Source organism: Verrucosispora sp. FIM060022 (genome assembly GCF_003977705.1).
GTDB lineage: Bacteria > Actinomycetota > Actinomycetes > Mycobacteriales > Micromonosporaceae > Micromonospora > Micromonospora gifhornensis.
The window spans coordinates 1-229,862 of sequence record NZ_RQIV01000004.1; the positions used below are offsets into that span (position 1 = coordinate 1).

The 229,862-nt window shown below is 71.2% G+C and carries 216 protein-coding genes, 2 tRNA genes, 3 pseudogenes and 1 riboswitch (1 of these 222 running past the window's edge); of the genes and pseudogenes, 122 read left to right on the forward strand and 99 right to left on the reverse strand.

What is annotated here, in order from left to right; translation table 11 throughout:
* Positions 1–415 precede the first annotated feature (415 nt).
* From EG812_RS13315 to EG812_RS13350, 8 genes and pseudogenes are all read left to right on the forward strand, one after another.
* Positions 416–1,890 (forward strand): annotated as a pseudogene (locus EG812_RS13315) (L-serine ammonia-lyase).
* A gap of 58 nt (positions 1,891–1,948) precedes the next feature.
* Positions 1,949–2,776 (forward strand): ABC transporter permease, encoded by an 828-nt coding sequence (locus tag EG812_RS13320; RefSeq protein WP_043719464.1) that lies wholly within the window; start codon positions 1,949–1,951, stop codon positions 2,774–2,776.
* Positions 2,776–3,522: an ABC transporter ATP-binding protein gene (locus EG812_RS13325; protein WP_126711730.1), complete on the forward strand. Its 747-nt coding sequence runs from the start codon at positions 2,776–2,778 to the stop codon at positions 3,520–3,522. Before EG812_RS13320 ends, EG812_RS13325 begins: the two co-directional genes overlap by 1 nt.
* Positions 3,519–5,513: a DUF5941 domain-containing protein gene (locus EG812_RS13330; RefSeq protein WP_126711731.1), complete on the forward strand. Its 1,995-nt coding sequence runs from the start codon at positions 3,519–3,521 to the stop codon at positions 5,511–5,513. The genes EG812_RS13325 and EG812_RS13330 overlap by 4 nt, the downstream gene beginning before the upstream one ends.
* Before the next feature lie 14 nt (positions 5,514–5,527).
* Entirely contained in the window at positions 5,528–7,717 is a 2,190-nt protein-coding gene (locus EG812_RS13335; RefSeq protein WP_126711732.1) for a bifunctional glycosyltransferase/CDP-glycerol:glycerophosphate glycerophosphotransferase, read from the forward strand.
* Between the two features lie 147 nt (positions 7,718–7,864).
* Positions 7,865–9,166, forward strand: a complete 1,302-nt coding sequence (locus EG812_RS13340; RefSeq protein WP_013731136.1) for an ABC transporter ATP-binding protein — start codon at positions 7,865–7,867, stop codon at positions 9,164–9,166.
* Between the two features lie 70 nt (positions 9,167–9,236).
* Positions 9,237–9,989 carry an HAD family hydrolase gene (locus EG812_RS13345; protein WP_126711733.1) on the forward strand — a complete coding sequence of 251 codons (753 nt, stop codon included), beginning with the start codon at positions 9,237–9,239 and terminating at the stop codon, positions 9,987–9,989.
* A complete protein-coding gene (locus tag EG812_RS13350; protein ID WP_126711734.1) occupies positions 9,986–12,364 on the forward strand; it encodes a glycoside hydrolase family 65 protein in 2,379 nt (792 codons plus the stop codon). The genes EG812_RS13345 and EG812_RS13350 overlap by 4 nt, the downstream gene beginning before the upstream one ends.
* A 63-nt stretch (positions 12,365–12,427) precedes the next feature.
* Here the strand turns inward: EG812_RS13350 and EG812_RS29590 are convergent, their stop codons facing one another.
* Entirely contained in the window at positions 12,428–12,607 is a 180-nt protein-coding gene (locus tag EG812_RS29590) for a hypothetical protein (protein ID WP_013731139.1), read from the reverse strand.
* 168 nt (positions 12,608–12,775) lie between these two features.
* Between EG812_RS29590 and EG812_RS13360 the strand changes: the two genes are divergently transcribed.
* Entirely contained in the window at positions 12,776–13,444 is a 669-nt protein-coding gene (locus tag EG812_RS13360; RefSeq protein WP_013731140.1) for a dienelactone hydrolase family protein, read from the forward strand.
* 85 nt (positions 13,445–13,529) lie between these two features.
* On the opposite strand, the gene EG812_RS13365 is transcribed toward EG812_RS13360, so the two are convergent.
* From EG812_RS13365 to EG812_RS13380, 4 genes are all read right to left on the reverse strand, one after another.
* Complete coding sequence (locus EG812_RS13365) at positions 13,530–14,711, reverse strand: AI-2E family transporter (protein ID WP_233579476.1); 1,182 nt, start codon at positions 14,709–14,711, stop codon at positions 13,530–13,532.
* Between the two features lie 313 nt (positions 14,712–15,024).
* On the reverse strand, positions 15,025–15,846 hold the full coding sequence (locus EG812_RS13370; protein WP_233579493.1) for a hypothetical protein: 822 nt from the start codon (positions 15,844–15,846) through the stop codon (positions 15,025–15,027).
* Positions 15,847–16,003: 157 nt separating this feature from the next.
* Positions 16,004–16,453 carry a hypothetical protein gene (locus EG812_RS13375; RefSeq protein WP_126711735.1) on the reverse strand — a complete coding sequence of 150 codons (450 nt, stop codon included), beginning with the start codon at positions 16,451–16,453 and terminating at the stop codon, positions 16,004–16,006.
* Positions 16,454–16,555: 102 nt separating this feature from the next.
* Complete coding sequence (locus tag EG812_RS13380; RefSeq protein WP_013731144.1) at positions 16,556–16,888, reverse strand: helix-turn-helix transcriptional regulator; 333 nt, start codon at positions 16,886–16,888, stop codon at positions 16,556–16,558.
* A gap of 202 nt (positions 16,889–17,090) precedes the next feature.
* Between EG812_RS13380 and EG812_RS13385 the strand changes: the two genes are divergently transcribed.
* Positions 17,091–17,789 carry a carbonic anhydrase gene (locus EG812_RS13385; protein WP_199743868.1) on the forward strand — a complete coding sequence of 233 codons (699 nt, stop codon included), beginning with the start codon at positions 17,091–17,093 and terminating at the stop codon, positions 17,787–17,789.
* A gap of 125 nt (positions 17,790–17,914) precedes the next feature.
* Here the strand turns inward: EG812_RS13385 and EG812_RS13390 are convergent, their stop codons facing one another.
* From EG812_RS13390 to EG812_RS13405, 4 genes are all read right to left on the reverse strand, one after another.
* Entirely contained in the window at positions 17,915–18,928 is a 1,014-nt protein-coding gene (locus EG812_RS13390) for a coiled-coil domain-containing protein (RefSeq protein WP_043719474.1), read from the reverse strand.
* A 4-nt stretch (positions 18,929–18,932) separates the two neighbouring features.
* Positions 18,933–19,063, reverse strand: a riboswitch (cyclic di-AMP (ydaO/yuaA leader).
* Between the two features lie 166 nt (positions 19,064–19,229).
* Positions 19,230–20,591, reverse strand: a complete 1,362-nt coding sequence (locus EG812_RS13395; protein ID WP_013731147.1) for a YibE/F family protein — start codon at positions 20,589–20,591, stop codon at positions 19,230–19,232.
* Between the two features lie 23 nt (positions 20,592–20,614).
* A complete protein-coding gene (locus EG812_RS13400) occupies positions 20,615–20,818 on the reverse strand; it encodes a hypothetical protein (protein WP_126711737.1) in 204 nt (67 codons plus the stop codon).
* 104 nt (positions 20,819–20,922) lie between these two features.
* A complete protein-coding gene (locus EG812_RS13405) occupies positions 20,923–21,219 on the reverse strand; it encodes a metal-sensitive transcriptional regulator (RefSeq protein ID WP_043719477.1) in 297 nt (98 codons plus the stop codon).
* Positions 21,220–21,339: 120 nt separating this feature from the next.
* On the opposite strand from EG812_RS13405, the gene EG812_RS13410 reads away from it, so the two are divergent.
* The 4 genes from EG812_RS13410 to EG812_RS13425 all read left to right on the forward strand — a co-directional run bounded on the left by EG812_RS13410 (position 21,340) and on the right by EG812_RS13425 (position 25,042).
* Positions 21,340–21,549, forward strand: a complete 210-nt coding sequence (locus tag EG812_RS13410) for a heavy-metal-associated domain-containing protein (protein WP_013731149.1) — start codon at positions 21,340–21,342, stop codon at positions 21,547–21,549.
* Between the two features lie 31 nt (positions 21,550–21,580).
* Positions 21,581–22,540, forward strand: coding sequence for a DUF8832 domain-containing protein (locus EG812_RS13415; protein ID WP_126711738.1), 960 nt, complete (start codon positions 21,581–21,583; stop codon positions 22,538–22,540).
* An 11-nt stretch (positions 22,541–22,551) separates the two neighbouring features.
* Positions 22,552–24,798 (forward strand): heavy metal translocating P-type ATPase, encoded by a 2,247-nt coding sequence (locus EG812_RS13420; protein WP_126711739.1) that lies wholly within the window; start codon positions 22,552–22,554, stop codon positions 24,796–24,798.
* A gap of 70 nt (positions 24,799–24,868) precedes the next feature.
* Positions 24,869–25,042: a CsbD family protein gene (locus EG812_RS13425; protein ID WP_013731152.1), complete on the forward strand. Its 174-nt coding sequence runs from the start codon at positions 24,869–24,871 to the stop codon at positions 25,040–25,042.
* Here the strand turns inward: EG812_RS13425 and EG812_RS13430 are convergent.
* Genes EG812_RS13430 through EG812_RS30250 form a run of 3 tightly spaced genes read right to left on the reverse strand, consistent with a single transcriptional unit; the run spans position 25,020 to position 27,080 of the window.
* A complete protein-coding gene (locus tag EG812_RS13430) occupies positions 25,020–26,066 on the reverse strand; it encodes an anti-sigma factor RsbA family regulatory protein (RefSeq protein WP_126711740.1) in 1,047 nt (348 codons plus the stop codon). The two genes, EG812_RS13425 and EG812_RS13430, sit on opposite strands and share 23 nt — an antisense overlap.
* Complete coding sequence (locus tag EG812_RS13435) at positions 26,063–26,887, reverse strand: MEDS and STAS domain-containing protein (RefSeq protein WP_158632506.1); 825 nt, start codon at positions 26,885–26,887, stop codon at positions 26,063–26,065. Before EG812_RS13435 ends, EG812_RS13430 begins: the two co-directional genes overlap by 4 nt.
* Before the next feature lie 10 nt (positions 26,888–26,897).
* Positions 26,898–27,080 (reverse strand): hypothetical protein, encoded by a 183-nt coding sequence (locus EG812_RS30250; protein ID WP_488181074.1) that lies wholly within the window; start codon positions 27,078–27,080, stop codon positions 26,898–26,900.
* On the opposite strand from EG812_RS30250, the gene EG812_RS13440 reads away from it, so the two are divergent.
* Complete coding sequence (locus EG812_RS13440; protein ID WP_126711742.1) at positions 26,992–27,570, forward strand: sigma-70 family RNA polymerase sigma factor; 579 nt, start codon at positions 26,992–26,994, stop codon at positions 27,568–27,570. The two genes, EG812_RS30250 and EG812_RS13440, sit on opposite strands and share 89 nt — an antisense overlap.
* Before the next feature lie 117 nt (positions 27,571–27,687).
* Here EG812_RS13440 and EG812_RS13445 read toward each other — a convergent pair whose 3' ends face one another.
* Positions 27,688–28,512, reverse strand: a complete 825-nt coding sequence (locus EG812_RS13445) for a zf-HC2 domain-containing protein (RefSeq protein ID WP_081476235.1) — start codon at positions 28,510–28,512, stop codon at positions 27,688–27,690.
* Between the two features lie 58 nt (positions 28,513–28,570).
* Positions 28,571–30,370 carry a glycoside hydrolase family 15 protein gene (locus tag EG812_RS13450; RefSeq protein WP_126711743.1) on the reverse strand — a complete coding sequence of 600 codons (1,800 nt, stop codon included), beginning with the start codon at positions 30,368–30,370 and terminating at the stop codon, positions 28,571–28,573.
* A gap of 88 nt (positions 30,371–30,458) precedes the next feature.
* Between EG812_RS13450 and EG812_RS13455 the strand changes: the two genes are divergently transcribed.
* Positions 30,459–31,676 (forward strand): D-arabinono-1,4-lactone oxidase, encoded by a 1,218-nt coding sequence (locus tag EG812_RS13455; protein WP_013731158.1) that lies wholly within the window; start codon positions 30,459–30,461, stop codon positions 31,674–31,676.
* Positions 31,676–32,053, forward strand: a complete 378-nt coding sequence (locus tag EG812_RS13460) for a sensory rhodopsin transducer (protein WP_013731159.1) — start codon at positions 31,676–31,678, stop codon at positions 32,051–32,053. The genes EG812_RS13455 and EG812_RS13460 overlap by 1 nt, the downstream gene beginning before the upstream one ends.
* On the opposite strand, the gene EG812_RS13465 is transcribed toward EG812_RS13460, so the two are convergent.
* From EG812_RS13465 to crcB (EG812_RS13475), 3 genes are all read right to left on the reverse strand, one after another.
* Complete coding sequence (locus tag EG812_RS13465; protein ID WP_013731160.1) at positions 32,050–34,740, reverse strand: cation-translocating P-type ATPase; 2,691 nt, start codon at positions 34,738–34,740, stop codon at positions 32,050–32,052. The genes EG812_RS13460 and EG812_RS13465 overlap by 4 nt on opposite strands.
* A gap of 66 nt (positions 34,741–34,806) precedes the next feature.
* A complete protein-coding gene (crcB, locus tag EG812_RS13470) occupies positions 34,807–35,181 on the reverse strand; it encodes a fluoride efflux transporter CrcB (protein ID WP_126711744.1) in 375 nt (124 codons plus the stop codon).
* The gene (crcB, locus tag EG812_RS13475; RefSeq protein WP_126711745.1) at positions 35,178–35,666 is read right to left on the reverse strand and encodes a fluoride efflux transporter CrcB; all 489 of its coding nucleotides are present in this window, start codon (positions 35,664–35,666) and stop codon (positions 35,178–35,180) included. Before crcB (EG812_RS13475) ends, crcB (EG812_RS13470) begins: the two co-directional genes overlap by 4 nt.
* Before the next feature lie 74 nt (positions 35,667–35,740).
* Between crcB (EG812_RS13475) and EG812_RS13480 the strand changes: the two genes are divergently transcribed.
* The 4 genes from EG812_RS13480 to EG812_RS13495 all read left to right on the forward strand — a co-directional run bounded on the left by EG812_RS13480 (position 35,741) and on the right by EG812_RS13495 (position 38,624).
* Positions 35,741–36,076 carry a YnfA family protein gene (locus EG812_RS13480; protein WP_013731163.1) on the forward strand — a complete coding sequence of 112 codons (336 nt, stop codon included), beginning with the start codon at positions 35,741–35,743 and terminating at the stop codon, positions 36,074–36,076.
* Positions 36,077–36,194: 118 nt separating this feature from the next.
* The gene (locus EG812_RS13485) at positions 36,195–36,923 is read left to right on the forward strand and encodes a DUF998 domain-containing protein (RefSeq protein WP_233579477.1); all 729 of its coding nucleotides are present in this window, start codon (positions 36,195–36,197) and stop codon (positions 36,921–36,923) included.
* A gap of 23 nt (positions 36,924–36,946) precedes the next feature.
* Entirely contained in the window at positions 36,947–37,318 is a 372-nt protein-coding gene (locus EG812_RS13490; protein WP_043722716.1) for a YciI family protein, read from the forward strand.
* Positions 37,319–37,340: 22 nt separating this feature from the next.
* Positions 37,341–38,624 carry an RNA polymerase sigma factor gene (locus EG812_RS13495; RefSeq protein ID WP_126711746.1) on the forward strand — a complete coding sequence of 428 codons (1,284 nt, stop codon included), beginning with the start codon at positions 37,341–37,343 and terminating at the stop codon, positions 38,622–38,624.
* A 65-nt stretch (positions 38,625–38,689) separates the two neighbouring features.
* Here EG812_RS13495 and EG812_RS13500 read toward each other — a convergent pair whose 3' ends face one another.
* From EG812_RS13500 to EG812_RS30065, 6 genes are read right to left on the reverse strand one after another with little or no spacing between them, the layout of a single operon-like run.
* Positions 38,690–39,325 carry a copper resistance protein CopC gene (locus tag EG812_RS13500; protein WP_126711747.1) on the reverse strand — a complete coding sequence of 212 codons (636 nt, stop codon included), beginning with the start codon at positions 39,323–39,325 and terminating at the stop codon, positions 38,690–38,692.
* A gap of 17 nt (positions 39,326–39,342) precedes the next feature.
* Positions 39,343–40,563, reverse strand: coding sequence for a Dyp-type peroxidase (locus tag EG812_RS13505; RefSeq protein WP_126711748.1), 1,221 nt, complete (start codon positions 40,561–40,563; stop codon positions 39,343–39,345).
* On the reverse strand, positions 40,560–41,183 hold the full coding sequence (locus tag EG812_RS13510) for a copper chaperone PCu(A)C (RefSeq protein WP_126711749.1): 624 nt from the start codon (positions 41,181–41,183) through the stop codon (positions 40,560–40,562). The genes EG812_RS13505 and EG812_RS13510 overlap by 4 nt, the downstream gene beginning before the upstream one ends.
* Before the next feature lie 52 nt (positions 41,184–41,235).
* A complete protein-coding gene (locus EG812_RS13515; protein WP_126711907.1) occupies positions 41,236–41,493 on the reverse strand; it encodes a hypothetical protein in 258 nt (85 codons plus the stop codon).
* Positions 41,493–41,651 carry a hypothetical protein gene (locus EG812_RS29090; RefSeq protein WP_158632507.1) on the reverse strand — a complete coding sequence of 53 codons (159 nt, stop codon included), beginning with the start codon at positions 41,649–41,651 and terminating at the stop codon, positions 41,493–41,495. The genes EG812_RS13515 and EG812_RS29090 overlap by 1 nt, the downstream gene beginning before the upstream one ends.
* Positions 41,648–41,866, reverse strand: a complete 219-nt coding sequence (locus EG812_RS30065) for a hypothetical protein (protein WP_102656782.1) — start codon at positions 41,864–41,866, stop codon at positions 41,648–41,650. The genes EG812_RS29090 and EG812_RS30065 overlap by 4 nt, the downstream gene beginning before the upstream one ends.
* Positions 41,867–42,258: 392 nt before the next feature.
* On the opposite strand from EG812_RS30065, the gene EG812_RS13530 reads away from it, so the two are divergent.
* From EG812_RS13530 to EG812_RS13555, 6 genes are all read left to right on the forward strand, one after another.
* Positions 42,259–43,092, forward strand: a complete 834-nt coding sequence (locus EG812_RS13530) for a helix-turn-helix domain-containing protein (RefSeq protein ID WP_233579478.1) — start codon at positions 42,259–42,261, stop codon at positions 43,090–43,092.
* 11 nt (positions 43,093–43,103) lie between these two features.
* A complete protein-coding gene (locus EG812_RS13535) occupies positions 43,104–43,298 on the forward strand; it encodes a DUF397 domain-containing protein (protein ID WP_126711752.1) in 195 nt (64 codons plus the stop codon).
* 226 nt (positions 43,299–43,524) lie between these two features.
* Complete coding sequence (gene modA / locus EG812_RS13540) at positions 43,525–44,331, forward strand: molybdate ABC transporter substrate-binding protein (RefSeq protein ID WP_436278278.1); 807 nt, start codon at positions 43,525–43,527, stop codon at positions 44,329–44,331.
* 3 nt (positions 44,332–44,334) lie between these two features.
* Positions 44,335–45,162 (forward strand): ABC transporter permease, encoded by an 828-nt coding sequence (locus EG812_RS13545; RefSeq protein ID WP_199743869.1) that lies wholly within the window; start codon positions 44,335–44,337, stop codon positions 45,160–45,162.
* On the forward strand, positions 45,159–46,244 hold the full coding sequence (locus EG812_RS13550; protein ID WP_126711910.1) for an ABC transporter ATP-binding protein: 1,086 nt from the start codon (positions 45,159–45,161) through the stop codon (positions 46,242–46,244). Before EG812_RS13545 ends, EG812_RS13550 begins: the two co-directional genes overlap by 4 nt.
* Entirely contained in the window at positions 46,244–47,065 is an 822-nt protein-coding gene (locus EG812_RS13555) for a helix-turn-helix transcriptional regulator (RefSeq protein ID WP_126711753.1), read from the forward strand. The genes EG812_RS13550 and EG812_RS13555 overlap by 1 nt, the downstream gene beginning before the upstream one ends.
* Here the strand turns inward: EG812_RS13555 and EG812_RS13560 are convergent.
* The 4 genes from EG812_RS13560 to EG812_RS13575 all read right to left on the reverse strand — a co-directional run bounded on the left by EG812_RS13560 (position 47,040) and on the right by EG812_RS13575 (position 51,035).
* Positions 47,040–47,471 carry a DUF2000 domain-containing protein gene (locus tag EG812_RS13560; protein ID WP_013731177.1) on the reverse strand — a complete coding sequence of 144 codons (432 nt, stop codon included), beginning with the start codon at positions 47,469–47,471 and terminating at the stop codon, positions 47,040–47,042. The genes EG812_RS13555 and EG812_RS13560 overlap by 26 nt on opposite strands.
* 86 nt (positions 47,472–47,557) lie before the next feature.
* Entirely contained in the window at positions 47,558–49,654 is a 2,097-nt protein-coding gene (locus tag EG812_RS13565; protein WP_126711754.1) for a heavy metal translocating P-type ATPase, read from the reverse strand.
* A gap of 65 nt (positions 49,655–49,719) precedes the next feature.
* The gene (locus EG812_RS13570) at positions 49,720–50,529 is read right to left on the reverse strand and encodes a hypothetical protein (protein WP_013731179.1); all 810 of its coding nucleotides are present in this window, start codon (positions 50,527–50,529) and stop codon (positions 49,720–49,722) included.
* A 2-nt stretch (positions 50,530–50,531) separates the two neighbouring features.
* A complete protein-coding gene (locus EG812_RS13575) occupies positions 50,532–51,035 on the reverse strand; it encodes a SigE family RNA polymerase sigma factor (RefSeq protein WP_013731180.1) in 504 nt (167 codons plus the stop codon).
* A 118-nt stretch (positions 51,036–51,153) separates the two neighbouring features.
* Here EG812_RS13575 and EG812_RS13580 point away from each other — a divergent pair, with 118 nt between their 5' ends.
* Positions 51,154–52,359 (forward strand): RNA polymerase sigma factor, encoded by a 1,206-nt coding sequence (locus EG812_RS13580; RefSeq protein WP_233579479.1) that lies wholly within the window; start codon positions 51,154–51,156, stop codon positions 52,357–52,359.
* 24 nt (positions 52,360–52,383) lie between these two features.
* Here the strand turns inward: EG812_RS13580 and EG812_RS13585 are convergent, their stop codons facing one another.
* Both EG812_RS13585 and EG812_RS13590 read right to left on the reverse strand, forming a co-directional pair.
* Entirely contained in the window at positions 52,384–52,740 is a 357-nt protein-coding gene (locus EG812_RS13585; RefSeq protein ID WP_013731182.1) for a YciI family protein, read from the reverse strand.
* A gap of 111 nt (positions 52,741–52,851) precedes the next feature.
* Positions 52,852–53,634, reverse strand: a complete 783-nt coding sequence (locus EG812_RS13590) for a DUF427 domain-containing protein (RefSeq protein WP_126711756.1) — start codon at positions 53,632–53,634, stop codon at positions 52,852–52,854.
* A gap of 164 nt (positions 53,635–53,798) precedes the next feature.
* On the opposite strand from EG812_RS13590, the gene EG812_RS13595 reads away from it, so the two are divergent.
* Entirely contained in the window at positions 53,799–54,332 is a 534-nt protein-coding gene (locus EG812_RS13595) for a DUF4188 domain-containing protein (RefSeq protein ID WP_013731184.1), read from the forward strand.
* Between the two features lie 123 nt (positions 54,333–54,455).
* Here EG812_RS13595 and EG812_RS13600 read toward each other — a convergent pair whose 3' ends face one another.
* Complete coding sequence (locus EG812_RS13600) at positions 54,456–56,150, reverse strand: MFS transporter (protein ID WP_126711758.1); 1,695 nt, start codon at positions 56,148–56,150, stop codon at positions 54,456–54,458.
* A gap of 216 nt (positions 56,151–56,366) precedes the next feature.
* Here EG812_RS13600 and EG812_RS13605 point away from each other — a divergent pair, with 216 nt between their 5' ends.
* Complete coding sequence (locus tag EG812_RS13605; RefSeq protein ID WP_126711759.1) at positions 56,367–57,830, forward strand: aldehyde dehydrogenase family protein; 1,464 nt, start codon at positions 56,367–56,369, stop codon at positions 57,828–57,830.
* A 297-nt stretch (positions 57,831–58,127) separates the two neighbouring features.
* Positions 58,128–58,559, forward strand: a complete 432-nt coding sequence (locus EG812_RS13610) for a hypothetical protein (protein WP_232510648.1) — start codon at positions 58,128–58,130, stop codon at positions 58,557–58,559.
* Positions 58,560–58,575: 16 nt separating this feature from the next.
* Here the strand turns inward: EG812_RS13610 and EG812_RS13615 are convergent, their stop codons facing one another.
* Positions 58,576–59,712 carry an acyl-CoA dehydrogenase family protein gene (locus EG812_RS13615; RefSeq protein ID WP_013731188.1) on the reverse strand — a complete coding sequence of 379 codons (1,137 nt, stop codon included), beginning with the start codon at positions 59,710–59,712 and terminating at the stop codon, positions 58,576–58,578.
* A 185-nt stretch (positions 59,713–59,897) separates the two neighbouring features.
* On the opposite strand from EG812_RS13615, the gene EG812_RS13620 reads away from it, so the two are divergent.
* Positions 59,898–60,986: a class I SAM-dependent methyltransferase gene (locus tag EG812_RS13620; protein WP_126711760.1), complete on the forward strand. Its 1,089-nt coding sequence runs from the start codon at positions 59,898–59,900 to the stop codon at positions 60,984–60,986.
* A 92-nt stretch (positions 60,987–61,078) separates the two neighbouring features.
* Here the strand turns inward: EG812_RS13620 and EG812_RS13625 are convergent, their stop codons facing one another.
* The 4 genes from EG812_RS13625 to EG812_RS13640 form a co-directional block, all read right to left on the reverse strand.
* Positions 61,079–61,366: a phosphopantetheine-binding protein gene (locus tag EG812_RS13625; protein WP_013731190.1), complete on the reverse strand. Its 288-nt coding sequence runs from the start codon at positions 61,364–61,366 to the stop codon at positions 61,079–61,081.
* A gap of 45 nt (positions 61,367–61,411) precedes the next feature.
* Positions 61,412–62,026, reverse strand: coding sequence for an NADPH-dependent FMN reductase (locus EG812_RS13630; protein ID WP_013731191.1), 615 nt, complete (start codon positions 62,024–62,026; stop codon positions 61,412–61,414).
* On the reverse strand, positions 62,023–63,123 hold the full coding sequence (locus EG812_RS13635) for an LLM class flavin-dependent oxidoreductase (RefSeq protein ID WP_126711761.1): 1,101 nt from the start codon (positions 63,121–63,123) through the stop codon (positions 62,023–62,025). Before EG812_RS13635 ends, EG812_RS13630 begins: the two co-directional genes overlap by 4 nt.
* A 157-nt stretch (positions 63,124–63,280) precedes the next feature.
* Complete coding sequence (locus EG812_RS13640; RefSeq protein WP_232510650.1) at positions 63,281–64,630, reverse strand: condensation domain-containing protein; 1,350 nt, start codon at positions 64,628–64,630, stop codon at positions 63,281–63,283.
* Between the two features lie 59 nt (positions 64,631–64,689).
* Between EG812_RS13640 and EG812_RS13645 the strand changes: the two genes are divergently transcribed.
* Entirely contained in the window at positions 64,690–65,646 is a 957-nt protein-coding gene (locus tag EG812_RS13645; RefSeq protein ID WP_013731194.1) for a ferritin-like domain-containing protein, read from the forward strand.
* Between the two features lie 28 nt (positions 65,647–65,674).
* Entirely contained in the window at positions 65,675–66,670 is a 996-nt protein-coding gene (locus EG812_RS13650; RefSeq protein WP_043719503.1) for a methyltransferase, read from the forward strand.
* A gap of 95 nt (positions 66,671–66,765) precedes the next feature.
* Here the strand turns inward: EG812_RS13650 and EG812_RS13655 are convergent, their stop codons facing one another.
* The 3 genes from EG812_RS13655 to EG812_RS13665 all read right to left on the reverse strand — a co-directional run bounded on the left by EG812_RS13655 (position 66,766) and on the right by EG812_RS13665 (position 69,234).
* Positions 66,766–67,971, reverse strand: a complete 1,206-nt coding sequence (locus tag EG812_RS13655) for a cytochrome P450 (protein ID WP_013731196.1) — start codon at positions 67,969–67,971, stop codon at positions 66,766–66,768.
* Between the two features lie 63 nt (positions 67,972–68,034).
* Positions 68,035–68,460, reverse strand: a complete 426-nt coding sequence (locus EG812_RS13660; protein WP_013731197.1) for a VOC family protein — start codon at positions 68,458–68,460, stop codon at positions 68,035–68,037.
* A gap of 45 nt (positions 68,461–68,505) precedes the next feature.
* Entirely contained in the window at positions 68,506–69,234 is a 729-nt protein-coding gene (locus EG812_RS13665) for a 4'-phosphopantetheinyl transferase family protein (RefSeq protein WP_126711762.1), read from the reverse strand.
* 153 nt (positions 69,235–69,387) lie between these two features.
* Here EG812_RS13665 and EG812_RS13670 point away from each other — a divergent pair, with 153 nt between their 5' ends.
* From EG812_RS13670 to EG812_RS13690, 5 genes are all read left to right on the forward strand, one after another.
* Positions 69,388–75,876 carry an amino acid adenylation domain-containing protein gene (locus EG812_RS13670; protein ID WP_502697188.1) on the forward strand — a complete coding sequence of 2,163 codons (6,489 nt, stop codon included), beginning with the start codon at positions 69,388–69,390 and terminating at the stop codon, positions 75,874–75,876.
* The gene (locus EG812_RS13675; protein WP_126711763.1) at positions 75,873–80,978 is read left to right on the forward strand and encodes a non-ribosomal peptide synthetase; all 5,106 of its coding nucleotides are present in this window, start codon (positions 75,873–75,875) and stop codon (positions 80,976–80,978) included. Before EG812_RS13670 ends, EG812_RS13675 begins: the two co-directional genes overlap by 4 nt.
* Positions 80,979–81,051: 73 nt before the next feature.
* A complete protein-coding gene (locus EG812_RS13680; protein WP_233579480.1) occupies positions 81,052–82,161 on the forward strand; it encodes a saccharopine dehydrogenase NADP-binding domain-containing protein in 1,110 nt (369 codons plus the stop codon).
* Positions 82,158–83,291 (forward strand): Gfo/Idh/MocA family oxidoreductase, encoded by a 1,134-nt coding sequence (locus EG812_RS13685; RefSeq protein WP_013731202.1) that lies wholly within the window; start codon positions 82,158–82,160, stop codon positions 83,289–83,291. The genes EG812_RS13680 and EG812_RS13685 overlap by 4 nt, the downstream gene beginning before the upstream one ends.
* Positions 83,288–84,055 (forward strand): thioesterase II family protein, encoded by a 768-nt coding sequence (locus EG812_RS13690; protein ID WP_013731203.1) that lies wholly within the window; start codon positions 83,288–83,290, stop codon positions 84,053–84,055. The genes EG812_RS13685 and EG812_RS13690 overlap by 4 nt, the downstream gene beginning before the upstream one ends.
* Before the next feature lie 59 nt (positions 84,056–84,114).
* Here the strand turns inward: EG812_RS13690 and EG812_RS13695 are convergent, their stop codons facing one another.
* From EG812_RS13695 to EG812_RS13720, 6 genes are all read right to left on the reverse strand, one after another.
* The gene (locus tag EG812_RS13695; protein WP_126711764.1) at positions 84,115–85,728 is read right to left on the reverse strand and encodes an AMP-binding protein; all 1,614 of its coding nucleotides are present in this window, start codon (positions 85,726–85,728) and stop codon (positions 84,115–84,117) included.
* Complete coding sequence (locus EG812_RS13700) at positions 85,725–86,741, reverse strand: methyltransferase (protein WP_013731205.1); 1,017 nt, start codon at positions 86,739–86,741, stop codon at positions 85,725–85,727. Before EG812_RS13700 ends, EG812_RS13695 begins: the two co-directional genes overlap by 4 nt.
* Positions 86,742–86,807: 66 nt before the next feature.
* A complete protein-coding gene (locus tag EG812_RS13705) occupies positions 86,808–87,152 on the reverse strand; it encodes an MmcQ/YjbR family DNA-binding protein (RefSeq protein ID WP_013731206.1) in 345 nt (114 codons plus the stop codon).
* 35 nt (positions 87,153–87,187) lie between these two features.
* Positions 87,188–88,255, reverse strand: a complete 1,068-nt coding sequence (locus tag EG812_RS13710) for an acyl-CoA dehydrogenase family protein (protein WP_126711765.1) — start codon at positions 88,253–88,255, stop codon at positions 87,188–87,190.
* 30 nt (positions 88,256–88,285) lie between these two features.
* The gene (locus EG812_RS13715) at positions 88,286–89,443 is read right to left on the reverse strand and encodes an acyl-CoA dehydrogenase family protein (RefSeq protein WP_126711766.1); all 1,158 of its coding nucleotides are present in this window, start codon (positions 89,441–89,443) and stop codon (positions 88,286–88,288) included.
* Positions 89,444–89,495: 52 nt separating this feature from the next.
* A complete protein-coding gene (locus tag EG812_RS13720) occupies positions 89,496–90,695 on the reverse strand; it encodes a cytochrome P450 (protein WP_013731209.1) in 1,200 nt (399 codons plus the stop codon).
* A 156-nt stretch (positions 90,696–90,851) separates the two neighbouring features.
* Between EG812_RS13720 and EG812_RS13725 the strand changes: the two genes are divergently transcribed.
* Positions 90,852–92,126, forward strand: coding sequence for a condensation domain-containing protein (locus EG812_RS13725; RefSeq protein ID WP_081476005.1), 1,275 nt, complete (start codon positions 90,852–90,854; stop codon positions 92,124–92,126).
* Between the two features lie 205 nt (positions 92,127–92,331).
* Here the strand turns inward: EG812_RS13725 and EG812_RS13730 are convergent, their stop codons facing one another.
* Entirely contained in the window at positions 92,332–92,685 is a 354-nt protein-coding gene (locus tag EG812_RS13730) for a VOC family protein (protein ID WP_158632508.1), read from the reverse strand.
* Positions 92,686–92,889: 204 nt separating this feature from the next.
* Between EG812_RS13730 and EG812_RS13735 the strand changes: the two genes are divergently transcribed.
* Positions 92,890–93,915 carry an acyl-CoA dehydrogenase family protein gene (locus tag EG812_RS13735; RefSeq protein WP_013731212.1) on the forward strand — a complete coding sequence of 342 codons (1,026 nt, stop codon included), beginning with the start codon at positions 92,890–92,892 and terminating at the stop codon, positions 93,913–93,915.
* A 67-nt stretch (positions 93,916–93,982) separates the two neighbouring features.
* On the opposite strand, the gene EG812_RS13740 is transcribed toward EG812_RS13735, so the two are convergent.
* The 3 genes from EG812_RS13740 to EG812_RS13750 all read right to left on the reverse strand — a co-directional run bounded on the left by EG812_RS13740 (position 93,983) and on the right by EG812_RS13750 (position 99,950).
* A complete protein-coding gene (locus EG812_RS13740) occupies positions 93,983–97,900 on the reverse strand; it encodes a non-ribosomal peptide synthetase (RefSeq protein ID WP_126711768.1) in 3,918 nt (1,305 codons plus the stop codon).
* 245 nt (positions 97,901–98,145) lie between these two features.
* Positions 98,146–98,379 (reverse strand): acyl carrier protein, encoded by a 234-nt coding sequence (locus EG812_RS13745; protein ID WP_126711769.1) that lies wholly within the window; start codon positions 98,377–98,379, stop codon positions 98,146–98,148.
* 44 nt (positions 98,380–98,423) lie between these two features.
* The gene (locus EG812_RS13750; RefSeq protein ID WP_050814522.1) at positions 98,424–99,950 is read right to left on the reverse strand and encodes an aldehyde dehydrogenase family protein; all 1,527 of its coding nucleotides are present in this window, start codon (positions 99,948–99,950) and stop codon (positions 98,424–98,426) included.
* Positions 99,951–100,100: 150 nt separating this feature from the next.
* Between EG812_RS13750 and EG812_RS13755 the strand changes: the two genes are divergently transcribed.
* Positions 100,101–101,099: an MBL fold metallo-hydrolase gene (locus tag EG812_RS13755; protein ID WP_232510651.1), complete on the forward strand. Its 999-nt coding sequence runs from the start codon at positions 100,101–100,103 to the stop codon at positions 101,097–101,099.
* A gap of 86 nt (positions 101,100–101,185) precedes the next feature.
* Here EG812_RS13755 and EG812_RS13760 read toward each other — a convergent pair whose 3' ends face one another.
* From EG812_RS13760 to EG812_RS13780, 5 genes are read right to left on the reverse strand one after another with little or no spacing between them, the layout of a single operon-like run.
* On the reverse strand, positions 101,186–102,595 hold the full coding sequence (locus tag EG812_RS13760; RefSeq protein ID WP_013731217.1) for an NAD(P)/FAD-dependent oxidoreductase: 1,410 nt from the start codon (positions 102,593–102,595) through the stop codon (positions 101,186–101,188).
* Positions 102,596–102,633: 38 nt separating this feature from the next.
* Positions 102,634–103,842 (reverse strand): cytochrome P450, encoded by a 1,209-nt coding sequence (locus EG812_RS13765; RefSeq protein WP_126711770.1) that lies wholly within the window; start codon positions 103,840–103,842, stop codon positions 102,634–102,636.
* Positions 103,839–104,330 carry a VOC family protein gene (locus EG812_RS13770; protein ID WP_013731219.1) on the reverse strand — a complete coding sequence of 164 codons (492 nt, stop codon included), beginning with the start codon at positions 104,328–104,330 and terminating at the stop codon, positions 103,839–103,841. Before EG812_RS13770 ends, EG812_RS13765 begins: the two co-directional genes overlap by 4 nt.
* Positions 104,331–104,352: 22 nt before the next feature.
* Complete coding sequence (locus EG812_RS13775; protein ID WP_126711771.1) at positions 104,353–105,738, reverse strand: NAD(P)/FAD-dependent oxidoreductase; 1,386 nt, start codon at positions 105,736–105,738, stop codon at positions 104,353–104,355.
* Positions 105,739–105,750: 12 nt separating this feature from the next.
* Complete coding sequence (locus tag EG812_RS13780; protein WP_233579481.1) at positions 105,751–107,427, reverse strand: (2,3-dihydroxybenzoyl)adenylate synthase; 1,677 nt, start codon at positions 107,425–107,427, stop codon at positions 105,751–105,753.
* 134 nt (positions 107,428–107,561) lie between these two features.
* On the opposite strand from EG812_RS13780, the gene EG812_RS13785 reads away from it, so the two are divergent.
* From EG812_RS13785 to EG812_RS13880, 20 genes are all read left to right on the forward strand, one after another.
* Positions 107,562–107,756, forward strand: coding sequence for a ferredoxin (locus EG812_RS13785; RefSeq protein WP_013731222.1), 195 nt, complete (start codon positions 107,562–107,564; stop codon positions 107,754–107,756).
* Positions 107,753–108,922, forward strand: a complete 1,170-nt coding sequence (locus tag EG812_RS13790) for a steroid 3-ketoacyl-CoA thiolase (RefSeq protein WP_126711773.1) — start codon at positions 107,753–107,755, stop codon at positions 108,920–108,922. Before EG812_RS13785 ends, EG812_RS13790 begins: the two co-directional genes overlap by 4 nt.
* A 1-nt stretch (position 108,923) precedes the next feature.
* On the forward strand, positions 108,924–110,117 hold the full coding sequence (locus EG812_RS13795) for a CaiB/BaiF CoA transferase family protein (protein WP_126711774.1): 1,194 nt from the start codon (positions 108,924–108,926) through the stop codon (positions 110,115–110,117).
* 150 nt (positions 110,118–110,267) lie between these two features.
* Positions 110,268–111,008 (forward strand): 3-oxoacyl-ACP reductase FabG, encoded by a 741-nt coding sequence (gene fabG / locus EG812_RS13800; RefSeq protein ID WP_013731225.1) that lies wholly within the window; start codon positions 110,268–110,270, stop codon positions 111,006–111,008.
* On the forward strand, positions 111,005–111,439 hold the full coding sequence (locus tag EG812_RS13805; RefSeq protein WP_199743870.1) for a 3-hydroxyacyl-ACP dehydratase FabZ family protein: 435 nt from the start codon (positions 111,005–111,007) through the stop codon (positions 111,437–111,439). The genes fabG and EG812_RS13805 overlap by 4 nt, the downstream gene beginning before the upstream one ends.
* Positions 111,436–111,987 (forward strand): 3-hydroxyacyl-ACP dehydratase FabZ family protein, encoded by a 552-nt coding sequence (locus EG812_RS13810; RefSeq protein ID WP_013731227.1) that lies wholly within the window; start codon positions 111,436–111,438, stop codon positions 111,985–111,987. The genes EG812_RS13805 and EG812_RS13810 overlap by 4 nt, the downstream gene beginning before the upstream one ends.
* A complete protein-coding gene (locus EG812_RS13815) occupies positions 111,977–112,231 on the forward strand; it encodes an acyl carrier protein (RefSeq protein WP_013731228.1) in 255 nt (84 codons plus the stop codon). The genes EG812_RS13810 and EG812_RS13815 overlap by 11 nt, the downstream gene beginning before the upstream one ends.
* Before the next feature lie 4 nt (positions 112,232–112,235).
* Positions 112,236–113,441 carry a beta-ketoacyl-[acyl-carrier-protein] synthase family protein gene (locus EG812_RS13820; protein WP_013731229.1) on the forward strand — a complete coding sequence of 402 codons (1,206 nt, stop codon included), beginning with the start codon at positions 112,236–112,238 and terminating at the stop codon, positions 113,439–113,441.
* The gene (locus EG812_RS13825; RefSeq protein ID WP_126711775.1) at positions 113,438–114,505 is read left to right on the forward strand and encodes a beta-ketoacyl synthase N-terminal-like domain-containing protein; all 1,068 of its coding nucleotides are present in this window, start codon (positions 113,438–113,440) and stop codon (positions 114,503–114,505) included. The genes EG812_RS13820 and EG812_RS13825 overlap by 4 nt, the downstream gene beginning before the upstream one ends.
* 3 nt (positions 114,506–114,508) lie before the next feature.
* Positions 114,509–115,627 (forward strand): beta-ketoacyl synthase N-terminal-like domain-containing protein, encoded by a 1,119-nt coding sequence (locus tag EG812_RS13830; RefSeq protein ID WP_126711776.1) that lies wholly within the window; start codon positions 114,509–114,511, stop codon positions 115,625–115,627.
* A 5-nt stretch (positions 115,628–115,632) separates the two neighbouring features.
* Positions 115,633–116,529 (forward strand): beta-ketoacyl synthase N-terminal-like domain-containing protein, encoded by an 897-nt coding sequence (locus tag EG812_RS13835; RefSeq protein ID WP_233579486.1) that lies wholly within the window; start codon positions 115,633–115,635, stop codon positions 116,527–116,529.
* A complete protein-coding gene (locus EG812_RS13840) occupies positions 116,526–117,335 on the forward strand; it encodes an alpha/beta fold hydrolase (RefSeq protein WP_013731233.1) in 810 nt (269 codons plus the stop codon). Before EG812_RS13835 ends, EG812_RS13840 begins: the two co-directional genes overlap by 4 nt.
* Positions 117,332–118,270, forward strand: coding sequence for a thioesterase family protein (locus tag EG812_RS13845; protein WP_126711778.1), 939 nt, complete (start codon positions 117,332–117,334; stop codon positions 118,268–118,270). Before EG812_RS13840 ends, EG812_RS13845 begins: the two co-directional genes overlap by 4 nt.
* The gene (locus tag EG812_RS13850) at positions 118,267–118,998 is read left to right on the forward strand and encodes a 2-hydroxychromene-2-carboxylate isomerase (RefSeq protein ID WP_126711779.1); all 732 of its coding nucleotides are present in this window, start codon (positions 118,267–118,269) and stop codon (positions 118,996–118,998) included. Before EG812_RS13845 ends, EG812_RS13850 begins: the two co-directional genes overlap by 4 nt.
* A complete protein-coding gene (locus EG812_RS13855) occupies positions 118,995–119,732 on the forward strand; it encodes a class II aldolase/adducin family protein (protein WP_043719525.1) in 738 nt (245 codons plus the stop codon). The genes EG812_RS13850 and EG812_RS13855 overlap by 4 nt, the downstream gene beginning before the upstream one ends.
* Before the next feature lie 2 nt (positions 119,733–119,734).
* Positions 119,735–121,297: an AMP-binding protein gene (locus EG812_RS13860; protein ID WP_199743871.1), complete on the forward strand. Its 1,563-nt coding sequence runs from the start codon at positions 119,735–119,737 to the stop codon at positions 121,295–121,297.
* Positions 121,294–122,559 carry a cytochrome P450 gene (locus EG812_RS13865; RefSeq protein WP_013731238.1) on the forward strand — a complete coding sequence of 422 codons (1,266 nt, stop codon included), beginning with the start codon at positions 121,294–121,296 and terminating at the stop codon, positions 122,557–122,559. Before EG812_RS13860 ends, EG812_RS13865 begins: the two co-directional genes overlap by 4 nt.
* Positions 122,560–122,593: 34 nt before the next feature.
* Positions 122,594–123,274, forward strand: a complete 681-nt coding sequence (locus EG812_RS13870) for a peroxiredoxin-like family protein (RefSeq protein ID WP_126711780.1) — start codon at positions 122,594–122,596, stop codon at positions 123,272–123,274.
* A gap of 67 nt (positions 123,275–123,341) precedes the next feature.
* Complete coding sequence (locus EG812_RS13875) at positions 123,342–124,670, forward strand: LLM class flavin-dependent oxidoreductase (protein WP_013731240.1); 1,329 nt, start codon at positions 123,342–123,344, stop codon at positions 124,668–124,670.
* A gap of 121 nt (positions 124,671–124,791) precedes the next feature.
* Positions 124,792–125,385, forward strand: coding sequence for a monooxygenase family protein (locus EG812_RS13880; protein WP_126711781.1), 594 nt, complete (start codon positions 124,792–124,794; stop codon positions 125,383–125,385).
* Positions 125,386–125,430: 45 nt separating this feature from the next.
* Here the strand turns inward: EG812_RS13880 and EG812_RS13885 are convergent, their stop codons facing one another.
* Positions 125,431–126,471 (reverse strand): LLM class F420-dependent oxidoreductase, encoded by a 1,041-nt coding sequence (locus EG812_RS13885; RefSeq protein WP_013731242.1) that lies wholly within the window; start codon positions 126,469–126,471, stop codon positions 125,431–125,433.
* A gap of 246 nt (positions 126,472–126,717) precedes the next feature.
* On the opposite strand from EG812_RS13885, the gene EG812_RS13890 reads away from it, so the two are divergent.
* The gene (locus EG812_RS13890; protein ID WP_126711782.1) at positions 126,718–127,395 is read left to right on the forward strand and encodes a Crp/Fnr family transcriptional regulator; all 678 of its coding nucleotides are present in this window, start codon (positions 126,718–126,720) and stop codon (positions 127,393–127,395) included.
* Positions 127,396–127,647: 252 nt separating this feature from the next.
* Positions 127,648–128,934, forward strand: coding sequence for a hypothetical protein (locus EG812_RS13895; RefSeq protein ID WP_013731244.1), 1,287 nt, complete (start codon positions 127,648–127,650; stop codon positions 128,932–128,934).
* Between the two features lie 91 nt (positions 128,935–129,025).
* On the opposite strand, the gene EG812_RS13900 is transcribed toward EG812_RS13895, so the two are convergent.
* The 6 genes from EG812_RS13900 to EG812_RS13925 form a co-directional block, all read right to left on the reverse strand.
* Complete coding sequence (locus EG812_RS13900; protein WP_126711783.1) at positions 129,026–129,820, reverse strand: ATP-binding cassette domain-containing protein; 795 nt, start codon at positions 129,818–129,820, stop codon at positions 129,026–129,028.
* Positions 129,817–131,064 (reverse strand): alanine racemase, encoded by a 1,248-nt coding sequence (locus EG812_RS13905; protein ID WP_126711784.1) that lies wholly within the window; start codon positions 131,062–131,064, stop codon positions 129,817–129,819. The genes EG812_RS13900 and EG812_RS13905 overlap by 4 nt, the downstream gene beginning before the upstream one ends.
* Positions 131,065–131,083: 19 nt before the next feature.
* Positions 131,084–132,064 (reverse strand): ABC transporter permease, encoded by a 981-nt coding sequence (locus tag EG812_RS13910; protein ID WP_013731247.1) that lies wholly within the window; start codon positions 132,062–132,064, stop codon positions 131,084–131,086.
* Entirely contained in the window at positions 132,065–133,093 is a 1,029-nt protein-coding gene (locus EG812_RS13915; RefSeq protein WP_013731248.1) for an ROK family protein, read from the reverse strand.
* The gene (locus EG812_RS13920; RefSeq protein ID WP_126711785.1) at positions 133,093–134,085 is read right to left on the reverse strand and encodes a phosphotriesterase family protein; all 993 of its coding nucleotides are present in this window, start codon (positions 134,083–134,085) and stop codon (positions 133,093–133,095) included. The genes EG812_RS13915 and EG812_RS13920 overlap by 1 nt, the downstream gene beginning before the upstream one ends.
* Before the next feature lie 121 nt (positions 134,086–134,206).
* Positions 134,207–135,325: a substrate-binding domain-containing protein gene (locus EG812_RS13925; protein WP_013731250.1), complete on the reverse strand. Its 1,119-nt coding sequence runs from the start codon at positions 135,323–135,325 to the stop codon at positions 134,207–134,209.
* Positions 135,326–135,725: 400 nt separating this feature from the next.
* Here EG812_RS13925 and EG812_RS13930 point away from each other — a divergent pair, with 400 nt between their 5' ends.
* The 5 genes from EG812_RS13930 to EG812_RS13950 all read left to right on the forward strand — a co-directional run bounded on the left by EG812_RS13930 (position 135,726) and on the right by EG812_RS13950 (position 141,399).
* Positions 135,726–136,919, forward strand: a complete 1,194-nt coding sequence (locus EG812_RS13930) for an ROK family transcriptional regulator (protein ID WP_126711786.1) — start codon at positions 135,726–135,728, stop codon at positions 136,917–136,919.
* Positions 136,920–137,178: 259 nt separating this feature from the next.
* Positions 137,179–139,068 (forward strand): alpha/beta hydrolase-fold protein, encoded by a 1,890-nt coding sequence (locus EG812_RS13935; protein ID WP_126711787.1) that lies wholly within the window; start codon positions 137,179–137,181, stop codon positions 139,066–139,068.
* Between the two features lie 135 nt (positions 139,069–139,203).
* The gene (locus EG812_RS13940) at positions 139,204–139,611 is read left to right on the forward strand and encodes a DUF4260 family protein (protein WP_193386284.1); all 408 of its coding nucleotides are present in this window, start codon (positions 139,204–139,206) and stop codon (positions 139,609–139,611) included.
* A gap of 142 nt (positions 139,612–139,753) precedes the next feature.
* Positions 139,754–140,125, forward strand: a complete 372-nt coding sequence (locus EG812_RS13945) for a YciI family protein (RefSeq protein ID WP_013731254.1) — start codon at positions 139,754–139,756, stop codon at positions 140,123–140,125.
* Positions 140,122–141,399 carry an RNA polymerase sigma factor gene (locus EG812_RS13950; RefSeq protein ID WP_126711788.1) on the forward strand — a complete coding sequence of 426 codons (1,278 nt, stop codon included), beginning with the start codon at positions 140,122–140,124 and terminating at the stop codon, positions 141,397–141,399. Before EG812_RS13945 ends, EG812_RS13950 begins: the two co-directional genes overlap by 4 nt.
* Before the next feature lie 86 nt (positions 141,400–141,485).
* Here EG812_RS13950 and EG812_RS13955 read toward each other — a convergent pair.
* Positions 141,486–141,558 (reverse strand) — tRNA-Arg (locus EG812_RS13955).
* Positions 141,559–142,231: 673 nt separating this feature from the next.
* On the opposite strand from EG812_RS13955, the gene EG812_RS13960 reads away from it, so the two are divergent.
* Positions 142,232–144,691 carry a tetratricopeptide repeat protein gene (locus tag EG812_RS13960; protein ID WP_126711789.1) on the forward strand — a complete coding sequence of 820 codons (2,460 nt, stop codon included), beginning with the start codon at positions 142,232–142,234 and terminating at the stop codon, positions 144,689–144,691.
* Positions 144,692–144,803: 112 nt separating this feature from the next.
* Here EG812_RS13960 and EG812_RS13965 read toward each other — a convergent pair whose 3' ends face one another.
* A complete protein-coding gene (locus tag EG812_RS13965) occupies positions 144,804–145,745 on the reverse strand; it encodes a trypsin-like serine peptidase (RefSeq protein ID WP_126711790.1) in 942 nt (313 codons plus the stop codon).
* A gap of 289 nt (positions 145,746–146,034) precedes the next feature.
* Positions 146,035–146,469: a nucleotidyltransferase family protein gene (locus tag EG812_RS13970; protein ID WP_233579482.1), complete on the reverse strand. Its 435-nt coding sequence runs from the start codon at positions 146,467–146,469 to the stop codon at positions 146,035–146,037.
* Here EG812_RS13970 and EG812_RS13975 point away from each other — a divergent pair.
* Together EG812_RS13975 and EG812_RS13980 are read left to right on the forward strand one after the other, a co-directional pair.
* Positions 146,411–146,977, forward strand: a complete 567-nt coding sequence (locus tag EG812_RS13975) for a TetR/AcrR family transcriptional regulator (RefSeq protein WP_126711791.1) — start codon at positions 146,411–146,413, stop codon at positions 146,975–146,977. The two genes, EG812_RS13970 and EG812_RS13975, sit on opposite strands and share 59 nt — an antisense overlap.
* 105 nt (positions 146,978–147,082) lie before the next feature.
* Positions 147,083–148,057, forward strand: coding sequence for an alpha/beta hydrolase family protein (locus EG812_RS13980; protein ID WP_126711792.1), 975 nt, complete (start codon positions 147,083–147,085; stop codon positions 148,055–148,057).
* A gap of 34 nt (positions 148,058–148,091) precedes the next feature.
* Here the strand turns inward: EG812_RS13980 and EG812_RS13985 are convergent, their stop codons facing one another.
* Together EG812_RS13985 and EG812_RS13990 are read right to left on the reverse strand one after the other, a co-directional pair.
* Positions 148,092–149,498, reverse strand: a complete 1,407-nt coding sequence (locus EG812_RS13985; RefSeq protein WP_126711793.1) for a hypothetical protein — start codon at positions 149,496–149,498, stop codon at positions 148,092–148,094.
* The gene (locus EG812_RS13990) at positions 149,488–150,720 is read right to left on the reverse strand and encodes a tellurite resistance TerB family protein (protein WP_126711794.1); all 1,233 of its coding nucleotides are present in this window, start codon (positions 150,718–150,720) and stop codon (positions 149,488–149,490) included. Before EG812_RS13990 ends, EG812_RS13985 begins: the two co-directional genes overlap by 11 nt.
* Before the next feature lie 224 nt (positions 150,721–150,944).
* Here EG812_RS13990 and EG812_RS13995 point away from each other — a divergent pair, with 224 nt between their 5' ends.
* The 4 genes from EG812_RS13995 (at position 150,945) to EG812_RS14010 (ending at position 155,336) form a co-directional block, all read left to right on the forward strand.
* Positions 150,945–152,000, forward strand: coding sequence for an ETX/MTX2 family pore-forming toxin (locus EG812_RS13995; RefSeq protein WP_126711795.1), 1,056 nt, complete (start codon positions 150,945–150,947; stop codon positions 151,998–152,000).
* A gap of 198 nt (positions 152,001–152,198) precedes the next feature.
* A complete protein-coding gene (locus EG812_RS14000) occupies positions 152,199–152,666 on the forward strand; it encodes a hypothetical protein (RefSeq protein WP_013731390.1) in 468 nt (155 codons plus the stop codon).
* A 27-nt stretch (positions 152,667–152,693) separates the two neighbouring features.
* A complete protein-coding gene (locus EG812_RS14005) occupies positions 152,694–154,658 on the forward strand; it encodes a sensor histidine kinase (protein WP_126711796.1) in 1,965 nt (654 codons plus the stop codon).
* A gap of 27 nt (positions 154,659–154,685) precedes the next feature.
* On the forward strand, positions 154,686–155,336 hold the full coding sequence (locus EG812_RS14010; RefSeq protein WP_013731392.1) for a response regulator: 651 nt from the start codon (positions 154,686–154,688) through the stop codon (positions 155,334–155,336).
* Between the two features lie 62 nt (positions 155,337–155,398).
* Here EG812_RS14010 and EG812_RS14015 read toward each other — a convergent pair whose 3' ends face one another.
* Positions 155,399–158,065, reverse strand: a complete 2,667-nt coding sequence (locus EG812_RS14015) for an HAD-IC family P-type ATPase (protein WP_126711916.1) — start codon at positions 158,063–158,065, stop codon at positions 155,399–155,401.
* 317 nt (positions 158,066–158,382) lie between these two features.
* On the opposite strand from EG812_RS14015, the gene EG812_RS29595 reads away from it, so the two are divergent.
* The gene (locus tag EG812_RS29595; RefSeq protein WP_233579483.1) at positions 158,383–159,213 is read left to right on the forward strand and encodes a class I SAM-dependent methyltransferase; all 831 of its coding nucleotides are present in this window, start codon (positions 158,383–158,385) and stop codon (positions 159,211–159,213) included.
* A gap of 156 nt (positions 159,214–159,369) precedes the next feature.
* Here the strand turns inward: EG812_RS29595 and EG812_RS14030 are convergent, their stop codons facing one another.
* Together EG812_RS14030 and EG812_RS30255 are read right to left on the reverse strand one after the other, a co-directional pair.
* A complete protein-coding gene (locus EG812_RS14030; protein ID WP_013731395.1) occupies positions 159,370–159,957 on the reverse strand; it encodes a ClpP family protease in 588 nt (195 codons plus the stop codon).
* A gap of 158 nt (positions 159,958–160,115) precedes the next feature.
* Positions 160,116–160,952 (reverse strand): helix-turn-helix domain-containing protein, encoded by an 837-nt coding sequence (locus tag EG812_RS30255; protein WP_502697189.1) that lies wholly within the window; start codon positions 160,950–160,952, stop codon positions 160,116–160,118.
* Between the two features lie 206 nt (positions 160,953–161,158).
* Between EG812_RS30255 and EG812_RS14040 the strand changes: the two genes are divergently transcribed.
* The gene (locus EG812_RS14040) at positions 161,159–162,172 is read left to right on the forward strand and encodes a potassium channel family protein (RefSeq protein ID WP_013731397.1); all 1,014 of its coding nucleotides are present in this window, start codon (positions 161,159–161,161) and stop codon (positions 162,170–162,172) included.
* A 69-nt stretch (positions 162,173–162,241) separates the two neighbouring features.
* Here EG812_RS14040 and EG812_RS14045 read toward each other — a convergent pair whose 3' ends face one another.
* Together EG812_RS14045 and EG812_RS14050 are read right to left on the reverse strand one after the other, a co-directional pair.
* Positions 162,242–163,279, reverse strand: coding sequence for a 2-oxoacid:ferredoxin oxidoreductase subunit beta (locus EG812_RS14045; protein ID WP_013731398.1), 1,038 nt, complete (start codon positions 163,277–163,279; stop codon positions 162,242–162,244).
* Positions 163,272–165,119, reverse strand: coding sequence for a 2-oxoacid:acceptor oxidoreductase subunit alpha (locus EG812_RS14050; RefSeq protein ID WP_013731399.1), 1,848 nt, complete (start codon positions 165,117–165,119; stop codon positions 163,272–163,274). Before EG812_RS14050 ends, EG812_RS14045 begins: the two co-directional genes overlap by 8 nt.
* 220 nt (positions 165,120–165,339) lie before the next feature.
* Here EG812_RS14050 and ndhC point away from each other — a divergent pair, with 220 nt between their 5' ends.
* On the forward strand, positions 165,340–165,717 hold the full coding sequence (gene ndhC / locus EG812_RS14055; RefSeq protein ID WP_013731400.1) for an NADH-quinone oxidoreductase subunit A: 378 nt from the start codon (positions 165,340–165,342) through the stop codon (positions 165,715–165,717).
* Positions 165,718–165,765: 48 nt separating this feature from the next.
* On the opposite strand, the gene folP is transcribed toward ndhC, so the two are convergent.
* Positions 165,766–166,635 carry a dihydropteroate synthase gene (folP, locus tag EG812_RS14060; RefSeq protein WP_126711797.1) on the reverse strand — a complete coding sequence of 290 codons (870 nt, stop codon included), beginning with the start codon at positions 166,633–166,635 and terminating at the stop codon, positions 165,766–165,768.
* A 141-nt stretch (positions 166,636–166,776) separates the two neighbouring features.
* On the opposite strand from folP, the gene EG812_RS14065 reads away from it, so the two are divergent.
* The 4 genes from EG812_RS14065 to EG812_RS14080 all read left to right on the forward strand — a co-directional run bounded on the left by EG812_RS14065 (position 166,777) and on the right by EG812_RS14080 (position 169,171).
* Positions 166,777–167,382 (forward strand): DivIVA domain-containing protein, encoded by a 606-nt coding sequence (locus EG812_RS14065; protein ID WP_013731402.1) that lies wholly within the window; start codon positions 166,777–166,779, stop codon positions 167,380–167,382.
* Positions 167,379–167,876, forward strand: a complete 498-nt coding sequence (locus EG812_RS14070) for an SRPBCC family protein (protein WP_013731403.1) — start codon at positions 167,379–167,381, stop codon at positions 167,874–167,876. The genes EG812_RS14065 and EG812_RS14070 overlap by 4 nt, the downstream gene beginning before the upstream one ends.
* A 76-nt stretch (positions 167,877–167,952) precedes the next feature.
* Entirely contained in the window at positions 167,953–168,540 is a 588-nt protein-coding gene (locus EG812_RS14075; protein ID WP_126711798.1) for a DNA-3-methyladenine glycosylase I, read from the forward strand.
* A 4-nt stretch (positions 168,541–168,544) separates the two neighbouring features.
* Complete coding sequence (locus EG812_RS14080) at positions 168,545–169,171, forward strand: hypothetical protein (protein WP_013731405.1); 627 nt, start codon at positions 168,545–168,547, stop codon at positions 169,169–169,171.
* Between the two features lie 5 nt (positions 169,172–169,176).
* Here EG812_RS14080 and EG812_RS14085 read toward each other — a convergent pair whose 3' ends face one another.
* Both EG812_RS14085 and EG812_RS14090 read right to left on the reverse strand, forming a co-directional pair.
* A complete protein-coding gene (locus EG812_RS14085) occupies positions 169,177–169,965 on the reverse strand; it encodes an enoyl-CoA hydratase-related protein (RefSeq protein ID WP_126711799.1) in 789 nt (262 codons plus the stop codon).
* The gene (locus EG812_RS14090) at positions 169,962–170,786 is read right to left on the reverse strand and encodes a PaaX family transcriptional regulator (protein ID WP_013731407.1); all 825 of its coding nucleotides are present in this window, start codon (positions 170,784–170,786) and stop codon (positions 169,962–169,964) included. Before EG812_RS14090 ends, EG812_RS14085 begins: the two co-directional genes overlap by 4 nt.
* 190 nt (positions 170,787–170,976) lie before the next feature.
* Here EG812_RS14090 and EG812_RS14095 point away from each other — a divergent pair, with 190 nt between their 5' ends.
* Both EG812_RS14095 and EG812_RS14100 read left to right on the forward strand, forming a co-directional pair.
* Complete coding sequence (locus tag EG812_RS14095; protein ID WP_013283866.1) at positions 170,977–171,144, forward strand: DUF3117 domain-containing protein; 168 nt, start codon at positions 170,977–170,979, stop codon at positions 171,142–171,144.
* 172 nt (positions 171,145–171,316) lie between these two features.
* On the forward strand, positions 171,317–172,783 hold the full coding sequence (locus tag EG812_RS14100; protein WP_126711917.1) for a leucyl aminopeptidase family protein: 1,467 nt from the start codon (positions 171,317–171,319) through the stop codon (positions 172,781–172,783).
* 38 nt (positions 172,784–172,821) lie between these two features.
* Here the strand turns inward: EG812_RS14100 and EG812_RS14105 are convergent, their stop codons facing one another.
* Positions 172,822–173,409 carry an O-methyltransferase gene (locus EG812_RS14105; protein WP_043722884.1) on the reverse strand — a complete coding sequence of 196 codons (588 nt, stop codon included), beginning with the start codon at positions 173,407–173,409 and terminating at the stop codon, positions 172,822–172,824.
* A gap of 281 nt (positions 173,410–173,690) precedes the next feature.
* Here EG812_RS14105 and EG812_RS14110 point away from each other — a divergent pair, with 281 nt between their 5' ends.
* Positions 173,691–175,013 carry a S1C family serine protease gene (locus EG812_RS14110; RefSeq protein ID WP_013731410.1) on the forward strand — a complete coding sequence of 441 codons (1,323 nt, stop codon included), beginning with the start codon at positions 173,691–173,693 and terminating at the stop codon, positions 175,011–175,013.
* Positions 175,014–175,084: 71 nt separating this feature from the next.
* On the forward strand, positions 175,085–175,507 hold the full coding sequence (locus EG812_RS14115) for a twin-arginine translocase TatA/TatE family subunit (RefSeq protein ID WP_013731411.1): 423 nt from the start codon (positions 175,085–175,087) through the stop codon (positions 175,505–175,507).
* 88 nt (positions 175,508–175,595) lie between these two features.
* Here the strand turns inward: EG812_RS14115 and EG812_RS14120 are convergent, their stop codons facing one another.
* The 3 genes from EG812_RS14120 to EG812_RS14130 all read right to left on the reverse strand — a co-directional run bounded on the left by EG812_RS14120 (position 175,596) and on the right by EG812_RS14130 (position 178,716).
* Positions 175,596–176,744, reverse strand: a complete 1,149-nt coding sequence (locus EG812_RS14120; protein ID WP_013731412.1) for an Mrp/NBP35 family ATP-binding protein — start codon at positions 176,742–176,744, stop codon at positions 175,596–175,598.
* 66 nt (positions 176,745–176,810) lie between these two features.
* Complete coding sequence (locus EG812_RS14125; protein WP_013731413.1) at positions 176,811–177,440, reverse strand: DUF1003 domain-containing protein; 630 nt, start codon at positions 177,438–177,440, stop codon at positions 176,811–176,813.
* Positions 177,433–178,716: a magnesium transporter MgtE N-terminal domain-containing protein gene (locus tag EG812_RS14130; protein WP_043722887.1), complete on the reverse strand. Its 1,284-nt coding sequence runs from the start codon at positions 178,714–178,716 to the stop codon at positions 177,433–177,435. The genes EG812_RS14125 and EG812_RS14130 overlap by 8 nt, the downstream gene beginning before the upstream one ends.
* A gap of 33 nt (positions 178,717–178,749) precedes the next feature.
* Here EG812_RS14130 and EG812_RS14135 point away from each other — a divergent pair, with 33 nt between their 5' ends.
* Together EG812_RS14135 and EG812_RS14140 are read left to right on the forward strand one after the other, a co-directional pair.
* Positions 178,750–179,619, forward strand: a complete 870-nt coding sequence (locus tag EG812_RS14135; RefSeq protein ID WP_013731415.1) for a PhzF family phenazine biosynthesis protein — start codon at positions 178,750–178,752, stop codon at positions 179,617–179,619.
* Between the two features lie 83 nt (positions 179,620–179,702).
* Complete coding sequence (locus tag EG812_RS14140; RefSeq protein WP_050814691.1) at positions 179,703–180,167, forward strand: hypothetical protein; 465 nt, start codon at positions 179,703–179,705, stop codon at positions 180,165–180,167.
* Between the two features lie 10 nt (positions 180,168–180,177).
* Here EG812_RS14140 and EG812_RS14145 read toward each other — a convergent pair whose 3' ends face one another.
* Positions 180,178–180,882: an HAD family hydrolase gene (locus tag EG812_RS14145; protein WP_043719599.1), complete on the reverse strand. Its 705-nt coding sequence runs from the start codon at positions 180,880–180,882 to the stop codon at positions 180,178–180,180.
* Positions 180,883–180,990: 108 nt separating this feature from the next.
* Here EG812_RS14145 and EG812_RS14150 point away from each other — a divergent pair, with 108 nt between their 5' ends.
* Entirely contained in the window at positions 180,991–181,953 is a 963-nt protein-coding gene (locus EG812_RS14150; RefSeq protein WP_013731418.1) for a DMT family transporter, read from the forward strand.
* A 4-nt stretch (positions 181,954–181,957) separates the two neighbouring features.
* On the opposite strand, the gene EG812_RS14155 is transcribed toward EG812_RS14150, so the two are convergent.
* The 3 genes from EG812_RS14155 to EG812_RS14165 all read right to left on the reverse strand — a co-directional run bounded on the left by EG812_RS14155 (position 181,958) and on the right by EG812_RS14165 (position 184,190).
* Positions 181,958–182,659 (reverse strand): GNAT family N-acetyltransferase, encoded by a 702-nt coding sequence (locus EG812_RS14155; protein WP_233579484.1) that lies wholly within the window; start codon positions 182,657–182,659, stop codon positions 181,958–181,960.
* A gap of 98 nt (positions 182,660–182,757) precedes the next feature.
* A complete protein-coding gene (locus tag EG812_RS14160) occupies positions 182,758–183,600 on the reverse strand; it encodes an SDR family NAD(P)-dependent oxidoreductase (protein WP_013731420.1) in 843 nt (280 codons plus the stop codon).
* A 71-nt stretch (positions 183,601–183,671) separates the two neighbouring features.
* Positions 183,672–184,190, reverse strand: coding sequence for a DUF4190 domain-containing protein (locus tag EG812_RS14165; RefSeq protein WP_126711801.1), 519 nt, complete (start codon positions 184,188–184,190; stop codon positions 183,672–183,674).
* A gap of 118 nt (positions 184,191–184,308) precedes the next feature.
* Here EG812_RS14165 and EG812_RS14170 point away from each other — a divergent pair, with 118 nt between their 5' ends.
* Positions 184,309–185,214 carry an SDR family NAD(P)-dependent oxidoreductase gene (locus EG812_RS14170; RefSeq protein ID WP_043719603.1) on the forward strand — a complete coding sequence of 302 codons (906 nt, stop codon included), beginning with the start codon at positions 184,309–184,311 and terminating at the stop codon, positions 185,212–185,214.
* Positions 185,215–185,220: 6 nt separating this feature from the next.
* Here the strand turns inward: EG812_RS14170 and EG812_RS14175 are convergent, their stop codons facing one another.
* The 4 genes from EG812_RS14175 to trxA all read right to left on the reverse strand — a co-directional run bounded on the left by EG812_RS14175 (position 185,221) and on the right by trxA (position 187,877).
* Positions 185,221–185,730, reverse strand: coding sequence for a DUF4190 domain-containing protein (locus EG812_RS14175; protein WP_081476015.1), 510 nt, complete (start codon positions 185,728–185,730; stop codon positions 185,221–185,223).
* A gap of 98 nt (positions 185,731–185,828) precedes the next feature.
* The gene (locus EG812_RS14180; protein WP_126711802.1) at positions 185,829–186,236 is read right to left on the reverse strand and encodes a CoA-binding protein; all 408 of its coding nucleotides are present in this window, start codon (positions 186,234–186,236) and stop codon (positions 185,829–185,831) included.
* Between the two features lie 119 nt (positions 186,237–186,355).
* Positions 186,356–187,399, reverse strand: coding sequence for an Rv2578c family radical SAM protein (locus EG812_RS14185; RefSeq protein ID WP_013731425.1), 1,044 nt, complete (start codon positions 187,397–187,399; stop codon positions 186,356–186,358).
* Between the two features lie 115 nt (positions 187,400–187,514).
* Complete coding sequence (trxA, locus tag EG812_RS14190) at positions 187,515–187,877, reverse strand: thioredoxin (protein WP_013731426.1); 363 nt, start codon at positions 187,875–187,877, stop codon at positions 187,515–187,517.
* Positions 187,878–188,662: 785 nt separating this feature from the next.
* Here trxA and EG812_RS14195 point away from each other — a divergent pair.
* The 10 genes from EG812_RS14195 (at position 188,663) to EG812_RS14235 (ending at position 196,498) form a co-directional block, all read left to right on the forward strand.
* Positions 188,663–189,175 (forward strand): hypothetical protein, encoded by a 513-nt coding sequence (locus EG812_RS14195; protein ID WP_013731427.1) that lies wholly within the window; start codon positions 188,663–188,665, stop codon positions 189,173–189,175.
* A 50-nt stretch (positions 189,176–189,225) separates the two neighbouring features.
* Positions 189,226–189,849 (forward strand): TrmH family RNA methyltransferase, encoded by a 624-nt coding sequence (locus EG812_RS14200; protein ID WP_013731428.1) that lies wholly within the window; start codon positions 189,226–189,228, stop codon positions 189,847–189,849.
* Positions 189,850–189,949: 100 nt separating this feature from the next.
* Positions 189,950–190,630 (forward strand): DUF6758 family protein, encoded by a 681-nt coding sequence (locus EG812_RS14205; RefSeq protein ID WP_332416467.1) that lies wholly within the window; start codon positions 189,950–189,952, stop codon positions 190,628–190,630.
* A gap of 116 nt (positions 190,631–190,746) precedes the next feature.
* Positions 190,747–190,905, forward strand: coding sequence for a hypothetical protein (locus EG812_RS29300; RefSeq protein ID WP_007455302.1), 159 nt, complete (start codon positions 190,747–190,749; stop codon positions 190,903–190,905).
* 6 nt (positions 190,906–190,911) lie between these two features.
* The gene (locus EG812_RS14210) at positions 190,912–191,799 is read left to right on the forward strand and encodes a PH domain-containing protein (RefSeq protein WP_013731430.1); all 888 of its coding nucleotides are present in this window, start codon (positions 190,912–190,914) and stop codon (positions 191,797–191,799) included.
* A 103-nt stretch (positions 191,800–191,902) separates the two neighbouring features.
* Positions 191,903–192,715 (forward strand): SigE family RNA polymerase sigma factor, encoded by an 813-nt coding sequence (locus EG812_RS14215; RefSeq protein ID WP_126711803.1) that lies wholly within the window; start codon positions 191,903–191,905, stop codon positions 192,713–192,715.
* 50 nt (positions 192,716–192,765) lie between these two features.
* Positions 192,766–193,980, forward strand: coding sequence for a hypothetical protein (locus tag EG812_RS14220; protein WP_126711804.1), 1,215 nt, complete (start codon positions 192,766–192,768; stop codon positions 193,978–193,980).
* 18 nt (positions 193,981–193,998) lie between these two features.
* Positions 193,999–194,859, forward strand: coding sequence for a PHP domain-containing protein (locus EG812_RS14225; protein ID WP_126711805.1), 861 nt, complete (start codon positions 193,999–194,001; stop codon positions 194,857–194,859).
* Positions 194,860–194,892: 33 nt separating this feature from the next.
* Entirely contained in the window at positions 194,893–195,507 is a 615-nt protein-coding gene (locus tag EG812_RS14230) for a MarC family protein (RefSeq protein WP_013731434.1), read from the forward strand.
* A gap of 148 nt (positions 195,508–195,655) precedes the next feature.
* Positions 195,656–196,498 (forward strand): RecB family exonuclease, encoded by an 843-nt coding sequence (locus EG812_RS14235; RefSeq protein WP_086011314.1) that lies wholly within the window; start codon positions 195,656–195,658, stop codon positions 196,496–196,498.
* A 34-nt stretch (positions 196,499–196,532) separates the two neighbouring features.
* On the opposite strand, the gene EG812_RS14240 is transcribed toward EG812_RS14235, so the two are convergent.
* Together EG812_RS14240 and EG812_RS14245 are read right to left on the reverse strand one after the other, a co-directional pair.
* Entirely contained in the window at positions 196,533–197,396 is an 864-nt protein-coding gene (locus EG812_RS14240; RefSeq protein WP_126711806.1) for an oxygenase MpaB family protein, read from the reverse strand.
* A 44-nt stretch (positions 197,397–197,440) separates the two neighbouring features.
* Positions 197,441–197,869 carry a Fur family transcriptional regulator gene (locus EG812_RS14245; protein ID WP_013731437.1) on the reverse strand — a complete coding sequence of 143 codons (429 nt, stop codon included), beginning with the start codon at positions 197,867–197,869 and terminating at the stop codon, positions 197,441–197,443.
* A gap of 181 nt (positions 197,870–198,050) precedes the next feature.
* On the opposite strand from EG812_RS14245, the gene EG812_RS14250 reads away from it, so the two are divergent.
* On the forward strand, positions 198,051–198,536 hold the full coding sequence (locus tag EG812_RS14250; protein ID WP_013731438.1) for a DUF2231 domain-containing protein: 486 nt from the start codon (positions 198,051–198,053) through the stop codon (positions 198,534–198,536).
* A 30-nt stretch (positions 198,537–198,566) separates the two neighbouring features.
* On the opposite strand, the gene EG812_RS14255 is transcribed toward EG812_RS14250, so the two are convergent.
* Entirely contained in the window at positions 198,567–198,905 is a 339-nt protein-coding gene (locus tag EG812_RS14255; RefSeq protein ID WP_126711807.1) for a hypothetical protein, read from the reverse strand.
* A gap of 112 nt (positions 198,906–199,017) precedes the next feature.
* Between EG812_RS14255 and EG812_RS29305 the strand changes: the two genes are divergently transcribed.
* Together EG812_RS29305 and EG812_RS29600 are read left to right on the forward strand one after the other, a co-directional pair.
* Positions 199,018–199,191, forward strand: a complete 174-nt coding sequence (locus EG812_RS29305) for a hypothetical protein (protein WP_169804606.1) — start codon at positions 199,018–199,020, stop codon at positions 199,189–199,191.
* Between the two features lie 27 nt (positions 199,192–199,218).
* Positions 199,219–199,413 (forward strand): hypothetical protein, encoded by a 195-nt coding sequence (locus EG812_RS29600; protein WP_050814533.1) that lies wholly within the window; start codon positions 199,219–199,221, stop codon positions 199,411–199,413.
* Positions 199,414–199,475: 62 nt separating this feature from the next.
* On the opposite strand, the pseudogene EG812_RS29605 reads toward EG812_RS29600, so the two are convergent.
* Both EG812_RS29605 and EG812_RS14265 read right to left on the reverse strand, forming a co-directional pair.
* Positions 199,476–199,634, reverse strand: a pseudogene (locus tag EG812_RS29605) (FmdB family zinc ribbon protein); the annotation flags it as partial.
* A complete protein-coding gene (locus EG812_RS14265) occupies positions 199,631–200,269 on the reverse strand; it encodes a 5-formyltetrahydrofolate cyclo-ligase (protein WP_502697193.1) in 639 nt (212 codons plus the stop codon). The gene EG812_RS14265 and the pseudogene EG812_RS29605, both read right to left, overlap by 4 nt.
* Before the next feature lie 112 nt (positions 200,270–200,381).
* Between EG812_RS14265 and EG812_RS14270 the strand changes: the two are divergent.
* The 12 genes and pseudogenes from EG812_RS14270 (at position 200,382) to EG812_RS14325 (ending at position 212,892) form a co-directional block, all read left to right on the forward strand.
* A pseudogene (locus EG812_RS14270) lies at positions 200,382–202,653 on the forward strand (GGDEF domain-containing protein).
* Positions 202,654–202,662: 9 nt separating this feature from the next.
* Positions 202,663–203,613 carry a UTP--glucose-1-phosphate uridylyltransferase gene (locus EG812_RS14275; protein WP_126711810.1) on the forward strand — a complete coding sequence of 317 codons (951 nt, stop codon included), beginning with the start codon at positions 202,663–202,665 and terminating at the stop codon, positions 203,611–203,613.
* Positions 203,610–204,923, forward strand: coding sequence for a molybdopterin molybdotransferase MoeA (locus EG812_RS14280; RefSeq protein ID WP_013731445.1), 1,314 nt, complete (start codon positions 203,610–203,612; stop codon positions 204,921–204,923). The genes EG812_RS14275 and EG812_RS14280 overlap by 4 nt, the downstream gene beginning before the upstream one ends.
* A gap of 20 nt (positions 204,924–204,943) precedes the next feature.
* The gene (locus EG812_RS14285) at positions 204,944–205,585 is read left to right on the forward strand and encodes a GNAT family N-acetyltransferase (RefSeq protein WP_013731446.1); all 642 of its coding nucleotides are present in this window, start codon (positions 204,944–204,946) and stop codon (positions 205,583–205,585) included.
* Between the two features lie 189 nt (positions 205,586–205,774).
* Positions 205,775–206,716, forward strand: a complete 942-nt coding sequence (locus EG812_RS14290; protein WP_193386289.1) for a SepX/GlpR family protein — start codon at positions 205,775–205,777, stop codon at positions 206,714–206,716.
* A 401-nt stretch (positions 206,717–207,117) separates the two neighbouring features.
* Positions 207,118–207,191, forward strand: a tRNA-Ala gene (locus EG812_RS14295).
* A gap of 218 nt (positions 207,192–207,409) precedes the next feature.
* Positions 207,410–208,660 (forward strand): MFS transporter, encoded by a 1,251-nt coding sequence (locus EG812_RS14300; RefSeq protein WP_013731448.1) that lies wholly within the window; start codon positions 207,410–207,412, stop codon positions 208,658–208,660.
* 2 nt (positions 208,661–208,662) lie between these two features.
* Positions 208,663–209,481 carry a MerR family transcriptional regulator gene (locus EG812_RS14305; protein ID WP_158632509.1) on the forward strand — a complete coding sequence of 273 codons (819 nt, stop codon included), beginning with the start codon at positions 208,663–208,665 and terminating at the stop codon, positions 209,479–209,481.
* Entirely contained in the window at positions 209,447–210,427 is a 981-nt protein-coding gene (locus EG812_RS14310) for a DUF2804 domain-containing protein (protein WP_013731450.1), read from the forward strand. Before EG812_RS14305 ends, EG812_RS14310 begins: the two co-directional genes overlap by 35 nt.
* 85 nt (positions 210,428–210,512) lie before the next feature.
* On the forward strand, positions 210,513–210,920 hold the full coding sequence (locus EG812_RS14315; RefSeq protein WP_013731451.1) for a YciI family protein: 408 nt from the start codon (positions 210,513–210,515) through the stop codon (positions 210,918–210,920).
* A gap of 4 nt (positions 210,921–210,924) precedes the next feature.
* Positions 210,925–212,070: an RNA polymerase sigma factor gene (locus EG812_RS14320; RefSeq protein WP_126711812.1), complete on the forward strand. Its 1,146-nt coding sequence runs from the start codon at positions 210,925–210,927 to the stop codon at positions 212,068–212,070.
* Positions 212,071–212,148: 78 nt separating this feature from the next.
* On the forward strand, positions 212,149–212,892 hold the full coding sequence (locus EG812_RS14325) for an SDR family NAD(P)-dependent oxidoreductase (protein ID WP_126711813.1): 744 nt from the start codon (positions 212,149–212,151) through the stop codon (positions 212,890–212,892).
* Between the two features lie 9 nt (positions 212,893–212,901).
* On the opposite strand, the gene EG812_RS14330 is transcribed toward EG812_RS14325, so the two are convergent.
* Genes EG812_RS14330 through metX form a run of 3 tightly spaced genes read right to left on the reverse strand, consistent with a single transcriptional unit; the run spans position 212,902 to position 215,943 of the window.
* Complete coding sequence (locus tag EG812_RS14330) at positions 212,902–213,384, reverse strand: CoA-binding protein (protein WP_126711814.1); 483 nt, start codon at positions 213,382–213,384, stop codon at positions 212,902–212,904.
* Between the two features lie 7 nt (positions 213,385–213,391).
* Complete coding sequence (locus EG812_RS14335) at positions 213,392–214,714, reverse strand: O-acetylhomoserine aminocarboxypropyltransferase/cysteine synthase family protein (RefSeq protein WP_126711815.1); 1,323 nt, start codon at positions 214,712–214,714, stop codon at positions 213,392–213,394.
* Positions 214,711–215,943, reverse strand: coding sequence for a homoserine O-acetyltransferase MetX (gene metX, locus EG812_RS14340; RefSeq protein ID WP_126711816.1), 1,233 nt, complete (start codon positions 215,941–215,943; stop codon positions 214,711–214,713). The genes EG812_RS14335 and metX overlap by 4 nt, the downstream gene beginning before the upstream one ends.
* Before the next feature lie 100 nt (positions 215,944–216,043).
* On the opposite strand from metX, the gene EG812_RS14345 reads away from it, so the two are divergent.
* Positions 216,044–216,592 carry an OsmC family protein gene (locus EG812_RS14345; RefSeq protein WP_013731457.1) on the forward strand — a complete coding sequence of 183 codons (549 nt, stop codon included), beginning with the start codon at positions 216,044–216,046 and terminating at the stop codon, positions 216,590–216,592.
* 13 nt (positions 216,593–216,605) lie between these two features.
* Entirely contained in the window at positions 216,606–217,847 is a 1,242-nt protein-coding gene (locus EG812_RS14350; RefSeq protein WP_126711817.1) for an NAD(P)-binding domain-containing protein, read from the forward strand.
* Here EG812_RS14350 and EG812_RS14355 read toward each other — a convergent pair whose 3' ends face one another.
* Entirely contained in the window at positions 217,848–218,714 is an 867-nt protein-coding gene (locus tag EG812_RS14355) for a LysR family transcriptional regulator (protein WP_126711818.1), read from the reverse strand. It lies immediately after the preceding gene.
* Positions 218,715–218,803: 89 nt separating this feature from the next.
* On the opposite strand from EG812_RS14355, the gene EG812_RS14360 reads away from it, so the two are divergent.
* The 4 genes from EG812_RS14360 (at position 218,804) to EG812_RS14375 (ending at position 223,993) form a co-directional block, all read left to right on the forward strand.
* Complete coding sequence (locus tag EG812_RS14360) at positions 218,804–219,526, forward strand: SDR family oxidoreductase (RefSeq protein WP_043722914.1); 723 nt, start codon at positions 218,804–218,806, stop codon at positions 219,524–219,526.
* Between the two features lie 163 nt (positions 219,527–219,689).
* Positions 219,690–221,135: a family 43 glycosylhydrolase gene (locus tag EG812_RS14365; protein ID WP_233579485.1), complete on the forward strand. Its 1,446-nt coding sequence runs from the start codon at positions 219,690–219,692 to the stop codon at positions 221,133–221,135.
* A gap of 37 nt (positions 221,136–221,172) precedes the next feature.
* Positions 221,173–221,568, forward strand: a complete 396-nt coding sequence (locus tag EG812_RS14370) for a hypothetical protein (RefSeq protein ID WP_043719624.1) — start codon at positions 221,173–221,175, stop codon at positions 221,566–221,568.
* 4 nt (positions 221,569–221,572) lie between these two features.
* On the forward strand, positions 221,573–223,993 hold the full coding sequence (locus tag EG812_RS14375) for a DUF4132 domain-containing protein (protein WP_126711819.1): 2,421 nt from the start codon (positions 221,573–221,575) through the stop codon (positions 223,991–223,993).
* Between the two features lie 4 nt (positions 223,994–223,997).
* Here EG812_RS14375 and EG812_RS14380 read toward each other — a convergent pair whose 3' ends face one another.
* The 5 genes from EG812_RS14380 to EG812_RS14400 form a co-directional block, all read right to left on the reverse strand.
* Positions 223,998–224,921 (reverse strand): carbohydrate ABC transporter permease, encoded by a 924-nt coding sequence (locus EG812_RS14380; RefSeq protein WP_126711820.1) that lies wholly within the window; start codon positions 224,919–224,921, stop codon positions 223,998–224,000.
* Positions 224,918–225,922 carry an ABC transporter permease gene (locus EG812_RS14385; RefSeq protein WP_013731467.1) on the reverse strand — a complete coding sequence of 335 codons (1,005 nt, stop codon included), beginning with the start codon at positions 225,920–225,922 and terminating at the stop codon, positions 224,918–224,920. The genes EG812_RS14380 and EG812_RS14385 overlap by 4 nt, the downstream gene beginning before the upstream one ends.
* Positions 225,922–227,598, reverse strand: a complete 1,677-nt coding sequence (locus EG812_RS14390; RefSeq protein ID WP_013731468.1) for an extracellular solute-binding protein — start codon at positions 227,596–227,598, stop codon at positions 225,922–225,924. Before EG812_RS14390 ends, EG812_RS14385 begins: the two co-directional genes overlap by 1 nt.
* A gap of 327 nt (positions 227,599–227,925) precedes the next feature.
* Positions 227,926–228,717, reverse strand: a complete 792-nt coding sequence (locus EG812_RS14395; RefSeq protein ID WP_013731469.1) for a peptidase — start codon at positions 228,715–228,717, stop codon at positions 227,926–227,928.
* On the reverse strand, positions 228,717–229,862 hold the 3' portion of the coding sequence (locus EG812_RS14400) for a VWA domain-containing protein (RefSeq protein ID WP_126711821.1). It continues 180 nt past the right edge of the window; only the last 1,146 of its 1,326 coding nucleotides appear in the window; its start codon lies off the right edge, out of view; the stop codon is at positions 228,717–228,719. The genes EG812_RS14395 and EG812_RS14400 overlap by 1 nt, the downstream gene beginning before the upstream one ends.

Below are 229,862 nucleotides of genomic sequence, written 5' to 3' on the forward strand. Positions count from 1 at the left end.
CGCGATCAACTGCTCATCCGTGACCGCATCCGCCGGCCTGGCCGCCGGCTCCTGCCCCGAGGTGATCTCGGTCGTCATCTGGCGTCTCTCCCTTGATCGGTCGATCAGCCGTTATTTGTACAGTCCCCCCCGCCCCTGCCCCCGCCCGCCCCTGCTCGTCGATCATGGAGTTTTAGTCAGGGCATAAGGGGTGTAGCGGGTGCAATCGGCGACCGTAAGTGCAAGATCGACGGGAAAAGGTGCACCGTAGGTCGCCCCGCCTGCTGCGCGTGGGGTGTGGGGGTGGGGTGGGGGTTAGGGTCGGTGGGGTGGGCGTCCTTATCGGGGCGCTGGTGGCCGGCCCTGGTGACGGGGGCGGTGGCGATCTTCATCGTCTGTTGACCGGTGATCCCGGCGCAGGGCGAGGGGTGTGGGCATGATCAGTGTGTTCGACCTGTTCAGTGTGGGCATCGGGCCGTCCAGCTCGCACACGGTGGGGCCGATGCGGGCGGCGCGTACGTTCGTTCACGGGCTCAAGGGCGATGGTCGGCTCAGCGAGGTGAGTCGGGTACGGGCCGAGCTGTTCGGGTCGCTCGGTGCCACCGGGCACGGCCACGGCAGCGACCGTGCGGTGCTGCTCGGCCTGGCCGGTGAGGTGCCCGAGACGGTGGACACCGACACCGTCGATGCTCGGGTGACGGAGATTCGGTCGCGGCGGCGGCTGGCGCTGCTCGGCACGCACGAGATCGACTTTGACCCGGACCGGGATCTGCTGCTGCATCGTCGCCGGTCGCTGCCGTATCACCCGAACGGGATGATCTTTTCGGCGTACGACGGCAGCGGGGCCGAGGTCAGGACGCGCACCTACTACTCGGTTGGTGGTGGGTTCGTCGTCGACGAGGCGGCGGCGGGGGCCGACCGGATCAAGCCGGACAGCACCGAGGTTCGCCATCCCTTCGTCACCGGAGCGCAACTGCTCGACGTGACCGCCTCGACCGGGCTGTCCATCAGCGAGGTGATGCTCGCCAACGAGTTGTCCTGGCGGTCCGAGGCGGATGTGCGGGCCGGGCTGTTGGACATCTGGCGGGTGATGCAGGAATGCGTCGAGCGCGGCTGCACCCGCGACGGCACGCTGCCGGGCGGGTTGAAGGTCCGCCGCCGCGCCGCCGAACTACGCCGCAGCCTGGAAGCGGACGCCGCCACCCCGCACCCAGCCCCCCCCCGCACCCAGCCACCCCGCACCAACCCGCCGCGCACCCAGCCACCGAGCGCCCAGCCAACCCGCAGGCGGGGGCGGCAGCGCGGGCGGTGGACCCGCTGCACGTGATGGACTGGGTGACCCTGTTCGCCTTGGCGGTCAACGAGGAGAACGCGGCTGGTGGGCGGGTGGTGACCGCGCCGACCAACGGCGCGGCGGGGATCATTCCGGCGGTGCTGCACTACTACACGCGGTTCGTGCCGGGGGCCAGCGCCGACGGGGTGGTGCGGTTCCTGCTCGCGGCCGGCGCGATCGGGGTGTTGTTCAAGGAGAATGCCTCGATCTCCGGCGCGGAGGTGGGCTGCCAGGGCGAGGTCGGCTCGGCCTGCTCGATGGCCGCCGCCGGGTTGGCCGAGGCGTTGGGCGGTACGCCGGCGCAGGTGGAGAACGCCGCGGAGATCGGCATGGAACACAATCTCGGGTTGACCTGCGACCCGGTGGGCGGCCTGGTGCAGATACCGTGCATCGAACGTAATGCGGTGGCTAGCATCAAGGCGATCACCGCCGCCCGGCTGGCCCTGCGCGGTGACGGGGTGCACGCCGTATCGCTCGACAAGGTCATCAAGACCATGCGGGAGACCGGCGCCGACATGAAGGTCAAGTACAAGGAGACGGCGCGCGGCGGTCTCGCGGTAAACGTGATCGAGTGCTGAACGGACGAAGTTCACCGACTGCTAACCTGTCGTCCGTTCAGTAGGCGGGAGAACGACGGTGACCTCTGGCGTGGGGGCGTTGTGGTCGCACCGCAACTCGCTGCGCATCCTGGTCCGGCGTGATCTCGCGGTCAAGTACCAGCAGTCGGTGCTTGGCTACTTCTGGTCGTTGATCGAGCCCTTGGGAATGGGCGCGATCTACTGGTTCGTCTTCGGCGTGCTCTACTCCCGGGACACCAACCGACACCTGGGCGAGGCGGCCGGGTCGTACCCGCTGTTCTTGATCACCGGGATCTTCGCCTGGATGTGGACCAGCTCGGCGTTGAGCGAGGCGACCAACGCGTTGACCGGCCAGTCCCGGCTGATCACCACGATGAACGTGCCAAGGCAGGTGTTTCCGATCGGCCGGGTGGTCGGTCGGTTCGCCGAGTACGCCGCCGGCCTGCCGATCCTGGCCGGCATCGCGATCTGGTACGCCGCCGACGGCAAGATCCATCCGGGTTGGTCGCTGCTGGCCCTGCCGCTGGCGGTGCTGGTGCAGGCCACCCTGCTGATCGGGGTGGCGCTGCTGCTGTCCGCGTGGAACGTGCTGATGCGCGACGTGGAGCGGTTCATGCGGCTGGTCATCCGGGTGCTGTTCTACGCCAGCCCGATCATCTATCCGCTGAGCCTGGTCCAGGGCTCCGGCCTGCCCGGCTGGCTCAAGCTGGGCTACGAGCTCAACCCGCTGGTCGGCATCTTCCAGCTGCACCACTCGGTGTGGTACCCGGACGAGTTCCCGTCGGCCCGGATGCTGGCCACCACCGTCGGCATCAGTCTGCTGCTGCTCGTCGCCGGCTGGTGGTCGTTCCGCCGGCTCGAACCCGCCGTGCTCAAGGAACTCTGATGGGCGAATCGATCATCGAGGCGGCGGGTCTCGGCATCCGGTTCGTCCGCAACCGTCGGCGGCAGCTGCGGCTGCGGGAGCTGCTCATCCACCGGGGGCGGCGCAGCGCCAGCGACGGCCAGTTCTGGCCGCTGCGCGACCTGACCTTCTCGATCGCGCCCGGCGAGACCGTCGGCGTGATCGGCCGCAACGGCACCGGCAAGAGCACCCTGCTGCGGCTGATCGCCGGGGTGCTCATTCCCGACGAGGGGCGGATCAGGGTTTCCGGCGACGTCGCGCCGCTGCTGGAACTCTCCGCCGGCTTCTCCAACGACCTCACCGGGCGGGAGAACCTGTACCTGGTGGGCGGGCTGCATGGGCTGTCGTCGGGCTACCTGAAACGGCACTTCGACGAGATCGTCTCGTTCGCCGGTGAGCAGGTGGAACGGGCCATCGACACGTCGGTGCGGCACTACTCGTCCGGAATGAAGGTCCGGCTGGGTTTCGCCATCATCTCCCACCTGCCGCACCCGATCCTGCTGATGGACGAGGTGACGGCGGTCGGGGACGCCGAGTTCCGCGCGAAGTGCTACACGACAATCGATCGTCTGCTCGGGGAGGGGCGCACTCTGGTGCTGGTGTCACACAACGAAAAGGACCTGACCCGGTTCTGCCGTCGAGGACTCTTCCTCGACGCGGGCCGGCTGAGCGTGGACGGCACGATCGCCGAAGCGCTGGCCGCGTACCACGACGCGGTTCCCCGGTGACGCTCGCGATCGTGCTCGCCGCCGGTTCGCCGGCCGCGAGCCTGCCGGCGGGCGATGGTACGGCGCTTGTCGATCGGCTGGCCGCGCAGTGGCGGGCGGCCGGCGTCACCGACGTGCGGTTCGCGGCCGACCTGGACGAGTTGGCCGACCTGGTCGGCGGGTCGACCGGTCCGGTGGTGGTCAGCGGTGCCGACCTGGTCGCGCACACCGCCGTACTGCGGCATCTGGTGACCAGCCCGGTCGGGCCGACGGTGGCGTTGGTGCTCACCGACCCGCCCGCCGGTGGTCGCACGACGGTCCGCGAGGAGCGCGGCCAGGTGGTCGACGCGGGGCCGGCGCACCGGCTCGACGGCGAGGCCACCGGCATCTTCGGTGGCGCGGTGCGGGTCGGTCGGGACGACCTGCCGGCGCTGGTGGCCGCGGCCCGGGCCGCGGCCACCGGTCGGCTGGCCGACGTGGCCGCCGGTCACGGGGACGGTGGTCCGCGCGTCGAGCCGCCGGGGCCCGCCGTGGACCAGGTCTTCACCGGGCTCACCGCCCAGGGTGTGCTGGTCTTCGCCCAGCGGGTACGCCTGCTGGTGGCGCATCGGGTCGACGACGAGAGCGGGCTGTCCGGGGCGCGGGCCGCCGTTGCCGAGGTGGACGAGGACCGGGCCGAGTTGCGGCTGTCGGTCAAGGAGAAGGACGACTTCTTCACCACGTACTTCGTCAGCACCTGGTCCCCGTACGTCACCAAGGCGGCGGCCCGGTTGGGGTTGAGCCCGACCGGGGTGACGATGCTGTCGGTGGCCTTCGCGGTGGCCGCGGCGGCGTTGTTCGCCAGCGGCGGCCGGCTCGCCCTGGTCACCGGTGGGGTGCTGCTCTACCTCGGGTTCGTGCTGGACTGCGTGGACGGCCAGTTGGCCCGCTACACCCGCAACTTCAGCGCCTGGGGTGGCTGGCTGGACACCATGGCCGACCGGGCCAAGGAGTACGTGGTCTACGCCGGCCTCGGCTGGGGCGCCACGGCGGCCGGGGTCCGGTACGGCTGGGCCCTGGCGATCGCCGCGATGACCTTGCAGACCGTACGGCACATGACCGACGCGTGGTACGGCGTACTGCACGACGAGGCGGCGCGCCGGCCGAAGGCGGTCGGCACCGGCGGTGGTGGCATCGGTGACCGGCTCAACGCCGCGTCCACGAAGGTGCAGGCCGACACCGGTTCGCTGTCGTACTGGCTCAAGCGCACGGTGGTCTTCCCGATCGGGGAACGGTGGGCGTTGATCGCGGTGGCCGCGGCACTGTTCAACCAGCGGATCGCGCTGCTGGCCGTACTGGCCTGGGGTGTGCTGGCGTTCGCGTACACCGGGGCGCTGCGTACGCTGCGGGCCCGGTGGATGTGGGTGCCGGTGCTGGACACGCTCGACGCCACTCTGCACCGCGATGACGGCCCGTTGGCCGCCCGGTTCCCGGTGGCCCGCCGGCCGGGACCGTTGGTGCTGGCGCTGCTGGCCGTGTTGCCGACGATTCTCGTGCTGCTGGCCACCTGGCGCTACGGCGAGGCGTACCCGAGATGGACCGTGCTGCTCGCGTTGGTGGGGTTGCTGCTCGCGGCCGGCGGTGCCGGTGCGGCGCACAACGGGCCGCTGGACTGGCTGGTGCCGGCGGCGCTGCGGGCTGCGGAGTACCTGTTCGCCATCGCTGTCGGGGTGATCGGTCAGGCGCCCGCCTGGCTGATCTTCGGGTACGTCTTCGTGCTGACCCTGCACCACTACGACCTGGTGGCCCGGCTGGAGAAGCGGCAACCGGCACCGCCGCTGCACGCGGCGACCCTCGGTTGGGAGGGGCGGTCGGTGCTGCTGGCGGTGGCGGCGATAGCCGGAATTGCGAGTATTGGTCTGGCTACACTCGGTATCTACCTGTTGGTGCTCTTCGTGGCAAGTGTGGTGCTGGCCTGGTTCGTCCGGCCGGCACGGGTGCCGGCGGGTGCCGGGAGGAGCACGACAATCTGACGGAGGCCGGGACGATGACGCTCATCAGCTTCGTCGTCCCGGCCTACCGCGTCCAGGGCTACCTGCGGGAATGCCTGGACTCGATCCTCGCTCAGCCGGTCACCGACATCGAGGTGATCGGCGTCGACGACTGCTCGCCCGACGCCAGCGGCGACATCTTCGACGAGTACGCGGCCCGCGACGACCGGGTACGCGCCGTCCGGCTGGACCGCAACCTCGGGCTCGGCCCGGCCCGCAACGCCGGGCTGGACCGGGCCGTCGGCGAGTACGTCTGGTTCGTCGACGGAGACGACTGGCTGGTGCCCGACTGCCTGGTCGAGGTGGCCGAGCGGCTGCACACCACCCGACCCGACGTGCTGCTTGTCGACCACGTCCGCGCGCACTGGGACGACACGGTCACCGGCAGCGCGATGGCCGAGGTGTTCCCGGAGCCGACCGGGCCGGTCACCTTCCGGCTGCGGGAACGACCGGAGACCCTGGAACTGCTGCACACCGCCTGGAACCGGCTGGTCCGGCGGCAGTTCCTGGCCGAGGTGGGGCTGCGGTTCGCCCCCGGCTGGTACGAGGACGTCTCGTTCAGCTATCCGGTGCTGCTGGCCGCCGACCGGGTCGGCGTGCTCGACACGGTCTGTGTGAACTACCGGCAGCGGCGGGCAGGGGCGATCACGAAGACCCAGGGTGAGCGGCATTTCGAGGTCTTCGAGCAGTGGCACCGGGTGTTCCGGGAGGCCGACCGGTTCGACGCCGGGCAACTGCGGGCGGCGCTGTTCGAGCGGATGATGTGGCACTACCTGACGGTGCTCGGCAACGAGGACCGGATCCCGGCGGAACTGCGGCCGACCTTCTTCGCCCGGGTGACGATCGACCACGCCCGCTTCCGGCCGCCGGGCGGCCACCGGATTCCCGCCGGGGTGGAAGGGCTCAAGCACCGGCTGGTGGCGGCCGGGCAGTGGCGGACGTACTCGGCGTTGCGCGCCACCAGCCGGACGGGGGAGAAGGCCCGCCGGGCCGCCGGGCGGGTCAGGCGCCGGGTGGTGCCGCCGGCCAAGGCCACCGTACGGGCCGCTCGGGACGTCGCGCTGTACGGCTACCACCGCGCCGAACTGCGTCGCCCGTTGGACGAGAACCTGGCCGTCTATGCGGCCTACTGGTACCGCGGCTACGCGTGCAACCCGGCGGCGATCTACGAGGCGGCCCGACAGTCGGCGCCGGAGATCCGAGGTGTGTGGATCGTCCGGCGGGACCGGGTGCACACGTTGCCCGAGGGCATCGAGTACGTGGTGGCCGGCACACCCGCGTACCACCGGGTGCTGGCCCGGGCGAAGTGGCTGATCAACAACGTCAACTTCCCGGACTCGGTGCGCAAACGGCCGGGTTCGGTGCACGTACAGACGCACCACGGCACGCCGGTCAAGGTGATGGGCCTGGACCAGCAGCGCTATCCGTTGGGCGCGGAGGGGATGGACTTCGCCGGCCTGCTGCGCCGGGTGGACCGCTGGGACTACAGCATCACCGCGAACAGCTTCTCCACCCAGATGTGGGAGCGGGCCTATCCGGCCGCGTACACCACATTGGAGGTGGGTTACCCGCGCAACGACCGGTTGGTCACCGCGACCACCCAGGAGGTGCTGCGGCTGCGTGCGGAACTCGGCGCGGGCCTGGGCGAGCAGGTCGTGCTGTACGCCCCGACGCACCGGGAGCACCTGCCCGGCTATCGGCCGCCGTTCGACCCGGAACGGGTGCTCGACGCGATCGGCCCGTCCGGACTGCTGCTGATGCGCAGCCACTACTTCCACGACCGTGACCGCCGAGCGTGGCCGCCGGCGGGCCGGGACCGCATCATCGACGTCAGCGCCCATCCCCAGGTCGAAGAGCTTTACCTCGCGGCCGACGTGCTGGTCACCGACTATTCCTCGGCGATGTTCGACTACGCGGTGCTGGACCGGCCGATCGTCATCTACGCGCCGGACTGGGACGCGTACCGGCTGACCCGGGGGGTCTACTTCGACCTGCTCGCCGAGCCGCCCGGGCCGGTGGCGCGGACCTTTCCCGAGTTGCTGGACGTGCTGCGCGCAGGGCAGTCCGACTCCGTCGCGGCCGACCACACCCGGGCGCGGTTTCGGGAGAGATTCTGTGCGTTGGAGGACGGGCAGGCCGCGCAGCGGGTGGTTCGTCGGGTCTTTCTCGGTGACATCTCCGGCTGAGTCTGGAAAATTCAGTCGATAGCCGCTACTCGATGGAACGTAATACGTCTGTCACGACCGGAACATGACACGTTTACCCGATGTGCGACCGGCATGATCCTGGTCACAGTCATTGCCGGGTTCGGCAGACGAGGTGGGGGGGAGACGGTGAGCACCGTCGCGCTCAAGGATGTCACGAAGGTCTTCCGAGACGGCACGGTCGCGGTGGACAGCATCAATCTCGACGTCAACGACGGCGAGTTCATGGTGCTGCTCGGGCCCTCCGGCTGTGGCAAGTCGACGGTGCTGCGCATGGTCGCCGGGTTGGAGGAGCCGACCTCGGGGGCGGTGATGCTCGACGGGGAAGTGGCCAACGACCTGCCGCCCCGGGAGCGCGGGATCGCGATGGTCTTCCAGGACTTCGCGCTCTACCCGCACATGAGCGTCGGTGACAACATCGCCTTCCCGCTCAAGCTGGCCGGCGTCGAACCGGCCCCGCGTGGCGAGCGGGTCACCGACGTGGCCAGCGCCCTCGGCATCGGTGACGTGCTGGCACGACGCCCGAGCCAGCTCTCCGGCGGGCAGCGGCAGCGGGTCGCGATGGGTCGGGCCATCGTGCGCCGTCCGAAGCTGTTCCTGATGGACGAACCACTGTCCAATCTCGACAGCGGGCTGCGAGCGGAGTTGCGGGCCGAGATCTCCGGCCTGACCCGCGAGCTGGGGGTCACCACCATCTACGTGACGCACGACCAGGCCGAGGCGCTGACCATGGCCGACCGGGTCGCCATCATGCGCAAGGGCGTCCTGCAGGACGTGGGCACCCCGACGCAGGTGTACGGCCGGCCGGCCACCCTCTACGTCGCCGCCTTCCTGGGCAGCCCGCGGATGAACCTGCTGGAGGCGTCGGTCTACGTCCACCTCGACCGGTACGTCACCCTCACCCTCGGCGAGCAGGCGCTCTATCTGCCGTGGGACGACATCCGCAGCCGTGCGGTGGCGCACTACCACGGTGAGCGGATCGTGGTCGGGATGCGGGCCGAGGCGCTCACCCCGGTCGCCCCGGACGCACCGGGCGACGTCCTGCAGGGCCGGATCCGCTATCTGGAACACCACGGGCACGAGTCGTTGGCCTTCCTCGACATCGGCGCCACCGCGATCGTGGTGGACGAGGTCGGTGCGGCACCGGACAGCGACACCCCACTCGGCCAGCGCGGCCTGCGCCGCTTCGGTCAGGTGATGCAGCGGTTCACCGGCCGGGCCGCAGAGCCGCAGGCGAACCGAAACAGCGGCAGCCAGGCCAGCGTCCTGGCCGACCCCGGCCGGCATCACCGCCGACCCGCCGAACTGGCGGTCCGACTCGCGCCGTACCCCGCCGTCTCCGCCGGTCACCCGCTGGCCATCAAGGTACGCATGGACGCCCTGCACTTCTTCGACGAACGCGGCGACCGCATCGACGTCGGCTGGCGCTGAGGCCCCGATCCGGCGCGCCGGGTTGGGCGAAGTACGTTTGCCGGGCGGTGACCGTGGATAGATTGGTGCGGTGCTCGGCCTGCCGGATCACGTGACCGCGTGTCTCTTCGACCTGGACGGTGTGCTCACGCAGACCGCCCGGGTGCACAACGCCGCGTGGACCGAGACGTTCGACGACTTCCTCCGCCGACACGCGGATGCCGGCGGTACGCCGTACCAGCCCTTCGATCCGGGCGCGGACTACCACCGCTACGTGGACGGGCGACCCCGGCTCGACGGCGTCCGCACCTTTCTCGCATCGAGGGACGTCACCCTGCCCGAGGGGACCGCCGAGGATCCGCCGGGCGCGCAGACCGTGCACGGCCTGGGTAACCAGAAGAACGCCCAGGTGCTGGAGCGGATCCGCAGCGTCGGCGTCGACGTCTACCCCGGCTCGGTGGCGTACCTGAAGGCGGTGGCCGCAGCCGGGCTGCGTCGCGCGGTCGTCACGGCCAGCGCCAACGGCCGGGAGGTGATCGCCGCCGCCGGGATCGAACCCCTGTTGGAGGAGCGGGTGGACGGGCTGACCGCACGGGCCGAGGGGTTGCGCGGCAAACCGCATCCGGACACCTTCCTCGCCGGAGCGAAGCTGCTCGGCGTCCAGCCGGAGCAGGCGGCGGTCTTCGAGGACGCGCTCGCCGGAGTCGAGGCCGGGCGGGCCGGCGGCTTCGGGTACGTCATCGGGGTCGACCGGGCCGGGCAGGCCGACGCGCTGCGCGCCCACGGCGCCGACGTGGTCGTCACCGACCTGGCCGAACTGCTCGAAGCCGGACGGCCCGAGTGATCCGGGAGCGGGCGTACCCGGTCGAGCCGTGGCACGTCCGGGAAACCCAGCTCGACGTGGACGTGCTCGCCCAGTCCGAGTCGGTCTTCGCGCTCTCCAACGGGCACGTCGGGCTGCGCGGCAACCTGGACGAGGGCGAGCCACACGGGCTGCCCGGCACGTACCTCAACTCGTTCTACGAGCTGCGTCCCCTGCCGTACGCGGAAGCGGGTTTCGGTTTTCCCGAGTCCGGCCAGACCATCGTCAACGTGACAAACGGCAAGCTGATCCGGCTGCTGGTCGACGACGAGCCGCTGGACGTGCGCTACGGCGAACTGCTCGCCCACGAACGGGTCCTCGACCTGCGGGCCGGCACCCTGCACCGGACCCTGCACTGGCGCTCGCCGGCCGGCCGGGAGGTGCGGGTGCACAGCACCCGACTGGTCTCCTTCCGGCAGCGCTCGGTGGCCGCCATCCGCTACGAGGTGGAGGTCGCCGACGACCGGCCGCTGCGGTTGATCATCCAGTCGGAGCTGGTGGCCAACGAGGCCCTGCCGCCGCAGAGCCGAGACCCCCGGGTCGCCGCCGTGCTGGAGTCGCCCCTGCAGGCCGAGGAGGAACTGACCACCTCCGACGGCGGGCTGCTGCTCCACCGCACCAAGGTCTCCGGGCTACGGGTCGCTGCGGCGATGGGGCACGAGGTCGACTCGGCGTCGCGCACCACCATCGAGTCCGAGGGGTACGAGGACTGGGTGCGGACCACCGTCGGCTGCGTACTGGAGCCGGGCCAGCGGCTGAGTGTGGTGAAGTACCTGACCTACGGCTGGTCCAGCCGGCGCTCGCTGCCCGCCCTGCGCGACCAGGTGGGTGCCGCCCTGGCCGCCGCGAAACTCGACGGCTGGGGCGGGCTGGTCCGTGAGCAGCGGGAGTACCTGGACGAGTTCTGGGACGCCGCCGACGTGGAGATCGACGGCGACCCGGAGGTGCAGCAGGCCGTCCGGTTCGGGCTGTTCCACGTGCTCCAGGCCGGCGCCCGCGCGGAACGCCGGCCCATCGCCGCCAAGGGTCTCACCGGCCCGGGGTACGACGGGCACGCGTTCTGGGACACCGAGATGTTCGTGCTGCCGGTGCTGACGTACACCCATCCGGCGGCGGTACGCGACGCGCTGTTCTGGCGATTCTCGACCCTGGAACAGGCGCACGAGCGGGCCCGCACACTCAACCTGGCCGGGGCGGCCTTTCCCTGGCGGACCATCGAAGGTCCCGAGTCGTCGGGCTACTGGCCGGCCGGCACGGCTGCCTTCCACATCGCGGCCGGCATCGCCGACGCGCTGCGGCGCTACGTGCTGATCAGCGGCGACCAGCAGTTGGAACGCGAGATCGGGTTGACCCTGCTGGTGGAGACCGCCCGGCTGTGGCGCTCCCTCGGGCACCACGACCGCAACGGCCAGTTCCACATCGACGGCGTGACCGGCCCCGACGAGTACACGGCCGTCAAGAACGACAACATCTACACCAACCTGATGGCGCAGCGGAACCTGCGCGCCGCCGCGGAGGTGGCGATGCGCTACCGCGACGAGGCCTTCCACCTCGGGGTCACCGACGAGGAGGCCGCCGCATGGCGGGACGCCGCCGCGGCCATGCACATCCCGTACGACGACGAGATCGACGTGCACCAGCAGGTCGAGGGTTTCACCCGGTTGCAGGAGTGGGACTTCGCGCACACCCCGCAGGACAAGTACCCGTTGCTGCTGCACTACCCGTACTTCGACCTGTACCGCAAGCAGGTGGTCAAGCAGGCCGACCTGGTGCTGGCCATGCACTGGCGGGGTGACGCGTTCACCGACGAGGAGAAGCTGCGCAACTTCCTTTACTACGAGCGCCGTACCGTCCGGGATTCGTCGCTGTCGGCCTGCACCCAGTCGGTGCTGTCGGCCGAGGTCGGCTACCTGGAGTTGGCGCACAGTTATCTGCGCGAGGCAGCGCTGATGGACCTGCACGACCTGAACGAGAACACCCGCGACGGCGTGCACATGGCGTCGCTGGCCGGCGCGTGGATCGCGTTGGTCGCCGGCTTCGGTGGGCTACGGGATCACGACGGCGTACCCTCGTTCGCCCCGCGCCTGCCCAGCCGGATCGGCCGGTTGGCGTTCTCGCTCCAGTGCAAGGGAATCCGGCTGCGGGTGACCGTACGACCGCACGAGACGACGTACGTCCTGCACCACCACACCGACCCGGACGCCACCATGGAGGTACGCCACCACGGCGAATCGGTGCAGGTCACCGCCGCGGAGCCGGTGACCCTACCGATTCCTCCGCCGCCGGAGAACCTGCCCCCGGTGGAGCAGCCCCCCGGTCGGGCCCCGCTGCTCCGCCTGCCCGAGCACCTGCCTTGAGCCCCTGATCTGGGCCCGTGCCCTGAGCCCGTGCCCTGAGCGGAGGGCCGGCGGTGCGGCCGGTCAGATCGGTTCGCCCTGCGAAGGGCGTCCGGTGGGGTCGTGGGGTGTTCGGGCCCGAGGGTCGTCGGCCGACCGTGCCTGGGCAGCCTCGTCCGCCCAGTCCCGACCACGCGGGGCATCCTGCTTCTGCCGCTCACGTTCGGCGGCCTGGTCGACGGGCTCACGGTGATGATGCGGCATGACGGTCCTCGCGATCTGGTCGCCGGTACCCGATGGCACCGGTCCGTCTGCGGTCCCGCGACGGCTACCCGACCCGACCCCCCGGCAAACGCTCGCGAGCGACGGCGTGGTGACCGCCCGGCGGGGTATGCCGGGGGGATCGGGTCGGCCGTGATCGGGAGGATGACGATGGACGTTCGGGGCAACGCGGTGACGATCCCGGCCGGTGGGGCCGATCTGCCGGCGGACCTGCTGATCCCGGCCCAGCCGGTGGGAGCGGTGCTGTTCGCGCACGGTAGCGGCAGTTCGCGGCACAGTCCGCGCAACCTCGCTGTGGCCAGGTCGCTGAGTGCGGGCGGGCTCGGCACCGTACTGGTCGACCTGCTCACGCCGGCGGAGGCCGAGGCCGACGCCGTCACCGCCGAACTACGCTTCGACATCGACCTGCTGTCCCGCCGACTGGCCGCGATCGTGGACTGGCTGGTCTCGGAGCAGCCCTTCGACACGGCCCGGATCGGCATCTTCGGCGCCAGTACGGGTGCCGCCGCCGCCCTCGTCGCGGCAGCCCGACGGCCCGAGCAGGTGTACGCAGTGGTGTCCCGAGGCGGTCGCCCCGACCTGGCCGGCACCGCCCTCGGCCAGGTGCGCGCCCCCACCCTCCTGCTCGTCGGCGGCCTCGACGAGCCGGTGATCTCCCTCAACCGGCACGCCCTGGACCAACTGACGGCCCCGGCCGACCTGCGGGTGATCCCCGGTGCGACACACCTCTTCGAGGAGCCCGGCACCCTGGAGCAGGTAGCCGAGGCTGCGGCCGACTGGTTCCACGACCACCTGCACCCCCAGCTCACCCCGGCCTGACAGCGCGCCCCCCCCGTGCCCGTCGTCGACAGGCACCAGGTCCCACCCACCTGACGGTTGCGCGGCGGGCCGGAGTGCCTGCACCTCAGCCGGGTGCGGGATCTGCGGTGGCCGAAGGTTCCTCCGGTGCCGGAGGTGCCGGTCGGGGTGCTGCGGCGGCCTGTCGTTGGCGCAGCACGCTGTCGATGACCCGCCAGGCGACGGCGGCGATCGGCACCGCGACAAAGGCACCGGCGATGCCGGCGATGAGGGTGCCGGCGGTGACCGCCAACAGGATCACTACCGGGTGCAGCCGTACCTGTCGCTTCATCACCAGTGGTTCCAGCAGGTTCCCCTCGATCTGCTGCACGGCGATGACCGCAGCCAGGGTGAGCAGTGCCGTGGTGGGGCCGTTGGCGGCCAGCGCCACCAGCACCGCGACCGCGCCGGCCACGGTCGCCCCGATGATCGGCACGAACCCGCCGATGAACGTGATCAAGGCCAGTGGAAAGGCCAACGGTACGCCGAGAAGCACCAGTGCCAGGCCGATGCCGATGGCGTCGATGGCCGCGATCAGCATGGTGCCTCGGGTGTACGACCCGAGCGTGCGCCAACCGACCCGCCCCGCCTCGGCGGCGACCTCCCGGTTCGGCCCGGTCATCCGGCGCAACGTCCAGTGCCACATCGCCCGGCCGTCCTTGATCAGGAAGAACAGCAGCACCAGGGCGAGCAGAGCGGAGCCGAACACCTCGGTCAGGGTGCGGGCACTGGCGACCGGGTCGACTTCCTGCTCGGTGGCCGTCTTGCGTAGCTGGTCGATCAGACCGTCGAGCTGTTGATCGGTCACCGGCAGAGTGGAGGTGATGAAATCCCGGGTGCGCCCGAGGCCCTGCTGCAGTTCGTCACCCAGCTCGCTGAACTGGTTGGCGGTCAGGTTCCACACCAGCACCCCGAGGCCACCCAGGATGCCGAGCAGCAGCAGGACGGTGAGCAGCGCGGCCAGCGAGGCTGGCAGTCTCAGCCGGCGGAGCGCGAGCTGCACCGGGTCGAGCAGCGCGGCAAGGAAGAAGGTGGCGGCCAGCGCGATGGCCAGCGGTGTGACCAGCAGGGTGATCCGCGCCAACAGGTAGAGCCCAGCGGCGATCACCACCAGGCAGGCGCTCCACACCACAGCGGTGCGCACCAGCCAGGGCAGGGCCGCCCACGTCTGCCGCGGCCCGGCTTCTGCCGCTACCGCCCGGTGCGCCACCTCATCGGGCTCACGCCCGGCACCCCCCGCTGCGACCACGTCGCCCTCCTCGCGTCCGCGAGGTCCTACCCACCCACCCTCCCCCCAACACCCCCGTCCCATTCCGCCCTGTTCCCCGACCCTCCCGGATCCCTCAACCCGGCGTCCCCGGCCCCCGGTCCCGCCCGCCGTCCTTCAGCCGGGCAAGCAGGGCCAGCCGGGTTCGACGGTTGGACCCGGCCCGCGGCCCCGGTCCCTCGCGTTGATCAAGAGGTTTTGGTCGGGAATCGGGCTGAGGCAGACCCAAACCTCTTGATCAACGCGGGCTGGGGGTGGGTGCGGAGGGTGCGTGGGAGGGGTGGGGGTGGGTGGGTTAGTAGGCGGGGGCTGCGGGGCGGGCTATGGGGGTGGGTGGGATTTCGCGGGTTTGTTCGGGGTTGGCATGTTCGGTGGTGGTGGGTGGTGGGGTGGCGTCGGGGAGGGGGGTTAGGGGGAGGAGAGGCAGGAGGGAGTCTTGTTGGTCGGCGGTCAGGAGGGCGGTGGTGGTTTCGGCTCGCAGGTTGCGGGCGGCTGCGGCGGCGACCTCGGCGGCGTGCCAGGCTTCCTGCTCCCGTTCCCGGGCCACCCGCTGTCGGGCGAACAGGTGGTCACGTATCGCCCGGCGCAGCACCAACTCCTGCTGGACCGGGTGCAGGCGGGGATCCCAGCCGCGGTGCGCGAAGACATCGCTGAGCTGCTCCACCGACAGTTCCCGCCGCCAGTACGCGTCCAGCACCGCTCGGTGCAGCCAGCGCTCCCGGTCGGCGTACTCGGCGGGGGTGCGTGGGGTGTGCGGCAGCGGCATGCTCGCGGCTTCGGCCAACCGGCGTACGTCCGCCTCCGCAGTCTGGTACGCCTCCCACGCCTGCTCGGCCTCGTCCTGTGCAACGAGCCATTCGTCGCGTCGGCGGCGAGCCGTTGCCTCGGCGCGGTCGGCGGCCACCATGACCTCTTCCGCCCAGCGATCTTCTTCCCGCTGCTCCGGTGGGATCGGCAGGGCGGCTTCCCGGATCCGGGCACCCGCGTCGAACCGGAGTCGTCGGGGACGCAGCAGCAGGCCGGAGACGGCGAGTACGACGATGCCCAACAGGCTCAGCCAGATCACGGCGGCCCGGGACACGTCGGGCAGGACGGCGGAGAGAGCGATCTGCATCATCAGCACCTCGTGGCGGATGGGGTTCGTCGACTGTGCTGGGAACGGGAGGAACAGGACTGGGCGGCCTCTCGCCGCGGCAGGCACCGACCGCGACCCGTGGTCGTGGTCGTGCGGGTCCTCATGGGCGGGTGGCGTGTGGGTGCTGAGCCTGCCGAGGTCAGGCGGTCGGAGGGCCGCGCCGGGTCGGTTCACCGGGGCCGGCGGCGAGGCGTACGGCGGCAGGCCGGGTGCTGGCGGGGGCGGCTCCGGCGTCGGTGCGCTCGGAGTGCGGCACCACGGCTGCGGCATGCACGGCGCTCACGGGCGAGACGAGCGCCGACCCGTCCCGGGAGAACAGCGCTGACGCGTTCCAGGGCGAGATCAGCGTCGACTCGTCGTTGCCGGGCCAGAGGGCTCGGGCGGTCGCGGGGGCGTCCCCAGGGCGGTTGGGCAGTGCGGCGGCGGGCGGGGCGGCCGGGAGGTCTGCGGTGCCGTCGGGCAGGCCGGTGGTCGTGATGCCGCCGAGGCCGACGGCCAGGATGAGTGCCGTCAGCGCCAGGCGGGCCAGATCCGCCAGCGGGCAGCGCGTCACCGACCACAGTGGACGGGTGAACGCGAGACTCGGCACGCGGTCAAACCTATCGCCCTTGCGGGACAACCGCAGCGGCCCGTTCGTTCAGGGGTGGCGAAGGCCACCACGCGCGAGACGGATGTCCGGCAGGGATCCGGGCTACGACGTGGTGCCGGCCACTGGCTCCTCGGTGAACAGCGCCAGCAGGTCGCCGACCTGGCGATCAGCCTCGGCGGGGTGCCGGAATCGACCGGACGGGTTGAGGGTGTACTCGTTGCGTCGCCCGACGCGGGTGCGCTGGAGATAACCCTCGGCCTCCAGGTCGGCGACGATGGCCTGGGCGGCCCGTTCGGTCACGCCCACCTCGTCGGCGACGTCGCGGAGCCGGGCGGTGGGGTTGCGTGCGATGGCGAGCAGTACGTGCCCGTGGTTGGTGAGAAAAGTCCAGTTACGGGCGTTCTCCCGCTCGCCTGTCGTTGCCATGTCGCCCATCGTATGGGCCTTTCAGCTTTTTCGGGCTATGCCATCGGGCCCTGCACCCGCTCGGCCCCGGAGCGCAAGCGTCCGGGGATACCTGAAATCCATATCACGCATTCCTTGACGTGGCTTGCGCTGCGTGTGACCGTTGGACCAGCCCGTGACCAGCGTCGGCCCGGGATGACCAGGCATCGCATGAGTAGCGAGGGGGCGCCGGATGAGTCGACCCGGACCGATCGGAACAGAGCTGCGGCCGGAGCGGGAACTGCTCACCGCGGATCTTCCGGGCGCGCCGCAGCTGGCGCTTGCCGAACTGATGGCCGGTAATCGGCGGTTCGTCACCGATACGGCGTGGCATCCCAATCAGAACGCCGGACGTCGCGCTGCCGTCGCCGGCGAGCAGCATCCGTTTGCGGTGATCGTGGGCTGCTCCGACTCCCGGCTGGCCGCCGAGATCATCTTCGATCGCGGGCTGGGTGACCTCTTCGTGGTCCGTACCGCCGGGCACACCGTCGGCCCGGAGGTGCTGGGCAGCGTCGAGTACGCGGTGTCGGTGCTGCGTACGCCGCTGGTGGTGGTGCTCGGGCACGACTCCTGCGGTGCCGTGCAGGCGGCCCGGGCGGCACTGGCCACCGGCGCGGCCCCCACGGGTCACCTGGGTGCGGTGGTGGACGCCGTGGTGCCCAGCCTGCGCCAGGCGCAGGCCGCCGGGGTGAACGACCTGAACGAGATCGTCGACATTCACATCGCGCAGACCGTGACGGCGATGCTGGGATCGTCGGCGATGCTGGCCGCCGAGGTCTCCGCCGGGCGTTGCGCGGTGGTCGGCATGTCGTATCGGCTGGCCGCCGGCGAGGTCCGGGCGGTGGCTGCGGAACCGGCGGAGCTGGTCGCCGAGGTCGCGTCCGCCGCCTGACGGCGAGTGCCGGCCCGACAGAGGCACCTGACGGCACCCGCCGGGCCGCCGAGGGCGTCAGCCGACGGACCGAGGGCCGTCCCACCAGACGGCGGGACGGCCCTCGAAGTGATACCGGACGTGCGCTAGTACATCGAGACGTGCACGTGGTCTGTGTGGTTCGACGGGCCGCTGTAGGAACTCCAGCCGGTCGCCGGGAACCAGATCTGCCGGTTCCAGATCACGTAATAGACACCCAACCGGTCGGCGTTACGGACCAGGAACGCGGCCAGGTTGTTGCCGTAGATCCGGGTGTCGTTGTTGTACCAGGGCCGGAAACCGCTGTTCTGCAACGACCAGTCACATGCTCGGCCCTTGGGGTGCTCCCACTTGTCACCCGGTCGGTAACAGCCGACGAACCGGTTGAAACCGGCGCGCTTGACCTCCTTGTACATGTGCAGGGTGCGCGCCGTGATGCAGCCGGACGTGGTCGGGTCGTTCTGGTTGCACGATTCGGGCTTCCAGCCGCCGTCGGCTGCCCGGTTGGGACCGGGCCGGGCGACCGGAGAGGTGGCGGCCACCAGGCCGCCGGTGAGACCGACGCCACCGACCAGGCGGAGCGACTTCTCCGCGTCGCTCTTCTTGCGGGCCATGTCGTTGGTCAGCTTCTGCTGCTCGCGTACCTCGGCGTCGAGCGCCAGTTTGGCCGTCTCGGCGCGGCGCTTGACCGCGTTGACCTCACCCAGCTTCTTGCTGTTGACCAGGTTCAACTCGTCGAGCGCGGCGGCGCGGTGGATGAACGAGTCGGGGGCGTTGCTCTGCAACAGCATGGCGATCGCGCCCACCCGGCCGGTCCGGTACGACTGGGTGGCGATCTCGGCGACCTGTGGGGCGAGGGCGTCCAGGTCCGCCTCGGCGCGGCGGACCTCGACGGCGAGCTTGAGCTGCTTCTTCTTGGACTTTTCCAGCTTGGACTTGGCCTTGGTGTAGTCCCGGTTCGTCGCCTCGATCAGCTCGTTGAGCATCGGCGGGTCGTCGTCATGGCCGGCCGGTTTGGGGGGCTTCGGCGCAGCCGCCGCCGGCAGCGGGCCGGCGAAGACGGCGAACGCGGCGAACACGGCCACCACGGGCGTCAACCAGCGGCGTAGGGGTGCCGTCACTGTCTTCCCTTCCATCGACCGCCGACCGGGTTAGCTGACGGGTTCGGGACGGAAGTGGCCCCTACCGCTGGTGCGGATTCACCCCACGTACCTGGGTTCCCGGCTCGCCTGGTGGCGATTGGGCGGTGGCACCGCAGGCGCCGGTGCGCGCCTTCGGCGGTGACCGGCAGTGAGGTTACCCGACGGTCGGTCTGGTCCTCTACGCGCCGAACCCGGCAAGATGTGTCATTTCGTAATCGCACTGGGTGACGAGTGACACGCTTGTCGATCCTTTCGGTCGGCGTGCTCACGTTGAGGAGTGTCACCATGGGGTGTCGGTGCTCCTGTCCGGTTCGGGCCACTCCGAACGGGTGGCGGGGGGCGTGTGACGGGGACGCGGTGTGCTGAGGGCCTGGAGCGTCTCGGCCCGGTCCGTCGCCGGTCGCGGCTGGGCGACGGCCACGTCGTCGGGTGCTCCGGGTGCCGCGTTCGCCCCGGTGCGGCGCCGTCCGGCGGTGGTCACCACCGTGGCCAGGGCGGTGGTCAGCGGTACGGCGGCGATCAGCCCGAGCGTGGCCACCACGCTGCGGACGATCTCCTGGGCGAGGAACTCGCTTGTCACGATCTGACCCAGCGCGCGGGAGTCGGCGGTGAGCAGGAGCAGCAGCGGCAGCGACGCGCCGGCGTACGCCAGGACGATGGTGTTCACCACCGAGGCGATGTGCGCCCGGCCCACCCGGGTCGCCGAGCGGTACAACTCGCGGCGGGACATGTTCGGGTTGGCGTGCGCCAACTCGGTGACCGCTGCGGCCTGGGTGACCGTGACGTCGTCCAGGACGCCCAGTGACCCGATGATGATGCCGGCCAGCAGCAGGCCGTGCAGGTCGACGTCGCCCCGGAACATCGACAGGGTGGTGGCGTCCTCGCTGCCGAAGCCGGTCAGGTGGGTGGCGTTGGTGGCGGCCAGGCCGAGCAACCCGGTGAGTACGAGCGCGCCGAGGGTGCCGAGTACGGCGACCGAGGTCTGCGCGGACACCCCGTGCGTCAGGTACAGCACCACGAACATGATCAACGCGGCGCCGACGATGGCGACCACCAGCGGCGGCTGACCGGCGCTGATGCCGGGCAGCACGAAGGTGAGCAGGATGGCGAAGCTGGCCGCCAGGCCGGCCAGGGCGGCCAGCCCACGCAGTCGTCCGAAGGCGACGATGGCGGCGGCGAAGAGCACCCCCAGCCAGATCAGTGGCGTACCGCGCTGGTGCTCGGCGATGTTGTAGGTGCTGATCGCCGGGTCCTCCGGGTCGATCAACGAGACCAGGATGACATCGTCGTCGACGCTGACCGAGGGTGCGCCCGGCCCGGCCGGGATGGGGGTGTCCACGTGCTGGCCGGCGTCCGGGCCGTCCTGTACCCGTACCGTGACGGTGCCGCACGGGCCACCGGCCGTCGTCGGGGTGCCCTCCGGCACCGCGGGGTTGGGCGGGCAGGGTTCGGTCACCACCCGGGTGACCGTGCCGTGGTACCGGGGCAGGTCGTCGCCGGCCTCCGGGCGGGGGGCGTCGCGGGGCCAGAGCACCAGCGCGGCGACAAGCGTGGCGAGGAAGAGGGGGACCACCGTCACGATGAGGATCCGCCGCACCCCGGGTGGGGTGGGCGGAGCGGCACGGCTGTGATCGGCGCCCATTCGATAGTCTCCCAACGATTTCTTCAGCGGAGTACGTGTCGGCGGGCGAGTCGGTTCAGCCCGACCGTACGACTCTCGCGGTGGGCGGCCGAGGCGGCCGGAACGTGGCGGAGCCGCTGCGTACGGTGAGTGCCGGGGCGGCCGTCGTCGTCGCCGGGCAGCGGCGGCGGTGCGGGTGCGCGTCCGGCGGCGCGGTGGGCCGGAAGGCGCGGATGTCGGCAGGCCATCGTGTGCGAATGGTAGCCAGCCCAGGAACGGATCGCAGGACGCGTGGGGTTCGTCGGCGGTTCGTGAGCCCGGGCGGTGGTCGACGGGTGGGCCGGAGAGTGGGTCAGCCGCGCTTCATCAGACGGCCGACGGCGGCCATCATCTCGGTGGCCATCTCGTCGGCGCGGCCCTCGGCGGCCCCCTCGTGCATGCAGTGCCGGGCGTGCCCGTCGAGCAGGCCGAGGGCGACCTTGTCGAGTGCGGCCTGGATGGCGGAGATCTGGGTGAGCACGTCGATGCAGTAGCGATCCTCGTCGACCATCTTCTCGACGCCGCGCACCTGGCCCTCGACGCGGCGCAGCCGGGCGAGCAGTTGGTCCTTGCTGGCGGTGTAGCCGCGGATCGGCGTCGGTGTGGTCATGAGCACGAGGATAGCCTACCCCCAGGGGGTATGCTACGGTCGCGTTGGAGATACCCCCCTCGGGTATGTTCGTGGCACCGGTCGCCCCTCGGCCGGGCCAGGCGGAAAAGGAGAAGCCCCATGGTCACCACGACCTACCAGGTGCAGGGCATGACCTGCGGACACTGCGTCGGCGCGGTCAGCAACCAGGTCGGTGCGCTGCCCGGCGTGACCGACGTGACGGTCGACCTGCCCGCCGGCCGGGTCACCGTCACCAGCGAGCAGCCGCTCGACGAGAACGCGGTACGCGCGGCCGTCGACGAGGCCGGATACGAACTGCTCGGCGCCTGAGACGACCGGCGGCGGAAACCGAGGTGCAACGATGAACACAGCGACGAAGCTCACCGGCTTCGCGCTCGGCCTCGCGGCGGTGTTCGGTGCGGCGTACGGGGTCGGCCAGGTGACCGGCCCCGCCGCCCCGGTCGTCGCCGACGGCCATGACGCGGGCCCGCACGGCACCGCCGCACCCGGGCAGGAGACGGGCGGGCACGACGCATCGGGAGCCGCCGGACACCTGCCCGGCGGGCTGCTCGTCTCCGACCGGGGCTACACCCTGGTTCCGGTCGCCGCCCCCGAGGGTGAGTTCGCCTTCCGGGTCAGCGGGCCCGACGGCAAGCCGGTGACCCGGTACGAGGTGACGCACGACAAGCCGATGCACCTGATCGTCGCCCGGCGTGACCTCTCCGGCTTTCAGCACGTGCACCCGGAGTTGGCCGCCGACGGCACCTGGCGGGTCGCCTCGCCGGTGAACTCACCCGGGGTGTGGCGGGCGTTCGCCGACTTCACCCCGACCGGCGGCGAGCCGCTGACCCTCGGGGTAGACGTGACCGTGCCCGGCGAGTTGACCGAGCGACCCCTGCCCGCCCCGGCCAGCAGCAGCACGGTCCACGGCTACACCGTCGACTTCCACGGCACACCCCAGCCGGGCGGCAACACCACCCTGACCTTCACCGTCAGCCGTGACGGGGTGCCGGTCCGCGATCTCGAACCGTACCTGGGGGCGTACGGCCACCTGGTCGCACTACGCCAGGGGGACCTGGCCTACCTGCACGTGCACCCCGAGGGCGGGCCGGGCGACGGGTCGACGGCACCCGGGCCACAGGTGCGCTTCGCCGCCGAGTTCCCCTCGGCCGGGGCGTACCGGCTCTATCTCGACTTCCGACACGACGGGGTGGTACGCACCGCCGAGTTCACCGTGCACGTCGGTGACCCGGGTGCCATCCCCAGCCCGGAGGGCGTCATCGCCGACGAGCACGGCACCCCCGGACACGAGCACAACTGACGGGACCAGCGATGAACACCAGCAGACCGCTGCCCACCGCGACCGGCCGGATCGAGCTGTCGATCGGCGGGATGACCTGCGCCTCCTGCGCCGCGCGCATCGAGAAGAAGCTGAACCGGCTGGACGGCGTGCAGGCCAGTGTCAACTACGCCACCGAGAAGGCGACCATCTCCTACGACGCGCCGGTCACCCCGGACGACCTGATCGCCACGGTGGAGCAGACCGGCTACCGGGCCAGCCTGCCCGCGCCGGCCACCGCACCGGCGACCACCGACGAGCCGGTGGACGAGTTGCGCAGCCTGCGTACCCGACTGTGGGTATCCGTGGCGCTGACCGTGCCGGTGATCGCGTTGGCCATGGTGCCGGCCTGGCAGTTCACCTACTGGCAGTGGCTGTCGCTGGTGCTGGCCGCCCCGGTCGTGGTCTACGGCGGGCTGCCGTTCCACCGGGCCGCCCTGGTGAACCTGCGGCACGGTGCCGCGACCATGGACACCCTGGTCTCGGTGGGCACCCTGGCCGCCTTCGGCTGGTCGGTGTGGGCGCTGTTCCTCGGCACCGCCGGTACGCCGGGCATGACCCACCCGTTCAGCTTCGACATCGGCCGTACCGACGGTGCCGGCAACATCTACCTGGAGGCGGCGGCCGGGGTGACCGCGTTCATCCTCGCCGGCCGGTACTTCGAGGCTCGCTCCAAGCGCACCGCCGGGGCGGCCCTGCGCGCCCTGCTCGAACTCGGTGCCAAGGACGTCTCCGTGCTCCGCCACGGCGTGGAGACCCGCATCCCGGTCGAGCAACTCGCGGTGGGGGACCGGTTCGTGGTGCGGCCCGGCGAGAAGATCGCCACCGACGGGACGGTGGACGAGGGTTCCTCGGCGGTCGACGCCAGCCTGGTCACCGGTGAGTCGGTGCCGGTGGAGGTCGGGGTGGGTGACGCAGTGGTCGGCGGGTGCGTCAACGCCGGCGGCCGGCTGGTGGTCACCGCCACCCGGGTCGGTGCCGACACCCAACTGGCCCAGATGGCCCGACTGGTCGAGCAGGCGCAGTCCGGTAAGGCCGCCGCCCAGCGGCTCGCCGACCGCATCTCCGGGATCTTCGTACCGATCGTGCTGCTGCTGGCGGCCGGCACGCTGGGCTGGTGGCTGGGCTCCGGCGCCGGGCCGACCGCCGCGTTCACCGCCGCGGTGGCGGTGCTGATCATCGCCTGCCCGTGCGCCCTGGGCCTGGCCACGCCGACCGCGCTGCTGGTCGGCACGGGGCGCGGCGCGCAGCTCGGCGTGCTGATCAAGGGACCGGAGATGCTGGAGTCCACCAGGCGGGTGGACACCGTGGTGCTGGACAAGACCGGCACCGTCACCACCGGCCGGATGACCCTGCTGGAGGTGATCCCGGGCGCGGGCGAGCGGCGCGACGAGACCCTCCGGACGGCCGCCGCGTTGGAGGCCGGCTCGGAGCACCCGGTGGCCAGGGCGGTGGTGGCCGGCGCCGCCGAGGTCGGCGAGTTGCCACCGGTCACCGGCTTCGCGAACGTCGCCGGGCTGGGCGTCAGCGGCACCGTGGAAGGTCGTGAGGTGCTGCTCGGTCGGCCCCGGCTGTTGCGCGAGCGCGGTCTGGTCGTACCTGACGATCTGGCGCGGGCGGCCACCGACGCGCAGGCGGCCGGTCGTACGGCGGTGCTTGTCGGTTGGGAAGGCCGGGCCCGTGCCGTGCTCGCGGTGGCCGACCAGGTCAAACCGACAAGCCGGGAGGCCGTACGCCGACTGCGGGATCTCGGCCTGACCCCGGTGCTGCTCACCGGCGACAACGCCACCGTCGCCGCGGCGGTGGCCGCCGAGGTGGGCATCGACGAGGTGATCGCGGAGGTGCTGCCGGCGGAGAAGGTCGACGTGGTCTCCCGGCTCCAGGCCGAGGGACGGGTGGTGGCGATGGTCGGTGACGGCGTCAACGACGCGGCGGCGCTCGCCCAGGCCGACCTCGGACTGGCCATGGGCACCGGCACCGACGCGGCGATCGAGGCGTCCGACCTGACCCTGGTCCGGGACGACCTGCTGGCCGCCGTGGACGCCATTCGGCTCGCCCGTCGCACCCTGGGCACCATCAAGGGCAACCTGTTCTGGGCCTTCGCGTACAACGTGGCGGCGCTTCCGCTGGCCGCCGCCGGCCTGCTCAACCCGATGATCGCCGGGGCGGCGATGGCCTTCTCGTCGGTTTTCGTGGTGGCCAACAGCCTGCGGCTACGACGGTTTCGTCCGGTTACCTGACTCGGTGATTCGCCGGGGCTCGGCTGGGTACTTGATGGATGTAGCTACCGAACGAGCCACGGAGGCTGACATGGGTGTCGAGGACAAGTTCAACAACAGCGCCGAGAACACCACCGGCAAGGTCAAGGAGGGTGTCGGCCGGGCCACCGACAACGAGCAGTTGGAGGCTGAGGGCCGCGCCGATCAGACCCGCGCCAACATCAAGCAGGCCGGCGAGAAGATCAAGGACGCGTTCCGGAGCTGAGCTGCGGATCCCCCGAACCGCCGGGCCGGCGCTCGCCGCCCGGCGGTTCGCTCTGTGCCACGGCGGTCAGGCCAGGTGGCTGACCAGCGGTGAGCCGGAGGGTGAAGCCGTCGGCGTCACGGTGATAGGTGACGTGGTTGCACGACTGGTAGGTGATCCACAGGCCCAACCCACCCGGCCTGCCGTCGGCGGGGGGCAGCAGACCCGCGTAGGGATCGTCCGGCCCCTTGCCGGTGTCGCTGACGGTGGCCACGATGCGGTCCGGTGCCGTCCACAGGCGCAGCCGGACGGGAGGAGAGCCGTGCCGAAGCCCGTTGGTCACGGTTTCGCTGACCGCGATGACGAAGTCGTCGAGATCCTCCGCTGACAACTGCCCCGGACCGGCCTGGTGCACCGCCGAGCGGGCCTGCGCGGCGGTCGGGTCGGTCAGTTGGAGCAACGGCGGGTACGCCTGGATCGGGTCGGGCGGCGCCGGCCGGTTCTGCCGCAGGAAGGACTCCGGGGCGAGGTAGTCCGGGCTGGGCAGATGCCGCTGCCTGGCGGTGGCGATGTGCGGGTGGGTGGCGGCGACATCGGCCAGCACGTCGGGAGGCGTGATCCGGGTGTCGTACGCACACATGCTCCACAGCGGCCAGTCGTCGTACGCGCGGTTGATCGCCGCTTCGTACCGGGCCCACCAATCCCAGGTCGACCCGAGTGAGGGCGGCGGCACCTCGCCGATGATCCGGATCTGATCCGCGCCGCCGGCCGTCAGGTCGGCGAGGAGTTTGCGGTACATCCGGATGGCGGCGGTCGGTCGGGCGTACACCTCGGCACCGGTGAGGAACTCCACCCCGCTGTCGGCCGGCAACGCCGAGCGGACCAGGCCGCCGGTGCGCTCGCCGAGCGCCACGAAGGTCGGCTCGCCGGCAGTGACCCCGTCGAGCAGGAACGGCACCGCGACCGCGAGCAGCTCGTCGTCCGAGGCGTAGCACAGGGCCTCGTGGAAGTATCCGGATTCGGCGGCGGCGGGACCCGTCCTCACCGGGTCACCTCCATACTCAGGCCGGGCAGATCCAGCAGGGCGGCGAGCCGTACGGTGCCGGCGGAGCAGCCGCGCAACACCAGCCTCGCCTCCCGTTGCTGGGCGTACTCACTCAGGTGGACCAGCGTACGGTGATCGAGAAAGCGAAGCCCACTTGCATCCAGTATCAACTCATCGTCGACCGGGCGCAGCTCGGAATGTTCCAGCGCGGCGCGGAACAGATCGTGGCTGGCCGGGTCGAGTTCCCCGACGAGCACGGCGTGACCCGGGTGGGCCGTCGGCGCGTACAACCGGAACAGCAGGTCGGTGACGTTGTGCTCCGGGTGCAGACAGGCCAGCTCGGCGACCGCCCGATCACCCAACGTCGGCCGGTGGTACCCGCACATGGCCCGGAACGCCTCGCCGCGCATCATCCGGTTGATCTGCTGCTCGTAGCGGGCGAACATCGCCCGCTGAGCGGGCGTACGAACCAGCTCCGTGCAGGCCGCGGCCACCCGCAGGCCGCTGTACCCGGCGGCGAGCGCCGCCCGGATGGCCATCTGGTACGCCGACACCTGGCCGGCCGGGTCGATCACCTGCCCGCCGGAGTAGGCCGCGTCGAGGGTGAGCACCTCGGCGGCACCGGAGGACAACGCGTCGGCGAACAGGTCCAGGTCGCGCCATCGGTCCCGGACCGGTCCGGGCGAGCCGGTGACGACGTACCAGACCTGCTCGCCCGCAGCGAGGCCGGAGCGCAGGAAGTCCTCCGCCCGCGTGGTGAAGCCGGCGGGATCGTCGTAGGCCCAGCACAGATGCCCGTACGGTAGGGCCTGCCCACTCACGTCACGCGCCTCATCGTCGCAGTGTACGGCTGCTCCGCCCAATCGACTGCGTCAATGTCGGACGGCCGGGAACCAACCCGCCGCGTCGAGCGACCAATACGGCGATGACAGCCGCGACCGACGAGATAACCGGGTACGCGTTCGCCGCGGGCCGGGGCGACCAAGCCGCCGCCGCGGCGTTCGTCCGCGCCACGCAGCACGACGTACACCGGTTTCTGGCGCACCTGCCCGGGGTGCGCGACGTCGACGACCTGGTCCAGGAGACGTACCTGCGGGCCTGGCGCGCCCTGCCGTCGTTCGCCGGCCGGTCCACGGCACGGACCTGGCTGCTCGCCATCGCCCGCCGGGTCGCCGTCGACCAGGTGCGGGCCGCCGCCGCCCGCCCCCGCACCGCCAACCTCGCCGACTGGCAGGCCGCCGCCGAGGCGACCTCGGCCGGGGTCCGGGCCGGGGTGGACGACGAGGTGGTCCTCTACCGAATGCTCGACGGCCTCACCTCCGACCGCAGGGAGGCGTTCGTCGCCACCCAACTGCTCGGACTGTCGTACGCCGAAGCCGCGCAGGTGTGCGACGTGCCGGTCGGCACCATCCGGTCGAGGGTGGCGCGGGCCCGGGAAGACCTGGTCGCGGCCATGCGCCCGGCCACCCGCCGGCGCGGCGCCCACCCCGACGCCGTCGGCTGAGCCGCCTCCTGCCGACCGCTGCAGCACTTCCCGTTGTCCTCAGCCGGGGAGCAGGTATGTGTCGTGCCCCCTTTGCTCTGCTTCAACCCACGCAACGGGCGGCTCGGGCCGGGCCGGTCAGGCGGCGTGGCGGGAGGCTTGCTGGGGGCCGTGGTGGGCCTGGGCCTGGGTCGGGTGGTGGGCCTGGGCTGAGTAGGGCGGCAGGAGGCGGAGGGTGGCGGGCTCGTCGGTCTCGTCGAGGCGCAGTCGCCAACGGGACCGCTCCGGACGCTGCCGGTCGTTCGGGTCGCCTGGTTGCCGCACGCTGCGCGCCAGGAGCACGGTGATCAGATAGCCGACCACCAGGAAGCCGTGGCTGACCAGGCGTTCCACGGCGACCTGGGAGGCGACGAGGTCGTTGATCGACAACAGGACGAGCGTCGCCACGAAGGCGCTGAGCATCGGCAGCAGACCGGAGGGGCGGGTCCGGCGCAGCGCGACGAAGAGGAAGCCAGCCCCGACGGCCACGTTCCAGGCGGCGGACTCGTGCCACAGGTGTTGCCCGTTGGCGTGCACGTGCTGGGTCACCTCGGCCCGGCCGACCTGGGCCAGTCCGAGGACCAGCTGCACCGCGCCGAGCAGGCCGAGTGCGGCCCGCAACGCGGTGACCGCGGTGATCCGTCCGGCGAACGCGGCGAACCAGCGCTGACGCCGCAGGGCGGCGATCGGCGTACGGGCGCGGCGGCGAGGCGGCGGTGCAGCGCTGAGGATGGCCTCGGTCAGATCCGGCAGCGCGGACACCACCTGGGTACGCGCCCGCCGGGTCACGGTGGCGGCCCGGCTGTACCAGCCCTCGCAGGCCGTGCAGGTCTCCAGGTGCCCGTCGGCCGCACGCTCCTCGTCCGGCGTCGCCTCACCGTCCAACTGTGCCGACAGAATCTCCCGCCACTGCTCGCACCCCATGTACCGATAGTCGCTCGTCAGGTCGGCGTGGTTCCCGGCGGGGCGGCCCGGTGCCTGGTCAGCGGCCACCTCGGTCGGCCCACTCGTGCAGCGCGTCCCGGTCGCCGGCCGCGTCGAGGTTGAGTGCCGCCTCGATCAGGGCGAGATGCGTGAACGCCTGCGGGTAGTTGCCCAGGGCGGTGCCGTCGGCGGCGAGCTGCTCGGCGTACAGGCCCAGCGGGCCGGCGTACGCGCTGAGCTGGTCGAAGAGCTTGCGAGCCTCGTCCCGCTGACCGGCCAGGACCAGCGCCGAGACCAGCTCGAACGAGCAGAGCAGGAAGGCGCCCTCCTCCCCGGGCAGCCCGTCGTCGGCCCGGTAACGCCGCAGCAGCGCAGGGCCGATCTCCAACTCCTGCCGTACCCGGTCGATGGTGGCGAGCATCCGGGGGTCGTCGCCGGGCAGGAAACCGACAAGCGGAATCCGCAGCAACGAGGCGTCCAGCTCGGTCGACCCGTACGTCATCACGAAGCTGCCGACCTGCGGGTTGAAACCGCGTTCCAGGACCTCGGCGTGCACCGCGTCGCGGGCCGTGCGCCACCGCTGCACGTCGGCGGTCCGGTCGTCGAGCAACTCGGCCAGACGGATGCCCCGGTCCAGGCAGACCCAGGTCATCACCTTCGCGTTGACGTAGTGCTGGCGCGGGCCGCGTACCTCCCAGATGCCGTGATCCGGTTCGTGCCAGCGGTCGGCCATCACGTCGACGTGCTTGCGCAGCAACGCCCACTGCTCGCCGGTCAGGTCGCCGGTGAGCTGCTGGTACACCAGCGCGGCATCCAGTATGTGACCGTACGTGTCGAACTGCACCTGTTCGGCGGCCTCGTTGCCGATCCGTACCGGCCGGGAGCCCGCGTACCCCTCCAGATGCGGCAGCTCCTGCTCCTCGGCGGTGCTGCCGAGGATGTCGACGAGCGGGGTGAGCAGGTCACCGGTGCAGACGGAGATCAGGAAGTGCAGATACCGCTGGCCTTCCTCGGCGTGCCCGAGCCGGAACAGGGCGAGCAGCAGCAGCGCCGCGTCCCGATGCCAGGCGTACCGGTAGTCCCAGTTGCGGACCCCGCCGATCTCCTCCGGCAGGCTGGTGGTGGGCGCGGCGATCAGTGCCCCGGTCTCGTCGAAGGAGAGCCCCCGCAGCACCAGCGCGCTGTGCCGGACGGCGTCGGAGCCGAAGCCGGTGTAGTCGCTGCGCGCCGACCACGCCTGCCAGGTCCGGCAGGTACGCGCCAGCAACTCGTCCGGGTCGACGACGTCGGTGGCATCGTCGTCGTAGCCGACCAGCAACGCCACAGTCGTACCGGCGGACAGCTCCGCCTCGATCCGCAGTTCCCCGCCGCCCGCCTCGGCGGGCAGGTCACCGCCGACCCACAGATCGGTGCCGACGGCCCGCCAGCGGCGGCCCGCCCGCTCCCAGGTGACGTCGCGGGCCCCGTACCCGACCCGGGGCACCACCCGCATGGCCAGCTGGATCGTGCCGTGCTCGACGGTCACCCGGCGCACCAGCATCTTGTCGGCGCGCAGCGGCTGGGCGCCCTCGCCGGGCGCCACCGCCAGGAAGTCCTGCACCACCGCCGACCCCTGCGGGGTCGACCAGCGACTTTCCAGCACGAGGGTGTCCGGCAGATACCGCCGGGTCGGCTCGGCGCAGCCTGCCACGGTCAGTTCGAGGACACCGCCGCGGTTGCGGTCCAGCAGGCGGGCGAAGACCGCGTCACCGGCGAAGTGCGGCACGCAGAACCATTCGACCGCGCCGTCGGCGGCGACCAGCGCGGCGGTGTGGGTGTCGGAGAGAAAGGCGTACGAGTCGATGGGGGGATAGGTCATCGCAGCTCCGGTGGGGACGTAGGTGCCTCTACGACTACCCCGGGAGGTGCGGGGTAAGCGCCTGCGCGTAGGTGAAGGGAGAGGTGCGGTGTCCCGTCCGTTCGTGAACTGGTCCGGCAGCCTCTCCTTCACTCCGGCCGAGCGCGTCGAACCGGCCGACGAGGACGAGGTGCGGGAGGTGATCCTGCGTGCCCGTGAGTCGGGCCGCACCGTGCGGCCGGTGGGTTCCGGACACTCGTCGAGCCCACTGGTGCGTACCGACGGCATCCTGCTCAGCCTGGACGAGATGGTGGGGGTGGTCGACCAGGCCGACGAGCGGGCCACCGTCCGGGGCGGCACCCGGCTCAAGGCGCTCGGCGAGGGTCTCTACGAGGCCGGGCTGGCGATGGACAACCTCGGCGACGTCGACTACCAGTCGATCGCCGGCGCCACCGCGACCGGCACCCACGGCACCGGTCTCGGCTTCGGCAACCTGTCCACCCAGGTGACCGAGGTCCGGCTGGTCACCGGCACCGGCGAGACACTCGACATCTCGGCGAAGTCCAACCCCGACCTGCTGCCCGCCGCCCGGCTGTCGCTGGGCGCGCTGGGTGTGGTCACCCAGTTGACGCTCGACGTGCAGTCCCGCTACGAGTTGCATCGACGGGCCTGGTGCGCGCCGGTCGACTGGACCCTGGACCACCTGGCCGAGTTGCAGCACACCAACCGCAACATGGACTTCTACTGGTATCCGCGCAGCGACCTGACCCAGGTCCGGACCATGAACCGGGCCGACGAGGCACCGGACGATCATCGGTGGGCGACGCGGCAGATGTTGGAGGCCGGCCCCGAGGGTCAGTTTCGGGATGTCGACGTGGGGCCGACCCACCAGACCATCCCGCAGAACCGGGAACTGCGCTTCGAGGAGATCGAGTACATGCTGCCCTCGGAGGCGTTCCCGGCCTGCTTCGCCGAGGTGCGGCGGCGCATCCTGGCCCGGCACCGCCGCTACGTGGGTTGGCGGGTGCTGGTCCGTACGATCGCCGCCGACGACATCTGGCTGAGCAATGCGTACGGCCGTCCCACCACCACCATCGCCTGCCTGCAGAACACCACCCTGCCGTACGAGGACTACTTCCGGGACATGGAATCGGTCTTCCGGCACTACGGTGGTCGGCCACACTGGGGCAAGAAGCACTGGATGACCGCGCCGGACCTGCGCCCGCTGCTGCCCCGGTGGGACGACTTCCAGGCGGTACGTCGTCGCCTCGACCCGGACGGCGTGTTCCTCACCCCCGATCTGGCCCGGCTGCTGGAGGAGACCTGATGACGCAGCTCGGGGCGCGGGTGTGGGTGGTGCCGGGCGGTCGCATCCCGTTCGGCGGCACCGGCCCGGAGCCCGAATACACCAGCTTCGACCAGTTGTGCGTGCTCAACACGGGCGACGCCGAGGCGGACCTGCGGCTGGACTTCTACTACGAGGACACCGAGCCGGTCGGGCCGTACCGGCTGGTCGTCGGCGCGCGGCGGATCCGGCACGTACGGGTCAACGACCTGATCGACCCGGAGGCCGTCCGCCTCGACCGCCCGTACGGCTGCGTGCTCCGCTCCCCGGTGCCGGTGGTGGCGCAGTTCCTGCGGCAGGACACCCGCCGGCCCGGCACGGTGGCACTCGCCACCACGATTGCCTACCCCGTCGACTAGCCCACCGCCGGGTGCGTCCGCCCCCGGATCAACCTGCGCCGCAGTTCGTCGGCCCCCCACACGACGACGGGGAAGACCAGTAGCAGCGCCAGGGCCGGTGCCGGTGGTGGCCGCGTACCGAAGACCTCCGGCAACGGCGGCAGGGCCACGATGACGGCGGCGACGGCGAGTTCGAAGGCGATGCCCCACAGCAGCAGGCGGTTGGAGAACACACCGACGGCCCGCAGCGGAGCGCGTTCGGTACGGGCCGCGAACGCGGTGCCGATCTGGCAGGCCACGATGCCGAGGAAGGTCATCGTGGTGGCCTGGAGATAGGTCTCGTGCAGCGCGGTGCCCGGCCCGGTCGGCGCGCCCGGGGTCCAGCCGCCGGCGAGCAGGACGGCGAAGAAGCCCGCCATCACCAGTACGGCGGAGACGAGCCCGAGGAACGCCCAGGCCCGTAGCAGCATCTGCCGGTCGATGACCCGTTCGGTACGCCGTCGGGGCGGGCGGTTCATCAATCCCGGCTCGGCCGGCTCCCGACCCAGCGCCAGGGCGGGCAGCGTCTCCGTGCCCAGGTCGATGGCGAGGATCTGGAGCACGGTCAACGGCAGCGGCACCGCCCCGGCGGAGAGCGCGAAGATCAGGAACGGGACGACCTCGGGCGTGGTGTGGGCGAGGATGTAGAGGATGAACTTGCGGACGTTGGCGTAGACCCGCCGGCCGGCCCCGACGGCGGCCACGATGGTGGCGAAGTTGTCGTCGGTGAGCACCATCGTCGCGGCTTCCCGGGTCACGTCCGTCCCGGAACGTCCCATCGCCACCCCGATGTCGGCTCGGCGCAGGGCCGGCGCGTCGTTGACCCCGTCGCCGGTCATCGCCACGATCTGGCCGTCGGCGCGCAGTGCCTCGGCGATGTGCAGCTTGGCCTCGGGCGACACCCGGGCGAAGATCACTTCGCGTTGCTCGGCGAGCAGGTCCCGCAGCGCCTGGGGAGTCATCCGGTCGAGATCCGCGCCGGTCAGCACGGTCGGATCGCCCCGGGTGATCCCGACCTGCCGGGCCACGGCGGTCGCGGTCAACCCGTGGTCGCCGGTGACCATGATGATCCGGATGCCCGCGGTGTGGCACTTGGCCACCGCGTCCGGCACCGCTGCCCGGGGTGGATCCACCATGGCGACGAAGCCGAGGAAGGTCAGCTCCCGCTCGGTCGTGTCCCGATCCCCGGGCGGCCCGGTCAACCGGCGTCGTGCCAGGGCGAGGACGCGGCGGCCCTGCCGAGCCTGCCCGGTCACCGCTTCGGCCAGCTCGGCCCGCGCCTGCTCGGTCAGTGGCCGGTCGTCGCCGTCGGCACCGATGATCCGGGTGCAACGGCGCAGCACCTCCTCCGGCGCACCCTTGGTGTGCAGCCACAGATCCGCCCCGACGGCGTCGACGGTGGACATCAGCCGCAGTCTCGGATCGAAGTGGAACTGGCTCTGCCGCCGGCTGCCGGCCGGCTGCCGGATCTTCGCGGCGAAGTGCAGCAGCGCGGTCTCGGTCGGGTCGCCCACGTCGGCGTCCGGACGCAGTTCGGCGTTGTTGCAGGCGGCCGCCGTGGCGGCCAGAGCGGACAGCGCGGGACCGGGCGACGGCACCGGGTTGGGCAGCGGATCCAGCAACTCGTCGGCGGCGCGTACGGCGGTCACCCGCATCCGGTTCTCGGTGATGGTGCCGGTCTTGTCGGTGCAGATGACGGTGGTGGAGCCGAGGGTCTCCACGGCACTGAGCCGCTTGACCACCGCACCCAGCCGGGCGAGTCCGCGTACGCCGACGGCCAGCGCCAACGTGATGGTGGGCAGCAGTCCCTCAGGCACGTTCGCGACCAGCAACCCGATCGCGAACGTGAACGCGTCGGAGATCGGCATACCGGCGGCCAGCACCCCGATCGGGAAGAAGACCACACCGGCGCCGATCGCCACCGCCGCGATCAGCCAGGCCACCCGACGTACCTGCCGTTCGAGCGGGCTCTCCTCCCGACCGACCCGCTGGGACAGGGCGGCGATCCGGCCCAGCTCGGTACGCATCCCGGTCGCGTAGATCATCCCGCGTGCCTCGTCCGACAGGCAGGACGTACCACTGAACACCAGGTTGCCGGCCTCGGTAAGGCTCTCGGCCGGACCTGTCGCGTCGGCGCTGCGGTAGGCGGGCTGCGACTCGCCGGTCAGGGCGGACAGGTCGACCTCGACACCGCCGTCGAGCAGCCGGGCGTCGGCGCTGATCCGATCTCCCTCGCCGATGGCGATGACGTCACCCGGAACCAGTTCCCCGGCGGGAACCTCCTGCCAGTTGCCGTCTCGCAAGGCCCGCGCCTGCTGGGGGAGGTACCGGGTCAGTGCCTCGACCGCCCGCTCGGCCTGCCGTTCCTGCACCGAGGCGAACACCGCGTTGACCGCGATGACCGCCAGGATCGCCGCGCCCAGCACGGCGGTACCGGCCACCCAGGCGAGGATCGCGGCCACCCACAACAGCAGGGCGAGGGGATGGATCAGCTGCCGCCCGAGTTCCCGCCACCAACTTCGTCTGCGGGTTCGGCGCAGCTCGTTGCGGCCGTACTCGGCGAGCCGTTGGCGGGCCTGGTCGGTGGTCAGCCCGTGTTCGCTCGCGTCGAGCCGGTGCAGCAGGTCGGGCAGCGGCGACTGCGGGTCCACGGCCAGCTCACCCCGCACCGGAGCCTCCTCGCCCAGCTCAGCGGGCCGCCGTCTACCCGCCTCCGGCCCGGACAAACCAGGCGGTCAGGCCCAGAGCGCCTCGGCCAGGGTGACGCCGAGGAACGCGGCACCGAGCGCGGCGGCGACACTGATCACGGCGTTGGCCAGGGCGTACCGGCGGGCGCCCGTCTCGACGAGGCGGATCGTCTCGTAGCCGAAGGTCGAGTAGGTGGTCAGCGCCCCACACAGCCCGCTGCCGAGCAGGGCGGCCAGGGAACCGGGCACCGCGCCGGCTCCCGCGCCCCCGATCAGCACCCCGAGGATCAACGAGCCCAGCACGTTGACGGTGAGGGTGCCCCACGGGAACGTCGAGCCGTGCCGGGCCTGCACCGCCCGGTCGAGCAGGTAGCGCAGCGGTGCGCCGACGGCCGCGCCGAGCGCCACGAGCAGCACTGTCACCCGCTGCTCCGCAGGCGTCGCATGCCGGTCGCCAGCCGGGTGAGCGTGAGGCCGACCCGGACGGCGGCGAGCGCGGCGACCAGGGTGCCGGCCAGGTACAGCAGCGCGGTGCGTGCCGCACCGACCGCCACCGCCTGCTGCACCTCCACCGCGTACGTGGAGAAGGTGGTGTATCCGCCGAGCACCCCGACGCCGAGGAAGGGCCGGACCAGTCGAGGGGCGGCCCACACCTCGGTGATCAACACCATCAGTACGCCGATGAGCAGGCAGCCCGAGACGTTTACCGCGAAGGTGGCCCACGGAAAGCCGGTGGGGGAGTGTGGAAACGCCACCGTCAAGCCGTGCCGCAGGACGGCACCGATCATGCCGCCGAGGGCGATCGCCGCCAGCAGGCTGGCGGTGCCGCCGCGCAACTCGGCACGCTGGCGGGGGACGTGGAGGTCGACGTCCGGATCGACGGGTGGCTGCTCGGGCGGCACGGTCATCACCTCCTCAACGGGGGACGAGAATAGCTCCGGCAACTCATCGCCGCCCGGGCGACGCGCAGTAGGGTGCGCGGGTGACCGTGCTGCGTTCCGTCGTGCTGTTCGTGCTGGCCGCCATCGCCGAGATCGGTGGGGCGTGGCTGGTGTGGCAGGGCTGGCGTGAGCATCGCGGGTTGTGGTTCGTGGCCGCCGGGGTGCTCGCGCTCGGCGCGTACGGGTTCGTCGCCACCTTTCAGCCCGACCCGAACTTCGGGCGCATCCTGGCCGCGTACGGCGGGGTCTTCGTCGCCGGTTCGCTGGCCTGGGGGATGGTCTTCGACGGTTTCCGGCCGGACCGGTGGGACCTGACCGGAGCGGCGATCTGCCTGCTCGGGGTGGCCGTCATCATGTACGCCCCACGCGGCGCCTGACTCCCGCCGAGAAATTTCTCGAAAAGTTGGGCCGTGGTGTCGAATCCCGGTCTTCCCGTTCGAGCTTCCTGGTAGCGGGGCCGAACGGCGCGCCCCGGACAGCGAAGGGAGCCGGGAGATGTCCCGCACCAGCAACCCGGTCAGCACCGTAGAGGCGACCGCACCACCCCGCGAACCCGTCACCGGGACGAGCCCGCGACACCTTCCAGGAGCCGACCCGAGGACGCGCCTGCTGCTGTTGCTCGGCCTGCTCGCCGGCCCCGGCTACGTGGTGGTGTCGCTGACCCAGGCGCTGACCCGGGAGGGGTTCGACCTCACCCGGCACGCCTGGAGCCTGCTCGCCAACGGTGACCTGGGCTGGATCCAGATGACCAACCTGATCATCACCGGCCTGCTGGTGATCGCGGGTGCGCTCGGCCTGCGGCGGAGACTGCGACCCGGCATCGGCAGCACCTGGCCGCCCCGGCTCCTCGCCGGCTACGGCCTCAGCATGATCGCCGCAGGGATCTTCCGCGCCGATCCGGCCCTCGGCTTCCCCGCCGGCACCCCGGCTGACACCGGCACCATGAGCTGGCACGGACTGCTGCACTTCGGGGCGGGAGCGGTCGGCTTCGGCTGCCTCGTCGCCGCGTGCCTCGGCCTGGCTCGCCGCTTCGCCGCTGATCGGCGGCGCGGTTGGGCGGTCCTGTCGCGTACCACAGGGGTGTTGTTCCTGGCCGGGTTCGTCGCGATGGCCGCCGGCGGCGGGCGCGTCGCCGCGAACCTGGCGTTCACCGCCGCCATGCTGCTGGCCTGGGCCTGGCTGTCGTCGACGATGTGGCACCACCGCAGCAGCACGACCCACTGAAGTCCGTCAAGAAGGAGATCGACATGCGGTACCTGGCACTGCTCAAGGCCATCCAGCCCGACACCCCGGCCCCACCGGAGCTGATGGCAGCGATCATGAAGCTCGGCGAGGAGGCCACCAGCGCCGGCGTCCTCCTCGACCAGGGCGGGCTGCTGCCGAGCGCAGCCGGCTGGCGGGTCGACGTCTCGGGCGGGAAGCTGGCCGTCACCGACGGGCCGTTCACCGAGGCCAAGGAGATCATCAGCTACGCGGTCTACGAGGTACGCGATCGGGAGGAGGCAGTGGAGTGGACGTCGCGGTTCATGAAGCTGCACCGGGACATGTGGCCCGGCTGGTCGGGTGAGACCGAGGTGCGCAAGGTGTTCGGGCCGGAGGACTTCCCGCCGGCAGCCTGACTTCGATGGTGGAATCGGTACCGTGACGGCTACCGATTCCACAATCGACGACGCGAGGCGGGCCACCCACCGGGCGGTCGAGGCGGTCTGGCGGATCGAGTCGGCCCGGCTGATCGCCCGCCTGGCCCGCCTCGTCTCCGACGTCGGGCTGGCCGAGGAGTTGGCCCAGGACGCGCTGGTCGTGGCCCTGGAACGGTGGCCGCAGACCGGCGTGCCGGAGAATCCCGGCCCCTGGCTGCTGGCCACCGCCAAGCATCGGGCCATCGACCGGCTGCGCCGCCAGGAACGGTACGCGCGCAAGCTCGCCCTGTTCACCCGGGACGTACAGATCCGACAGGAGTACGCGGAGGCCGACCGGGACGCAGAGTTGGACGACCACATCGGCGACGACCTGCTGCGGCTGGTCTTCACCGCCGCCCATCCGGTGCTCTCCGGCGAGGCCAAGGTCGCGCTGACGTTGCGGCTGCTCGGCGGCCTGACCACCCCGGAGATCGCCCGGGCGTTCCTGGTCCCCGAATCCACCGCCGCCCAACGCATCGTCCGGGCGAAACGGGCCCTAGCTGCGGCGAACGTGCAGTTCGAACTGCCCACCCGCGCGGAGCTGCCGGAGCGGCTCGCGGCGGTGCTGGAGGTCGTCTACCTGATCTTCAACGAGGGGTACGCGGCGACCAGCGGCCCGGACTGGGCGCGCCCGGAGCTGTGCCATGAAGCGCTGCGACTGGGGCGACTGCTCGCCGGGCTGCTTCCCGCCGAGCCCGAGGTGCACGGCCTGCTGGCCCTGATGGAACTCCAGGCCTCCCGGCTGCGCGCCCGGGTCGACGCCGCCGGCCAGCCGGTGCCCCTGCTCGACCAGGACCGCCGGTCGTGGGACCGGCTGCTGATCCGGCGCGGACTGGACGGGCTGGCCCGCGCCGAGGCGCTGGGCATCGGCAGCTACACCCTCCAGGCCGCCATCGCGGCCTGCCATGCCCGGGCAACCCGCGCCGAGCAGACCGACTGGCCCCGCATCGTGGCCCTGTACGAGGTCCTCGCCCACCTCCAGCCGACCCCGGTGGTGCTGCTCAACCGGGCCGCCGCGGTGGGTCTGGCGGGTGATCCGAAGCGGGGCCTGTCACTCGTCGACGAGCTGGCGCAGGAACGGTCCCTGCGTGACTACCCGCAACTGCCGGCGGTGCGCGGTGAACTGCTGGCCCGGCTGGGCCACACCGGGCCCGCCCGTGACGAGTTCCTCCGGGCCGCCGAACTCACCCGCAACGACGGCGAACGGGGGTTGTTCCGACGCCGCGCCGACGGACTGGCCGGCTGACCGGTGCGCGGCACGCTCGGTGTACCGGGCACACCGACGCGCGCACGGTCACGCCGGTGTGCGCACTACGCCGCGCTGTCACCGGAGCGGCGGCGGCGCAGCAGGACGACCACCGCGCCGATCGCCAGGGCGGCCAGTACGGCGGCGCCGGTCAGCAGCGCGGCCGTACCCGCACCGCCACCGGAGGAGTCGCTCGCGGCGGGGCTGGCGGGCGCGACCGAGGTCTGCTCGGCGGTCGGGCTGGGGCTCCCCGCCGGCTCGGTCGCCTCCGGGCTGGGGCTCGGGCTGGGGCTCGGTTCGGCGGTGGCGCTCGGGTCGGCCACGGTGAACTTGTACGACCCCTGCACCGGGTGCCCGTCGTTGGAGACCACCCGGTACGCCACCGTGTAGACGCCGTTGGGCAGAGTCGACTCGATGGTCACGGTGGCCTTCGTGCCGTCCACCTCCGGCTCGCTGGTGGCCACCGGCTGCTTGTCGGCATCGCTGAGCGTGACCGTGGTGAACGACGGGTTCAGCTTCTGGAGGAAGTCCAGGGTGACCTTGGTCGGTGCCTTGGTCAGCTCGGCGTCCTGCGCCGGCGTCGCCTTGCGCAGCACGTTGTGCGCGTAGGCCGGGAAAGCCGGCGCGGCCAGCAGAGCGGTGGCGGCCAGCAGGGCGGCGGCCAGGCCCAGGGCGGACAGGTGGCGGAGTCGGGTGCGCATGATGACGATTCTCCTCCTCAACCGAGCAGCTGTTGGCCGACCCAGCCGCCCTCGGGACAACCGGGCGGAATGGCGAAGACGGCGGAGCCGATCGGGGTGGTCCATTCGTTGAGCAGGTCCCGCTCGGCGAGCCGCTGCTGGATGGGTAGGAACTGTCGGGCGATGTCGGCCTGGTACGAGGCGAAGATCAACCCGCTGTCGGCGGTACCGTCGGCCGCCGGCACCCCGTCGTAGTTGTAGGGGCGGCGCAGGATCCGGAACCGGTCGTCGCTGACATGGGCCCGGGTCAGGTGGGAGAAGTCCGGAATCACGGTCAGCCCGTCGGGGCCGACGGCGGCGAAGTCCGGCTCGTCGTGTTCGGCCGCGCCGGTCAGCGGGGCGCCGGTGTCCAACCGCCGGCCGACGCTGAACTCCCGGTCGGTGCGGCCGAGCAGGTCCCAGCTTTCCAGGTTCATGCTGATCCGCCGGAGCACCAGGGTGGTGCCGTCGCGCAGCCAGTCCGGCCCGTCGGGGATCCACACGGCTGTCTCCAGCTGCCCACCCGGCTTCGGATTGGCGGTGCCGTCGAGTTGGCCGAAGAGGTTGCGCTGGGTCCGGCCCGGCTCGGCCCCGGCGGCTCGCCGGAAGCCCTGCTGCACCCACCGCACGGTGGCGAAGGGGCGGCTGTCCTTGACCAGGACCCGCTGGGCGTGGGCGACCGTGATCGGGTCGTCGGCACAGATCTGCACCAGCAGGTCCCCACCGGACCAGCGCGGCTGCAACCGGTCGATCGAGAACGACGGCAGGTCGACCACCGACGGTGGCCGGCGCTCGTCGAGGCCGGCCGCGGCGAACAGGCCGGGACCGAAGCCGAACGTGACGGTCAGCCGGGCCGGCAGCAGTCCCAGCTCCGGTTCGGTGTCGGCAAGCGCCGGCCGCCCCTGGGTGAGGCGGGCGGCGTCATCGGAGAGCAGGCGCATCATCCGGCCGAGCGCGGCGCGGTCGGTGCCGGGACGCAGGGTGAAGGCGACGAACGCCGCGTGCGCCTGCGGTTCGGTGGCGACACCGGACTGGCGTACGCCGTGGAACGGCTCAATCGCCTCGCCGACGGTCGCCACCGGCACCTGCGCGGGCGTTGCGGCGGTGTCCTCGCTGCGGCCGGCGGCGACCGCGACGGCACCGACAAGCGTGCCACCGGCGGCCAACGCGCCGCCGGTGAGCAGACCGCGCCGGCTCACCGGCGATTTCGCCGAGGTCATGGTGTCGGGCTGTGGCTGGCCGACGGGGCGTGCGACGGCTCACCGTGCGGTGCGTGCGAGGGCTCACCGTGACCGGGGGCGTAGCTCTCCTGAGCGCCGGTGAACGGCTTCGCCACGGCGGTGAACGTCTGGGTGCGGCCGTCGGCGAAGGTGAGGGTGAAGCTGACCTCGTCACCGGCCCGTACCGGCTGGGCGAGGTTCATCAGCATCAGGTGGTCGCCGCCGGGTTCCAGCCGGTACTCGCTCCGGGCCTTGACCACCACACCGCCCTCCTTGGCCTGCATGACCATCTGCCCGTCGCGCATGGTCATCTCGTGCACCTCCATCGGCGAGACGGAGGAGGTCGCGCCGGTGATGGTGACATCGGCATCGGTGTTGTTGACAAGCGTGACGAACGCCCCGGTCATCCCCGAGTCGGCTGCCTTGACCCACGGATCCTGGACGGTCAGCACACCGTCCGCCGCAGCCGGGGTGGCGGAGGGGACGGCGGTGGCCGACGGGGTGGGGGCCGCAGTCGAGTCGTCGTCGGAGGAGCCGCAGCCGGCGAACAGGCCGGCGAGAAGAACCCCGGTGAAGAGTACGGCCGGGCGGGTGAACCGACCCGAGGTGGCGCTGAACATAGGTTTCCTCTCGGCGGGCGACGTCGTGAAGTTGGTCGCCCGTGATCACCCACTAGTTCCAGCGACTCCGAAAGTGCGTTTGCCCGACCACCACGGGTGCCGGGGCGGTCCGCAGTCCGGCCTGCATCACGAAGATGGACCGCCGCGCCACGGCGTCACCTCGGGAGTCGAGCTGGTAGCCCTCCAGCCAGATCCACCCGTCGTAGGTGGTCCAGTCCAGCACGCGGATGACCCGGAACATGATCGGCTTGTGGAACTGCACGCTGGCAGATCGGGTTACATGCACCAGGTCACCGGCTCGGAGCGTGATCACCGCAGGTGCCTGACCTTGCGCCAGGCCAAGACCCGGGCACGCGAGACCGCGACGCGCGGGCACCAGCCGTCCGGGTAGCACCGGTCGCAGCGTTTGACGGTGTGGTCATCGAGAACAACCCAGGCCACCTGGACGAAGTAAGGAACCTCGGTCATGGCAGCCACCCGAGAAACCTGCGATGAAGAACGCCAGCGGGAGCCCAGCCCATGTCCTGTGCGGCGGACACCAGGTGCGTGCCCATGTAGAGGGCGAGGGACACCGGAGCGTTTTCGTACTCGATCAGCAGCTCGCGGCGTCGGGTGCGACAGGGCCAGGGCAATTCACATCCCGCGCACGTCCAGAACGGAAGGACAGGCCCATGTGTGGTCATCGAATCCCACCCGGCCAGTGACCCCGGTTGATCGGCACGCGATGCTTGGCCCGGCAGGGTAATTCGCCCCCGCACCGGCAGACCCGCCGCCACTTCTCCCACGACCACACGGGCCGATGTCGTCGGGCCAGCGTGAGAGCTGCGGCGACCACGTACTGGTCGTAGCTGACATGCCTGCCCATCCCGCCTCCTCTCGTAAGCGGCATGGCGGCCAGGCCACTCACGGTCATCTGACCGCCACACCCGGCAACACCGTCCCACGCACAAAGACAATCCGCAATATGCGGATAACAAGTTTGCGGACTGCGTGTCTGCGAAAGGAATTCTGGTTTTCCGCATGGCAAGATGACGACATGCCTCAACGTCAGAGCCCTACGGTCAGGCGCCGGCGCTTGGCGCTGACCCTCCGGCAACTCCGCGAGACGGCGGGGATCACGTCAGCCGACGCAGCAAGGCGCGTCGACCACGATGCGAGCTGGCTCAGCCGGATCGAGACGGCAGAGGTCCGGCCGCACCCAAACGACGTGCGAGCGCTTTTGGCGTTGTACGGCGTGGCTGGAGACCAGGCCGAGGCCGTGATTGCGGTGGCTCGCCAGGCGAAGCAGCGCGGATGGTGGCAGCGGTACAGCGACGTCCTGCCGGACTGGTTCGCAGCGTATGTCGGGATGGAGTCCGAGGCGTCTGTCATCCGCACCTACGAGTGCCAGATGGTTCCCGGCCTGTTGCAAACCGAGGAGTACGCGAGAGCGGCGTTCGAAGGCGCGCCCGTCCCGATGCGAGGTGACGAGGTAGACCGACAGGTAGCGCTGCGGATGGAGCGGCAAGCCATTCTGACCGGGGACGACCCGCCGATGCTGCGTGTGGTCATCGACGAGGGCGCGGCTCGCCGGATGGTCGGCGGTCCCGAGGTGCTGCAACGGCAGCTCGCGCGGCTGATCGAAGAATCGACACGGAGCAACGTCCAGATTCAGTTGCTGCCGTACTCGGCTGGAGTCGGGTTCGATGGCAGCTTCGTGATCCTCGACTTCCCGCCGATGCCCGACCCGTATCCGCACGCAGCCGAAGAGCGCATGGTGTACGTCGACACCCTGACCGGAGCGCTATACCTGGAACGGCCCGGCGAGGTTGCCGCGTACGCGGCGGCACACGAGCAACTGCAAGCCCTTGCGCTGGCACCCAAGCCCACGCGAGATACGCTGCGTGCGATTGCGGCAGACCTCACCTAGGAGGGCACGGGATGGACCTGACTCGCGTCACTTGGCGCAAGAGCAGCAGGTCCGGCTCAAGCGGCAACTGCGTCGAGGTCGCCACACCGCCCCAGGCCGTCATGGTCCGCGACAGCAAGGACCGACAGGGGCCGGTGCTGTCCTTCAACGCCGACCGGTGGGCTGGCTTCGTGCAGGGCATCAAGGCGGGCAACCTCGACGCCTGAGCAACGGGTCGGGCCGCAGGGTGCCCCGACGCGAGTGGACATCAATCGCACGTTTGCTGTCCATACCGCCGGTCACGCTCCGTGTTGAGGGCCGTCAGGCCACTGGAGAAGGCTCGCGAGGCCGGGTGGGGCGGCTGGCCCCTCGGACAGGGCCCGTCAAGATAGCAAGGTGACCGCGCTCGTGGACTGGCTCGCCCGCCGACCAACCCTTCAGCTCGCGGGTAGCGTGAACGTCGTCAGCACCGCAAAGACCTGCACCCGACTGCGTACCACCCTGGCCGCCGCCGGCGTGCTCGCGGTGCTGCTCGTGACCGGCTGCGCCGACGACCGAGCCGAACCACCGGTGGCCGGCGACGGGATCGGCGGCGAGTTGACCGTGTTCGCCGCTGCCTCGCTGACCGAGTCGTTCACCCGGATCGGTCAGGACTTCCAGGCCGCCAACGGGGTGCGGGTGACGTTCAGCTTCGCCGGCAGTTCCACGCTGGCCGCCCAGATCAACCAGGGTGCTCCCGCCGACGTCTTCGCCGCCGCCGCGCCGGCTCCCATGGCCACCGTCGTCGATGCCGGCAACGCCGCCGAGGAGCCGGTCACCTTCGTACGCAATCAGCTTGTCATCGCCGTACCCAAGGGCAATCCGGACGGGGTGACCAGCCTGCGCGATCTCACCGGGCCGGACCGGAAGGTGGCGCTCTGCGCCGAGCAGGTGCCCTGCGGGGCGGCGGCGCGCGCCGCGCTGGACGCCGCCGGGGTCGCCCTCACCCCGGTCACCCTGGAGCAGGACGTGAAGGCCGCCCTGGCCAAGGTACGGCTGGGGGAGGTCGACGCCGCGCTGGTCTACCGCACCGACGCTCGGGCCGCTGCCGCCGACATCGACGGTGTGGAGTTCCCCGAGTCGGTCGAGGCGATCAACGACTATCCGATCGCGGTGCTGACCGAGGCCACCAACCCGGCCGCTGCCCGTGCCTTCGTCGAGTACGTACGCGCCGATCCCGGTCGCGCGGTACTCACCTCCGCCGGTTTCCAGGTGCCGTAGCCGGTGCGTCGAGTCGACAGCGGGACGGCGCCGGCCCGTCGTATCGGTCGCGTCCGCCGGGTTCCGGTCGCACTGCTGCTGCCCGCCGCGATCGGCCTGCTGTTCCTCCTGCTGCCCCTGGTCGGGCTGCTGGCCCGTACGCCCTGGGCCACGCTGCCGCAGCGGCTCACCGAGCCGGGCGTACTCACCGCATTGCGGCTGTCGGTGCAGACCGCCACCCTCGCCACTCTGCTCTGCCTGGTCCTCGGCGTGCCCCTGGCCTGGCTGCTGGCCCGGGTGCCGTTCCCCGGCCGCCGGTTGGTGCGCGCCCTGGTCACCGTCCCGCTGGTGCTGCCACCCGTGGTCGGTGGCGTGGCGTTGCTGCTGGTCTTCGGCCGTCGTGGCCTGGTCGGCTCCTGGCTGGACGAGACGTTCGGGATCACCGTGCCGTTCAGCACCACCGCGGTCGTGCTGGCGCAGACGTTCGTCGCCATGCCGTTCCTGATCCTCGCGGTGGAGGGCGCGCTGCGCGGTGCCGACACCCGGTACGAGGAGGCCGCCGCCACCCTGGGTGCCGGCCGCTGGGTCACCTTCACCCACGTCACGCTGCCGATGGTCGCGCCCGGGGTGGCCGCCGGGGCGGTGCTGGGCTGGGCCCGGGCGCTCGGTGAGTTCGGCGCGACCATCACCTTCGCCGGCAACTATCCCGGCCGTACCCAGACCATGCCGGTGGCCGTCTACCTCGCCCTGGAGACCGACCTGGAGGCGGCCATCGTGCTGAGTCTCGTGCTGCTCACCGTCTCCGTGGTGATCCTGGCCAGCCTGCGGGACCGGTGGGTGAGCACGCCATGACCTGGCTGCTGGACGCGCATCTGGTGGTCGACCGGGGTGACTTCCGGCTCGACCTGCCGCTGACCATCGCCCCCGGGGAGGTGGTGGCCCTGCTCGGGCCCAACGGCGCCGGCAAGACCACCGCCCTGCGCGCCCTCGCCGGTCTGCACCCGCTCTCCGCCGGGCACCTCACCCTCGCCGGCCGCGACCTGGATCGTCCCGGGCACCGGGCCTGGGTACCCGCCGAGCGGCGGCCGATCGGTGTGGTCTTCCAGGACTACCTGCTCTTTCCCCACCTCAGCGCGCTGGACAACGTCGCCTTCGGGCCGCGTCGGCACGGCCTGAACCGGCAGCAGGCCCGGCAGCGGGCGACCGGTTGGCTGGCCCGGATGAATCTGACCGAACAGGCCCGCCGCAAGCCCCGCGAACTCTCCGGTGGGCAGGCCCAACGGGTGGCGCTGGCCCGCGCACTGGCCGTCGACCCGGCGCTGCTGCTGCTCGACGAGCCGCTGGCCGCCCTCGACGCCCGTACCCGACTCGACACCCGAGCCCAGCTGCACCAGCATCTCGCCGCCCACCCGGGAGCCACCCTGCTGGTCACCCACGATCCGCTGGACGCCCTGGTGCTCGCCGACCGGCTGGTGATCATCGAGGACGGCCGGGTGGTCCAGGAAGGCGATGCCGCCACCATCACCGCCGAACCGCGTACCGACTATGTGGCCCGCCTGGTGGGGCTGAACCTCTACCGGGGACATGCCACCGGCCACCAGGTCCGGCTCGTCGACGGGCACGTGCTGACCATCGGCGACCGGTACGAGGGGCAGGTCTTCGTGGCCTTCGCCCCGGCGGCCGTGGCGCTGTACCCGCACCGACCGGAGGGCAGCCCTCGCAACACCTGGCCGGCGACCATCACGGGCATCCAGCGGCACGGCGACAATCTGCGGATTCAACTGACCGGTCCGATCGAGGTGGCCGCCGACGTCACTCCGGCCGCCGCCGCCCACCTCAAACTGGTCCCGGGCCAACCGGTCTGGGCCGCCGTCAAGGCCACCGAGACCCGCGCCTACCCCGCCGTGACCGGAGCGGGCGTTACCGTCGACTGATGTCCACCGGGCAGCAGGTACGGGTCTGGGCGCCGCCGGTCAGCGGGATAACCGAGGTGCTGCACGCCCGGTTCACCGAGCACGCGTACCCCATGCACACCCACGGCAGCTGGACGTTGCTGGTGGTCGACGACGGGATCGTCCGCTACGACCTCGACCGTCACGAACACGGCGCGTTCCGGCAGGTGGTCACCCTGCTGCCGCCGGGGGTCGCCCACAACGGCAGCCCGGCCACCCCGGGCGGATTCCGTAAACGGGTCCTCTACCTCGACTCCGAGCAGCTCGGCGACCGGCTGGTGGGCCGCGCCGTGGACCAGCCCTCGTTCGACGACACGGCGCTGCGGCGGCGGATCGACCTGCTGCATGCGCTGGTGGCGGCACCCGGTGACGAGTTCGCCGCAGAGGTGCAACTCGCCGTCGTCCGCGACCGGCTCCGGGCCCACCTCACCCGACGTACGCCGCAGGCACCGGCGGTGCGCGACACGCGGATCGCGCGTCGCCTGCGCGAACTGCTCGACGAACACGTCGTCACCGGGCTGACCCTGCGGGACGCCGCCGAGGCCCTGCACGCCCACCCCACCTATCTGGTGCGCGCCTTCTCCACCGCGTACGGACTCGGGCCACACCAGTACGTGATCTCACGCCGGGTGGACCTGGCCCGACAGTTGCTCCGGGAGGGTCGGCCCGCCGTCGAGGTCGCGGTCGCGACCGGCTTCTACGACCAGGCACACCTGAGTCGACACTTCAAACGGATCCTCGGCTACCCGCCCGGCCGGTACTCCACCGTGCGCCGGATCACGGGTGCATCCGGGCACCCTTGATGACCTTGTCCACCCCGTTGCGGGGGCCGTACACCGCCAGGCCGGTCAGGTCCAGGTCGGCGCGGCCGACCGCCCGTACCGCCGCCCGGTTGTCCCGGTCGTTCCCGGTGCCGAACAGGTCCGAGGTGAAGACCGCCAGCGGCAGGTTCCGCCCGACGGCACGCTGGTGGGCGGCGGTCAGCACCTCCTTCGACCCGGCGAAGACCAGCACCGGCTGCCGGAACATCGGCAGGTAGGGCGTGTCGTCGGCGTCGGCGTACGGCTCGCCGATCACCTCGGGTGCTGCCCGGGAGATGCCGCTGACCAGGAACGCCGTCATGTTCAGCCGCTGCCAGACCGGCAGGTCGTCGCGGAGCAGCACCGCGATCTTGGTGTCGAAGCGTACGGGCTCGGTGCCGGTTTCCATGGCGTCGAGTGTGATCGCCGTATCCGGGCCGGGTCTTGTACGAATCTTCCCTCTGCGGCGTCACCACCTGACTCCGCGACGCGGCGTCAGTCCGGTGGGCGTAGCCGGACCCGGCGCAGCAACTGGGCGTTGAGCGCCACCACGATCGTCGAGGCGGACATCAACACCGCCGCCACCGCCGGGCTCAGCGCTACCCCGGCCCAGGCCAGGACCCCGGCGGCCAGCGGCAGCGCGACCACGTTGTAGCCCGCCGCCCAGGCCAGATTCTGGACCATCTTCCGGTACGCGGCCCGCGACAGCCGGATCACTCCGGTCACCCCGCGCGGGTCGGAGGAGGCGAGCACCACCCCGGCGGACTCGATCGCCACGTCGGTGCCGGCCCCGATCGCGATGCCGACGTTCGCGCGGGCCAGCGCCGGTGCGTCGTTGACCCCGTCCCCCACCATCGCCACCCGCAGACCCCGGCGTTGCAGGTCGACCACCGCGTCGTCCTTCTCCGCCGGCAGCACCTCCGCGAACACCTCGTCCTCACCGGCCCGGAACCCCAGGTCGGCGGCGACGGCCTCGGCGACCGGACGGGCATCTCCGGTGATCATGACGATCTTCCGGATGCCCTGCCCGCGCAGGTCGGCGATGGCCTGCCGCGCTTCCGGCCGTACCTCGTCCTCCAAAGCAAGCGCACCGAGCACCTCCGCCCGCCCGTCGGATTTCTGGTTGGCGGACAGGCGCAGCAGGTGCAGTACGGCCGCACCGCGGCGGGACCACTGCTCCTGCCGTCGGGTCAGTGCATCGGGGACGGTGACGCCGAACTCCCGCAGCAGCGCCGGCCCGCCCACGGCGTAGCTCACCCCGTCGACCTCGGCGCGTACGCCCCGACCGGCCAGCGCCTGGAAGCCTGTCGCCGTCCGCCGGAGCCCCTGCGCCTCGGCGGCGGCCACGATCGCCCGGGCCAGCGGATGCTCGCTGTCGGCCTCCACCGCCGCCGCGATCGCCAGCACCTCCCGCTGCCCGGCCGTCTCCTGTCCGTTGCTGTTCTGGGTGGATGGGTCGGCGGTGGCGGCGATGGCGGTGACGGTGTGTGCCCCTCGGGTCAGCGTTCCGGTCTTGTCGAACAGCACCGTGTCGACGGTGCGCATCCGCTCCAGCGCCAGCCGGTCCTTGACCAGGATTCCGCCCTTGGCGGCGACCGCCGTGGACAGGGCGATCACCAGGGGAATGGCCAGGCCGAGCGCGTGCGGGCAGGCGATGACCAGCACGGTGATCGTACGCACCACCGCCTCGCCGAGGTTGCCGAGCACGGTCCACACCAGCAGGGTGACCAGGGCGGTGGCGGTGGCGATGTAGAACAACCAGGCGGCGAAACGGTCGGCCAGCACCTGCGCCCGACCACTGGACTGCTGCGCCTGCGCCACCAGCCGCTGGATGCCGGCGAGTGCGGTGTCGTCGCCGACCGCGTCGACGCGTACCCGAAGGGATGCGTCGGTGGCGACGGTGCCGGCCACCACTCGATCACCGGTCGCCCGCGCCACCGGCCGGGACTCGCCGGTGATCATCGACTCGTCCATCTCGGCCTGGCCATCGAGGACCTGACCGTCCGCCGGCACCCGTGCACCGGGCCGTACCAGCACGGTGTCGCCCACCCGCAGGTCGGCCACCGACACCCGCTCGGCCCGACCGTCGTGGGTGAGCCGTTCCGCGTCGTCGGGCAGCAACGCGGCAAGCGCCGACAGAGCACCCTGGGCCTGGCCGATCGCCTTCATCTCCTGCCAGTGGCCGAGCAGCATGATGGTGACCAGCGCCGCCAACTCCCACCAGAAGTCCAGGTCGAACGCGCCGAGCGCGGTGGCCAGCGACGCCAGGTAGGCGACGGAGATCGCCATCGCGATCAGCAGCATCATGCCGGGGGCACGGTCGCGGATCTCGCGCACCGCCCCTTGGAGAAAGGGCCAGCCGCCGTACGCGAACACCACAGTGCCCAGCACCGGCCCCACCAGGTCGATCCCGGGGAAGTCCAGTTCGTAGCCGAACCAGTCCATCACCATGTGGCTGGTGACCACGATCGGTACGGTCAGCGCCAGGCTCAGCCAGAACTTGCGCCGGAACGCCTCCGGATCGTGCCCCGCATGCTTGTCATGCCCGCCGTGCTGCCCCGCATGCCCCCCGTGCTCGCTGTCCCGCGTCATCCCATCCCTACCTCCCCGCTCACCATATACCCCCAAGGGGTATATCGGAGGGATCGGGGATCGGCTTACTGGAGGTGGAATCGTTTGTTGGTGGCCAGGGATGCCAGTTGCGGTACGGAGAACGGCAACTCGGGGCGGCTCTGGAGGGTGCTGTCGTGGTTGGTGGCCTGCGCGACAAAGACCACCACGCCGTCCGGGTGCCGGTAGGCGGCCCACTGGTCGAAACGGTCGTCGTCGCCGGGGTTGACGACCACGCCCACCTGTGCGGCTGCGACGGTGACCACTTCGCAGTCGCCCTGCATGCCCCAGAACTGGCGGGCCAGCTTGCACGGTTCGGTCGACAGTTGATTGCCTGCGGTGTGGACCTCGACCATCACGCGGCCCGTCCATTCACCCTTGGCGAGGGTGACCTCGGACGAGTAGCTCCACACGTCGACCTCGTCGATCGACTGTTCGTACTGCGCCTGGTGAGAGGGGACCTCCGGGGACTCCGGCACGGTGTAGCCGGCCGGCACGACGGCGCGGAGCTGGTCGAGAAGTTCGGCGCCCCGGTCGTACCTGGTGCCGGCCCGGGCGGTGCGATCCTGCTGCGGGAGACCGTCCGGCCCGGTCGGCCACGGGGAGGCGGTGTCGTCCTCGGACGAGGGCGCCCCGATCATCGCGGGGCTCCATCCGCCGGCACCCGGGACGGCGAAGGTTCCGAAGAAGCCCACGGCCACCACCGCCGCCGCGGAGCCGACGCAGGCCCGGACGGTACGACGCCGGTTGCGGGCCCGGCGGGCGCTGCCCAGCATGGTCTGCGTGTCCAGCGGCGGTGGCGAGGAGACGCTCGCCATCTCGTCGCGCAATGCCTCGCGCAACTGCTGTCCGTCCATCGTTACCCTCTCTCGGTGCCGCTGTACGTGGGTGACAGGAGGCCGCGCAGCGTGTCCAGGCCGCGGGCGGCCTGACTCTTCACCGTCCCCGGTGAGCAGCGCAGCAGGTGGGCGACCTCGTCGACCGGCAGGTCCTCCCAGTAGCGCAGGACCAGCACGGCCCGCTGGCGAGGCGGTACGGCGGCCAGGGCCTGGAGCATCACCAGCCGGTTCTCCGGTGCGTCGGTGGGAGCCGGGTGCTCAGGGTCGGCATCGTCCAACTGCTCCCGCCGCCACCAGCCGCGCCGTCGCTCGTCGAGGAAGGTGCGGACGATGATCTGGCGCAGGTAGGCGTCGAGCACCTCGTGCCGGGAGACCCGGTGCCAGGCCAGGTACAGCTTGGTGAAGGCGGTCTGGACCAGGTCCTCCGCCCGGTGCCAGTCGCCGCAGAGCAGGTACGCCGTGCCGCGCATCGCGCTGGACCTCGCCGCGAAGTACTCCGCGAACGCCGTGTCGCGATCGCCCATCCAGGCCTCCGATCCCCGATTCGAGTTAGTCACGCCAGCTGCGGCTCGCGGGGTTGCATCACATGGTGAGTCGGGCGACGCCGACGTCGACGTACTCCGGGTGTTGCACCCTGGTCGGGTGGGTGACGTGGCGGAACTGGTGGAGCGGATCTGGCGGACGGACGCGGCCGGCATGCTCGGGGTGCTCAGCCGTCGGCTCGGCGATTTCGACCGGGCCGAGGAGGCGTTGTCCGACGCGCTGACTGAGGCCCTCGCCCGCTGGCCGGGCGAGGGGGTGCCGGAGCGCCCCGCCGGTTGGCTGGTCACCACGGGTTGGCGAAAGGCGCTGGACCGGCTGCGCCGCGACGCGGTCGGCCGCGAGAAGCTGGCCCGACTGGCCATCGAGCCACCGCCGGAACCGGGCGTGGACGACCGGCTCGCCACCATCTTCGGCTGTTGCCATCCGGCGCTCACCGAGTCGTCCCGGGTCGCGTTGACGTTGTCCGCCGCCAGCGGCCTGAGCACGGCGGAGATCGCTGCCGCGTTCATCGTGCCGGTGCCGACGATGGCGCAACGGCTGACCCGGGCCAAGCGTCAGCTGCGGGAGCGGGGGGTCCGGTTCGAGGCACCGCAGCCGCACGAGTACCCCGACCGGCTGCCGGCCGTACTCTCGGTGATCTACCTCGTCTTCAACGAGGGGTACCTGTCCAGCAGCCGGTCAGCACAACGGCGCGAGTTGGCCCGCGAGGGCGTCGAGCTGGCGCGCCAACTGGCCGGGTTGCTGCCCGGCGAGCCGGAGGCGGCCGGTCTGGCGGCGTTGCTAGAGTTGCACCAGGCCCGCGCCGCCGCGCGGTTCGACTCGTGGGGCCGCATCGTGCTGCTCGACCAGCAGGACCGGCGGCGGTGGGACAGGCCCGCGATCGAACGGGCTGCGCTGCGGCTACTCGCGGCGGTGCGCCTGGGCCGAACCGGGCCGTACCAGTTGCAGGCCGGCATCGCCGCGCTCCATGCCCTCGCCCCCTCGTACGCGGACACCAACTGGACCGACGTGCGGGCCTTGTACGACCGGCTGTACGCGGTGGACCCGTCGCCGGTGGTCCTGCTGAACCGGGCGGTGGCCACCCGGTTCGCGCTGGGCCCCGCACCGGCGTTGGCCGAGGTCGAGGCGGTCGGGGACCGGCTCGCCGGCTACCACCTGTGGCACGCGGCCCGGGCTGATCTGCTGGCCGCGCTGGACCGCCCGGCCGAGGCGCTGACAGCGGCCGAACGGGCACTGGAGCTGGCGACGAATCCGGCCGAGCGGGAGCTGATGTCGCGTCGGGTGGGTGAGTTGAGGCGCCGGTGAGCCGGCCCTTCGGCGTCGCCGCGGTCAGCTGCCGGTCACCGGGCGGACCTCCACCGCGCTCATGCCGGGCGACAGCGGCCAGGTGGCCGCGATCCGGGTGGCCTCGTCGATGTCGTCGCACTCCAGCCGGACGATGCCGCCGATGACCTCCTTGAGTTCCAGGTACGGGCCGTCGGTGACGACCGGCTGGCCGTCCGCGCCGGCGCGAACGGTCCTCGCCGTGTCGCGGGGCTCCAGCTCGGCCCCGCCGCTGACGACCTTGCCGGTCGGCTGCCACCGCTCGAACCACTCGGAGATCTGCGTCATCACCTCCTGCTCGTCGGCCGGCGACAGGGTGGTCCACTCGCGGTCGTCACCGAAGATCAGCATCGCGTACTGCATGGGTGCTCCTCATGATGGAAGACGGCGTCCTCCCTGTGACGAACGGCCGGCATCGGTCCTCGACACGATCGACTGAATTTCTGCCGAGGCGGTCGGCGGAGGCGGCGCGGTCTACCGGTGTGGTGTGGGCGGGTTGACCGACTCGCCGTCTACCAGGATCGTCACTCGCTCCGGATAGAACGCGGTAAACCCGGCGATGTTGGCGACGCTGGGCAGCGGGTCGGGGTAGTACCAGGCGATGTTCCGCCCGGCGGCTCCGGGCACCTGCCTCAGCGACCAGTACGAGGCGACCCCCTTGTACGGGCAGCGGGTGTGGTGCTCGGACGGCAGCAGCAACTCCTGGACCAGGTCGTCGGCGGGGATGTAGTAGCGGGTGGGCAGCCCGGTCTCGAAGAGCAGCACCGGGCGTCGGGTGTCGGCGAGCACGACTCCCTCGTGGGTCACCACCACGTGCCGTGTGCTGGGCAGCGAGTCGACGCGGGAGAACGGGTCACGTGGGTGTACGAATACTTCCTCGTCTTCCTCGTACCATCGCTCGACGCCCTGGCCGAACCACTCCCGCCAGGCGAGACACACGGTCTGCGCGAAGACGTCGCCGGGGTAGGTCCAGGCGGCGTTGGGCAGGGTGACTCCGTCGACGGTCAGGTCGTGGAAGCTGCTGCCGGCCCGGCTGCCGGGCTCCGGTGGCTGTTCGGCGGGCCGCAGAGTGCCGCCGACCAGGTCGGCCAGCGGGAAGACGTAGAACGGCACGGGCAGTCCGGGCTCCCAGACCAGCAGCGGCCGGCGGCTGTCCACGACGACGGTGTCACCGATGCGGCCGCGGACCCACCGTTCGCTGTGGTGGTAGGTGAGTCGGTCCTCCGGTGGGGCGAAACGCGGTGCGGGCGCGAGCATGGGCAACCCCCTCGGCAACACGTGTTATCTGACGTGTTCCACAGTCAATGCTTGTATTTCCTAGTCTCTACTGCTCTCTTGGAATCCTACATACGTGTGCTGTTCGCTGGCACCGGACGAGGGAGTGACCCGGTATGGGCAATGAGCCGAAGCAGCGGCCTCGGATGACCGCTGAGATCGAAGGTGACTTCGCAGTCTTCATCACCGGCATGCGGATCAACCGGTACTGGAAGATCCACAAGTGGTACCCGAACTTCCGCGACATGCGCAAGATCCTGATGGCGCTGTTCAGCGACCCGGAGAACGGTGCACTCTGCGCCCACCACGCCTGGACTCGCCGGGGGCCGATCCTGATCGGCTACTTCCGTAGCGTCGAGCAGCTGGAGCGGTTCGCCAACGACCCGCAGCAGCCGCACGCGGAGGTCTGGGCGCGGTACTTCAAGCGGATGAAGAACAACGGCGACGTCGGGGTCTGGCACGAGACGTTCGTGGTCCGGTCCGGCGAGTACGAGGCCGTCTACGACTACATGCCGTCGCCCACCGGCCTGGCGATGGGTACGTCCCACGTACCGGTCGAGCGCCGCGGCGATCTCGCCGTGGACCGTCGTGCCACGGGTGCCCGACTGGCGAAGGAGCGGACAGCCGCGCAGACAGCCGGGGACGGGAAGGCCGCCGCCGGTCGTACGCCCTCGGAGTGAGGCCGTACGACCGACGACGGCGTTCTGGTTCGACCCTCGTTGAGGGTTGCCACAGGGTTGCCTGACGCCCGTCGGGTCCGCCGGCTGGCGGCGGACCCGACTCGGGCACCGGACGAGCGCGGCTCAGCCCTGATGCTCGACGCGGCGGGGGAGCAGGAAGCTGGCGGCGATGGCCAGCGTGAACACGACGATCTGGTAGACCAGTGCCCGTACGGTGGTCTGCTGGTAGGCGGTGCGGTTCGCGATGAACTGCAACTCGTCGTGCCGGTCCGCGACGTCCGCGCCGGACTGCGACGCCACAGCGCGGCAGGCAGCCACATCGGCTTCCGGGTTGGCGGCCTTGATCCGCTCGTCGAAGCAGGCGCGGGCGCTGTCGGCAGCGGCATCGACAGCCGCCACCGGTACGCCACGGGCGCTCAGTTCCTCCTTGACCGTGTTCCGAAGGTCGTCGCCGACGGCGGGCGACTGCACGGCCAGGGCGATGAAGAAGACCATGCTGCTCAGCGCGATGCCGATGGCGGCGCCCATCTGCTGCACGGTGTTGAACACCCCGGAGGCGGCACCGGCGCTGTCCAGTGGCACGTCGTTGAGCGTGTAGGTGAGCAGCGGGGCGAAGGTCATGCCCATGCCCGCGCCACCGAGGATCAGCCCGGGCGCGAGCGCCCAGGGGGTGATCGTGTCGAACTGGTGGATCACGGTGATCAGGATGACCATCGCCGCGATCAGCATGACCAACCCGAGTTGCAGGCCGAGCCGCCCGAGCTTCGGCGTGATGTGGCGGGCGGAGATGGCGGTGAACAGCGGAACCGCGAAGCCCCACAGGACGCCGATCAGGCCAGCCTTGATCACCGAGAAGCCCTGCCCGAACTGCAGGTAGAGGGTGTTGACCAGGAAGAACGGCATGACGCCGCTCATGAACAGCAGGGAGACGGCGAGACCACCGCGGAAGGAGCGGTGGGAGAACAGCGAGATCGGGATCAGTGGCGACTCCGTCTGACGGCGCTGTACCGCGACAAGTGCGGCGAAGGCCAGCAACGAGGCGACCAGGCTGATGAGGGTCCACGCCGGCCAACCCTGCTCCGGTCCCTGGATGAGCGGGAACACCAGCAGCAGCATGCCGAGACCCACCAGGATGGCGCCCTTGACGTCCAGCCGTTGGGCCGACTCGCCCTTCGACTCGGGCACCAGCTTCACGGTGATGAAGAGACACACCGCAGCGATGGGCAGGTTCACCAGGAAGATCGTGCGCCAGGTGAGGCCTGCGATGTCCACGGCGGTGAGCAGGGCGCCCACGATGGGACCGGCCACCGTACCGACGGCGAAGACGACGCTCAGCGCGGAGAAGGCGCGGCCCCGTTCCTGTGGCGGATACATGACCTGGAGGATCGACAGCACCTGCGGGACCATGAGCGCGCCCATGCCGCCCTGCACGAAGCGGGCCACGATCAGCTGTTCCGGGTTCGCCGCGATCCCGGCGACGAGCGAGGCGGCGGCGAAGCCGACCATGCCGATGATGAAGATCTTCTTGCGCCCGTAGATGTCGCCGAGCCGGCCACCGGTCACCAGCATGGTGGCGAAGGCGAGGGTGTACCCGCCCACCATCCACTGCATGTCGGAGCTGGAGGCGCCGATCTCCTCCTGGATGGTCGGCAGCGCGACGTTGACGATCACGATGTCGAGCAGGTCGAGCAGCAGGCCGACCAGAACGGCGACGAGGGCGATGGTGCGCGCCCGGCCGGCGATCGGTGCCGGCTGCGCGGGTGGATCCGCAGGCGTCTCCGCAGGGCTGGGGGACGGTCGCGTCCTCGATGGTGTCATTCGCGTACCTTCCATGATCGTTTTTACGCGTCTCTGCCGGCTGGGAAGGCGGTACGACCAGCGCGGACACCGCTGCTGCTTCGGATGCTGCAAGACAGGCTATCTACGGTGTGTGAGAGTGTCTATCAAAGATGCCTCTGGTTTCCTACGAGGCTTTGATGGGATTCTGAAAAGACGCGTACGACCGGTTACCCGCCCCGACGTGAGGAGCGCGCGATGGGAATGAGCCAGCCACCCACGCACCTGTTGCCCGAGCCTGCGCTGTGGATCGGCGAGGAGCGGGTGGTGGACTCCTCCGGCGGGCGGACAGACCACGTCTACGCCGCGACCGGGCAGCCGACGACGCAGGTCGTGCTCGCCGGACCGGCCGAGATCGACCGGGCCGTGACGCTGGCGCGGGAGAGTCTGCCCCGGTGGCGGGACAGCTCGGCCGAGGTCCGGCGCGACGCGTTGCTGCGGCTGGCCGACCTGTTGCTGGTGCATGCCGAATCCCTCGCCGCGTTGCAGAGCCTGGAGATCGGCCTGCCGATCCAGCTCGCGCGACGGCTGCCCGCGCTGGCGGCCGACCACCTGCGGTACTACGCCGGGTGGTGCGACAAGATCGGCGGCGAGGTGCTGCCCACCTGGCCCGGGCGCAGCCTGGACTACACCCTCGACGAGCCGTACGGCGTGGTGGCCGGGATCATCCCGTGGAACGGCTCGCTGATGTCGATGGCGCAACTGCTCGGTCCGGCGCTCGCGGCCGGCAACGCCGTCGTGGTCAAGCCGTCGGAGCTGGCGCCCTTCGTCGGCCCGCGCTTCGCCGAGCTGGCGGTGCAGGCGGGGGTGCCGCAGGGTGTGGTGGTGGTCGTGCCCGGTGGGCCGTCGGCCGGCGCGGCCCTGGCCGGGCACCCCGGCGTCGACAAGGTCCATTTCACCGGCAGCGGGGCGACCGGTCGGCAGGTGCTCGCCGAGGCGGCCCGGAACCTGACACCTGTGGCGTTGGAACTGGGTGGCAAGTCCCCGCACCTCATCTTCGACGACGCCGACCTGCGGTCGGCGGCCCGGTACGCGATGAGCGGAGTGGTGGCCCTGTCGGGGCAGGGCTGCGCGAACGGCACCCGCCTGCTGGTCCACTCCGCGGTCCGGGACCAGGTGCTCCAGACGTTGACCGCACGACTGCGCCGGGTGCGGGTGGGCGACCCGGCCGACGAGACCACCGTGATGGGTCCGGTGGTCTCCGGGCAGGCGTGCGACCGGATCATCGGGGTGATCGACCGGGCCCGTACGGCCGGCGCGCAGCTGCTGGTGGGCGGTGGTCGGTGCGGTGGCGACCTCGCCGACGGCTTCTTCGTCGAACCCACCGTCTTCGTCGACGCCGACCGCGACACCGAACTCGTGCAGGAGGAGATCTTCGGCCCGGTGTTGGCGGTGTCGAGCTTCGACACCGAGGACGAGGCGGTGGAGCTGGCCAACGCCACCCGATACGGCCTCGGGGCGTACCTGCACACCAACGACCTGCGCCGGGCTCACCGGATCAGCCGCGCGGTCGCCGCCGGCAGCGTGTGGGTCAACGGCGCACCGGGTCTGATGCCGTCGGCACCGTTCGGCGGGGTGAAGCAGAGTGGTTCCGCGCGTATCGGCGGCCTTGCCGGGCTGCGCGAGTTTCTCCGGCCGAAGAACGTGTGGATACCGGTCTGAGCACCCACCGCCCACAGGTGATCTTGCTAACACCAGGAGGCTTCGAGGTGCTCTTCTCGCGTTTGTTTAATACGCGAAGTGGTCTTTCGGCAACCATGGGCGTCGATGGTATACCGCAGAGTGGCTTTCCGTTATGCTGACGTCACTCAGGGGTATCGAGGGTCTGCTCGATGCGTCCGGAAGGGCCAACCAAATCTACGCAACGTATGAGATTGTGTCCTAGCGTCTCGCGGGCACCGGCTGTCGGTAGGAAGAAGGGCAGAGACAATGGCTCAATACATCGTCACGATCACACCGGTGCTCGGTGAGAAAGACGCGGGAGAAGAGTCCTCCCGCACCACCATGCGTGTGTTCGCCGAGGACGGCCAGGTCTACATCAAGGAGTTGACCGTCCGCGTCGCGGAAGACGTCAAACTCGGTGCCGCCGACCTGCTCCAGGTCGACCTGGACCTGCTCATGCAGGCATTCGCCGCGAAGCGTCCGGCGGCCCCCGCGGCAACCGCCGAAAGCTCGGACCCGGCCCGGGCCTACCGCGCCGTGACGCCGAGCCGGGTGGCGAAGTCGGACCGTGCCTACCGGCGTATGCCGGACCCGAGCGAGCTGAAGGACATCTACCTCAAGAACCGCACGGTCACGGGTGTCGCCAAACACTACGGTGTGCCCACCCACACCGCTCAGGGGTGGATCACCCGGCTGCGACGCAAGGGTGTCATCCCCAGCGCGAAGTGACATCGGGACCCGCCGGTCACAGTGGGCCGCCGTCACCGCCCTCGCCGACCAGGTGCGCACCGAAGGCCGTGTACGAGTTGCGGCTGGCCACGAAGTGCTGTCGCGCGGTGTTGGCGTCGCGCAGCCGTCGGGACAGGGGAGACGAGTCGTACACCGCCGTCCCGCCGGCCAGTTCGAAAGCTGCGTCGGTCGCCCGGACCGCCAACGCGGTCGCCTGCGCGGACGCGGCGCGGACCTGCGCTCGCCGCAGCGCCGCATCCGGACCCGAGAACCCGCCCCACTCGTCGCCGGCCTGGTCGTAGAGCAGCGCCCGACCTGCCTGCACCACCATCCGAGCCTCGCCCAGCCGCTCCTGGAAGGCGGTGGAGGAGGCCAGCCGGGTCGCGCTCAGCGCCGGTCGCTTGCCACCCGCCGCCAGGTCGACGACGTCCCGTAGGGCCGCCTCGGCGATGCCCAGCGCCGCCGCCGCGATGATGAGGCTGGACTGCGCGATGCTCATCGCAGCCCGGGCCGCCTCCGCCGATCCGGGCACCAGTTCCACGGCCCGCTCGGCGGGGCAGTAGCGGCCGGAGACAGCCAGGTCGTGGCTGCCCGTGCCGCGCAGGCCCAGGGTGTGCCAGGTGTCGACCACGGCGACGTCGGCAGCGGGCAGCAGCATGATCCGGGTGGCGGGCCGGCCCTCGGCCATGGCGACCGTGCGCCCGCGTACCAGGACGCAGTTGAGGTAGACCCAGGCGGCGCGTTCGCAGCCGGTGACGAACGGCCACTGGCCGGAGATCCGCCATCCCCCGTCCACCTCGGTCGCCCGGCCCTTGGGCGCCACCGCGCCGGCGGCGTAGACGTCCGGACCGTCGGCGAATATCTCCGCGACGGTCTCCTTCGGCGCGCAGCCGATGATGAGCTGGGAGAGCGCGACCTGGCCGACCAGCCAGGCCACCGAGGCGTCCGCCGTACCCAGCGTCTCGACGACGCGCAGCGTCTCGGGCACGTTCAGGCCGGTGCCGCCGTACGCCACGGGGGCGAGCATGCGCAGGCAGCCTGCGGTCCGCAGCCCGTCGAGCAGATGGTCCGGGAGGCCCCGGCCCCGCTCGACCTCGTCAGCGTTCTTGGCGATCTCCGGAAGGAGATCACGGACCAGTTGCAGAGTCGTCATGCCGATCCTCGCCCTCCGGTCTGGCGTGCCGGTCCGAGTGCCGGGCCGCGCCTGCTGCAACACCACAGGCGGCTCGGAAACGACCGATGACCATTCTACTGTCTACATGTATCGTGCAACAGGCAAGTGAGTGTTGTCTGTGAACACTCTGCAAGCACAGTTGGGCTGCCCCGGGGAGGTGTCTCATGACGGCGTCTGACGCGCAGACACACGTGTTCGCGATGAGGATGTGGAAGTCTCTTCTCGCCACGCAGGAGCTGCTGTCGGCGTACCTGGGGGTCAAGCTCGGGTTGTACGAGGCGCTGGCGGCTGCGCCGGGACCGATGCGCCCCGACGAGCTGGCCCAGGCCGCCGGCGTCGCGCCCCGGTACGCCCGGGAATGGCTTGAGCACCAGGCCGTCTGCGGCATCGTCGAGACCGATGACGTACGCCTGCCGGCCGAACGCCGCGCGTACCGGCTCCCCGCCGGGCACGCCGCCGTCCTGACGGTGTCGGACGACCCGATGTCGCTGGCCTCCCTCGCCGTACTCCCGCTCGGTGGCATCGCCGCCGCCCTGCCGGAGCTGGTGGCGGCCTACCGCAGCGGTGCGGGCGTGCCCGACGAGGTGTTCGGCGTGGACTGGCGGGACGGGCACTCGGGCGCCAACCGGGCCCTCTTCGCCCATCAGCTCGCCGGCTGGATCGCCCAGCAGCTGCCCGACGTGCACGCCCGCCTCGACGCTCCCGGGCGACGCATCGCCGACGTCGCCTGCGGGACCGGCTGGTCGAGCATCGCGTTGGCGCGGGCGTACCCGCAGGCCGAAGTGACCGGCCTGGACCTCGACGGGGCGGCCCTGCGCCAGGCCGAGCGGAACGCCGCCGAGGCGGGCGTTGCCGACCGGGTCCGCTTCGCCTGTCGCGACGCCGCCGACCCGCAGCTGGCGGGCGAGTACGACCTGGTGTGCCTCTTCGACGCGCTGCACGAGGTTTCCCAACCGGTCGCCGTGCTCCAGGCGTGCCGGCAGTTGCGCGCCGCCGACGGCGCAGTGCTGCTGATGGACGCGAAGGTCGCGCCGGCCTTCACCGCACCGGGCGACGACGTCGAGCGGTTCCAGTACGGCACGAGCGTGCTGCACTGCCTGCCGGCGAGCCTCACCGGGACGGACTCGACGGGCACCGGCACGGTGTTGCGTCCCGGAAAGGTGCGCGAACTGGCGGTGCAGGCCGGCTTCTCGGGCATGACGATCCTGGCCGTCAACGACCGCTTCCACCGGCTCTACCGGCTGACCGGCTGACCGGCTGACGGGCTCACGAGCTGACCGGCCCGCGCGGGTCGGTGCGGGCGCACGAAAACGGGTCCGGGTCTCCCCCGGACCCGGATCCGTACTCAGGCGCCGTCACGCTCCGCGAGGCGCTTGACCACCAGGTCCTGCACAGCGCCGACCGTGGTGATCTTGCGGGCGGTGTCCTCGTCGATGGGGTCGAGGTCGAACTCGTCCTCGATGGCGAACGCCACCTCCATCAGGGCCAGCGAGTGGTAACCCAGGTCCTTGATGAGGTGGGACTCCGCCGTCACTTCGACGCCGTCCTTCGGCGCCATGTCGGAGATGACCGCCGCCACGGTAGCGCGGATCTCCTCCTCGGTACGGCGGGCGGGAGCGGTCTGCTCGGTCATGGTCGATCTCCTCTGTGCTGCTGGCGTGACGGTGGGATGGGTCGCTCAGGAGGCCCGAGCGCCGGTCAGCGGGGGGACACGGGGGGCGGAGAAGCAGTGGCGCTGATGGCGTACCACCGCCCCGAGCGTGGGCGCCCAGCGGCGCGACCACGTCGCGACGACCTCTGGCACATCCTCGAACTCGTCTTCGAGGATCGACAGGCACGGCACCGGGGCGGTCGCGCCGAGTTCGGTGAGCAGCGGGCGCAGATACTGGTCCCCGGCGCCGCGGTGCTTGGCCCAGCCGGCGGTCATCGCGCCGACGGCGACGCAGTCGGCCAGCCCGTCCATCGGAAGCATGTCCAGGAACAGCTTCAGCAGGCCGGTGTAGGTGCCCTTGAAGGTGGGGCTGACGACCACCAGCAGGCCGGGACGGCGGACCAGGCCCAGCGCCCGTTCGATCTCCGGCCCCAACGGCACGCTGCGGCTGGCCCGCTGCGGCAGTGCGGCACCGATGTCGGCGAGGTCGACGATGTCCGGTCCGGCGGTCTCCACACCCTCGGTGCCGAGGGCGAGCGCCAACTCCTCCATCAGCCGCAGGGCGATACCGCTGGTCCGGGAGCCCGCGCGGGGACTGCCCAGCAACAGCGTCGTCTCCACAAGGGAACTGCGGTCCGTCACGACGCCTCCTGCCCGAGCAGCCCCTGGCGCCGCAGCAGCGGCAGCACACCCTCGGCGAAGTTGTACGCCTCCTCCAGGTGGGGCTGCCCGGAGAGGATGAGATGGTTCATGCCCAGCGCGTGGTACTCCGCGATCCGCTCGGCCACCTGCTCGTGGCTGCCGACCAGTGCGGCACCGGCACCCGGGCGGACCAGGCCGTAACCTGCCCACACGTTCGGATACACCTCCAGGTCGTCGGTACGCCCACCGTGCAGGGCGGCCATCCGGCGTTGCCCCTCCGACTCGGTGCGGCGGAACCGTCGCTGGGCGTCGGCGATCCGGCTGGCGTCCATGCCGTCGAGCAGCCGGCGGGTCACCGCCCAGGCCTCCTGCGCGGTGTCCCGGCTGATGACGTGGAACCGGGTGCCGAACTCGACGCTGCGGCCCCGCTCGGCGGCGAGTTCACTGACCCGGCTGGTGAGGCTGGTCAGCCCGTCCGGACGCTCGCCCCAGGCCAGGTAGACGTCGGCGTGCGCGGCGGCCACCCGCTGCGCCGCGGCGGACGAGCCACCCAGCAGGATCGTCGGCCGCACGTCGTGCGGCCGGCTCAGCAACCCGGCCTTGATCTGGTAGTGCTTGCCGTCAAAGTCGAAGGGCTCGCCGCGCCAGGCCTGGTGGAAGACGTCGAGGAACTCCTCGGTGCGGGCGTACCGCTCGTCGTGGTCGAGCCAGTCGCCGTAGCGCCGCTGCTCGTCGGCGTCCCCACCGGTGACGATGTTGAGCATCAGCCGGCTTCCCGAGAGCCGCTGGAACGTGGCGGCCGACTGGGCGCACACCATCGGCGGCAGCGAACTGGGCCGGCAGGCGATCATGAAGTGCATGTTGCGGGTCTGCTGGGACAACGCTGCGGACACCAGCCAGGGGTCCTCACAGAACAGACCGGTAGGTACCAGGGCACCGGCGAAGCCGAGGCCGTCGACGGCCTGGGCGACCTGACCGAGGTAGTTCAACTCCGGCTCACGTCGGATGTTCCTGGCCTCGGCCACCCCGTCCGCGCTCTTGGCCACCTCGCGGCCGTCGCCGTGCAATGGCAGGAACCAGTGCAGTCGCAGTGTCATCAACGGTCCCTTCCGCCTCGGGCCGGTCGACCGGCCCCGGATTGACCTGCCATCCCCGTGCGCACTCGTCTTTCCTGCTATCCACGTGCATTTACGAGTATGTGCTGGAAGGTTCTCAGGATGCCTGTGACGCTGTCAATACCGTTGCCCTGACCCGTCACTGTCCCGGCGTCGGCAGCGCCGCCTCCGGACGGTGCGCCGCCGTCGCCGCGACGTCGAGGTAGCCGGCCAGGAAGTCCTGCCCGAGCGCGGGGTCGGCCCAACCGCCGGCCCGGAACAACACCGCCTGCACCCGGTGCTCACCCACCGGGGCCAGGGCCAGCTCGAACGGGAAGCGGCTGCCGATCTCGGTGGGAACCACAAGTTCGAAGCGGGCACCGCCACCGGTCAGGTCATGCCGCATCGGCGACATCACGTTGAACATCACGTCGTCGGCCCGGCCGCCGCCGGTGTCGACCAGGCCCGTCGGCAGCAGGTGAAAGGGCAGGTCCTGGTACGCGAACGCGCTGATCACCGCGCCGTGCACGTGGCGTACCAGGTCGGCGAAGCTGGGTTGACGGGCGACCTGGGCGCGCAGCAGCACCATGCCGGCGAGCAGGCCGACGGTGTCGCGCACCTCGGGACGGGACCGGTTGGCGAACATCGAGGCGACCGCCAGGTCCGGTTGCCCGGTCAGGCGGTACAGCTGGGCGTGGAAGGCGGCCAGCAGCACCGTGAACAGGGTGGTCTTCTCCCGTCTCGCCAGCTCACGCAACCCGGCCACGGTCGCCGCCGGAAGCTCCGCCGCGACGGACCGGACCGCCTCGCTCGCGTGCGCCGCCTGGGCCGCTTGGGTCGGTGCCCCGGTCGCCGCCGCGTCGGTGGCGGCGGCGGTGTCCGCGGCCGGGTAGAGCGCGTCGAGTCGGGGGATCTGGCTGCCCTCCAGCTGGCGTCGCCAGTACCGCTGGTAGCGGGCGAGTCGGTCCGAGGCCAGCAGTTCCTGCTGTGCCTGCGCGAAGCGGGACGACTGCCAGCCGGTGGGTGCTTCGACGCCGGGGCCACCGCAGGCGGCGGCGTAGCAGGCGACCAGGTCGCGCAGCAGGATGCCGGTGGACCACGCGTCGGTCACCAGGTGGTGCAGGTTGAGGCAGAACAGGTGCTCGGTGGGGCCCACCCGCCAGACGCCGGCCCGCGCCGGCCACTGCTCCGGGTCGATCGGCGTCTGCAGCTCCCGGGCCAGGGCCGCCTCCGGCGACTCGCCCGTGGGCGCGTCGGCCCAGGTCAGCGGCAGTGATCGCGGAGGGTGTACGCGCTGCACGAGACGCGCTCCCCGACCGTGGAAGGTGGTCCGCAGCGCCTCGTGTCGGACCACCAGATGGTCGACCGCCGCCTGCAACGCCCGCTCGTCCAGGTCTCCCACGATGCGGCAGACGACCGGGCAGTTCAACGCGCCGAAGTCCGACCGGTAGTGCTTGATCATCCACAGTAGTCGCTGGGAGACCGAGGCTGGTGTGTCGCGTGCTTCCACAGACAGCAGGATAGCTTTGTCGTTGGCTTTGCGTGTCTGGCGAACTAGTCTTTGCTGCTATGAGCGAGTTGGTGGTGCGTTCGACGCAGGACGCTCGACTCAACTGGGACTACGAGTCTTCCGACAGCCGTACGGAATCGCTCTACCAGCGCGCCAAGCAGGCGCAGTGGAGCGTCGACGAGATCGACTGGCACCTCGACGTACCGTTCGGGGCGCCGTTGCCCGACGACTCCGCTTTCGCCATGGCCGGGTTCGCCGCCTCCCCGCTGGCCGCGCGGGGCCGGCCGGCCTGGGACGAGTTCCGCTGGGAACTCCAGGCCTGGATGGTCAGCCAGTTCCTGCACGGCGAACAGGCGGCCATGGTGGTCGCGGCCCGCCTGGTGGAGATCGTCTCGGGGCTGGACAGCAAGCTGTACGCCACGACCCAGGCGGTGGACGAGGCGCGGCACGTGGAGGTCTTCTCCCGCTACCTGGGCGAGAAGATCCAGCAGCCGTACCCGATCTCCGAACCGCTGGAACTGCTGCTGACCGACATCCTCGAAGACAACCGCTGGGACGTCATCTCGCTGGGCATGCAGATCATGGTCGAGGCGCTGGCGATGGCCGCGTTCCGGCTGGCGCACAGCACCTTCCACGACCCGCTGATCAAGCAGATCACCGGCCTCGTGGCGCGGGACGAGGCCCGGCACGTGTCGTTCGGTGTGCTCTCCCTGCGCGGCCTGTACGACCAGATGACCACCCGCGAGCGCACCGAGCGGGAGGAACTGGTGCTGGAGTCCGCGGCCCTGATCCGCCGCCGGTTCCTGCTGGGCGACATCTGGGAACGCATGGAGGTCCCGATGGCCGACGGACTCGACTTCGCCGCCCGCAACGAGCTGATGGTCGCCTACCGGCAGGCCATCTTCTCCCGGGTGGGCCGGGCACTGGACCAGATCGGACTGATGACCCCCCGAGTGCGGGAGGGGCTGGTCGGGCTGGACCTGATCCAATTCGTGGAGGGTAGGCGCGGTGGCTGAGCGAACGGGCGTCCGGCAACGGCCGCAGATGGACCTGGCGTCGGTGATGCGGCTGGCGGAGCTGACCGATCTGATCGTGCCGATGACGGTGCGGGCGGTGAGCGACCTGGGCGTCGCCGACCTGCTCGTCGACGGGCCTCGACCGGTGGCCGAACTCGCCGCCGAGGTCGGTGCGCACGAGCGGTCGCTGTGCCGGGCGCTGCGGGCGCTGGCGGCCAAGGGCATCTTCACGGAGCCGGAGCCGGAGGTGTTCGCGCTGACGCCGCTGGCCCAGCCGCTGCGCAGCGACCATCCGATGTCGATGCGGGCCGTCTACACCCTGCTCGCCTCCGACGTGCAGGCGTGGGCGATGCTGCCGCACAGCCTGCGTACCGGCGAGGCCGCCTTCGACCACGCGCACGGTACGGACTACTGGAGCCACCTGGCCGCCAACCCGGACGAGAGTCGGCGGGTGGACCGCTGGATGCACGCGATCACCCGACTGCACCTGCGTACCGTGCTGCCCTGCCATCCGTGGGGGGAGCTGTCGCACGTGGTCGACGTTGGTGGCGGGGATGGCGGATTCCTCGCCGGCCTGCTCGGGCGGTATCCCGCGATGCGCGGCACGCTGCTGGACCTGCCGCACGTCGTCGCGGCGGCGGACCGGGTGCTCACCGAGGCCGGGGTACGCGACCGGTGCGAGATCGTGCCCGGCAGCTTCTTCGACGCGCTGCCCGCCGGCGCGGACGCGTACCTGCTCAAGACGGTGCTGCCCGGGTTCGGTGACGACCAGGTGGTGGCGGTGCTGCGCCGGGTCCGCGAGGCGATGCGGCCGGACAGCCGCCTGCTGCTGTTGGAGGCCGTCCTGCCGCCCGGGGACACCTTCGACGTGGCGAAGCTGTACGACGTGCACACGCTTGTGCTCACCGGCGGCACCCACCGCACGGCCGAGGAGACCGCCGCCCTGCTCGACCGGGCCGGGCTGCGGCTGGACACCGTCCGACCCACGGCCACCCTGACCATCCTGACCGCGACCCCGGCCTGACCCACTCCCCGCCGGTCCCGCCCGGTTCGCCCCCCGGTCCCGCCGGCCTGATCCGGGTCCCGCCGGCCGGGTCGGCCGGCGGGACGTGGCGTGGGTCAGGCGGGCTTGATGGCCAGTGGCACGTGGGCGAAGGCGCGGAACGGGGTGTCGCTCTCCCGGACCAGGTCGCCCGCCTGCTCCACCGAGCTGGTGCGGCGCAGCACCCAGTCGAAGACGACCTGTGCCTCCGTACGGGCCAGGAAGGCGCCCAGGCACAGGTGACCGCCGCCGCCGAAGGTGACGTGCGGGTTCGGGTTGCGGGTGACGTCGAGCGTGCCGGGGTCGTGGAAGACCGCCTCGTCGTGGTTGGCCGAGCCGAGCATCAGCACCAGCACCCGCCCGGCCCGTACGGTGCGCGAGCCGATCGTCACCGGCTCCCGTACCAGCCGGGCGGTGCCCTGGATGGGGGCCTCGAAGCGGAGGAACTCCTCCACCGCGCCGGGCACCAGGCCGGGGTCGGAGCGCAGGAGGGCGAACTGGTCCGGTGCTCGCAGCAGCGCGGCGAACCCGTTGGTGATGAGGTGCACGGTCGTCTCGAAGCCGGCGAAGAACGAGAAGACGGTGTTGTCCACGATCTCGTCGTGGCTGAGTCGGTCCCCGTCGTCCTCGGCCTGCAACAGGGTGGAGAGCAGGTCGTCCCCGGGGGCCTTGCGACGCTCGTCGAGCAGACCGCCGATGTACGCGCGCAGCCACTGGACGGACTCGTGTGCCGCGTCTCGGGCGTCGGCGGGGACGATGGCGCTGAACGCGCGTCCGAGTCGCATGGCGTGCAGCCGGACGTCGTCGTGGGCCTCGGGCGGGATGCCCATCAGGGTGGACACCACGAGCACCGGCAACGGGTACGCCAACTCGCGTACCACGTCGCAGCTGCCGCTCTCCAGCGCCGGGGCCAGCAGGTCGTCCACGGTCTGCTCGATGTAGCCGCGCATCCGTCGCACCACGGCCGGGGTGAACGCGCCGCTCATCAGCCGCCGCAGCCGGACGTGGTCCGGCGGGTCGCGGTAGAGCATGATGCGCTGGAAGAAGTGGCTGGCCGGTCCCGCGCCCACCGACAGGTGGTGGTACGCCTCGGGGAACTCGCTGCCGAGCCGGGGGTCGCGCTGCAACGCCACGACATCGGCGTGGCGGGTGACGCCCCAACTGCCGGGGCCGAACCGGCACAGCGGTCCGGCCGCACGCAGCCGGGCGTAGGTGGGATAGGGATCTTCCAGGACGGCGGGGTCGAGCGCGTCGAACCTGGGCGGCAGACCGGAGGCATCCATGTCTGCCAGTGTTGGCCCGAACCCGACGCCTGGGCAAGTGTTTACACGTGTTTGTGGAAAACCCTATGCGGAGGCTTCACGAGGCAGGTAGCTGCCGAAGCTCCAGACGTGACCCTCCAGGTCGTACGCCCCGTAGTCGCGCGAGCCGTACGAGGTGTCGTGCAGCTCGTAGACGAGCTTGGCGCCGGCCTGCACGGTCCGCTCGTAGTGCTTGTCGACGTCCGCCGCGTCACCGACGCAGATGTAGATGCCGCCGCTGGTGGCGGGCAGTTCACGCGGGCTGACCATGCCCAGCGTGTCGTGCGGTCCGCCGCCGCCGAGCTGGATCGTGGAGTTGCCCCAGCTCAGCTCGGCGTGCACCACCTTGCCGTCAACCTCGGTGACGTCGAAACGCTCCAGACCGAAGGTGTTGACGAGCCAGTCGACGGCAGCCGTCGGGTCCTGGTAGCGGAGGAAGGGGATGACCGGAGAGAACGATCGTTCCGACATGAAGCCTCTTCTCGCGTATGGGGCAGATCCGTGCGGTGTTGCTCATCATAGGTGACTCGCCTCTGCAAGAGGGTCAACGTCTCGCTCGACAATCGACAGTGGGCGACCGAGGGTGGCCAGTGCGGCCCGGTAGTCGTCGCCGACGGCTAGGTCGCTCAGGTGCACGCTGACGTGCGGCGGCGGCCGATTTTCCCAGCTCAGCAGGCGTGCGGAGGCATCCGGGGCGCTGACCGTGAGGTCGGCCGGCGACAGCACCAGACCGTCCCCGGTGGCCTTGAGGATCGCCTCCTTGCGGGCCCAGTACCGGATGAACGCGGCGAGTCGCCGCGGCTGCGGCAGATCGGCAAGCACCCGACGCTCGACGGGCGAGAGCGCCGAGACGGGAATCCGGTCGCCCCGCAGGGCCACCCGTTCGATGTCCACCCCGCAGACGGTGTCCCGGGCGATCGCCACCAGGATCCGCTCGGCCGAGTGCGACACCGACAGGTGCAGCACGCCTGCGCCGGTGTGCACCTCCAGCCGGCCGTGCGGGCCGGTGCAGTGTCGGCACGTGGAGGTGAAGACGACCTGGCGGGGCGTGGTGTCGGCGTACCGGGCGGCCAACAGCCGGGCCATCACGCGGCCGGTCACGAACCGGGTGCGAGCGGCGTCGTGGCCCAGGTTTCGCGCCCGCGCCTGTTCGGCGTCGTCGAGCAGGGCGTGCAGCGGCGCGGGAAGCGGCCCGGCGGGGCAGCGCCAGACCAGGCACTCGCCGCTTACGAGCCGCTCGCCCACGCCGCTCCCCTCGTCCGCCGGCGCTCTTTGCTCGCCTTCGTGGCGAGCCTTTCCGAGTATTACCGACTATCTCTAGACCCGAGTCGTGAGTCGCTGATAGCTTAGCGCCAGCCGACCGGAGACGTGGTAAAGGCTTACTGAGGAGACGCGACATTGGACGTTGCCGTCGACACCGATCCGACCCTGACCCTCGACCGGATGCGGGAGGACGTCGCGGAGGCCCTCGGCTGCCCGCCGTCGCTGGTGGGGGACGACGACGATCTGCTGATGCTCGGCCTCGACTCGATCGCACTCATGCGGTTGGCCAGCCGCTGGCACAGTCAGGGCGTCCCGGTCACCTTCAGTGAGCTCATCGAGTGGCGCACCCTCGCACAGTGGTGGGCGCTTATCGAGCAGCGCCACGCCGAGGCCCGCCCGGCACCGCTGCCGCCGGTGGAAGTGGACGAGTCCGCTCCGTTCGGCCTGGCCACGATGCAGCACGCGTACTGGATCGGTCGGGCCGACGGGCAGCCCCTCGGTGGTGTGGGCGCCCACTTCTACAACGAGTTCGACGGGTCCGGCGTCGACCCGCAGCGGCTCGACGCCGCCGTCCGCGCGGTGCTGCGCCGCCACGGCATGCTCCGGGCCGAGTTCCACGCCGACGGCACCCAGCAGATCCGGCCGGAGAGCCCGTGGCCGGGCCTGACCGTGCACGACCTGCGCGACCTGCCCCCGCAGCGGTGCGAGGAGGAGTTGGCGGCGCTGCGGCACCGGCTGTCCCACCGGCGGCTGCGGGTGGAGGAGGCGGAGACCTTCGACATCCAACTGTCCCTGCTGCCCGGCGGCGCCACCCGGGTGCACGTGCACGTCGAGATGCTTGTCGCCGACGCGCACAGCTTCCGGCTCATCCTGTCCGACCTGGCGGCCTGCTACCGGGATCCGGACCGGCAACTGCCCCCCGTGAACCTCAGCTACCCGGCTTACCTGGCCACCGTCGCCGCCCGCCCCGACGAGGCGCGCGAGCGGGCCCGCGAGTACTGGCGCGAACGGCTGGACACCCTGCCCGGCCCGCCGCAGCTGCCCACCGCCGTGGACCCGGCCACCGTGGCCGGCCACCAGGTGGTCCGCCGCTACCACTGGCTGACCCCGCAGCAGCAGGCGGAGCTGGAACGGCGTTCGGCGGCGGCCGGAGTCACCCTGTCGATGGTGTTCCTCGCCGCGTTCGCCGAGGTGCTGGCCGCGTGGAGCAGCAGCGGCCGATTCGTGCTGAACCTGCCGATGTACGACCGCCGCCCCGTCCATCCCGAGGTCGGCGAGGTCGTCGGCGACTTCACCAACCTGATCCTGCTGGAACTCGACACCACCGGCCCGGCCGGTTTCGTCGACCTGGTCCGCCGGCATCAGGACCGGCTGCGCAGCGACGCCGCCAACGCCGCGTACAGCGGGGTCGACGTGCTGCGCGACCTGTCCCGCGCCCGCAGCGGCCAACCCGTCGGCGCGCCTGTCGTCTTCACCAGCGCGTTGAGCCTGGGCGAACTGTTCGACGCCGAGGTCCGCAACTGCTTCGGCCGACCCGGCTGGACCATGTCCCAGACCCCGCAGGTGTGGCTGGACTACCAGATCACCGAGCGCGAGGACGGGCTCTACCTCAACTGGGACGTCGTGGACGAACTGTTCCCCGACGGGTTCGTCGACGACATGTTCGCCGCCTACCTGGGGATCGTCGACTGGCTGCTCGACCCGGCCACGGACTGGTCCGGGCGCGCCCCGATAGCGCTGCCCGAGCGCACCCGGGCCGCGCGGGCGGCGGCCAACGACACCGCCGGTCCGGTCGACGATCGGCCGCTGCACCACGACGTGTTCGCCCGCGCCGTCCGCGAGCCGGACCGCCCGGCGGTGCTGTCCGCCACCGGCGTGCTCACGTACGCCGAACTCGCGGGCCGGGCACAGGCGCTGGCCGACGAGCTGACCACCCGCGGCCTGGCCCCCGGGGAGGCCGTCGCCGTCACCCTGCCCAAGGGCCCCGACCAGATCGTCGCGGTGCTCGGCGTGCTGCGGGCCGGCGGCGTGTACGTGCCGATCGGCGTCGACCAGCCCCACGCCCGGCGCGACCTGATCCGGGCCACCGCCGACGCCCGCTTCACCGTCACCACCGCCGACGCCGCGCCCGACGCGACGACGCTTACCGTCCCCACCACCGCCGTGCCGGTACGCGCCGACGCGCCGACGGTCGACTGCGAGCAGGACGCGTACCTGCTGTTCACCTCCGGCTCGACCGGTACGCCGAAGGGGGTGCGGGTGCCCCACCGGGCGGCCCGCAACACCCTCGACGACCTGGTCGAGCGCTTCGACATCGGCCCGGACGACCGCGTCCTGGCGGTCTCCGCGCTCGACTTCGACCTGTCGGTGTTCGACATGTTCGCCCTGCTCGGCACAGGTGGTGCCGTCGTCACCGTCGACGAGGACACCCGCCGTGACCCGGCCGCCTGGTTGCGTCTGGTGCACGAGCACCGGGTGACGATCTGGCAGTCCGTACCGGCCCTGCTCGACCTGCTGCTGACCCAGGCCGAGACGGCGGGCGACCGCTCGGTGCCGCTGCGACTCGCCGTGCTCGGCGGCGACCGGGTCGGCCTCGACCTGGCCGGTCGGCTGGCCCGGCTGGCCCCGGACAGCCGGCTGTACGGCCTGGGCGGCACCACCGAGACGGCGATCCACTCCACTGTGCAGGCCGCCCCGGTCGACCCGCCGCCGCACTGGCGGTCGGTGCCCTACGGCGTGCCGTTGCGCAACCAGCTCATGCGGGTCGTCGACGAGCACGGCCGGGACCGGCCGGACTGGGTGCCCGGCGAGCTGTGGATCGGTGGCCGGTCGGTGGCCGCCGGCTACGCGGGTGACCCGCAGCGCACCGCCGACCGGTTCGTCGAGCACGACGGGCAGCGCTGGTACCGCACCGGCGACCTGGCCCGGTACTGGCCCGACGGCACTGTGGACTTTCTGGGGCGTACCGACTTCCAGGTCAAGATCCGGGGACACCGGATCGAGCTGGGCGAGATCGAGGCCGCGCTGGAGCGCGACCCGGACGTCTCCCGTGCGGTGGCCCAGGTGGTCGACGGCAACAGCCTCGCCGCCGCCGTCACCGTCACCCGGGCCGACGCCGACCCGCAGGCGATCCGGCAGCGCGCCGCCGAGCAACTGCCGCCGTACATGGTGCCGGCCGTGGTGGTGGTCCTCGACGCGTTCCCGCTCTCGGCGAACGGCAAGATCGACCGTGCCCGGCTGCCCGAACTGGTCGCCACCCGGCCCACCGTCGCGGGCACCCCGCCGCGCGGCGAGGTGGAGATCGCCGTGGCCGCCCTCTGGTCGGAGCTGCTCGGCGTGCCCGAGGTGCACCGGGAGGACAACTTCTTCGCCCTCGGCGGTGACAGCCTGGTCGCCACCCGGTTGCTGGCCCGGCTGCGCGAGAGCGGCATCACCGGCGCCGAACTGCGCCACCTGTTCCACGCCCGCGACCTGGCCGAGTTCGCGGTACGGCTGCGCAGCAGGAAAGCCGCTGCCCAGCGGCGTGAGTTGAGCGCCGACCTGGTGCACCGGCACGATCCGTTCCCGCCGACCGACGTGCAGCGCGCGTACTGGATGGGGCGTACCGACGACTTCGCGCTCGGCGGGGTCGGCTCCCACTGGTACTGGGAGTTCGACGGCGGGGACGTCGACCTCGACCGGTTGAACCGGGCCGTCAACATGCTCATCGCCCGGCACGAGATGCTCCGCGCCGTCTTCGACGACAACGGCGACCAGCGGATCCTGCCCGAGGTGCCGCCGTTCACCATCACCGTCCACGAGGGACCGGAGCACCTGGAGACGCTGCGCGAACAGCTGTCCCACCGCATCCCGGACCCGTCCCGCTGGCCGCTCATCGACATCCAGGCTGTCCGGCACCCCGGCGGCACCCGCGTCGCGTTCAGCTTCGACTACATCGTGCTCGACGCGCTGAGCATCGTCATCTTCTTCTCCGAGCTGTCCACCCTCTACCGTGACCTCGACGCCGAGCTGCGCCCGCTCGGGGTGTCGTTCCGCGACTACGTGCTCGGCGCGACACCGCCACCGGAGGCGATCGAGCGGGCGGGAGCGTACTGGCGTGGGCGGCTGGACGACATCGCGCCGGCCCCCGCGCTGCCGCTGGCCGTCGACCCGGAAACGCTTGTCGCCCCGAGGTTCGTCCGCCGCGAGCGCAGCCTCACCCCGCAGCAGTGGACGGCGATCACCCACCGGGCCCGCGAGCACCGGCTCACCCCGGCCGCCGTGCTCGCCACCGCGTACGCCGAGGTGCTCAGCGCGTACAGCGGGCAGGACGCGCTGACGCTGAATTTGACCATGTTCCAGCGCCACGACGTGCACCCGGACATCGGCGCGATCCTCGGCGACTTCACCTCGCTGGTGCTCGTCGGCTACCGGGGCGCGGCGCAGCAACCGTGGCGGGAGACCGCGCAGCTGCTCCAGCAGGACATGTGGGACGGGCTGGAGCACAACGACGTCTCCGCGCTGTGGGTGCTGCGCGAGTTGGCGCGCCGCCGCAACAGCGGCACGGTCAGCATGCCGATCGTGTTCACCAGCGCCCTCGGTGTGGCCGCCGACCTGGTCAACATGCGGTTCCCGTTCGGCGAGCTGACCTGGGGCATCTCGCAGACCCCGCAGGTGTGGCTGGACAACCAGGTGATGGAACGCGACGGCGGGCTGACCTTCAACTGGGACAGCGTCGACGAACTGTTCCCCGACGGGCTGCTCGACGCGATGTTCGACGCGTACCACCGGTTGTTGTGCTGGCTCGCCGACGGCGAGTGGGACCGGCCGCTGCCGGACCTGCTGCCGCCGGGGCAGCGCGCGATCCGGGCCGCCGTCAACGACACCGAGGCCCCGGCGCCCGACCACACCCTGCACGGGCCGTTCTTCGACCGGGCCGCCCGCGACCCCGGTCGGCTCGCGGTCGCCCACGGCGAGACGTCGATCAGCTACGGCGAGCTGGCCACCCAGGCGCTGCGGATCGCCGGTGCGTTGCTGCGCTCCGGGGTGGAACCGGGTGACGCGGTAGCCGTCACCGTGCCACGCGGCCCGGACCAGGTCGCCGCGGTGCTCGGCGTGCTGGCCGCCGGCGCGTCGTACGTGCCGGTCAGCGTCGACCAGCCCGCCGCCCGCCGGGACCGGATCTACACCAAGGCGCAGGTGACCGCCGTGGTCGGCCGGCCCGGCGCGCATCACCTGCCGACGGTCGCCGCCGACGTGGACACTCCGCCGCTGCGGGGGCCGGTGACGGTCGCCGCGGATGCGCTGGCGTACACGATCTTCACCTCCGGCTCGACCGGCGAGCCCAAGGGAGTGGAGATCACCCACCGGGCCGCGGTCAACACGGTGACCGACATCAACTCCCGGTACGACGTCGGGCCGGACGACCGGGTGCTGGCGGTCTCCGCGCTGGACTTCGACCTGTCCGTCTACGACATCTTCGGGCTGCTGACCGCCGGTGGGGCGCTTGTCGTGCTGGCCGAGGAGGAGCGCCGGGAGGCGCGCCGCTGGGCGCAACTGGCCCACCGCTGGGGCGTGACGGTCTGGAACTCCGTACCGGCGCTGCTGGACATGCTGCTGGTGGCGGCGGGCGATCACCCGCCGGCCGGTCTGCGACTGGCCCTGCTCTCCGGTGACTGGATCGGGCTGGACCTGCCGGGTCGGCTGGCGCAGGTCGCGCCGCACGCCCGGTTCGTCGCCCTCGGCGGGGCCACCGAGGCCGCGATCTGGTCGAACGCCTGCGAGGTCGAGGCGGTGCCGGAGCACTGGCGTTCCATCCCGTACGGCCGTCCGCTGCGCAACCAGCGCTACCGGGTGACCGACCCGCGGGGTCGGGACTGCCCGGACTGGGTGCCCGGGGAGCTGCGGATCGGTGGCGCCGGGGTGGCGTTGGGCTACCGCAACGCCCCGGACCTGACCGCCCGGCAGTTCTCCGTCGACGACGAGGGCTGCCGCTGGTACCGCACCGGGGACCTGGGCCGGTACTGGCCGGACGGGACGCTGGAGTTCCTCGGCCGGGTCGACTTCCAGGTCAAGGTGCGGGGGCACCGTATCGAGCTGGGTGAGATCGAGGCCGCCGCCGAGGCCCACCCGCAGGTCGGGCGGGCGGTGGCGATGGTCGTCGGCCAGGCACCGAGCCAGCACATCGGTCTCGCCGTCGTACCCGCCACCGGGGAACCGGACCTGGCCGGCTGGCTGGCCGAGCGGCTGCCCGCGTACATGGTGCCCGAGTACGTCGTGACGGTGGACCAGTTGCCGTTGACCGCCAACGGCAAGGTCGACCGGCAACGGCTCGGGACGCTGCTGCGCGCCGATCCGCTGGACGACGCGGCCGAGCCGCCCAAGGGGCCCACCGAGGAGAGTCTCGCCGCGCTCTGGTCGCAGCTGCTCGACCAGCCGGTGGCCGACCGCCGGCACAGCTTCTTCGCCCTGGGCGGGGACAGCCTGCTGGCCACCCGCCTGCTGGAGGCGCTGCGCCAACGGTTCGGCGTGGACATGACATTGCGACAACTGTTCGCCGTACCCGTGCTCGCCCAGCTCGCGGCCGCTGTCGACGAGCAGCTCCGCGCGTCGGCCGACGACGACGTCGAGGAAGGTGTCATATGAGCAACGACCCCCGCATCCCCGTCGAGCGGCTGGTCACCGACCTCGAACAGGCCGGACTGCGGCTGTGGGCCGAGGACGGCGCGCTGAAGTTCCGTGCGCCCGCCGGCTTCATGACCGATGAGCGGCGCGCCCTGCTGCGGGCCCGCCGGGACGAGATCCTCGACCACCTGGCCAACGGCCGGATGCCGCGCGTCGTGCCGGACGCCGAACACCGCCACGACCCGTTCCCGGTCACCGAGGTGCAGTCGGCGTACCTGCTGGGTCGTGGCTCCACCTTCGCCTACGGCGGCGTCGCCTGCCACGGCTACGGCGAGCTGCACTACCCGGACCTGGACCCGGAACGGATGACCCGAGCCTGGCAGGCGCTCATCGCCCGGCACGACATGCTCCGCGCGGTGATCGACATCGACGGCTCGCAGCGGGTGCTGCCGCAGGTCGAGGAGTACCAGGTCGGGGTACGCGATGTGCGCGGGCAGGACCGCGACGGGTTCGACCGGGCGGTGGCGCAGGTACGCGCCGAGATGGACCACCGGGTGTTCCGGCCCGACGTCTGGCCGCTGTTCGAGGCGCGGGTGACCCGTGGTGACGACGAGGCCGTGCTGCACGTCTCGGTGGACTTCCTCATCGCCGACTTCGTCAGCATCCAGATCATCCTCAACGAGCTGCACCACCTCTACCACGACGCCGGGCCGCTGCCCGAGCTGGAGATCGGCTTCCGGGACTACCTGCTGGCCGAGCGGAACTGGTCGGCGAGCCGCCGGGAGGCCGACCGCGACTACTGGTTGCGTCGGGTGGACGAGCTGCCGCCCGGCCCGGAGCTGCCGCTGACCAGCCGCGCCCGGCAGACCGAGGGCCGGTTCCGTCGGCTGGCCACCACCCTGGAACCCGAGCTGTGGGAAGGGCTGCGCAAGCACGCGGGCCAGCACGACGTCAGCCCGTCCGGCGCGGTGCTCGCCGCGTACGCGCACGTCATCGCCGCGTGGAGCCGCCGTCCCACGTTCACCCTGAACGTCACGCTGCTCAACCGGTTGCCGCTGCACCCGCAGGTGCCCGCCGTGGTCGGTGACTTCACCGGCGTGGAGCTGCTCGCCGTCGACCAAGGCGGGGCGGACACCTTCGACCGCTGGGCGCGGGGCGTGCAGGCCCAGCTCTGGCAGGACATGGACCACCGGGCGTTCTCCGGGATCGAGGTGATGCGAGAGATCACCCGCCGACGCGGTGCCGACGCGGCGCTGTTCCCGGTCGTCTTCACCAGCGCGATCGGTCTGGGCGAGGCCGGTGCCACCGAGTCGGTGTCCCACGGGCGGCTCGGTTACGGGATCAGCCAGACCCCGCAGGTCGTCATCGACTGCCAGAACTCCGAGCGCGACGGTGGACTGTCGACCAACTGGGATGTTCGCGAGGGCGTACTGCCCGACGGGGTGGCCGACGACATGTTCGCCGCCTTCGAGGAACTGTTGCGGGAACTCGCCACCGACGACCAGGCGTGGCAGCGGCCCCCGTCGAGCCTGCTGCCGCAGCGGCAGCGCGAACGCCGCGAGCAGGCCAACGCCACCGACGCCCCGCTGACCCGGGCCCGGCTGCACGACGCGGTCTTCGCCCAGGCCCGGCGTACCCCGGACGCCCCGGCCGTCATCCACGGCACCACCACGCTCAGCTACGCCGACCTGGCCGCCCGCGCCACCGGCGTCGCCAACCGGCTCGTCGAGTTCGGTTGCGCTCCCGGCGACCTCGTCGGGGTGACCCTGGAACGCGGCCCGGAGCAGGTCGTGGCCGTCCTCGGCGCGCTGCTGGCAGGCGCGGTGTACGTGCCGGTGGACACCGTGCAACCCGCCGCCCGGCGCGAGACGATCCTCACCGGTGCGGGTGTCCGGCACGTGCTGACCTCCCGGGAGCTGGCCGCCGGGTCCTGGCCGGCCGAGGTGGTGGCAGTGGCGTTGGACGAGGTGCCGCCGGCCGATCCGCCCGCCGAACCGGGCGGGGCACGTCCTGAGGACCTGGCGTACGTCATCCACACCTCGGGCTCCACCGGTACGCCGAAGGGCGTGATGATCACTCACGAGGCGGCGCTGAACACCGTCCTCGACATCAACTCCCGGTTCGCCGTCGGCGCGCAGGACCGGGTGCTGGGCCTGTCCCAGCTCGGCTTCGACCTGTCGGTGTACGACATCTTCGGCCCGCTCTCCGTCGGCGGTGCCCTGGTCATCCCGGACGCCGAGCGGCGCGCGGACCCGTCGCACTGGGCCGACCTGGTGGCCGCCCACGGGGTGACGGTGTGGAACTCCGTCCCGGCCCAGCTCCAGATGCTCTCCGGTTACCTCGGGGTGGCCGGCACCGCGCTGCCCACCCTGCGGCTGGCGATGCTCTCCGGCGACTGGATCCCGGTGGCCCTGCCCGACCAGATCCGTGCCCAGGTGCCGGGCCTGCAGGTGATGAGCCTCGGTGGGGCGACCGAGGCGTCCATCTGGTCGATCCACTACCCGATCGGCACGGTCGGCGAGGACTGGGCAAGCATCCCGTACGGTCGTCCGCTGGCCAACCAGACCTTCCACGTTCTCGACCCGCTGCTGCGCCCCTGCCCCGACTGGGTCACCGGCGAGCTGTACATCGGCGGCTTCGGGCTGGCGCGTGGCTACCTGCACGACCCGGAGCGCACGGCGGAACGGTTCATCGTGCACCCGGTCACCGGCGAGCGGCTGTACCGCACCGGCGACCTGGGCCGGTACCTGCCCGACGGCGACATCGAGTTCCTCGGCCGGGAGGACCACCAGGTCAAGATCCGTGGTCACCGGATCGAGCTGGCCGAGATCGAGACGGCCCTGCAGAGCCACCCCGACGTCGCCGCAGCGGCCGTGCTGGTCGCGGGCGACCAGCCGTTGGAGCGTACGCTCGTCGCCTTCGCGCAGCCCGCCGCCGCGACGCCGCCCGCCGAGGACGTGGCCGAGCTGGCCACGGTCGCGGCCCGGTCCGGCGACGCCGCGCTCGACGGCGTCGACCCGGACCGTTACCTGGAGTACGCCCACCGCCTCGACCAGGTGGCCCTGCCGGCCATGGTGGACACCTTCCGCCGCGCGGGACTCTTCGCCACCCTCGACGACCGGCACACCGCCGCCGAGATCGTGGCCGCCACCGAGGCCGCGCCCCGGCACCACCGGCTGCTGCGTCGCTGGCTCGCCGCCCTGGTCACCGAGGGCCTGCTGGCCGTCGACGGCGACCACTACCGGCTGACCGCCGAGGTGGCACCGGACGCGCTGGACGTGGCGTGGGCGGCCGTGGACGCGGCGGCGCTGCCCGGCGAGGAACGCCTGCTCGACTACTTCCGGGGCAGCATCCGCCACCTGCCCGCGCTGCTGCGCGGCGACGAGGACCCGCTCAAGCTGCTCTTCCCCGAGGGTCGGCTGGACGTCTCCCAGCAGCTCTACGAGGAGGCGGTCTTCAACCGCTGGGCCAACCGGGCCGCCGGCGCCGTGGTGGCCGAACTCGGCAGCCGTCGCCGGCACCCCGGCCCGCTGCGCGTGCTGGAGGTCGGCGCGGGTGGTGGCGGCACCACCGCGGCGGTGCTCGACGCGCTCGCCGGGCAGGAGATCGACTACCTGTGCACCGACCTGTCGCCCTACTTCGTGGGGCAGTCGCAGGCCCGCTTCGCCGAGGTGCCCGGTGTCCGGTTCGGTCTGTACGACCTGGACGCCGACCCGACCGAGCAGGGCCTCGCGCCCAACTCCTTCGACCTGGTCGTCGCCGGGGACGTGCTGCACGCCACCGCCGACGTCGACCGGGTCCTGGACCAGCTGCGCGGGCTGCTCGCCCCCGGCGGCTGGCTGGTGGCCCTGGAGATGACCCGGGACCACTACCAGATCATGACGTCGCTGGAGCTGCTGGTCCGGCTCGACGACGCCACCGGCGACTTCACCGACGACCGGGCCGGAACCGGGACGGTCTTCCTGGCCCGCGACCGGTGGCGGGACATCCTCGACCGGGCCGGCGCCGACCTCGACGTCTGCCTGCCGGCCGAGGACACCTTCGTCGGGCGGATGGGCATGTGTGTGCTCGCCGCCCGGTTCAAGGCCGACCGCGCGCCCGTACACCCCCGGGGGCTCACCGATCACCTGCGCGCCCGGCTGCCCGAGTACATGGTGCCCGGCACCCTGGAGATCCTCGACGAGCTGCCGGTCACCGACAACGGCAAGATCGACCGCCGGTCCCTCGCCGGGCGGCTGGGCCGCCGGCAGAGCGGGACGCAGGCCGGGCTGCCCGGCGCGGCACCCGAGACCGACCTCGAACGGGATCTCGTCGCGATGTGGAGCGAGGCCCTGGGCACGCCCGTCGGCCGCGACGGCAACCTCTTCGAGCTGGGCGGGGACTCGCTGGTCGCCGCCCAACTGGCCGGACGGATCATCGAGGAACTGCCGCTGGCCCGTACGCTCTTCTTCGACGAGGTGCTGCGCAACCTGCTCGAACTGGCCACCGTCGCCCGGCTCGCGCAGTGGCTGACCACGGCCGCCGAGGCGGGGGAACAGCTGCCGGAGGCGGGCCGGCAGGGGCCGACCGAGCTGCTCGTCGCCGTGCACGCCGAGGGTGCCGGCGTACCCCGGATCTTCCTGCCCGACGAGTCGGGATCGACCGACGGGGTGGCCTCGCTCGCGTCGGCGCTGCGGCCGGCCGCACCCGCCTGGGCACTCACCGGCGCGGGGCTGGCACTGCTGCCTTCGGTGGACAACGCCGCCGCCGCGTACGCCCAGGCGGTCGTCGACGCCGACCTGGCCCAGGTGGAACTGCTCGCCCACGGAGCGATGGCGGTCCTCGCCGTCGAGGTGGCCCGCAACCTGACCGAACGCGGGGTCCTCGTCGAAGGGCTGCGACTGCTGGCCGGTCACCGGCCCGCCCCCGGGGACGATCCGGTGCGCGACGCCCTCGCCCGGCACGAGCCGTCCATCTACGCCGGGGACATCACCCTGGTGCAGCCGGCGCAGGACGCGGAGATCGAGTTCTGGGAGGACCTCTGCCTCGGCAGCCTCGACGTGGTCGACACGGACCTGTCGGCTGACCAACTGCGCTGGTCGGCCGAGCCCGCTGCTCTGACCGACGTGCTGGGCCCGGCGTGATGAGCTGTCCGCACTGGTCCGGCCCAGGACGAGCCCCGGTCGTCGCCCGGGCCGGGTCGCCGGAGGTCTCCCGGTGACCGGGACGGCGCCGGTGGTGGGTGTCGTCGGCGCGGCCGGCGCGGTCGGTTCCGTTGCGGTGACCGAGTTGCACCGGCGGGGCCGGCACACGCTGCGCCTCGCCGGTCGCCGCCGCGCGCCCCTCGACGCGTTGGCCGGCGGGCTCACCGCCACCGGATCCGCGCCCACGGTCGAGGTGGTCGACCTCGATGACGCCGACGCGTTACACCGCTTCTGTGCCGGCTGTGACGTCGTGCTCAACTGCGCCGGCCCGGCCTACCTGGTGGAGGACCGGGTGGCGCGGGTGGCGCTCGCCGCCGGTGCCGACTACGTCGACGCCGCCGGTGACGACGTGCTGTGGGAGCAGGTGCGGGCCTTGTTGGCGGGAGCGCCGGAGCGGACCGCGGTGATCTCCGCGGGCATGATGCCCGGTCTGAGCGCCCTGCTGCCCCGTCATCTCGCCGCCGCCCTGCCGCAGCCGCCGCGCGCCCTGCTGGGCTACCTCGGTGGTCGGGACCGGTTCACCGCCACCGCCGCAGCGGACTATCTGCGGGTGGGGGAGGGGTTCGGTCAGGCCGGGGCGGCGCTGACCGCAGGCGTACGACAGTCGCTGCCCACCCGTACCGACGTGGAGTTGCCGTTCTTCCCGGAACCGGCGACGGCGGTGCCGTACCTGAGCACCGAACTGGAACGGGTGACCCGGGACCTGGGCGTCACCGACGCCACCTGGCATTCGGTCTTCGCCGGCCCGCACGTCGCGCAGGTGCTGCGGCAGCCCCCGACCGGCGGGGACGCCGCCGAGGCGCTGCGCCGCGCCGCCGAGCTGGACGCCTTCGGGCAGGCGACCTACCAGCTGTTCGTGGTGGAGCTGACCACCGCCGCCGGTGACGCCCGGACCCTCGTGCTGCGCGGTGCCAGCGCCAGTGCCCTCACCGGCGCGTTCGCGGCCGTCGCCGTGGCGGCGCTCACCGGGGGGAACCTGGCCGTCGGCCTGCACCTCGCGGGGGAGGCGCTCGACCCGCAGCTCGCCGTGGACCTGCTGGCCGGCTCTGCCGCCGTGAGCGACCTGAGCGTGTTCGACGGTGAAGCCGCCCACGTCGGCGGCCACGTGGAGGAGGCACTGTGAGGCAACGTCCCCGGGTCGTCGTCTGTGGCGCCCGATTCGGTCAGGTCTACCTGGAGGCGTTCCGCAATCCGGAGCTGCCCTTCGAGTTGGCCGGTGTGATCGCTGCCGGCAGCGAACGCTCCCGCGCCTGCGCCCGCCGTTACGACGCGCCGCTGTACACCGACCCGGAGCAGCTGCCCGACGACATCGACATGGCGTGTGTGGTGATCCGGGGCGGCCTGCTCGGCGGGCGGGGCTCGGAACTGGCCCGCGCGCTGATGGCCCGCGGCATCCACGTGCTCCAGGAACACCCCCTGCACCACGACGAGCTGGCGGAGAACCTGCGGACCGCCCGCCGGCACGGCGTCGTCTACCACCTGAACCCGTTCTACACGCACGTCGCCCCGGTACGCCGCTTCGTCGCGGCGGCGCAGGAGCTGTTGCGGCGGCAGCGTCCGCTCTACATCGACGCGGCGGCCGGGTTCCAGCTGGCGTACTCGCTGCTGGACATCCTCGGGCAGTCCCTCGGTGGGGTACGGCCGTTCGCCTTCGGCGACCTGTCCGCGACGACGCCCACGGTGGCCGCCGCGACCAGCCTGGACATCCCCTTCCGCAGCCTCGACGGGGTGCTGGCCGGGGTGCCCACCACGCTGCGGATCCAGAACCAGATGGACCCCGCCGACCCGGACAACTACGCCCACCTGATGCACCGCATCAGCATCGGCACCGAGGCCGGGAACCTGACCCTGGTCAACACCCACGGGCCGGTCGTCTGGTCGGCCCGCCCCGACTTCCCCCGCGAGGTCGCCGACCCGAACGCCGACCCCCACTACGCGACCATGCCGGACGACGCGCAGGCGCCCAGCGCCGTCGTGCTCGGTCCGGCCACCGTGCCGTCGTACCGGCACATCTTCCGCAGCCTGTGGCCGGCCGGCATCGCGCACGCCCTCACCGAGCTGCACCAGGCCGTCGAGGAACGGCAGGATCCGTTGCGCCGGGGCCAGTACCACCTGTCGCTGTGCAAGCTGTGGCAGGACCTGACCCTGCGGCTCGGCCCGCCGGAGCTGCTCTCCTCCACCCCGCCCGAGCCGCTGACCGACGACGACCTCAAGGCCATCGCCGCCGCCGGTGACGAGGCGGCCCGACCGTGAGGACGACCGCGCAGGCCACATCCTGGTTGCGCCGCTACCGGCCCCGTCCGGCCGCGACCTGGCGCCTGGTCTGCTTCCCGTACGCCAGCGGCAACGCGACCTTCTACCGGCAGTGGGCCGTACGGCTGCCCGCCGAGGTGGAGGTCGTGGCGGTGCAGTATCCCGGTCGGCTGGACCGCATCCACGAGCCGTGCGTACGGGACATGGCCACCATGGTCGACGGGATCGTCGCCGCGCTGCAACCGTTGCTGCACACCGACTTCGCGCTGTTCGGGCACAGCATGGGTGCCGCCGTCGCGTACGAGGTGGCGCACCGGCTCGAACACGGTCTCGGTGCCCCGCCGCGCCGGCTGATCGTCTCCGGCCGGCCGGCCCCGCAGCACCACCGGCCGGGCGTCAAGCACCTCGGCAGCGACGAGGAACTCTGGGACGAGCTGCGCCGCCTCGGCGGCACCACCGACGAGGCGCTGGCCCATCCGGAGCTGCGCAGCGCGTTGATGCCCACGCTGCGGGCCGACTACCGGCTCGTCGAGACCTACCGGCCCACCTTCGGCGCGCCGCTGTCGGTGCCGGTCACCGCGATCACCGGCGACGACGACCCGGAGGCGCACGTGCCCGAGGTCGCCGACTGGCGGCGCTGCACCACCGGGGACTTCCAGCTCCGGGTGCTGCCCGGGCACCACTTCTATCTGATCGACCGGCAGGCCGAGGTGCTCGACCACCTCCGCGAGGCGCTCGGCCTGCCTGCCGGTCAGCCGCACTGACCGTCGATCAGCCGACGGCCCGCCGCAGTGTCGGGCCGGCTCCGGGCCGGAGCACGCGGTCAGGGTGTTGCGGGCGGTCCGGCCGGTACCGGCTCGGCGGAGCGGAGGCGGCCGGCCAGGTAGTCCTGCCACATCAGGCGACGGCGGGGTTTGCCGCTGCTGGTGCGGGCCACCGCGCCGGCCGGTACGACCACCGCCTCCACCGGCACCCCCTCCGCGGCGACCTCGGCTGCGGCGCACGCCGCCGACAGCCAGCCCGGCTCGGGTCGGACCAGCAGCAGGACCACCCGGGGTGCGTCACCGACCTGCCCGAGCAGGGCGGTGATCCGCCCGACCGGCGCGCCGCAGGCCGAGACCGCCGCGGCCTCGACGTCCTCGGCGAGCAGCATGCGGCCGCGCACCTTGACGCCGTCACCGAGACGGCCCAGCACGAACAGTTCCCCGTCGGAGAGGAAGCCCGCGTCGCCGGTGTGCACCTCGCCGTCGATCAGCCGGGTGACGCTGGCTGTGCCGTCGGAGTTCGCGGGCAGATAACCCGCCGCCACGGACGGGCCACGCACCACGATCTCGCCGACCGTGCCGTCCTCGACAATTCGGCCGTCGTCGTCCACCACTGTCACCTGCGCACCGGCGAGTGGACGCCCGCAACCCACCACCTCACCCTGCTCGACGGTGGCGGTACGCCAGCCGGTGTCCAGCGGTACGCCGGTCACCGACAATGTCGCCTCGGCCAGCCCGTACGCGGGCAGCAGCGCCTCACGGCGCAGCCCGTGCGGTGCGGCGAAGCGGGCGAACTCGGTCAGCAGGGTGGGCTGGATCCGCTCCGCGCCGACGATCACCGCCCGCCACGCCGAGAAGTCCATACCGGCGAGGGCTCTGCGGGGCACCCGCCGGATGATGTGGTCCAGCCCGAAGGCCGGCATCGCGGTCAGTCGGGCACCGTGGCGGCCGAAGCACTCCAGATAGCGCAGCGGCCGGCGGACGAAGTCGCCCGGCGACATCAGCCACAGGTCCGACCCGGTGGCCACCGGCGCCAGCAGGCAACCCACCAGGCCCATGTCGTGGTGCACGGGCAGCCAGGAGGCGGTCGGGTCGTCGGGGGTCATCCGTAGCCACCCCTGGATGCCGGCGACGGTGGCGGCCAGCGCCGGACGGGGCACCCGGACCCCGCGCACCCGACCGCTGCTGCCCGAGGTGAACTGCACAAGCGCCAGCCCGTCCGACGTCGGTGCCGCCGCCCACCGGTTGTCGCCGCCGGCGAGCAGCCCCTCACCGTCGTACGCGGGCACGCCCGCCCCGGCGCAGACCTCGGCCACCAGGGGCAGCGCCGGGTCGTGCACGACCAGCCGGGGCGTACTGGCCCGCAGCACGCCATGCAGGTGCTCGGTCCAGCGTTCCCGGTCACCGAAGGGTGGTGGCGGTGCCACCGGCGAGGCGGCAGCACCGGCCAGCATGCTGCCGAACAGCAGCCCCACGAACCGTGGGCCGGTGGTCTCCACTATCGACACCACGTCGCCCGCGCCCACCCCGGTGTCGCGCAGCGCCGCCGCGTACCGGCGTACCAGGTCGGCCAGTTCGGCGTACGACCAGAATCGCCACGATCCGTCGGGTTCGGCGAACCGGATGCCGCGCCGCTCGTCGGGCCGGTCCAGCCAGGCGAGCGGGCCGGTCACGCGGGTGCCGCCTCGATGATCGGGAACATCGGGGTGGAGATGCTGCGCACCAGCTCCAAGCCGGCGCGGTTCAGCAACTCGCTCTGCTGGTCGAGGGTCCGCGCGCCGCCGGCGGTCAGGGTGTGCATGAGCAGGTCCATGCGGCGTGCCAGCGCCGGCACCTCGGCCTCCTGCCGCCCGGCCTCCATGATGAACAGCCGGCTGTGTGGCTTCATCGCGGCCCGGACCCGGCCCAGGATGCCCACCACCTCGTCGTCGCTCCAGCTGTAGAGGATGCGCTTGAGCACGTACGCGTCGCCGCCGGGCGGGATCGGCCCTTCCAGGAAGCTGCCCGGCACCACCTCGACCCGGTCGGCCACTCCGGCGGCGGCCAGCACGGCGGGGGCGTTCGCCACCACGCCCGGCAGGTCGAACAGCACCCCACTGGCACCGCGGACCCGACGCAGCAGGCTGGCCAGGAACCCGCCGTTGCCGCCGCCGACGTCGACGATGCTGTCGAAGCGCTGCCAGTCACAGGCGCGCAGCACCGCCAGCAACTCCATGCTGGTGACCCCACTCATCACCTTGTCGAAGGCCTCGCCGTCCTCGGGCTGGTCACGCAGGTGTTCCCACATGGACCGGCCGTGCACCACGTCGAACGCGGGCCCACCGGTGCGGATCGACTCGGGCAGCCCTTCCATCGCCCGAGTGCAGGCCACCGGGGAGAGGAAGATGTCGCGGGCCGAGTAGGGGTGCTCCTCGCGCAGCAGGTCCGACAGCGGGGTCAACGCCACGCTGTCCGGCTCCACCAGCTCGAACACCTCCCGGGTCGCGAGGTACTCCAGGGTCTTGCGGAGGGTGGGCTCGTGGGTCCCGGTCGCCTGGGCCAGCCGGGACATCGGCATCGGCCCGTCCACCAGGTGGTCGGCCACGCCGAGCAGGCAGACCGCCCGGATGGTGTACGGCAGGAGATAGTCGCCGAGCTCAAGAAGCTTGAAGATCGAATCGGCGTCGATGGTGCGCCTGGTGCCCACGGGTGTCTCCGTCCCTTCGCGTGAGGCTCCGGCGGCCCTCGGCCGCCGGGGTCGCGTGGCGGGGTGTCAGGAATCGGCCTCGTCCAACTCGGCCTGCAACTTCCTGGACGCGAGCCGGCGCCACGCATCGGTGATCAGCTCTCGCAGCTGTGTCGGGTCGACCGTCGCCAGCTCGACGAAGGTCCAACCGCTCTGCCCGTACTTGTTGTTCGGCGCCGAGAAGGTCGCCGGGTCCTGGCTGATGAGCGCCGCCTGCTCGGCGACGTCGATCCGCAACCCCATCACTCCGGGTCGGGGCAGGGTGCAGAAGATCTTGTTGCTGACCCGGAAGTCGGTCACGTCGAAGTGCGCCGACTGGTGTGCTCCGGGGAGCGACAGGGCGATGCTGCTGACGGTTTCGGGGCTGACCACTACGGCCTCCTCGGTTGTCGACGGACGGCGTCACGCTAACGTCCGTCGGGTGCGGTCGGGGTGATCTCGTCCGGGTCGGCACGCCGCAGCAGCCGCTCGGCCACCCGGTCGTGCGGGTCGTCACCGAAGCCGGGGTAGGCCTCCAACCACAGCGCCCGGCGCAGCCACCGGTGCAGCGGGTACTCCCAGGTCACTCCCATTCCGCCGGTGATCTGGATGGCCGTCTCGCAGGTGCGTACCGCCGCGCTGCGCGCCACCAGCACCGCCTCGTCGACCGCCTGCGCGCACGCCTCGGTCTCGTGCTGCACCAGCCAGGCGGCGCGGTAGGCCAGCGACCGGGCCGACTCGGTGTCGACGTACGCCTCGGTCAGCTGGTGTGCCACGGCCTGGAAGCTGCCGATCGGCCGCCCGAACTGCTCCCGCTGGCGGGCGTGGGCCACGGCCATGTCCAGCGCACCCGCCGCGACCCCGACCGCCTCGGCGGCCAGCAGCACACCGCCGCGCAGCCGGGCGGTACGCGCCGCCTCCGCCGCGCGGTCCGGCCCGACGAGCAGCCGCGCCGGCGTGCCGTCGCACCGGACCCGGGCCATCCGGCGAAGGGTGTCCAGTGTCGACAGTTCCGCCACGACCAGCCCGGCGGAGCCGGTGTCGCAGGCGAACACGGCCGGCCCCTGGTCGGTGTCGGCGCGTACCACGAGACAGCGCACCGCGCCGGCCTGCGGAACCGCCGCGACCTGCCCGGTGAGGGTCCACCCCTGCGGCGAGCGGGCGGCCCGCACCGTGCCGCCGCCGTCGGCGAAGGTGGCCGGTACGGTCAGTTGCTCCCCGGCGGCCCGGGCGTACGGTGCGGCAAGTGCGACAGTCGTCCACCACGGGGTGGGGTGCAGGCAGCGGCCGCTCTCCTCGGCCAGCAACGTCAGCTCGACCATGCCCAGGTCGTCGTCGAGCCAGCCCTGCCGGATCAGCTCGGGCCAGGCGCCGGCCTCGCTCCCGCCGGGGCCCTCCGCCAGGGCACACACCCGCAGCGGCGGATAGTGCCGCTCCAGGTGGTCCCGGGCGGCCTGCCGGATCGCCCGCTGCTCATCGGTGAGGGCAAAGTCCATGGTCATCTCCGTGTCGTCGCGGGCCGGTGGTCACTGGCGGGACCGGGGCAGGCCCAGCACGCGCTCGGCGACGATCCCGCGGAGGATCTCGGAGGTGCCGCCCTCGATCGTGTTGGCCCGGCTGCGCAACCGCTGCCGCTGCCAGTACCCGTGCCAGGCGGCGTCACCGCCGTCGAGCAGCGCCGCCGGACCCTGCAGGCGCAGCGCGAGCGTGCAGACCCGCTGGTGCAGCAGCGACCATTCGAGCTTGAGGATTGAGGATTCCGCGCCGGGCTCACCCGAGCGGCGCAGCGCGGCGAGCGACCGGTAGCCGGTGTACCGCAGCCCCTGCAACCGGGCGTGCAACATGGCCAGCTCACGGCGGACGGCCGGGTCGTCCTCGGCACCGACCTCGTGCACCAGCCGCAGCAGCCGGTCGAACTGCGCGACCAACCGGGCGGTGAGGGTGATGCCGAACGTGCCCCGCTCGTGGGCCAGCGTCGACAACGCCACCGACCAACCCCTGCCGACCTCGCCCACGACATCCCCGTCGTCGACCCGCGCGTCGGTCAGGATGATCTGGTTGAAGTCGGTGTCGCCGTTGAGCTGCCGCAGCGGCGACACCTTCACACCCGGTGCCCGCATGTCCAGCAGGAAGCAGGTCAGCCCCTGGTGCTTCGGCTCGGCGGGGCCGGTGCGGGCCAGCAGCAGGCAGTAATCGGCCAGGTGGGCGTAGGAGGACCAGACCTTCTCGCCGTCGAGCAGGTAGCCGTCCGGCTCCGCCCGCCGCGCCGAGGTGCGCACCGCCGCCAGGTCCGAACCGGCGTCCGGCTCGGAGAACCCCTGGCAGAACAGGGTACGACCGGACAGGATGCCGGGCAGGTAGCGCGCCTTCTGCTCGTCGGTGCCATGCGCGATGAGCGTCGGACCGACCATGTTCATCCCGATGATGTTGATGTGGTCGGGCGCGCCCGCGCGGGCCGTCTCCTCGACGAAGATCGCCTGGTAGGCGGCGCTGAGCCCGCGACCGCCGTACTCCTTGGGCCAGGTGATGCCCGCGTAGCCGGCCGCGGAGAGGTCACGGCTCCAGTCGCGCAACTCGGCGGTGCTCCAGGTGCGGGACGGGTCGTCGTCCGGCAGGCGGGACCGCAGCCAGTCGCGCAGCTCGGCGCGGAACGCGGCCTCGGCCGGGTCGTCGTGCAGGTTCAACGCCGTCCTCGCTTCCTGGCGGCCGGGTCCGGGCGCCGCATGCTGGTCACCGTCACGCCGGCCGCACCGCGAGCGGCACCTGGTCGTACGTGCGGAAGTTGAAGCGCGGCCGGCGCACCGGCTCGCCGTCGAGTTCGATGGCGCGGGTACGACCCAGCAGCCGGCCGAAGACGGCGACGCCTTCGGCGCGGGCCAGGGCCGCACCCAGGCAGTGGTACACGCCGGCACCGAAGCTGAGGTGCTGGTTGGGTCGCCGGCCGACGTCGAAAAGGTCCGGCTCGTCGAACTGCTCCGGATCCCGGTTGGCCGACCCGACCAGCAGATACAGGACGCGGCCGGGCCGGATGACCCGGTCGGCGACCTCCACCGGTTCCAGGGGGCTGCGCATGGTCACCTGGATCGGCGCCTCGTAGCGCAGCATCTCCTCGATCGCGGTGGCGGTGCCGGCGGTCCCCGCCCGCAGCCGGGCAAGCTGGTCGGGGTGCTCCAGCAGGGCGACCATGCCGTTGGTGATCATGCCCATCGACGTCTCGAAGCCGGCGTAGAAGACGGTGATGGCGTTGTCGACGATCTCCTCGCGGCGCAGCCGCTGCCCGTCCGACTCGGTGGTCGCCATCCGGGTCAGCAGGTTGTCGCCGGCCGGACCGTTCTCGACCAGGTCGCCGAGGTATTCGCGCAGCCAGCGCAGCGACCGCACCGCCTCGTCGATGTCCCGGTCGTTGCCGAACGCCACGTCGCTGAAGGCCCGGACCAGCTGCGCCGCGTGCGGCCACAGCAGGGACCGGTCGGCGGCCGGCACCCCGAGCAGATCGCAGATCACCATCAGCGGGAAGGGCAGCGCCAGGTCGGCGACCAGGTCCATCCGGCCGGTCGCCAGCACGGGTTCGAGCAGATCGTCGACGAGGGAGGTCATGCGTTCGCCGAGCCGCCGGACCAGGCCAGGGCTGAACGAGCTGACAAGCACCCGGCTGGCGAGCCGGTTGCGCTGGCCGAGGTTCTGCCCGGACAGGAAGCCGCTCAGTTCCGGGTCACCGACGGTGAAGCGGTAGTACTGCTCCGGCAGGGTCTTGGTCAGCCGCTGATCCTTCAGCAGCGCGGCCACCTCGCGGTAGCCCGGCACCACCCACTGCCCCGGTCCGTTGCTCAGCACGGCACCGGTACGGCGCAGTTGCTCGTACGTGGGGAACGGGTCGGCCAGCAGCCGAGGATCCGAGACGTCGAAACTGACCCGTGGCGCGCGAACGGCTGTCATAGGGGCCTCCCGACGGACCGGTACGGCGTGCACGCCCCGCGTCCGCCGCCGATTATTCGGGCTCCGCGAAACTCGTGTCAAGGAGTGTCTGCGGAGACTGTTCGAGTATCTTCCAAACCCTCGTAACCACACGCGTACTGCGGTAGCGTCGCGGCCATGCGAGAGTTACCGGCTTCGGTGGGTCAACGCCTCCTGTGGCTGATGGACCACTATCGAGGACAGCAGCACTCCCTCAACGAGCAGGTCGTGTGGCATCTGCGTGGGGCCTGCGACGTCGTCGCCCTGCAGCGCGCGGTCGACCTGCTGCACGAGCGACACGAGTCGCTGCGGACGACGTTCGTCGCCCGGAAACGCCAACTCGTCCAGGTGATCAATCCGCCGCGTCCGGTCGAGCTGCTCCGGGTGGACACCTCCGGGCACGCCAACCCCCGCCAGGCCGCCCGCGAACACATCGCCACCGAGCTGTCCACCGCCGTGGACTTCGGGGTGTGGCCCACCCGACCCACCCTGATCACCGTCGGTCCCGAGCACCACATCTTCGTGCTGACCATGCACCACTACGTCAGCGACGACTGGTCCAACGCGCTGCTCTCCCGCGACATCCGGGCGCTCTACCAGGGCGAGGAACTGCCGGAGATCGGCTGGCAGTACGCCACCTGGGCGGACTGGCAGCGGGAGCGGATCTCTGGGCCGGACTCGACGGCGCTGTTCGACCACTGGCGCGGTCAACTCGACGGGGCGCGACTGGTACGCCTGCCCGAGCGTGCCGAGGTCCCCCGGGGCCCGGACGAGCCGGCCTGGGTGTCGGTGGAACTGACCATCGACGCGCACGTCGTGCAGGGCCTGCACCAACTCGCCCGCCGGCAGCGCACCACCCTCTTTCCGGTGATGCTCTCCCTGTTCTACCTGGTGCTGCACCGGGCCACCGGCCAGTCGGACCTGACGGTCGCGTCGCTGTTCGCCAACCGCAGTCGGCCGGAGGTCCGCGACACCGTCGGCTTCTTCGTCTCCATGGTGCTGCTGCGCGGTCGGGTGGAGGACGCCGAGCCCTTCACCGACCTGCTGCGGCAGGTGCGCAACGTGGTGATGGAGGGCCTGCGCCACCAGGAGTTGCCGGCGCAGCTGCTGCCGCCCGGCACGGTCACCGGCGAGGGCCGTACCGACGACGTCATGTTCCAGCTGCTCGGCTCGTTCGTACCGCGCGCCGACATGAGCGGCGACGAGCTGGACGACCTGGAGGCGCAGCTGGAGCGCAGCCGCTTCGCGCTGGAGTTCGTCGTCGTACCGCAGGACGAGACGCTCACCGCCGTCCTGATGTGCGACCGCGACCGGTTCACCCCGGACTGGGCGCAACAACTGGTGAAGGACTACGTGCAGCTGGCCGCCGCCGTGGTCGCCGACCCGCACCGCCTGCCGGCCTCCCCGTCCTGAGCCGCCGCAGCGGTCTGGTCGCCACCGCAGCGGTCTGGCCGCCGCCGTTACGGCGGGATGGCGGTATTCCGGTAGGTAGGTGACCACCGTTTCGCCGTAACGGAGTCGATCAGTTGGGTGGCCCGGGTGGTGGGCGGCCCGGATACCTACGCAGACGAAACGGTGGTGGTCGGCGGTGCCCGCCGACCACCACCGTCGCGTCCGGTCAGCTGGCCTTGGGCAGTTCCCGCAGGCCGAAGGCGACGCCCTGGTTGTCGCGGCACTCGGCGAACGCGCCGTAGTCCGGGCTCGGCGGCCGCAACGGGCCCACCTCACCGCCCAGCTCCTTGACCCGCTCGACGGCCGCGGCCAGGTCGTCGACCGCGAAGTAGACGATGATGTGCGGCGGGTCGGTGTCCGGGTGGGAGCCGGCCTCCAGGCCCGCGGGTGCGCCCGGCATCTCGATGTACGACCCGTGGGTGAGCATCGTGAACTTCCAGCCGAACAGCGCCTCGTAGAAGTCCCGGGTGCGTTCGGGAACCGGGACTGCAAACTCGATGAACGAAGGTTGTCCTGCCACGGCGCCCTCCGGTGCGTGATCTGTCAGGAAAGATGTCCTAGCATCATAACGGGCATTGACTCGTCTTTTGCAGACACACAAGGATGCTAGTAAAGACGAGTTCTGGTGGTTGGCGGGTCAGCCACCGCGGCAGCCGACGCGGCCACCGGGCTCATGGGCCCGCACCACCGGCCCCCCGGGGCCCCGTTAACGGAGGGCACTGCTGTGACTGTCTCCATCGACGAGTCCACGAGCCTGCGACAGGCGCGCGAGATCGCCGACGAGGTGTTCTTCCCCGCCGCGCTGGCGGTCGACGCCGCTGACCGCGTACCCATCTCCCACCTGGACCTGCTCGCCGAGCACGGCTTCTACGGGCTGGCCGCGCCCCCGGAGTTCAACCGCCTCGACCTGCCGAGCTTCCCCGCGGTGTGCCGGGTCATCGAGACCCTCGCCAGCGGCTGTCTCACCACCACGTTCCTCTGGGCCCAGCATCACAACGCGGTGATGGCGGCGGCCAACACCGGCAACGCCGAGCTGCGGGCGGCCTGGTTGGAGCCGCTGGCGACCGGGCAACGCCGGGCGGGGCTGGCGATCGGCGCGGCGGTGCGGCCCGGTCCGGCGGCGCTGTCGGCCACGCCGGTCGACGGTGGATTCCTGTTCTCCGGCGCCGCGCCGTGGGTGAGCGGCTGGGGCCTGGTCGACACGATCTACGTGGCGGCCCGGGTCTCCGACGACACGCTGGTCTTCGCGCTTGTCGACGCCGCGACGAGTGACACGCTGACCGTCGAGCCGCTGCGCATGTCGGCGGTGAACGCCAGCAGCACGGTGACGGTCACCTTCGACAACCACTTCGTACCTGCCGACCGGGTCGCCAACCAGATGCCGCTGGAGGCGTGGCGACAGCGCGACCCGGCGACGCTGCGCTTCAACGGTTCGCTCGCGCTCGGCGTGGCCGACCGGGCGATCGAGCTGGCGGACGAGCCGCGCCTGCGGTCGCAGCTCGACGCCGTTCGGGACCGCCTCGACAGCGCCGACCCGGAGACCATGCCCGCCGCCCGGGCCGCCGCGTCGGAATTGGCGCTGCGGGCCAGCGCGAACCTGGCCGTGGCCGCCGGCAGCCGGGCCGTGCTGCTCGACCAGCATGCCCAGCGGCTGGTGCGCGAGGCGACGTTCCTGCTGGTCTTCGGCTCCCGCCCGGGCATCCGCGACGCCCTGCACACCACGCTCACCACGTCCCCGGGCGTCGCCTGACACTCCGTCGCCATACCAGCATTCGGGGCCCGCGACGTGGAGAACCTCGTCGCGGGCCCCGTGCCGGTTATCGCATCTCGTCGATCAGGCGGGCGACGGCGTCGGCGTGCTCGCCGTCGACCACGGTGAAATGATCGGCCTCCAGCATGTGGAAGCGGGCCGGGAGTTTGGCCGCGGCGTGCCGCAGCGGCGACAGGTAGCCGGCCGCCGGGCCGACGAGCCCCCGCGACGCCTCCACCACGTCCAGTTCAAGACCGTCTTCGGGGACGAGTGAGTACCGCAGCAGCGCCCGGGTGTTGGCCTCGAAGACGTCGTACATCGCCTGCACCTCGGCGTACGTCATCGATTTCAGTTCTTTGAGCTGCGGCGGCGGGGCCGCCCAGATGCGGCGGAGCGTCTCCTGGGCGACGTTCGGGGTGCACGGGTCGACGGGCACCTCCACCGGCGCACCGGCGAGGTTGTGCAGGAACGCCTTCACCAGCGCGGTGTCGTCGACCGTCGGGTGGGCACCGCAGCCGACCCACGGGTCGATGAGCAGCACCGCGCACTCGCGGCCCTCCCGCCGCAACTGCCGGGCCATCTCGTACGCCACCACGCCGCCCAGCGACCAGCCGGCGAGCCGGATCGGCCGGTCCGGCGGCTCGTTCGCCAGCGTCGGCGCGAGTTCGGCCAGGTAGCCGGCGGCCAACTCCTCGATGGTGACCTCCAGCTGTGCCGGGGACGGCGCGGCCAGGCCCAGCACCCGGTGCCGCTCGCCCAACTCGGCGAGCAGTGGGCGGTAGCAGAGCAGGTCGCCGCCGACCGGGTGCACCAGGATCAGCGGGCGATGCCCGTTGTCGGAGAGCACGACCAGGTTGCCGGCCGGCCCGGTGTGACAGGCCGGGTCGAGCAGGGCGGCGATCTCCGCGATGGTGCCCGAGGTGTAGAGCGTGGCCAGCGGCAGTCGTCGCCCGAACTGCTGCTCGATGCGGTTCATCAGCCGTGCCGCCAGCAGTGAACTGCCGCCGTAGGCGAAGAAGTCGACGGAGCGGCCGACCTCCGGCACCTCCAACAGCTCCTGCCACAGCGCGGCCAGGGCTCGCTCGGTGCTGGTACGGGGAGCGTCGTCCCCGACGCGCCGGGTCGCCCCCACGCCGGCCGCCCGCTCGGCCAGCTGACGCCGGTCGACCTTGCCATTGGCGGTCAGCGGCAGCCGCTGCCGTACGTCGATGCTGCGCGGCACCATGTATTCCGGCAACCGGGACGCGAGGTGGTCCTTCAGCTGGGTGACCAACTGCTCGGCCGGGGTCTGCGAGGCCACGAAGGCGACGAGCGACACGGCCCGACCGTCGGTGCGGGTGACCACTGCGGCGTCGGTGACCGCCGGGTGGGCCAGCAGCGCCGCCTCGATCTCGCCGAGCTCCACCCGAAAGCCGTTGACCTTGACCTGCGGGTCCTCCCGACCGAGGAACTCCAGCGTGCCGTCGGGCCAGTAGCGGGCCCAGTCGCCGGTGCGGTAGATCCGTTCCTGCTGCCGTGGGTGCACCAGGAACGAGGCGGCGGTCAGCTCGTCGTCGCCCAGGTAGCCCAGGGCCAGGCCGCGCCCGCCGATGAACAGCTCACCCGGCACCCAGTCCGGGCGGTCCCGCAGGCCCGCGTCGAGCACCTGGAAGCGCTGGTTGCGCAGCGGATGGCCGTACGGGATCGAGATCCAGTGTGGTGGCACCCGTACCGGCACCGGGTGGTAGTTGGACCAGATCGACGCCTCCGTCGCCCCGCCGAGGCTCACGCAGGCCGCGTGCGGCGCGATCTCCGCCAGCTCCGCGCCGAGGTTGATCGGCACCCAGTCGCCGCTGACCATGGCCAGCCGCAGCTCGGTGAGCGGACGCCGACCACTGGTGCGGACGAACTCCACGAACATCGCCAGGTACGCCGGCACGCTGTTCCACACCGTGACCCCGGTGGCCTGGCACAACTCGTAGAGGTGGGTGACCTCGCGCTCCTGCCCGGCGGTCGGTACGACCACCGTCCCACCGGCGGCGAGCATCCCGAACACGTCCCACACCGACAGGTCGAACGTGTAGTCGGAGACGGCGAGCACCCGGTCGCGGGGGCTGAGCCCGAACCGCTCGTTGATGTCGACGAGCGTGTTGACCACGCTGCCGTGCGAGATCATCACGCCCTTCGGTGTGCCGGAGGTGCCGGAGGTGAAGATGACGTACGCCAACGACTCCGGGCTGGTCACCACCGCCGGCCGGGCTGCACCGTCCTGCCGGGCGATGGCGTTGGCGATGTCGATGCTGCGCCCACCGGCGTACGGCTCCTCGTCCTGGATGCTGCGGTCGGCCAGCAGCACCCGCAGTCCACAGATCTCGGCCACCTGCTCGCGTCGGCGGCGCGGCCACTGCGGCGAGACCGGCACGTAAGCGGCCCCGGCCAGCAGCACCCCGAGCAACGCGACGATCTGGTGTGCCCCGCGCAGCGCCTGCACGCCGACCACCTCGCCCGGCCGTACGCCCGCCTCGACGAGTTCCGCCGCGACGGCGTTGGCCTGGTCACGCAGCTGGGCGTAGGTGACCTCCCGGCCGTCGGCGATCACCGCGAGCCGGTCCGGCTGCCGCTCGGCCTGCTCCTCGAAGAGCTGGTGCATGGTGGCCACCCGGGCCGGTGCGGCGGTGTCGTTGACCTGCTCGCGGATCTTGAGCTGAGCCGCCGGGGTGAGATCGAACGACTCCATCTCCCAGGCGTCGTCCTCGGTCGCCAGCCGGATCAGCAGGGACCGGTAGGCGGCGAACATGTCGTCGATCATGCCCGCGGGATAGAGGTCGTCCGCGCTGTCCCAGGTGGTGACCAGGGCGCCGCCGGCCACGAAGACCTGGTGGTCCAAGGCGACCTGCGGCGTACGGACCTTGCCCTCCAGCCGCTGCCAGCCGAGATGCTCCAGGAAGACGCCGGTGTCCGGATCCCCGACGCCGAGCATGCTTGTGAAGACCACCGGCATCAGCGCGTTGCGGGCGTTGCCCGTGCGCTGGTTGAGCTGACGGATCACGGAGACTCCGCCGAAGGAGGAGTGCTCCATGTCCTGGAGCAGTTGCCGACGCCAGGCGCGGGCCCGGTCGAGGAAGGTGCTGCCCGGGCCGACCTGGCGGCACTCCATCAGCAGGGTGCTGCTGAAGTTGCCGATGATCCGGTCGACCTCCGGATGGAACGGTAGCCGGTCGCCGTACATGATGTTGATGGTGAAGTCGGGGTTCTTCGACCAGTGCCGCAGCACCTCGCAGAACGCCGCGCCCAGCACCATCGTGCCGGTGAGTCGACTCTTCCGGATCCGCGCGGCCAGGCTGGTCCACTGCTCGGCGGTGAGCTTGAAGACCCGGCGTACCAGGCGTGGGCTGGGGTCGCCGGTCATCCGGCGGCGCGGCAGCTCCGGTGCCGCGGGCAGGGTGTCCAGCCGGTCGAGCCAGTAGCGGCGGGCCCGCTCGTGCTCGTCGCTGTCCTTGCGTCGCTCGACCTCGTTGCGGTACTCCCGGAAGGTGTACCGCAACGGGGGCAGCGACTCGCCGTCGAGCAGGGCCCGCAGCTCCTGGGCGAAGATCTCACCCGAGAACCCGTCGATGGCCAGCAGCCGCGCGCAGACCTGCACCACGATGTGGGTGTCCAGGGCGAAGACGAAGACCTCGAACGGCGCGTGTCGGCCGCGTGGCGGCCCCTCGTCGTAACAGCGCTCCCGGTTCCGGGTGAGCAGCCGCCGACAGACGTGTTCCGGCTGCCCGCGCAGCGACCGGTAGGTCAGTGGTACGGGCAGCTCGTCCTGGACGTGCAGCAGGCCCGTCTCGTCGAACGACGCGCGGAGCATCTCGTGCCGGCGCATGAGCTGGTGCAGGGCCGAGCTGAAGGCCCGGATGTCCAGCTCCTGGCAGGCGTATTCCTCGAAGAAGAGGGCAGGACCACCGAGCTGGAAATCGCCCAGCTCGCCGAGCAGGTACGCGTACTGCAGATCGCTCAACGGTGCCGAGTGTGCCCCCGAAGCGTCCGCGCGCGACGGTGCCGGCGGCGGGGCCTGGGGGACGCTGGCTGACGAAGGGTGGTGCTCCGATCTAGCGATGTCCATGACGTTCCCTCGGGATGGCCGGTTGACAACGAAGTGGTACGAATGCCCCCGCCGGAGGTGTGCCCCGGACGGGTTCTTGAGCTGCGGTCGACCGGTGACTGCTGGCGACCGGTGAGGGAGAGGTGCGAGCCGGGCGACGGCTACCGGGCAGCGGCCCGTAGTTCGTCCACCGCACCGGTCAGTTCCGACGGAGTGGGCCGGTCGAAAACCTCGATCATCGGTAGCTGTACGCCGAAGACGATGTTCACCCAGTGCACGATGGCCGCTGCCGCCATCGAATCGCCTTCGAGGTCGTCGAAGAAGTCGGTGTCCGGCCCTACCTGGCGGCCGAAAATGTTCTTCCAGATGTCAAGCATCTGCTCTTCGCTTGTCACGATGCCTCCCCACGACGTGCCCGGTCGCCGAGCGCGACCGGTACTCACTTCGAAGCAGGTGTCGGCCCCCACGACCGGTTGCCGAGATCATTTATCAGTGTTTTCGTTTCGAGAAAGGCGTCGACGCCCGCCTTGCCCATTTCCCGCCCCCAACCCGAGCCCCGCATCCCGCCGAAGGGCAGCGCCGGATCGAGCACGTGCCAGCTGTTGATCCACACGGTGCCGGCGCGCAGTCGACGGCCGACCTGGTGCGCCAGACCCAGGTCGCGGGTGAACACGCCGGCGGCGAGCCCGTACGGGCTGTCGTTGGCCAGCGCCACCGCCTCCTGCACCGTGTCGAAGGGTTGGGCCACCAGCACCGGGCCGAACACCTCCTCGCGGACCACCGGCGCCTGCGGGTCGGCGTCGGTCACCACGGCCGGAGTGCAGAAGAAGCCCGGCGAGTCCGGCACCTGACCGCCGGTGACCCGGGCCCCGTCGGCCCGGGCGGAGTCCAGGTAGGACAGCACCCGGGTGCGGTGCTCCGCGGAGATCAGCGGCCCCATCTCGGTGTCCCGGTCCAGACCGTCGCCGATCCTGATCGCCGCGGCCCGCTCCCGGATCCCGGCGACCACCTCGTCGAAGACCTGCCGTTGCACGTACAGCCGGGAACCGGCCACGCAGGTCTCACCCTGGTTGTAGAAGATCGCGTGGGCCGCCCCGTCGATCGCCTGCCGCAGGTCGGCGTCGCCGAACACGATGTTCGGTGACTTGCCGCCGAGTTCCAGGGTCACCCGGCGGAAGTCGACGGCCGCGCCCCGGACGATGCTGCGCCCGACCTCCGTCGACCCGGTGAAGGTCACCTTGTCGACGCCCGGATGCGCGGCGAGCGCCGCACCCGTGGCGGCGTCGCCGGTGAGGACGTTGAGCACGCCCGGCGGCAGACCGGCCTCCTGGGCCAGTTGCGCGAGGGCCAGGGCGGACAGCGGCGTCTGCTCGGCGGGCTTGAGCACCACGGTGCAGCCGGCCGCCAGGGCGGGGGCCACCTTCGCCGCCGCCATGTAGAGCGGGAAGTTCCACGGAATGATGGCGGCCACCACACCCACCGGTTCCGGTACGGTCAGCGCCAGGTGCCGCTCCGGGCTGCCGGTGTAGATCGAGGCGTTCTCGCCGTTCAACCGGCCGGGCCAGCCGGCCATGTAGTGGAACACCGCGGCGGCGGCCGGTACGTCGCCGGCCCGGGCCACCCGCAGCGGCTTGCCGTTGTCGAGACAGTCGAGCAGGGCCAGCCGGTCGGCGTTCTCGAGGATCAGGTCGCCGATCCGATGCAACATCCGGGACCGGGCCGCCGGCGACATCCGGTGCCAGCGGGATCCAGGTCGGCCGGCGGCACCGGCCGCGGCGACGGACCTGGCCACATCGGTGACGCCCGCATGCGCGACCGTCGTGAGTGTCTCTGCCGTGGATGGACGCAAAGACACCAATTGGCGATGGTCGTCCGCAGCAGACCACTTGCCTGCGATGAACAACCCTCGCGGCAAATCGTCCAGACAGGACAAAGATAGCCTGTCGGTGTGTGTGGTCGCCGACATGCGAGAGACGCTAGCGTAAATACCAGGCTCGGCATACCCTCGATTGGGCCTAGCTGACGGCGCAAATGTTGCAGGTGCAGGGGTCTGCCGGCGAGAGCATCGAGGTACGTGATGAGATATCCGCGAAGTGTTTATCGCGTCTTTGACAGGATGCTTTCCGGAAGGCACGGTAAACGCAGTTGGCCGACCAGCTTCGCCGACCGGCTGACCCACCCGGTGCCCGGCTCCCGGGCGGTCCGCAAGCTGATCGCCGAGGGCGGGATGAAGCCCGATCTCAGCGAGGTCGACCAGATCCCCGTCCAACCGGCCGCTGAGCTACCGCACGCCGGCGCGGGCGAGGTGGTGGCCACCTGGGTCGGTCACGCCTCGTTCGTGCTCCAGATCGGCGGGCTCGTGGTGCTCACCGATCCGGTGTGGTCACGGCGCATCCCCGGCGTACGGCCCCGATTCACCCCACCCGGCCTGCCCTGGGAGGCACTGCCACCGGTGGATGCCGTGGTCATCAGCCACAACCACTTCGATCACCTCGACGCGCCCACCATCCGCCGGCTGCCACGCGACGTGCTGATGCTCGTGCCGGGCGGGCTGGGCTGGTGGTTCCGCCGGCTGGGCTTCACCGCCGTGGAGGAACTGGACTGGTGGGAGAGCGTCCGTCTGGGCGCGGTGCAGTTCCAGTTCGTACCGGTGCACCACTGGAGCCGCCGGACCCTCTTCGACGGCTGCCAGAGCCTCTGGGGCGGTTGGCTGCTGGAGGCCGACGCCGACCCTGCCACCGCCGCCCCGGTACGTCGGGTCTTCTTCGCCGGGGATTCCGCCTACGGGCCGTACTTCACCGAGATCGGGCAACGCTGCGGTCCGGTGGACCTCGCCCTGATGCCGGTCGGCGCGTACCTGCCCCGCTGGTTCATGAAGCCGCTGCACATGAATCCGGCGGAGGCCGTACGCGCCTGCGGTGACCTGGGCGCCCAGCGGATGGCCACCATGCACTGGGGGACCTTCGCGCTCTCCGCCGAGGCGCCGCTGGAGCCGCTGCGGCAGGCCCGGCAGGCGTGGCAGGCCAGCGGGCGGGCCGCCGAGGACCTGTGGGACCTGGCGGTGGGCCAGAGCCGCACCCTGCACGCCGACCTCACCGCGCCGGTCACCGACTGACCGACACGTCCGCGCCGGCCACCGACTGACCGGCGCGGTCGGACCGCGACACCGACCGCCGAGCGGGCGGTGTCGCGGTCGGTGGGTCAGTCGCTGCTGCGGCCCGCGGTGGCCCGTTCGGGGGAGCCCGTCCGGCGGGCGAAGAACCGGTTCGGCGCCAGCGCCGACTTGTACGGCAGCAGCAGCGGCAGCCGATCGCCCACCCGCTGCCGCCAGATGAAGAACTCGCCGCCCTTGTCGCCGAACGGGGCGGGCAGGAACTTGGGCTGGTTGACCGTCACGAACGCCAGCTCGGTGAACTCCGTCTTACGCCGCAGGACCAGGTCCCGAAGGATCTTCCCGCCGGTGTGGCTCGCCGCGATCCCGCTGCCGGTGTAGCCGTGGCCGTAGACCATGCCGGAGTCGGTACGGCCGAACTGCGGGATGAAGCTGTGGCTCCAACTGATCAGCCCGCCGTTGCCGTGGCTGAACCGTACGTCGCGCCACTGTGGGAAGAACTCCCGGAACGACGCGCCCAGCTTGTCGAACGCGTCGTCGTTGCGACGGTGGCGGGGATCGGTGTCCCGGTTGCCGAACATGTACCACAGGCCGCCGGCCCAGAGCACCCGGTTGTCGGCGGTCAGCCGGGCCGCGGTGGAGAACGACAAGGAGTTCGCCACCCCTTCCCGCCCCGGCCAGGGCACCCGGCCCAGCTGCTCGTCGGTAAGCGGTTCGGTGACCAGCAGGTAGTTCCAGACCGGCATCTGGCGCGCGTACAGCTCGGGGAAGGCGCCCTGCATGGCCTCGGTGGCGACGATCACCTCGTTGGCAGTGATCGTGCCGTGCGGCGTGGTGATCCGCCACTTCCCGTCGACCTTCTCGATGGTCTGCGCCGGGGTCTGCTCGTGCAGCAGCACGCCCTGCTCCTGCACCACCCGCGCCAACCCGCGCACCAGCCGGTACGGGTTGAGCAGTGCGCCGCTGACCTTCAGTGCGCCGAGGACCGTCGGTGAGCCGATCCGCTCCTGCGCCTGTTCCCGGTCGAGCAGGCGGAACGAGGTGACCCCGGCCCGCTGCGCCCGCTTGATCTGCAGCTCCAGCCGGGCCAGCTGCTTGGTGTCGGTGGCCACCTGGAGGATGCCGGTGTTCTCGTACTGGGCGTCGATGCCGTTCTGCCGGCAGAACCGGCCGATCTCCAGGATCGACCGGGCGACCGCCCGGTACACCCCACCCGCCTTCTCCGCCCCGTAGTACCAGAGCATCCGGCGCAGCACCTTGCCGGCGGTCATCTGCACGAACCCGGCGTTCATGCCCGAGGCGCCCTCGCCGGCGAACTTCGCCTCCACCACCCGCACCGACATGCCCGGCTCGGCCTGCTTGAGGAAGTGCGCCGCCCACAGCCCGGTGTAGCCCGCCCCGACGATGCACACGTCGCAGGAGGCGTCACCGTCCAGCGGCGGGCCGACCTCGGTGGGTTCGGTGGAGTGCCAGTAAACCTCTGTGGACAACTGCGCCATGCGGGTCTCTCCTTAACGACAGGGGGTGGGCAGCGGCATCACGCGGAGCGGACGGCCAGCGGAAGGCGCTCGAAGGAGCGCAGGCTGCCGTGCTGGCGGCGCAGGGCGTCGCCGTCGGGCGCGATGTCCCGGAAACCGGTGGCGAGCGCGGTGAACGTCAGCTCGCCCATCAGCCGGGCCAGTGCGGTGCCCAGGCAGTGGTGCAGGCCGCCGCCGAAGCCCAGGTGCGGGTTCGGGGTGCGGGACAGGTCCAGCTCCGCCGGCCGGTCGAAGACCGCGGGGTCGCGGTTGGCCGCGCCGAGCAGCAGCATCACCGACCGACCGGTCCTGATCTTGTGACCGCCGATCTCGATCGGCTCCCGGGCCACCCGGATCGCGTTCTGGATCGGTGAGTCGAAGCGGAGGAACTCGTCGATCGCCGGCCGGACCAGGGTCGGATCCCGGCGTAGCCGGTCCAACTGGTCGGGGTTGTGCAGCAGCGCCACGCATCCGTTGGAGACCAGCCCCATTGTCGTCTCGAACCCGGCATGGAACAGGAACAGCAGGTTGTCGACGATCGTGGCGACGTCCCCACGCTCCTCGGGCGTGGCCGCCGCGAACATCCCGGCCAGGGTGGAGTCGCCGGGGGTGGCGTCGCGCAGCAGGGCGGTGACGTACTCGCGGAGCCAGGCGACCGCAGCGTCCACGCCGTCGCGCTCGTCGGGTTTGAGGTTGGCCGCGTCGAAGACCTGGGCCAGCTCGATCACCCGGGGCAACACCTGGTCGCGGTCGGCGTCGGGAATGCCGATCAGCCGGCAGATCACCGTGACCGGCAGCGGCACGGCCAGGTCGGTGACCAGGTCGAGGCGACCGGCGTCGCGGGCCGGGGCGAGCAGCTCCTCGACAAGCGCGGCCACCGCCGGGGTCATCGCCCGGACCCGGGGCGTGCCGAACGCCTGACCGAGGAACCGGCGGGCGTGGGTGTGCTCCGGCGGGTCCTGGGTGAGCACGATGCGGGTGGGGAACTCGGCGGCGGGACCGTGGCCGAGGGTCAACCGGATGAACTCCCGGGGGAAGTGGCTGGCCAACCGGCCGTCGCGGAGCAGGGCGCTGACCGCGCCGTGGTGGACCACCAGCCACTGCCCGAACTCGCCCCGCACGACCGGGCCCTGGGCGCGCAGCCGCTCGTACTCCGGATAGGGGTCGTCGGAGCAGGCCAGGTCGACGGCGGCGATCCGGGGCCGGGCGACGGCGTCGGGCAGGGTCACTGCTGCCCGCCGACGCGCTCGGCCCGCCGCGCCCGGTGGTGCTCCCGCATCCGCTGCATGAAGTAGTCGGCGTTGAGCCAGTACAGCTCCAGCCAGATGTTGTCCGGATCGCGCAGCCACACGCCGTGCCCGGCCTCCAGGAACAACTCCTGCACCCCGCCGTGTTCGACGCCCACCGCGTCCAGGTGGGCGACCCAGGTGTGCAGGTCGTCGCGCTCGGGGACGTGGAACGCCAGGTGGTGCAGCCCCACCCGGTGCTCGTCGAACGGCTCCTCCACCGGCCGGTCGGCCTGCCCGAGAACGATCGAGGTCAGGGCCCGGGAGTGCAGCAGCGTCCGGAAGGTGAACCCCGACTCGACCGGCCGGGCGTCGCGGACCACGGTGAAGCCCAGGGCCCGGCAGTACCAGTCGGTGCTGCGGTCGAGATCGCGGACCGTCAGGTTGATGTGGGTGCCACCGTTGAGCGGGGGTACGGAGTCGTTGGCCACGGAGTTCCTCTCGAAGAGACGGTCACAGGACGGTTCGCATGACGGCGCCGGCCAGGGGCGCCGTACGCCGGAACCGGTCCTCGTACCGGTCCGCGGCGGTGGCCAGCGCGCTGACTCCGCGTACGCCGATGGTCCGCAGTGGTTCCGGCTCCCAACGGCGCGACCGGTGCCCGGTCCAGAACAGCCGGGTCTCCGGCCGCTTCACCCCGGTCACCAGCGCGGCCAGCGTGCGGCCGGCGAGGTTGCTCAGCGCGATGCCCTCGCCGCCGTAGCCGCCGGCATGACCCAGGCCGCTGTCGCGGTCGTACACCACACCCGGCTCGCCGTCGCGGTGCATCCCGTAGGCCCCGCTCCAACGGTGACTCACCGGCGCGTCGGCCAAAGCGGGGAAGCTCTCGGCCAGGGACTCGCGCAGCCGGGCGTAGACCCGTTCGCCGGAGCGGTCGGCCGCCTGCGGGCGGGACCCGGTGCGGTAACCCGAACCGCGACCGCCCACCAGCAGCCGATCGTCGGCGGTGCGCTGGAAATAGGCGAACTGGTGGCGGGAATCGGCGACGGTGACCCGGTCCCGCCAGCCGGCCTCGCGCCAACGCTGTTCCGGCAGCGGTTCGGTGGCCAGCACCCGGGAGATCACCGGCAGCACCCGGCGGGCGTGCCCGGGCAGACCGGCCGTGTACGCCTCGGTCGTGCACAGCACGCTGCGGGCGCGGATCGTGCCCCGGTCGGTGACCACCACGCCGGGTCGCAACTCGATCGCCCGGGTGCCCTCGACCACTGTCACCCCGCGCCGCTCCACCGCCTGCGCCAGCCCGGCGGCGATGGCGGCGGGCTGCACCGCCGCGCACTGCGGCGTGAATCCGCTCAGCAGCGCCCCGGCGATGCCGACCCGCTCGCTGGTCTCGGCGGCCGACAGCAGCGTCATGTCGGTGATGCCGAGCTTGAGGCGCATGTCCTGCCAGGCCCGCAGCCGGGCGACCTGCGGCGGGGTACGGGCGACGTAGAGCGACCCGTCGCGCCGCCACCCACAGTCGATGTCCTCGGCGGCGAGGACCCGTTCGATCTCGTCGAGCGTGCGTTGGCCCGCCCGGAAGAAACGCATCGCGTCCATCGGGCCGTAGCGCTGCACCAGGTTGGCCAGCAGGGCGGGCATCTCCGTGGTGCACCACCCGCCGTTGCGGCCACTGGCCCCGTACGCCACGTGCTCCGCCTCGATGACCAGCACGGAGGTCTGTGGCGCCAGTTCGGTCAGGTAGTAGGCGGTCCACAGGCCGGTGAAGCCGGCGCCGATCACCACCACGTCGGCCCGGGTGTCGCCGGACAGCGCCGGTCGCCGCGTCCGCAGGGACGCGGGCAGCGTGTCCAGCCACAGGCTCGCCGGTCGCCCGGGCGCGTCGAGGGAGGCCGTCATGGCGTGCTGCCGCTACCGGCTGGCGGCGGTGGTCAGGTCGCCGAGGACGGCCGCGGCCAGGGCCCGCTTGTCGACCTTGCCGACGTTCGTCAGCGGCAACGCCTCGACGACCTCCAACCGGTCCGGCAGCTTGTAGTCGGCCAGGCCCCGGTCCCGCAGCAGCTTGCGTAGCTCCACCAGGCTGGGCGCCGGGTCGTCGGCGACGATGACCGCGCAGGTCTTCTCGCCGAGCCGCCGGTCGGGGAACGGGACGACCGCCGCCGCCCGGACCCGCTCGTGGGCCAGCAGGTGCCCCTCGACCTCGTCGGCCATCACCTTCTCGCCACCCCGGTTGATGACGTCCTTGATCCGCCCGGAGATGACCAGGCGACCCTCGGCGTCGAACCGGGCCAGGTCGCCGGTGCGCAGGAAGCCGTCGGGGGTGAAGACCGTCCGGTTGTGCTCGGGTACGGCGTAGTAGCCGCGCAGCACACACGGCCCGCGCGCCAGCAACTCGCCGACCTCACCGGGCGCGACGGGCTCGCCGGCCTCGTCGACGATGAGCAGTTCGTCGTCGGCACACATCGGCGTGCCCTGGGTGGTGGCCGCGGCCTCGTCGCCGTCGCCAGGACGGGTGAAGCAGAGCATCCCCTCGGCCATGCCGAACCAGTGGGTGAGCGTGGCACCCAGGGCCGGACGGACCGCGCGGGCCAGGTCGGGTTGCAGCACCGCCCCGCCGACCTCGATGACCAGGTCGGACAGGTCCACGTCGAACATGTCGGCGGTCTCGACCCACAGCGACAGCACGGCAGGCATGACCGTGGTGAGGGTGACCCGCTCCTGGGTCATCAGCGGGAAGACCTCGTCCGGGCTGGGGCTGGCGGCCAGCACCGCCCGGCCGCCGACCCGCAGCGCGCCGAGCACGCCGGGGCAGCCGAGGGCGGCGTTGTGTGCGACAGGTACCGCGGCGAGGTAGGCGTGCCGGTGGTCGAACGACATCGCCTCGGCGGTGGCGCGCAGCTGGAAGGCGTAGTCGTCGTGGGTCCGGGGGATCAGCTTCGGCAGCCCGGTCGTCCCGCCGGAGAGCAGGAAGAACGCCACGTCCTGCGGGTCGGGGCGGGGCAGCTCCCGGGCCGGGGCGCGCACCTGCGACCAGGCCAGGAACGGCCCGGGATCGCCGACCACAAGTACGTGTTGCAGCGTGGGGCAGGCGTCGCGTACCTCCTGCGCCACCGTGCGGTGGTCCACGCCGGGCGTCCGGTCGCTCGTCACCAGGGCGACGGCTCCGACGTACTGGGTCAGGTAGGTCAGCTCGGCCCGACGGTGGGCCGGCAGGGCCAGCACCGGCAGCGCGCCCAGGCGGAACAGCGCCACGCAGGTGACCAGGAACTCGACGGTGTTGGGCAGCTGCACGACCACCCCGTCGCCGGGGCGTACGCCCAGCTCGAACAGGCCCGCGGCCAACTCGTCGGCACGGGCGTCGAGTTCGCCGTAGGTGTGCCGGCCCTGGCGGGTGACCACGGCGGTACGCCCCGGGTCACGAGCCTCGTCGGCCCAGTCGGCCCAGGGGCGCAGCAGGTCACCGAGCACCTCACCGCGCCAGTAACCGGCCTCGCGGTATCGGGCGGCGAACTCCGCCGGCCAGGGGGTGAAGCCTTCACGAACAGCCACGGGGCCTCCCGTACGCCGATCACCGGCGGAGCCGGCCATGGGTATCCGTACGCACCGTATCGACGCTCCAGAAGACACACAAGGGTCTGTGCAAAGACGATGCTTGTATTTCCGAGATACGAGTACTCCACTACCGTGGAACACGAGTGCGGGACCGAGAGAGGACGGCCACGATGCGGGTACGTGTGGACTTTGACAGCTGTGACAGCAACGGCCTCTGCGCGCTCGCCGCGCCGACGGTCTTCGAGGTACGCGACGACGACTACCTCTACGTGCTCCAGGAGAACCCGCCGCAGGAGCTGTGGGACGAGGTGACGCAGGCCGCCACCGCCTGTCCGAAGCTCGCCATCACGCTGGAGGACCAGTGACGGCGCAGGACCGCGAACCGGTAGTCGTCGCGGCGGTCCGTACCCCCATCGGCAAGCGCGGCGGCGCGCTGGCCGGGCTGAAGGGCGTCGAGCTGCTCCGGCACGTGCTGGCCGCGGTCATCGACGCCGCAGGCGTCACGCCCGACGTGGTGGAGCAGGTGGTGGGCGGCTGCGTCACCCAGGCCGGCGAGCAGAGTCTGAACGTCACCCGTAACGCGTGGCTGAGCACCGGCTGGGATCCCGCGGTCGGCTGCACGACTGTGGACGTCTCCTGCGGCTCGGCCCAGCAGGCCAACCACCTGGTCGCCGCGCTGATCGGCAGTGGCGCGATCGACGTGGGTATCGCCTGCGGGGTGGAGTCGATGAGCCGGGTGCCGATCGGCGTCAACCTCTACAACGGACCGGGTCACTACAAGACCGCCGACTACCCGTGGGACGACCCGCCGAAGGCGCAGTTCGGCGGTGCCGAGCGGATCGCCACCCGACAGGGGCTCACCCGCGCCGACGTCGACGCGTACGGGGTGCTCTCCCAGCAGCGCGCGGCGGCGGCCTGGGCGGCCGGGCACTTCGACCGTGAGGTGGTCGGCATCGACGCGCCGGGCGACGGCGAGGACGCCGGCAGTCGCCGGGTCGACCGGGACGAGGGGCTGCGCGAAACCACCCTGGAGGGGCTGGCCAAGCTCGCGCCGAACGTGCCCGACGGGGTGCACACCGCCGGCACCACCTCCCAGGTCTCCGACGGCGCGTCGGCGATCCTGTGGATGTCCCGCGCCCGGGCCCGGGCGCTGGGACTGCGGCCCCGGGCGCGGATGCTCACCCAGGTGGTCACCGGCGCCGACCCCTACTACCTGCTCGACGGGCCGGTGGTGGCGACCGGCCGGGCGCTGGAGCGGGCCGGCATGACACTTGCCGACCTCGACCTGGTCGAGGTCAACGAGGCGTTCGCGGGGGTGGTGCTCAACTGGGCCCAGCAGTACGACAGCGACCTGGAGCGGGTCAACGTCAACGGCGGGGCGATCGCGCTGGGCCATCCGCTCGGCTCCAGCGGCACCCGACTGCTGGTCACCGCGCTGCACGAGTTGGAGCGCCGGGACGCGCAGACCGCGCTTGTCACCATGTGCTGCGGGGGCTCGCTGGGCACCGCGACGATCCTGGCCCGGGTGTGACGTGCGGCGCGAGGAGTTCTACCGGGAGGCCCGCGACGACCTCGACGGCCCCCTGCACGGCCTGACCGTGCTGGACGTGACGAAGGTGTGGTCCGGTCCGTTGGCCACCGGTCTGCTGGCCGACATGGGTGCGGACGTGATCCGGGTCGAGTTGCCCTACGGACGCGACGGCGAGGTGCCGCCGGAGATTCCCGGCACGGGCCTGTCCTGGTTCCGCGAGACGGTGAACCGGAACAAGCGCAGTGTCGGGCTGGACCTGCGGCAGCCCGCCGACCGGGAGGCGTTCCTGCGGCTGGTCCGCGACGCGGACCTGGTGGTGGAGAACTACAAGCCCGGCACCCTCGACGAGTGGGGTGTCGGCTACCCCGACTGCCGCAGAGTCCGGCCGGACATCGTGTTCGTCTCCATCACCGGCTGGGGACAGTACGGCCCGGACATCGACCGGCCGGCGTACGACCCGGTGGTCCAGGCGGCGAGCGGCTGGATGGCGCTCAACGGAGACCCCGCGGGACGCCCGGTCCGGGCGCCCACCTTCCTCGCCGACGAACTGGCCGGACTGCACGCGGCCGTCGGCGCGCTGGCCGCCCTGGCGCACCGGGACCGCACCGGTGAGGGTCAGCACGTCGACGTGGCCATGCTCGACAGCCTGCTGGCCAGCAGTTGTGGCCTGTTGACGCTGGCCGCGACCGGCGCGCCGCCGGCCCGGTGGGGCAACCAGACCGACTTCGCGGTCCCGTCGAACGTCTACCGCTGCCTCGACGGGGAGGTCTATCTGTCCGTCGCCCTGGACAAACACTGGCGGGCGCTGGCGGAGACGATCGGCCGCCCGGAGTTGGCCCGCGCGCCCGGCTACGGGCGAGGCGCCCAGCGCCGGCAGAACCGGGTCGAGGTCGACGGCCTGGTGGCGCAGTGGTGCGGCAGCCGCACGGTCGACGAGGTGATGGCGGCGTTCCGCGCGGCACACCTGGTGGCCGAGCGGGTACGCACGTTCAGCGAGGTCGCGGCCGACCCGCAGGTGTCGGCGCGGGACATGCTTCAGCCCACGGTGCTGCACAACGGCACCGTCGCGCCGCTGACCGGCCCGGCGGTGAAGTTCTCCCGCACGCCGACCCGGATCCGCCGGGGTGCCCCGGCGGCCGGCGCGGACAGCCGTGACGTGCTGCGGGACGCCGTTACGCAGCCCGACGGTGCATAGGGTCCCATAGTATCTGCGTGCGTTTTGCGTGTGTCCTGCTGCTTCTATTGATGTCAGGCGCAAGATGCTTCAACATAGGAGTACGAGATACGAGTTCCCGTCGCCGATCGGGGGCACCCGGCGTGGGTGCGACGGGCAGAGGAGGCGTCTGTGAGCGAGCGACCGCTGGCACTGGTGACCGGCGCCTCACGAGGCATCGGCCGCGCGGTGGCCGTCCGGCTCGCCGAGCAGGGCTACGGTGTCGCCTGCTGCTACAGCAGGCCGAGCGAAGCCGCCGAGAAGACCGAGGCTGCGGTCGCCGCGACCGGGGTGCCGAGCTACTTCGCCCCCTGCGACGTCGCCGACGACGCGGCGGTGGACGCGTTCATCGCCGAGGCGGAAGGGCGACTGGGCCCGATCGGCCGGCTGGTCAACAACGCCGGCATCACCCGGGACAGCCCGCTGGTGCTGGCCCGCCGCCCCGACTGGGAGGCGGTCCTCGACATCAACCTCGGTGGCACCTGGAACTTCTGCCGGGCCATGTCCTTCCGGTTCATGAAGCGGCGCGCCGGTGTCATCGTCAACCTCTCCTCGATCGCCGGCATCCGCGGCAACGTCGGCCAGACCGCGTACGCGGCCAGCAAGGCGGGCATCATCGGGCTGAGCCGTTCGCTGGCCAAGGAGCTGGCCCCCTACGGCGTACGGGTCAACGTGGTCGCCCCCGGGTTCATCGAGACCGACATGACCGACGCGCTGGACGCCAAGGCCCGGGAGCGGGCCCTGGGCATGATCGGCCTGCGCCGCTTCGGTCGCCCCGAGGACGTCGCGGGGATTGTCGACTTCCTCCTCTCCGACCAGGCCGACTACGTCACCGGCCAGGTGTTCCAGGTGGACGGGGGGATGACCCTGTGACCGCGGCGACGGCAACGCCGATCTGGCGGCCCGCTGCCCCGGTCGGCTTCGCCGCCCCGCTGCCCGCCGTCGACCTGATCCGGGTGGCGGCGGTCGACGACGGCTGGACGGTCAGCGCCCGGGTCGTGGTCGACTCCGAGTCCCCGAACCTGGCCGGTCACTTCCCCGGTCAGCCGATCTATCCGGGGGTGTTCGTGGTCGAGACCCTGTGCCAGGCGATGGCGCAGGCCGTCCCCGGCGCGCCCCGGCTGCGTACGGTCACCTCGGTCCGGTTCCTCGCGGCGCTGCTCGGCGGCGACGAGATGACGCTCGACCTCGACGTGCGACCGACGCCCCCGGCCGGCTGGGCGGTACGCGGCACCGCCCGGCGCCTCGACGGCACGGTCACCGCCCAGCTCCGCGCCGTCTTCGACGCCGGAGCCGGCGCGTGAACGCCGCCGAGATCCGGGCCGTCCTGCCCCAGCGTCATCCGCTGCTGCTCGTCGACCGGGTGACCAGCATGCAACCCGGTGACGTCATCGAGACGGTGAAGGCGATCACCGCCACCGAGCCGTGCTACGCCCATCTCGGCGACGACGCCACCGCCGAGGACTACGCCTATCCGGCCTCGCTGCTCATCGAGTCCTTCGGGCAGAGCGCCGCGCTGCTGTGGCTGGCCGGCACCACCGGGTCGGATCGACTCACCGATGACGCCCTGCTGCTGTTCGTGGGCGCTCGGGAGTACACAGTCGAGGGCCGGGCGTACCCGGGCGACGTCGTCCGGCACGTCGTACGCCTGGAACGGGTCGTCGCCGACACCGCCTTCGCCACCGGCGAGAGCTGGGTCGGCCAGCGGCGCATCGCCACCGTCGGCTCGCTGATGGCCGCCCGCCGCCCTCGCTCCGCAGTCGCCGAACCGGCGGCCGGCCCGACCGGCGCGGGCGTCGACCGCACCATCCCCGCTAACACCAGTGCCCAAGGAGGCCGACATGTCCGGTGAAAACGAGCGGTACGAGCAGCTCCGGGAGATCATCGCCGAGGTGTTGGAGATCGAGACCGACGAGCTGACCGACACCGGGGACTTCGCCGAGGAGTACCAGGCGGACTCGCTGCGGGCCATCGAGATCCTGGCCCGCATCGACAAGGAGTTCAAGGTGGAGATCCCGCAGTCGGAGCTGCCCGAGCTGCGCAACCTCAAGGCCACCTACGAGGCCGTCGCCCGGCACGCCGGCTGGCAGGACTGACACCGTGCGGCGTGTGGTCGTGACCGGCCTCGGCCCGGTGTCGAGCATCGGAACGGGGGTGACGGCGTTCGGTGCGGCCCTGCGGGCGGGCCGCTCCGGCATCTCCCAGATCACCAGCTTCGACCCGTCCGGGTTCCCGTACCGCAACGGCGGTGAGGTCCGCGACTTCGACCCCGCCGCCTGGCTGCACCGGCTGCCCACCGATCGGTGGGGCCGGTCCAGCCAGTTCGCGGCCGCCGCCGCACGGCTCGCCGCGGAGGACGCCAAACTGGACCTCGACGCGGTGGACCGGACCCGGGCGCACGCCGTGATCGGCACCACCAGCGGCGAGTCCGTCGTCCTGGAGGCGCTCACGGCACGCCTGGTCGAGGCGGGCTTCGACGCGGTACCACCGCAGCTCGTCGAGCAACTGCCCGCCGGGCGGTTGGCGCACGCGGTAAGCGAGGAGTTGGGCCTGCGCGGCGACTCGCTGACCCTCGCCACCGCCTGCTCCGCCAGCAACTACGCCATCGGGTACGCCTACGACCTGCTCGTCTCCGGCGAGTCGGACGTGGTGTTCGCCGGCGGGGCCGACTCCGTCTGCCGGTGGGCGCACGCCGGGTTCTACCGGCTGGGCGCGCTCACCGAGCACGCCTGCGCGCCGTTCGACCGGGACCGCTCCGGCATCATCACCGGCGAGGGCGGCGCGGTGCTGGCGCTGGAGACGTGGGAGCACGCCGAGGCGCGTGGCGCGCACGTCTACGCGGAGGTGCTCGGCTACGGCCTGAACTGCGACGCCAACCATCCGGTGGCCCCGGACCGGGACAGCATCGCCGAGTGCATCCGCATCGCCCACCGCAACGCCGGAGTCACCCCGGAGCAGGTCGACTACATCTGCGCCCACGGCACCGGCACCCCGGCCAACGACCTGGTCGAGGCGCAGGCCGTGCTTGAGGTGTTCGGCGCGAACCCGCCGCCGATCAGCTCGATCAAGTCGATGATCGGGCACACCATGGGGGCGGCCAGCGGGTTCGGTGCGATCGCCTCCGCGCTCGCCATCGAACAGGGCTTCCTGCCACCCACCATCAACTGGTCGCACCCGGACCCGCAGTTGACCGGCATCGACCCGGTGCCGAACGAGGCCCGGCCGGCCACCGTCCGGCTGGTGCAGAACAACGGGTTCGCCTTCGGCGGGAACAACGCGATCGTGCTGCTTGGAGCTGCCCGATGACCGCACTGACAATCAACGGCCTCGCGGCGCTGAGCGCCGCCGGTGACCGGCCGGAGGCGCTCGCGGAACGGGCCACCGCCCTCGCCGGGGACATCCACCCGGGGGTACCCGTCGGCGGGATCGTCACCGAGGAGTTGCCCCGCCCCGAGGGCCACGCTCTGCTCGACTTCGACGTACGGGCCCGACTCGGCCGGCGTGGCACCAGCTTCTACGACCGGGCCACCGCCCTGGCCGTGGTGGCCTGCGGCGACGCCCTCACCGACAGCGGGCTGACAGTGGACGACACCAACCGGGCGCGGGTCGGCGTGGTGCTGGGCACCACCGTGGGCAGCCTCAAGTCCACAAGTGACTACACCCGCGAAACCCTGGTGCAGGAGAAGCCGTATCTGGTCAACCCGATGCTGTTTCCCAACACCGTGATGAACTGCGCGGCCGGGCAGGCGGCCATCCGACACGGGCTCAAGGGCATCAACGCCACGGTCACCGGCGGGCCGCTGGCCTTCTTCAACGCGCTGCGGTACGCCGGCAACGCCATCCGTCGCGGCTACGTCGACACCATGCTGGTCGGCGCGGTGGAGGAGTTCTCGGCACACCGGGCCTGGGCGTCCGCGTCCGGCCCGACCGGTGGCGAGGTCCCGGCCGGCGAGGGTGCCGCGGTGTTCGTGATCGGCGGCGGGGCCGACTCGGTCGGGCGCACCACGATCTGCGCCGTGACCACCGGTTACGGCCCCGACGGTACGGCGGAGCAGGCCCTCACCGACTGTGTCGCGCGGGCCCTGCACGTGGCCGGTGCCGCGCCGACCGACGTCACGCTGCTGGCCACCAGCGAAACCCGCACCGCGGGCACCCGCCCGCAGCGCGCCGCCGCCCTGCGGGCGCTCGACGGGCACGTACCGGCCGAGTTCGTCCTCAGCCGGGTGGCGGGGGACTGTGGGGCCGCCACCCCGGCTCTCGCCCTGGCGGCCGCGCTGCGCCTGCCCGCCGACGGCGACCGGTCCGGCCTGATCCTGCTCACCGCCCACGGCACCGACGGCGGCGTTGGTGCCGCCCTGGTCCGGCGGTAGCCGATGGCCACGCTGATCGCGGCGAGCAGCCTGCGTACGTGTCTCGGCGACGGCGCGGGCACCTTCGCCGCGTTGCTGGACGGACGCAGCGGGGTGGGCCCGCTGCGGCACCCATTGACCGGGCAGCTCAACGTGACGGCCGGCTACCAGATCGACGAACCCGCCCCGGACGTCGCGCTGCGGGCCGGCACCTGGCTACGCGAGTGTGTCGACGAGGCGCTGACCCGGGCCGCCGTCGACCCGGCGCGGAGCCGGGTGGTGGCGCTCGTCGGCACCGGGTTGCGGGAACTCGCCGCGGTGGAGGAGTTGGCGTTCAGCGGTACCGCCACCAACCCGTCCCGCCTGCACTTCGGTCCGGCCGTCCGGGACGCTGCACCGGGCCTGGCCGAGGTGGTGACCATCGCCAACGCGTGCAGCGCGGGCGGGCACGCCCTCGCGCTCGCCCAGGATCTGATCGAGACCGGTGAAGCCGACGCGGTCGTCGTCGGCGCGGCCGACACGATGACCGCCTCGATGCTCGCGATGATCGGCAAGGTCACCCCGGAACCGACCACCCAGGTCCGCCCCTTCGACCGCGACCGCATCGGGGTGCTGCTCGGCGAGGGCGCCGCCGCGCTCGTCCTGGTCGGCGAGGACTGGACCGGACCGGCAGTGGGCCGACTGCTCGCCACCGGACTGTCCTGCGACGCCGTGCACGAGACCGCCCCCGATGTGGACGGCATCGGCCGGGCGATGCACGACGCCTGGTCGCGGGCCGGACGCGACCCGGACGAGGTGAACCTGGTGGTGGCCCACGGCACCGGCACGGCCCTGAACGACCCCACAGAATGCGTCGCGTTGCAGCGCTGCCTGCCTCGACCCGCAGCGCCGCTGGTCACCGCCGTCAAGGGGGCCATCGGCCACCTGTCGGGTGTCGCCGCGCTGGCCAACCTCGACGTGGCGCTGCGCTGCCTGGCCAGCGGCACGGTCCCGCCGGTGGTCGGGCTGGCGAACCCCCTGCCGGAGGGGGACGGGCTCGCCTTCGTCCGGGACGCCCGCGCACACCGGGACGTCACCCTGGCCCAGGTCAACGCCTTCGGTTTCGGCGGCGTGAACGCGGTGACACTGGTGGAAGCGCCGTGACCAGCATGCCGGCCCCACCGGTCACCGCCGTGGCCGTCACCTCGTACAGCGTCCACCTGCCCGCCGACGACCGCTTCGACACGGCCGTCGCCGACCTGCCGCCGGTGGAGCCCGGCTGCCCTGCCGACCGCGCGCACACCCTGCTCGGCCGCAAAGGGCTGCTGTACAAGGAACCCGCCACCCGACTCGCCCTGTGTGCCGTGCACCGCGCCCTGGGCCTGCCCGACGGCGTACGCCCCGCCAACGCGCTCGATCCCCGTACCGCGGTGGTGGCCGCGAGCAACCTCGGCAACGTCGCCACGGTGGTGGACGTGACCCGCGCCGTCGCCAAGGAGGGCAGCCGGGGGGTCAGCCCGATGGCGGCACCGAACGCCTCCAGCAACGTCATCGCCAGCAGCATCGCGTTGTGGTTCCGCTTCGGCGGCCCGAACCTGATGGTCTGCTCCGGCGAGACCGCCGGGCTGGACGCGCTGGCTCTGGGTGCCCTCCTGCTGCGGGCCGGCCGGGCCGACCGGGTGCTGGTCGTCGGCGCGGAACCCGACGACGAGACCGCCGTCGCGGTACGCCGTGGCCCCGCCGCCGACCCCACCGCGCCGCCGCTGCGTGCCGGTGCCGCCTGCGTGGTGCTGGAACCCGTCACCCGGGCCGCCGCCCCGCTGGCCACCGTGACGGTCGGGCCGACGCTGAGCCGACGCGTACCCCCGCCGACCCGGATCGTGGTCGGTCCCGGCCACCTGGACCCCGCTGCGGCCTGGGGTGACTGCTACGGCGCCCAGGGAGTGCTGCAGACCGCGCTCGCCGCGCAGCTCGTCGCCGAGGGCGCGGACGGCGTCGCGGTGCTCTGCGGCGGTGACGACGACGGGTGGCGTACCGCCCTGCTGACCCCCGGGAGGCGGCCGTGACCACACCGGCCGTGACCACACCGGCCGTACGTCAGCTGCGCCCACCCACGCCGGGCGGCCCGCTCGTGGCCTTCGTGCACGGGCTGGAGGACTCCTGGGAGAGTTGGCTGCCGCTGTGCAACGTGCTGCCCGAGTGGACCCCGGTCGCCCTCGACCTGCCGTGGCGGCCCGGTAACGACTACCTGTGGCGTCGTCGCCCCTCGCCCGCCTGGCTCGCCGACGGTCTCGACCTGCTGGGTCGGCGTCCCGACCTCGTCGTGGCCCACTCCTTCGGCGCGAACGCCCTGCTCGAACTGCTCTGCGCCGGTGACCGGCGGGTGCCGGAGACCGTCATCCTGATCTGTCCGCTGTACCGGCCCCCGGACGTCGCCGTGACCTGGCGGGTCTTCGAACGGGCACGGCGCTCCTTCGAGCAGCACATCCACGACTCGCTGCGCAGCCGCCTCGGTCCGCGGTTGCGGAACATGGACGCCGAGGTGGTGGAGCGGATGATCGCCAAGGCGGTCGACCGGGTCGGCCCCTCCGGATTCCTGGCCGTGTTCGACCAGTTCTGCGCCAGCGCGTCCCTGCGGCTGGACCAGGTGACGGCCCGGGTGCTGGTGCTCGCCGGCGGCTCCGATCCGACCCTGTCCCCGGCCGCCGCGCGGATCCTCGCCGACGGCATGCCGCACGCGGTGCTGTCGGTCGGCGACAGCTACGACCACTTCTGCTACGCCCGCCAGCCGGAGGATGTCGCGTCCCGCCTGCGGGCCTTCGTCGACGTGGCATCCGTCGTCAGCGGTCATCCCGAAGGAGTAGCCACGTGACCACCCTCGTCCCGCCCACGCCCGTCCCGAGCGTCCTGGTCGGCCGACCGCGCTACGAAGGCGCCAACATCCGCACCTGGATCGGCTTCAAACACTTCATGTACCTGGTGGAGGAGGCGGTCCTGCAGTGGCTGCGCGACCAGGGCCACGGTGCCCGTGAGCTGTTCCACAAGTACGGCCTCGGCACCGAGATCGTCGACTGCTCGGTGCAGCTGCCCGCCGTGCTGGAGGTCGACGACGAGGTACGCGCAGAGGTGGTCGCCGGCACCGGGAAGCGGCTGCGGGTGCAGATGTCGGTCCACCGTGACGGCCAGGACGTCGTGGTGCTGCGCGGACACGTCACGGTCGCGCTGATCCCCGAGACCGACGCGCCGACGCACCGGACCGCCCCGGACACCCTCGCCGCCTGGGAGGCCGCCGAACTCGGGGAGGCGACCGGACTGCGCTCGGAGCGCACGCTGCCGGCCGGTGCCGACCTCGCGTCCACGTTGGCACCGGCCGGCTCGGGAGCCTTCCTGTGGTCCTGGCGGGCACCGTACTTCTACTGCCACTTCTCCGACCGGGTGCAGCATTCCGGCTACGTGCGCGCCCTGGAGGAGGTCGTCGACCGGTTCCTCGCCGACCGGGGCATCTCGGTGGGGCGCATGCTGCGCGAACGCGCGTGGATCCCGGTGGTCTCCCGGGCCCGGGTACGCCTGGCCGAACCGGCCCACATGGAGGAGACGGTGCACACCGTCTTCCAGGTCGACGACGTGCTGCGGGAGATGATGTTCAGCGGCCGGATGGACTGCTGGGTCCAGCGGGACGACCGGCTGATCCAGGTGGCGTCGGCGACCATCCTGCACGGCTACGCGATCAGCCGGGGACCGGACGCCGGTCAGCTCGCCCGGCTCGACCCGGAGGTCTGCGCGATCCTCACCGGGAGCCGGTCGTGACCCGCGCGCCCGCCCGCCCCCGGCTGTTCTTCTCCTTCCGCAGCCCGTACAGCTGGTTGACGATCCGGCGGTTGCGCGCCGCGGTGCCGACGGCGTTCGCGGAGCTGGACTGGTTCCCCTACTGGGATCCGGACCCGCGGACCGGCGAGGCGCTCGCCGCGCGCGGCGCGGAGTTCCACTACGTGCAGATGAGTCGGGCCAAGCACCTCTACCTGCTGATGGACACCAAACGACTGGTGCAGCACGAGGGTGTGCCGATGGCGTGGCCGATCGACGTCGACCCGCACTGGGAGGTGCCGCACCTGGGCTGGCTGGCGGCCCGCCGCGCCGGTCGTGCGGAGCTGTTCTACGACGAGGTGGTCGCCGCCCGCTGGGAACGGGGCGAGAACATCTGCGACCCCGAGGTGGTGGCCGGCTGCGCCGAGCGGGCCGGCCTGGACCCGGCCGTGATCCTCGGCGCGGTCGACGATCCGCAGCTACGGGCCGAGGGGGTGGACTGTCTCGAACGTGCCTACCTCGACGACGTCTTCGGAATTCCGTACCTGAAATGGGGCCGGCACCGGTTCTGGGGGCTGGACCGGCTGGACGGCTTCCTGGAGCTGTGGCGGCCGGACGCCGCCGCCACCGTCGCGGTGCCGGCGCCGGCCACCGTGGGGCTCCCCGACCGGGCGGAGGCAATCGTGGCCGCCGGCGGATACGACACCGACACGACGGGTGGATGCGGATGATGTTCCCTCCTGACACAGCGGCTCTGCGGCGACAGCGGATGGAGCAGTTGGCCGCCACGCTGCGGCTGTTCGCGGAACTCGGCTACGACGAGGGGGCGGGCGGACACATCACCGCCCGCGACCCCGAGCGGCCCGACTGCTTCTGGATCAACCCGTTCGGCATGTACTTCGGTCACGTCCGGGTCAGCGACCTGCTGCTTGTCGACGCCGACGGCAAGGTGCTGGGCGGCAAGGGCCGGATCAACCCGGCCGGCTTCGTCATCCACTCGGCGGTGCACGCCGCCCGCCCCGACGTCATCTGCGCGGTGCACACCCACTCGGTGTACGGGCGGGCGTTCTCCACCCTGGGTCGGCTGCTCGACCCGATCACCCAGGACGCCTGCGCCTTCTACGGCGACCACGCCCTCTTCGACGACTACACAGGCGTGGTGCTCGACTCCGAGGAGGGCAAGCGGATCGCCACCGCGCTGGGCGCCGGCAAGGCCGCCATCCTGCAGAACCACGGCCTGTTGACCGTCGGCGGGTCGGTGGCGGAGGCGGCCTGGTGGTTCGTCGCCATGGAACGGTCCTGCCAGGTGCAGCTCGCCGCCGAGGCGGCCGGCAAGCCGATCCTCATCGACCACGAGGACGCCGAGCGCACTCGTGAGGTGATCGGCTCACCCGGCATCGGCCGGTACAACTTCAAGCCGCTCTACGAGGGTGTCCTGCGCCGCCACCCGGATCTGCTGGACTGACGATGCCGTCTCCTCACGACCCGCCCGCGCTGCTCGCCGCCCGGATCACCGCCACCCCGGACGCACCGGCGCTGGCCGACGAGGGCGGGGTGCTCACCTGGGCGCACCTGGGGGAGCGAGTGAACCGGTGGCGGGCGCTGCTCGCCAGCACCGGCGTCAGCTCCGGTGACGCGGTGGCGCTGATGCTCGGCAACCGCCGGGAGGCGCTGGAAGCGCTGTTGGCCTGCCTGCACGCCGGGATCACCGTGGTGCCGGTGAACTGGCACCTCACCGCGCCGGAGGTCGCCTACCTGTTGACCGACGCCGACACCCGACTGCTCGTCGTCGACCCGCCGCGCGCCGAGGTGGGTGCCAAGGCGGCGGCCGACGCGGGCACGGTCACCGCGCTTGTCACCGGCGACGAGGTCGCGTACGGCCTGGCGGCGGTCGAGCCGCTGCTCGCCGCGACCGACCCGTCCGCCGCCCCCGCCGAGCAGGAGTGCGGGCAGCTGATGATCTACACGTCGGGCACGACCGGTCGACCCAAGGGCGTGCTCAACGGTCTGTTCGTCACCGGGGCACCGTGGGCCCGGGCCACCCGCCTGCTGGAGTACGCCACCGGGACGCTCGGCGTACCCACCGACGGGCGGGTGCTGCTGGTCGGGCCGTGGTACCACTCCGCGCAACTGTTCTTCGCGCTGCTGCCCCTGCTCAACGGCGCGACCCTGGTCGTCCGGGAGCGTTTCGACCCCGCCGGGATGCTGTCCACGATGGACGCCGAACGGATCACCGAGTGCCATCTCGTGCCGACCCAGTTCGTCCGCCTGCTCCGCCTCGACCCGGCCGTCCGAGCCGGGTTCTCCGGGGCCAGCCTGCGCCGGATCTGGCACGGCGGTGGTCCGTGCCCGCCGGACGTCAAACGCCGCATGATCGAGTGGTGGGGCCCGGTGCTTGTCGAGTACTACGCGGCCACCGAGGGGGGAGTGGTCACCCTCATCGACTCGGCCGACTGGCTCACCCACCCGGGCAGCGTGGGCCGGGCGGTGCCGCCGAACCGGATCCTCGTCGTCGACGACGACGGCCGTGAGCTCGGCCCGTACCAGCCGGGCCGGATCTTCATCCGCCGACCCGGCCGGGGTTTCCGCTACCACAACGCCGCGGAGAAGACCCGCGCCGCGCATCTCGCGCCCGGCGTCTTCACCTACGGCGAGATGGGTCACCTCGACGACGACGGCTACCTGTACCTCACCGGCCGCGCCCAGAACATGATCGTTTCGGGGGGCGTGAACGTCTACCCGGCCGAGATCGAGCAGGTGCTGCTGCAACACCCGGACGTACGCGACGCCGTCGTGCTCGGCGTGCCCGACGAGGAGTACGGCGAGCGGGTGGCCGCGGTCGTGGAGTGGGAACCGGGCGGCCGGCAGCTGCCCTGGTCGGCGCTTGACGCCCACTGTCGACAACACCTGGCCGGTTTCAAGGTGCCGCGCTGCTGGCGGTCGGTCGACGCCATCCCCCGCGAGCCGACCGGCAAGCTCCGCCTCGACCAGTTGCGCACGCTCTGCGGAGACGACCGATGGGAGCGATGAGCCAGATGCCCGTGACGCGTACGACCCCCACCGCGGACATCGCCCACCCGGCGACCTACGCCCTCGGCGTGCCGCACGCCGAGTTCGAGCGGCGTCGCCGCGAGGAGCCGGTCGGATGGGTGCCGGAGCCGGCGCTGTGGCGGCACAGCTCGGCCGGCCGGATGCAGCAGCAGGGCCCCGGATTCTGGGCGGTGACGACCCACGACGCGGTCATGGAGGTGTCCCGGCAACCCCAGGTGTTCTCCTCCGCGCTGCGCGGGGCGTTCCTGCACGACCCGCGTACCCCTGCCGACCTGGACTTCATGCGCCAGCTGCTGGTGAACATGGACGCCCCGCAGCACGTACGGATCCGGCGCATCGTCAGCTCGGTGTTCACCCCGCGCGCCGTACGCGCGCTCGCCGACACCGTCACCCGGCACGCCCAGGACCTCGTCGAGGCGGTACGTCAGCGGGACAACTTCGACGCGGTCACCGACCTGGCGGCGGAACTGCCCCTGCTGGTGCTCGCCGATCTGCTGGGCCTGCCGCACGGCGACCGGCACCTGCTGTACCGCTGGAGCAACAACCTGGTCGGCTTCGACGACCCGGAGTACGGCGGCGGTGACGTCGAGGTCTACCGGCAGACGTTCGCGGAGGCGTTCCAGTACGCCCTGGCCGTGGCCGTACGGCGCCGGGCCGCTCCGCGCGACGACCTGATCAGCCTGCTCGCCACCGCGGAGGTCGACGGGCGGCGGCTGACCGACCGGGAGTTCTGCCAGTTCTGGCTGCTGCTGGTGGTCGCCGGCAACGAGACCACCCGCCATCTGATCTCCAACTCCCTGCACCTGCTGCTGCACGACGAGCAGCTGCGCGGCCGCTGGCTGGGCAGCCCGCTGCCCACCGCCACCGCCGTCGACGAGTTCCTCCGGGTGGTCACCCCGATCATGCAGTTCCGCCGGACCGCCACCCAGGACACGACCCTCGCCGGCACGAGGATCGCCGAGGGCGACAAGGTCGTCATGTTCTACGTCTCCGCCAACCGGGACGCCGCGGTCTTCGCCGACCCCCACCGGGTGGACCTGGAGCGGGCCCCCAACCCGCATCTCAGCTTCGGGGTGGGCCCGCACTTCTGCCTGGGCGCCCACCTCGCGCGGATGGAGATGGCCGCGTTGCTCGACGCCATCGCCCCGCACCTTCCCCGACTTGCCGCCACGGGCCCGGTCGTCCGACTGGAGTCCAACTTTGTCAATGGCATCAAGTCGATGCCTGTGGGCTGGACCTGAGACCCAGGGCCAGGCCGCCGGAAAGGAGAAAGCGATGTCCCTCAACGAACGGCTGCGCGAGTACAAGGCCCGCCAGGAGGCGGGTGAGGTACCACCCATCACGTCGGCCCACCTTGAGGTGATCTACCGGGAGGCGGAGGCTCTGGCCGCCTCGGGTGCCGAGGACCGGGTGCTGAAGGTGGGAGATCCGTTCCCGTCCTTCGAGCTGCCCGACGAGAACGGCGACGTCGTCTCCTCCGCCGACCTGCTGTCCCGGGGGCCGCTCGCGGTCGTCTTCTACCGGGGCATCTGGTGCGACTACTGCAACTTCGAGCTGGAGGCGTTGGAGGAGGTCTACCCGCAGATCCGGGAGCTCGGCGCGGAACTGGTGGCGGTCTCGCCGGTCACCATGCCCAACCTGCGGGCCGCCATCCGGCGCAACAAGATCTCGTACCGGATCCTCAGCGACCGGGGTAACACCTACGCCGCGCGATTCAACCTGACCTACACGATGAACCAGGACCTGCTCGACGTGTGGGGCAGCTTCGGCATGGACTTCTCGCAGATCAACGGCGACGACAGCAACCGCATGACCATGCCCGGGGTGTTCCTCGCCGACACCGACGGCGTGCTGCGCTTCGCCTCGGCGTACGCCCGGCACTGGGAGCGGACGGAGCCGGCCGACCTGATCGCGGCCATCGAACGGCTGAGCCCGCAGAACGCCGCCCGGTCCTGACCAACGGCACCGGTCGCGTCGCCACCCGTCGCCGGGTGGCGACGCGACCGGGTGTGGAGGGGGAAACATGCATCTGAACGTGTTCACCGAATGCTCGCCGTCGCCGCAGTTCGTCGGCATGTGGCGAGCTCCCGGCGACGCCACCGGCACCGGCTACCGGTCGTTGGACTACTGGGCCGCGATCGCCCGACGGCTTGAGGCGGCCTGCGTCGACGCGCTGTTCTTCGCCGACATCCACGGCACCTACGACGTGTACCAGGGGTCGTGGGCGACCGCGGTCCGGCACGCGGTGCAGATCCCCTCGATCGACCCGGTGCCGGTCGTCGCCGCGGCGGCGATGGCCACCACCGACCTCGGCTTCGCGGTCACCTACTCCACCACCTACCACCAGCCGTACGAGTGCGCCCGGCTGTTCTCCACGCTCGACCACCTCACCCGGGGGCGGATCGGCTGGAACATCGTCACCTCGTACCTGCGCTCGGCCACCGACAACGGGCTCGGTGAATATCTGGACCACGACCTGCGTTACGACCGGGCCGACGAGTACATGGAGGTGGTCCGCGCACTCTGGGAGCGCAGTTGGGACGACGGCGCGGTGGTCCGCGACGTCGACGGGGACGTCTTCACCGACCCGTCCCGGGTACGCGCCATCGACCACCAGGGTGAGTGGTTCACCGTACGCGGCCCGCATCAGTGCGAGCCGTCGCCGCAGCGCACGCCGGTGTTGTACCAGGCGGGCGCGTCGGGGCGGGGCATGGCCTTCGCCGCCCGGCACGCCGAGGTGATCTTCCTGACCATGGCCGACCCGCAGAGCGGCGCGGAGACGGTCGGGCGGCTGCGCCGGCGGGTGGCCGACGCGGGGCGTGACCCGCGCAGTGTGCGCGCCCTGCAGGGCACCATGGTGATGGTCGGCGCCGACCGCGCCGATGCGAAACGCAAGGCCGCGCAGTACCACGAGCTGTGGAGCCCGGAGGGGCAGCTGGCGAAGTGGTGCGGCTGGATGGACATCGATCTGGCCGCGTACCCGGACGACACTCCGGTCGACGAGGTGAAGAACCAGGGCAGCCAGTCGTTCCTGGGCTTCCTGCGCGGGCTGAGCCCGGAGCGGTCGTGGACCATCGGCGACGTGCGGTACCTGGTCTCCCGCCCGCGTCGGGCCCGTCGGGACGCGCCGATGACGCTGTTCGGCACGGCCGAGGAGATCGCCGACCGGATGGAGCAGTGGCTGGAGGTCGCCGACGTGGACGGCTTCAACCTGATCCCGTGCAGCCCTTCGGACGGCCTCGGCGACATCTGCGATCTGCTCATCCCCGAACTGCAACGCCGTGGCATGTTCCGCACCGCCTACCGCAAGGGCGAAACCCTGCGGCAGCGGTACTTCGGACCGGACGCCTGACCGTCCGCACGCGGACGGCGTAGTGACACTTTACGCGTATGTTGAAGTGTCTTGTTGGGTGGCGAGTGCCGTTGCTAGTGTTCCGAAGTATTCGACCCGTCGCTGAAAAGGATGTCCGGGCATGGGTAGGAAACCAGTCGTAGGCCCACGGATGACGGCCGAGATCGAAGGCGATTTCGCCGTCTTCATGACGGGCATGCGGATCAACAACTTTTTCAAGGTCAACCGCTGGCTGCCGACCTTCTGGTCGATGGGTGGCGTGTTGAAGGCCATGTTCGCCGATCAGGAGGCGACCGGCGCTCTGCACGCGCACGCCTACTGGGGCAACCGGGGCGCGGTCATGATCGCCTATTTCCGCAGCATCGAGCACCTCGAACGGTTCGCCAACAACCGCGAGCTGGCGCACTCCAAGGCACTTCAGGACTACTTCCGGCGGATGAAGGACAACAACGTCGTCGGCATCTGGCACGAGTCCTACGTGGTCCGCAACGGCGAGTACGAGGCCGTCTACAACCACATGCCGGAGGCGACGGGCCTCGCCGCGGCCGGTGAGTGTGTGCCGGTCAACCGCCGGGGCAACAGCGCGTCCGCCCGTCGGGCCACCGGAGCGCGGACCGCCGCCGAGGCAGCTGCCGGCTCGGGCCGCGACGTGGAGCCGGTGGCACCGGTGGTGGACGAGATATTCCCCGCGGTCGCCGCCGACCGCGTCGCCTGACGCTCCCGGTCCGGCCGGGACACCGGCCGGACCCACCGCGGCCGCTCAGTCGAGCAGGTCGCGCAGCCGCTCGACGAGGCGCAGCCGGTCCCGGTGCGCGCGGGCCAGCGGGGTCACGTTGAGGGTGGTCACTCCCGCCTCCCGGTACGCGGCCAGCCGCTCGGCCACCCAGGACGCGGGCCCGATCAGGCAGGTGCCCGCCACCAGTTCCTCGGGCACCGCCTCGGCCGCCGCGTCCCGACGCCCGGCCAGGTACAACTCCTGTACGGTGCGGGCGGCCTCGCCGAACCCGTACCGCTGGGCGAGGGTGTTGTAGAAGTTGGCACCCACCGCGCCCATGCCACCGAGGTAGAGCGCCAACTCCTGCCGGGCCAGCCGGCGCAGCCCGGTCACGTCGTCGCCGATCGCCAGCAGGGCGTTGACGCTCACGTCAAGCGGCCCGAGCGAGGGGTCCCGCCGCTGGGCGCCACGGGCCAGGCTCTCGCCCCACACCGCGGCGGACCGTTCGGGATGGAAGAAGGCCGGCTGCCAGCCCTCCGCCAACTCCGCGGCCAGTTCGACGTTGCGGGGCCCGATGGCGGCGAGGGTGATCGGGATCCGTTCCCGGACCGGTTTGTTGATCAGCTTGAGTGGGCGACCCAGGCCGGTGCCCTGCCCCTCGGGCAGCGGAATGCGGTAGTGGGTGCCCTGGTGGACCAGCTTCTCCCGGCGCCAGACCCGCCGGCAGACCTCGATCACCTCGCGGGTGCGGGCCAGGGGCGCGTCGAACGGTACGCCGTGGAACCCCTCGATGACCTGTGGGCCGGAGGTGCCGAGGCCGAGCGTGAACCGCCCCGACGAGACGTGGTCGAGCCCGGCGGCAGTGGTGGCGATCAGAGTCGGGGTACGCGTGTACAGCTGCATCACCCCGGAGGCGATGCCCAACCGCCGGGTCCGCCCGGCGATGAAGCCCAACTGGCTGACGGCGTCGAACGTGTACAGCTCGGCCACCAGCACCAGGTCCAGTCCGGCCTGTTCGAAGTCGACCAGCTCGTCGGCGATGTCGACGATGCCGGCGCGATAGTTGAGGGGCATGCCCAGCCGCATCGGCGACGCTCCAGTGATCGTATGTGATCGTATGTGCAAGTCTTCTTACGTCATCCCGCCGGTCCACCACAAGACGCAAGCGACCTTACCGGGCCGGGAGCAGCCCAGGTGTCAGGCGGCCGAGGGGGTACGACACCTGGCCGACTGCATCCTCGTCTTTACGGGTATTTATGAGCCTTCCCTAGTGTCTCTGGCGAGGATGTGGTTTCCTCAACGAGTGCTCTGCCGCGCGGAAGGTAGGCCGACGTGACGCAAGCCAAATCCCTGTCGAGGCTCGACATCCCTGATTTCCGGGCGCTGGCGGGACGGGTGCCCGGGACCTCGCTGATCGAGGTCTCCCGCAACAGCCACGTCTATCGGTGCGGAACACGTGACGACCACGTCTACGTGGTGGAGCGTGGCCAGGTCAAAACGCAGATGGTGGCCGCGAGCGGCAAACGCTGCCTGCTCTCGGTGCACGTGATGGGTGACATGTTCGGCGAGATCGCCCTGCTCGGACAGGGACGGCTGGAGTCGGCGATCGCGCTGACCCGGACGGTGCTGCTGCGGATCCCGGCAGGACGGGCCGCCGCCGTGCTGGCCGCCGAAGGCTCAGGCGACCTGCTCGCCCGTCACCTCGGCAACCGGCTGCGCCACCAGCAGCAGGTGGTGGCGGAGATGGTGACGTTGCCGAGCGAGCTGCGTCTGGCGTACCGCCTGCTGGACCTGGCCGAGCGCTTCGGTCTGCGCGGTCCGGCCGGCACCCGGGTGGACATCGCCTTCACCCAGGAGGATCTGTCCGAGATGGTCGGCACCACGCGAACCCGGATCGGTCAGTTCCTCAAGCGGTTCCGTGAACTGGAATTGGTCGAGTTCACCCCTCGATCGCATCTGACCGTGCACGAGGAGCGCCTTTCCTCGTGGGTTTCCAGACATACGCATTGACTGCTCATTAGTGAGCAGACCGCCGAGCCGGCAACAGTAGAGGATGCCTCTCAAGGAACCCCACTTCTGAGGGAGGTCAGTATGAAGAAGCTTGTCGTTCGCAAGCTGGAGCCGATCAAGACCAGCGCCAACGCGGACTGCGTGCCCGCGATCGCCTGACAAAAGGGTTCATGATCGGCGGGGATCGGTGTGAGTGATCGCTCCGGTCCCCGCCGAGCGCCGTTCGCACGCGGAAGTGGAAGGAATCGCCCCATGGCCGTCAACACGGCTGAGTCCGTCGTCACCGTCCGCCCGTTCGTCTCGACCGTCGACGGCTCGGACGTCATCATCGGCGACACCGACCGCAAGGTCTATCTCGCCATTCCGGCCGAGGGGCTGGACATCCTGAACGCGCTCGCCGAGGGGCGGACCATCGCCGAGACCGCCCGCATCTACGAGCGCAAGCACGGCGAGCCGGTGGACGTCGAGGACTTCGTCGCCGTACTGGCCGACGAGGGTTTCGTCACCCGAGGCGGCGAGCCGGAGGCCGCCACCGAACCGGCCCACCAGCACGCGCACCGCACGGTCAAGCGGTGGAGCTTCGACTGGATCCCGCCGGCCACCGCGCGCCGGCTCACCGGTCCCGCCGTGATCCTGCCCGGCCTCGCGGTCATCCTCACCGCCGTCGCGCTGGTGATCACCGATCCAGGCCTGATTCCGGGCCCGCGGGTGCTGCTGTTCGAAGGCGGGAACTTCGCGATCCTCACCGTGGTCAGCGTGACGCTGGCGATGATCGGGCTGTCGCTGCACGAACTCGCGCACGCACTGGCGGCCCGCTCGGTGGGCGTGTCGGCGACTCTCGGCATCAGCAACCTCATGTACGTCCTGGTCGCGCAGACGGATATCAGCGGCATCTGGATGGCGTCCAAGCGCGCGCGGTACAAGGCATTCCTCGCCGGGTTCTTCGTCGACGCGTTCTTCGGTTCCCTGCTCGTCGCATTCCTTTTCGCCACCCGACGCAACCTCATCGACGTGCCGAACTGGGCGAGTCTGCTCGCCAGCGCGGCGCTGCTCACCTTCCTGGTGCGCATCGGCTTCCAGTTCTTCTTCTACCTGCGCACCGACGTCTACTACGTGATCGCGACCGCGCTGAACTGTCGCAACCTGATGTCGGACACCGAGCGGTTCCTGTCCAACGGGATCAAGCGGCTGACCTTCCGTCGGCACAAGGTGATCTCGCAGGCCGGCATCCCGCGCCGCGAGATGCGTAAGATCCGGGCGTACGCGGCGGTGTGGGTGTTCGGTCGGGTCTTCGGGCTGGTCGCCCTGATCTTCACCATCCTGCCCATGCTGTGGGTCTACCTGGAGCAGTTCGTGCTGCTGGCACTGGGTGAGCCGACCCGGTTCTCGTCGGCCGACTTCGCCACGGTCGCGGTGCTGGCCGCGCTGCTCAACGGCGGCGGACTGGCGATGTGGGGCCGCAACCTGTGGCGCGGCTGGCGCCGTCGGCGGGTGGAGGATGCTCGGACGCTCGCCCGGCAGGCCGCAGCTGCCGGCTGAACGTCCCGACGGACGCCGGGCCCCCACGCGTGGGGGCCCGGCGTTTCGGCGTTCGTGCCCTGGGACGAGCGCCCAGGACGAGCGTTCGGGCCTAGGACGAGGACGACTCGTCCGGTGCCGACGCGCCGGTGATCATTGAGACGATCTCGTTGCGGCTGGTGTCCTCGATGGACCGGACCCCGACCTGGCGGCCACGGCGCAGCACCGCGACCCGGTCGGCGATCCGGAACACCTGATCGAGGTTGTGGCTGACCACCAGGACGGCGGCACCACGCTCCCGCAGCTTGAGGATCAACTCCTCCACCTTGGCGGTCTCCGCCACGCCCAGCGCGGCGGTCGGCTCGTCCATCAGCACCAGCCCGCTGGCCCAGTGGGTGGCGCGGCAGATCGCCACCGCCTGCCGCTGCCCGCCGGACAGTTCTCGGATGATCGCCTTGGCGCTGGGAATACGGACGTCCAGGGCGTCCACCAGGGCCTGGGTCTCCCGGGCCATCCGGCGTCGGTCGAGCAGCCGCAGCGGGCCACGGGTCAGTTCCCGGCCGAGGAACATGTTCATGTAGACCGGCTGCGAGTCGGCAAGCGCCAGGTCCTGGTAGACGACCTCGACACCCTGCCGCCGGGCATCGGAGGCGTCCCGGAAGGAGACCGGGCGGCCGTGCATCCGCAGCTCACCCTCGGTCGGCTGGTACACCCCGGAGATGATCTTCACGAGGGTGGACTTGCCCGCGCCGTTGTCGCCGACCAGGGCAGTGATCTCCCCGGCGGCCAGTTCCAGGTCGAAGCGCTCGATCGCGACGACCCCGCCGAACTGCTTGCGGATCCCGCGCAGTTGCAGCGGCGGAGCGTTCGTGCCGGTCGTGCCGGCGTTCTGGGTTGCCGCGCTCATGATTGCCTCCCGGTGCTGCCAACGGCGTGGGTGCGGGTGTCGATGTCGTCCAACCGCATCGGCGTCGAACCGTCGGCGGCCCAGACGCCGGGGACGGCCGGGGCACCTGACCGGACGCCGGTCACGCCCGCGGTCAGGGCCCGGGTGACGAACGCCTGCGGCCGGAACCCGAACAGGACGGTGTCGCCGGGCGCGACCGCCGGTGCGTTACTGACATCGGCCATCGCGTAGTAGTCGATCGCCTCCGGCGCGGGCATCTCCACGTCGACCAGGTACGCGTCGTCGAGTCCGCCGCCTGCGGGCACGATCAGGGCGCGGGTGTCGCCCAGACCGAGCACCGGGTCGACGTAGAGCCCACCGCCGAAGACGTAGGCGCGACCGCCCCACAGGTGCGAGACCTCGCTGACGTAGAGCACGGCCGGTTCCTCGACCAGGTCGGTGACGGCGTGCCAGGGCGTGGTGCCGGTCAGCCCGTGACCGGGCTCGACCTGCGTCGCGCCGGCCTCGGCGAGCATGCCCAGCACCGCGACGGAGGTCGTACCGGGGGCGTTGATCTCGATCTGCCCACGTCCGGCCGCACGAAGCGCGGCGGCGGCCGTGCGCAGGGTGTCGAGGTTGGGTGTCGGCACGACGCGGCCGGCGGCCGAATCGAACAGTTGGGTCGGGAAGCTGGTGACACCCGCGAACCGGGCACCGGGCAGGGCGTCGAGCCGGTCGGCGACCGCGACGATCTCCTCGGCCGCAAAGCCGCCCTCGTGCCCGCGGTAGAAGCGGTCGCCCGGGGCCATGATCCGGGCGAGCAGCGCCTGCTCCCGACCGGCCGCGGCACTCGCGGCCGCCGCCTCGGCGGCCTTGGTGTCGTTGAAGACGGTCCAGTGGGCCGGGGCGAGCGCGGCGGCGGTGGCCGCCTCGTGCCGGGGGATCTGCACCAGGTGGCCGACGTGGCCGATGCCGAGCCCACCGTGCCAGTCGGCCAGCGCGCACTGCAGGTCGACGCCGACCGCCTCGGTGATCCCGGCGGCGCGGATCGTCCGGCAGAAGTCGGGATTGCGGCCGACCTGCTTGGTCATGGCGTAGACGGACAGGCCGTGGCGGTCGGCCTCGCGCCGGATGGCCGTGGCGTTGGCGGCGACGGTGTCCAGGTCCAACGCGTAGCAGTTGGCCGGCAGGTCGCCGTTGCGGTGCAGGTCCGCGGCGGCGGCCAGGAAGGCCGGGTTGCGGCGTCGAAGCAGATCGAGAAACATGCGTTTGCTTCCTTCCTGGTCAGCTGCGCCGCTCGCGCAGCGACAGGGAGACGGCGACGAGGATGATCGCGCCGCGCGCCATCATCTGCTGGGAGACGGAGAGCCCGGCCAGGATCAGGCCGTTGTTGAGCATGCCCATCAGCAGGCTGCCCAGCAGGGCGCCGACGATGGAGCCCTTGCCGCCGAACAGGCTGGTACCGCCGACGATCACCGCGGCGATCACGGACATCAGGTCGGCCTCGCCGAGGGTGTACCGGGCGCCCTGAAGGCGGCCCGCGTACAGCAGGCCGGCGATGGCGGCGCACATCGCGCTGCCCATCAGCACCATGATCTTGACGCGGATCACCTTGATGCCGCTGACCCGGGCCGCGGCCACGTTGTCGCCGATGGCGAGGGTGTGTGCCCCGTACCGGGTCTGGCGCAGCACGAGGTAACCGATGACTGTCGCGGCCACCGACCAGAGCACCAGGTTGGGGATGCCGAACACCTCGCCCTGGCCGAACAGGGACAGGAACGCCTCGTTGCTGACCGGCACCGACTGCAGGCCGGTGACCTCGCGGGCCAGGCCGGCCACCGCCCCCATGGTGGCGAGGGTGACCAGGAAGGAAGGCAGCCGCACGAGGGTGACGAAGAGCCCGTTCACCAGGCCGACCGCCGCGCCGGCGGCCAGCCCGGCAGCCGCGCCGAGCAGCATGTTGTCGGTCTCCCGCAACGTCACCGCGCCGACCAGCGCGGAGAGCGCGACGACCGAACCGATCGAAAGGTCGATCTCACCGGCTGCCAGGACGAAGACCAACCCGATCGCCATCACGGTGATCGGCGCGGTCTGGATGATGATGTTTGTGAGGTTGCTTGTGGTCAGGAAGCCGTTGCTGCCCTGGGTGATGGCGAAGAACAGGAACACGACGACGAAGCCGATGTAGACCACGTAGTCGCGCCAGTTGACCCTGCGCCAGGCCGGTCTGCTGCTGGCCTTGACCGCCGTCTCGGTCTGGGTCATCTATCGTCCCTCCGCTGACTCGAAAGAGGTGTTCCGGCGAAGCTCGGCCGTGACGGGCGACGCCGCTGGATCGGGGTGGGCCGGCAGGCCGGGATGGGCACCGGCCTGCTGCCGGGCGACGGCGATCGCGCCGAGCAGGCCGGCCCGGTCGCCGAGTTGGCTGGTCTTGATCAGCGGCACGTCCGCGCTCAGCGCGGCGACCCACCGCCGGACCGGCTCGACCAGCTCGACCCGGGCGCCGATGCCGCCGCCGAGTACGACCGCCTCCGGGTCGAGTACGGCGGTGACCGCGACGGCGGCCAGGGCGATGAGCCGGGCCTCCTCGTCGATGGCGGCCCGGGCGGCCTGATCGCCGGCCGCCGCGCGGTCGAAGATCACCGGCACGCCGACCTGCTCGCCGGTGGCCGTCCGGTACCGGGCGGCGAGCGCGGAACCGGCCACCGCTTCCTCCAGCGCGCCCCGGATCTGGTTCGCCGGGTCGAACGGATCGGTGCCCAGCGGCAGGTAGGAGATTTCCCCCGCCGCGCCACGGGCGCCGCGGACCAACTCGCCGTCGAGCACGATGCCCATGCCGATGCCGGTGCCGACCGCCACGAACACGAAGTGTCGATGGGTACGTCCGCTGCCGAGCCACCGTTCCCCGGCGGCTGCCATGTTGACGTCGTTGTCCAGCACCACCGGGTGTCCCAGTCGGCGGGTCAGTTCGGTGCGTACGTCGAAGGCGCCGAGTTCGGAGACGTTCGGGGACAGGCCGACGGTGCCGGTCTCCGGGTCCGGTGCGCCGGGCAGACCGACAGCCGTGGCCCGTACCTGCGACCAGTCGACGCCGCCTCGCCTGGCCAACCCGCGCAGCAGGGTGTCGATCTGGGCGGCGACCGCGGTCCCGCCACGGGGGTCGGTGGCCAGCACGTCCTCGGCCACGATGTGACCGGTGAGATCGGCGAGCGCGGCCAGGACCTTCGTGCCGCCGAGGTCGACCCCGGTGACGTACCCGGCCGGAGCGGACGATGTGTGCGGGTGCCGGGCCATCAGCCGACCGTCAGCAGTCGAGCCGGGTTGGCCACCAGCATCTGGTCGATCGCCTCCGGCGGCACACCGAGCCGGGCGAGACCCGGGACGATCTCCTGACCGAGGTACGAGTAACCGAGGCGGCCGTGGGTGCGCGGGTTGAGGTACGCCTCGGCCCCGGTCAGGTCCATCGAGAGCAGGATCCGGTCGGCGTACCCGTCCCGGACCAGTCCGGCGAGCATCTCCAGTCGGGCCCGGTCCGGCCGGTGGTACGCCCGCTTGGCGAACTCGCCCTCCGGCGGGTTCTCCGGCAGCGGCGCCAGGACGAAGTCCCAGAACTGCTTGCCGATCGTGTCGAAGGCGATGTTGACGCCGGTCGCCAGGACCGCCCGCAGGTAGTCGGGGTCGGGGTTGATGTCCAGGTGGCCGATGACGATCCGGGAGAGGTCGGCCTTCTCCTCGCGGAGGATCTCGACCTGCTCCAACGCCATGGTGCCGTGGGTGGTGTGGGTGTTCACCGCCAGCCCGGTGGCCACGTGGGCGCGGGCGGCGGCCCGCAGGCACTTCTCCTCGTGCGGGGTGATCTCGTTGAGCCCGGTGGCCTGCTCCCCGAAGATGCCGACCTTGATGCCGGTGTCTCCCACGCCGATGGTGGCGTCGGCGATGAACCGCTCCCGCATCTCGTCCACGCCGGCGGTCAACGCCCAGCACGGCGAGTACGGCTCCAGGTAGATCGCCGATCCGGCCACGATGTGCAGGCCGGTACGCTGCGCCACCTCGCGGAGCAGGGTCACGTCATGACCCACCACCTCGTACGGGGACAGGTCCACCACCGTGCCGAAGCCCAGCTCCGGCAGGCCGCGTACGGCGTCGACGGCGAGGTCCGCGCGGTCGTCACCGGCGCCGCCGGCCAGCCACGGCCCGGGCACCAGCGCGCCGAGGTGCTCGTGACTCAGCACCCGGCCGAGCGACTCGGGTGGCACCGGCCCGAGGACTGTCTGGACGTACCCCATCTGATCTTCTCCTTGCCGATCGACGCACCGGCGTCACGGTCGAGGGCTGCCGTGTCGCGCGGCCGGGGTGAGGTCCGGGGCCGTCCGCCAGAAAAGGCCCCGGACCTCACGTCATCTGCGGTCAGTTGCCGAGCACCTCGGCCGGCGGCTCCTGGCCGTAGTCGTCGCGCCAGGCCTCGGCGATGTTCTCCTTGGTGGCCGCCATCGGCGCGCTGACGACCAGCTCCGGCGCCTGCTTGCCGAGCAGCCCGTAGGCGGCGACGATGCCCAGGTTCTGGCCGAGTCGGGTGGAGCCGTTGCCGATGACGCCGACGACGTTGCCGCCCTTGACCAGGTCGGCGGCGAGGTTCGCCTCCAGGTCGTTGGTGACGATCTTGACGTCGGTACGGCCCTGCTGCCGGGTCGCGGCGAGCACGCCCTCCGCAGCGGTGGCCCAGGCGACGTAGACGCCGTTGAGGTCGGCGTGGCGGGTCAACATCGCGGTGGCGATGTCCTCGGTGCGCGCCGGGTCGGAGAAGCCGGTCTCCTCGACGATCTCAATGTCCGGGTAGAGGTAGCCGAGCCAGTCCTTGAACGCCTTGTCCCGCTGGTTGGTGAACCAGAAGTCGGCGTCGTGGTAGACGTAGCCGACCTTGCCCTTGCCGCCGAGGGCCTTGCCGAGCAGCTCCGCGTTGGCCTTACCGAACGCGGTCAGGTCGACGGTGACGATCCCGACGATCTGCTCCCCGGCCTTGAAGTCCTTCGGCGGGGTGGTCATCACGACCAGCTTGACGCCGGCGTCTACGGCGGGCTTGAAGGCCGCCGCCGCGGCGGTCGGGTCGACCGCGATGGTGACGATCAGGTCCGGCTTGAGGGCCAGGACGGTCTGCACGTTGTTGGCCTGCCGGGCCGGGTCGAACTCGGCGCTGGTGCTGGCCAGCACCTTGATGCCGAGCTCGTCGAACTCCTTGCGAACCCCGGACTCCACCGCCTGGGTCAGCGCGGAGCCCTCGTGCCAGACGAAGGCGGCCGAGTAGTTGCCGTCCTTGACCTTCTGCCGCTCCTCGGGGGTGAGCGAGAGCTGGTCGGCGGCGGTCGGGGTCTCCCCGCCGGGGCCCACGAACGACAGGCTCGGTTCGGTACGGGGGCCGCTCGACGCGCCGCCGTTGCCGCCGGACGTCTCGTTCGAGCAGGCGCCGACCATGAGCGCCAGGGCGCAGAGCGCGCCCAGGGCGGCCCCACGTCTACGGCTGAGTTTCATTGCTCTTACCTCCAGCAACGGGGGTCCGGGACCGGGTGGTGCCGGACTGACACGGGGTTCCGACGCGACCGGCGCGGCACGTGACGGGGGCACGCGCCGTAGCCCCGGGGGTACCGATGGGGGCCGGCGACCTCTATTTCCGTTCAGACTGAAAGTATTATCGCGATCGTCACACTCCGTCAAGAGCCCTGGTCGGAGATCCCGCGCACTTGCTTCGACCCGGACGGTCCGCATTTCGGCTACCTCGCACCGCCTCACGCGGGCGGGTCGAGAGCGCCCAGTACTCAGGAACGCTCACTCTCGGTGGTGTCGGTGCGCCAGGCGGTCCGGGAACTGGTTGTTGCCTACCACCGGCGCGGCCCTTAGCATTCGGGTGGAAAAAAAATAGGTGGAGGTGGACGTGGAAGCCCGAGCACCGCGGCGCGCCAACCGGTCGACCGTGCTCGCCCACGTCCTGACGCACGGGCCGGTCACCCGCACGGCCATCGGCCAGGAGACCGACCTTTCCCCGGCCACCGTCTCGCGCATCGTCGAGCAGCTGCTCGACGAGGGACTGCTTGTCGAGACGGACGGCACCCCGACCGCGACCCGGGGCCGGCGCGCGACGCGGGTGGCGATCGCCGCCGGACGCGGCGTCGTCTGCGGAGTCGACGTGGGCGGGTCCAACGTCCGGATGGTGGTAGCCGATCTGGCCGCCACGCCGCTGGTGAGCCGGACCGTCCCCACGCCGGCCCAGTACGACGCCCCCCGGCTGGCCCAGTGGCTCGCCGACCTGATCCGGCAGACCGTCGGCGACCACCTGGACCGGCTCGACTGCGTCGCGGTGGGGCTGCCCGGTGCGGTCCGCGAACACGACCGCGCGGTGTCCAACGCCCCGAACCTTCCCCAGGTGGAGGACCCGGAGTTCCTGCGGTTGCTGGAGAAACGGCTGGCCACCGGGATCGAGGTGGACAACGACTCCAACTACGCGCTCCTCGGCGAGCTGCGCTTCGGTGCCGCCCGCAACGCGCAGACCGCGGTGATGTTCACCATCGGCGCCGGGCTCGGTGCCGGCGTCGCCATCGACCGGCGGCTGTTCCGTGGCCGCAGCGGCATGGTCGGCGAGTTCGGACACCTGCCGGCCGGTCCGCTGGGCACCTCGCTCGAACAGATCATCAGCGGGCCCGGCATCCTCGCCCGCGCCCGTGACCTCGGCCTGCCGTTCGACAATCCGGCCGACGTGTTCCGCTCCACCGACTCCCGCCTGGTGCCGGTCAAGCAGTACGTCGAGCAGGCGCTGCTGATCATCCTCACCGCCGCGGTGGTGGCCTACGAGCCCGAGGTGATCGTCCTCGGCGGCGGCATCTCCCACGCGCTCAAGCCCGACCTCGGCCGGCTGGGGGGTCGGCTGCGGGAGATCGTGCCGGTCACCGCGGCGGCCGTGCAGAGCGCCGAACTCGGGGACCTGTCCGGTGCGTTGGGCGCCGTGGTGGCGGCGTTGCACACCGCGTACGGGCGACTCGGGCTCGCCGAACCCGACCTCGCCCACGTGCCCCAGCCGGATGCGCTCGCCGGCTGCGACCTGCACGCGTTGTCCGCCAACGCGATCGCCTGACCGTTCCCGTCGATCGGCTCCACTGTGGAGCTGATCGTGGCTGCCCACCGTGCGGTCCCGTCGAGGCCGTGAGCAGGAGTGATCGGCGCACGGCAGAGCCCGGAACCCTTGACATCGAAACGTGTGCGCCGTCACACTGTGGCCTGCTAATTCGATTTAGCGCAGGGCGGGTTCCCCGCAGGAAGCAGCCGGGCTCATCGCCCTGACCGGACACCACACCGCCAAGCCGCGAACGACACTGCAGAAGGAGCGTGCTCGGATGAAGAGAGCGATCGGAAAGGGCCCGACCAGACGGGCGATCACCATGCTCGCGTTGATGTCACTCGGTGTCGGCGCGGTTGTCTCCGCGCCGGCTGCCGCCGCCGCACCCGCCGCACCCGCCACAGCGGAGGGCGTCACCGTACGGGCCGACAACGGATCCCCGACCGGATACACCGTTGACTTCGTCTACCGCAATCCGCACGCCACCCAGGTCCGCCTCGCCGGAGACCTGACGTTGCTCGACGTCACCACCGGCAACACGCGCTACCAGCCGGAAGCGTGGCAGACCGGCCGGTACCACGCCGGCGGCACCGAGTTCCTCCGGGACATGACCAGGGACGCCGACGGAAACTGGTCGGTCTCGGTGCCCCTGCACGCCGGCAGCCTCAGCTACTGGTACCGCGTCTGGGACCCCACCCAGGGCTGGGAGAACAAGCGCATCTGGGACCCCGCCTCGACGAACCCACGACCCCCGGGCCAGTCCTCGTTCCGGGTCAGGAACAACGACGTGCTCGACGCCGTCTACGTGCCGTACGCCGACAAGCAGAACGACCCGGTGCTCAAGGAACGCGCCGAGTACGAACTGCCCGCGGCCGACCCCGCGCACCGGGGCACCGTCCAGTACGTCCCGTACACCACGATCCTCGGCGACAGCGGCCACTACCTCGGCGTCTACCTGCCGGCCGGCTACGACGCCAACCGCCCCGAGCCGTACAAGGTCGCCTACCTCGCGCACGGCATCTTCGGCGACGAGACCGACTTCATGGTCCCCGCGAACGTCCCCCACATCCTGGACAACATGACGGCCAAGGGTGAGATCGAGCCGACGGTAGTGGTCACCATGGGCAACCACTTCACCGGCACCAGCCTCGGCTTCGCCTCGTACAACCAGACAAACGCCGCCAACAACCTGGTCCAGACGATCCTCCCGTTCATCGAGGAGCGCTACCACGTCTCGACCGAGCGCGAAGGCCGCGCGTACGCCGGATTCTCGTACGGCGGGATGACGGGCGCGCACGTCATCCGGGGCTACCCGACCACCTTCGCGTTCTACGGGCACTTCTCCGGCAACCCGTCGCTGACCGCCCAGGACTACGACAACGTCGCCGCCGCCGTCGGCGACGACGACCTGTTCGTGTTCCTCGGCAACGGTGTCTTCGAAGGCAACCTCAACGCCCAGAACACCATCGCGAACAACTTCCGGGCCCGGGGCTACCGCGCCGCGACGACCCAGGTCCCCGGCGCGCACGACGGCATGACGGCGAGTCAGCTGTTCACCATCTTCGCCCGCGACCACCTCTGGACCGGCGTCGACTCGGTGTCCGTGTCGCCCGCGACCGAGGAGCTGACGAAGGGCTGGAACTGGCGCAAGCAGTTCACCGCCGACGTGCACACCAACGAGGGCGTCAGCCCGGCAGTGACCTGGTCGGTGGAGGGTGCCACCTCGGCGGCAACCACCATCTCCGCCGACGGTCTGCTCTCGGTGGCCGCCGACGAGACCGCCTCGACGCTCACCGTCGTGGCGACCTCCGTGGTGGATGCGACCAAGTCCGGTTCGGCCACGGTCAGCCTGACCGCGCCGGGCACGAACCGTGTCGTGGTCAAGGCGAAGGCCGCGCCCGCGTCCATCGTCCGAGGCGGCACCTTCACGCTCACCGTCGACCTGCGGGCACAGAACCAGCACAAGAAGGCGCCGACGGTGACCGGTGAGATCGCCGTGACCTTCGGCGGGACCACCCAGCTGGTGGCGTTGACCGACGGCTCGGCCGTGGTCGAGCTGCCGACCAGCGGCCTTTCGGCCGGGGGATACCCGGTCCACGTCGCCTACTCCGGTGACCCGACCTACACCCCCACCGCCGCAGTGCATCAGCAGTTGCGAGTGCGGTAACCACCTCACGTGAGTGGGCCGGCGACGGTAGGTCGCCGGCCCACCCGCGGGCGGGGAACCACGCCGGCTGAATGCCAGGTCGGCGTAGATTCAGACTGCCGCCCGACCCGGCAGACGACGAGAGGGGTGCCGGACATGAAGCCGGTCACGACACAGCGCATCGAGTCCGCTGCCGTCGCCGTCCTCGCCGTCGTCGTCACCATCGCCGCCGGGTACGCCTGGTGGTGGCTGCTCGCCCTGTTCCTCCTCTTCGACCTCTCCATGCTCGGCTACCTGCGCGGCCCGCATCTCGGTGCCGCCTGCTACAACCTGGTGCACTCGTACACCCTGCCGGCCCTGCTCGGCGCGGTGGCGGTGGCCGCCGCGGCGGCCGGCGAACCGATCGACTGGCTCGGCATCCTCGCTGTCGCCTGGGTGTTCCACATCGCCCTCGACCGCGCCCTCGGCTACGGCCTCAAGACCACCGAGGGTTTCGAACACACCCACCTCGGCCTGATCGGACAGGCCCGGCGAGCCCACCGGGTCACGACCCGCGAACGGTGATCAGCGCAGAATCGACAGCTGCGTGCGGGTCTCCGGCGGATGATTGAGCCGCAGGCCGACTGCTGACGATTCCGGCCCGCGCCGATCGTCATCTCCGTGCCGGTGCCGACGCGGCACCGCACCGAGAGCCAGGGAGAAGCCGATGCGCTACGCACTGATGATCCACTACCCCGAGCCGGGCGAGGGCGAACTCTCCGACGAGGTCATCGCGGAGGCAAGAGCTGCCTTCGACGCGTACGGCCGGGCGCTGAGCGCCGCCGGGGTCCTCCTGGCGGCCGACGTCCTCCAGCCCGCCGCCGCCACGACCACCGTCACCCGCAGAGACGGCAACCTGCGGGTGCAGGACGGCCCCTTCGCCGAGACCAGGGAGGCCCTGGCCGGGGTGTTCCTCCTCGACGTACCCGACCTCGACGCCGCCATCGGCTGGGCGGAGAAGTGCCCGGCCGCGCAGTGGGGCGTCATCGAGGTACGCCCCACCGCGACGGCGTTCGTCGACGGAGCCTGGACGAGTTGACCACCAGCGAGGGGCGGGCAGCCACCGCTGTCGCGGCCGGCACCGAGGGACGGGCGGCCGCAGCTGTCGCGGCGCGCGACAGTTACGGCCGGCTGCTCGCCCTGCTGTCCACCACGACCAGCGACATCGTCTGGGCCGAGGACGCCCTGGCCGACGCGTTCGAGCGGGCCCTGCGCAGCTGGCCCGAGCAGGGGGTGCCGAACAACCCCACCGGATGGCTGCTGACCGTCGCGCGCAACCGGCTCCGGGACCACTGGAAGTCGGCACAGTGGCAGCGCAGCGTCCCGCTCGACGTCGAACGGGACACTCCCGTACACCTCGACACACTCGACCCCGACGCCATCCCCGACCGGCGGCTGGAACTGATGCTCGTCTGCGCACACCCGGCGATCGAGCGCGCCGCACGCACCCCACTGATGCTCAACACCGTGCTCGGCTTCACCGCCGAGCAGGTCGGTCGAGCCTTCTCCACACCCACCTCGACGATGGCGACCCGCCTGGTACGCGCGAAGCGACGCATCAAGGCCACCGGCATCCCGTTCCGCATCCCCGACCGCAGCGACCTGCCGGACCGGATGGCCGCCGTCCTTGAGGCCATCTACGGGGCGTACGTCATCGACTGGGCGACAACCGGCCCGCAGGCCCGCCCGGTGCCCACCGAGGCGCTGCACCTCGCCGAGGTGCTCACCACGCTGGTCCCCGACGACCCCGAGGCACACGGGCTGGCCGCCCTCGTCCAGCTCTCGGCCGCACGCCTACCCGCCCGCCTCGACGAACATGGACGATTCGTGCCGCTGGCCGAGCAGGACCCGACCCGCTGGAACGAGCTCCTGATCCACCGGGCACACCAGCACCTACGCACCGCCCACGCCCGCCGACACCTCGGACGCTTCCAACTCGAAGCCGCCGTCCAAGCGGTGCACTGCGCCCGAAGACACACCGGCACCACCGACTGGCCCGCCCTGCTGGACCTGCACCGCGCACTGCACACGCTCGCACCGTCCCTCGGCGGCGCCGTCGCCCTCGCGGTCGCCACCGCCGAAGTCGAGGGTCCGGCAGCCGGACTGACCCGACTCGACGAACTGCCGAACGACCGTGCCCGTCGGTTCCAGCCGGCCAAGGCCGCCCGTGCCCACCTGCTCGAACGGCTCGGCCGTTACACCGAGGCCGCCGCCGCGTACGACAGCGCCATCGCCCTCACCCACGACCCCGCCGAACGCGGATACCTCGAACATCGCCGCGCCCGATTGTGCCCGGCACCTGACCGGCCCTGAGCGGCATCGGGGATATCGGAGGCCGCGAACTTCGCAGACGGTCCTTGCCCAGTGGAGCGACAAGCCGGTGGATGGGGTCAAAGCGGTGCCCCCGGCAGGATTCGAACCTGCGACACACGGTTTAGGAAACCGATGCTCTATCCCCTGAGCTACGAGGGCGCGAGGGCCCAGTCTAACGGCCTGCGGGTTGACCCGGGGTGGCAGGGAGTGGCCTGCGTTGACCTGGGTTGTCCTGGCTGGTCGGGGCGGCGGATGACCACACGCCGATCACACCAACCAGGTCTGCGATCGTGATCGTTGGCCTGCTTTGACCTGGTGTGGCACCGGTTGACCCGCGGTGGTACCGGCTGGAGAGCGCACGCTGCACACACATCGTTCATGATCATGGTTGGCTTGCCGGGTCCGGATCTCGCCAGCGAGCCGGACCCCGTGACGTGCTCGCCGTACAGGCGAGGCCGGCGACCAAGGTGCGCGCCATTGCGGCCATCCACTGACCGCGCCGCCTGAGCTTCGCCGCCGCCGACCTGCCGGTGCGGTGCAGGACCGGACGGACGCTCCCTCGCGGGAAACCTGACCACGCGGGGCTGGCAACTGGACCCCGGCGGCCGCTGTACGTGTTCCTCCGCGCGAGGCGCGTGATCGTGGGGCGGGCCGGTGAAGCTGGTGGCTCCTCTCAGGCCTGGCTGTTGTACGCCTTGCCGGCCGGCACTCGGCCTGGACAGCCCCGAGGCCGACCAGCGAGAGCGAGTGCCGACTGATGATCTTGAAGGTTAGGCATCGGATAGTATCGATGGACTGGACGGCTTGCCCTGTGCGAGGGGAAAGCAGACGCATGAGCGGATCAGGCCGGGAGGCGCAGGAGGCGTTGGCCCGGTTCGTCGGTGAACTCAAACGCCTCCGGCAACTCGCAGGAGCCCCGTCGTTGAACACGCTGGTGGCCATCTCGGCATCGCTGGGACAGCCGCTGGCCCGCTCGACGTTGAGTGACAAGCTCACCGCCAAGTCATTGCCTGACTGGTCCTTCGTCGCCTCCTTCGTCAACGCCTGCCTGGGCCACGCCGATCAACTCGGCATTCGGCTGCCGGCCGAGCTCACGGATCTGGGCCGGTGGGATGCGGAGCACCTGCGGCTACTCAGAATCGTCGATGCCGCCCGTGTGGAGGATCGACTGCGGGCCGCCGCCCATATGCAGCTCGGCCAGCGCGCCAGCGGCACCTTACCGGCGACCCGGACCGGACCAGCGGGTCTTCTTGATCAGGTGACACCTCGGCAACTGCCGGCGGCCGTCCCCTCGTTCGTGGGTCGGCGGGCGGCGCTTGCCAGACTGGCCGCCCTGCTGCCGACCGGCGGACGTGCGGCTACCGTGCCGATCGTGCTGATCAGCGGTATGGCTGGGGTCGGTAAGACGACCCTGGCGGTCCGCTACGCCCGTCAGGTCGCCGACCGCTTCCCCGACGGGCAGCTCTACGTAAACCTTCGCGGGTTCGACGCGACCGGGCCGGCGGCGAACCCGGCGGAGGTGCTTCGCGAGTTCCTCGAGGCTCTCGGGGTGCCGGCACAACGCGTACCGGTGGGCCTGGACGCCCGATCCGGACTGTTCCGCAGCGTGCTGGCGGGGCGACGGGTGCTGGTACTGCTCGACAACGCCGGCGATGCCGACCAGGTCCGCCCGCTGCTGCCCAGCTCGCCGGGGTGCCTGGCGTTGATCACCAGCCGGGGTCACCTGCCCGGGCTGGTCACCATCGAAGAGGCACACCCGCTCATCCTCGACCCACTGTCTCGGATGGAGGCGTACGAGCTGCTGGCCCAGCGGCTCGGCATGGCTCGTGTGGAGAACGAGCCGGAGGCAGCGAACCGGATCATCGCCGCTGCGGCGGGACTACCACTCGCGCTGGCCATCGTGGCGAGTCGGGCCGCCATCCAGGCTGACTTCAGTCTCGGCCGGCTCGCCGACGAGCTGACCGAGCCGGGGGTTCTCGACAGCTTCAGCCACGTCGACCCGCGCGCTGACATCCGGACGGTCTTCTCGTGGTCGTACCGGAATCTGGACCCAACCTCGGCGCGGACCTTCCGGTTGCTCGGACTCCACCCGGGGCCGGACGTCTGCGTGCCGGCGCTGGCGAGTCTCGCCAGCGTGTCCGAGGCACAGGCGGGCCGAACCCTGGCCGCGCTGGTCCGTGCGAACCTGGCGGCGGAGCAGCTTCCGGGGAGGTTCGTCCTGCACGATCTGCTGCGCGCCTACGCGGCCGAGCTGGTCAGCGGGCATGAGCCCGAAACGGTACGCCGGGAGGCGCTCGGCCGGCTTCTCGACTATTACCTGCACACCGCGTACGCCGCGGATCTGCTCCTCTACGACCAACGGGACCCGATCAGCCTGACCCCGGTCCGTAAGGGCACAGCGGCCACCCCGCTCACCGATCGGGCGCAGGCATGGCGTTGGCTCGCCCGGGAGCATCAGGTGCTGCTGGCCGCCGTGGGCATCGCCGTGGATGCCCGGTTCGACACGCACGCGTGGCAGTTGGCCTGGACCGTCAACACGTACCTCGATCGGCTCGGGGCGTGGCAGGACCAACTGGTGGTCCAGGAGCGCGCGCTGGTCGCCGCGTCGCGGGCCGGTGACCGGGACGGCCAGGCGCGCGCCCATCGCAACCGGGCGGTGGCCTGCCTGCGGCTGGAAGACTACGACCAGGCCCATGCCCACCTGGACCGGTCCCTCGCGCTCTACACCACCCTCGGCGATGCGATCGGCAGCGCGCGGGCGCACCTCAATCTCGGCATCCTGGCCGAGCGTCAGGGTCGGTACCAGCAGGCGCTCTACTCTGCTGAGCAGGCGCGCGACCTGTTCACGGCTGCGGGAAACACGAGCGGGGCGGCGAACGCGCTGAACAACATCGGTTGGTACCACAGCCAACTGGGGAACTTCCAGCAGGCACTCGACCGCTGTACGCAGGCGCTGCTCCTGCAACAGCAGGTCGGCAACCGGTACTGGCAGGCACACACCTGGGACAGCCTCGGCTATGTGCACTTCCGGCTGGACCACCAGGCGGAGGCGATCCGCTGCTACGAGAATGCGCTGGTCCTGTGGCGGGAGGCGGCCGAGCGCTACTACGAGGCGACGACGCTCACCCATCTCGGCGACAGCCGGCACGCCGCCGGTGCGCCGGACCTCGCCCGCGACGTCTGGCAGCGCGCACTGGAGATCCTGGAGGAACTCGGCCATCTGGACGCCGAAGAGGTACGCACCAGACTGGGCTCCGAGCCCACCCAGTCCGCGCCGACCCGATTGGTGTGACCGAATCTCCCTCCCGGGCGCCGGACCGTAGCCGTTCGCTCCCGGGCCTGACGTGTCGCTCCCGGGGCAGGCGGTCGACCGCCTGCCCCGGAAGCGAACTGGCACGAAGGGCTCAACGCCACTGCATCAAGTTGTTGATGACCGGCTGCGTGATCCGCAGGGCAATGTTGTTGGTGCCGCCGGGCCCGCTGCCGTACGGGCCGTTGGTGAGAATCCCCAGTGCCGTCGCATAGGGGCCGGGGCACATACAGGGATCTGGCGGCGGCGGCGGGCACGGACACGGATTCACCAGCGGCGGGAGCGTCGGACACCAGTCGTCCGGATTGGGCGTGTAGTAGATCGGGCTGCCCTCTTGCCCGCCGGTCATGGCGTGCTGGACGTAGAGTGCGTTCGCGTCCTCGGCACGGATGAAGTCTTTGCTTGCCCACTGCCCGGGCCGGCCGGCCGGGTAGCCATGCGTGGTGGTGCAGGATCCGGTCAGGCGTTGTGTGGTGTATCCGAGGCCAAGCCAGCCGGTCCTGGTGCCGACCGTGCAGTTCAGTCGTACGGCCCCGTAGTCGTAGGCCGGGTCGGGCGGACCGGGGGTGTTGACGGGGCCGATGATCCAGTTCTGCGGGACGGTCAGCTGGATCGCCGGGCATGAACCGAAGGGGGCGGTCGCACCGTCGTGGCCGGGGTAGGCGACGATATTGGTCCGCCAGGTACCGGTCCGACCGCCGGTGTGCAGGCAATGTCCGGCGGTCGCGACGGTACGTTCGCTGATCATGAAGCCCGTGCACTGGCCGCCGTTGAAGGTCAGCAGGACGGTGGCGCTGGCCGGATACGTCGTGGTCGTGCGGACTGGCACCCGGTTGTCGGGCCCGAAGATCGCGGTGACTCCGGCGGTGGGAGTCGTTCCGGCGGCGGTGTCCCCGCTCGGCGTCACCATGATGCTGACAGCCCGATGACCGGACGACGCGGCGTCGCCGCTGGCTACCCGGTCCCGATTCGACGCGGCAACCGCCGGTCCTGCTGGAGGTGCGGCCGCACCGAACGCCACGGCGGCAAGAGCCACCGCCGCCCACCTTCTTCTCAGCATGACTGGTTCTCCTCTGGCTGGGCGGGGATCCCCGGACTGACGCCTACGGTGACCACACTGAGTGGACGACCGGTTGTCCGGCCGATTCCCGGAAGGCCGAACGTGCGGTTCCTTCGGGACACCGTCGGAACATGCTCATCGCCGTGTGCTGGTTGACGAGCGGGCGGAGATGCTCGCGTCAGATGTGGTACACGAGTCGTTGCGGTCGTCATTGTGGTGACAATTAGATTTGCTGGTCGATCATTGTCAGCCTCGGTGTGGTGGTTCAGGTGATGACGCGGACGCGGGGCCAGCGTTCGGTGGGGCGGTGGCGGGCGAGTCGTTGCCGGGAGGTCTCGGGGCTGACTCTGGTGGGGTTGGGTCGCCATATGCCGTCGAGGAGGTCGTCGAGGCCGTGTGGTGCGCAGACGGCGATGTGGTCGTGTGGGTCGAGGCGGATGGCCACGGCGGTGGCGTACTCGGGCCAGGTGGCGACTGCTTCGGCGATGCTGCGCAGGGGCGGCACCGGGCCGGTGCCGAATTTCGCCGGATACCAGGTGTGTACGGCGGCTTGGTTCTTCGCTTCCCAGGGTTGATGCTTTCCTGAACGGAGGGCCTGTCCGGGTAATCTTGCCCCGTACTCGGCTCTCTTGGAGGACGTTGTGGCCGCCGGATCGCCTGCTCCCCCCAAGCGCGCGGACGCCGAGCGCAATCGCGCCAAGATCCTCGCCGCCGCCCAGGAGGCCTTCAGCGAGCCTGGCGGCGAACCGTCGATGGCGGAGATCGCGCGGCGCGCCGGCGTCGGCATGGCGACGCTCTACCGCAACTTTCCCGGCAGGTTCGATCTCCTCGCCGCGCTCTACGGCAACCAGGTCGACGCGATCTGCCAGGCCGCCGAGACGGCGGTGGGGCGTACGCCTGGCGAGATGTTCTTCGCGTGGCTGGAACAGTTCCACGCGGTGGGCGCGAGGAAAGGGCCGCTGGCCTCGCTGCTTCTCGCCGAACCGGCCGGTGGCGCCTCCGTGATCAACGACAACCGAGCCCGGGTGTACGCCGCCGGCGAAGTGCTGTTCGCCGCGGCGCGGGACAGCGGTGAGGTTCGCGACGATCTGCCGCTGCCGCAGATCCTGGACGCGATCGTCGCGGTCGGCCAGATCCCGGACGATCCCGCGTTTCCTGGCCGGATCGTGCAGGTGGTCTTCGACGGGCTGCGCCGCATGCCCACCTGACGGCCGGGCGAGCCGTGTCCTCGCCCGAATCCCTGGACAAGCGGACAGGCTATCCACTAGCGTAGTGGATAGCCTGTCCGTTTCGTTTCCTGAGGGGAGATCGTCATGCGCGACACGTCACTGGTCACGCGTCCCGACTCGTACGCCGATGCCGGCACCATCCCGGTCAGCGAGCCGACCCAGGTCCTCACGTTCGGCCCGATCGCGTTCGAGGTGCCGGGCCGTCCGACGCCGCTGGAGATCAAGGTCAACGTTCCCGCGGTCGGCGAGGATCTGCCGATCATCCTGCTGTCGCACGGCCACGGCGGCTCGAACTTCCTGTCGTCGCTGCGCGGGTACGGTCCGCTTGTCGATTTCTGGGCGGCGCACGGTTTCGTGGTCATCCAGCCCACCCACCTCGACTCCACCGTCCTGGGACAGCGCGAGACCGGCCACCCCGAGGCGCCACTGTTCTGGAAGACCCGGGTCCAGGACATGAGCTTCATCCTCGACCACCTCGACGAGATCGAGGCCACCGTTCCCGGCCTCGCCGGGCGCCTCGACCGGGAACGGGTCGCGGTCGCCGGGCATTCGCTGGGCGGCCACACCGCCGCGATGCTGCTCGGTACGGGGACCACCGACCCGGCCGACGGCAGCCCCGTACGCCTGCCTGACGCCCGGATCAAGGCAGGTGTCATCATCGGCGCGCCCGGCCTCGCCGACGAGCAGGTCAACCAGGCGATGCTCGAACGCTACCCGGTCATGGGGCACACCGATTTCAGCACGATGACCACGCCGGCGCTGGTGGTGGCTGGGGACAGGGACTTCAATCCGATGTTCTCCGACCGGCTCAGCTACCGCTGGGACGCGTACACCGCGGCCCCAGCCCCGAAGACTCTGCTGATGTTGCACGACGCGGAGCACCTCTTCGGCGGCATCTCCGGCTACGACGCGGCGGAGACTTCCGACGAGAACCCGGCCCGGGTCGCCGTGCTCCGCGCGATGATCTGGGCGTACCTGCGCTCCCAGCTCTACCCGACCGACCCGGCCTGGGACCGCGCGGTCGCCGCCTTCGATTCCGGCTCTGTCGAATCCAAGTAGTGGCGTGACTTCCGCAACCTGGTGACCCGGCTTCTCATCGCGGGTGCCGCTCGGATGTGGTGAGGAGCAATTCCCATTCCTGCGCCAAGGCTCGATTGATTCGACGGTCGCGGGCGATGGCTTCCTTGAACCAGGCGATGGTGGCGGGCGCCATGGCGAGAATCTGGCTGTAGTTGAGGGCAGCCGGGTTCATGCCGAACACCAGACCAGTCTTGAGCAGGGTGCCTGAGGTCGCGATGGTGTGCCCGAGCAGCAGCATGGAGGTGAGCTTGGCGTGCTCCAACTTCCGTTGCGCGGCCGTACCGCCGGTGGCGTAGCTCTTGAGGAGCCAGTACCCGCGGATGATCGCGGACACGATTCCTGGAGTGATGCCCATCGTGAAGAAATGGCGCAGGTCGTAGCCGTTCGTATACATGTAGCGGGCGACGTCGGTCCAGGGCACCTTGACACCGGAGGAGGTCAGTGCGAACGGCGAATTGATCTGACCGAGTTGGAGCAGGCTGAAGAACGGCGGCTGCAGGCCGGCAGGGGTGTATACGTCCGAGAGCAGATGGCGTACCTGCGTGATGAGGGCGGTGATCAGGTCGACCGAATCGTGTGTGGTGGCGACCTGGACCAGTTGGCCCGCCTTGTCGATGTAGGTGCCGGTGCCGTGCATGAGGTCCGCCACGCCGTAGAAGAAGCCCAGGAGCGGATCGTGGCCGAGGCTCTGGAGCCGGTGAGTAGCCGGCCGCATCCCGCTGACCAGCCCTCCGGTTGCTGTGGTGGTGGGGTCGTCGTAGGGCACTTTGGCGAGCTTCTCGAACCGCTTGAAGAATCGGGCGTGGATGCCGTCAGCTCGATCCTTGTCCTTGAGCCACGTCGTGAGGGGTGATCCCGCCTGCTTCTCGCCGAGGAAGGTGGTTTCCTGCGGGATGCGGACGAGGACGATGTCCAGGATGGTCGCGAGGGCTCCGGCGACCAGGACGACCGTCCAGTCGGCCTCGTCCCAGCTGATGTCGCCGTGTTCCTCGGTGTAGCTGCGCAGGCTGCCAGCTATCTGACCAGGGGGAAGAATCTGCTGGAGCGGGTCCCGGGTCAGATCGATGCCCAGCAGATCCAACTGGGCTTCGGCAAGCCTGACGAGCTGATCGAAATCGTCCTCGGTCGGGACGATGGGCACCGCGTAGCGGGAATGGTGCGATGCCTCGACGCTCACCGTGGCCGCTGTGACCGGCTGGGACGGTGGGGCCGGTACGAGGACGCCCATCGCCAGGAGACGGGCGCGCACCGCATCGAACTCGGAGGTGACCGAGTCCAGGGTGTCGCTGATCCGGCCTTCGCGTTCGAGGACTTCCTTCAGGTCAAAGTCCACCTGGTCGAACAAGCTCCGCAGTTCGCTAAGCGTGACGGCCTGGTACGCCACGACCGCGGCGGCAGCCGAGAGCTGATCACCCGACACGCAGTGGCTCCCGCTGTTCGAAGAGTTCCTGGCTGGTCTGCAGGTTCGCCAGGGCCGACTGGAAGGCGGCCAACTCGGCCCTGAGCGTGGCGAGTCGCTCTTCGTTGCGCGTGGTCTGGGTGAGGTAGGCATCCATCCGGCGAGCGAGCCCGGCGATGTCGTCGGTGAGCTCGGCCATTGCCTGCTGGTGGTTCTTGATGACCTGCTGAATCAGATGCTCGCGCCGCTTCTCCCGCTCCCGCTCGTTGGTGGCCAGCACGTAACGGGCTCCCTGATGGACCACGACGCCGAGGATCACCACGGTGCCGATCCCGGTGGCCATCGCACTCAGTCCCAGCAGGCCACCGAACCCCAGGGCCGCCAGACCCGAAGTGATTCCCGCTCCGCTGAGGCCGGAGACACTGCCGGCAAGACTGATGGCGGCGATCGGGGCCCCGAACGCAGCAGCCTTGACGGCGATGTCCTTGGTGGCGGCCTCCAGTTGGCTCGTCGTGATCCGGCCGGAGGCGAAGTCCTCCTCGGTGACCACGAAACGTTCGGTCGCCTCCACGACCTGGCCCGCCGACTCGGTGAAGACGAGTTCGGCGACGAGCACGATTCGCTCACGCTCGGCGTCTGCGGCATGCCTGTCGGCCCGCGAGATGCGCACCAGATCGCGTACCAGGACGGTGAACACCGGCTCGCGTTGGTCCTCGTCGAGGAGGTCGCGCAATTCCCTGGCCAGTTCCACAGTGGCATCGGGGATCCCTGCGCGGCGCGCCGTGTCGCGTTGCGCCCCGGTGATATCGCTACGCAACTGCGACCGCGCCTCGTCGTCGAGGCCGATCATCGATGCGAACAGGTACAGATTCGCGATCTCGCGAGGATCGAGAAGGCCGTCGACGAGCGCCAGGCTCACCAACACCCGGCAATACAACAACTTCCCGTCGGCAGTGAGCGCGGACAGGTCGCCGACATCAGCGCGGTCGCGGGAGGTACGTGCCGACAGGCCGTCCTTCACCTCTACAACCTTCGCCATGACCTGCTCGGCGGACTGCTTCACCTTGTCCTGAGCATCGCCTGCGACATCAGCGACACGTTGCCTCGCGACGCTGGTGCTGTCGACGACCATTCGCCCCGCGGCGTCGGCGACGCCCTTCAGCCGCCCAAGCCCCACGCCACGAAGATCCATCGCCATCCCTCTCAGATCAGTTGGCGAGAGGCTATCGGCTGCCGCCAACATGACCACATCCTCCGGCCGGCCTCGCTTCTCATCCGCGAGATGGCGGTGTCCTAAAGCCGTGGCATCGCTTCTGGAGGGTCGGGACAACCTCCCGGCAGCCCGGGACGGGCGTCCCTGGTGACCGGGTCTGTCGGACCAACAGACTTCCCAAGCGAAACGGCCGCTGCCGCCCTGTCGGCAGACAACCGGCTTTCTGCCGAAGCGTGACGAGGAGTCGAGGTTCGATGCGAGTACGAAAGAGTGCGGCGGTCCTGAGTACCGTCGTGACCGGATGGGCCATGGTCCTGTTGGCGGCGCAGCCGGCGTCGGCGGCACCCCACTGCAACGTCCCGATCCCGCCGCCGGCGTGTGGTTACGAGCCGCCGGAGGACCCGCCGCCGCCGTCGGGCTTCGTCCCGGTGCTCGCCTTCGACGGGGCACGGCAGACGGTGTCCCGCGACGGGGTGCACATCTGGGGCTGGACGGCGGACAATGACGCGCCGACCACGGCGCTGAACGTGAACATCAGCATCGACGGCGCTCTGGTCCGATCCATGGTCGCCAACCAGCACCGTCCCGATGTCGCTGCCGCCTACCCGAACTACGGTGCGGCGCACGGCTTCGAGGTGGTGCTGCCCGCGTCGGCCGCAGGACACAACGTCTGTGTGACGGCGATCAGCGTCGGCGGGGGAGCGAACAAGTCCGTCTGCCGTCAGATGGACGACATCGTCGAGTTCATGGCGTACGGCATCAACTACGACATCGCCCGGGCGCAGCTGGTCGGGACGTCACTTCAGCAGTTGGACAAGGTGACGAACCGCAACGACACGACTTTGCAGCAGTCCACCGAGATCAGCGGCTCGAAGACGGTGACGGAGACCGAGGGGTGGTCGGACACGGCCGGGGTCAAGGTCTCGGTGTCGACCTCCATCAAGGCCGGCTTCCCGATCTTCGCCGACGGCAAGGTGACGGTCTCGGCCGAGGGGTCCTTCAGCTACACCCAGAACGGTTCCACCTCGCGTAGCCGTACGGTCTCCTGGCGGCAGCCTGTGCTGGTGCCGGCGCGATCGATCGTGGAGGCCACGGTCACCGTCACCCATGCGAACATCCGGGTGCCGTACTCGCTGAGCGGCGAGTTCATCTACCGCAGCGGCGCACGCGCCGCTGGCACCGTGGGCGGCATGTTCGCCGGCGGCAACAGCGAGAACGTGCAGGTCAACCTCAAGCAGTACAACCTGGACGGCTCACCCGCCGTGGCGCCGGCGAAGCAGCCGCAGGCCACAATGCTCAAGATCAGCTAGTCGGGCGAGCTGGTTGCACCGGCCGCGCACGGCGCGACGGCAGCCAGCGGGCGTGTCCACAAGTACGAAGATCTCGCGGCCAACGATCGTAAGGACTGGCCGCCGGGGTGGGTCGGGGCGACCGGGGGGAGGTCCCGACCCGCCCCGACATCGTATTGACTGATTCCTTGCTTCCAGGTGTACACAAAGGAGAGTGAGATGAGCCTGGTCACGGGCGAGACGGACGGCGGCATCCTGCTGATCGCCAACGACGACACCTTCGCACACACCTACCCCGACCTGCGGCGACTGCTGGAGGAGCAGGCCGAGGGCGACCCGCTGCGCGGCGCGGTGGAGTTCTTTGACTTCACCGGTCGGCGGCTGGTCCCCGGTTTCGACCGGCAGTGGTGCCTGACCGACCTGCAGCCGAGCAGTGAACCCGCCGATCCGGCGGCGGTGCAGCGCCGCCTTCAGGCGGTGCTCGATCACCTCGAACGGTTCCTCAAGTCCGACTCGGAGTCGGGGGGCGGCTCCCGCGTCGACGGTGCTGCGACGGTGCGCGAACTGCCGGCGCTGGACGGCACGCTGGCCGACGCCATCGAGAAGATGCCCTGGCACGAGCCGGGGAAGGGAACTGCCGGCAACTTCCTGCACAACGCCATGCACGCCGCCGGTTGGGCGCACTGACCGGCATCGTCGACCAGGAGGCCGACCGTGACGCCCGCTGAGGGATCCACAACGACTCGACGCGGCCTGCTGGCCGGTGCGGCGGTGGCGGTGGCGCTACTCGTCCTGGTCGGCCAACTTCTTCAGCGGGACCCGCTGCTGTTCGGCCCCAGCACGCTGACCGCGGTCTTCGCCGCCGCGTTCACCGCACTCGGTGCCCTGGTGCTGGCCGGGGTGCCGGGTCACCCGGTGGGCCGGCTGATGCTCGCCGCCGGCCTGGTCGCCACGGTCGCGGTGCTGGCGCTGAGCTGGTCGTCGTGGCTGCCGTTGGCCTGGCTGGGCCAGTGGCTCTGGTGGCCGCCGTACACCCTGGTCATCCTGGCCCTGCTGGTCTTCCCCGACGGCAAGCTTCCCGGCCCGCGCTGGCGCGTGGTGGCGGCCGGCCTCATCGGAGCCGGTGGCCTGACCACCGGCGCATTCGCCGTCGCCGCTCTCGACGATCCGCGCGGCCTGCTGCTCACCGGTGAGCTGGCGGCGACCGGGCGGGCGCAACTGTGGGTACGCGTCGCCCTGCTGGCGATCGTCGTACAGGTGCTGCTGGTGGTGGCGGTCCTGGTGTCGCTGGCCGGACGCTGGCACCGCGCGACGGGCCAGACCCGTCAGCAGCTGGCCTGCCTGCTGGTGGCGGGTGCCCTGTTCCTGCTGGGCGGCGTGCTCGACGCGCTCAACCTGGCCGGGGCCTGGGCGCTGATGGTGGTCGCGATTCCGGGCGCGATGACCCTCGCCGTGCTGCGTTACCGGCTCTACCAGCTGGAACGCGTGATCAACCGGACGTTGGTCTGGCTGGTGATGAGCCTGCTGGTGATCGCCGGCTTCGTGGCCATCGTCGCGCTGCTGCGGGACCTGGTCGTCGGCCCGGACACCTCGAACGCCTCCCTGGTCGCCACCGGCCTGATCGCGATCACCTTCGAGCCGCTGCGCGGTCGGGTGCAGCGAGGCGTCAACCGGCTGCTCTACGGCGACCGCGACGATCCGTACGCGATGCTGACCCGGCTCGGCAGCCTGCTGGAACGGACCGGACAGCCGCACGCGGTGCCGGCGCTGCTTGCCGACACCATCGCCAGGTCACTGCGGGTGCCGTACGTGTCGGTCGAGGTGGACGACGCCGACGGAGGTGACCTGCCGGACGGCGGCGCGGCGCACGGCACGCCGACCACCTCGGTGGAGCGTTTCGACATGCTCATCCACGGCGACCGGGTCGGTCAGCTGGTGGTGGCCCACCGCCGTACCGGTGACCGGTTCACCCCGATGGAGCGTCGGATCCTCACCGACGTGGCCCGGCAGGCCACCGCGGCGGTGGCGACCGCCCGGCTGATCCGTCAGCTCCGCCAGGCGCGGGAGGGACTGGTGCTGGCGCGGGAGGAGGAACGCCGCCGGCTACGTCGGGACCTGCACGACGGGCTCGGTCCCACCTTCGCCGGCATGTCGATGCAGGTACGCGCGGCGAGCAAGCTCGCCACCGGGACGCCGCGGCTGGAGCTGATCCTCGACCGGCTCGCCGACGACCTGCGTACCTGCACCGCCGAGGTACGTCGGCTGGTGGACCAGTTGCGGCCGGCCGCGCTGGACCAGGGTCTGGAGTCGGCGCTGCGGGCGGAGTGCCGGCGCTTCGACGGCCCGCAGCTCGGGATAGACCTCACGGTCGACGGTGACCTGCGGACCCTGCCCGCGGCGGTGGAGGTGGCGGCGTACCGGATAGTGGCCGAGGCGCTGTCCAACGTGGTACGCCATGCCCACGCCAGCCGATGCGAGGTCCGGGTCAGTCGCGGCGACGCCCTGCTGGTGGAGGTGGCCGACGACGGGGTCGGACTGGCCGGTCCGCGGCCCGGCGGGGTGGGTCTGGACTCGTTCCACCACCGGGCGGCGGAACTCGGCGGCAGCTGCGAGATCACCGCCGGGGCGCAGGGTGGGACCCTGGTGCGGGTCCGGCTGCCCTGGGTCGAGGACGAATAGCCGCCGAAGCGCGGGAGAGGGGTAGGCATGTCGGAACAGGCCCGCGTGCTCATCGTCGACGACCATCCGGTGGTACGCCGTGGCTTGCGCACGATGCTGGAGGGCGAGTCCTGGGTGGCGGAGGTGCTGGAAGCGGCCTCCTGCGCCGAGGCGATCGCCGCGGTCGCGCACGAACAGGTCACCGTCGTGGCGATGGACATCGCCCTGCCGGACGGCGACGGCGTGCAGGCGGTCGGTCAGATCCTGCGGCACCGCCCGGAGACCGCAGTCGTGATGCTGACCATGGCCGACGAGGACGAACTGGTCGCCCGTGCCCTGCGGGTCGGTGCCCGGGGCTACCTGCTCAAGGACACCGACCCCGATCTGGTGGTCGATGCGCTGCGGACCGTGGCCGGTGGGGGCGTGGTGCTGGGGCCGGGGATCACCGCCGCCGCGTTGGGTCGGGCACAGCCGGCAACGGTCAGCCTGCCGCCGCCGTTCGACCGGCTCACCCCGCGCGAACGGGACATCCTGGCGCACCTGGCCGCTGGTGAGGACAATGCCCAGATCGCCCGCCGGTTCGGGCTGAGCACGAAGACCATCCGGAACCAGGTCTCGGCGATCCTCGGAAAGCTCGGTGTCGCCGACCGCGTGCAGGCGGCGTTGCTCGCCCGGGACGTCGGCATCGGGCCATCGTGACCGCCCGTAAGGGCTGGAAGCGCGCCGACATCGAACAGCGACCGGAACTGCCATCCCACGGCTCAGACGAGGTGCCTTCGGAGTCGCTTGTCGAGCGCGGCCACGGCTGCGGCGGCGGCCCCGACCGCGAAGATGCGCAGCCAGACGTCACCGCCGATCGGCGCGGTGTCGAAGATGCTGTTCATCGCCGGCAGGTAGGTGATGGCGAGCTGGGCCAGGGCCTGCAGCAGTACGCCGCCGAGGACCCAGCGGTTGGTGAAGAAGCCGATGCGCCAGGCGGAACGCACGAGCGAACGGCAGCTGAACAGGTAGAGCATCTCCACCACGACGAAGAGGTTGAGCGCTGCCGTCCGTGCTTCGGCCACACCGGCGCCCCGACGCTGCTCCCACTCGAACAGCAGCCAGGCGCCGGCCACGAGCAGCGCGGCCACCAGGGCGATCCGGGCCACGAGAGCGCCGGTCAACAGTGGTCGTCGGGGGTCGCGGGGCGGCCGTCGCATGATGCCGCTCTCCTTCGGCTCGAAGGCGAGCATCAGGCCGAGCAGAACGGCGGTGGTCATGTTGATCCACAGGATCTGGGTCGGTAGCAGCGGAAGGGTCGCGCCCAGAATGATGGCCACGAAGATGACCAACCCTTCACCGAGGTTCGTCGGCAGCGTCCAGACGATGAACTTGATGAGGTTGTCGAAGACCCCGCGGCCCTCCTCGACCGCGGCCTCGATGGTGGCGAAGTCGTCGTCGGTCAGCACCATGTCGGCGGCATCCTTGGCCACCTCGGTTCCGGTACGCGCCATGGCGATGCCGATGTTGGCCTGACGCAACGCCGGGGCGTCGTTCACCCCGTCGCCGGTCACCGCGACCACGTGCCCGCGCCGCTGGAGCGTCTCGACCAGCCGCAGCTTCTGCTCCGGGGACACGCGCGCGAACACCGTGGCGCGGTCCACCGTCTCCGCGAACCGCTCGGCCGGCAGTGTCTGCAGGTCTCTGCCGGTGAGCACCCTTCCCTGCTGGTCGTCACCGAGAATGGCGAGGTTCGTGGCGATGGCAGTGGCCGTCGCCGCATGATCCCCGGTAATCATCTTCACGCCGATCCCGGCGTCGTGACAGGCGCGCACCGCGGGCACGGCGGCACTCCTGGGCGGATCCAGCATCGCCTGCAGGCCCGTCAGGGTCAGCGTGCCGGGCAGGTGATCTTCGTTGAAGTCGCCGGACCGCCCGTCCCGACGTACGGCTGTCGCGAGCACCCGGAGCCCCTGGCTGGACAGCCCTTCTGCGCAGCGCAGGGCCGCCTCGGTGTCGAGCGGGCGGGTCGTCCCGTCGCCGCTCATCTCCGTACGGCACATCGACACGATCTGCTCCACGCTGCCTTTGGCCAGCACGACCTCGCGCCCGGAGTCGGGTTCGCGGTGCAGGGTGGCCATGTACTGCCGCTCAGAGTTGAACGGGATCGTGGCGGTACGCGGCAAGGCGTTGTCGAGCCGGTCGCGGTCGATCCCGCCCTTCCCGGCGACCACAAGCATCGCCCCCTCGGTCGGATCGCCGGTGATGACCCACTCGCCGTTCTCCTCGCGTACCCGGGCGTCGTTGCAGCCAGCGCCCGCCAGCAGAGTCCAGCGCAGGGACTCGCTCGTCGCCTCGTCGGCCACCGCACCGGAGGGGCCACAGATCTCTCCCTCGGGGCGGTAGCCCGAGCCGATCACGGTGAACTCGCCGTCCGGCGTCCAGAGCACCCGTACCGTCATCTGGTTCTCGGTCAGGGTGCCCGTCTTGTCGGAACAGATGACCGTGGTGCTTCCCAGCGTCTCGATCGCCGGCAGGCGGCGAATCACCGCCCGCCGCCGCGCCATCCGCGTCACGCCGATGGCCAACGTGACGGTGACGGCCGCCGGCAGTCCTTCCGGAATCGCCCCCACCGCCAGCGCGATGGCCGCGGTGAAGGTTTCGGTCGCGTCCTGGCCGCGCAGCACACCGACACCGAAGGTCATCGCCGCCAGGACGAGGATGGCCACCGTCAGCACCTTGCTGAACCAGGCAAGCTTGCTGGTCAGCGGGGTCGCCAGGTTGTCGGCCGCGCCGACCAGCCGGTGGATCTGCCCCAACTCGGTCTCGGTGCCGGTGGCCACCGCGATGCCGGCACCACCGCCCGCCGTGACCAGCGTGCCCGAGTAGACCATGTTGCGCCGGTCCGACACGGCGGTCACCTCGGGCAGTTCCGCCTCGTCCTTGGTGACCGGAACCGACTCGCCGGTCAGCGCCGACTCGTCCACCCGAAGTTCGGCCAGGCGGACCAGGCGCAGATCCGCCGGCACCTTGTCGCCCGCCTCCAGGACGATCAGATCCCCGGGAACCAGTTCCTCTGAGGCGATCATCCGCTCCTGCCCCGCCCGCACCACCCGCGCCTCGGTGCGCACCATCGAGCGCAAGCTGTCCAGCGCCGCCTCCGCCTTGGATTCCTGCACATACCCGACGACAGCGTTGACCAGCACGACGCCGAAGATGACGCTGGCGTCCACGTACTCGTGGAGGAACGCGGTGATCACCGCAGCCGCCATCAACACGTAGATGAGCGGATTGTGGAACTGCCGCAGCGCCCGGCGCAGGAAGCCGCCGCCCCCGGCGGCAGGCAGCAGGTTGCGCCCGTACCGTTCCAGGCGTCGCGCGGCCTCGTCCGTGCTCAACCCACGGCGCGGGTCCGTTTCGAGCAGGAGCACCACCTCGTGGGCGGACATGGCGTGGTGCCCGTTCTGGCGCGGTGACTCGGCCGGCTCTTCAGAACCCACCGCCACCTCGCAATCCGACGTCGGCTCAGGCGCACCCGGGCCGGGTCATCGTGGCCGGGAGCACCGCACTTCAGCCTGAGCAGTTGAGAAAATCCTCTGCCAATGCACCGTCAGGCGACCGACAAACAGCACAAAAAGGTTAGGCAGTCGGTGTCCCGTGAGCAGCGCGACTCGGACAGCCTTTGCTGGACTGGCAAGAAAATTTGGCGATCTGCCCTGCGGCTGTCACCATCGTCGGACCTGACGACAGGAGCGGGGGACTGGCTGTGGCGCACGACTTCGACAAGGCGTACTGGGAGCAGCACTGGCGGCAGGGTGATGGTGGCCGTCCCGGCTCCATGAGCAGCAAGCCGCCGAACCCCTATCTGATGCGTGAGATCGGCGCCCTGGCACCGGGTACGGCGTTGGACGCCGGATGCGGGGCCGGTGCCGAGGCGATCTGGCTCGCCTCGCAGGGCTGGCAGGTGACCGCCGCTGACATCTCCTCCGAGGCACTCACCCGCGCCGCCGAACGCGCAGCGGCGAGTGGGGTTTCCGAACGCCTGACGTGGATCGAGGCGGACCTGAGTCGCTGGGTGCCGCAGACACGCTTCGATTTGGTCACCACCCACTACGCCCATCCGGCGATGCCGCAACTGGAGTTCTACGACCGACTCGCGGAATGGGTGGCGCCAGCCGGCACCCTGCTGATCGTCGGCCACCTGCACCCCTCCGCCGACCCCGACCCTGGCCCTGGCCCTGGCCCCGACCCTGGCCCTGGCCCCGACCAGGGCCGGGGCCACGGAGACCCTGGCCATGAGCGGGGTGACGGCCATGAGCAAGGTCATGGCCATGACCGGGGGCACGGGCATGGCCACCAGGTCGGAGAGCGTCCGCCCGCCGAGGCGTCGGCGACCGCCGCAGCCATCACGGCGCGTCTGGACGAGACGGAATGGGAGATCCTCACCGCAGAGGAGAGTCAGCGCACCCTCACCGGCCCGCGCGGGGAGATCACCCTGAACGACGTCGTGGTACGCGCCATCCGGCGCCCCCAGCCGCCCTCCCCGCCCCGCCCCGCCCGCCCTCGCCCACCCCACCCCACCCCACCCCAACGCTGACCGACCTCGTCGATCTTGCACTTACTGTCGCGGCAAGTGGTGTCAACTCGGGCATTTCGACGACCAGAAGTGCAAGATCGACGAAGCGAAGCGGCGGTCGGGCGGGCGGCCGCGGCGCGGCGCGGCGAGGGCGGGTGGGGAGGGGTGGGAGGGGGGTTAGGGGGTGGGGATTTGGGTGGTGGTGGTGAGGACGTGGTCGATCAGGCCGTAGGTGCGGGCCTGTTCGGCGGTGAACCAGCGGTCGCGGTCCCAGTCTTGCTGGATCTCGGTCAGGTCGCGCCCGCTGTGGCGGGCGATCAGTTCCTGCATGGTCCGCTTCACGTGCAGCATGTTCTCCGCCTGGATGGTGATGTCGGAGGCGGTGCCACCCATGCCGCCCGAGGGCTGGTGCATCAGGATCCGGGTGTGTGGCAGGGCGTACCGCTTGCCGGCGGTACCGGCGCAGAGCAGGAACTGGCCCATCGAGCCGGCCAGCCCGAGCGCCAGGGTCGACACGTCGTTGGGCACGAAGCGCATGGTGTCGTAGACAGCCATGCCGGCGCTGACCGAGCCGCCGGGGGAGTTGATGTAGAGGCGGATGTCGCGGGTCGAGTCCTCGGCCGCGAGCAGCAGGATCTGCGCGGTGATCCGGTTGGCGGCCTCGTCGGTCACCTCGCTGCCGAGGAAGACGATCCGCTCCCGCAACAGCCGCTCGAACACCTGGTCGCCGAAGGTCCGCTGCCCGTCGTCCAGCATGGTGATCATCTCGTCCACCTCTCCCGTCGCCGGTGGGCGAGACGACCGCCCGGGAACCGGCACCTTCACAAGGCTGGACCGGACCAGGACCCGGCTCCCAGTGGTTCTGCCCGGGGCAGATTCGCCCTCGGCAGAACGGCCCTGGGGCGCCGCCTTCGGCAGAACGTCTAGTGGTGGGCGAGGTCGCGCGACGAGCGGAGCAGTGGGGTGAGTACGCCGGGAACGAGGTGACCTGCGGGTCGTCCCCCACGCCGGGAGGTGTTCCGGGGGCGGCTGTCGGAGCGGAAGGGCGTACGCAGCAACCGGACCGTCAGCGCGGCGGACCGCATCCGTCGGGCTCGGCGCAGCGCGCTGCCGCTGGGCCTGGTGACCGTTGCCGGGCGACGCAGCGCACCACGGGCGACCACTCGACCATGCTGGTCCGCCTCGGTGTCGAGTCGGTCGGTGAACACCGTGATCCGCAGGCCTCCACTGACGCCGCCCACGGGTGCGAACCCGCCGAACGGCAACCCGGCGAGTTCGTTCCCGACGGTGCCGGCAAGCCCACCGCTGGTGCCGGCAAGCCCACTGCTGGAGCCCGCCAGCCCACCGGTGGCGTTGAGCCAACCCGAGGATGCATGGGATCCGACCGCGCCGAGTCGGGCGACCGGGCTCGGGGTGCCGCCGGAGGCGGACCGGGTGGACGAGATCACCGAGCCGCCGGCGTGCCGGCCGGGAGGCGGTTGGCTGCCGAGCGGTGCCGTACCCAGCGGGGTGGAGGGCATCCGGCGTTCGACCCGGCGCAGGTCGTCGCGTACCGCTTCGAGAAGGTCGGAGAGGTAGAGGCCGAGCGCGCGGCAGACGGCCGCGAGCACCTCGGACGACGCCTCCTTGCGCCCCCGTTCCACCTCGGACAGGTAGGGCACGGAGACTCCGGCGGCCCGGGCGACCTCACGTAGCGTCAGGCCTTGGCGTTGGCGTTCCCGGCGCAGCACTACGCCGATCACCCGTCGCAGTAACGACATGCGGGCCTCACTCTCGCCGGTCCTGCGCTGACCCACCCATCATGCCCGGCCGGCGTCGCCGACGCCGTCCCGCTCGCCCGCCTGCACCGCCCACCCAACTGCACTGCGTACCCGCAGAGCAGGTGCTTGGGCACCTCGGCGTGCGGATTGCCGACCAAGGGCTATGTTGTGCTCGTGCAGGCGACGGAGGCGGGGCAGGTCCCGCGGTGATCCATTTTCCCGCGCAGCGGCGTGGCCCGCTGAGCGCGTTGAGCCTACGGTTGGCCGCCGCCGTCGGGCTGGTGTTGATCGTGGTCGCGGCGGTCTATCTCGAACGGGACCAGTACCGCGACATCAACGACGACGGCTTGACCCTGCTGGACTGCTTCTACTACGCGGTGGTCTCGTTGTCGACCACCGGCTACGGCGACATCGTGCCGGCCTCCCAGAGCGCTCGGCTGGTGAACGTCCTGCTGATCACCCCGGCCCGGGTGCTGTTCCTGATCATCCTGGTCGGCACCACCCTGGAGGTGCTGACCGAGCAGTACCGGACCGGACGTCGCCTGCACCGGTGGGAGAGGAAATTGAAGGACCACGTCATCATCTGCGGCTACGGCACCAAGGGTCGCAGCGCCATCTCGGCGCTCCAGGAGAACGGGCTCGACAAGTCCAGGATCGTCGTGGTGGAGCGCAGCGGGGCGGCGTTGCGGCAGGCCACCTCGAACGGGTTGGTGGCGATCGAAGGCTCGGCGACCCGGTCCTCGGTGCTCAACCAGGCCCATGTGCGGACCGCCAAAGCGGTGATCATCGCGACCGACAGTGATGACGCCTCCGTGCTGGTCGCGTTGACCGTGCGTCAGCTCACCGCCGGTCAGGTGCGGATCATCGCCGCCGCCCGGGAGGCGGAGAACGCTCCGCTGCTCAAGCAGAGCGGTGCGCACCACGTGATCGTCTCTTCGGCCACCGCCGGTCGGCTGCTCGGGCTGTCCACCTCCGCGCCACCGCTGATCGACGTGGTGGAGGATCTGCTGACCCCCGGTCAGGGTATGGCGTTGGCCATGCGGTCGGCCGAGCGGCACGAGGTCGGCCGGAATCCCCGCGAGCTGGAATCGTTGGTGATCGCACTGGTCCGGCGTGGCAAGGTGGTCACCCTGGCGGACCAGGCGGGCGCGGTCGTCGAGACCGGCGACATGCTGGTCCACGTACGCGACGACCGGCCCACCGCCAACACCCTGCCCTGACCCCGGCAGGGCGGCCGAACGCAGGGACGGGGCGTTCCGAGAGGAACGCCCCGCCCTTCGCTGCGGTCGTCAGCCGACGATGGTCCAGGTGTCGCCGCTGCCCAACAGGCCGGCGAGCTGCTGCTCGGGGGTCTCGGTGACGCTCGCCTTCGCCTCGGCGACCTGCGCCTGCACCACACTGTCGTAGGACGGCCGGGCCACCGAGCGGAACACCCCGATCGGGGTGTTGCGCAGGTCGAAGCCGGGCAGCCGGGACAGCGCGAACGCGTACGCCGGGTCGGCGACGCCCGCGTCGTGCACGACGATCTCCTCGGCCGGGGTGCTCGCGGTCTCGCGGACCTCCAGACCGAACCCACCAGGCGGGTGTACGACGCAGAACTGCCCGTCCTTGCCGAAGGTGATCGGCTGGCCGTGCTCCAGGCGGATCAGGTGATCGTCCCGGATGCCCGGGTCCTTGAGCTGGTCGAACGCCCCGTCGTTGAAGATGTTGCAGTTCTGGTAGATCTCCACGAACGCCGAGCCCTCGTGCTCGGCGGCGGCGCGCAGCACCGACTGGAGGTGCTTGCGGTCGGAGTCGATGGTCCGGCCAACGAAGGTGGCCTCCGCACCCAGCGCCAGCGAGATCGGGTTGAACGGCGCGTCCGCCGAGCCGACCGGGGTCGACTTGGTGATCTTGCCGACCTCGGAGGTCGGGCTGTACTGCCCCTTGGTCAGGCCGTAGATCCGGTTGTTGAACAGCAGGATCTTGAGGTTGACGTTGCGGCGCAGCGCGTGGATCAGGTGGTTGCCGCCGATGGAGAGCGCGTCACCGTCACCGGTCACCACCCAGACCGACAGGTCCGGACGGGAGACCGACAGGCCGGTGGCGATCGCCGGGGCCCGGCCGTGGATCGAGTGCATGCCGTACGTGTTCATGTAGTACGGGAACCGCGACGAGCAGCCGATGCCCGAGACGAAGACGATGTTCTCCCGGGGGATGTTCAGCTCCGGCATGAACTGCTGGACGGCCGCGAGGATCGCGTAGTCACCGCAGCCGGGGCACCAGCGCACCTCCTGGTCGGACTTGAAGTCCTTGGCGGTGAGCTTGAGGGCGACGGGCTCAGACATTCTTCAGGACCTCTTCCAGCATCGTCTCCAGCTCGGCGGCGGTGAACGGCAGGCCGCGGACCTGGTTGTAGCCGATCGCGTCGACCAGGTAGCGCGCCCGGATCACGTGGGCGAGCTGGCCGAGGTTCATCTCGGGGATGACCACCCGGTCGTAGGAGCGCAGCACCGCGCCCAGGTTCGCCGGCATCGGCGCGAGGTGTCGCAGGTGCGCCTGCGCGACCGGCAGTCCGCGCTGGCGCAGGCCCCGGCAGGCCGCGCCGATCGGGCCGTACGTCGAGCCCCAGCCGAGCACCAGCACCCGGGCGTCGCCGTCGGGATCCTCCACCTCGACGTCCGGCACCGGGATGGTCTCGATCCGGGCGGCCCGGGTACGCACCATGAAGTCGTGGTTGGCCGGGTCGTACGAGATGTCGCCGGTCTTGTCGGCCTTCTCCAGACCGCCGATGCGGTGCTCAAGGCCGGGCGTGCCCGGGATGGCCCACGGCCGGGCCAGGGTCTGCGGGTCACGCAGGTACGGCAGGAAGGTGGTGCCGTCCTCGCCGTTGGGCGCGGTGGCGAACTCGACCCGCAGGTCGGGCAGCGACTCCACGTCCGGCAGCAGCCACGGCTCGGAGCCGTTGGCGACGTAGTTGTCCGACAGCAGGATCACCGGAGTGCGGTACGTCAGCGCGATCCGGGCCGCCTCCAGCGCGGCGTAGAAGCAGTCGGAGGGCGACTTCGGGGCGATCACCGCCACCGGGGCCTCGCCGTGCCGACCGAACAGCGCGATGTTCAGGTCGGCCTGCTCGGTCTTGGTCGGCATGCCGGTGGACGGTCCGGCCCGCTGCACGTCGACGATGAGCAGCGGCAACTCCAGGGCCACCGCCAGCGAGATCGTCTCGCTCTTGAGAGCCACCCCCGGACCGCTGGTCGTGGTCACACCGAGCGCACCACCGTACGACGCTCCCAGCGCGGCACCGATCGCGGCGATCTCGTCCTCGGCCTGCATGGTGGTCACGCCGAGGCGCTTGTGCTTGCTCAACTCGTGCAGGATGTCCGAGGCCGGAGTGATCGGGTACGCCCCGAGGAAGACCGGCAGACCGGAACGGACCCCGGCGGCGACGATGCCCAGCGACAGCGCCGCGTTGCCGGTGATGTTGCGGTAGGTGCCCGCCGGCATCTTCGCGGGCTTGACCTCGTAGCGGACGGCGAAGTCCTCGGTGGTCTCGCCGAAGTTCCAGCCGGCCTTGAAGGCTGCCACGTTCGCCGCGACCAGTTCCGGGCGCTTGGCGAACTTGCGCTCCAGGAAACGCAGGGTCGATTCGTACGGCCGGGAGTACATCCAGCTGAGCAAACCGAGGGCGAACATGTTCTTGGCCCGTTCGGCGTCCTTCTTGGACACGTCGAGCTCGGCCAGCGCGCCGATGGTCATCGAGGTCAGCGCCACCGGGTGCACGGCGTATCCGTCGAGCGTGTCGTCGTCCAGCGGGCTGCTCGCGTACCCGACCTTGGCCAGGTTGCGCTTGGTGAACTCGTCGGTGTTGACGATGATGTCCGCGCCGCGGGGCAGGTCGGTGAGGTTCGCCTTGAGCGCCGCCGGGTTCATCGCCACCAGCACGTTCGGTGCGTCGCCCGGCGTCAGGATGTCGTAGTCGGCGAAGTGCACCTGGAAGCTCGACACGCCCGGCAGGGTGCCGGCGGGCGCCCGGATCTCGGCGGGGAAGTTGGGCAGCGTGGAGATGTCGTTGCCCAACTGGGCTGTCTCCGAGGTGAACCGGTCACCGGTGAGCTGCATGCCGTCGCCGGAGTCACCGGCGAATCGGATGACCACTCGGTCCAGTTGGCGGATCTGCTTGGTCACGCCCGCACCTCGCTTCGCTGCGCGCCGCGGTGCGGCGCGTCGTCCTCACCCGAGAGCCTACGTCGAATCGACCTCGCACCTTTGCCGGAGGTCCGTTCCCTGGGACCGAAATGTGGAGGTTTATGTGGCGTCTTGCGCTGTTTCGTGCCGTCCGGGTAATCCAGATCACCGCCGCGCTGCCGGTCGTGGCCCCGACCACCGGACGGTAGGCTGACCTGCTGTGACCGGCTATCTGGGCTCGTACGCGACGCTCGGGCTGCTGCTGCTCGTCAGCGTCCTCTTCTTGGTAGTTGCCTTCTCGGCGAACCGGGTGCTGCGGCCCGCTCGACCAGCCGATCCACCCGGAAAACGGGCAAGTTACGAGTGCGGTGTCGACCCGGTCGGTGGCGACTGGGCGCAGATGCAGATCCGCTACTACGTCTACGCCTACCTGTACGTTCTCTTCGCCGTCGAGGCGGTCTTCCTCTTCCCGTGGGCGCTGATCTTCGACCGTCCGGACTTCGGCCTGGTCACCGTCGTGGAGATGGCGATCTTCGTGGCCGTGCTCGCCCTCGGGCTGCTCTACGCGTGGCGGCGCCGGATCCTGCACTGGACCTGACCCGCCGGGCTCAAACGAGCCCTGTCGGCTCAGGCGAGCCCCTGGCTCTCAGGCGAGTCCTCGTCGGCTGACCGCCGGTGGACGGCTGCCCCGGATGCTGGCGACCATGTCCAGGACGCGTCGGGTCGGGCGTACCTGGTGGGCGCGGAAGACCCGGGCACCCAGCCAGGCGGAGACCGCGGTGGCGGCCAGCGTGCCCTCCAGCCGCTCGTCGACCGGCAGGTCCAACGTCTCGCCGACGAAGTCCTTGTTCGACAGGGCGACCAGCAGCGGCCAACCGGTGGCGGTCAGTTCGCCGAGCCGCCGGGTGATCTCCAGCGAGTGCCGGGTGTTCTTGCCGAAGTCGTGCGCCGGGTCGATGAGGATCCCGTCGGGGCGTACGCCGAGTGACACCGCACGTTCGGCGAGCCCGGTCACCGTCGTCACCACGTCGGTCACCACGTCGGCGAAGGCGGCCCGGTGCGGGCGGGTACGCGGACTGAGCCCGCCGGCGTGCGAGCAGACCAGGCCGGCACCGGTGCGGGCGGCGACCTGGGCCAGCGCCGGATCCGCCCCCGACCAGGTGTCGTTGAGCAGGTCCGCGCCGGCCGCGACCGCCTCCACCGCGACCTCGGCCCGCCAGGTGTCGATCGAGATCACCACGTCGGGAAAGGCGGCCCGGACGGCGGCGATGGTGTCGACGGTACGGCGGATCTCCTCGGCCACGTCGACCTCGGCACCGGGGCCGGCCTTCACCCCGCCGATGTCGACGATCTCCGCGCCCTCGTCCACGGCCCGTTCCACGGCCCGCAGAGCGCTGTCGGCGGCGAACGTCGCGCCCCGGTCGAAGAACGAGTCCGGAGTGCGGTTGACGATCGCCATCACCACCAGCTCGTCGGGGTCGAACGTGCGTCCACCGAGCCGCAGCACCCCGGACACCCCGCCTCCTTCACGCCGTACGCCGCCCGGCGACCCGCCGCCGGACACCGTGACGCTATCCGGTCGCAGGTGGCGGGGCCCGTCCGGTACGGCACGCCGGGAGGGGTCGCTCTGCACCGCCGGACATGCCACGATCAGTACATGGGTCAGCTTCTGCTCCTGGTGGTCGTGGCGGTCACCGTCGCGGCGGTGGTGTTCGGCGTGACGGTCCTGGTCAACGGCCAGGATCCCGGCCTGGTGCCGGCCGAGGCGGACGGCCGTGCGGTGCCGTTGCCCGGCGACCGGCCACTGCGCGAGTCGGACGTCGGCGAGGTGCGCTTCGACACCGCGTTGCGCGGGTACCGGATGGCCCAGGTCGACCAGGCGATGCGTCGGGCGGCGTACGACATCGGGTACAAGACCGAGCTGATCGGCGTACTGGAGGCCGAGGTGACCGCGCTGCGGGAGGGACGGACGGCCGAGGCCGACGCCCTGCGCAGCGCCCGTGAGCAGTCCGCGAGCCTGGCCCGCGGCCCGGCACCCGAGGCGACGCGCGACAGCGACGGCGCGGTCGACATCGACCTCGACAAGCACGACGCCGAGCCGGACGACACGACGACGAAGCCGACCGACCCGGCGACCAAGGCGGACCCGGCGACCAAGGCGGACGCAGCGGCCAAGACGGACCTGGCGACCAGGGCGGAGGAGGGCGACGGGGTCGCGGAGGAGGAGCCGCGCGCGTCGGCGGTGCGCGCGGAGTCGCCGTGACCGACCCCGACGCGGCGGACGAGCTTCGCGAGGCGGCCCAACGGGGTGCCGGTGAGGTCACCGCCACCGTGATCGTCAACGCCCCGGCGGAGCAGGTCTTCGCGGCGCTGCTCGCCTGGGAGCGACAGTCCGAGTGGATCCCGTTCACCACGGTGCGCGTGGTCGAGGGGGACGGCGGCGAGGGCAGCCTGGTCGAGGCGGTCACCACGCTCGGCCCGACCGTGCTGCGGGACCGGATGCGGGTGGTACGGGTGGACGCGCCGTACGAGATCGGCGTGGTGCACTGCGGCACGCTGCTGCGTGGGCCGGGGGTGCTGCGCTGCACCCCGTTGGCGAGCGGGCGCAGCCAGGTGGTCTGGCACGAGTGGTTCCATCTGCCGGGTGGCCCGGCCGGCCGGGTGGCCTGGCCGGTGCTCTGGCCCGGCTCGAAGTTCGGTCTGACCCAGGCGCTACGACGCTTCGCCCGTCAGGTCGAGCAGGGTCGCCTGCCCTGAGTTCGTCCCACCGTCGCTCGGCCCGGCACCACGGCGCGCCGCCGGCCTGTCGGTGGGTGGTCCTAGCCTGGATGCCGTGACTGAGCTGGTGATCGGGGCCGACGGGCTACCGCGCTGCCCCTGGGGCGCGGGCACTGCCGACTACGTGGTCTACCACGACGAGGAGTGGGGCCGCCCGGTGCGCGGAGACGACGCCCTCTACGAACGAATGACGTTGGAGGCGTTCCAGTCCGGGTTGTCCTGGCTGACGATTCTGCGCAAGCGGCAGGCGTTCCGGCGGGCCTTCGACGACTTCCGGATCAGCGCGGTCGCCGGCTACGGCGAGGCCGACGTGGCAAGGCTGCTCGCCGACACCGGCATCGTCCGCAACCGCGCCAAGATCGAAGCAGCGATCGCGAACGCCCGGGCCGCTCTGGAGTTGCCCGAGGGCCTGTCCGAGCTGCTCTGGTCCTTCGCGCCGCCGAGTCGGCCCCGGCCGGCCAGCTTCGCAGAGGTGCCGGCCTTGACCGACGCCTCCACGGCGATGGCCAAGGCACTCAAGCGGCGTGGCTTCCGGTTCGTCGGCCCGACCACGGCGTACGCGCTGATGCAGGCCACCGGGATGGTCGACGATCACGTCGCGGGCTGTCACGTCGTGCCGCCCGGTGCGGCCGTGATGGGATAGAGGCATGACGACCGACACCGCACCCCGGGTGGACGGGGCGAGCCAGGCCGACGGTACGGGCACCTGGGCGGTGCTCCTGCCCGCCGGCCGGTACGACGCCGAGCGCCTCGTGCACCACGACACGCTGGAGTTGACCGGCCTGGCGGACGTCGCCGCCCTGCCGCGCGTCGGTGACCAGGTCGCGGTGCTGGCCGACGAGCCGTTGCGGCTGGTGGCGGTGGGCCGGGTGGCCGCGCCGACCAGCTGGCTTCCGGAGGATCCGGACGACCCGCAGTCCGACCGTGGGCCGCAGGCGCTTGTGGTGACGTACACCCGGCGGGCCTTCGACGAACCGGTGCCGGCCGACACGCTCGCCCTCGGCGGCCCGGTGACTGCCCTCGACGCGGGGGCCTTCCGCGACCTGGTGGAGCGGCTCGGACCCCCGCCGCAGCGACAGTCCTGGCTGGTCAGCCTGGATCTGCCGATCGAGGCCGACTCGCCGGCGGAGGCGGTCCGGCTGTTCTGGGCGTACGTGCAGGAACTCGGCCCGCAGGAGCTTCCCGCCTTCGTCTCACCCTCCGGCGACGAGTTGTCGATGCAGGCGTTCGTGCTCGGCGCGGAGGCGAACCAGGATCCGGAAGAGGACGACTGACGTGCTCAGCGGCCCTCGAAGACGGGCCGCTGCTTGTTGACGAAGGCCATGGTGGCCGCCCGGTGGTCGTTGGTGCCGCCGCAGATCGCCTGTGCCTGCGCCTCGGCGGCCAGCGCGTCGGCAAGCGTGCCGGCGTCGGCGACGGAGAGCTGACGCTTGATCGCGCCGTACGCCACGGTCGGGCCGGCGGCGAGCCGGGCGGCGAGTTCCTGAGCGGCCGGCAGCACGCCCTCGTCGTCGTCCACCATCCGGTTGAGCAGGCCGAGCTGGCACGCCTCGTCGGCGCCCACCGGCTCGGCGAGCATCAGCAGCTCGATGGCCTTGGCGTGGCCGACCAGCCGGGGCAGCGTCCACGACGCGCCGGTGTCGGCGGCGAGACCGACCTTGGCGAACGCCATCAGGAACTTGGTCGACGGCCCACCGACGCGGATGTCGGCCAGGAACGCCAGCGAGGCGCCAGCCCCGGCGGCCATGCCACGGACGGCGGCCACCACCGGCTTGGGCAGGCTGGACAGCCGGGCGGCGATCGGGTTGTAGTGCGCCTGGACCGTGTCCAGGGTCTTCCCGGCACCCGATTCGAGGGTGGCCACGTGCTCGCGCAGATCCTGTCCCGCACAGAACGAGCCGCCGGCGCCGGCCAGCACGACCGCCCGGCAACTGCGGTCGGCTTCCAGTTCGGCGAGAGTGTCCCGCAGGGCCTCCTTGAGCGCCACGTTCAGCGAGTTCATCGCCGACGGGCGGTTCAGGGTGAGGGTGACGACGGCATCGGTGCGGTCGACGAGCAGTTCGGTCACGTCTGGCGTTCCTTCTGTCGGATCATCCGGTTACCACCGTCGAGGCACTGCTCGACGTACCGGTCCGCCGCCGGCCGGAGCCGGGCCGCGTGCCGGTCGAAGAAGCTGGCCGCGGCGGTGCCGGGCCAGCGCTCGGGCAGCAGCGCCGGGGGCAGCTGCGGGTCTCGGAAAAGGAAGGTACGCCACGCGTGCACCAACCGGAATCGGGCCGCGTACGCCTCCTCGTCGCCGCTGCGCGCGGTGATTCCGCTCAGCAGGGCGCGCTGCTCGGCGACGAACTGTTCGTAGGCCCGGCCGATCTCGGCCAGGTCCCAGGCCCGGCGGACCAGGCCCATCGCGCCGGGGGTGCCGGCGGCGTGCGCGGCGCTGAACCGCTCGAAGCGTACGCCCGCCTCGTCAAGCATCAGGTCGACGTCCTCGCCGGGCCGGGTGGCCACCCAGACCTGCTCGTCGAGCGTGCCGTAGCCGAGGTAGCGGAGGTTAGCGGCGAGGCGTTGCCGGTCCCGCCGGGCGGACGGGGCGTCGAGCACCAGCAGGTCGAACCGTCCGTCCCAGGTGACCCGGCCGGTGCGGTAGATCCGGGAGGCGGCGTCGTCGAGTCGGCGGCCCGCCTTGGGTGTGATCGAATATCCGGGGCCGGACATCAGTTTGACCGGTTCCAACCAGCCTTGTCGCACCATGCGGGACACCGCGGTACGAACGGCCGGCGGCGCGATCCCGAGCGGAGCCAGGAGTTTGACCAGGGCAGCAACCGGTGCCCGGCCACCCCGGGGCCGGAGGTGGTCGCCGTACAGGTCGAATAGTGCCGACCGTGCCTGCATGACCGCACATTGTGACAGGCCATCTCGGGATAAGCTAGATGCTGTTACATCAATGCTGCTTCGGTTTGGGTCCGGCGGTGTTCATCAGGGAAAATCGTTGGTCGACGCCCCCGTGCAAGTTGCGGGAGGTCATGGCGAAGTGGCTGTGGGGCAACCCACCGACCCTGGTGTAGGTCTGAGGGGAGACAACATGGCGGCGATGAAGCCGCGGACGGGCGACGGTCCGCTGGAAGTCACCAAGGAGGGCCGGGGCATCGTCATGCGGGTCCCGCTGGAGGGTGGTGGCCGGCTCGTCGTCGAGATGACTCCCGACGAGGCGACCGCGCTCGGTGACGCGCTGAAGGCGGCGGCCGGCTGATACGAAGGTCGGTCTGGTCGGCGATGTTCGCCGCCGCGGACGGTTCGTTTCGGGTACGGCTCCCGCAGCCGTACCCAGGCCCTGAGGCACCGGCTCGACCGGTGGCTCAGGGCCTTCATACCATTTCGTGGGCAATTCGACCCGCGATCTTCTTCAGGAGGTACGGCTCCGCGTGCTCGCCATTCGTCTGATCGCCGAGCCGGACCAGCTCGACGCCGTAGCACTGCCCCTGCGACCGGGCGCCGCCGCCGACGCGTCGGCCGCACCGGTTCCCACCGCCGTGGCACTGCCCGCAGAGGTCGCCGACGAGGCTGCTGCGTTGGCTTCGATGATCAGGCTGACCGGCCGGGCCGGCGAAGCGCATCGGCAGCTTCGCCCGGGCGCTGCTCCGGCTCGACTGCTGCTGGTCGGCATCGGGGACGGCGACGAGCCGGGTTGGCGCTCCGCAGGGGCGGCACTGGCCCGAGCGGGCAAAGATGAGACCCATATCACAGTGGCGTTGCCGGTCGGTGTGTCGGCCGAGGCGGTCCGTGGTCTGGTCGAAGGGCTGTTGCTGGCCTCCTACCGCTACCGGTTGGGTGCCGACGCCGAGGCGCCCGCGCTGACCGGCGTGGACCTGGCGGTCGCCGAGCCGGAGGCCTACCAGCAGGCGCTGGAGGTGGCCCGCACCACCGCCACGATGACCCGGCTGGCCCGCGACCTCACCAACACGCCCTCCTCGGTGAAGAACCCGCAGTGGTTCGCCGACCAGGTCGCTGCCGCCGCCACTGACCTGCCCGGACTGCGGCTGCGGGTGCGTGAGCCCGAGGAGTTGGCCGCCGAGGGCTTCGGCGGAATCCTCGCCGTCGGCGGTGGCTCGGCGAGCGGTCCCCGGCTGGTCGAGCTGGACTGGCAACCGGCCGAGGCGAGCACCCATGTGGTGCTTGTGGGTAAGGGCATCACCTTCGACACCGGCGGCATCTCGATCAAGCCGGTGCCGGCCATGAAGCTGATGCGCAAGGACATGGCCGGTGCGGCTGCCGTCGTGGCGGCGACCCTCGGTGCGGCGGCGCTGCAACTGCCGGTGCGCATCACCACGCTCGCCCCGCTGGCCGAGAACATGGTCAGCGGCGCGGCGTTCCGCCCCGGCGACATCATCCGGCACTACGGCGGGCTGACCAGCGAGACGACGAACTCCGACGCGGAGGGGCGGCTGGTGCTCGCCGACGCCCTGGCGTACGCCGTCGCGGAGCTCAAGCCCGACCTGCTGATCGACCTGGCCACCCTGACCGGGGCGAACGCCATCGCGCTCGGCACCCGCACCGGTGCCCTCTACAGCGACAACGACCAGCTCGCCGACGACGTGCTGGCCGCGGTCGCGGAGGCCGGCGAGGCCGCCTGGCGGATGCCGTTGCCGACCGACTACGTCGAGCACCTCGGCAGCGAACTGGCCGACCTGCACAGCGCGCCGACCCAGGGCGGGGGTTCCGTGCTGGCCGCGCTCTACCTGCGCGAGTTCACCGGCGAGCTGCGCGAGAAGTGGCTGCACATCGACATGTCGGCACCCTCCTGGTGCGAGCGGGACGACGCGGAGCTGACCCGGGGTGCGACCGGGTGGGGCGTACGCGGCCTGCTGCGGTGGCTGGCCACGCTCCGCTGAGATCGCCCTGCTGCCAGGTCAGCGCGGAACGCGGCAGGTCAGCAGCGGACCGCGGCCAGCAGGCCGTGCCCGACCGGCAGCAGCGCCGGGATCCAGTGCTCCGACTCCCGGATGGCCTTGACCGCCTCGCGCACCGTCACCGTCTCCGCGTCGCGGGCGGCCGGGTCACCGATCCGGCCGCCGGCCAGCGCGCCGTTGAGCACCAGCACACCGCCGGGCCGCAGCAGCCGCAGCGCGGCGTCCACGCAGGCGGTGAAGCCGGTCGCCTCGGCGTCGACGAAGACCAGGTCGTACGCGCCGTCCGCGAGCCGGGGCAGGACGTCAAGCGCCCGCCCGGTGATGATCCGGGTCCGGCCGGCGACGAAGCCCGCCTCGGTGAAGATGCGTCGGGCGATGCGCTGGTGCTCCACCTCCACGTCGATGGTGGTGAGCACACCGTCGGGGCGCATGCCGCGCAACAGCCAGACCCCGCTGACCCCGGTGCCGGTGCCGATCTCGACCACCGCGCGGGCGTTACCGGCTGCGGCGAGCAGGCGCAACGCGGCACCGGCCCCGGGGGTGACCGCGTCGAGGCCGACCTCGTTGGCCAGACTGCGCGCGGTCCGTAGCACGAGGTCCTCGGGCACGTACGACTCGGCGAAGTGCAACGCCGGGTTCGCCGAACTGCCGGAACCAGCGACCGTGGCGATGGGACACCTCCGGGCAGCGAGCGTGAAGCGGGGGGCGGGTGGGCACTGTGACTCTAGAGGCGGCCCGCCACGGGCGCAGCCGGGCACCCACCCGCGGTGACAACCGCTGACCCCATGCGGCACATCCGTGCAATCCTGGAAGCGGTATCCCGTCGACCGCACGTCCGGCGGCATCCATCGCGGATCGCGGATACCGGGGACGGACTGGGAGGCACCGAGTGACCGACGGCTGGGACTGGCGCCAGCCCGGCGCGAGCGGCGCACCGGCAGGCACGCCGGGGCCCGGACACCCGCCGGGAGGCGCACCGACGACACCGCCGTACGGCGGGCAGTCGGCTGCCTCGCCGTGGTGGTCCGATGCGCTCGCCGACCCGTGGCGTGATCCGTACGCCCCGGCGGCGGTGGTGGTACCGGCCGCGCCGATGCCGGGAACCGAGCCGGAGCCGGTGACCGATCCGGATGCACCCCGGCACCCGAAACTGCGCCAGATGCTGCTCATTCCCCTGATCACGGCGTTGCTCGCGGGCACCCTGGGCGGTGCGCTCGGCTACGCGTTCGCCGTACGCGGAGGTGCCGCCGGGCCGGTGCTCGGTGCCGCGCCGGGTCCGGCGCCCGCGCTCGCCCAGCGTCCACCGGACTCACTGGCCGGGGTCGCCGAACGGGTCCTGCCCAGCGTCGTCACCGTCCGGATGGCGGGGGTGGCCGGCATCAGCGAGGGCTCCGGGTTCATCGTCAGCGCCGACGGGCACGTGATCACGAACGATCACGTGGTCGCCGGTGGCACCGGCAAGGCGTCCGTGGTCTTCAACGACGGCAGTACGGCCCCGGCGACCGTGGTGGGGCAGGACGAGGAGTCCGACATCGCGGTGATCAAAGTCACTCGTAGCGGGCTGCGTCCGGTCGAGTTCGGTGACTCCGACGCACTCGCGGTCGGCGACCCGGTGCTGGCCATCGGTTCGCCGCTGTCCCTGGCCAACACGGTGACGGCGGGCATCGTCAGCGCCCTGGACCGGACGATGCAGGCCGGCGAGCCGGGCGGCCCGACACGCTACTACGCCGCGATCCAGACCGACGCCGCCGTCAACCACGGCAACTCCGGCGGGCCGCTGGTCGACGCGGCCGGGCGGGTGATCGGCGTCAACTCCACGATCAAGTCGCTGGTGTCGGAGGGGCAGGAGGCCGGCAACATCGGGCTCGCCTTCGCCATTCCGATCAACCAGGCGAAGCGGATCACCCAGGAGATCATCGGCACCGGCAAGGCCCGCCGTACGGTGATCGGCGCCCAGGTGGGTGGACCCGGGTCGAACACCAACGGCTCCGGCGTACGCCTGGCGGCCGTGGAGCCGTCCGGCCCGGCGGCCGGTGCGGGTCTGCGGGCCGGTGACGTGATCCTGCGCCTCAACGGCCGGCCGATGACCGAGCCGACCGACCTGATCGCCCTGGTCCGCAAGTACGCGCCCGGCTCGGTGGTGACGGTCGAGTACCGCCGAGGCGCCACCCGGCAAAACACCTCGGTGACCCTCGCGGCCGACGCGAAGTGAGCTCGTCCCCCCTTCTGACCGGCCCGTGACGTGCGTAGTCTTGCTGCGTAGCCCGGTGAGGAGGCCCAGGGGTGTTCGAGAACCTGAACGTGTGGGAGGTCGGCGCGCTGCTGTTGCTGGCGCTGCTGATCTTCGGTGACCGGCTGCCGGCGGTGATCGGCGACGGCCTGCGCATGGTGCGGAACCTGCGCAACATGGCCCGTAACGCGACCACCGACCTGAGCAAGGAACTCGGCACCGACATCCAGTTGGAGGACCTGCACCCGAAGGCGTTCATCCGCAAGCACCTGCTCAGCGAGGAAGACGAGCAGGCGATCCGTAAACCCCTCCAGGGCATGTACGACGATCTGCGGTCGGATGTCACAAAGGTACAGAAGGACATCAAGGACGTGGCTACCGCGGCGGACCCGCGTACCCCCGGCTCCTCCGCGACCGCCTCGCCACCCGCGACCGCGCCGGCACCGCGCAGCGCCAGCTACGACGAGGTCACCTGAGCCCGCGCCTGCGGATGCCCTACCCACGCCGAACCGCCGGTCACCCTCTCGGGTGGCCGGCGGTCGTGGTTGCAGCGAGCGGAGCGGGTCAGCGACCGGACGGCTTGAGGCCGAGCGGCTTGCCGAGCAGCGACTCGCGGCGCACCGCGAGCCGGTCGGCGACCTTGTTCAACGCCTGCGCCGCCGGGGAGTCCGGTGCGGCGAGCACGATCGGGTTGCCCTCGTCGCCGGCCTCGCGTACCCGGGTGTCCAGCGGCACCTGGCCCAGCAGCGGCACCTGCGCGCCGATGGTCTGGGTCAGCGAGTCGGCCACGGTCTGGCCGCCACCGGCGCCGAAGACCTCCATCCGGGAGCCGTCCGGCAGCTCCAGCCAGGACATGTTCTCGATCACACCGACCACCCGCTGGTGGGTCTGCAGCGCGATCGCGCCGGCCCGCTCGGCCACCTCGGCGGCGGCGGCCTGGGGCGTGGTGACCACCAGGATCTCCGCGTTGGGCAGCAACTGGGCCAGGGAGATGGCCACGTCACCGGTGCCCGGCGGCAGGTCGAGCAGGAGCACGTCGAGGTCGCCCCAGTAGACGTCGGCGAGGAACTGCTGCAACGCCCGGTGCAGCATCGGCCCGCGCCAGACCACGGCGGCGTTGCCGGAGGTGAACATGCCGATCGAGATGACCTTCACGCCGTGCGACTGCGGCGGCATGATCATGTCTTCGACCCGGGTGGGACGGCCGTCCGCGCCGAGCATCCGCGGCACGGAGTGTCCATAGATGTCCGCGTCGACCACGCCGACCGACAGGCCCCGGGCGGCCAGCGCGGCAGCCAGGTTCACCGTCACGCTGGACTTCCCCACGCCGCCCTTGCCGCTGGCCACCGCGTACACCCGGGTGCGGGAGCCGGGCTGGGCGAAGGGGATGACCGGTTCCTCGCCGGCGCTGCCGCCCCGCAGCTTGGCCTGAAGACCCTGGCGCTGCTCCGGGCTCATCACGCCGAATTCGATCTCGACACCGGTGACCCCGCTCACCGCGCTCACCGCGGCGGTGATGTCCGAGCGCAGCTTGTCCTTCAGCGGGCAGCCGGCCACGGTGAGCAGCAGCTCGACCCGGACCACACCGTCCTGGTCGACCTCGGCGGAGCGGACCATGCCGAGTTCGGTGATCGGCCGGCGGATCTCCGGGTCGTTGACGGTGGCCAGAGCGGCCTGAACAGCGTCGTTGACGGTGCTGACGGGAGCTGACATGGCGGCAATGTTACGTCGGTGGCTCAGCGTCACCGGTGCCAGCGGCGGTGGTTGTGAGCGATTCGATCAGGTTTTCGGGCGGTGCGGGGTATCGGTGTCCCGCCGGCCGTCTTTCGGATGATCACCGTCCAGGTCGTCACGCGGCTCGTCGAGACCGTCCCCGCCGGCCCGTCCGGTCGTACCCTCCCGCTGCCGGCGCTCCAACCGTTGCCGGCGCTGCGCGGCCTCGTCCAACTCCTCGGCCAACCGGGACAGCTCCGAGCGGACGAAGTCCCGGGTCGCCACCTCACCCAGCGCGATCCGCAGCGCGGCGATCTCCCGGGCCAGGTACTCCGTGTCGGCCTTCTGCAACGTGGCCCGGCGGCGGTCCTCGTCGAACGCCACCCGGTCGCGGTCGGCCTGCCGGTTCTGGGCGAGCAGGATCAGCGGTGCGGCGTACGAGGCCTGGATGGACAGCACCAGGGTCAGGAAGGTGAAGGTGTACGGGTCGAAGCGCAGGCCCGCCGGGGCGAGCGTGTTCCAGGCGAACCAGGCGCAGATGACAAGCGTCATGTAGACGATGAAGTTCGCCGTACCCATGCCGCGGGCGATGCCCTCGGCCCAGCGGCCGAAGGTCTCCTGGTCGACCCGGGGCAGCTTCAGCCCACGGGGCTCCCGGGGCAGGTCGAGCCGTTCCGCCCGGCGCTGTTCAGACATCCGTGTCCTCCGTCGCCGGGTCGCCGTTGGTGCTCATGACCGCGTCCCGGTCCCGCCAGTCCCGAGGCAGCGAATGGTCCAGCACGTCGTCCACGGTGACCGCGCCCACCAGTCGATTGTTCCGATCGATCACCGGCATGGCCACCAGATCGTAGGTGGCCATCCGGCGGGTGATCTCCGGCAGGGGCGTGGTCGGACGCAACGGGTCGATGTCGTTGACCACCACCCCGCCGAGGATGTCGGCGGGCGGCTCACGCAGCAACCGCTGGAAATGCACCATCCCCAGGTAGCGGCCGGTCGGCGTGGTCATCGGCGCGCGGGTCACGAAGACCTGGGCGGCCACCGCCGGGGAGAGCTGCGGCTCCCGGATCCGGGCGAGGGCCTCCGCGACCGTGGCGTCCGGGGGCAGGATGACCGGTTCGGAGGTCATCACGCTGCCGGCGGTGCCCGGCGTGTACTTCAACAGCTGCCGCACCGAATCGGCCTCGTCCGGCTCCATCAGGTCCAGCAGCACGTCCTGATCCGGCGGCGACAGCTCGCCGAGCAGGTCGGCGGCGTCGTCCGGGTCCATCTCCTCCAGGACGTCGGCCGCCCGTTCGCGGTCCAGCGCGGCGAGGATCTCGACCTGGTCGTGCTCCGGCAGTTCGCTGAGCACGTCGGCGAGCAGTTGGTCGTCCAGGGCTGCCGCGACCTCGTTGCGCCGGCGGTCGGGTAGGTCCTGCAACGCGTTGGCCAGGTCGGCCGGGCGCATGTCCTCCAGCACGGCCAGCAGGTTGGCGGTGCCACGGGTGTCGGCGACGCCACTGAGCCCGCGTACGTTGTCCCACTCGACCTGGTGCAGGTTGCCCCGGCGGGCGAGGCGGCCGGTCTGCTCCCGTACGGCCACCCGGGCCAGCGACCATTCGCCGCTTCGGCTGCACTCCATCGCCACGTCGACCACCGTCGCCGCCCGGCCCTCCGGCTGGACCTGCACCCGGCGATCCAGCAGTTCCTGAAGCACCAGCAGCTCGTTGGGGCGCTTCTCGAACCGGCGCAGGTTGAGCGTCCCGCTGCCCAGCACGACGGCTTCGGCGTCGATGGAGGTGATCCGGTTGATGGACAGGAAGATGCGCCGCCGCATCGGCATCTCGGCGACCAGGCCCACCACCTCGGGTGGGCGCTGGCCCGCCCGCAGCCGTGCCACCGCGTCACGAACCCGTCCCACCTGGTCACCGTTGGGGTCGAAGACGGCGACTCCGGCGAGGCGGGCGATGTACACCCGGGTCGGCGTGCTCACGGGCACCAGCCTAAGCGCCTAGGGTTTATCAACATGTCGACCTTGGCTTACGAGATCGTGGACGTGTTCACCGCTCGTCCGTACGCGGGAAACCCGCTCGCGGTGGTGTTCGGTGCCGAAGGGCTGGCCACCGAGCAGATGCAGGCGTTGGCCCGGGAGTTCAACCTTTCGGAGACCGTCTTCGTGCTGCCCGCCACGCAGGTCGGCGTCACGTACCGGGCCCGGATCTTCACGCCGGTCGAGGAGTTGCCGTTCGCCGGGCACCCCAGTGTGGGCGCGGCGGTCACCGCGAGCCGACGCGGTCTGTTCGAGCCGGGCCAGGTCACCCAGGAGTGCGGTGCCGGTGTGTTGCCGATCGAGGTGACCGAGAGCGGCGCGACGCTTACCGGTGGCATGCCCACCCTCGGCCCGGAACTGGATCCCGAGCCGCTGCTGGAGATGGCGGGCCTGGCGGCCGGCGACCACGTCGGTCCGGCACCCCGGGTGGCCGGCTGTGGCCTGGAGTTCCCCTTCCTGCCCGTACGCCCCGAGGCGTTGGCCCGGGCACAGGTGGACCCGCTCGCGGCGCGACGGTACGGAATCGAGCATGTCAGCGTCTTCTCCTGGGACGCGGCGACGCAAACCGCGTACGCCCGGGTCTTCGTGCCCGGCCTCGGCGTGCCGGAGGATCCGGCGACCGGCTCGGCGGCGCTCGGGCTCGGGGTGTGGTTGGTCGCCAGTGGCCTGTTGCCGGCTGACGAACGGTCGTCGTACACCGTCCGGCAGGGCGTCGAGATGGGACGGCCGTCGTCGTTGGCCTGCACGGTCACCGCGGCCGGGGGTACGGTGCTGGGCGCGACCGTCTCCGGCCAGGTGATGGCGGTGGCCAAGGGCGAGATCCTGGTTCCGCCCTTCGTCGGTTGACCGGGCGGCGCGGGACGGGCCGGGTGCGAGAGGATGCCGTGGTGACCGACGAGCACAACAGCACTCCGCTGGTCGACGAGGCGATGAAGAAGGCCTCGGTGGCCTGGGTGACGGTGGCCGACGGCCCGGCCCTCGCGTTGTGGTGCGTCCCGCTGGAGGGTGCGCTCTGCGTGGTAAGTGGTCCCGGCGAGCAGGCCGCACCGGGGCTGGCCGAGGCCGACGAGGCGCAGGTGACGCTCCGCGGTGACCACGGCGGCCGGATCGTGACCTGGCGGGCGCGGGTGTCCCGGGTGCTGCCCGGGACCGACGAGTGGGACACGCTGGCCCCGCTGGTGGGGGCGAAGCGACTCAACGCGCCCGGCTCGACGGCCGACCTGGTGGCCCGCTGGGCGGCCGACGACTGTGCTCTGGTGCGGCTGAGGCCCGCCGGCGACGTGGTGCACGGCGGGCAGTTGCCGGCCGACTCGCTCGCCGAGCCACCCCGGCCGACATCGGCGGTCCGGGCCGCGCGGAAGCCGTTCCGGCTGCACCGGGTACGCCGCCGTTGACCTCACCCGGTCAGGACGGCACCGCCACCGGTGTGCCGTCGACCAGGTGGACCACCTCACCGAGCGTGCCCAAGGCCGGGCCGCCCCAGTCGTTGTCGACGTTGAAGGCCAGGTGGTCGACCAGATCGGGAGCGGCCAGCCGGACGGCGCTCAGTCCGGCCTGCTGCGCGCCGGTCAACTCCTGGCTGCCCCCGTCGCCGACATAGAGGCAGTCCGCCGGCGGCAGGCCGAGCCAGGTGCACGCGGCCAGGTAGAGCGCCGGGTCCGGCTTGCAGCGTTTCGCCTGGATGGAGAAGATCCGCACGTCGAGCAGGGGTGCGACGGCCAGCTCGGGCAGGATCGCCGGTAGCTCGTGGGTGCAGTCGCTGATCACCCCGGTGCGCATGCCTCGTTCGCGTAGCGCCCGCAGGGTCGGCACGGCGTCCGCCCGCAGTCGGGTGTCGGCGCGTACCGCCTGCCGTCGGCAGGCCACCGCCGCGCGCAGCGCCTCCGGCGACGGGCGTACGCCGACCTGGTCGCAGACCCAACGCAGGGTCGCCTCGGCGTCGCCGAAGCGTCCGCTGGCGCGTTCGTAGAAGGTGCGGTCGAGCACGTCGATGTAGGCGTCCGGTGGGCAACCGAGCAACTCGGCAGTGGCACGGTGGCCGCTGCCGCGTCGGATCGGACCGGTCAGCGTGCCGAAGAAATCGAATAGCACTGCCTGGAATCTGGGCATGGGAAGGGGCGCCTCCGGCGCGAGAAGAGGGTCCCGACGGGGACGCGCATGATCGTAACCGAATGATGACGGTCCGTGGTGATCGTCGGCGTGTGAGGATTACCCCTCGTGCCCCTCGAACCGCATCGTCCACCGCGTGAGCTGCTCACCACCGGCGCGCTGGCGCTCGCCGTCGTCGCCGTGTCGTCGTCCGCCCCGCTGATCGCCTTCGCCGCCGCGCCGGCACTGGCTGTCGCGTTCTGGCGCAACATGATCGCGGTGGGCGTGCTGAGCCCGTTCGCGGTGCTGCGGCGGCGGGCCGAGTTCCGCTCGTTGGTCACCGGCGCGGGGCGGCGCGAGGGCATGTTCTGCGTGCTGTCCGGGGTGGCGCTGGCGGCGCACTTCGCCACCTGGATGCCGAGCGCGAAACTCACCTCGGTGGCTGCGGCGACGGCGCTGGTCGCCACCCAACCGGTCTGGCAGGGGCTGATCGCCCGGGCCCAGGGCCGCCGGCTCCCGGCCGGGGTGTGGGCCGGGATCGGCGTGGCGGTCGTCGGTGCCGTGCTGGCCACCGGCGCCGACTTCACGGTGTCCGCGCAGGCCTTCACCGGTGATCTGCTGGCGGTGGTCGGCGGACTGTTCGCGGCGATCTACACGGCGCTGGGGGAGCGGGCCCGGGTCACCGTCAGCACCGCCACCTACACCACCATCTGTTACGGGGTCTGCGCGCTGATCCTGCTGGTGATCTGCCTGGTCGCCGGGGTGCCGCTCGGCGGCTTCGACACCGGGACCTGGCTGGCGGTGCTGGCCCTGGTGGCCGGCGCCCAACTGCTCGGCCACTCGATGTTCAGTTATGCGCTGCGGCGGGTCTCGGCCACCACGGTCAGCGTGTTGATCCTGCTGGAGGCGCCCGGCGCGGCCCTGCTCGGCTGGGCCTGGCTGGGGCAGCTGCCCGACCCGGTGACCCTGCCCGGCCTGGCGCTGCTGCTGGTCGGGGTCGCGGTGGTGGTGCTGAGCAGCGCCCGTACCGCCCGCCGGGCGACCCGGGTGAGCACCGCCGTGCCGGCGGACGCGGCACCGATACGCGACTGACGGTTCAGACCTCGTCGACCTCCAGCACCCGGGTCTGCGGCGCGGCGTCGCCCAACTCGGCCCTCAGCGCGAGCCGCTGCGGGTCGGCCAGGAACGCCGTGTAACCGGCCCGGGTATCGAACCGGATCACGTGCACCTCGGTGCGCCCGTCGCCGGTGCGCAGCCGCCGTTCCACCCGGCCACCGTGTCGATTCAGCAGGGCGAGCACGTGATCCTCGTACCGTTGCCCGGCCTCGACCGCTGTGCCGGCCAGTTCCACAAGCGCGACCAGGCGTACGGCGTCGGCGGACTCGGTGACCAGCGACTTCCAGAACTGGTGGTCGACGTGGCCGCCCGGGATGCCCTCCCGTCGCCCGGTGTCGAGGTAACCGTGCCGTCGGTAGAAATCCGGGGCCTGGAACGAGAACGAGGCGACCGAGAGCTGGGTGCAACCGCGCCGTCGGGCCTCCTGCTCGGCTGCCGCCAGCAGCCGCGCACCCAGGCCTTCGCCCCGGCGGTCCTCGCGGACCCACACCATGTCGATCCCGGCGCAGCCGCCCCAGGTCCACCCGGTCAGCCCGGCCACCAGTTCGCCGTCGGACCCGGTGACCCGGACGGAGAGCCCCGCCTCGTCGTCGGCACCGGTCGCCCGCCGGTTGTACGCGGTCAACTCCGCGTCCAGCCGCTCGGTCAGCTTCTCGTCGTTGTCGAGTACTTCGATACTCACGTCCCCCGTGGTCACCACGGGCGGAGTATTCCAACGTCCCGCCATTCCCGCGACCCCGTCGGCGGCAACCCGGCTGTCCCCGCCCGGCGCGGCAGTGCTCAGGCGGGCAGGCCAACCGCGGCGGCGCTGGCCGTCCAGAGCCGGGCGGCGAGCTGCGGGTCGGCCGCCTTGCGCAGCGGTCGGCGGGGCCGGCAGTCGAAGTAGTAGCCGCCGTCGCGCAGGCGGGACCGGTCCTGGTTGGCCAGCCACACCAGGGTCTGCGCGCCCTTGCCCGGGCTGCGCAGCGGAAGCAGGCGCATGCCCACGGCGACCAACCGGCTCTCGTTGCCGAACCTGGTCCGCACCACGCCGGGATGGAAGCAGTACGAGCCGATTTGCGGCCACCGCCGGGCCGCCTCCGCGGTGAACAGGATGTTCGCCTGCTTGCTGGTGCCGTACGCGGTCAGCGGGCGGTATCGGCGCAGCGGGGCGTTGAGATCGTCCGGATCGAGTACGCCACTGCGATGGGCACCGGAGGCGGTCACCACCATCCGGCGGACCCGGTCGGCCAGCAGGTTGGTGAGCAGGAACGGGGCCAGATGGTTGGCCTGGACGGACAGTTCGAAGCCGTCGACGGTGGTGACCGGAGCGAGCACGATCGCGCCGGCGTTGTTGGCCAGCACGTCGATCCGGTCGTACGCGGCACGCAACTGCTCGGCCAACTGTCGGACGTCGTCGAGCACGGCGAAGTCCGCGCGGAACACCGCAGGGCGTTCGCCGGAGGACTCGCGTACCTCGTCGGCGGCGGTGCGTAGCCGGGACGGATCGCGGCCGACCAGCACCACCTGGTCGCCGCGGCGCGCCAGCTCGACGGCGGCGGCCAGCCCGATGCCGGCACTGGCCCCGGTGACCACCACCAGCCGACGGTCGGTGTCCCGCAGAGATCCATTCACGCCGGTCACCGGATGAGATTACCGTGACGCCCGCGGGTCGGGGCCCGCCTCGACCTTGCCGCCCGGCGGGCCCGCGCCTACTAGACCGTGGACGAACTGGAGATCGCGAAGATGATCAGGACCACGTAGACGGCGATCGCCAGCACGAGGAGAGCGGTGAGGATCCAGCCGACGATGATGGCGGCCTTCGCCATGCCCTCGCCGCCCTCGCCCCGCTCACGGATCTGGCGCATGGCGACGTGCCCCATGATCGCGCCGATCGGCGCGGTGATGCACGAGCCGATGCCGATCAGGGAGAGCACCAGGGCGACGATGGCCAACGAGTTCGTCGGCTGCGGCGGTGGATAGCCGTACCCCGGCTGCGGATAGCCGTATCCGGGCTGGGGCGGGTAACCGGCCGGCGGGTACGGCGCGGGAGCCGCCGGCGTGCCGAGGTCGAATTTCATGCCACCGTACGGGTCGGCGGGTTGGTAGGGGTCGTACCCGGCGGGCTGGGACGGTACGGGCGGCGGACTCGTCGGCAGAGTGGGGTCGACCGGCGGACTGGAGGGCTGGCCGGCCGAGGGGTCGGGCCAGCCGCCGGACGCGGGCTGTGTCATCGGCTCACTTCCATCGCAGTATCGGGCAGTCAGCGTAGCCACCCCCGGCGAGGACTCGCCGGACAGTGTCCCCGGGTGCCGCGTTGCCCGAGGCGGTGCCGCAGGGCAGGATCTCGGCATGGGGATTGACGCGCGAGCGGCGGACCGGTCCGGCAGCAGGCCGCGGCGGGACAACAGCCGACCAGGTGTGGTCCGACGGACCCGCGCCGCCGTGACGGCCGGCATGGAGGGAACCGACGCACCAGCCGTGCTGCCCGAGCCGGTGACCATGCGGCTGGACGGCAAGGTGGCCCTGGTCACCGGTGCCGGCAGCCCCGACGGCATCGGGTACGCCACCGCCCGGCGGCTGACCGACCTGGGTGCCCGGGTGGCCATCGTCTCCACCACCCGGCGCATCCACGACCGGGCCGGTGAGCTCGGGGTGACCGGATTCGTCGCCGACCTCACCGACGAGTCGGAGGTCGGTGCGTTGGCCGACGCCGTGGCCGAGCAGCTCGGTGACGTGGAGGTCCTGGTCAACAACGCGGGGTTGGCCAGCCGCGCCTCCCCCGAGGTGCTGCGCCCGGTCTCCCAGCTCAGCTACGAGGAGTGGCAGGGCGAGATCGACCGCAATCTCACCACCGCCTTCCTGTGCAGCCGGGCCTTCATCGGCGGGATGGCCGAGCGGGGCTGGGGCCGGATCGTGAATCTGGCCGCGACCGCCGGGCCGGTCAACGCGCTGCCCACCGAGGCGGCGTACGCGGCCGCCAAGGCGGGTGTGGTGGGGCTTACCCGGGCGCTGGCGATGGAGATGATCGCCGACGGGGTGACGGTGAACGCGGTGGCACCGGGCACCATCCACACCGCAGCGTCGACGATGGCCGAGATCAAGCAGGGTCTGGGCACACCGGTGGGACGACCCGGTACGCCGGACGAGGTGGCCGCCGCGATCACCTTCCTCTGCTCGCCGGCGGCGTCGTACATCACCGGGCAGATGCTGGTGGTGGATGGCGGCAACTCTGTGCGCGAGGCCGAGTTCCGCTGAGTCGGGTCAGGTGTACTGACTGTCCGAGCCGGCCCAGAGCGCCAGCGCCAACCAGCCGCAGCAGGCCAGCAGGTAGAGACCGGTGAAGACGTAGCTGAGGATCAGTCCCCAGTTGGCCAGTTGCTCGCCCTGCTCACCGCTGGTGCGTAGCTGCCGCTTGGCCAGATGGCCGAGGACGATGCCGGCGGGCGCGAAGACGAACGCGAAGACCAGCGACAGGATGGCGAGCACGTTGGTGCCCCCACCGCCCCCCGGCGGCGACGGTGGGCCGTACTGCCCGTACGGCACCTGCGGGGTGTACGGGGGTTGCTGTCCCCACTGCTGGCCGTGCGGCGGCTGGCCCGGCTGCTCGTACGACGGCTGCCCGTACGCCGGTTGACCCGGGTACGGCTCGCCGGGCTGCCCGTGCTGCGGCTGCCCGGTCTCGCCGGGTGGCCCGTGCTGCGGCTGCCCGTACGGTGACGGCGGCGGCTCGTACGGCGATGGCGGCTGATCCGGCTCTGGCGGTTGACTCACGCTGATCTCCTCCGTCCGCCACTCGCTGCCGGTAGCCGTCGGATGACGCTCCCAGTCGGGACGCTACCTGCACCGGAGGTGTTTCACAGCGGTTCGGTTCAGCCCAGCCGGGTCAGGCCCGCCACCGCCCGCTCGACGGCGATGCAGCGGTTCTCGACGTAGTCGATCCCGGCCTGCTCCGCGATCTGGCGGGCCTGCGGGGAGACGATGTCCAGCTGCAACCAGACTGCCGGGGCACCGATCGCCACCGCCTGCCGGACCACCTCCACGGCGTCCTCCGCCGGCCGGAACACGTTCACCAGGTCGACCGGGTGCGGAATGTCGGCGAGCGTGCGGTACGCCGGCTCGCCGAACAGTTCGTCGGCGAACGGGTTGACCGGAATGATCCGCCAGCCCTGCCGTTGCATCGCCGCCGGCACGCTGTGGGCCGTCTTGTCCGGGTCACGGGAGGCACCGACGACGGCGATCACGGCGGATTCGGCGAGGATCTGGCTGGGGGAGCGCACATGCCGACTGTAGTCGCACCGGCGGATGCGGTCGGCCGCCTGGCGGTGTGACGTCTGCGCGGTGTGACGTCTGCGCGGTGGGGTGCCTGGGCTGGTCGAACGTCTGGGCGGACGCCTCGCTAGAGCAGGCTGAGCTGTTCGGGTGCCGGGGCCGGGGCGGCCGGCACCTGGCGGTGCTCGCTCCGGTCGGGCCGGTACAGGCCGTGTCGCCGGGCGGCGACGCGTACCCGGGCGGTCAACTCCCGCTGGTAGGGCTGCGGCGCGTAGGCGCCGGACCGGTACAGCTCCCGGTAGCGGGGGACCAGGTGGGGATGTTCCCGAGCGAGCCACTGCGCGTACCACTCGCGGGCGCCCGGTCGCAGGTGCAGCGGCAGCGGCGTCACGCTGGCCGCCCCGGCGGCGGCGATCGCCGCGACGGTGGACTCGATGGACTCGTCGTCGTCGCTGAGGCCGGGCAGGATCGGCGCCATCAGCACCCCGACCTCGAAGCCGGCGTCGGTGAACTGGCGTACGGCGTCGAGCCGTCGCTGGGGACTCGGGGTGCCCGGCTCGACCGAGCGCCACAGTCGCTCGTCGACGAAGCCCACCGAGAACGACACCCCGACCCGGGTCGCCTGCGCCGCCTGCCGGAGCAGCGGCAGGTCACGCACGATCAGAGTGCCCTTGGTCAGGATCGAGAACGGGTTGGCGAAGTCGCGCAGCGCCTCGATGATCGACGGCATCAGCCGGTATCGCCCCTCGGCCCGCTGGTAGCAGTCGACGTTGGTGCCCATCGCCACGTGCGCGCCACGCCATCGCGGTGCGGCCAACTCGCGGCGCAGCAGCTCACCCGCGTTGACCTTGACGATCACCTGCCGATCGAAGTCCGCTCCCGCGTCGAAATCCAGATATGTGTGGGTCTTCCTGGCGAAGCAGTACAAACACGCGTGGCTGCAACCCCGGTACGGATTGACAGTCCACTCGAACGGAACGCGGGAGGTGCCCGGGACCTTGTTCAGGATCGATCTGGCGTGCACCTCGTAGAAGGTCATGCCGGCGAAACCCGGGGTGTCGAAGGTGCGGACGACGGCGCCGGGCAGCGCCAGCGGCAGGGGTGGAGTCGCTGGCGCTGCCCGTCCGGGGACTCCCTCGACCGGGGGAGCGGTGAGGTTCTCCCAGCGCATGGCCATCATTCGAACACACGTACGACCGGGCTGCAAGTGGCGCGCCGGTCGGCGGCCGGAGATGGCGGTGGCCGGGGCTGTTGAGCCCCGGCCACCGCTCATGCGGCCTGCGCGGTCAGTGGTTGTGCTCGGCGAGCTTCTTGCGGACGTCGTCCATGTCCAGCGCCCGGACCTGATCGATCAGGTTCTCCAGCGCCGACTCGGGCAGCGCGCCCGGCTGGGCGAAGACGATCACGCCGTCGCGGATCGCCATGATCGTGGGGATGGAGCGGATGTCGAACTTGGCCGCGATCTCCTGCTGCGCCTCGGTGTCGACCTTGCCGAAGGTGATGTCGGAGTGCTTTTCGGACGAGCGCTCGAACACCGGAGCGAACCGCTTGCAGGGGCCACACCAGTCGGCCCAGAAGTCGACCAGGACGATGCCATCGCTCTCGGTTACCTGGTCGAAGTTAGCGGTGGTCAGCTCGACGGTTGCCATCTGAATCTCTCCGATCACGCGGAACAGCTACGTCTGGTGGAACTTCGCGCCACCCTGTCGCATTCCCGTCGGAGCATCCCCGAAACCGGGCCGCGGGCGGCAGGGCTGCGGCTTTAGCACACATCGATCATCTTCGGTTTGCGTCGGCGCTACCGGCGCGCAAATGCATGTCGCATTTGCGTGACGGCCGGTGATGGGAGCGTTTCCAATTAGGACCGGCTTCAATCATGCTACGGAACAGTAACTTGGGCGTTGACGGGCACCTATGCGACCTGCAGAGATCGCCTGGAAGGGGAGGTTTGGTGACGCAGGGTAATGTAACAAAAATATAAATGTGACCTCGGTCTCTGTGCAGTCGGATGGGCGTACGGCAGAATCTTGAGCCATCAGAGCGTGGGCGGCGGGTGCCGGGGAGGGCCCCGCCGCTCATTGCGTCCGGCCCCGGTTGATGGCCTTCTTCGCCGCGGCGGACCAGTTGCCGCAAGCCTGTTGGCGGCCACCGGGCCCGGATGCCTTCTCCTCCGATTCACCTGCCGCGCTTGGTCTCGTCCAGCGGCACCGGGCGGTTTCGCCACCCGCGCAGATTCCCGGTTGACCGCCCCTGACCAGCGACGCGCCGCATATGCTGACGCCGGAGGTCGCGCCATGAGCGAGCGCAGCGAGCGGATCAGCAGACGCGGCGCCGGGGTGCCTCGGATCGGCGGCAGACGCGGCGGAGAGCCGGCGGATCGTGGGTCCAGCGCGGCGCTGCCGCCGGGCGGCACGACGCAATGCGGAGTACGGGCATGAGCCGACCGGCCCCAGGCGGGCCGCCGCAGGCCGACCACCCGAACGTGTCCCCCGCCGCCACGGGCTACTCCGCCACCGAGTGGGATCTGATCACCGGTCTACCCGGCCGGGTGATCGCGGTCGCCACCCAACCTGGGCCCGGGCGGCCGTACCCGGGCGTGGCGGCCGGGCTCGCCGGCCTGGAGGCGGTGGCGGCTGGACGCGCCTTCGACAGCGACCTGGTCCGTGCCGTGGTGGCCGCGATCTACACCCGTCACGAAGAGGCGACCGCACCGCAACCGCAACCGCGACCCGCCGACCTGGTGGACGTGCTCGCGGCCTGCCGGGCGGTCGTCCGGATCCTCGACCGTCGGGCCGACCGCGCCGACTCGGCGGCCTACCGGCAGTGGGTGCAGTCGGTGGCGGCCCGGGTGTGCCGCGCCGGGTCCGCCGTACCGCCGGACGGCACGCTGGCTCCGGTCGATCGTCGACTCCTGGACCGGATCGGTGGTGCCCTCGCACTTCGCTGACCTCGTGTGCCCGTCGGTGCCGGTCGGCACGGGGCGTACCCTGCCTGACCGTGACCGATGAGCAGTACGAGGTCGGCGTGGGTCCCTGGCCGGGGGATCCGCCGGACGACCCCCGCTACGACCCGCAGCTGCTCGCCGAGGGCGACCGGCGCAACGTGGTCGACCGCTACCGCTACTGGCGGCGCGAGGCGGTGGTCGCCGATCTCGATCTGCGTCGGCACGACTTCCACGTGGCGATCGAGAACTGGCAGCACGACATGAACATCGGCACGGTGGTGCGCAACGCCAACGCCTTCCTCGCCGCCGAGGTGCACATCGTGGGCCGGCGGCGGTGGAACCGGCGAGGCGCCATGGTGACCGATCGCTATCAACACGTACGCCATCACGAGTCGATCGACGACTTCGTCGCCTGGGCGGGGCAGCACGACCTGCCGCTGGTCGGGATCGACAACCTGCCCGGCTCTCGTCCGCTGGAGAGCAGCACGTTGCCGCGCCGGTGCGTCCTGCTGTTCGGTCAGGAGGGACCGGGCCTGTCGGACGCGGCCCGTGCCGCCTGCGACCAACTCTTCTCCATCGCCCAGTACGGCTCCACCCGCTCCATCAACGCCGGCGTGGCGAGCGGGATCGCCATGCACGCGTGGATCCGAGCCCACGCCGGCCCGCCACCGGACTGACCGGCGCGCCGCGCCGGGTGGCGACATCGCAACCGGCAATGGCGCCGCTCCGCTTGACGGCGGGCGGCAGGCGGGTGACGGTGGAGACGTGACTGTTGCGGTGAGTTGCCCGAGATGCGGTGGGTCGGTGCGGCCGCCGGACCTGATGCACGCGGAGTCGCGTTGCCCCGACTGCGGCCCGGTGGCTCCGCTGCACGTACCCGAGAACATCGGTGCCGAGATCGTGGCGAGCGTGGTCGACCGGATCCAGGCCGCGCAGCCAGGGCAACCGGCGGTGCCGCTCTGGTGCCCGTGGCCGTTGCCGCCGGGCTGGACCACCACCGGCGTGGCATGGGCCGGTGACGACCGGCTCGGCGTACGGGCCACCGCAGTCGCCTGCGCCGGGCCGGAACCGCTCGGCGGTGGGCCCGCCGACCTGGTGTTCGTGGCCGAGGAGCCGGGGGTGGGGTTGGGTGCCCGCTACGCCGGTGTGCCGGGTCCCGATGCGGGCCCGGAACTCGCCGAGGCGTTGACCGAGCCCGGTCCCGGGCATCCGGGCCATGTCGGACGCGCCGGCATCAAGGTGGCCGGTCACCCTACTCCACTGTGGTTGATCAATTCCCTGACGGATCGAAGCGCGTACGCCGGCGAGGCTCGGGGATTGTGGCTGTATGCGATAGCCTGGCCCGCGAGCGCGGGACATCTGCTTGCCGAGGACGTGGTGTTGCACGACCTGGTGGAGTGGATGCCAACCGAGCTCGTGTACGGCGCACCGTCTCCTTACCTGCACGGGAAGGCTTGACAAGCCCCCCGGAATGTCGGAGAACGGACGCAGATATTCACGGTAAGACACCACGCTGATACTCTGGGTGCCGCTGCGGTAATGGGACCCGGCGCCGCGCGAGAGGATGGCCCGCCATGGTCAAGAAGGTCCTCACCTGGGCCGGAATCGCATTCTTGATCTTCTTTGTCGCCTACCGGCCAAATTCTGCTGCGGACGTGTTCAAGTCGCTCGGTGGCGGCATCATGGACATCGCACAGGGCTTCGGCGACTTCTTCACCAGCCTGGTCGCCTAGCCGCCGATGGGAAGCCCCTCCGGCCCGCCCTTCGACCCCGACGATCCCGATCGGGCTCGTCGGGAACAGGACACCGAGCCGATTCCCCGGATCGACCCCGATGACGGTCCGGGTCGCGGCCCCGGTTCACGCCCCGACCCCTACTCCTCCGACGGTCCGTTCTTCTCGGACGACGCCGGCTACGGCCCAGGCCCCGACTACGTCGACGACGACCGGTCGGGGCGGGCCTGGGTAAGGGACCCGGAGGCGGGCTACCAGCCGCCTCAGATCTCCGAGGACGAACTGGCAGGGCTGCGCGCCGACGCCAGTGGCATGACCCCACGCCGGGTCCTGCCACTGGAAGACGAGCCCAGCTCGCTGGTCGCCCGCTACCTCTTCCCCACCGAGCGCTACCGGGGCGAGTGGAAGCGGCACTGGGTCCACCTCGCCACGCCGATCGTCGTCGGTGTCGCCGCGACCTTCGTGCTCGGCTACCTCTCCGGCTTCCTCGCCGGGCAGGACGTCGGGGCCCTCACCACGGTCGCCGTGCTGCTCTGGTTCGCGGTGATGGGTTGGGTGGCCTGGAAGGTCGCCGACTGGTGGTACGACCGGTTCATCCTGACCAACAAACGGGTCATGGTGGTCAACGGCATCATCACCCGCAAGGTGGCCATGATGCCGCTGACCCGCGTCACCGATATGAAGTACGAGCAGTCGCCGGCCGGTCGCGCGCTCAACTACGGCACGTTCGTGCTGGAGTCGGCCGGTCAGGAGCAGGCGCTGCGCGAGGTCAAGAACCTGCCCAACCCCAATGAGCTCTATCTCCGCGTGGTCGAGGAGATGTACGAGCCGCAGGCGGTCGAGGCGCGGTTGGGCAAGGAGCAGGACGAGGCCAAGGCTGACGATGGTGCCTGACGGTTCCTGACCGAAAATCGGAGCCAATGCGCATCTTCCGCCCTCGACCTGCTGGTCCGGCCGTGGCAGGCTGCCCGCAGAGCCCGGTACGGGGAGGTGGCGCGTGGCCAGCAGTGATCCGCTGGAGGACGAGTTCCGTGACTTCGTCACCGCCCGTTCCAGCGCCCTGCTGCGGACCGCGTACCTGCTGACCGGAGACTGGGGCACCGCGGAGGACCTGTTACAGACCGCGCTGACCAAGACGTACCTGGCCTGGAAGCGCCTCGGCGGCATCGAGGCGATCGAGCCGTACGCCCGGCGTGTGATGGTCAACACGTCGACGAGTTGGTGGCGGCGTCGCTGGCACGGCGAGCGACCCACCGAGGTGCTGCCTGAACGGCCCGGCGTCGACGAGATCGAGCAGCAACTGGACCGGGACGTGCTCTGGCGGCACCTGCGGGCGCTGCCCGCCCGCCAGCGTGCCGTCCTGGTGCTGCGCTTCTACGAGGACCTGTCGGAGTCGCAGATCGCCGCCCTGCTCAACATCTCGACGGGCACGGTCAAGAGCCAGACCTCCCGTGCGCTGGCCACCCTGCGCCGCCGGATCGGCGCGGACGAAGCCTTCGCGCTGCCCGGCGCGGCCTCGTCGAGCGTGGACCCGCCCCGGCGGGCCGGCACCGCGACGCGGACCGGCCAGCCGCTTCCGACCCGGCAGACCCGTCCCGACACCTCGGTGCCCGCGACCCCGGCACCGGCGACTCCGACCGGTGTCCCGGAAGCGGCCGGTCAGCCCGACCCGGCGATGGCCGCGCACCGGCAGGACCGGTCCGAGGTCGCGCCGGACATGGCAGCGCAGCGGACGGCCGTCGAAGGGTCCGCGCAGGCCCCGGCCGCCGTCGCGAAGCCGGACAGTGCCCTGGCGGGGGAACGGCGGTGAACGCCGTTCCCCGAGATCGTGACAACCCGAGCGGGGCTCCGGATCGTCAAATGAACGTGGAGCAGGACGGGCTGGAACGGGCCGTCCGGGAGGAGTTGTCCCGGCGGGCCGCGATGCCGCACGCGACCGTCCCCGATCCGGCGGACGCCGTGATCCGGCGAGCGAAGCGGATCCAGCGTCGCCGCGCCGTGACCGGAATGAGCTTCGCCGCAGTGGCGATGGTCATGGTCAGTGCCGGCGCGACGCAGCTCGGTCAGGAGCCCCCACCGAACGGCACCAGGGTGGTGATCGGCGAGCGTGAGCAGCCGCCCGAGGTGACCTGGACGCCGACCGTCCCGGCACCCAGCCCGGCCAATGGCACCCCGCTCGCCGAGGTCGACCTCGTGCTGGGCGAGGCGATCGCCACCGCGCAGGGCCGCCGAGTGAGTATTGCCGGTGTCGGCCGGATCGAGCGGGCCCACCGCCTCGCCGACGGTCGCGGCTGGCTGGTCGTCAGCGCGCCGGGACTGGCCGGCCGTTTCCTCTGGGCGGTGTCGCCCACCGGTGCGGTGCAGGTGCTGCTCGCCGGTGCCGACGAGATCGTCGTGGACGCGGAAGGCCACCAGGTCGCCTGGAAGCAGGGTTCGGTGCTGGCCAGCGCGCGGATCATCAACGGCGAGTTGTCCCCCGCCGCCCGCGCCGAGGTGCCGGCCGAGGCGATGCCGCTGCGGATCGTCGAGGGTGCCGTGCTGGTACGGCTGGCACCCGACCGCCCGGGGCATGCGCTGTGGCGCCTGCATCCCGGGGTGTTCGAACCGGGCACCGACCGGTCGACCAGTCGCATCTTCGGTGCCCTGCCCGACGGCCGGCTGGTCGGCGAGGTCGTCACCGGCACGGCGACCTGCCTGACTTTGCTCGACCCGGCTGGCGGCCTCGCCCCGACCGGCCCGGAATGTGGGCCGAGACTGGACGGGGACGGGCTGGGTTCGGTGTCGCCGGACGGGCGTTGGCTGCTGGCCAACGGACGCTCCGACGACGGGGACAAGGCGCTGTTGGTGGACCTGGCCCGGCTGGACCGGTCCGTCAAGCCCGTGGTCGCCGGCCCGGCGATCAGCGGCGCCGTGGCGTGGAGTACCCCGAGCACCGCCTACTACCACGCCGACACCGTCGACCGCCTGGCCCGGGTGGACGTCGATCGGGCGACCAAGGGTGCCTCCCCGACCCTGATCGCCCTCACCGGCTGGCCCCCCGACCAGCCGCCCGTGGTGGTCAGCCACGGCGGCTGAAGCCGGTAGCCTCGGGCGATGCTGCCCCGGATCGACCTGCACACCCACTCCACCGCCAGCGACGGCACGCTCAGCCCGCCGCAGCTGGTTCGTGCCGCCGCCGAGGCGGGGCTCGATGTCGTGGCCATCACCGACCACGACACCACCGCCGGATGGGAGCCGGCGCTGCAGGCTCTGCCGGGCGGGCTGCGTTTGGTCCGAGGCGCCGAGCTGTCCTGCCGCTGGAACGGTGTCGAGCCGTCGCTGCCGCTGCACCTGTTGGCGTACCTCTTCGATCCGGACGCGCCGGAACTGGTCGCGGAACTGGCCCGGGTGCGTGCGGCCCGGCTGCAGCGAGGGGAGCGCATCGTGGCCCTGCTGCGGGCCGACGGCATCGACGTCAGCTGGCCGGAGATCCTGGCCGGGGCGGGTGGCGGGACGGTCGGCCGGCCGCACATCGCGCAGGCGCTGATCCGGGCCGGCCTGGTCGCCACCACCACCGAGGCGTTCGGCCCCGACTGGTTGGGGGAGCGGTACCGGCTGCCCAAGGAGGACATCGATGTCTTCCAGGCCGTCCGGCTGATCCGGGCGGCCGGCGGCGTGCCGGTCTTCGCCCACCCGAGGGCCACCCGGCGTGGCCGGATCGTGCCGGACGAGCTGATCGCCGAGCTGGCGGCGGCGGGTCTGGCCGGCCTGGAAGCCGATCACGAGGACCATTCGCCCGCCGAGCGGGAGCACGTGCGTGGCCTCGCCGCCGACCTGGGTCTGCTGGTGACGGGCTCGTCGGACTTCCACGGCACGCACAAGACGGTTCAGCTGGGGGCGTTCACCACCGCCCCCGAGGCGTACGAACGGATTGTCGCCGAGTCGTCCGGTGTGGTCGAGGTCGCGTCCGGCTGATCTCGGTTCCGGCCGCACCGCTACGGTGACCAGGTGGATCTCAAGCTCTTCGGCGAGGTCTTCGTGACCCTGCTGGTCATCGTCGACCCGCCGGGCATGATGCCGATCTTCCTCGCCCTGACCAGCCCGCTGGCGGCGCGGGAGCGCAACCGGGCCGCCTGGCAGGCGGTCGCGCTCGCCCTCGGCGTGATCGTGGTCTTCGCGGTCGCGGGGCAGACCCTGCTCGCGTACCTGCACGTCGACCTGCCGGCGTTGCAGGCGGCGGGCGGACTGCTGCTGGTGCTGGTCGCGCTGGAGCTGCTGACCGGCAAGACCGACGATCCGACCAAGCAGGCCACCTCCAACATCGCCCTGGTGCCACTGGGTACGCCGCTGCTGGCCGGCCCCGGCGCGATCGTGGCCACCATGCTCTTCGTCCAGCAGGCCGACGTGGCGGCGGACTACGTGGCCATCGCCACCGCCATCGTCGCGGTGATGCTTACCGTCTGGATCGTGCTGCGCTTCTCCGGCGGCATCGTCAAGGTGCTGCGGCCCGGCGGCATCGAGGTGCTCACCCGCATCGCCGGCCTGTTGCTGGCGGCGATCGCCGTGCAGCTCATCGCGGACGCGATCTTCGCGTTCGTGGCGGACTTCACCGCCACGCGCTGACCGGTCGGGCGCAGTGTCGGGGGTGGATGGCAGGATCGCAGACGTGCGACGACCCTCCCCGACCGGACGACCCGCCGGACGACCCGCCGCCGGTGGGCGTACGCCCCGGCCGCGCGACGCGCAGCCGGAGCAGCTCGGCTTCGACGGCATGCCGGAGCGGCTGTTCGTCTGCACCCCGAGCAAGCTCGGCGCGTACGCGGACTGCCCCCGTCGTTACCGCTACACGTACGTCGACCGGCCCGCCCCGCCGAAGGGCCCGCCGTGGGCGCACAACTCCCTCGGCGCCAGCGTGCACACCGCCCTGAAGAACTGGTACGCGCTGCCCACCGACCGTCGCCGCCCCGAGGTGCTGCCCACCCTGCTCAAGGGCACCTGGGTGCGCGACGGCTACCGTGACGACGAGCAGGAACGCGAGGTCTACCGCCGGGCCCTGGGCTGGCTGGAGGCGTACGTCGACGGGCTCGACCCGGCCGACGAGCCGGTAGGCGTGGAGCGGGTGGTGGCGGTCAAGACCGGGGTGCTGGCCTTCAACGGCCGCGCCGACCGGATCGACGGGCGGGCCGGCAGCGACGGTCCCGAACTGGTCATCGTCGACTACAAGACCGGCCGCACCGGGCTGGACTCCGATGACGCGCGAGGCTCGCAGGCGTTGGCCCTCTACGCGTACGCGGCCGAGCGGGTCTTCCGCCGGCCGTGCCGACGGGTCGAGCTGCACCATCTGCCCAGCGGCACCGTCGCGGCGCACGACCACACCGTCGAGTCGCTGGCCCGGCAGGTGTCCCGGGCGGAGGAGACCGCCCGCGACATCATGGCCGCCGAGCGGACCGTCGCCGACGGCGGCGACCCGGACGAGGCCTTCCCCACCACACCGGGCCCGCGCTGCGCCTGGTGCGACTACCGCCGCACCTGCCCCGCGGGCGCGACGGTGCCGGGCAAGGAACCGTGGGCCGCGGTCGACCGCCCCGCCGCACCCCCCACCGAGCAGGACTGAGCCGTCCGGAGGCTGCTCAACCGGTGCCGGCGGGTCAGGCGGTGGGGGCGGTGCTGGCCAGGTTGGCGTACCGCTCCTCGGCGGCGCGGCGCATCGGGCCTTCCCGCCAGTCGCGGGGCAGCGCGGTGAGGGCGAGCCGCAGCGTGCGTACCGTCACGTCGGCCGAGAGCGCGGTGGTCGGCAGGCCCAGCCCGCCGTAGAGCCGCCGGGCCCAGGCGGGCAGCAGGGCCAGCGCGGTGCCGGCGATCCCCAGGTACGCCCACCGTGCCGGGCTCAGGTTGAGCCCGATCCGGGCGGGCAGACTGAGCTTCCACGGCAGCGGCGGAGCGGTCAGGAACAGCGCGGTCTCGGCGGCCTCCCGGGTCATCCGCAGCTCGGGTCGGACCTGCCGGTAGTACTCGGCAACCTCGGCGGCGGTGCCGGGCACCGTCTGCGGGTCCAGCCCCACCAGGGCGGCGACCCGACGCTGCTCGGTGTAGTAGGCGTCCACCTCGGCGGCGTCCAGCGGCACACCGGCACGGCGTCCGGTGTCGAGGAACGACTCCACCTCGGTGACGTGCACCCAGCGGAGCAGGTCCGGCTCGTCGATGCGGAACCGCTCACCGGTGGCCGGGTCGACCGCGGTCATCCGGGCGTGCAGCCGGCGCAGCCGCCGACCGGCCTCCTCCGCCTCAACGGTGGTGCCGTAGAGGGCGGTCCCGACGTAGTTGGCGGTGCGGATCAGGCGTCCCCAGGCGTCCTGGCGGTAGTTGCTGTTCTGCGCCACCCCGGCCATCGCCCGAGGGTGCAGCGCCTGAAGGTAGAGCGAACGCAGACCGGCGACGAACAGAATCGGCTCGGCGTGCAGCTTCCACGACACGGATCCAGGGCCGAACAGGCCGGCGTCGGCAGACTCCATCATCCAAGCCTGCCACGGCCCCCGGTCACCGCTTCAGCGCACGGTCAGTGATCAATGGCACGGCGGGTCTGGCAGGCCGGGCAGAGACCCCAGAAGGTGACCTCCGCCTCGTCGACCTGGAAGCCGTGGGCGGTCCCGGAGTCGAGGCAGGGGGCGTCGCCGACCGCACAGTCGATGTCGGCGATCTCGCCACAGCCACGGCACACCACGTGATGGTGGTTGTCGCCGACCCGGGCCTCGTACCGGGCCGGGCTGCCGGCCGGCTCGATCCGGCGGGACAGGCCGGCGCGGGAGAGCGCCCCCAGCACGTCGTAGATCGCCTGGGTGGAGACGGAGTCGAGGCGTTCCCGCACCTGGCGGGTGATCTCGTCCACTTCGAGGTGGCCACCGCCGGCCAGGACGTCGAGCACGGCGAGGCGGGGCCGGGTGACCCGCAGGCCCTTCGACCGGAGCAGCTCCTCGCCGGTTGGCATGCGTCAATGACAACACGCCGAACTCTTGGCGACAACCAGACGCGGGCCCCGGCGCCGGCGGTTTGATCAGCCCGACGGTTGAACCGTGCGGATCGGCCCGGCGTGTGAACCAGCAGGGCGATGGGCGGGCGATCCGGCGCGCCGTACGCTGACAGCCACGATCATCAAGCCGGAGGTGTCGATGTTCGAGAAGGCGCTGGGCCTACCCCTGCACGTGCTGGTGGTGCACGCGGTCGTGGTCTTCGTACCGCTGCTGGTGCTGCTCGCCCTCGCGTACGTCGCGCTGCCCCGGTTCCGGGCCCGCCTGGACTGGGCGGTGGCGGCCCTGGCGGTGGTGGCCCCGATCACCGCGTGGGTCAGCGTGCAGTCCGGCGAGGCGTTGCAGGAGCGGCAGATCGCGCGCGGCTTCTCCGGCGAGATCCTCGACAAGATCAACGAGCATGCCGAGTACGGCGACGTGCTGTTCTGGATCACCCTGGGACTGGCCGTGGCGGTCGTGCTGTTGCTGGTGGCGACCGGCCGTCACGACCGGCTGCCGAAGCTGCCCAACTGGGCTGCCCCGGTGCTGTCGGTGCTGGTGCTGGGGCTCGGGGTGGCCGCACTGGTCTACGTCTGGCTCACCGGGCACTCCGGTGCCGAGATGGTCTGGGGCAACACCTTCGAGTAGCAGTGCCCCGGTGCGGCATCCGGGTTCGCGTCAGAACAGCGCCCGGGTGCAGAGCAGGCAGACCAACGCCACGAGGACCACGCCGGCGACCGCGCCCACCCCCCAGGTCACCCGCTGGGCCCGCTGTTCCTGCGCGTCGAGGGCGATCATGTCCTGCGGCGGCAACTGTCGGGGCGGGTTGGCCTGCAGGTGCACCGGTGGCCGCCAGCCGGTCGGCGGCGCGACGGTCGGTGGCGGCCCGGAATAGCCGACCGGCCCGCCACCCGGCGTCGGTCGCGGCGGCGTCGGCTCGCCGGAGGCGGCCCCGTCGTCGGTCTCGGGTCGACGCCACGGCTCGTCAGAGGTCGGGCCGGGTCGGGAGGTCGTCACGCCGTCCGACGCTACCAACCGCACCGCCTGGAGACGGTCAGGCCGCCCCGCCGTGCCGGTGAGTGCAGCTCGATCAGCGCGCCGGTCACGGCGCAGGCTAACCTTGCGCCTCGTGATGACGCAGGAACCCCGCAGCCGGGGCGACGACGACCGGGTGGTCGACCTGGGCGACGACTTCACGGTGCTGCCCGAGCAGACCGCCGACGACACCGACCAGGGGTGGGGCGAGCGGACCGGCGACAACGACGACCGGTTGCTGGCCGAACGCCCGCCGCACTGGGACTGACGCGCCGGCGACCGGCCGACTCAGGAGGTGCTGGCGGCAGCCGGTGCCTTGCCACCGCCGGAGGAACCGCTCGACGAACCGCCTGTCGAACCGGACGACGAGCTGCTCGACGGGCTCGACGGCGTACTCGTGCCGGAGGAGGACGAGTCGGATCCGCTGGACTTGCTCGTGGTGCTGCTCGACGTGCTCTCCGAGCCGGACGAGCGGGAGTCGGTGCGGTAGAAGCCGGAGCCCTTGAAGACGATGCCGACGGAGTTGAACATCTTCCGCAGTCGCCCCTCGCACGCGGGGCACTCGGTCAGCGGCTCGTCAGAGAAGGACTGCACCGCCTCGAGCTGGTGACCGCACGCGGTGCAGGCGTACTGGTAGGTGGGCACGTTCTCCTCCGGATCTGATACGGCCGGGTTGGCACTCGACGTGTTCGAGTGCCAATGGTGCGTCATCGGGGCCCGATTCGTCCAGCGGACGTGTGGGTCACGACACCCGAGAGGGTGTCGAGCGGGAGCAGACCACTGGCCGGGGTGACGACCGCGCGTACCGGCCGGTCGTGGCGTTCGGCGGGGAGGGTGTCGAGCAGTTCCCCGTCGTACAACGGCGTCACCGTCAGGACGTTCGCCGGCACCCGGGCCAGCGCCCGGTCGTACGAGCCGCCACCCCGGCCCAGGCGTACGCCTCGGCGGTCCACCGCGAGGGCGGGTACGACGACCAGGTCGGCGGTGGCGATCGCGGTCAGCCCCAGCCGGGGCGTGGCCGGTTCCCGGATGCCCCGGCCGGCGGCCACGAGCGCCTGCGGCCCGGCCCAGGCGGCCCAGTCCAGATCCAGATCGTCGCGCAGGACCGGCAGCAGCAACTGCGCCGTGGGCGGCAGCGCGGCGGCGAGCACCGCCGGCAGTTGCGCTCCGCCGGGTTCGCTGCCGACCGGCACGTACGCGGCGACCCGGGCCGGCCGCAGTCGGCGTACCAGGGCAGCCAACTCGTCCTGGACGCGCGCCGCAGCTGCGTGGCGCTCGGTTTCGGTCAGGGCCCGACGGCGGGCGAGCAGCTCGACCCGCACCGCTCGCTTCGCGTCATGTGTCACTTCCGCGTCTTCCGCAAATTCCGGCACGCAACACTCCTCACGCAACGCTCGTCCTGTGGTTGCTCTGTGTCAGCATCGCAGGCAACGGTCGCGCAACTTCCGGGGGGAAGTGTTGACGCTACGCGGGCGGTTGACAGCAGCCTTCCTGGCCGTGGCGTTCGGCCCGATCCTGTTCGGGGCCGTCTTCGTCGCCTCGACCGTGACGGCGGTGGACCGTAGCCGCGCCACGGAACGGCTGGCGGTGGCCGCCGCTGCCGCGCGTACCTCGATCGACGCTCTCTGCCAGCAGTTACGGGCCGCTGCGGACGCTGTCGCCCTGACCGCCGACCACCGGGGTGCCGCCACCCAGGTGGTCGGGCGGGGACTCGCCGCAGCCGTGCAGGTCACCGACGTGACCGGACAGATCATCGTGGCCACCCCGAACGCTCCGCCGGCCCCCTGGCGGGACTGCGGCGACCATGCCCGGCCGACCGGGCCGGTCGCCGCGCTCGCGGTTCGGGTCGAGTTGCACGACATCGGCGGCGCGGTGCTGGGTACGGTCACCGCGGCGCAGCCGGTCGACCCGATGCTCGTCGCCCGACTGGCGGCGGTGACCGGGGTCGCGGTGACCCTGCTCGACGGTGCTGCCCCCACCCTCACAGTGGCCCACTCCACCGAGTCCGACGGCGGCGCGGAGGCCGTCCTGGCCGCCGCCTCTGCGCTGCACGAGGAAGGCGTGACCAGCACCCCCGACGGGCGCTACCTGCGGCGGGTCGGCCCCACCCCGGGGCAACCCCTCCCACTGGTGCTGTCGGTGCCCAGTGACCAGCCAGCCGGGCTCTACCCGGTGCTGATCGCCGTCGTGCTGCTGGCGGCCCTGCTGGGCGTGGCGGTGGCGTGGCGGTTGGCCCGGGTGACCACCCGGCCGCTTGTGGAACTGGCCGGCGCGGTGGACCGGGTCGCCGCCGGGGACCTGACCGCCCGGGTGCCGGTACGCAGCGGCGACGAGATCGGCCGGTTGGCCGAGGCGTTCAACCGGATGACCCGGGAGGCCGGCGGCTACCTGGCGGCGCTCGCCAGCAGCCGGGACCAGCTGAGAGGCCACCTCGCCGTGCTCGGCGACACCCTGGCCAGTACGCACGACCTGCAACGGATCCTGCGGGTGATCCTGCACAGCGCACTCGCGGCGACCGGAGCCCGGGCCGGCGCCGTCCTGCTCACCGAGCCGGGCGGGATGCTCGTCGCGCAGTGCACCGAGGGCCTCGACGAGCACTGGGCCGGCACCGGGACACCACAGGTGCCGCTGGGCGGCAGCGTGGTGGGTGCGGTCGCGGCCACCGGCCAGCCCTGCCGGGGACGGATGGAGGCCGCCGCCCCCGGCGAGCCGCGGTGCGGGACGTACATCGCGGTGCCGTTCGCCGCGCCGGAGGCCGGCAGAACCGCGGACAGCCGCGCCGGGGAGGAACCGGCGCACGCCGCGGCGTCGGCCCGGCCGTTGGGGGTGCTCGCTCTCTACGACCGACTCGGCGGGGAGGAGTTCGACGACGACGACCTGGCAACCCTGCAAACCTTCGCCGGGCATGTGGCGGTGGCGGTGGACAACGTACGCGTCCACGAGGAGGCGCAACGGCTGTCGCTCACCGACCCGCTGACCGGCCTGTGGAACTACCGCTACCTGCGTGAGTCGCTGCGTCGTGAGGTGGAGCGGGCCAACCGGTTCGGTCGGATGGTCAGTGTCCTCGTCCTCGACCTCGACCGGTTCAAGAAGATCAACGACACGTACGGGCATGCGGCCGGCGACACCGTGCTGGCCGAGTTCGCCCGCCGGGTTCGCGGCGAGATCCGCGAGGTGGACCTCGCCTTCCGCCAGGGTGGGGAGGAGTTCGTGGTGCTGCTGCCGGAGACCGACGCCCGAGGTGCCACGATCGTCGCCGAGCGGCTCGGCGCGGCGACCCGCAACACACCGGTCACCGTGTTGGGGCACGCGGGCGTGCAGGAGTCCATCGGGTTCACCGTCTCCATCGGCATCGCCGTCTATCCCGATCACGCCGAGACCGGACTGCGGGTGCTGGAAGCGGCGGACGAGGCGCTCTACGCCGCCAAGGCGGCCGGCCGGGACACCTGGCGGGTGGCGCAGGACACGAGTCGGATCACCGACCCGGGCGACGGGGGAACCGGTGTACGGGCCGCCCACGCGGCGCCTCCCACCCGGGAGATGTCGGTGTCGGCCGTGACGAGCAGCCCGATCGACGGCCTGCCCCGGGCTGGTCCTGTCGACGCCACCGGTGCCTTGGCCGAACGCGACGAGTCCGCCTGAGACGGTTGTGCCCCGCACCGGCTGAACCGGTCGGGTGGGCGGCGCGTCTTCCGGTCCTCACCCGCCGAGGTGCGGCCGTGGCCGATAGTCTCGCGACATGTCGGAGCACTCAGCGAACCCCTCAGCGGCCGCCACCGGTCGCCCCCGTGCCGTCAAGGCCGTGATCCCGGCTGCGGGCCTGGCGACCCGGTTCCTGCCGGCCACCAAGGCGGTTCCCAAGGAACTGTTGCCGGTCGTCGACCGTCCGGTGTTGCAGTACATCGTCGAGGAGGCCGCGCAGGCCGGCATAGGCGACATTCTGCTGATCACCGGCCGCGGCAAGACATCGATGGTCGACCACTTCGACCGCCGGCCCGACCTGGAGGAGCGGCTCGCGGAGAAACCTGACCTGCTGGCCGCCGTCAAGCGGACCGAAGAACTGGCGGCCATCTACACCTGCCGGCAGCCCGAGCAGCTGGGTCTCGGCCACGCCGTCGGGTACGCCGAGTCGCACGTCGGTGACGAGCCCTTCGCGGTGCTGCTCGGCGACGAGTTCGTCAAGCCCTCCGAGCCGCTGCTGCCGGCCATGCTGGAGCTTCAGGCCCGTACCGGCGGCGTGGTGCTGGCCTTCTTCGAGGTCGACCCGGCCGAGACCAAGCGGTACGGCATCGCCTCGGTCGAGCCGGCGGAGGCCGAGCTGACCGACATCGGCGAGGTCGTGAAGGTCACCGGCATGGTCGAGAAGCCGACGCCGGAAGAGGCGCCGAGCAACCTCGCCGTGCTGGGCCGCTACGTCCTGCCCGGCAAGATCTTCGATGCCATCCGTCGCACCCGGCCGGGCAGTGGCGGTGAGATCCAGCTGACCGACGCGATGGAACTGCTGCGGACCGAGGGCACCCCGGTGCACGCGATCGTCTACCGGGGCACCCGCTACGACACCGGCATGCCGCTGGGCTACCTCCAGACCGTGGTGCAGATCGCCGCCGAGCGCGAGGACCTGGGCAGCGAGTTCCGCAAGTGGCTTGCCGAATTCGTCAACTCCGACGCGTCGGGCGGTCGGGATACATGACCGCGACGGCCGACGCCGAGGCGGCCGAAAACGGGTTGACGCCGCTCGCCGACTACCTGGGCAGTGTGCTGCGCAGGTTACGCGCGCTGCCTCCACTCGACCTCGACCTCACCCAGGCGCACGGCAACGTCCTCGCCGAGGACGTCGTCGCGCCGCACTCGTTCCCGGCCTTCGACCAGGCGGCCGTGGACGGGTACGCCGCGCGCTGGGAGGACATCGCCGGCGGGGGCCGGGGCGCGATCTACGTCCCGGCCCAGTCGGGCGGGGCCGCCGGCCGCACCGTACGGCTCAATGTGGTCGGTGACCTGGGCGCGGCCAGTTGGCGTCCGGTGCGTCTCACCCCGGGCTCGTGCTTCTCGGTCGCCGCCGGTGCGCCGCTGCCGATCGCCGCCGACGTGGTGGTGCCGGTGGAGTGGACCGACCAGGGCATGGCGGCGGTGGAGATCTTCCGCGTCCCCAAGCGGGGATACGGGGTACGCCGCACCGGCGAGGAGGTGGCCGCCGGTGCGGTGCTGGCCCGCTCCGGCACGTACGTCTCGCCGGCGCTGGTGGCGGTGCTCGCCGCCACCGGCATCGGGCACGTGGTGGTCCGCCCCAGCCCGCGGGTGGTGATCGTGGCCACCGGCGACGAACTTGTCGACGTGGGCCGGGGCAGCCAGCCCGGTCAGGTGGTGGACGCCAACTCGCACGCGTTGACCGCCGCCGCGGCGGAGGCGGGCGCGCTGGCGTACCGGGTGGGCATCTGCGACGACGACCCGGAAGGGCTGCGCGGCCTGCTGGAGGACCAGACGCTGCGGGCCGACCTGATCATCACCACCGGCGGCACCGGCACCGGACCGGGTGACATGGTCCGTCGCATCCTGTCCCGCCGGGAGGGCAACCGGGCCGGCCCGGTCACCTTCACCGACGTGGCGCTCTACCCCGGAACCGCGCTCGGCTTCGGCACGGTCGGCGCGGAGGAGGTGCCGGTGGTCTGCCTGCCCGGCGACCCGGGTGCCGCGATGATCGGTTTCGAGGTGCTGGCCCGTCCGGCGATCAACCTGCTCGCCGGCGCCGAACCGGTCTTCCGGCCCAGCGTGCGGGCACACCTGCTGGAGACCGTCTCCTCACCCGCAGGTCTGCGCGAGTTCCGGCCCGCGCACGTCGCCGAGCGGCGAGGCGGGGGTTACACTGTCCAACCGCTCAATGGCGGCCCGTTCACCCTCTCCGGCCTGGCAGAGGCGAATGGACTTCTCGTACTTGGCGAGCGGGTGACCGCCGCCGCCGCCGGCTCCACGGTGGACGTGCTGCTGCTCGACCGCCGACGCTGACGCTGGAACGTGGAGGACAGGTGCGGTTCCGACAGGCACCCGGCTGGCCGGCGGTACTCACCGACGGTCCGGTGACCCTGCGGCCGTACCGGCGCTCCGACGCGATGGCCTGGTCGGAGGTGCGCTGCGCCAACCGTGAGTGGCTGGCCCCCTGGGAGTCGTCGCTGGGCGGTGACTGGGACCAGCTGAACTCGCCGGCCACCTTCCGGTGGGTGTACCGCGACCAGCGGCGATCGGCACGTACCGGTGAGGGCATGCCGTTCGCGGTCTGCCTCTACGCCGACGGCGAGGAGCGTCTGGTCGGGCACATCAACGTGGGCAACATCGTGCGCCGCGCGTTCTGCTCCGGCTACGTCGGCTACTGGGTGGACCGCCGGGTCGCCGGCCGGGGCGTGATCCCGACCGCGTTGGCCCTCGTCGTCGACCACGCCTTCGGCCCGGGTGGGCTGCACCGGGTGGAGGTCAACATCCGGCCGGAGAACCGGCCGTCGCGCCGGGTGGTGGAGAAGCTGGGCTTCCGCGAGGAGGCGTACCACCCGCGCTACATGCACATCGACGGCGCCTGGCGCGACCACATCGGATACGCGATGACCAGTGAGGAAGTCGCCGCCGAGGGTGGGCTGCTGGCCCGCTGGCACCGGCTACGTGCCCGTACGCCATGATCACGCCGTGAGGCGTCCCACGTGCAGGATCGGCGCGGCGCGGTGGTTCCGGCGACCCTGACCCGTAACCTCAAGTAACTGCAAGCTGCGGCAGGCGCTGCCCGCTCCGCATGTTTCACGTCGCCGACGCCGTTCGGTGAAAGATTCTGCGGCCGGTCGGCGGTTGCTTCGAATCTGGTGACGGGAGGGGTGAGGGTGCCGACCTCGGTGCTCCTCGCCGTCCTCGCCGCCGCCGGTCTGCTCGCCCTCGCTCCGGCGTTGGTTCGCCGGTACGACGCCGCCGAGCGGCTGGTGGCGGAGCGGGCGCAGTCGACGGCGCGGGTGCTCCAGCGCCGCCGACGACGCCGTACTGTCCCCGGACGCCGCCCCGTCAACGCGCCCCGCGCCCTCGTCGTCACGCTCAGCGAGGATGCCGCCTCGGGTGAACTCGCCCCTCCGGTCTCCGGCGTACCCGCCCAGCGCCGCCGCTCCGACGAGCCGGCGGATTCACCGTCCGGCCGCTCCGGTGGCCCTTCGTCCGGTCGGTCCGGTGGATCTCCTTCTGGCCGGTCCGGTGGAGCGCGTTCTGGCCGCTCCGGGGAGTCCGGCGGGGCGCTGTCGCGTCGGTCCGGGCGGCCGAGCCGGCTGCGGTCTGTGCCGCCCGCAGCAGGTCGGGGTCGTCGCCGTCCCGACCGCCGTCGCCCGCACACCCCGGCGATCTACCGTCGCCGTCGGGTGCTCGCCGCGTTGTTCCTGCTCAACGCCGTCGAGATGGTCGGCGTCGCGGTGGTCGGCCCCGGCTTCTGGATCAGCTTCGCGGTCACCGCCACCCTCCTGCTGGTGTACGTCGTACACCTGCGCGCCCGCGCGCTTGCCGACCAGCGTCGCCGCCGCGCCCGCGCCCGCGAAGCCGCCTGGCTCGCCGCCCGCCAAGCCGAGGTACGCCGCGAGCAGGCCCGCCGCGCCGCCGCCCGCCGCGAGGCCCAACGTCGCCTGGCCGCCCAGCGGGAAGCCGTCCGGCGCGCCGCCATGGGCCTCGACCGCCCCGCCGACCTACCACCCGCCGCCAACGGCGGCTCGGTCTCCTACCGCCGCACCGGCGGTCTCCGCGGCCGCCCCTACGAAGCCGGCCGAGGCTCCCACTCCGCCTGACCGCCTCGCCCCACGCGCGGCCCTCCACGCCCGGTCTCCCCGTGTCCGGTCTCCCCGTGTCCGGTCTCCTCGCGCCTGGTCGGCTCGCGCCTGGTCGGCTCGCGCCTGGTCGGCTCGCGTCCGGTCGGCCGGCGCGTCTGGCCCTCCGTGCGGACGGCCTCCCGCGCCTGGCCGTCGTATCCCGGCCCTCGCGGCTCGCGGCGGCGCGTGATCGACTTCATTTCGCCGATGTTGCGGTATATGACTGGGGCAGACACCGCAACATCGCCGAACTTGCGCGACCACCCTGAAGCGGAAGCGGCTGGGCGGGGCGGTTCGCGGTGGAGGTGGTCGACCTGTTAGCCTTGGCGCCGGCCCGCCCGGTGACAGCCGGGTGGGACCGACGCCGGTTTACCGGCGGAGGGGCTGTGGCGCAGACCGGTAGCGCACCTCGTTCGCATCGAGGGGGTCAGGGGTTCAAATCCCCTCAGCTCCACCCAGTTCAAAGGCCGTTTCCGCTCGTCGGAGACGGCCTTTTCGATCTTGTGCGGCAATGAGGCAGTAGCGCGGCCGGCTTGCTTCTGGTGCCGCTTCTGATCCTTCCGGCGAGGCCTCGAAAGAGGTGGCCAGCGCTGCGCTGCTGGTGGCTGTGTGGCGGCCGGGACGGTGGTCAGGGTTTGACTGTGCCGTGGCGGCATGGTGTGTCCTTGGCGCATGGGTCGAAGCACGTGGGCTTATCTGGGGTCGTACAGCCTGTCTCTGCTGGGGAACGGGGTCGCGTCGGTCCTGTTTCCGCTGCTGGTGCTTGCGCAGACGGGTGACATTCTCGCGGCCGGGATTCTTGCCTCGGTGACCGCCGCTGTCGCTGCGGTCGTCGGCGTGCTGGCCGGGGTGATCGTGGACCTGGTCAACCGGCGGACCGTGTCGATTGTCAGCGATGTGCTGTCGGCGGTGTCGGTCGCGGCATTGCCGGTCGTGGACGCCCTGTGGGGGTTGAACCTGACGTGGTTCATTGTGCTGGGCGTGCTCGGCTCGTTCGGTGACATGCCGGGGATGACGGCGCGGGAGACGTTGCTGCCCCGGCTCGTTGAACTCGACGGGGGTAAGCCGGGCGCGTTGGACCGGCTGGTCGGTGTGCGCGAGGCGTTGGCGGGTGCGCTGGTGCTGGTCGGGCCCGGTCTGGGCGGGTTGCTGGTGTGGCTGGTCGGGGTGAACTCCGCCACCTTGTTCATCACGGCTGGGATGAGCGTTGCCGCGGCGTTGCTGTCGTTCGCGATGTCGCCGAGGGCGGGAGAAGTCAACCGGCGGGACGGGGCTGCCGCGCGGGCGGGTGTGCGTACCGTGGTCGCTGATCTGGTGGCCGGGTGGCGGTTCCTGCTCGGGCATCGGCTGGTGCTGGGGGTGAGCATGCTGTCGGCGGTGCTCATCGCGGTGATCGTGGCGTTGCAGACCACGATCATGCCTGCCTACTTCACGGGCGAGAATCTGCCCGAGTTCAGCGGTTTCGCCGCGATGGGGATCGCGGCCGGCAGCCTGGTCAGCGCCGTCATCTACGCGGCGACAGTGGGCAAGGTGTCGCGTCGTACCTGGTTCGTGGTCGGGATGGTCGGCGTCGGCATCGGGTTCACCGTGATCGGTCTGCTGGCAGCGCCGTGGCTGGTGCTCGCCGCAGCCGTGTTCATCGGATTGACGAACGGTCCCATGTCGGCGGTGTTGGGCGTGGCGACCATCGAGGCGACCCCTGACCAGCTGCGCGGACGGGTGCTCGGCGTACAGAATGCGCTCATGCTCGCCGCCCCCGCGCTCACCGCGGCCCCCATCGCCGCGATCGCTTCGGGTCGCGGGCTGGAGATGGCCGGCATCGGGCTCGCGGTCGTCATCGTGCTGACCGTCATCGTCGCGCTCTGCGCCCCCGCCTTCCGGTCGTTGGACAGGCTGAATCCGGCAGCGGAAGCAGAGGGCTGATCGTGGCGTGGAGCACTCGGCAACTCGCGGACCTGGCAGGGGTCACCCTGCGGTCGATCCGCCACTGGCATGACATCGGGCTGCTTCCCGAACCGGAGCGCCTGACGAACGGTTACAAACAGTACGGCGCGCGGCATCTCATTCTCGCGCTGCGCATCAGCCGGCTCAGCGGTCTCGGGTTCGCTCTGGACGACGTGGCGCGCATGCTCAAATCGGAGGAGTACGGCCAGGAGTCGTTGCACGGGCTACGTGCGGAACTCGACACCACGATCGGCAGACTCGAACGCATCCGCGCCGAGATCGACGAGCTGATCCGCCTCGGTGTCTCGCCCGACCTGTCACCCGAAGCGCTGGTTGCCATGGAGACACTGGGACGCGACCCCGCATCACGTGACGTCGCGATCATCTTGTCCCACCTGATCCCGCGGGAGGACATGACCGCTCTCGTCGCGGTCCTCGAAGGCGTACCCGAGGAGTTGAGACGCATCAACACGGCGATCCTCGAACTGCCCGCCGAGGCGTCGGAGGACGAGATCGTCACCCTCGCCGGTCGCGCGGCCACCGCGCTCAAGACATTCATCGCCGCCAACTACGAGACGTTCCCGGACATCGGCAGCGGTCGGGCGAACGCCGATGTCGTCGGCGCGGTCGCGGCCGAGAACATGAACCAGGCCCAACGGCGCGTCATGCGTCTCATCCACGACCAGTTGCCCTCCGAGACTGGGGGCAGCACCCCAGGCGAAACCATGCAGCGGCAAGGCGATGAGCAGTGGCTACGCTCGCGTCGTGACGCACGAGAAGGAGATCACCGAGCCGGTTGACCTGTGTCTGGCCGACGGACGGCTCTGGCCCGACGCGGTGGGGTGGAGTCGTCGTCCCGTACACCGGGCGAACCTGCGTGGCTGGGGCCGCAACAAGCGGTGGGAGTACTGGGGGATCGTCACCCCGCAGCACATCGTCGGCCTGGTCGCCTCGTCGCTGGACTACGCCGGGGTGCACAGCCTCTACGTGCTCGACCGTACGACGAAGGTCGAGATCGACCGCGGCGCGGTGGTGCCGTTCGCGCGCGGCACCGCCTTCCCGCCGGTCAGCGGGGCGGGTGAGGTGCGGGCCCGTGGCGGCGGGATCTCGATCGACATCGACCAGTCGGCGACGGGGACCACGATCCGGGCCAGCGCCGCAGGCATCGAGGTCGATCTGGTGGTGCCGCTGCCGCCGGGGCACGAGTCGCTCGGCGTGGTGGTGCCCTGGAGCAGTCGCCGGTTCCAGTACACGGTCAAGGACGTCGGTCGCCCGGTGCACGGCACCCTGCGGGTCGACGGGGTGCCGCACGTGGTCGACGACGCCGACTCCTTCGCCGTACTGGATCATGGGCGCGGGCGGTGGCCGTACTCGATCCGCTGGAACTGGGCCGCCGGCAGCGGCCCGGGCCGGGCCATCCAACTCGGCGGCCGGTGGACCGACGGCACCGGCTCGACCGAGAACGGCCTCTTCGTCGACGGCCGCCTGCACAAGATCGGCGACGAGTTGCGCTGGGAGTACGACCGCGCCGACTGGCTGCGGCCGTGGCGGATCAACGGCGAGCGGGTGGACGTACGGTTCCACCCGTTCCACGAGAAGGTGGCCCGGACGAACCTCGGTGTGCTCGCCAACGAGACACACCAGTGTTTCGGGCACTTCACCGGCTGGGCGACGACCGATGATGGTGAGCGGGTCGACCTGGACGGTCTGGTCGGTTGGGCCGAGGAAGCGCGCAATCGCTGGTAGCGGGGATGTCGAGATCCGGTGGTTGGCTCCGTCCCCTGGGTGGAAGCGGCCAGAATGGGTCGCACAGGCATCGAGGAGAACCACCATGGCGAAGTATCTGCTGCTCAAGCACTACCGCGGTGCGCCGGCTGCGGTCAACGACGTGCCCATGGACCAGTGGACGCCGGAGGAGATCTCGGCGCACATGCAGTACATGAGCGACTTCGCGGCCCGGCTGGAGGCGACGGGCGAGTTCGTTGACGGCCAGGCGCTCGCCCCGGAGGGGACCTTCGTACGGTACGACGGGGAGGGTCGTCCACCGGTCACGGACGGTCCGTTCGCCGAGACCAAGGATCTCATCGCCGGGTGGATGATCATCGACGTCGACAGCTACCAGCGGGCCATCGAGTTGGCCGGGGAGTTGTCGGCCGCGCCGGGGGCGGGCGGCAAGCCGATCCACGAGTGGCTGGAGGTGCGCCCATTCCTGGCCGCGCCGCCCACCATCACGCAGTGACCTGATGGACGAGGCACTGCTCCGGAGCCTCATCCCGGGCGTGCTCGGGGCCCTCGTCCGCCGCGGAGCCGACTTCGCGGCGGCCGAGGACGCCGTCCAGGACGCGCTGGTCGAGGCGATCCGGACGTGGCCCACCGAGCCGCCACGGGATCCGCAACGCTGGCTGATCACCGTGGCCTGGCGTCGGTTTCTCGACGTGGCCCGGGCGGACGCCGCACGCCGCCGGCGGGAGGACCTCCTCGACGAGGAACCGGCACCCGGGCCCGCACCCTCGGTGGACGACACGCTGGCGCTGTACTTCCTCTGCGCCCATCCGTCGCTGACGCCGTCGTCGGCCGTCGCGCTCACGCTGCGCGCGGTCGGCGGGCTGACCACCCGCCAGATCGCCCAGGCGTATTTGGTGCCCGAGGCGACCATGGCGCAGCGCATCAGCCGGGCCAAGCGCACCGTCTCGGTGGTGCGGTTCGACCAGCCGGGCGACGTCGCCACCGTGCTGCGGGTGCTGTACCTGGTCTTCAACGAGGGCTACTCGGGTGACGTCGACCTGGCCGCCGAGGCGATCCGGCTGACCCGGCAACTCGCAGCGGTGATCGACCATCCCGAGGTGGCGGGGCTGCTCGCCCTCATGCTGCTGCACCATGCCCGCCGTGCGAGCCGGACCGGGCCGGACGGCAGCCTGGTGCCGCTCGCCGAGCAGGACCGGGGTCGCTGGGACACCACCGCGATCGCCGAGGGCATCGCGATCCTCCAGGCGGCGCTCGCGCGGGACCGACTGGGCGAGTTCCAGGCCCAGGCCGCCATCGCGGCACTGCACGCCGACGCCCGCGCCGCCGAGGAGACCGACTGGGTGCAGATCGTCGAGTGGTACGACGAACTCGCGCACCTGACCGACAGCCCGGTCGTACGACTCAACCGGGCGGTCGCCGTCGGGGAGGCCGACGGTCCGCGTGCCGGTCTGGCGGCGCTCGCGGTGCTGGACGAGTCGCTGCCCCGGCACACGGCGGTCGCGGCGTACCTGCACGAACGCGACGGCAACCCGGTGACGGCGGCGCGCCTGTACGCCGAGGCCGCCCGCAAGGCCCCCAACCTCGCCGAACGGGATCACCTGACCCGCCAGGCGGCACGCCTCAACACCAGCCTGTCCCGCTGATGCACCGGCTGATCGCGGGGTCAGTCAACCAGCGACCCGGTCGACTCGCGTCCTGAGTCGACTGTCAGGATTGCAGCCATGACGGTTCGATCTGGGCACAGGGTTGCACTTGTCACGGGCGGAAGCCGGGGCATCGGCGCCGCCGTCGCGCGCCGGCTGGCCGAGGACGGCATCCACGTCGCGTTCACCTACCGCGCCGCCGAGGCGAGCGCGAAGGCCGTGGTCGCCGACATCGAGGCGTACGGTCGGCGAGGTTTGTCGATAAGCGCGGACAGTGCCGACCCGGCGGCGATCGTGGGTGCGGTCGAGCGGACCGTCGCCGAGTTCGGGCGGCTGGACATCCTGGTCAACAACGCCGGGGTGTTCGCCGGCGGGCCGATCGAGTCGGTCAGCTTCGAAGACCTCGACCGGGCGGTCGCGGTGAACGTGCGCGGGGTGTACCTGGCCACCCAGGCGGCGGTCCGCCACATGGGCGCCGGTGGGCGGATCGTCAACATCGGCAGCAGCTTCTCCAGCCGGGTGGCGGCGCCCGGGGTGAGCGCGTACGCGATGACCAAGAGCGCGGTCAACGGGCTGACCCGGGCGTTGGCCCGGGAACTCGGCCCGCGTGGCATCACCGTCAACCTGATCCTGCCCGGTTCCACCGACACCGACATGAATCCGGCGGACAGCGCCGCTGCCGACGCCCAGCGCGCCCAGATCGCCCTTGGCCGGTACGCCTCCCCGGCCGACGTGGCGGCCACGGTCAGCCACCTCGTCGGCGACGGCGGGCGGCACATCAGCGGCGCGTCGATCGCCGTCGACGGCGGTGCCACGGCCTGACGGGGTGGGCTACTGAAGCCCGCCCCGCACGGAGGTGACACGCTGGGTGTTGAAGCCGAGCCAGTGCATCCGGCCCACGTAGCGGGCATGCTCGACCTTGAGACACCGATCCAGGATGACCGTGAGGCCGCCCTCCTCGGCGATCCGGGCGCCCTCCTCGTTGATCACGCCGAACTGGGTCCACAGCGTCTTGGCCTTGATCGCGACCGCCTCGCGGGCGATCTGCGGCAGGGCGCTCGGTGCCCGGAAGACGTTCACGATGTCCACCGGCACCGGTACGTCGGCCAGGCTCGGGTAGCTGCGCTCGCCGAGGATCTCGGTCTCCCGGGGATTGACCGGGATCATCCGATAGCCGTGTCGCTTCAGGTAGTAGCCGACGAAGTTGCTGGCCCGCAGTTGGTTGGCGGACAGGCCGACGACCGCGATCGTCCGCGTGGTGTGCAGGGCGCGCTGAATGGTTGACACGTCCTGGTATCGCCCGACTTCGAACATGCGCTCGTCACCTCTCTCCGGCCGCGGCGACGTGCTCGAAGGCCTGTTCGAGGTCCCAGATCAGATCCTCGACGGATTCGGTGCCGACCGACAGGCGTACGGTCCCCGGCCCGACTCCGGCCGCCCGCAACTCGTCGTCGCTCAACTGCCGGTGGGTGGTGCTCGCCGGGTGGATGATCAGGCTCTTGGCATCGCCGACGTTGGCGAGGTGGGACCAGAGCGTCACGCCCCGGATCAGGTTCTGCCCACCGTCGCGCCCACCGGCACAGTCGAACGAGAACACCGCCCCCGGGCCACGTGGTAGGTACTTGGCCACCAGTGGCTGGTATCTGCTGCCGGGCAGACCCGGATAGGTGACGTTGGAGGCCAGCGGGTGCGATTCGAGGAAGGCCGCCACGCGCCGAGCGTTGGCGACGTGCCGTTCCATCCGCAGCGACAGCGTCTCCAGACCCTGAAGGAACAGGAACGCGTTGAACGGTGCGAGTGCGCCGCCGAGATCACGCAGCGTCTCGGCGCGCAGCTTCATCAGATAGCCGTACGTGCCGAACGTCTCGTGGAACTGGAGGCCGTGGTAGGCCGGTGACGGGTCGGCGATGACCGGGAACCGGCCGTTCGACCAGTTGAAGGTGCCCGCTTCCACGACCACGCCACCGATGCTGGTGCCGTGTCCGCCGATGAACTTGGTCGCCGAGTGGACCACGATGTCGGCGCCCCACTCGATGGGTCGGCAGAGGTACGGCGTGGCGAAGGTGTTGTCCACGACCAGCGGCAGTTCGTGTTCGTGGGCGATGCCCGCCACCGTCTCGATGTCCAGCACGTTCCCGCCGGGGTTGCCGATCGTCTCGCCGAAGAACGCCTTCGTGTTCGGGCGTAGCGCCTTGCGCCAGGCCTCCGGGTCGTCGGGATCGACCCAGCTCAGCTCCACGTTCATCTTGCGCAGCAGGTGCTTGAGCTGGTTGACCGTGCCGCCGTACAGGGCTGCGGAGGCGACGACGTGGTCGCCCGGCTCCAGCAGGGTGAACAACGCCGCCGCCTGGGCGGCGATCCCGCTGGAGAAGGCCACCCCACCAGCACCGCCTTCGAGGTTGGCGATCCGCTCCTCGAACACCGCGACGGTCGGATTCATGATCCGTGAGTAGGTGTTGCCGTACTCCTGGAGGTTGAAGTAGGCGGCGGCCGACTCCGGGTCCTCGAAGACGTAGCTGGTGGTCTGGAAGATCGGCACCGCCCGTGCGCCCGTGTTCGGGTCCGGGCGTTGCCCGGCGTGCAGTTGCCGGGTCTCGAACCCGAACTCGTGGGCTTCCTCGATGCGGTTCGGCTGTTCTGTCACGGATTCCTCGTTGCTCTCCGACGCTCGCCGGCGCACTGCTCGGCCAGGAAGCGACGGACGATGGGGGTCTGCTGGGCTTCCTCGAGCAGGAAGCTGTCATGGCCGTAGGGTGCTTCGATCAGGTGGAACTCGACCGGCTTACCGAGGGAGTGCAGGGCTTCCTCGATCTCGGCGGAGGCGGCCGGTGGGTAGAGCCAGTCGGAGCTGAAGGCGATCAGCAGCGTCCGGGCCGACACACCGGCCAGCGCCCGCCGAAGGGACCCCGCGCCGTGTTCCCGAGCGAGGTCGAAGTAGGTCAACGCGCGGGACAGGTAGAGGTAGGTGTTGGCGTCGAAGCGCCGGACGAACGACGCCGCCTGGTGTTGCAGGTAGCTCTCGACCTCGAATTCCGGGTCCCGGAAGGTGTAGCGGATGTCGTCGGCGAACTGCAACCGCCGGCCGAACCGGTCGGTCAGCGCGGGCGCGGACAGGTAGGTGATGTGCCCGAGCATCCGGGCCACGCCCATGCCGGCCTCGGGTGCCCGGCCGGTGCCGTAGTAGTGGCCGTCCTGCCAGGCGGGGTCACGCATGATCGATTCCCGGGCGATCGCGTTCCAGGCGACGCCCTGCGGGTGCAGGGCGTGCGTGGAGGCGATCACCACGATGGCGTCGACCTGGTCGGGGTAGCGGACGGCCCATTCCAGCGCCTGCATGCCGCCGAGCGATCCGCCGGCCACGGCCGCGAGCCGTTCGATGCCGAGCACGTCGAGGAAAGCCCGCTGGCAGCGCACCATGTCGGCCACGGTGAGGACCGGAAAATCCGAGCCGTACGGGCGGCCGGTGGCCGGGTCGGTCGAGGAGGGGCCGGTCGTGCCGCGGCAGCCGCCGATCAAATTCGTGGCGACGACGAAGTAGCGGTCGGTGTCGAAGGCCTTGCCGGGGCCGATCATGCCGTCCCACCAGCCGAGGCCTTTGTCGGCCGGGCGGTCACGGCCCTCGGCCCCGAACCCGTCGCGCGTGCTGGCCGCCGGTGGGGTCTTGGCGAAGCCGGCCGCGTGCGCGTCGCCGCTGAGCGCGTGGCAGACGAGGATGACGTTGTCGCGCTGCGGCGAGAGGGTGCCGTACGTCTCGTAGGCCACCCGGACCGGGTACAGCTCACGTCCACAATCGAGGGGTAGTGGGGCCGGCAGGTCCAGGTGCTGCGTCTCGACGCTGCCGACCGAGCCGGCCGACAGGGTCGCTGCAGCCATGCGGGCGATGATAGCTAGCCAAACTCCGGCCGGGCCAGTGTATTGTCGATTATCTCGATAGGTCTTCTAGGAAATTCGGGCAGAACGGGAGATTCTTCGCATGTCGACTGTCGACAACGGGGTGAACGTGCAGGCACTGCTTGACGCGCGGGAGGCGCTCAAGGGCGCCCCCGAGGCCGCCCAGTTCACCTGGCGCGCGTCGTCCAGGTGGGAGAAGGGCGTGCACAGCACCACCACGATCGAGAAGTTCTTCGGGCTCGGCCAGGAGCAGTCCCACAAGACCAGGGCGGAGTTCTCCGCCGACCACCCCGAGGTCTTCGCCGCCGAGGACAACGGCATCACCCCGATCGAGTACCTCCTCGTCGGCCTGGCCAGCTGCCTGACCGCCGGCGTGGCGTCCGTCGCCCAGAACCGGGGCATCCAGCTGCGGTCGGTCTCCTCGACGGTCGAGGGCAGCCACGACATCCGGGGCATCCTCGGCGTCGACGGCGACGTCCGGAACGGCTTCAACGACATCAAGGTCACCTTCAACATCGACGCGGACGCCTCCAAGGAGGATATCCAGGCGCTGGTGGCCCAGTCGCAGAAGCGATCGGCCGTTTTCGACGCGCTCACCAACCCGACCGACGTCACGGTCGAAGTGGCCTGAGGCGGGCCGAGCGATCGAGCACGTCACCACGGTCGTCGTCGGGGCCGGGCACGCCGGCCTGGCGGCGAGCCACTTCCTCAGCGACCGGGCGATCGACCATGTCGTGCTCGAACGCGGGGAGATCGCCAACTCGTGGCGGCACGAGCGGTGGGACTCCCTGAGACTGCTCACCCCCAACTGGCTGAACCGGCTGCCCGGCCACCGCTACCAGGGGCCGGACCCGGACGGGTACCTGACGATGGGCGAGGTGGTCGAGTTCATCGAGCAGTACGCCGCCGTCTCGGCCGCGCCGGTGCGTACCGGCACGAACGTCGAGTCGTTGCGGCGCGACGGCGACGGGTATCTGCTCGCCACCAGCCGGGGTGACCTGCGCTGCCAGGCGGTGGTCCTCGCCAGCGGCGCCTGCAACGTGCCGACGGTGCCCGCGATCAGCGCCCAGGTGCCGACCACCGTCGCGCAGCTGACACCCTTCGACTACCGGGGCCCGGATCAGGTCGCCGAGGGCGGCGTACTGGTGGTGGGCGGGTCGGCGACCGGTGTGCAACTCGCGGCCGAGCTGCAACGCTCCGGCCGGCAGGTGATCCTGGCGACGGGCGAGCACGTGCGGCTGCCACGCGTGTACCGGGGACGCGACGTGCTGTGGTGGATGGACGCCTCGGGCGTGTGGGACCAGCGGTACGACGAGGTCGACGACCTCACTCGGGCCCGCCGCCTGCCGTCGCCGCAACTCGTCGGCACCCCGGAGCGCAGCACCCTCGACCTCAACGCGCTCACCGCGCTCGGCGTCGAACTTGTCGGCCGGCTGGCCGCCGTACGCGACGGCACGGCGCTGTTCTCCGGCGGGCTGCGCAACGTCTGTTCGCTCGCCGACCTCAAGATGCGACGCCTGCTGGCCGGCTTCGACGAGTGGGCCCGGACCACCGGCCACGACGCCGAGGTCGGGCCGCCGGAGGAGTTCACGCCGACGGCGGTCGCCGCCTCGACCCGGCTGCGTCTGGACCTGCGCGGCGGTGAGGTGGGCACGATCGTCTGGGCGACCGGGTTCCGCCCCGACTACCGGTGGCTCGACGTGCCGGTGGTCGACGAGAAGGGGCGGCTGCGCCACGAAGGGGGCGTGCTCGACAGCCCCGGCCTGTACGCCCTGGGCCTGCCGCTGCTGCGGCGACGCCGATCCACCTTCATCAGTGGCATCGAGGACGACGCTTGCGCCGTGGTCGACCATCTGGCGAAGAACCTCCCGGCGCCGGCAATCTGATCAACCGGCCGGCGGAACCTGTCGGGCTGCCGTGCGGACGAGCCCGGCGACGGCCCGGGAACGGCTGTGCGACGGCCAGGCGAGCACGGTGGTGACGTGCGGCGAGTCGGTCAGGGGGACGGCGGCGTGCGCGTTCCACAGCCACGACCGGGACGACGCGCAGAGGACGGCCATGGCGCGACCGAGGGCGATCAGCTGGGCCAGTTGCGCCTGATCGTGGATCTCGGGGCCGGGGCCGGGCTCGTAGCTGCCGTCCTGTCGAGGCCAGCGGGCGACCGGAAGATCCGGTATGTCACCGATCTCGGCCATGGTCAGCGACGTACGCGCGGCGAGGGGATGCCCGGCGGGCAGGATGGCGACCTGTTGCTCGGTGAGCAGGTCCTCGGTGTCGAATCCGGCGAGGTCGTCGAAGGGGCGCTGCATGAGGGCGGCGTCGGCGCGGCCGTCACGTAGCATCCGCGCCTGGTCGCCCATGCCGCACAACAGCACGTCGACCTCGGCCGCGCCCGGCTGGGCCGCGTGGGCGTCAAGAAGCTTCCGCAACAGCTCGTGATTTGCGCCGGCCTTCGTCGCCAGCGCCAGCCGGTTCGGGGCGGAGGCAGCCCGTCGGGTACGGCGCGCGGCGGCGGTGGTCGCGTCGAGGATGGCACGGGCCTCGTCGAGCAGCACCTGACCCGCGCCGGTGAGGGTGACACCCCGACGGTCGCGTTCGAACAGGGTCACACCGAGACGCCGTTCGAGTTGTGCGATCGCCCGGGACAGGGGCGGCTGAGCGATGCCGAGGCGCTGGGCCGCCCGGCTGAAGTGCAGTTCCTCGGCGACCGCGACGAAGTACCTCAGCTCGCGGGTCTCCAGCGTATCCACCATCCGACGATACTGCGGTGATACCGGCCGGGTATGACAGCGCACCGCTTCGGTGTAACGGAGCCACCGACCGCCGAGCCACCATCGGCGTCATGAGCGACACGAAGACCGCGCTGGTCACCGGCGCGAACAAGGGACTCGGATACGAGATCGCGGCAGGGCTGGGCGCACGCGGCTACCGGGTGGTGGTGGGGGCCCGGGACCGCGCCCGGGGCGAGGCGGCGGTGGCGAAGTTGCTCGCCGCCGGAGTGGACGCGTTCGCCGTACCGCTGGACGTGACGAGCGACCGGAGCGTTGCCGAGGCGGCGGCACTGATCGACCGCCTCGACGTCCTGGTCAACAACGCCGGCATCTCCGGGGAGACGGGACCGGGTTGGGTGCAGGACCCGACGATGCTCGACCTCGATGTCGTCCGCGCGGTGGTGGACACGAACGTCTACGGCGTGATCCGGGTGACGAACGCGATGCTGCCGCTCCTGCGCCGCTCCGCCTCCCCGCGAATCGTCAACATCTCCAGCAGCGTCGGCTCCTTGACCTGGCAGTCGGACCCGACGATCGACGTCGGCCCGATCATGGCCGCCTACTCGCCGACGAAGTCGTTCCTCAATGCCATCACCGTGCACTACGCGCGGCAGTTCGCCGGTACGAAAATCCTCATCAACGCCGCCTGCCCCGGCCTGGTCGCGACCGACTTCACCGGCTTCCACGGCCGACCGCCCCAGGAGGCCGCAGCAACCCCCATCCGCCTGGCCACCCTCCCCGACAACGGCCCCACCGGCAGGTTCTTCAACGACACCGGCCCCATCCCCTGGTAATCCCACCCCTCTGGTTGATCAAGAGGTTTTGGTCTCCGATCGCGCCGTCGGAGACCAGAACCTCTTGATCGCCGGGGCGATGCGGGTGGCAGTATGTTGACGGCGATAGATGTGAACGCTATCAATTCGGTAGTGGTGTCGGGCGGGTGATGGGGAGGCGGGCATGCGAGTGGGGTTGCTCGGGGGGAGGGTGGCCGCCGTGGTCGCCGCCGTGGTGGTGGCGGGTGTTGGTGCGGTGGTGGGGGTGGTGGGGCCGGCGCGGGCTGCCGCCGTCGTTTTCAGCAATCCGCTGGCCGAGCAGCGGGCCGACCCGCACATCTACCGGCACACCGACGGTTACTACTACTTCACCGCGACGGCGCCCGAGTACGACCGGATCGTGTTGCGTCGGGCCAGCACGTTGCAGGGGCTGGCCACCGCACCCGAGCGGGTGATCTGGCGTAAGCACGGCAGTGGCGAGATGGGCGCGCACATCTGGGCGCCGGAGATCCACTACATCGACGGCCGGTGGTACGTCTACTTCGCCGCCGGGCGGACCGACGACATCTGGGCCATCCGGCCGTACGTGCTGGAGAGCAGTGCGGCGAATCCGCTTGACGGGCCGTGGGTCGAGCGGGGGCAACTCCAGCCGGCACGCAGCAGCTTCTCCCTCGACGCGACCACTTTCGTCCACAACGGACAGCGCTATCTGGCCTGGGCCGAGTACGCCGGCAGCAACTCGAACATCTACCTGGCCCGCGCGGTCAACCCGTGGACGTACGCAGGCACCCCGACCCTGGTCGCCACCCCCACGTACGCCTGGGAGACCCGGGGTTACCGGGTGAACGAGGGACCGGCGGTGCTGATCCGCAACGGCCGGGTCTTCATGACCTATTCGGCGAGCGCCACCGACGCCAGCTACGCCGTCGGACTGCTCACCGCCTCGGCCGGCAGCGACCTGCTCAACCCGGCGTCCTGGAGCAAACGGGCCACGCCGGTGCTGGCCAGCGACGCCCGGACCGGCCAGTGGGGGCCCGGCCACAACTCCTTCACCGTCGCCGAGGACGGCAGCGACGTGATCGTCTACCACTCCCGCAACTACGAGCGGTACCTCGGCAACGGCTACGACCCGCTGAGCGACCCGAACCGGCGTACCCGGATCCAGCGGGTCTACTGGAACACCGACGGTACGCCGAACTTCGGGGTGCCGGTGCCCGACGGCGCCACCCCGGTCCGGCTGCGCGCCCACGACCAGCCGGACCGCTACCTGCGGCACTGGGAGTTCCGGGTCCGGTTGGAGCCGAACGTGACGAACCTGGCCGACTCGCAGTTCCGGATCGTCACCGGCCTGTCCAACTCCGGGGCGATCTCGCTGGAGTCGACCAACTATCCCGGCTACTACCTGCGGCACCGCAACCACCAACTCTGGGTGGAGCGCAACGACGGCTCCAACCTGTTCCGGCAGGACGCCACCTTCACCCGTCGAGCCGGACTGGCGGATGCGGCGAAGGTGTCGCTGGAATCGGTGAACTTCCCCGGCCAGTACGTGCGACACCGCGACGGGCTGCTCTACCTGGAGGCCGTACCGGACGCGGCCGGGCGGGCCTCGGCCACCTTCGCGTTGGACTGACCGGAGTTGTCGGGGGCCGTGCCTAAACTCCCGCGGCATGGCGACGGTGACCTTTGTGGATGAGAGCACGGCTGGTGCTCGTACCCCGGCTTGGGCCTTGCAGATCTTCGAGGAGCGGCTGACGCTGCGCGAGCTCATCCGCCGGCGGATCCACCAGGAGGTGGCCGAGTACAACGCGGCCACCCCGGCACCGCGGCGGCTGCTGGTGCAGCCCACCTCGACGGAACGGGTGCTCAACGGCGGCCGGGAGCAGGGGGAGCGTCGCCGGGTCGACGCCGCGCGGCAGGTTGCCCTGGCCGAGGAGGCCTTCGGGCGTAACGGTTTCGTGGTGCTGGTCGGGGACCGTCAGGTGGAGGAGTTGGACGAGGAGGTCGACCTGCGCCGCGACACCGAGGTCACCTTCCTCAAGCTCGTCGCGCTGGTCGGTGGCTGAGCCGATGACCACCACCACCGACACCGTCGGGCTCGCCACCCGCGCCCGTGACCTGGTCGCCGCGAACGACCTGACCGCGCTGGCCGACCACCTCTACACGCATGCCCGGTTCTGCCGGGACGACCCGGAGGTACGCGCTGCGCTGCGGTTACTGTCCCGCGCAGACGTGGCCCGGCTGGTGCAGGCCATGGCCGCCCTGGTGAGACACGACCCGGTCCGGACCTGGCCGGTGCGGGACCTGATCGGGCAGTTGTCCCGCAGGCTCCCCACCGACCTGGCACCCGAGCAGCTAGAGGATCTTGCCGCGTACGCCGTGCAGGAGCCGTACTCGTTGTCGCCGACCGCGCTGGAGACGGTGGCCCGGAGCCTGCTCGCCACCGGTCCGCTCTCCGGCGAGTTGGTGGCGGTGCTCGTCGACCGGTCCGACGAGAGTCAACGGCTGCGGCAGTTGATCGCCGAGCTGGCCGGGCCGCAGCTCGACCCGGCCGACCCGTGGGCCGAGCAGATCCTCACCGAGCTGCCGACCCTCGACCCGGTCTGGCAGCGGCTGGTCGCCCATGCCAGCACCGCGACGACGCCCCGACCCGCTGCCAGCTGGTCGACGGCGGCGACCCGACTGCTCACCGCGGTCGACCCGACCGAGGCCCGGCAGGTTCTCGACCGGTGGCTGACCGCCGCCGCACGGACGCCGCAGCGCCAGCCGGCCTTCATCAACGCGGACCTGCTGCGGGGGCTGCTCTGGCTGGTCGAGCGCACCGGCCCGGCCCCCGAGCAGGTACGCCTGGTCGGCGGCCTGGTCGAGGCGATGCTGCGGCGGCTGCCCGGCATCGGCCCGGCCTGCCCGAAGGTGGCAAACGCGGCGGTCGGGGTGCTCGGCCGCCTCGACGGGGAGGCGGCACTGGCGCAGCTCGCCCGACTGTCGACCCGGGTCACCTACAAGGGCACCCGCAAAGAGATCGACAAGGCGCTCGACGCCCGTGCGGCGGCGATGGGTATCGGGCGGGACGAGATCGAGGAGTTGGCCGTCCCGGATTACGGCCTGACCGAGGTGGGTCGGCACGGGATGACCCTCGGCGGCTGCCGGGCCGAGCTGCTGATCGCCGGCACCAGCGTCACCCTGGCCTGGTTCAACGAGTCCGGCCGTCAGGTGAAGAGCCCGCCGGCCTCGGTGCGCCGGGACCACCCGGCGCAACTGGCCGAGCTGAAGGGCCTGGCCAAGGAGGTCAGCGGGATGCTGGCCGCGCAGACGGCCCGGTTGGACGGGTTGTTCCTGGCCCAACGCACCTGGACCTTCGGCGGGTGGCGGCAGCGTTACCTGGATCATCCGCTGGTCGGCGTGCTGGCTCGCCGGTTGCTCTGGCTTGTCGACGGGGTGCCGTGCGGGTGGGCCGACGGCGCGCTGCGCACGGTGGACGACACCCCGGTCAGTGCCGCCGACGAGGCGCAGGTGCGGATCTGGCATCCGATCGGTCGGCCGGTGCCGGAGGTGGTCGGCTGGCGGGAGTGGCTGGAACGGCATCGGGTCGTCCAGCCGTTCAAGCAGGCACACCGGGAGGTCTACCTGCTCACCCCGGCCGAGGAGGCCACCGGCACCTACTCCAACCGGTTCGCCGGGCACATCCTGCGACAGCATCAGTTCCACGCGCTGGCTGCGATCCGGGGCTGGACCGACCGGCTCCGGCTGATGGTCGACGACTCGTACCCGCCGACCTCCCGGGAACTGCCCGGCTGGGGCCTGCGCGCCGAGTACTGGGTGGAGGGGATCGGCGACGACTACGACGTCGACACCACCGAGAGCGGGTCGTACCTGCGTCTCGTCACCGATCAGGTGCGCTTCTACCCGATCGCCGCCGCACAGAACTGGTCACACGCCTCCGGTGGCGGCTACTCGTCGGCGCAGTGGACGGACGCCCGGCCCGGTGACCCGTTGCCGCTCGACCAGATCCCGCCGCTGGTGTTCAGCGAGATCATGCGCGACGTCGACCTGTTCGTCGGGGTGGCCAGCGTCGGCAACGATCCGACCTGGTCCGACGGCGGCCCGCAGGGCCGATTCCGGGACTACTGGTCGTCGTACAGCTTCGGGGAGTTGTCCGCGACGGCCGAGACCCGCCGCGACCTGCTGGCCCGGCTGCTGCCCCGGCTCGCGGTGGGGCAGCGGGCTCGCATCGACGGCCGGTTCTTAATGGTCGACGGTGACCTGCGCACCTACCGGATCCACCTGGGGTCGGGCAATATCCTGATGAGCCCGAACGACACCTACCTGTGCATCGTGCCCGACCGCGGCGCGGGTCGGCTCGGCGAGCAGCAGTTCCTGCCGTTCGAGGGTGACAACACGCTCGCCGTCATCCTCAGCAAGGCGATGCTGTTGGCCAAGGATGCCGAGATCACCGATCCGACGATCCTCCGGCAGATCAGGCTCGCCTGACCGGTCAGCCCTTGATGGCGCCGATCAGGACGCCCTTGACGAAGTGCCGCTGGATGAACGGGTAGACCGCGACGATCGGTGCCACGGTGAGCACGACTACGGCCATCTTGATGGCCTCGGTAGGTGGCATCGTGGCACCGATTGCCGCACCGGAGGTGTTCGGTGCCTGCCCGGCCAGCAGGTAGCTCTGCAACACCCGCTGGATCGGGTACATGTCGTTGCGGTCGATGAACAACAGCGCGTCGAACCAGACGTTCCAGTAGCTGACCGCGTAGAACAGCCCGACCACGGCGATGACCGCCCGGGCCAGTGGCAGCACGATCTGGGTCAGGGTGCGGAAGTCGCTGGCTCCGTCGATGCGGGCGCTGTCCACGAGTTCGGACGGAATGCCCTGGAAGAAGCCCCGGACGACGACCAGGTTGAAGACGCTGATCGCGGGCGGCAGGATCAGCGCCCAGATGGTGTCCTTGAGCCCAAGCCCGGTCACCACCAGATACTTCGGCACCAGCGGCGGATAGATCAAGAACGGCAACAGGAAGTACGCGAGCAGCCAGCGGTAGCCGAGCGAGCGGGGCCGGGACAGCCCGTACGCGGCGAGCACGGTCACCGTCAACGCCAGGGCGGTGCCGATGACGGTGACCAGGGTGCTGATCCACAACGCCCGGGTGACCGCGCCGCCCGCGAAGATCGTCTCGTAGGCGGAGGTGTCGATTCCCCTGGGCACGACCACGAGGCCACCGGCCCGGGCGATCGTCTCCCGAGACGACAGGCTGGTCACCAGGATCACCCAGAGCGGGAACAGCACGCTGAGCACCAGCAGGCTGAGCAGCACGGCCTTGGCGCCCTGACCGAGCGGGCTGGGCGGCTCCTCCCACGGTGGGCGTCGGGGGCGGGTTCCGGGTGACTTCCGGAGGAAGGTGGCGGTCATGATCGTGAGTAGATCCCTCGTTCGCCGAGCATGTGTGCGACCTTGTTGGCGGCCAGGATCAGGCAGAGCCCGACAGCGGCCTTGAACAGACCGGCGGCGGCGCCGTAGCCGTAGTTCCCGGTGGCGATGGAGAAGTGGTAGACGAAGGTGTCCAGCACCTCGGAGGCCTGCCGGCCGACGGCGTCGCGTTGCAGCAGGAACTGCTCGAAGCCGACCGAGAGCGCGTCACCGAGGCGCAGGATGAGCAGCAACACGATCACCGGACGTAGGCCGGGCAGGGTGATGTGCCACAGCCGCCGCCACCGGCCCGCACCGTCGGCTGCTGCCGCCTCGTACAGGTTCTGGTCGATGGTGGACAGGGCGGCGAGGAAGACGATCGTGCCCCAGCCGACGTCCTTCCAGACCGCCTCGGCGGTGACCAGGATGATGAACGTGTCCGGGTTGGTCATCACGTTCCACGGTTCCATCCCGGCCTCGCGCATGGTCTGGGCGAGCAGGCCGGCACCGCCGAACATGGCGACGAAGAAGCTGACCACCAGTACCCAGCTGAAGAAGTGCGGCAGGTAGACGACGGTCTGGATGAAGCCGCGCAGTCGGCTGGAGAGCAGGCTGTGCAGCACGATCGCCAGCAGGATCGGCAGCGGGAAGAAGAAGACCAGCTGGAACGCGGTGATCGCCAGGGTGTTGCGGAACGCGTGCCAGAACGCCGGATCGGCGAACAGGAGCTGGAACTGCCCGAAGCCGATCCAGTTGCTCTGCACGAAGGCGTCCAGCGGATTGCTGCCGACGTACGGGTTGTAGTCCTGGAAGGCGATGACGTTACCGAGGATCGGCAGATAGCTGAAGATCAGCAGGATGACGAAGCCCGGCGCGACCATGGCGAGCAGCTGCCAGTCCCGGCGCAGGCGGGTGCGCAACGGTAGGCGTCTGCGCCGAGGGGCGGCCCCGCCGGGCCGGGTCTGGTCGGACCCGGCCTCGGCGGTGACCTCGCGGACGGTCATCAGTCAGCCTTGGGCAGTGAGTCGGCGAGCAGCTGCCGCGCCGCCTCCCCGCCGGCGGCCTTCCACTCCTGCAGGATGGAGTCCACGTCGGACAGCGGCCGGCGGCCGCGCAGCACGTCGGTGAACTTGTCCTCCGTCGGCACCTGGTTGGCCTTGAAGGCGGCCGGCATCTCCAGTTTCACGCCGGCCCACGGGTCCTTCTCCAGGTATCCGACCGTGGCGTTGGAGTAGGCCAGCGCGTCCCGCACGTAGTTCGGGGTGTCCGCGAACGGGCCGATGGTCGGGTTGCGACCACTGATGAAGAAGTACTGGTTGTTGATCTCCTTGAAGGCCAGGTCGGTCTTGACCGGCCCGTTCGGCGTACGGGTGTGGTGCCTGCCCTCGACGCCGAAGTCACGCAGCTGGGCCTCCTGGCTTCCCAGCGGCGCGGAGCACCAGTTGATCACCCGCAGCAGTTCCTTGACGCGCTCCTCGCCGAGGCCCTTCTTGACGAAGGTGTAGGAGATCGGCTGGTCGCTACCCCAGACCAGCGGGTCGCCACCGGTGGCGGAGAAGTTCGGCACCGGCTGGATGTTCAGCGCCTTGTTGGCCTTCTGGTGCTCGGCCTGACCGCCCTGCCAGAAACCGAAACCGTCCTGCATGAAGACGATGTTGCCGCCCTTGGCGAACAGTTGCTTGGCGTCGGCGCCCCGGCTGGCCACGATGTCCGGGTGGACCAGGCCGTCCTGGTAGACCTTCGCCATGACCTCCAGGGCCTGGCGGAACTCCGGGGTCTCGTACTTGAACTCGGGCGTGCCGTCGGAGCGCAACCGCCAGCCCTGCTTGGCGCCCGGCACCTTGTGGTACATCTGGATCATCGGGAAGACGTCGTTGAACGCCCACACCTTCCGCGCCGGGTCGGTGACCTGCTTGGCGATGGCGAGCAGGTCGTCCAGCGAGGTGGGGATGGCCAGGCCGCGGGCGTCCAGCACGTCCTTGCGGGTGAACATGACCCAGGCGAACGGCCCGTCGGTCGGGTTCGGCACGGCGGCCAGCCGCTCGTTCCAGACGGAGTGCCGCCAGGCTTCGGTCGGGAAGGTGGCCAACATCGGGTACGCCTCGACGGCGTTGCCCTTGAGGTGGTCGGTCAGATCCTCGAACAGCACGCTGATCGCCTCGGCGAACCGCGGGATCTTGTCCACCTCCCAGCTCGGCACGCAGAGCAGATCCGGCACGTCCCGGGCGCCGAGCATGGCGTTGAGCTTGTCGGCGTACGTGTTGCCGTCCTGGATGGTGAAGTTCACCGGTACGCCCAGCTCGTCGTTGACCGCCTGCAGGTAGGCGCTCTGGCCGATCCCGGGCGGCGCGGGACCCCACGCCGGGGTCATCGCGGTGATCTCCTTGCCGCTGGTGCCCGGCTTCTCGGTGATCAGGTCGACCAGGCTGCTCGGGTACTTGACGTAGCCGTCGGGGACCGGCCGGATTCCGGCGATGTCGGGAGCGATGCTTCCCGTCAGGCCCTTGTGCGCGGGCAACAGGTGGCCGAAGGCGCCGAGGTTCTGCGCGGCACCGCTGCCGGCGGGTGCCTCGGAACAACCGCTGAGCAGGGGACCACCGGCGACGGCGACCGCGCCGAGGCCGAACAGACTGAGAAAGCTACGGCGCGAGGTCGGCACGCCGGGGTTGTGCCGGGTCATCGGTCTCCCTTCGAGAAGGGCTGAGGGCGAGCAGGCTCGCTCGGGTGAGAGTTCGTCTGGATGGTAAACAAACTAATAGACGTCCATGCGCCTGAACAAGAGGCGACCCGGCGCGCGGCTTGCGGCCAGCTGCGCAGCGTGCGGGGCCATTCACTGGCAGTTCCACAGAGGTCGATCATCGACAGGGACACCTGCACCGTCCTGCGGCGCTTCCCGCTGTCCGGAACGGACTCGGCGTGAACCGCCGGCAGGTCACGTCTCGGCACCCGACGCGACCTGCCGGCGGCGGCTCACCCGGAGGTGCGACTCACCTGGAGGCCAGGTGGTTCACCGGGTGGCGGGACGGCGGGTCAGCGCGAAGCCGACCACCCCGGCGACGGCGGCCAACACCCCACCGGCCGTGGTCCAGATCCACCGGGAGCCGGCCTCCGGCAGCCAGCCGGTGAGGTCGAGATTCCAGCCGTCGCTCTCCTCGTCCTGCGTGGGTGCCGTCGGCACGGCCTCCAGCAGCTTGCCGGCGTTGGCCGGTGGCACCAGCGGCGCTTCCAGCCTGCCGTCCTCGGGCGCGCTGCCCGCGTCCCCGCTGGCGGAGATCAGCAGGTCCACGTCGATCGGCAGGCCGAGGTCGCGTTCGGGGACGTCGACCACGGTCAACCGGACGTAGTAGGTGCCGGGCAGCGGGTCGACGGACCACGGCTCCGCCCACGGCCGTACCCGGCGCAGCGTGCAGCCGATGGCCACGGTGGACACCGAGGCGTCGGCCGTCGGCGTCTGCGCACCGGCCGTGCACGCCTGCCGGCGACGCAGCCCGTCGAAGACCTCCACCGCCCAGGTCGAGCTGCCGCGCCGGTCCTCGGCCAGCGACACGGTGGCGTTGATCTCGTGGATCTCGCCCGCGCCCGCCGTGAACGACCAGTAGAGGTATTCGCCGGTGGAGGCACCGACCCGGACCGGCTGACCGGCCGCGACCGGCGTGGCGCTCAGGAACGAGGTGCCGGCCTTGGTCAGGGTGGTGGAGCCGGGCGAGGGGGTCGGGGTGGGCGCGGCCAGCACCGTGGCCGGTGTCAGCGCGACACCGCCGGCCACCAGGGCGGTCAGGATCGCCGATCGGGTACGCATCACTTCTCCCTCCAGGTGGCCACCCACCAGCGGGTGAGCAGACCGGTGACGAGCCCGGTGAGCAGACCGGCCAGGGTCAGCAGGAGCAGCAGCACCCAACCCCGGCCCAGATCGGGCCCGTCCGGGGTGGGAGAGGCGGCCACCACGTCGACTGTCAACTCGACAGGCATGCCGGGTTCCTTCTCGGTCCCGGCCCTGGGCGAGAACATGTTGCTGACCACCAGGCAGACCGTGGTGACGGCAGTCGCCGAGGCCGTCGGCGTCGGGGTGGCGTCCCCGGTGCGCGACTGCTCGTCGTCGTCCGCCCCGGCCGACCAGCGCAGTCCGGCCGACACCACGTCGGTACGCCCACTGCCCGCGTCCACGCCACGGACCAGTTCCCGGCCGTCGGACGCGGTGGCCCGCAGCAGTACGCCGTAGTCCGGGTTGACCGGGCGGTCCATCGCCACGCTGACCGAGGCGCGTAGCTCCTGGTCCGGCCGGACCGGCACCCGGTACCACCGGTGCTCGGAGAAGGTCTCCCGGTCGGTGTAGACGCCCGGCGCCAACAGCGGCGCCCCCTGGCAGACATCCGCCCCGGCCACCTTCGCCGGCGTGGTCGCGTACGTGTCGCGGGCCCGATCCACCAGTTGCTTGAGCCGGCCGGTGAGATCCTCCGCGCTGGTCGCGGCCGTGTAGGTCCCGCCGGTGGCGGCGGCGATGCAGAGCAGTTGCCGGCGGACCTTCTCGTCGGGCGCCAACCCGAGCGTGTCCACCACCAACGTGGTGCCCTGGGCTGCCAGTTCCCGCGCCACCTGGCACGGGTCCGGCGGGGCGCAGGTGTCCTCGCCGTCGGTGATCAGCACGATGCGTCGGGCGGTGGTGCCTCCGCCCAGGTCCTTGGCGGCCTCCCGCAGGGCGAGCCCGACCGGGGTGAAGCCGGTCGGACGCAACGTGGCCACGGCAGCCTTGGCGCGTTCCCGGTTCACCGGCCCGACCGGCACGATCTGTTGGGTGTCCAGGCAGCCCTGCTGCTTGTCCTCACCCCGGTAGGTGGCCCCGAGCACCCGGATGCCCAGCTGGGTCTCGTCCGGCAGCGCGTCCACCACCTCGCCGAACGCCTGCTGGGCCACTGAGATGCGGCTGCGCCCGTCGATGTCGGTGGC

Bases quoted from the DNA above. Each gene is read 5' to 3' on its own strand.
- EG812_RS13920 (WP_126711785.1), bottom strand. From the start codon at position 134,085: ATGGGGTACGTCCAGACAGTCCTCGGGCCGGTGCCACCCGAGTCGCTC.
- EG812_RS13990 (WP_126711794.1), bottom strand. From the start codon at position 150,720: ATGTTGGCGGCAGCCGATAGCCTCTCGCCAACTGATCTGAGAGGGATG.
- EG812_RS13510 (WP_126711749.1), bottom strand. From the start codon at position 41,183: ATGTTCAGCGCCACCTCGGGTCGGTTCACCCGCCCGGCCGTACTCTTC.
- EG812_RS13635 (WP_126711761.1), bottom strand. From the start codon at position 63,123: ATGACACTGCGACTGCACTGGTTCCTGCCATTGCACGGCGACGGCCGC.
- EG812_RS13980 (WP_126711792.1), top strand. From the start codon at position 147,083: ATGCGCGACACGTCACTGGTCACGCGTCCCGACTCGTACGCCGATGCC.
- EG812_RS13485 (WP_233579477.1), top strand. From the start codon at position 36,195: ATGTCCCGCACCAGCAACCCGGTCAGCACCGTAGAGGCGACCGCACCA.
- EG812_RS13440 (WP_126711742.1), top strand. From the start codon at position 26,992: ATGACAGCCGCGACCGACGAGATAACCGGGTACGCGTTCGCCGCGGGC.
- EG812_RS13760 (WP_013731217.1), bottom strand. From the start codon at position 102,595: ATGGCGCAGTTGTCCACAGAGGTTTACTGGCACTCCACCGAACCCACC.
- EG812_RS14250 (WP_013731438.1), top strand. From the start codon at position 198,051: ATGTTCGAGAAGGCGCTGGGCCTACCCCTGCACGTGCTGGTGGTGCAC.
- EG812_RS14145 (WP_043719599.1), bottom strand. From the start codon at position 180,882: ATGCCCAGATTCCAGGCAGTGCTATTCGATTTCTTCGGCACGCTGACC.
- EG812_RS29590 (WP_013731139.1), bottom strand. From the start codon at position 12,607: ATGCCGCATCATCACCGTGAGCCCGTCGACCAGGCCGCCGAACGTGAG.
- EG812_RS14315 (WP_013731451.1), top strand. From the start codon at position 210,513: ATGGCGAAGTATCTGCTGCTCAAGCACTACCGCGGTGCGCCGGCTGCG.
- EG812_RS13570 (WP_013731179.1), bottom strand. From the start codon at position 50,529: ATGGACGGACAGCAGTTGCGCGAGGCATTGCGCGACGAGATGGCGAGC.
- EG812_RS13650 (WP_043719503.1), top strand. From the start codon at position 65,675: ATGGACCTGGCGTCGGTGATGCGGCTGGCGGAGCTGACCGATCTGATC.
- EG812_RS13755 (WP_232510651.1), top strand. From the start codon at position 100,101: ATGCTTTCCGGAAGGCACGGTAAACGCAGTTGGCCGACCAGCTTCGCC.
- EG812_RS14320 (WP_126711812.1), top strand. From the start codon at position 210,925: ATGGACGAGGCACTGCTCCGGAGCCTCATCCCGGGCGTGCTCGGGGCC.
- EG812_RS13710 (WP_126711765.1), bottom strand. From the start codon at position 88,255: ATGGACTTTGCCCTCACCGATGAGCAGCGGGCGATCCGGCAGGCCGCC.
- EG812_RS13945 (WP_013731254.1), top strand. From the start codon at position 139,754: ATGCGCTACGCACTGATGATCCACTACCCCGAGCCGGGCGAGGGCGAA.
- EG812_RS13595 (WP_013731184.1), top strand. From the start codon at position 53,799: ATGACCGCTGAGATCGAAGGTGACTTCGCAGTCTTCATCACCGGCATG.
- EG812_RS13415 (WP_126711738.1), top strand. From the start codon at position 21,581: ATGAACACAGCGACGAAGCTCACCGGCTTCGCGCTCGGCCTCGCGGCG.
- EG812_RS13720 (WP_013731209.1), bottom strand. From the start codon at position 90,695: ATGACAGCCGTTCGCGCGCCACGGGTCAGTTTCGACGTCTCGGATCCT.
- EG812_RS13405 (WP_043719477.1), bottom strand. From the start codon at position 21,219: ATGACCACACCGACGCCGATCCGCGGCTACACCGCCAGCAAGGACCAA.
- EG812_RS13445 (WP_081476235.1), bottom strand. From the start codon at position 28,512: ATGGGGTGCGAGCAGTGGCGGGAGATTCTGTCGGCACAGTTGGACGGT.
- EG812_RS13900 (WP_126711783.1), bottom strand. From the start codon at position 129,820: ATGAGCGCGGCAACCCAGAACGCCGGCACGACCGGCACGAACGCTCCG.
- EG812_RS14135 (WP_013731415.1), top strand. From the start codon at position 178,750: ATGTCGACCTTGGCTTACGAGATCGTGGACGTGTTCACCGCTCGTCCG.
- EG812_RS13875 (WP_013731240.1), top strand. From the start codon at position 123,342: ATGCATCTGAACGTGTTCACCGAATGCTCGCCGTCGCCGCAGTTCGTC.
- EG812_RS13615 (WP_013731188.1), bottom strand. From the start codon at position 59,712: ATGACGACTCTGCAACTGGTCCGTGATCTCCTTCCGGAGATCGCCAAG.
- EG812_RS14385 (WP_013731467.1), bottom strand. From the start codon at position 225,922: ATGACCGTCCGCGAGGTCACCGCCGAGGCCGGGTCCGACCAGACCCGG.
- EG812_RS13585 (WP_013731182.1), bottom strand. From the start codon at position 52,740: ATGCAGTACGCGATGCTGATCTTCGGTGACGACCGCGAGTGGACCACC.
- EG812_RS13425 (WP_013731152.1), top strand. From the start codon at position 24,869: ATGGGTGTCGAGGACAAGTTCAACAACAGCGCCGAGAACACCACCGGC.
- EG812_RS13825 (WP_126711775.1), top strand. From the start codon at position 113,438: ATGACCGCACTGACAATCAACGGCCTCGCGGCGCTGAGCGCCGCCGGT.
- EG812_RS14365 (WP_233579485.1), top strand. From the start codon at position 219,690: ATGCGAGTGGGGTTGCTCGGGGGGAGGGTGGCCGCCGTGGTCGCCGCC.
- EG812_RS13380 (WP_013731144.1), bottom strand. From the start codon at position 16,888: ATGGGCGACATGGCAACGACAGGCGAGCGGGAGAACGCCCGTAACTGG.
- EG812_RS13815 (WP_013731228.1), top strand. From the start codon at position 111,977: ATGTCCGGTGAAAACGAGCGGTACGAGCAGCTCCGGGAGATCATCGCC.
- EG812_RS13960 (WP_126711789.1), top strand. From the start codon at position 142,232: ATGAGCGGATCAGGCCGGGAGGCGCAGGAGGCGTTGGCCCGGTTCGTC.
- EG812_RS13785 (WP_013731222.1), top strand. From the start codon at position 107,562: ATGCGGGTACGTGTGGACTTTGACAGCTGTGACAGCAACGGCCTCTGC.
- EG812_RS13725 (WP_081476005.1), top strand. From the start codon at position 90,852: ATGCGAGAGTTACCGGCTTCGGTGGGTCAACGCCTCCTGTGGCTGATG.
- EG812_RS13865 (WP_013731238.1), top strand. From the start codon at position 121,294: ATGAGCCAGATGCCCGTGACGCGTACGACCCCCACCGCGGACATCGCC.
- EG812_RS13555 (WP_126711753.1), top strand. From the start codon at position 46,244: ATGTCCACCGGGCAGCAGGTACGGGTCTGGGCGCCGCCGGTCAGCGGG.
- EG812_RS13925 (WP_013731250.1), bottom strand. From the start codon at position 135,325: ATGAAACTCAGCCGTAGACGTGGGGCCGCCCTGGGCGCGCTCTGCGCC.
- EG812_RS13620 (WP_126711760.1), top strand. From the start codon at position 59,898: ATGACGGCGTCTGACGCGCAGACACACGTGTTCGCGATGAGGATGTGG.
- EG812_RS13360 (WP_013731140.1), top strand. From the start codon at position 12,776: ATGGACGTTCGGGGCAACGCGGTGACGATCCCGGCCGGTGGGGCCGAT.
- EG812_RS14030 (WP_013731395.1), bottom strand. From the start codon at position 159,957: ATGATCACCATGCTGGACGACGGGCAGCGGACCTTCGGCGACCAGGTG.
- EG812_RS14330 (WP_126711814.1), bottom strand. From the start codon at position 213,384: ATGTTCGAAGTCGGGCGATACCAGGACGTGTCAACCATTCAGCGCGCC.
- EG812_RS14045 (WP_013731398.1), bottom strand. From the start codon at position 163,279: ATGTCTGAGCCCGTCGCCCTCAAGCTCACCGCCAAGGACTTCAAGTCC.
- EG812_RS14380 (WP_126711820.1), bottom strand. From the start codon at position 224,921: ATGACCGCCACCTTCCTCCGGAAGTCACCCGGAACCCGCCCCCGACGC.
- metX (WP_126711816.1), bottom strand. From the start codon at position 215,943: ATGGCTGCAGCGACCCTGTCGGCCGGCTCGGTCGGCAGCGTCGAGACG.
- EG812_RS13885 (WP_013731242.1), bottom strand. From the start codon at position 126,471: ATGCGGCTGGGCATGCCCCTCAACTATCGCGCCGGCATCGTCGACATC.
- EG812_RS14010 (WP_013731392.1), top strand. From the start codon at position 154,686: ATGTCGGAACAGGCCCGCGTGCTCATCGTCGACGACCATCCGGTGGTA.
- EG812_RS13870 (WP_126711780.1), top strand. From the start codon at position 122,594: ATGTCCCTCAACGAACGGCTGCGCGAGTACAAGGCCCGCCAGGAGGCG.
- EG812_RS13835 (WP_233579486.1), top strand. From the start codon at position 115,633: ATGCCGGCCCCACCGGTCACCGCCGTGGCCGTCACCTCGTACAGCGTC.
- EG812_RS14370 (WP_043719624.1), top strand. From the start codon at position 221,173: ATGGCGACGGTGACCTTTGTGGATGAGAGCACGGCTGGTGCTCGTACC.
- EG812_RS13940 (WP_193386284.1), top strand. From the start codon at position 139,204: ATGAAGCCGGTCACGACACAGCGCATCGAGTCCGCTGCCGTCGCCGTC.
- EG812_RS13565 (WP_126711754.1), bottom strand. From the start codon at position 49,654: ATGACGCGGGACAGCGAGCACGGGGGGCATGCGGGGCAGCACGGCGGG.
- EG812_RS13535 (WP_126711752.1), top strand. From the start codon at position 43,104: ATGGACCTGACTCGCGTCACTTGGCGCAAGAGCAGCAGGTCCGGCTCA.
- EG812_RS13490 (WP_043722716.1), top strand. From the start codon at position 36,947: ATGCGGTACCTGGCACTGCTCAAGGCCATCCAGCCCGACACCCCGGCC.
- EG812_RS13590 (WP_126711756.1), bottom strand. From the start codon at position 53,634: ATGCTCGCGCCCGCACCGCGTTTCGCCCCACCGGAGGACCGACTCACC.
- EG812_RS29090 (WP_158632507.1), bottom strand. From the start codon at position 41,651: ATGACCGAGGTTCCTTACTTCGTCCAGGTGGCCTGGGTTGTTCTCGAT.
- EG812_RS13830 (WP_126711776.1), top strand. From the start codon at position 114,509: ATGGCCACGCTGATCGCGGCGAGCAGCCTGCGTACGTGTCTCGGCGAC.
- EG812_RS13325 (WP_126711730.1), top strand. From the start codon at position 2,776: ATGGGCGAATCGATCATCGAGGCGGCGGGTCTCGGCATCCGGTTCGTC.
- EG812_RS14185 (WP_013731425.1), bottom strand. From the start codon at position 187,399: ATGCGCTGGGAGAACCTCACCGCTCCCCCGGTCGAGGGAGTCCCCGGA.
- EG812_RS14225 (WP_126711805.1), top strand. From the start codon at position 193,999: ATGCTGCCCCGGATCGACCTGCACACCCACTCCACCGCCAGCGACGGC.
- EG812_RS14235 (WP_086011314.1), top strand. From the start codon at position 195,656: ATGCCGGAGCGGCTGTTCGTCTGCACCCCGAGCAAGCTCGGCGCGTAC.
- EG812_RS13605 (WP_126711759.1), top strand. From the start codon at position 56,367: ATGGGAATGAGCCAGCCACCCACGCACCTGTTGCCCGAGCCTGCGCTG.
- EG812_RS13505 (WP_126711748.1), bottom strand. From the start codon at position 40,563: ATGACCTCGGCGAAATCGCCGGTGAGCCGGCGCGGTCTGCTCACCGGC.
- EG812_RS14095 (WP_013283866.1), top strand. From the start codon at position 170,977: ATGGCGGCGATGAAGCCGCGGACGGGCGACGGTCCGCTGGAAGTCACC.
- EG812_RS13675 (WP_126711763.1), top strand. From the start codon at position 75,873: ATGAGCAACGACCCCCGCATCCCCGTCGAGCGGCTGGTCACCGACCTC.
- EG812_RS14240 (WP_126711806.1), bottom strand. From the start codon at position 197,396: ATGGAGTCTGCCGACGCCGGCCTGTTCGGCCCTGGATCCGTGTCGTGG.
- EG812_RS13370 (WP_233579493.1), bottom strand. From the start codon at position 15,846: ATGATGCAGATCGCTCTCTCCGCCGTCCTGCCCGACGTGTCCCGGGCC.
- EG812_RS13395 (WP_013731147.1), bottom strand. From the start codon at position 20,591: ATGGGCGCCGATCACAGCCGTGCCGCTCCGCCCACCCCACCCGGGGTG.
- EG812_RS14210 (WP_013731430.1), top strand. From the start codon at position 190,912: ATGGGAAGCCCCTCCGGCCCGCCCTTCGACCCCGACGATCCCGATCGG.
- EG812_RS13645 (WP_013731194.1), top strand. From the start codon at position 64,690: ATGAGCGAGTTGGTGGTGCGTTCGACGCAGGACGCTCGACTCAACTGG.
- EG812_RS14015 (WP_126711916.1), bottom strand. From the start codon at position 158,065: ATGTCCGCCCACGAGGTGGTGCTCCTGCTCGAAACGGACCCGCGCCGT.
- EG812_RS13410 (WP_013731149.1), top strand. From the start codon at position 21,340: ATGGTCACCACGACCTACCAGGTGCAGGGCATGACCTGCGGACACTGC.
- EG812_RS14000 (WP_013731390.1), top strand. From the start codon at position 152,199: ATGAGCCTGGTCACGGGCGAGACGGACGGCGGCATCCTGCTGATCGCC.
- EG812_RS13660 (WP_013731197.1), bottom strand. From the start codon at position 68,460: ATGTCGGAACGATCGTTCTCTCCGGTCATCCCCTTCCTCCGCTACCAG.
- EG812_RS14195 (WP_013731427.1), top strand. From the start codon at position 188,663: ATGAGCCGACCGGCCCCAGGCGGGCCGCCGCAGGCCGACCACCCGAAC.
- EG812_RS13915 (WP_013731248.1), bottom strand. From the start codon at position 133,093: ATGGCCCGGCACCCGCACACATCGTCCGCTCCGGCCGGGTACGTCACC.
- EG812_RS13750 (WP_050814522.1), bottom strand. From the start codon at position 99,950: ATGTCGGCGACCACACACACCGACAGGCTATCTTTGTCCTGTCTGGAC.
- EG812_RS14390 (WP_013731468.1), bottom strand. From the start codon at position 227,598: ATGACCCGGCACAACCCCGGCGTGCCGACCTCGCGCCGTAGCTTTCTC.
- EG812_RS13855 (WP_043719525.1), top strand. From the start codon at position 118,995: ATGATGTTCCCTCCTGACACAGCGGCTCTGCGGCGACAGCGGATGGAG.
- EG812_RS14080 (WP_013731405.1), top strand. From the start codon at position 168,545: ATGACGACCGACACCGCACCCCGGGTGGACGGGGCGAGCCAGGCCGAC.
- EG812_RS13775 (WP_126711771.1), bottom strand. From the start codon at position 105,738: ATGACGGCCTCCCTCGACGCGCCCGGGCGACCGGCGAGCCTGTGGCTG.
- EG812_RS14300 (WP_013731448.1), top strand. From the start codon at position 207,410: ATGGGTCGAAGCACGTGGGCTTATCTGGGGTCGTACAGCCTGTCTCTG.
- EG812_RS14165 (WP_126711801.1), bottom strand. From the start codon at position 184,190: ATGACACAGCCCGCGTCCGGCGGCTGGCCCGACCCCTCGGCCGGCCAG.
- EG812_RS14245 (WP_013731437.1), bottom strand. From the start codon at position 197,869: ATGCCAACCGGCGAGGAGCTGCTCCGGTCGAAGGGCCTGCGGGTCACC.
- EG812_RS13420 (WP_126711739.1), top strand. From the start codon at position 22,552: ATGAACACCAGCAGACCGCTGCCCACCGCGACCGGCCGGATCGAGCTG.
- EG812_RS14120 (WP_013731412.1), bottom strand. From the start codon at position 176,744: ATGTCAGCTCCCGTCAGCACCGTCAACGACGCTGTTCAGGCCGCTCTG.
- EG812_RS13995 (WP_126711795.1), top strand. From the start codon at position 150,945: ATGCGAGTACGAAAGAGTGCGGCGGTCCTGAGTACCGTCGTGACCGGA.
- EG812_RS13905 (WP_126711784.1), bottom strand. From the start codon at position 131,064: ATGTTTCTCGATCTGCTTCGACGCCGCAACCCGGCCTTCCTGGCCGCC.
- EG812_RS14280 (WP_013731445.1), top strand. From the start codon at position 203,610: ATGACCGCGACGGCCGACGCCGAGGCGGCCGAAAACGGGTTGACGCCG.
- EG812_RS14125 (WP_013731413.1), bottom strand. From the start codon at position 177,440: ATGTCTGAACAGCGCCGGGCGGAACGGCTCGACCTGCCCCGGGAGCCC.
- EG812_RS14375 (WP_126711819.1), top strand. From the start codon at position 221,573: ATGACCACCACCACCGACACCGTCGGGCTCGCCACCCGCGCCCGTGAC.
- EG812_RS13575 (WP_013731180.1), bottom strand. From the start codon at position 51,035: ATGGGCGATCGCGACACGGCGTTCGCGGAGTACTTCGCGGCGAGGTCC.
- EG812_RS13655 (WP_013731196.1), bottom strand. From the start codon at position 67,971: ATGGATGCCTCCGGTCTGCCGCCCAGGTTCGACGCGCTCGACCCCGCC.
- EG812_RS13910 (WP_013731247.1), bottom strand. From the start codon at position 132,064: ATGACCCAGACCGAGACGGCGGTCAAGGCCAGCAGCAGACCGGCCTGG.
- EG812_RS14395 (WP_013731469.1), bottom strand. From the start codon at position 228,717: ATGCGTACCCGATCGGCGATCCTGACCGCCCTGGTGGCCGGCGGTGTC.
- EG812_RS30255 (WP_502697189.1), bottom strand. From the start codon at position 160,952: ATGTCGTTACTGCGACGGGTGATCGGCGTAGTGCTGCGCCGGGAACGC.
- EG812_RS13385 (WP_199743868.1), top strand. From the start codon at position 17,091: ATGAGTCGACCCGGACCGATCGGAACAGAGCTGCGGCCGGAGCGGGAA.
- EG812_RS14355 (WP_126711818.1), bottom strand. From the start codon at position 218,714: ATGGTGGATACGCTGGAGACCCGCGAGCTGAGGTACTTCGTCGCGGTC.
- EG812_RS29300 (WP_007455302.1), top strand. From the start codon at position 190,747: ATGGTCAAGAAGGTCCTCACCTGGGCCGGAATCGCATTCTTGATCTTC.
- EG812_RS13880 (WP_126711781.1), top strand. From the start codon at position 124,792: ATGGGTAGGAAACCAGTCGTAGGCCCACGGATGACGGCCGAGATCGAA.
- EG812_RS14220 (WP_126711804.1), top strand. From the start codon at position 192,766: ATGAACGTGGAGCAGGACGGGCTGGAACGGGCCGTCCGGGAGGAGTTG.
- EG812_RS14170 (WP_043719603.1), top strand. From the start codon at position 184,309: ATGGGGATTGACGCGCGAGCGGCGGACCGGTCCGGCAGCAGGCCGCGG.
- trxA (WP_013731426.1), bottom strand. From the start codon at position 187,877: ATGGCAACCGTCGAGCTGACCACCGCTAACTTCGACCAGGTAACCGAG.
- EG812_RS30065 (WP_102656782.1), bottom strand. From the start codon at position 41,866: ATGACCACACATGGGCCTGTCCTTCCGTTCTGGACGTGCGCGGGATGT.
- EG812_RS13335 (WP_126711732.1), top strand. From the start codon at position 5,528: ATGACGCTCATCAGCTTCGTCGTCCCGGCCTACCGCGTCCAGGGCTAC.
- EG812_RS13400 (WP_126711737.1), bottom strand. From the start codon at position 20,818: ATGGCCTGCCGACATCCGCGCCTTCCGGCCCACCGCGCCGCCGGACGC.
- EG812_RS13600 (WP_126711758.1), bottom strand. From the start codon at position 56,150: ATGACACCATCGAGGACGCGACCGTCCCCCAGCCCTGCGGAGACGCCT.
- EG812_RS13500 (WP_126711747.1), bottom strand. From the start codon at position 39,325: ATGCGCACCCGACTCCGCCACCTGTCCGCCCTGGGCCTGGCCGCCGCC.
- EG812_RS13550 (WP_126711910.1), top strand. From the start codon at position 45,159: ATGACCTGGCTGCTGGACGCGCATCTGGTGGTCGACCGGGGTGACTTC.
- EG812_RS14140 (WP_050814691.1), top strand. From the start codon at position 179,703: ATGAAGAAGGCCTCGGTGGCCTGGGTGACGGTGGCCGACGGCCCGGCC.
- EG812_RS13935 (WP_126711787.1), top strand. From the start codon at position 137,179: ATGAAGAGAGCGATCGGAAAGGGCCCGACCAGACGGGCGATCACCATG.
- EG812_RS14325 (WP_126711813.1), top strand. From the start codon at position 212,149: ATGACGGTTCGATCTGGGCACAGGGTTGCACTTGTCACGGGCGGAAGC.
- EG812_RS14345 (WP_013731457.1), top strand. From the start codon at position 216,044: ATGTCGACTGTCGACAACGGGGTGAACGTGCAGGCACTGCTTGACGCG.
- EG812_RS14090 (WP_013731407.1), bottom strand. From the start codon at position 170,786: ATGCAGGCACGGTCGGCACTATTCGACCTGTACGGCGACCACCTCCGG.
- EG812_RS13625 (WP_013731190.1), bottom strand. From the start codon at position 61,366: ATGACCGAGCAGACCGCTCCCGCCCGCCGTACCGAGGAGGAGATCCGC.
- EG812_RS13895 (WP_013731244.1), top strand. From the start codon at position 127,648: ATGGCCGTCAACACGGCTGAGTCCGTCGTCACCGTCCGCCCGTTCGTC.
- EG812_RS13450 (WP_126711743.1), bottom strand. From the start codon at position 30,370: ATGACCTATCCCCCCATCGACTCGTACGCCTTTCTCTCCGACACCCAC.
- EG812_RS14065 (WP_013731402.1), top strand. From the start codon at position 166,777: ATGGGTCAGCTTCTGCTCCTGGTGGTCGTGGCGGTCACCGTCGCGGCG.
- EG812_RS13460 (WP_013731159.1), top strand. From the start codon at position 31,676: ATGACGCAGCTCGGGGCGCGGGTGTGGGTGGTGCCGGGCGGTCGCATC.
- EG812_RS13860 (WP_199743871.1), top strand. From the start codon at position 119,735: ATGCCGTCTCCTCACGACCCGCCCGCGCTGCTCGCCGCCCGGATCACC.
- EG812_RS14275 (WP_126711810.1), top strand. From the start codon at position 202,663: ATGTCGGAGCACTCAGCGAACCCCTCAGCGGCCGCCACCGGTCGCCCC.
- EG812_RS14360 (WP_043722914.1), top strand. From the start codon at position 218,804: ATGAGCGACACGAAGACCGCGCTGGTCACCGGCGCGAACAAGGGACTC.
- crcB (WP_126711745.1), bottom strand. From the start codon at position 35,666: ATGACCGTGCCGCCCGAGCAGCCACCCGTCGATCCGGACGTCGACCTC.
- EG812_RS13780 (WP_233579481.1), bottom strand. From the start codon at position 107,427: ATGGCCGGCTCCGCCGGTGATCGGCGTACGGGAGGCCCCGTGGCTGTT.
- EG812_RS13560 (WP_013731177.1), bottom strand. From the start codon at position 47,471: ATGGAAACCGGCACCGAGCCCGTACGCTTCGACACCAAGATCGCGGTG.